Below are 221683 nucleotides of genomic sequence, written 5' to 3'. Positions count from 1 at the left end.
CCTGGGGCGGCCCGCCTTCGTGACCGGCGCCGTGCCGGCTTCCGCCGGCTCGCGTTCCCGACGCGGGCGAGCGCCCGCTTGCAGGGGACGCGGTCAGTTCTTCGGCTTCTGCTCGGGGGTGAGCACGGGGACGGGGAGCGGCTTGGACTCCTCCAGGCGCTTCTCGCTCCAGTACTCCACGACCCTCTTCGGGTTGGCCGAGGTGTCCTCCCGGACCACGAACTCCTCGGGGGCGCGGGTCGGCTCGGCGTTCTCCGGGATCGCGGGGCCGGGGATTCGCCCGGGCGCCTCGCCGGGGCCGTAGGTCTGGGAGCTCTCGCTCTCCTGGCCGGCCTTGTCGCTCCCCTGTCCTGACGCGGCCGCGGCCGCGACGGAGATTCCCCCGGCGAGGATCGCCCCGACCACACCGGCGGAGATCCACAACTTACGGGTTGGGTTCATTCAAGGCGTCCTTCCTAGATCCGCTGCCGGTATGACGCGCGGTATGCGACCACCGGTTCCCTTGGGGGCACATTGTGGTCAAGAAAATTCCCTTGTGCCAACAAAGCCGGAAATATCCCCCCGGATCTTCGCGAGGTCGTGCTTACCGTTCGCGAGCAGGGGGAAGCGCTCCACCACCTGCAGCGCGCGCGGCGCGGCGTAACCGGGCAGCCGGTCCTTGACCCAGGCGCGCAGCTCCTCCAGCGACGGGGGAGCCGACGGGTCGGCGGGGACCACGGCGGCGACGACCTCCTCCCCCCACTCCGGATGCGGGCGGCCGGCCACCACCGCCTCGCGCACGCCCGGATGGCCCTCGATCAGCCCGGCCACCGCCCCGGCGACCACCTTGCGGCCGCCGGTGTTGATCACGTCGTCCAGGCGGCCGAGCACGCGCAGCCGCCCGTCTCGCAGCACGCCGGCGTCGGAGGTGAGGAACCACCGGCCGTCCAGGCTGGCCGCGCTCAGGCCGGGACGGAGGCGGTACCCCGAGAAGAGCACCGGGCCGGCCAGGCGCACCCGCCCGTCGGCGCCGACCTCCGCCTCGACCCCGTCCAGGGGCACGCCGTCGTACACGCACCCGCCGGACGTCTCGCTCATCCCGTACGTCGTGACGATCCGCGCCCCCGTCTCCCGGGCCTCGGCCAGCAGCCCCGCAGGGGCGGCGGCCCCGCCGAGCAGGATGGTGCGGAACCGCGACAGGTCGACGCCGGCGTCGACCATGCGCCTGAGCTGTGTGGGCACCAGCGAGACGTGGTCGGCGCCGGAGGCGGCCACCCCGGCGGGGGAGAAGCGCTCGTGGATCAGCGGCTCGGACCCGCTCAGCAGCGACCGCACCAGCACCTGCAGGCCCGAGACGTGCGAGGGCGGCAGGCAGCACAGCCAGCGCTCGCCGTCCCCGGCCGACAGCCGCCGCAGCGAGGCCGACGCCGACGCCAGCAGCGCCGCCGCGGGAAGCTCGACCCCCTTGGGGGCGCCGGTGGAGCCGCTGGTCGCGATGATCACGGCGGTGCCGGCGGACGCCGGGACCCCGCCGGGCCACGGCCGGGTGCCCTCGGGGGTGACCACGTGGGTCGGGCGCAGCGCCTCCAGCGTGGCGCGCAGCGCCGGGGCGGGCAGGCCGGGGGCCAGGGGCAGCACGGCGGGACCGTCGCCGAGCAGCGCGGCGCGGATCATGGAGAACAGGAGGTGACCGGGGGGTGAAACCACCGCGTGCACATGGCGCCCACTCACGGTCGTAAGGTTAGTCCCGTCAGGACGCCCCCCCCAGCCGCGGCGTCGGCCGGGGGGCGGCGCGGGTGAATGAGGGAGCGAGCGTGGCCGTGAGCACTGTCGACTGGAAGCGGTCCGGTGACTACGAGGACATCATCTACGAGACCGCCGAAGGCATCGCGAAGATCACGATCAACCGTCCCGAGCGTCGTAACGCCTTCCGTCCCACCACGCTGTTCGAGCTGCGCGACGCCTTCGACCGCGCCCGCGACGACGGCGAGGTCGGCGTGGTGATCCTCACCGGTGCCGGCCCCGATGCCTTCTGCTCGGGCGGGGACCAGAAGATCCGCGGCGACGACGGCTACGTGGGGCCCGACGGCATCGGCCGGCTCAACGTCCTCGACCTGCAGGTCCAGATCCGCCGCCTGCCCAAGCCGGTCATCGCCATGGTCGCCGGGTACGCCGTCGGCGGCGGCCACGTGCTGCACGTGTGCTGCGACCTCACCATCGCGGCCGACAACGCCATGTTCGGGCAGACCGGTCCCAAGGTCGGCTCCTTCGACGGCGGCTACGGCGCGTGGCTGCTCGCCGAGACCGTCGGGCTGAAGAAGGCCCGCGAGATCTGGTATCTGTGCCGGTTCTACAACGCGCAGGAGGCCCTCGACATGGGCCTGGTCAACAAGGTCGTCCCGCTGGAGGAGCTGGAGGCCGAGACCGTCCAGTGGTGCCGCGAGATGCTCGACAAGTCGCCGCTGGCGCTGCGCATGCTCAAGGGCGCCATCAACGCCGTCAGCGACGGCGCCGCCGGAATGCAGCAGTTCGCGGGCGACGCCACCCTCCTGTACTACATGAGCGAGGAGGCACAGGAGGGCCGCGACGCCTTCAAGGAGAAGCGCCGTCCCGACTTCTCCCGCTTCCCGCGCCGCCCCTAGATGAGGGCGTCTCACACATTCGTCACCACACGCGCCCCCGCGCGGGCCCCCGCCCGCCGGGGCGGGTCCGAGGAGGGCAGGTGAACCCCGCCACCGCGCTGTCGACCGTCCTGGTCGACGAGCTGGTGCGCTGCGGCGTGACCGACGTCGTGCTGGCGCCCGGCTCGCGGTCGGCGCCGCTGGCCATCGCCGCGCACGCCGACTCGCGGATCCGGCTGCACGTCCGCGTCGACGAGCGGTCGGCGTCGTTCCTCGCGATCGGGCTGGCGCGCAGGTCGCAGCGCCCGGTCGCGCTGGTCTGCACCTCCGGCACCGCGGCCGCGAACTTCCACCCCGCGGTGATCGAGGCGCACGAGTCGGGGGTGCCGCTGCTGGTGCTGACCGCCGACCGGCCGCCCGAGCTTCGCGACACCGGGGCCAGCCAGACGATCGACCAGGTCAAGCTGTACGGCTCCTCGGTCCGCTGGTTCTGCGAGGTCGGCGTGCCCGAGGAACGCCCGGGGCAGGTGGCCTACTGGCGGTCGCTCGCCTGCCGGGCCTACCAGCGGGCGCTCGGCCCGGCCGACCCCGGCCCGGTCCACCTGAACCTCGCGTTCAGGGAGCCGCTGATCCCCGACGGCGACCCCTCCTGGTGCGAGCCGCTCGACGGCGGCCCCGCGGGCCCCTGGGTGCGGTTCCGCCTGGCGCCGCCCTCGGTCGGCCTGCACGTCCCGGCCACCCGGCGCGGCGTGCTGGTGGTCGGCGACGGCGCCGTCAACGTGCGCCGCTACGTCGCCGCCGCCGGCATGGCGGGCTGGCCGGTGCTGTCGGAGCCGACCGGCGGCGCCCGGTACGGCGACCACGCCATCTCGGCCTACCACTTCCTGCTCGGCACGCCCGAGTTCGCCGACGCCCACGTGCCCGACGTCGTGGTCACGCTCGGCCGTCCCAGCCTGTCCCGCCCGCTGCTGTCGTGGCTGAAGCGGGCCGGCGAGCACGTGGTGGTCACCGCCGGCGCGGCCCGCTGGCCCGACCCGACCCGTTCGGCCACCCAGGTCGCCGAGGTCGCCGAGATCCCGGTGGCGCCCGGCGACGACACGTGGCTGCGCTCCTGGCGGTCGGCCGAGGCCGCCGCCCGCGAGGCGGTCGACGCCGTGCTCGACGACTCCGGCACCACCGAGCCGCGCGTGGCACGCGACCTCGCCGAGGCGCTGCCCAACAACTCCCTGCTGTTCTGCGGCTCCTCGATGCCGATCAGAGACCTCGACCAGGCGATGCGCCCCCGCCGGGGGGTGCGCCTGATGGCCAACCGCGGCGCCTCCGGCATCGACGGCCTGGTCTCCACCGCCGCCGGCGCGGCCCTGGCCCACAACGGGCCGTCCTACGCCCTGCTGGGCGACCTCACCTTCCTGCACGACCAGAACGGCCTGATCATCGGCCCCCGCGAGCCCCGCCCCGACCTGTGCCTGGTGGTCGTCAACAACGACGGCGGCGGCATCTTCTCCCTGCTGCCGCAGGCCGCCCTGCCGGGTCCCTTCGAGCGGGTCTTCGGCACCCCGCACGGCGTCGACCTGTCCTACGTCGCCGCCGCCACGGGCACCCCGCACACCCTGCTCTCCTCGATCGGCGACCTGCCGAAGGCTCTGCGGGGCGAGGGGCCGCGCATGGTGGAGGTGCGCACCGACCGCGAGGAGAACGCCCGCGTCCACGCCGCCCTGCGCGAGAGCACCCAGAAAGCGGTGCGGGCGCTGCTGTAGCCCACCCGGCACGGCCCCCCAGCCGGCGGTCGCGCCGGTGGGTCGAGGACGGCGGGCGGCAATAAGGTGTGACCCATGCATGTCGAGGAGTGGCTCCAGTCGATCCCGGCGGTGTGGGTCTGCGTCATCGTGGGAGTGGTGATCGGGCTGGAGAGCCTCGGCATTCCGCTGCCCGGCGAGGTGGTGCTCGTCAGCGCGGCGCTGCTGTCGGCGCAGCACGCCGTGAGCCCGGTGTGGGTGGGCGTCTGCGCCAGCGCCGGGGCGATCATCGGCGACTCCATCGGGTACGCCATCGGGCGCAAGGGCGGGCAGCCGATGTTCGACCGGCTGGGCCGGCGCTTCCCCAAGCACTTCGGGCCCGCCCACATCGCCAGGGCTCAGGCGGCGTTCGACCGGTGGGGCGTGTGGGCGGTCTTCTTCGGCCGGTTCATCGCCCTGCTGCGCATCCTGGCCGGGCCGCTCGCCGGGGCGCTGCGCATGCCCTACTGGCGGTTCCTCGTCGCCAACGTGCTCGGCGGGATCGTCTGGGCGGGCGGCACCACGGCCGTGATCTACTACCTGGGCATCGTCGCGGAACGGTGGCTCAAGGGATTCTCGTGGGTGGGGCTCGTCGCCGCGGCGCTGTGCGGGGTGGGCACCACGCTCTACCTCAAGCGCCGCGCCGCCCGCGCGCACGCGGTCGAGCACGAGGGCGAGACCGCGCTGCTGCCCTGAGGCGCACGCGGCGCCCCGGCCGGCGTCAGCGCTCGATGAGCGTGACCTCCAGCGAGTAGTGCGAGGCGCGGTAGACGTGCGAGCCGTGCTCCACCGCCCGGCCCTGGTCGTCGTAGGTCGTGCGGACCATCGTCAGCAGGGGCGCGCCGCGGCGCTCGTCCAGCAGCCGGGCCTCGGCGGGCGTGGCCGCGCGGGCGCCGATGCGCTGGTTGGCCACGCGCATGCGCACCCCGGCGGCGCGCAGCAGCTCGTACAGGCCGCGTTCCCGCAGGGCGTCGGGGGTGAGGGCGCCCAGGCCGGTCGGCAGCCAGTTGTGCAGCAGGGCCAGGGGCTCCCCGCCGGCGTAGCGCACCCGCTCCAGGCGCAGCACCTCGGTGCCGGAGGGGACGGCGAGCACGGCCGCGACCTCCTCGTCGGCGGGCTCCGGCCGTAGTGACAGCACCCGGGTGGTGGGCTCCTGGCCCGCACGGCGCAGGTCGTCGTACAGGCTGGTCAGCTCGACGGAGCGCTTGACCTGGCCGTGCACCACCTGCGTGCCGACCCCGCGCTTGCGCACCAGCAGGCCCTTGTCGACCAGGTACTGGATGGCCTGGCGGATGGTGGGGCGGGAGAGGCCGAGCCGGTCGGCCAGCAGGATCTCGTTGTCGAGCCGCGCCCCCGGCGCGAGGCCGCCGGACCGGATGGCCTCGGCGATCTGCTCGGCCACCTGGAAGTACAGCGGCACGGGACTGGAACGATCGAGATCGATGTCGAGTCGAGTGCCCATGCGTTCTCCCGGCCCGGTGACGTGATCGCCGACCTGCTGAGGTTAGCGGACATCAGAATGTCCTGACAAATACTGACGCAGGGCTGGGGTGGTCGGGGGGTGCGGTCGCGAAAGAGTTTCACCCTGTGTGCCTGAGCGAACGCACAGGGTGAGAATCCTCGATAATCTTTGGGGAAGGAGGTGGTTGACGATGACCATGACCGATCTTGAAGGTCGTGTTACCAACATCGAGTACGAGCTGCAGCAGCTCCGCGCGCAGAATCAGGCGACGGCCTTCATGGCCGGCGAGTCCACCAGCAAGTCGCAGGCCGCCGGGCACCTGCACGTCCTGGTCCTGCGCGACCTCAAGGAGGTGCGGGCCCAGCAGCACGCGCACACGCTCACCCTGGCGGAGCACTCCAAGGCCCTTGAGGGGCTGACGGAGAGGGCCGAGCGGCTGGAGCTCAGGTTCGACGGCCTGGAGACGAGGTTCGACGGCCTGGAGACCAGGTTTGACGGCCTGGAGACCAGGTTTGACGGCCTGGAGACCAGGTTCGACGGCCTGGAGAGGACGGTGAACGAGCACTCGGTCGCTCTGGCGGAGATCCTGCAGATCGTGCGCAAGCTGAACTGATACGAGCTTCGTCCCCCGAGGCCCGGCGAGACCCCTCTCGCCGGGCCCTTCCCATGCCCGATGACCCGGGTCGGCGGAACCACGTCAAGATGTCCGGACATCCCGGCCAAAGTAGCCCGTACATCAGAATGTCACGACAAACAATTGACAGGGGGGTTACCTGAGGTTACAAACCTGACATGCGGCCGATCCGTCCCCGGGGCGGCACGGGAGAGGTGTCCATGAAGCGAATCACGCGGTTGATGACGGCGGCGGTGCTGGGCGCGCTGGTGCTGGGCGGATGTTCGAGCAACGGCCAGGGCGGCGCGGCAGGCGGCGCGTCGGCGGCCCCGGCCGCCGGGGCTGAGGCGGGCGGCGACGGAGGCACCTTCGCCGTCATCACCCACGGCGCGCCGGGCGACTCCTTCTGGGACGTCGTCAAGAACGGAGCCGAGGCGGCGGGCAAGCAGTACGGCGCCACGGTGACCTACCAGGGCGACGGCGACCCCGCCAAGCAGGCGCAGCTCCTCGACCAGGCGATCAGCCAGAAGGTCGACGGCGTGGTGGTCTCGATGGCCAACCCGGACGCGCTGCGCGAGTCGATCACCAAGGCCGTGTCGGCCGGCATCCCGGTGGTCACCGTCAACTCCGGCGCCGCCGAGTCCAAGGAGTTCGGCGCGATCACCCACGTCGGGCAGTCCGAGGAGGTCGCGGGGCGCGGCGCGGGGGAGAAGCTCAAGGCCGAGGGTGTCACCAAGCTCCTGTGCGTCATCCACGAGGCCGGCAACGTCGGCCTCGACCAGCGGTGCAACGGCGCCACCGCCACGCTCGGCGGCACCGTCGAGCGGCTCCAGGTGGACGTCAGCAACCTCGCCGACGCGACCTCCAAGATCAAGGCCAAGCTCCAGGCGGACGCCTCCGTCGACGGCGTGCTCACGCTGAACCCCGCGGTGGCCGTCGCCGCCCGTGACGCCATCGCCGACGGCGGGTCCAAGGCCAAGCTCGCCACCTTCGACCTGTCGGCCGACGTCGTCGACGCCATCGGGGCCGACGAGATCCTGTTCGCGGTCGACCAGCAGCAGTACCTGCAGGGATGGCTGCCCATCACCTTCCTGGAGCTGTACAGGAAGAACCTGAACACCGTGGGCGGCGGGCTTCCCGTCAACACCGGCCCCGGCTTCGTCACCAAGGAGAACGCGCAGCAGGTCGCCAAGCTCGCGCAGAGCGGCACCCGGTGACGAGCGTCACCGCCGACGAACGGGTCGCGGGCGCCGGGTGGGTCCGGCGCCTGCTGATCCGGCCCGAGCTCGGCTCGGTCGTCGGAGCCGTGGCCGTCTTCGCGTTCTTCTCCTCGCAGTCGGCGGTCTTCCGCTCGGCCGAAGGCGTCGCCAACTGGCTCGACCCGGCCTCCACGCTGGGCATCATGGCCGTCGCGATCGCCCTGCTCATGATCGGCGGGGAGTTCGACCTGTCCGCCGGCGTGCTGACGGGCACGACCGGCCTGGTCGTGGTCACGCTCGCCACCCGGTACGGCCTGGACGTCTGGACGGCCATGCTCGCCGGGCTGGTGCTCGCGCTGGCCGTGGGCTTCGTCAACGGCCTGCTGGTGGTCCGCACGAGGCTGCCCAGCTTCATCGTCACCCTGGGCACGTTCCTGATGCTCCAGGGGCTGAACCTCGGCGTCACCAAGGCACTCACCGGCACCGTGCAGGTCGGCGGGCTCAGGCGGGTGGAGGGGTACGAGAGCGCCCGGGCGCTGTTCGCCGGGTCGGTGACGGTCGGCGGGGTCGACTTCCGGGTCGCGATCTTCTGGTGGCTGGGGGTGACGGCCCTGGCCACCTGGGTCCTGATGCGCACCAGGGCCGGCAACTGGATCTTCGCGGTCGGCGGGAACGAGCAGGCGGCCCGCGCGGTCGGCGTGCCCGCGGCCCGCACCAAGATCGCGCTGTTCATGACCACGGCGGTCGCCGCCTGGCTGGTCGGCTCGATCCTCGCGCTGCGGTTCAGCTCGGTGCAGGCCAACGTGGGCATCGGCCAGGAGTTCATCTACATCATCGCCGCCGTGATCGGCGGGTGCCTGCTGACCGGGGGGTACGGCTCGGCGATCGGGGCGTCCATCGGCGCGGTCATCTTCGGGATGGCCGACAAGGGCATCGTGTTCGCCGGGTGGGACGCCGACTGGTTCAAGTTCTTCCTCGGCGGGATGCTGCTGCTGGCCACCCTCGCCAACCGCCTGGTCCGCCGCTACGCCGAGGAGGTGCGCCGGTGAGCACGCCGCTGCTGCAGACCCGCGACGTCGGGAAGTCCTTCGGCAGCGTGATCGCGCTGAGGGACGTGTCGATGCTGGTCAACTCAGGTGAGGTCACCTGCGTGCTCGGCGACAACGGGGCCGGCAAGTCCACGCTCATCAAGATCTTGTCGGGGGTGCACGTCCAGGACCGCGGCGAGTACCTGGTGGACGGCGCCCCGGTCCGGCTCGGCGGCCCGCGCGAGGCCCTCGACCGCGGCATCGCCACGGTCTACCAGGACCTCGCGATGATCCCGCTGATGTCGGTGTGGCGGAACTTCTTCCTCGGCTCCGAGCCGGTCACCGGCCGGCCGCGCCGCTTGGACGTGGCCAGGGCCAAGGACGTCGCCCGGCGCGAGCTGCTCGACATGGGCATCGACATCAGGGACGTCGACCAGCCGGTGGGCACGCTGTCGGGCGGCGAGCGGCAGTCGGTGGCGATCGCGCGGGCGGTGCACTTCGGCGCCCGCGCCCTGATCCTCGACGAGCCGACCTCCGCGCTCGGCGTCAAGCAGGCCGGTGTGGTGCTGCGCTACATCGCCAGGGCGCGCGACCGGGGGCTCGGGGTGGTGTTCATCACACACAACCCGCACCACGCGTTCCCGGTGGGCGACCGCTTCCTGGTGCTCAACCGCGGCACCAGCCTGGGGGAGTTCGCCAAGGCCGACATCACCCGCGACGAGCTGACCTCGCTGATGGCTGGCGGCGCCGAGCTCGACCAGCTCGCCCACGAGCTGGGCCGCGACGGCCCGGCCGGAGCCGGGGTGACGCCCGAGCGCTGACCTCGGCCGGTCACCGCGCCTGAGCCTGCCGACGGCCGGGGCCGGGCGGCCCGGACGCCTCCGGCGGCTCGGGGCGGACCCGCGGGCCGCCGGCGCGTGCCGCCCGGGCGGCTCCCGCAGGCCGGGAAGGCTCAGCCCTCCAGGGCGTACCGCATCACGCGGAACTTGGCCTGGGCCTCGGCCAGCTCGGCCGCCGGGTCGGAGCGGCCCATGATGCCGCACCCGGCGAACAGCCGCGCCCTGCGGCCCCGCACCTGGGCGCAGCGCAGCGCGATGCCCCACTCGCCGTCCCCGCGGGCGTCGATCCACCCGACCGGGCCCGCGTAGCCGCCGCGGTCCATGCCCTCCAGCTCGCGGATCACCTCCAGCGCGACGCCGGTAGGCGTGCCGCCGACCGCCGCCGTGGGGTGCATGGCCGCCACCACGTCCAGCACGGAGGCGCCGTCGGCCAGACGGCCCCGCACCCGGCTGGCCAGATGCTGGACGTTGGGCAGCGACAGCAGCTCCGGCTCGTCGGGGATGGTCAGCGTCGAGCACAGCGGAGTCAGGGCCTCGCGCACCGAGGCCACCGCGCAGGCGTGCTCGTGGCGGTCCTTGCCCGAGGCCAGCAGCGCCGCCCCCCGGGCCGTGTCCTGCGCGGCGCCGGCGCCCCTGGCCGTCGTGCCCGCGAGCACCAGCGACTCGATGGACTGGCCGGTGTGCCGCACCAGCAGCTCGGGTGTGGCGCCGACCAGGCCGGCGCACGAGAAGGTGTAGCACTCGGGGTAGGCGCGGGCCAGCCGGTCGAGCAGCACGCGGACGTCGATGTCGCGCTCGGCCGTGGCGACCAGGTCGCGGGCCAGCACGGTCTTCTCCAGGCGGCCCGACCTGATCTCCTGAACCGCGCGCGCGACGGCGTGCTGCCACGCCGGGGCGGTGAGCGACCCGTCGGCGTACACGACCCTGCCGGGCGGCCGGGCGGGCGACATCAGGTCGATGGGCGGCTCGCCGACCGTGGTCAGCCAGGCGCGTCCGTTCCTGCGGCCGAGCACCACGCGCGGGACGGTGAGCACCGAGCCGTGGCTTTCGGGGTCGAAGGTGAACGACCCGAACGCGACCGGGCCCGACCCCGGCACGTGCACGTCGTCGTCGATGCGGGTCTCGCCGAACACCGTGGCCAGCCACCGGCGGGCCCAGTCGAAGCGCCCGGGCCCCGGCGGGACGGTCACCCGCGCGGCCTCGCCCCACGCCACCAGGCCCTCGCCCTGGTGGACCCAGGCGTACGGCGGGGCCTGCGGCAGTCGCGCGATCAGGTCTTCCGGGTGGTGGACGGGGATGGTGCGAACCAGCGGGGGGCGGGTTATCCCGAGCGCGACACTCACCCTGCCCACCTTATGCGGAAACTGAACGCGTTCGATATCGGGTCCGCCCCTCACAGCCCCGCCCGCGCCGCGTGATCCGGCACCAAGGGCGTCTACACACGTGTCATGGCATGTCAAGCCCCGATAGGAATCTGGTCAACGGTAGCAACGCCTCGCTCGCAGGTAATAGAGCGGGCCCTCGCCGGTCCCTACCTTTGGTTCCCGATCTCTCCTCAAGGGATCGATCGCATCCCGATGGAGGTGGGCATGGTCGGAAGGATCGCGTTCGTTCTCGCCGCGGCAGTGGTGTGGACGTCCGGAACGGCCGCCGCGACCGCGGCCGAGCCGGTACCCCGGGTCATGGCGGCGCTCGGCGACTCGATCAGCGCGGGCTTCAACGCCTGCGGCTGGTACGTCTCCTGCACCTCCCGTTCCTGGTCGGCGGGGGACAACCCCGGCGTCGACAGCCACTACCTGCGCCTGCTCGCGATCGGCCCGTCCGTCAAGGGACACAACCGCAACTTCGCCGTCCCGGGGTCCACCAGCGCCGACCTCGCCGCCCAGGCCGAGAAGGCGGTGGCGGCCGGCGCCGGCTACGTCACGGTGCTCATCGGCGCCCAGGACGCCTGCACCTCCACCGCCGACGCCATGACCCCGGTGTCGACCTACCGCACGCGCGTCGACCGCGCGTTCGCCGTGCTGGCCCGCACGGGCACCAAGGTCTTCGCCGCCAGCATCCCCGACGTCAAGCGCCTGTGGCGGGTGGGCCGGGAGAACGTGCTGGCCAAGTCGTTCTGGACGATCGGCCGCATCTGCCAGTCGATGCTCGCCAACCCCGGCTCCACCGCCAAGAAGGACCAGGCCCGCAGGGACCGCGTGAGGGAGCGCGTCCAGGACTACAACGCGGCGATGGCGAGCGCGTGTGCCGCGTACGGGCCCGGGTGCCGGTACGACGGCGGGGCGGTGTTCTCCTACCCGTTCACCCTGAAGCACGTCAGCAAGTGGGACTTCTTCCATCCCAACGCCGACGGCCAGGCGGTGATCGCCCGCGCGACGTTCGGGGCCGGCTTCCCGTGGGAGCCCGGCGTGACGGCGCCGGAGCCGCTGGCCCAGGAGTCGGCGGCTCCGGTCCGTCAGCAGTGATCTACTTTGTAAAGGAGTCGAGCAGTGCCGCCACGTCCTCCGGGCGGGAGAACATCGGCCAGTGGCCGGTCGGCAGCTCCAGAAACGTCCACTCCGGTCCGGTGAGCGCCGCGAACATCGGGTGCCCGCCCTCGATCAGCCCTCTGACATCCTCCAGGGAGAACGAGCAGGCCACCAGGGTCTTCGGCAGCTTCGCCGCCTCCTCGGCGCCCCGTGCCGCCTGGGTGAGGGTGCCGTAGGGCTGGGGGGTCATCCGCGCCGCGATCGCCGCCTTGTCCCGCTCGGTCAGGCCCAGCGTGCTCGCGCCCAGCGTCTCCTGCTCCTCCCACGTCGGCGGCTCGTAGCGCCAGCCGTCCGTGAGGTGCGCCTCGACGTAGGCCCGCCCCTCCGGCGGGTACAGGTCGAGCTGCGCCACGCCGTCGGCCAGCGGGCCGCTGTCCAGGTAGACGATCGACGCGATCCGCCCGGCGACCCGGCCGGCCGCGCCGGTGGCCGCGACGCCGCCGCCGCTGTGCGCGACGAGCACGACGTCACACAGGTCGCGGCCGGTGATCATGGCGACGATGTCCTCGACGTGGGTGTCGACGTTCGTCGCGGGGGTGCCGAGGTGGGCGAGGTCGCCCAGGCCGGTCAGGGTGACCGCGTGGACGTCGTGCCCGGCGGCCCGCAGCGGGACGGCCACGCCGTCCCAGGCCCAGCCGCCCAGCCAGAATCCCGGAACCAGGACGAAGGTGCTCATGATCGCTCCATTGGTAGTGCCGATCTCAGGTGCCGCGGCCCAGCGTAGGATCGCATCCGGACAGAACAGGTCCGGATGACAAGAGGTTTCTCATGCCGCATCCCGTGACCCGGGTGCTGACCCTGCTGGAGCTGCTCCAGGCCCGGCCGGGGCTCACGGGCGCCGAGCTCGCCCGGCGGCTGTCGGTCGACGAGCGGACCATCCGGAGGTACGCCGCGCGGCTGACCGAGCTGGGCGTCCCGGTCGAGGCCGGCCGCGGGCGCTACGGCGGCTACCGGCTGCTGCCCGGGTACAAGCTGCCGCCGCTGATGTTCGGCGAGGACGAGGCGGCGGCCGTGGTGCTCGGCCTGCTCGCGGGGCGGCGCACCGGGCTCGCGGTGGGGGAGGAGGCCACCGAGAGCGCCCTGGCCAAGATCCGCCGGGTGCTCCCGGCGGCGCTGCGCGAGCGGGTGGAGGCGGTCGCCGACACCGTGGAGCACACCTCCCGGGCGGCCGAGGCGCCGCGCCCGGCCGCCGGCGCCCTGCTCACGCTGGCCGACGCCGCCCGGCGCCGGCGGCTGGTGCGCCTGCGCTACCGGTCGTGGCAGGGGCGCGACAGCGACCGGGAGCTCGCCCCGTACGGCCTGGTGTTCCACTCGGGCCGCTGGTACGTCACCGGGCTCGACGTGGCCAAGGGGGAGATCCGCACGTTCCGGCTCGACCGGGTCGGCTCGGCCGAGACGCTCGCCGGGGGCTTCGCCGATCCCGGCGCGTTCGACCCGGTCGCCCACGTGCTCGCCTCGCTGTCGGCCGTGCCCTACCGGCACGAGGTCAGGGTGCTCCTGGAGACGACCCTGGCGGACGCCCGGCGGCGGCTGCCCCCCTCGGTGGCCGCGCTGGAGGAGACCGGGGAGGGCGTGCTGATGACCGGGCGCGCCGACCGGCTCGACGGCATGGCCGCGATGCTCGCCGGGCTGGGGTGGCCCTTCACCGTGCTCTCGCCCGACGCCCTGCGGCGGGAGGTGACGGCCCTGGCCGCGCGGCTGGCCGCCTACGGCTCACGCGACCCCGGGCCGGCGGCGGCCTCACGCGACCCTGGGCCGGCGGCGGCCTCACGCGACCCTGGGCCGGCGGCGAGCGGCTCCCACGCCCCCGGGCCGGCGGAGTCCCGTGCCCCGGGGCCGGCCGGCTCCGGCGACGCCGGCCCGGCGGCGGCCTCCCACGAGCCGGGGGCGGCGGTCAGCGGCGGGGCGGCAGAGGGGGCGCAGTGAGGCGCGGACGGGCGGCCGGGTTCGGGGCGTGCGCGGGGTGCTCGGCGAGACGCTCCAGCGCGATGTCGATCGCCCGCTCCAGCTGGGTGTCCAGGCCCCGCGCGTACTCCTGCGGCGTGATGTCCACCTCCACGTCGGGGTCGGTGCCGTAGTTCTCCACCCGCCACCCCACGTCGTCGAAGGCGAAGGAGAACTCCGGCTGCGTGGTCACGGTGCCGTCGGCCAGCCGGTGGCGCGGCCAGATGCCGATGACGCCGCCCCAGGTGCGCTTGCCGACCAGCGGTCCGAGCCCGAGCAGTTTGAAGGTGTGGCTGAAGATGTCGCCGTCGGAGCCCGCCCACTCGTTGGTGACGGCCACGAGCACGCCGCGCGGCGACTCGGCCGGGTAGGGGTACGGCACGCCCCAGCGGGGGTAGTCGTAGCCCAGGCGCCGGCGGGCGAGCTTCTGCAGCAGCAGGCCCGAGACGTTGCCGCCGCCGTTGAAGCGGACGTCCACCACCAGGCCCTCGCGGTCGTACTCGGCGAGGAAGCCCCGGTGGAACTCGGCGTAGCCGTCCGGCCCCATGTCGGGGATGTGCAGGTAGCCGAGCCTGCCGCCGCCGCGCTCGTGCGTGCGGGCCCGGTTGCGCTCCACCCAGTCGCGGTAGCGTGCGGGCCGCTCGTCCGCGAGCGCCTTGACGGTGACCGTCCTGGACGGCCCGTTGCCGCGCCTGATCGTCAGCTCGACCTCCTCGCCCGCCTGGTTGACCAGGAGCCGGGCCGGGCCGGAGGGCGGCGCGGTGGGCTGGCCGTTGATCGCCACCACGGCGTCGCCCACGCGTACGTCGAGACCGGGACGGTTGAGCGGTGAGGTCGCGTCGGGGTCCCAGTGGTCGCCCGCGACGATGCCCGCGATGGTGTGCAGGCCGCCCTCGCGCGCCCAGTCGACGCCCAGCAGGCCCTGCCCGTAGTGCGGGCGGCTGCGGTACTCGCCGCCCATCTCGTAGGCGTGGGAGGTGCCGAGCTCGCCGAGCAGCTCCCACAGCAGGTCGGAGAACTCGCCGCGTGTCGTGACGCGGTCGACCAGCGGCAGATAGCGGTCGTAGACGCCGTCCCAGTCGACGCCCGCCATGTCCTCCACCCAGAAGTTCTCCCGCTGCAGGCGCCAGGCCTCGCGGAACATCTGCCGCCACTCGGCCGCGGGGGAGACCGACACCTTGACGCGGTCGAGGTCGATCCAGCCGCCTGACCGGGTGGCGGCGTCGTCGTCGGGGACCGGCTCGGTCGCCTTGACCACCCGCAGGCGATGCCCCGAACGGTAGAGCAGCGTCGTGCCGTCCTGGCCGACGCGGAAGTCGCTCACGTCGGAGGCCAGCGTCTCGCACTTGTGACGGCGCAGGTCGTAGGCCTTCAGCGTGCCCGACACCGGGTCGGCGTACTCGTCGCCGCGGCTGCCGGCCACCGGGTGGCAGGTGAACAGGACCTTGTCCTTCAGGCCGGCGACGCGGTCGTAGCGGCCCTCGGGGACGGGGAAGGCGACGACGCGGCGCTCGATGCCGTCGAGGTCGATCACCAGGGCGCCGCCGGGCCCGCCGGCGTCGCCGCCCGTGGCCGCGCCGCCCGTGGCCGTGCCTTCCGCGGGCGCGCCCGTCTCGCCGGCGTCGTCGCCCTCGTGCCCGGCGCCGGCCGCCTCCATGCCGGGCGCCTCGCCGCCGTCGTGGTCTTCGCCGTCCTTGTCGTCCTTGTCGTCCTTGCGCGGGCCGTCCTCGGCGGACAGCGGCCTGGGCACCGGGACGAACGGCGAGCCGACGTCGTGCCGGAGCGTGACGGCGTACGGGCGGCCGCCGAGCGGGAAGCCCAGGTCGAACTGCAGGGAGTCGTGCACGGGGTTGAAGACCCGCTGGCCCACGAAGTAGAGGTATCTCCCCCCGGGGTCGAAGGCGGGCCCGGAGTCGCGCAGCACCGGGCGCGTGACCTGGTGGGTCTCGCCGGTCGCCACCCGGCAGAGCTTGATCGCGGTGGTCTGCGGGGTGTCGGGGCAGGTGTAGGCGAGCCAGTCGCCCGCGGGCGACCAGACGGGGTCCTCGATGGCGCCGAACGGGCTGCGGTCGACGACGGTCAGCGTGGCGCCGTCGGCGCCGCCCGACAGGTCGACCAGCAGCAGCTCGTTGCGGTGGTTGGTCACCGCGACCCGGTCGTCGGCGGGCGACACCTCAAGGGCGGTCGCCCGCCCGGTGTCCAGGTGGGCCAGGCGCACCGGGCCGGCGGCGCCGTCGGCCGTCAGCAGGGCCAGGACCTCGCGGTCGCCTTCGTCGCTGGTGGCCGCGACCAGGCGCCGGCCGTCCCTCAGCCAGGTGAGCAGGCGGTGGCGCACCCCGTCGGGCTCGCCGTGCTGGCGGACCGGGCCCTCCCAGTTGCCGAAGGAGTAGGCCTTGCCGCGCGCGGTGATCGCCAGGCCGCTGCCGTCGGGGGTGAGCCGGGCGCTGCCCAGGTAGGGCGCGGCGGGGACGAAGCGGCGGTTGCGCTGGGTGCGGGAGCTGCCCAGCCGGACCTCCACCGCGCGCGACTCGCCCTCGGCGGGGTCCAGCACGTACAGCGAGGCCGCCGCGTGGTACACCAGCCGCCGCCCGTCGCTGGACAGGTTGCGGGCGTAGTAGTCGGCGTGGTCGGTGTGCCGGCGCAGGTCGTGGCCCTCGGGCGTGCAGGAGTAGACGTTGCCGACGCCCTCGTGGTCGGACAGGAAGTAGACGCGCTCCGCGACCCAGCAGGGGGAGGCGAGGTTGCCGGCCAGGGAGATCAACCGGGCGAACTCCCCGCCGCCCTCGCGGTCGACCCACAGGTCGCCGACGGTGCCGCCGCGGTAGCGCTTCCAGCGCGCCGGGTCGGCGGTGTTGCGCCCGAGGACGATCGCCCCGCCGGGGCCGTAGGAGATGGTGTTGGCCGGGCCGTACGGCAGGCGTTCGGGGACGCCGCCGTCGCCGACGCGGTGCAGCCAGCGGTAGCGGCCGAACGGCTGGCCGGCGTCGCCGGCGTAGACGACCGCGCCGCCGGGATCCCAGGCGGTGACCGTGCAGCTCGCCCCCTCGTAGGTCAGCCGCTCGGCGGCCCCGCCCTCCGAGGGCATCACGTACACCTCGTCGGGGCCCTCCTCGCGCCCGACGAAGGCCAGCCGGGTGCCGTCGGGGGAGAAGCGGGGGTAGGCGGCCTCGGCCACCCCGGCGGTGAGCCGGTACGCGCGCCCTCCGCCGGCGGGCACCGCCCACAGGTCGTCCTCGGCGGCGAAGGCGACCACGTCGTCGAAGATCGTGGGGAAACGCAGGTAGCCGGACATCGATCCTCGTATTCGGGGGGCCGGGGGCTCTTATGATCAGGCACCCGGGGCCGCCGAGTCGAGGCCGGATCGCGCCGGGCGCGCGGAGGTGTCGCGCCCGCGGATCCGGTTACGCGATCGAGCCGGCGACGGACGCCGCCGCGCGTGCCCGCCGTTTCGGTGGCCGGAGGGCCGGGTGCCTGGTCATGCTAGCCGAATGACCGGTTTATACGTGATGTCGGCCGCATTGCCGGGCGGCCGGGTTCAGGCCCGAGGGCAGGTTACTGCGCCTCCTCCTGGCCGGCGGCACGCTTGTCGTCCTCCTCGCGTTTATCCTGCTTGGAGCCGCGCGTGGCCTTGACGGCCGTCTTCTTGGCCTTGCCGGTGGTTTTGGCGGCCTTCTTCCGGGATTCCCCCATGATTTCCCCCTGAATATCAGACGAACATTGCAGAAATGCGCCATATAGCCGCATCACCGGCTCTAAATACCCATCTACGGCGGCAATCACCCATATGCCTTTTCGGGTTATTCAGAGCAGTGTGAGCTGCTCGGGCGCGGCCGCCCGCGGGGCGGGGCCGGGCGGGCGGAGGCGGCGCGCGGCGGCCGGTGAGGACCGGCCCACGCCGTGCCGCGCGGCGAGCTCCTCGACCTCGCGGGTGATGCGGGCCTGGTAGGCCTTCGGCGCGTAGGCCCCCCGGCCGTACATCTCGCGGTAGCGGGGGACCAGCTTCGGGTGCTCGCGCGCCAGCCAGGTGAGGAACCACTCGCGGGCCCCCGGCCGCAGGTGCAGCACCAGGGGGACGACGTGCGTGGCGCCGGCCTCGGCGATCTGCCGGACGGTGCCGGCGAGCGCCCGCGGCGAGTCGGTGAGGTAGGGCAGGATCGGCGCCATCAGCACGCCGCACGGCAGGCCGCGGCCCCTCAGGGCGGCGCACACCTCGAGCCGCCGGCCCGGGCGGGGGGTGCCGGGCTCCACCGACCGCCACAGCTCCTCGTCGGTGAAGCCGACCGACAGTGAGACGCCGACGTCGGTGACCTCCGCGGCCTCGGCCAGCAGGTCGAGATCGCGCAGGATCATGGAGCCCTTGGTGAGGATGGAGAACGGGTTGGCGGCGTCGCGCAGCGCGGCGATGACGCCCGGCATCAGCCGGTAACGGCCCTCGGCGCGCTGGTAGCAGTCGACGTTGGTGCCCATCGCGATCGGGTGCCCGCCCCAGCGCGGCGCGGCGAGCTCCTTGCGCACCAGCTCGGCGGCGTTGACCTTCACCACGATCTTGGAGTCGAAGTCGTGCCCGGCGTCCAGGTCGAGGTACTCGTGCGTCTTGCGGGCGAAGCAGTAGGTGCAGGCGTGCGTGCACCCGCGGTAGGGGTTGATCGTCCACTGGAACGGCACGCGACTGGCGCCCGGGACGCGGTTGATGATCGACCGGGCGTGCAGCTCGAAGAAGGTCACCCCCCGGAACTCGGGGGTGTCAAACGTCCTGCCGATTGCGCCCCGGGCGAACAGAGGGGTGGCCGCGGCCGCCGGCTCGCCGTCGAGGCGCAGGTTGTCCCAGCGCATGGGCCAGATTAGAACAGGTTTTCGAAGGTGATCGCAAACTGAACCACGCCGCAGAAAGCACGATGGGAGAAGGCTAACGATCTTAGGGGTGGGGAGGAACATCGGCACATAACTTGCGTTGCCGGGAGGCTTGGCATGCCTTGGTCGCAGGACGAGCAGCGAGTGCTTGCCCAGATCGAGCGATATCTGTGTGACGACGACCCACGACTGGCCGCCCGACTCGAGTCGTTCAACGAGGAACTGGAGCGCAAGGAGGTCGACCGACAACGCGCCGCCCTTCCAGAGCCGGCGCCGCGCCGTCTCAGCAGGTCGACGATCATCATCCTGGTGAGCTGGGTGCTGATCGCCACCCTGGTCGCGACCCTGCTGATCATGGTGTTCCAGCACGACGCCACCCTGCCCATGTAGGGGCGGGCCGGGCGGGCCGGCGGAGGTTCAGACGGCGTCCAGGCCGCGCAGGAAGCGCGCGGCCACGGGCGCCGCCACCTTGCCGCCGCCCCCGCCCCCCTCGACGACGACCGCGAACGACAGGTCGCCGCGGAACCCGATGAACCAGGCGTGGGAGTCCAGCTCCGGGCCGGTGCCGAACTCGGCCGTCCCGGTCTTGCCGGACGTCCCCTTGGGAAGGCCGGCGTTGTCGGCCGTCCCCCTGGTCACCACAGCGGCCATCATCGACCGCAGGCTCCGCGCCATCGGCTCGGGCAGTTCGTACGGTCGTGCCTTCTGCTTGAGGCCGGCCACCAGGGTGGGCGGCCGCCAGGTGCCGTCCGCCACGGCGGCGGCGACCGAGGCCATCACCAGCGGGCTGGCGGTGATGCGTGCCTGCCCGAAGGACTCGGCGCCGAGCTCGGCCAGGCTGGTGGGCTGCGGCATGCTGCCCGCCACGACGGGCACCCCGATGCCGAGCGGGTGGTTGAAGCCCAGCCGCGAGGCCATCTGGTGCAGCTTGCCGCCCTGAAGGCGCTGTACCGCGAGCGGGGCGAAGGTCGTGTTGCAGGAGTGCGCGAAGCTCTCCAGGAACGACACCGACCCGTACGCGGCGTGCTCGGAGTTGCGCACGCGCAGCCCGCCCACGTTGGCGTCCTTGGGGCAGGTGACCTTCTGCCCGGCGGTGACGCCTTCGGCCAGCAGGGCGGCGGCGGTGACCGTCTTGAACGTCGACCCGGGCGGGTAGCGGCCGTTCAGGGCCCGGCTGAAGCCGCCGCGGTTGTCGGCGACGGCGACGATCTCGCCGGTCGAGTGGCGGATCGCCACCATGGAGGCCGGCTTGGACACGCCGCCGACGGTCGACACGGCCGCCTCCTGCACACGCGGGTCGAGGCTCGTGCGCACGTCGGCGCCGGGGGAGCCCTCGATCGTCTTCAGAGTGCGCACGGGCTCGCCGTCGGCGTCCACCACCTGGATCTCGGCCGCGGGGACGCCCGCGAGCTTCTTCTGGAACGACTGCTGCAGCCCGGCCACGCCGATCGTGTCGCCGCGCTTGTACGGCCACCCCAGCTTCGCGGCCTGCTTGGCGGTGGCCTTGCCCAGGGATCCGACGATCTGCTCGACCGAGGGCCCCGCACCGCCCTCGTCGATGCGCCTGCCGCCGCTGTCCTGTATGGCCGCGCGTTCGGGCCAGCGGAACCGCACCGCCAGGCTGGTGGTGCCGTCCAGCGCCGGGTGGACCGCGCGGGGCGTCCAGGCGACCTTCCAGTGCCGTTCCTTGACCACCAGGTCCAGGGACCCGGTGTAGGTCCAGTCGCCCAGGTTCTTCAGCGTCAGCGTCGTGGTGTAGGCGGCCTTGGCCCGGCCGTCGCCGTCGGGGGTGACCGAGCCCAGCCGGACGGCGGTCTTCTCGGCACCCAGGCTCTTGGCGAGCCGGTCGTAGGCGGTGTCGAACCCCGCCGCGGGCGCGGCGAGCGCCGCCCGCATGGCGGCGGTGTCGCCCCTGGCCCAGGCGTCGGCGAAGGCGCTCGCCGTCTCCTGTGCGCTGCCCCTGGTGTGCAGGACGTAGTAGGCGCCCCCGCCGGCGGCCCCCGCCACCAGAACGGCGGCGACGGACGTGATCGCGATGATACGGCCGCGCGGCACGCTTATACCCCCGGTGTCTCGATGTCGCCACGAGCCTAGCGTGGCCGTTTCGCGGGGTTTGCTGCTCGGGCCCCTCAGGCGGCCCGCTTCGCTCCGTCCTTCCTGCTGGCGGCGTACGACGGCACGTACTCCTGGCCCGACAGCTCCTGGATCGCGCGCATCACCTCGTCGGTGACCGCCCGGCGGTCCCTGGCCTTGCCGGCGTCGCCGGTGAAGGTGAGCGGCTCGCCGATACGGACGCCGATCTTGGCGAGCCGCGGCACGGCGGCCCCGGGCGGCAGGACGCGGTCGGTGTTGACCATCGCCACCGGGATCACCGGCACGCCCGCGGTGAGCGACAGCCAGGCGACGCCGACCTTGCCCCGGTAGAGCCGCCCGTCGGGCGAGCGCGTGCCCTCGGGATAGATGCCGAACAGCTCGCCGGCCTCCAGCACCCGCACGGCCGTGTCGAGCATCGTCCGCGCCGCCGTGGCGCTCTCGCGGTCGATCGCGACCTGGCCGGTGCCGCGCATGAACATGGCGGTCAGCCGGTTGCCGGTGAAGTACTCCGACTTGGCCACGAACGTGACCTGCCTGGGCAGGATCAGCGGCAGGAACACCGAGTCGAGGATCGACAGGTGGTTGGAGGCGAGGACGGCCGCCCCGGACCGGGGGACGTTCGCGGCCCCGGTGACCTCGGGCCGCCACAGCAGGCGCAGGAAAGGGCTGCTGATCGTCTTCGTGATGCGGTACAGCACGGACTCTCCCGGTGGACGGACTCTCCCGGCGCGGTCGCGGCAGGCGGGTTGTCCCGTGCGCGGGCGACCTGTGCCCACCCTAAGGCCCGGAGTGGAAAACTCGTGTTACGCCGGACTACAGGGTGCTACATCCTCGTACAAGGAGTGTTCCGGTGTTTGTACGAACGAAGCGCCCCGCGGGCGAACCCGCGGGGCGCTTCGTCGAGTCGATGTGGCGGTCGCCTCCTCGGCGAGATGCACAACACGGCTCCAGCCGAACGGTATTCCGTGAAGGCGGTAATTGCGGCCCGGGGGACACAGACCACATCGACTACACGACGATAACCCACTCCCGGGGGTTCTTATTCCAGACCTGCCGCCCCGGGCGGGATTCGCGCCGGGCTTGAGGGGCCGGGGGCTGGGGGCGGCGGTCGTCGGGGGACGTCTCTGGGGCCGGGACGGGGCCGCCGGCGGGTGAACGGCGGCGGGCGGCATGGGCCGCCATGCCGGGCGGCCGGCGTTTCCGGAGGTCACTCCTGCGTTCCGCTTCGGTGACCGAGGGTCGTTCTTTACGCGGGCGGGGTAGACTGGGGTTACCGAGGACATTTCGTGCGTTGGCACTCAGGTCGGCGTCGCCCGCGGCGAACCAGCGCTTTGGGCCCCTTGCGAGGCCCCGTCAGGGCGACCATGACGTCGACCGTCCTCTCCCATCTCAAGCCGCTGAACGCCGAGCCTGCCACGGTCTGCGCGACCGCATCCGCGCCGCGGCTCAGCCTCGATCCCGCGCTGAACCGGCGCGCCGTGGTGGACGGGGTGTGGTGGCCCCGCTCGCGCGACGCCGCCGCAGAGCTGCCCGCGCTCATCGCCGCCGTCGACCTGCGGCTCGACCGGGTCACGCTGCGCGTCGGGCTGTACAAGGACGCGTGGGACGACATCCCGAGCCGGGTCCCGGCACGCGGGCGCCTGGTCAGGGTCGGCTGGTTCCTGCACACCGACCCCCGGCTGATCACCCTGATCTTCGCGCGCGCCGAGCCGGTGGTCCTGCTGGTCGTCCCGCCGGGCACTCCGGAGGGTCCGGCCACGACCGCGCTCGGCCTGGCCGGCCGGGACACCGCCGGCCTCGGGCTGGACGACATCCTCTCCATCGCGGCCGACTGACGGACCGCGGACAGACGACAGACAGGCCGGTGCCCGGCCGGCCACGGCCGCCCGGGGGAGCACCGGCAGGCTTCGGCCTCTCCTTCTTCGATGGGATGACCGCATGATCGTTCCCGATACCGCCCCCCTCGATGCGACCGGACCCCGCGCCGCCACCACCGTCCACCTGTCCGGCCGGATCGACATCTTCACCAGCAAGGCGCTTCGCCAGCGTCTGCTGAACGCCATGCGCGACAGCACGAGCACGCTCATCGTGGACGTGTCGCAGGTGTCGTTCTGCGACTCCTCCGGGCTCGGCGTCCTGGTCGGCGTCCAGCACCGGGCCCGGGAGCGCGGCATCACCCTCGCGCTGACCGGCCCCCGCCCGCATCTGACCCGGCTGCTGCACGCCAGCGGCCTGGATCGCAGCCTGCCGGTCGTCGTTTGAGCCGGCGACGCTCGCCCATGGCCACCCGAGGGGAAGGCTCGTCATGAACGACAAGGGCGACGCCTCCGCCCCGAGTGGCACCGCCGCGGCGCTCGCCCGACGGCCGGCGCGTCTCACCCTGCTGCCCGCCCGGGCGGGCCTGCGGATCGAGGGCGACCTCGACGTCGCCGTGCTGCCCTCCCTGCGCCGGGCGCTCGACCGCTTCGGCGACGACGACATCGAGGTCGATCTGAGCGGCCTGACCTTCGTCGACGTCGGCTGCCTGCGTGCCCTGGTCGCCGCCGCCGACCGGCTGCCGGAGGGCAACGTGCTGACGTTGTGGCCGGCGCCGCGCCATCTGCGGCTGCTGCTGGAACTCACCGGCTGGCACGCGCAACCCCGGCTTCTGCTGCGCGACACGCAGCCCTCTCTGATCTCAGGACCGCGGCACCGCCGGTGACCCCCGCCGGCGGGCCCGGACGGTCCGTGCCGGGGCGCGCCGGCTACACCGCCCGCGCGCGGGGCGTGGCCGCGAGGCGGGCCGCCGAGGCGGCGAGCGGCGCCAGCACGTCCTGGACGACGTGGTGCAACAGCCGGCCGTGCCGCTTGACGACGCGGCCGGCGACGATGACGGTGTCGACCGCCCGGGTGTCGGCCGAGAGCACCACCGCGCCCACCGGGTCGTGGGCGGGCGCCATGCCGAGCAGGTCGGTGCGCAGCAGCACCAGGTCGGCGTGCCGGCCCAAGCCGAGGGAGCCGGCGGCGTCGCCGAGCCCGGCGAGCCGCGCGCCTTCCAGGGTGGCAGCCCGCAGCACGTCGCGGGTGGTGAAGCCGAGGTTGGGGCGGGCCCGCTCCAGGGCGTACGCGGCGCGCATCAGGCTGAACATGTCCCCCGGGCCGCTCACGACGGTGTCGCCCCCCAGCCCGGCCGGGGCGCCCGCGGCCAGCGCGCGGCCGGTGACCGGGATGCCGAACCCCAGTTCGGCCTCCACGACCGGTGAGACCGAGATGCCGCCGCCGCTGCCGGCGATCCGCTTGAGCGCCTCGTCGGAGTAGTGGTTGCCGTGGGCGTAATTCGTGCCCGGGATGAGCAGGCCTTCGCGCTCCAGGAACTCCAGCCCCCACCGCGCGCGCTCGGGATCGAGCCCGCCCATGTGCACGGTCAGCGGCAGGCCGAGCTCGCGGGCCAGCCGCCACTCGCGCAGCGCGTGCTCCTCGCCGGCGAACTCCGGCCCGAGCGCGGCGATCGCCATGGTCACCAGGCCGCCGGAGGAGCCGAAGTGCTCCTCGTGCACCCGGCGGCCCGCGGCCGCGAGCGCGCCGGGCCTGCCGGGCCCTCCGTAGCAGTACCCGAACACGGCCCTGATGCCGGAGTGGCGCAGCGCTTCGACGGCCGCGGCGGTGTGCTCGGGCGTGAGCTGCACGTGGGACCAGTCGACGAGCGTGGTGACGCCCGCGTCCAGGCATTCCAGGGCGCCCGCCAGGTTGCCCGCGTAGACGTCCTCGGGCCGGTGGGCCCCGGCCAGCTCCCCGATGACGCGCTCGACGTAGCGGGGGAGGGTGAGGTCGGGGCCGATCGCCCGGATGCCGGCCTGCCAGGTGTGCCGGTGGGCGTCGACGAAGCCCGGCAGCACGATCATGCCCCGCGCGTCGATCACCTCCGCGCCCTCGGGCACGGGCAGCCCGGGCCCGACGGCGGCGATGCGGCCGTCCTCGGTGAGCACGTCGGCGACGGCGGAGATGACCGGATCGGTGTCGACGGCGACGCCGCCCTTGATCAGGAGAGTCGAAGGCATGCCGAAACCATACGAGAAAGCTTTTCTAAAAGCAATATCGGGAGATGTACGCTCGTGCCGTGCACCATGGCGAACGTGACCAGGTCGACGCGCTGGCGGCCGAGTGGGAGAAGCACCTGCCGCCCGAGGCGGTCGCCAGGCTGGAGCTCGGCAAGCGGGTCTCGCGGATCGGCGTCCTGCTGGAGCAGGCGCTCAAGGCCGAGCTGGCCGAGATCGGCCTGACCTACGCCGAGTTCGACGTGCTGGCCGCGCTGCGCCGCGCGGGGGAGCCGTACCGCCTGCGGCCCAGCGAACTGTCCCGGTCGCTCCTGCTGACCTCGGGCGGCACCAGCAACGTCCTGCAGCGCCTCACCGCGGCGGGGTACGTCGAGCGCGAGGCGGACGCCGGCGACGCCCGCAGCCGCTGGGTGCGCCTCACCGAACGAGGCGTGCGTGTCACCGAGCGCGCGATGGCCGCGTCGGGCCGCGTCCACGAGGAGATCATGACGGGCATCCCCGACGAGGCCGTCCGCCACGCGGCCGACGCCCTGCGCGAGATCCTGCTGGTACTGGGCCGCCGCCGCTTCCGCTAGCGGAGCGGGCTATGGCTGGTCGCGGCGGGGATGCGGGGCCGCGCCGGGGCGCAGAGGGCGGGCGGGGGGAAGGCGGAGGCGGTCGACGGCTTCCCTGCGGCGGGTCTCGGGGCGGCGGTCGTAGCGGGCGGTGGTGACGGGGGAGGCGTGGCCGACCAGGGCCTGGGTGGTCGCGAGGTCGACGCCGGCGTCCAGGAGCTCGCCGATGAACGTGCGGCGGAAGTCGTGCGGGGTGCGCCTGGCGGCGCCCGAGGCGGCCAGGCGGCGGGAGACGATGTCGGCGATCGCCTGCCCGGTCATGGGCGCGGGGCTGCCGCCGGGGGCGCGCAGCCGGCCCGCCTTGTTGACCGGGCAGAACAGCGCGCCGCCGGCCGGGCCGCGCACCGCCAGCCAGGCCTCGGTGCGGGCGACGGCCTCCGCCGTGAGGTAGACCAGGCGTTCCTTGTCGCGCTTGCCGCGCACGCGCAGCGAGCGCGCGGCCACGTCGTAGTCGGCCAGGCCCAGCCCGGCGATCTCGGCGCGCCGGCAGCCGGTGGAGTACAGCACGGCGAGCAGGGCGCCGTCGCGCACGCCCGCGGGGGAGGGGTCGCGGTCGCAGGCGTCCAGGGCGGCGCCCACCACCTCGGCGGGGACGTGCTGCCCGGCCGGCAGCCGGGTGTGCTGCAGAGTGGGCAGGTCGGCGGCGCGCTGGTAGTCCTCGGCGTTCATGCGGCCCAGCCGCCAGGCCTCGCGCATCACCCGGCGCAGCGCCACCAGGTGCTTGTTGACGTAGGACGGCGACCAGCCCTGCTCGGTGAGGATCGCGCGGATGCGCACGGTGTGCTCGTAGCGCAGCAGGTGCCATGGCTGCCCGGCGCCGGTGGCGGCCTCGTCGCCGGTGATCACGCGGGCGATCCGGTCAAGGCAGCCCCGCATGGTGCGCCGCGACTCCGCGCCGGTCAGCGCGTCGAGGTAGACGCTGTAGGGATCGGTCGCGGGCGCGACGGCGCCGACGGCGGGGTCCTGCGGCAGGGCGGGCACGTCCACCCGCCGATCCTAAGCTCCCGCCGGGCCGTCCGAGGCTCGCCGCCGATAGTGATCTACAATGTAAAGGACGCGGCTAGGTGCGCCAACCATCGACGAGATCGGTCAACCGGCGGCTGCGCGAGAGCAGCCCGGCGACCAGTTCCAGGTCGTCGCAGCGGCGGCGGACCAGGGGGTGCCAGGCCTCGCGCAGCTCGCGCAGGGCCGGGTCGGTGCGGGCGCGGTGGGCGAGCGGGTCGGCGTGCACGGCGACGGCGCGCCCGTCGGGCGAGGGGCGGCGCTCGGCGAGGCCGTCGGCCTCCAGCGCGGCCACCACCCGGCCGGCCGCCTCCTCGGTGAGCCCGGTGACCGTCGCCAGATGGCGCACGCTCAACGGCCCCCGGCGCGAGAGCTCCGACAGGCAGCGGAAGGCGTCGGCGTTCATGCCCACGCGCGCGGCGAGGGCCCGCACCAGGCGGTCGGCCTGGGCGAACAGGGCGCGGGTCTCGCGTTCGACGGCCTCCAGGACCTCTATGTCCTCATCGTGGGGCATTTGTGGTGTCCCTTCGTCACGGCCATGGTGCCAGGCGGACGGGGAGCCCGGGCGCATCGTGCCCGGGCTCCCTCTCGGCGGCCGCGCGGGCCGCCGAGCGCGCCGTCGTCACAACCGGGTGGACTGCGCCTCGCTGGACGACTGGGTGAGGCACCGCATGCCCGCGTTGCGGAAGAACGCCGCGAAGCCGTCGGACGTGCCGGTGTCGCGGGTGCCGGCCAGGAAAGGAGCGATCTTGTCCTCGATGACGTGGACGTGCCGCTGGCTCGCCAGGTGACGGGCGATGCCGGAGAAGTCGCCCTCGTAGTGGACGAGCCGCACCAGCACGTCGTCCTTGACGAACACCCCCGTCCCGATCAGCCGGGCCGTCTCCTCGCCCCGGTCGTTGGTGACGACCGGCGTCTCCAGGGTGGGTGCTTCGGCGAAGAGCCGCGTGAGCTCCTCTTCGTGGCCGGGCTTGATGCGGAAGGTGAGCATTGCGTACGGCATGGAATACCTCCGTCGTGGTCGTCCGGCGCCGCGTTCGGGCGCCGGTGTCGGGTCCGGGCGCGGGTCAGTACGCGGCCAGGACCTCGTAGGAGCCGAAGATCCCGAGGCCCTTGTCGTGGTAGCGCGCCAGCGGCGAGGTGGTCGGAAGGTGCTCGGGGCTGCGCTCCCACTCGCGGTAGGTCGGGACGTCGTCCCATTCGCTGAGCACGGCGAAGCGGCGCGGGTCGCGCAGCGAGCGCAGCAGCTCGTTGCCGCGCAGCCCGGGCCTGCCGCGCAGGATCGTGCTGATCTGGTGGTAGGCGTGCTCGACCGACCCGCGGTCGGAGTCGGGCTCGTTGAGGTACAGGGCGACCCGGACGCGGCCGGACGCCGGCGGCGCGGCGAGGCGGGCGGACACGGTCATGGGGATCATGGAGGTCCCCGCCGGGTCGCGGTACGGGTCCAGCCGCATGCGGTTGGCGGCGTGCTCGGGGCTGTGCTCGAACTCGTGGAAGCGGTCCTCGTTCTGCCAGTCGCTGACGATGTAGTAGATGCCGTCCTCGTCGGGGCTCCTGGCCAGCGACTGGCCGACGTTGGCCGGGTGGCGCGCGATGGTGGCGGCGACGTCCTGCCAGGTCTTCTCGAACTCCCGCTCCATGCCGGGGTGGATCCGCATCTTCACCATGACGCGGTACACGTTGTCACTGTCGTTCATGCCTGCTCTCTTCTGCGCGTCGGACTGGTTGTCGCGGGGGCCGGGCGGCCCTGCCCGCCGGTCGGTCACATGCGGACGGGCGAGATGCGGTCGGCCGCCTCCTCGACGAGCTGCCGGATCCGGTTCATCTGGACCACGGTGTTCTCGTTGAGGCGCTTGGTCATCTGCTTGTCGCTGAGCGGCGCGTCGGGCTTCATCTCGAAGTCCTGCACCCAGCGCATGCGCACCGCGTCGGGCACCTGGGTGTACTCCCAGAAGATGTTCATGTACTTGAACCAGCCGGGTTCGACCCGGTGGGCCCGCACGGTCCTGGTGGCCGGGTCGGGGGTGCGCTCGGAGACCCAGCTCCACTCGTTGCCGTCGGCGTCGGGATGCATGGTGAGCCGGAAGCGGACGGTGGGCCCGTTCCGCTCCAGGATGTCGGCGGCCTTGTACTCGCTGAACAGCGCGGGCCAGGACCCGACGTCGTTCGTCATGCTCCACACCAGATCCATCGGGCCGGCGATGATGATCTCGTTGTCCACGTGTCCTGCCATGTCGGCACCCTCCGGTTGTCAGGCCGCGAGCCGGCGGTTGACGTAGTCCACGGCCGCCTGCGGGGTCTTCATCTCGTCCACGGCGTCGTCGGGGATGCGCACCCCGAGCTCCTGCTGGATGCGCGCGGCCATCTCCAGCACGGCCAGCGAGTCGTAGCCGAGCTCGACGAACGTGACGTCGCCGATGTCGTCGGCGAGGTCGACGCTCTCCGGTACTCCCGCGCAGCCGCCCATGATGCGTCTCATGTCGTCGAGGCTGAATGTGGTCATGTCGCTCTCCGTTGTCGCGAGTCGGGTCGCCTGGGCGTGCCGGGCACGCCAGGCGCTTTGCGTGCCGTGACGAGGCGGGCGCCGGCCGCGCGGGCCGGCGGGTTCTGGGGTTGCGGGCGGGCGAGCGCCTGCGGGGGTCAGGTGGCGGTGACCACCATGGCGGCGTTGAAGCCCCCGTGCCCCCGGGCCAGCACCAGCGCCGTGCGCACCGGGCCGTCGCGCGGGATCGTGCGCACCAGGTCGAGGTCGCAGGCGGGCGCGGTGGCCCGCACCCCCACGGTCGGCGGGATGACGCCGTCGCGGATGGCGAGCAGCGCCGTGGCCAGGTCGAGCGCGGCGCCTCCGGCGTACAGCCGCCCGGTCATGGTCTTGGGCGCGGTGACCGGCACGCCGTAGGGGCCGAAGACGGCCGAGATGGCCTGGGCCTCCAGCCGGTCGCGTTCGGGCACCGCCATGGCGTCGGCGAACACGACGTCGACCTGGTCGGGGGTGAGGCGGGCCTCGTCCAGGGCGCCGGTGACGGCGCGCCGCAGGTTGGAGACGGGTTCGCCTCCCGGTTCCGGCCTTGGGTCGAAGGTCGCGGCGTATCCGGCGATGGCGCCGTAGGGGCGGGCGTCGCGGGCCCGGGCGGCGGCCTCGGTCTCAAGGACCAGCATGGCGCCGCCCTCGCCGGGGACGTACCCGCAGGCGTCGGCGTCGAAGGGCAGGTAGGCGCGTTCGGGGTCGTCGCGGGTGCTGAGCAGGCCGTTGGACATCTGCGCGACCAGCCCGTACGGGCACAGTGAGGCGTCGGTGCCGCCGCTCACGACCATGCGGGCGTCCTGGCGCAGCAGCCGCCGGGCCTGGGCGACGACGTCCAGCCCGCCGGCCTGCTCGGTGCAGATGACGCCGCAGGGGCCGCGCATGCCGTACCTGATGGAGATCTGGCCGGTGGTGGCGGCGTAGAACCAGGCGATGGACTGGTAGACGCCGACGAACCGCGGGCCCTGGGACCACAGCTTCTCGATCTCGCGCTGGCCGAACTCGGTGCCGCCGGAGGAGCTGGCGGTGACGACGGCCATCTCGTACTCGGCCAGGCCGGCGGGGTCCAGGGCGGCGTCGCGCAGCGCCATGTCGGCGGCGGTGAGGCCGAGGTGGCTCCAGTGGTCGGTCTGCACGGCCAGGCGGCTGGGGACGTGTTCGGTGTCGTCGAACTCGCTCACCTCGCCGCCCACGCGGACGGGGTAGCGGTCGGAGTCGAAGCGGGTGATCCTGCCGATGCCGCTCTTGCCGTCGAGCGTGGCCGACCAGTACGCCTGGGTGCCGAGTCCGTTGGGCGCGGCGACGCCGATGCCGGTCACCACCGGCCGGGTCGCGGGAGCGGTGCGCTCAGCCATGGTCGTCGCCTTTCGGTGCGGTGCCGCGGGTGCGGCGGCGGCCGTGTCCCCCCGCGAGGAGCATGGCGGTCTGGAACCCGCCGAAGCCGCTTCCGACGCTCAGCACGGTCTGGACGGGCTGCTCCCTGGCGGTGAGGGGCACGTAGTCGAGGTCGCACTCGGGGTCGGCGGTGTGCAGGTTGGCGGTGGGGGGCACGACGCCGTTGGCGATGGCCAGCGCGCAGGCGGCGACCTCGATGGAGCCGATGGCGCCCAGCGAGTGGCCGATCATCGACTTGATGGAGCTGACGGGGACGCGGCGGGCGCGGGCGCCGAGGGCAGCCTTGAAGGCGGCGGTCTCGTGGCGGTCGTTCTGCCGGGTCCCCGAGCCGTGGGCGTTGATGTAGTCGACGTCGGCGGGATTCAGCCGGGCCTGTCCCATGGCGGTGGTGATGGCCTCGGCCATCTCGCGGCCGTCGGGTTTGAGGCCGGTCATGTGGTAGGCGTTGCTGCGGCTGGCGAAGCCGACGATCTCGGCGTAGATGCGGGCGCCCCGGCGGGTGGCGGCGGCCCGCTCCTCCAGGATCATGACGGCCGAGCCCTCGCCGAGGACGAAGCCGTTGCGGTCCAGGTCGAAGGGGCGTGAGGCGTGCTCGGGGTCGTCGTTGCTGGGCGAGGTGGCCTTGATGGCGTCGAAGCAGGCCACGGTGATGGGCGAGATGGGGGCGTCGGTGGCCCCGGCCACGACGGCGTCCGCCGATCCCTCCTTGACGAGCTGGTAGCCGTGGCCGACCGAGTCGAGGCCGGCGGTGCAGCCGGTGGAGATCAGGGCGACGGGGCCCTCGGCGCCGCCGGCCCAGGCGATCTCGGCGGCCAGGGTGCTGGGGATCATGTACCCGTAGAGCTGGGGGACGCCGTAGGCGGGGTCGACCAGCCACCGCCTGCCGCCGTCGCTGAGGACGACGTACTCCTCTTCCAGGCCCATGGTGCAGCCGACGGCGCTGCCGATGGTGACGCCGAGGCGTTCGGGTGGTACGTCGTGGCTGGTCAGGCCGCTGTCGGCCAGGGCTTCGCGGGTGCTGACCACGCCGAGCTGGGCGGCGCGGTCCATGCGGCGGATCTCCTGCGGGGACAGCCCGTGCGCGCCGGGGTCGAAGTCGCACTCGGCGGCGATGCGGGACCGGAAGCCCGTCGCGTCGAAGAGCGTGATGGCGCGCGTCGCGGTGCGCCCGGCGGTGAGCAGGTCCCAGAAGGCCCTGACGCCGATGCCGCCGGGGGCGGCGACGCCGATGCCGGTGATGACCACGCGCCGCTCGTGGCGCGTGGACGCCGGGCGGGCGGCGCCGGGCCGTCTGATGGGCCGGCGCCGTGCCGCGGGACGGGTGTCCACATCGTTCACCGCGGGCTCCCTGCCGCGGCGTCGCCGGCCGGCCGGGCATGGCCGGCGTGCTCGGTGGCGGATTGCTCGGTGTCCACGTGGCCGAGGTCGGGCCTGGGCGCGAGCGGGCTGGCGTGGAAGACCATGCAGGCCTCCTCGTCGCCCCGGTTCTCGACGCGGTGCTTGACGGTCTTGGGGACCATCATGCCCTCGCCGGGGCGCAGGACGATCTCCTGCCCGCCGTCGACGCGGGCCACGACGGTGCCCCGGACGACGTACATGAACTCCTCGGAGTAGGGGTGGTAGTGCTCGACGAAGTGCTCGCCGGGCTGCAGGTAGGCGACGCCCATGAAGCCGGAGGTGGAGCCCACGGTCTTGGGGCTGAGCAGGACGCGGATGTCGCCGCCGCGGCGGCGGTTGGGCGCGACCTCGTCGACGGCGACCTTGGTCAGGCGGATCTCAGACACGGTCCTCGGCCTCCCAGGTGTAGAACGGCTCGGCCATGGCGTCCTTGGGTTCGCGCCAGTTCGGGTCGTAGGGCCGGATGTGCTCGCTCAGCCGCTGGTTGATCTCGCCGTAGAGCGGGTGGCTGCGCGCCTTGTACAGGTTGGGCGTGATGTCCTGGTCGGCCTCGACCAGGTGGAAGTACAGGTCGTGGAAGCGGAACAGGGTCCGCCGCGACACTCCGATGAGGTGGGGCAGATCGCTCGCGTCCGACTCCGCGAATATCTTGGCGACCGCCTCCGTCTCGGAGGGCTCCATCCTCGCCACTATCAGCGTCCGATGCACCGCAGGTCTCCTTTCGTGCTTCGGGAGCAATGCTGGCCGGACGTCCTTGACTGGCGCTGATGCAGCACTGGTGCCGCGACGGCGGGTGCCGGACGCCGCGGTCGCACGGGCGCGGTCGCGGGGCCCACCGGCCCGGTGCGCGGCGAGGCCGGTGGTGCTCGTGGCGGGCGGTGGCGGCCGGTCTCAGGGGCCCAGGACGCGGGTGGCGGTGCCGTTGACGCGTTCGGCGGGCGCCGGGAGCGTGACGGGGCGGATCGGGGGGTGGGCGGCGGCCGCCCCGGTGGCCGGCCGGTCGGGGGCGGGGTCGAGGTGGGCGTCGAGCTCGTGGTCCAGGGACTCGCGGGCGTACAGGGCGAGCAGGTCGTGGATGGTGTGGCGGATCTCGTCCGAGGGGCCCGGTTCCGCGGTGAGCAGGGAGGTCGCGGCGAGTCCCGCCAGCAGGCGCTCGGCGTGGCCCGGGTCGCAGCCGAGCAGCGCGCCGGCCTGGCGTACGGTGACGTGCGGGGTGCGCAGCAGGCCCAGGAGGCGGAACAGGCCGCGCTCGGGGTCGGGCAGCCGTTCGTAGGCGGCGCGGAAGGCCGCGCGCACGTCCAGGCCGGCCGCGCACAGGTTGTCCAGGCGGGCGCGCGGGTCGCGCAGCCGTTCGGCGAGGCTGGCGAGGGTGAGTCCCTGGCTGGCGGCCAGCCGGGATCCGGCGCAGCGCAGCGCGAGGGGAAGGCCGCCGCACAGGTGGACGATGCGCTCGGCGGCGGCGCGCTCGGCCTCCAGCCGCTCGGGCCCGATGATGCGCCCGAGCAGTTCCAGGCCCTCGCCGGGGCTGAGCGGTTCCAGCTCGACGACGTGGGCGCCGGCGAAGCCGTGCAGGCCGGACCGGCTGGTGACGATCACGGCGCAGCCGGGGGAGCCGGGCAGCAGGGGCTGGATCTGCGCGCCGCCGGTGGCGTCGTCGAGCACGATGAGGACCTGGCGGTCGCTGCACCAGGTGCGGAACAGCTTGCTGCGTTCGTCGCGGTCGGCGGGGATGCGCTCGGGCGGCATCCCGGCGGCCAGCAGGAAGCCGGCCAGCACCTGCCCGGGGTCGGAGCCGCCGCCGGGGCCGTCCAGCTGGGCGTAGAACTGGCCGGAGGGGAAGTCGGGGCGGGCCCGGTGGGCGGCGTGCACGGCGAGGGTGGTCTCGCCGACGCCGGGCATCCCGCTGATGCAGATCACGCGGACGGCGGTGCCCGAGTGGGCGGTGTGGGCGAGCGTCGCGGCGATGCGGTCGCCGACCTCGCCGCGGCCGACGAAGTCGGCGATGTCGGGCGGGAGCTGGGCCGGTCGCACGGCCTTGGGCGCGGGGGCCTGGACGGGGGCGCGCGGGGGGATCTCGCGCAGGGCCAGGCCGGGGTCCTCCGGGCCCGGGTGCTCCAGGCCGGGGTTGGCCGAAAGCAGGCGCTGCTGCAGGCGGCACAGCGCGGGGGACGGCTCCAGGCCGAGCTGGCCGACCAGCACCTGGCGCAGGTTCTGGTAGACCTCCAGCGCCTCGCCGCGCCGGCCGGACTGGTAGAGCGCGGTCATCAGCTTGGCGTAGAAGTCCTCGTTGAGCGGGTGGGTGGCGATCAGCTCCTTCAGCTCGCTGATCAGCTCCCGGTGCCTGCCCAGCCGCAGGTCGGCGTCCAGGCGCAGTTGCAGGGCGCGAAGCCTGCTCTCCTCCAGGCGGGTGATCTGCGCCGACAGCAGCTCTCCGGCCGCCAGGTTGGACAGGGCCGGGCCGCGCCAGAGGGCCAGGGCGTGGAACAGCGCGTCGGTGGCGTGCTCGGGCTCGTCGCGCTCCAGGGCGCTCCACCCGTCGGCGACCAGCCGCTCGAAGCGGTAGACGTCGATGGTCTCGGGGGAGGTGGCCAGCAGGTAGCCGTAGGGCTTGGTCACCACGGACGCGGGCCCGCCGGTGCCGATCATCTTGCGCAGCTTGTAGACGTAGGTGTGCAGGGTGGCCAGGGCGGTGGCGGGCGGGCGCTCGCCCCACAGTTCGTCGATGAGCTCGCGGGTGGAGACGATCTGGTTGTGGCGCAGGACCAGCATGGCCAGGACCGCGCGCACCTTGGCGGCGCTCGGGGTCAGGTCGCAGGAGCCGTCGACGACCTGGAGCGAACCCAGCACCCGGAATTCCATGTGATCTCCGCAGATGATCGGGGACGTCGTCCATGCACCGCCGCACCGCGCCCGCGTAACGTCCGGAGCTGGTGGACCTCTCGAATTTAGATGAACCCGCTTATCGGAACTTCCGGAAAAAAGGCTTATCAACACCAAATCTACGAAAAAGTGCTGGTCTGCCGCTGTACCGCGCCCCGAGGGCGGGCCCGGCGAATAGCGGCCACCACCTCTCCGGGTGCTGGAATGCCGGCCACCGACTTCCTTTTTGGCCGGAAAAATAGCCTTAAGTCGGCATAAATCAGCGAGGCACGGTCCGGGCTTCCCGGTTCCGCGCCCGGCGGTGAACGGTCGCGCTCCGCACTCGCCCCAGGCGCCGCCGGACCAGCGCCGCTCCATCGCCGTCCAAGCGCCCTCCAAGCGCCGGTCCAGCGGCGCGGCGGATGGTGGGCCGGTACGGGGGTTCGCCGCGCGTCACCGGCGCCGGGCCACCTTCGCGGATCGGACGTGAGGAGCGCACATGCGAGCAGAGGCCTGCCGGCCGGGGACCGGGGAGGCGGCGGCGTGACCGCGACCTCCGCCGCGACGGGCTCCTCGCTGTGGACCGCCTGTCCCGGCTGCCGGAGCCCCATGTACGGGGAGCACTTCCGCAGGAGCCTGCGGGTCTGCCCCGAGTGCGGGCACCACGACCGGTTCGGCGCGCGGGAGCGGATCGCCCAGCTCTTCGACGCCGGCTCGGTGAGCCCGCTCGGCGCGGCTCCCACCGTGGAGGACCCGCTGGGCTTCGCCGACACCCGCCCCTACGCCCTGCGGCTGCGGCAGGCACGGGAAGGCACCGGCCTGGAGGAGGCGGTGCTGTGCGTCACCGCGGCCGTCCGGGGCCTTCCGGTGGTGGCGGCCGTGATGGACTTCGCCTTCATGGGCGGCAGCCTCGGCTGCGCCGTCGGCGAGCGCATCACCGCGGCGGCCGAGCACGCGCTCGCGACCGGCACCCCGCTGGTGCTGGTCACCGCCTCGGGCGGCGCGCGCATGCAGGAGGGCTCGCTGGCGCTGATGCAGATGGCCAAGACCAGCCAGGCGCTGGCCGACCTCGACGACGCCGGGCTGCTCACCGTCTCGGTGGTCACCGACCCCACCTACGGCGGCGTCGCCGCCTCCTACGCCACCCTTGCCGACGTCATCGTCGCCGAGGCGGGCGCGCACATGGGCTTCGCCGGCCCCCGGGTGATCGCCGGCACCATCGGCCAGGCGCTGCCCGCCGGCTTCCAGACCGCCGAGACGCTGCTCGCCGGCGGCCTGGTGGACGGCGTGCGGCGCCGCGCGGAGCTGCGCCCGCTGCTGGCCCGCCTGGTCGGCGCCGCCGCCTGGGCGGCACGCGGGCGGCCGGTGCCGGGGGAGTGGCGGACGAGCGCGCCCCCGCTGGTGACGCGTCCGGAGGAGCTTCCCGAGCGGGACGCCTGGGCCACCGTCACGCTGGCGCGCGACCCCGGGCGGCCCACCACGCTGGACTACGCGAGCTGCCTGCTGGACGACTTCCTGGAGCTGCGCGGCGACCGGGTCGCCGGCGACTGCCCGGCGATCGTCGGCGGCGTCGGGACGGTGGACGGCGTGCCGGTCGTGCTGATCGGCCACCAGAAGGGCCACGACACCCGCGAGCTGGTCGCCCGCAACTTCGGCATGGGATCCCCGCAGGGGTTCCGCAAGGCCGCGCGGCTGATGCGGCTGGCCGGCAAGCTCGGCCTGCCCGTGGTCACGCTCATCGACACCCCCGGCGCCCACGCCGGGGTCGAGGCGGAGGCCGGCGGCCAGGCCCACGCCATCGCCGAGAACCTGCGCCTGATGTCGCGGCTGCGCGTGCCGGTGGTGGCCGTGGTCACCGGCGAGGGCGGCAGCGGGGGCGCGCTCGCCCTCGGCGTGGCCGACCGGGTGCTGGCCCTGGGCAACGCCGTGTACTCGGTGATCAGCCCGGAGGGCTGCGCCGCCATCCTGTGGCGTGACGCCTCGGCCGCGCCGCAGGCGGCCGGGGCGCTGCGGCTGGGGGCGCGCGAGCTGCTGCGCCACGGCGTCGTCGACGCCGTCGTCCCCGAGCCCGACGGCGGCGCGCACCAGGACCCGTCGCTCACCGCCCGCCTGGTGAGGGGCGCGGTCACGCGGGCGCTGCACGACCTGGTGCCGCTGGCGCCCGACGACCTGATCCGCGCGCGCAGGCGCAGGTTCCGCCTCTTCGGAACCCGCCGCTGACGCCTCGGTCGTACGCGGGCCGCCCGGCCCGTGGCGGTACGCCGCCGTCCGGGCCGGTGCGGGTGAGCGGGGCGGCGGTGCCGAGCAGTGCCGAGCAGTTGGGCAGTTGGGCAGTTGGGCAGTTGGAAGGAGGACGTGCATGACAGCCGATACCAGGCACGCGGACGAGGGCGAGCAGGTGCTCGCCTGGGTGGTGAGGCACGCCGCCCAGCTCGGGCAGGCCGGGCCCGCCCCCCTGCGCCGGATCAGGGTGTCCACGGCCACGTTGGCCGTCGACGTGGAGTGGTCGCAGGCCCGGCCGGCCGGCCGGGACCCCGCCGAGGCCGGGCAGGAAGGTGCCGGGGAGGCGGGGGCGGAGGGCGTGGTGGCCGTGACCGCTCCGATGGTCGGCACCTTCTACCGGTCGCGTGAGCCGGGGGCGCCGCCGTTCGTGCAGGTCGGCGACGTCGTCGAGCCGGGACAGCAGGTCGGCATCATCGAGGCGATGAAGCTGATGAACCCGGTGCTGGCCGAGTGCCACGGACTGGTCAGCGAGATCGTCGCCGCCGACGGCGCGCCGGTCCAGTACGAGGACACGCTGCTGTTCCTCGGGCTGGACGACGCCTCCGGCGGTGTCTTCCCACGGCTCTGACCCGCCCCCCTCAGAGCCTTCATCCCTTACTCCCTTGGAGCCTGGTACGCGATGTTCACCACAGTTCTGATCGCCAACCGGGGCGAGATCGCCCTGCGCGTGCTCCGGACGTGCCGTGAGATGGGAGTCCGGACCGTGGTCGCCCATTCGACGGCGGACCGCGACTCGGCGGCGGTGCGCCTCGCCGACGAGTCGATCCAGATCGGTCCGGCGGCGCCGAAGCACAGCTACCTGAACCCGGCCGCAATCGTCGCCGCCGCCGTGCAGTCGGGCGCCGACGCGATCCACCCGGGCTACGGCTTCCTGTCGGAGAGCGCCGAGTTCGCCGAGATCTGCGAGGCGCACGGCCTGACGCTGATCGGCCCGCCGTCCGCGGTGATCGCCCGGCTGGGCGACAAGGTCTCGGCGCGCGAGTTCGCGCTGTCGGCCAAGCTGCCCGTGCTGCCCGGCGGCTCGGAGCCGATGGGCCCGGTCGAGGGCGCCAGAACGGCGCACGCCGTCGGCTACCCCGTCGTGATCAAGGCGGCGGCGGGCGGGGGTGGCCGGGGCATGAGGGTGGTGCACGATCCGGGCGACTTCGCGCGCGCGTTCGCCACGACCCGGCGCGAGGCCTTGACGCTGTTCGGCGACCCCCGGGTCTACGTCGAGAAGTACCTGGACGCGGCCCGGCACGTCGAGGTGCAGGTGCTGGCGGACGGCCACGGCAACGTCGTCCACCTGGGGGCGCGCGATTGCTCGGTGCAGCGAAGGAGACAGAAGCTGATCGAGGAGACGCCCCCGCCCAACGTGCCGGCCGCCACGCTGGAGCACCTGGGCGAGCTGACCGTGCGGGCGGCGCGGGCCGCCGGGTACGTCGGCGCCGGCACGTTCGAGTACGTGCTGGACGAGCACGGCGCGTGTCACTTCATCGAGGTCAACTGCAGGCTGCAGGTGGAGCATCCGGTGACCGAGATGGTCACCGGGATCGACCTGGTGCGCGAGCAGCTCCTGGTCGCCGCCGGCCAGCGGCTGGGCTTCCGTCAGGAGGACGTCACGTTCTCCGGCGTGTCCGTGGAGTGCCGGGTCAACGCCGAGGATCCCGCGCGGGGCTTCCTGCCGACGCCCGGGGTGATCGAGACGTTCGTGCCGCCGGGAGGGCCGTTCACCCGGGTGGACACGCACGGGGCGCCCGGCCTGCGCGTGACGGCCGACTACGACCCACTGATCGCCAAGGTGGCCGTGTGGGCGCCGTCTCGGGCGCAGGCGCTCGCGCGGGCGCACCGGGCGCTGGAGGAGTTCACCATCAGCGGGCCGGGCGTCCACACCGACCTGGCGTTCCTGCGCGAGGTGCTGGCCCACCCGCTGTTCCGGTACGCCAAGCACACCACGTCGCTGGTCGAGCAGATGATGTCCACGCCGATGACGTAGCGGGGGAGCCCTCCGGCGTGGCCTCGGAGTCCTGCACGGGGGGAGCGGGGACGCGGCGGACGTCCGGTGCCCGGCTGGGGAGACGGGCGGGAAGCGGTCGCGCGCTCCGTGGGCCCCCCTTAGTGATCTACAATGTAAAGGAGCTGGGTTTAGACAGCTTTCTTTACGACCACCCAAAACCCCTCACCCACGGGGGAAGGCGGCAGCGACGCCGTGATCCTCGTCCGGGACTATCTTCGCCGCCGGGCCGGGGTGTTCGCGGTGGCGGCGGCGTGGAGGGCGCCGCGGTCGTCGGCGCGGGTGACGACGCGGCCGGCTTCCACGCGCAGCGCGCTTTCGGTCTCGTCGTCGGCGGGCACGCCGGCCGCGCCGGCGAGGGCGCCGGTGGTGTCGCAGACGACCTGCAGGCGCGGCCACGCCGACATGGGGAACGCGTGGCGCAGCCGGCCGCCGACCTCGGCGACGACCAGACGGGCGAGGGGGGCCAGTTCGTGGGGGTCGGCGGTGACCAGGACGGCGGTGACCTGGGCCCTCGGTGGTGTGGCGCGTACGGCCTGCTCGATGGCTGCCAGCCGGTGCAGGCCCAGGACGGCGACCACGCCGTCGCCGGTGAGCCGGGCGGGCTCGCCGCGCACGGCGTCCGTCGCGGGCGGCGGCGACCAGGGCTCGTCGGCGGGGCGGGCCTCGGGGACCATGGTGGGCGGCGGCCAGTGGTCGCCGAGATCGAGCTCGGCGAGCCGTTCGCACACGCTGACGATGTCGAAGGGCTCGACGAAGCCGGGGGCCGCGGCGGACATCTGCGCGGTGCCGTGCAGGGTGGTGAGCGCCGCCTCGGCGATGCGGACCATGCGGGCCGGCGGCGCGCCGGGGGGGCGCAGGTTCTCCAGGGCGAGCCCGAGCAGGATGCCGCTGAGGTTCATGAGCTGGGCGAACGGGTGCCGTAGGCGCTCGTCTGTGAGGATCTCGGGGATCAGGTCGGCGGCGAGGCGGGCGCTGCCGTGGAGTTCTTCGGTGGCCAGGGGCAGCCGGGTGACCCAGGCGCGGGCGAAGGCGCCGAGCGCGTCGCGCGGGGTGCGGCCCGGCTCAGGGCGCGGGGGGTGGGGCGCGTGTTCGGCGGCCTGAGCCATGACGGCGAGGTAGAGGGCTCGTTTGCCGGGGAAGTTGGAGTAGACGGCGCCCCGGGTGAGCTCGGCGCGGTCGGCTATGTCGTCGATCCTGGTGGCGCGGAAGCCGCGTGCGGTGAACTCGTCCTTGGCGGCGGCCAGCACCCTGGCGCGGGTGCGTTCTTGGAGCTGGGCTCTGGTGAGCCGGGCCATGATGGTCCTCCCCGGGTGACGTTGCCGTTCGTCGGGATCGAAGATACCGTGGCCATCTGTATGGTGTGATCATCTGACTTGAGGGGGCGCGGTCCGGGTGGCGCGCATCGGTGACGGCGGTGACCTGCTGAAGTGCACCTTCTGCGGGAAGAATCAGAAGCGGGTCAGGAAGCTCATCGCGGGGCCGGGCCGGGTGTGCATCTGTGACGAGTGCGTGGGGTTGTGCACCGAGCTGATCGAGGAGGAGCTGGCCGAGGCGGCGGCGGAGTCCTCGGGGGGCGGGGCGGGGGAGCTGCCGAGGCCGCGTGAGATCGTCGAGTTCCTGGGGCGGTACGTCGTCGGGCAGGAGCGCGCCAAGAAGGTGCTGGCGGTGGCGGTGTACAACCACTACAAGCGGGTCGGTTCGGGCGCGGTGGGGGCCGCGGGGCGTGGTGCGGAGCCGGTGGAGCTGGGCAAGTCGAACATCTTGCTGGTGGGGCCGACCGGGAGCGGTAAGACGTATCTGGCGCAGACGCTGGCGCGGATGCTGGACGTGCCGTTCGCGATCGCGGACGCCACGGCGCTGACCGAGGCGGGTTATGTGGGGGAGGACGTGGAGAACGTCCTGCTGAAGCTGCTCCAGGCGGCCGACTTCGACGTCGCCAGGGCTGAGCGCGGGATTCTCTACATCGACGAGATCGACAAGATCGCGCGCAGGGGGGAGAACTCGTCGATCACCCGTGACGTGTCGGGTGAGGGGGTGCAGCAGGCGTTGTTGAAGATCTTGGAGGGGACGACGGCGAGTGTGGCGCCGCAGGGTGGGCGCAAGCATCCGCACCAGGAGCTGATCCAGATCGACACGAGCAACGTGCTGTTCATCGTGGGGGGTGCGTTCGCCGGGCTGGAGGAGATCGTCGAGCGGCGGTCGGGCCGTGGGGGCGCGGGGTTCGGCGCCGAGGTCGGTGACGGGCGGGAGCGGGGGAGGGCGGACGCGCTGGCGGGGGTGATGCCTCATGATCTGGTGCGGTTCGGGTTGATCCCGGAGTTGGTGGGGCGGCTTCCGGTGGTGTCGGCGTGCGAGCCGTTGGATCGTGAGGCGCTGGTGCGCATTCTCACCGAGCCGCGCAACGCGCTGATCAAGCAGTACCAGAAGCTGCTGGCGATGGACGGGGTGGAGTTGGAGTTCACTCCGGATGCCGTGGAGGCGATCGCCGAGCAGGCGCTGTTGCGTCGTACGGGGGCGCGGGCGGTGCGGGCGATTCTGGAGGAGGTGCTGCTGAACGTGATGTACGAGGTGCCGAGCCGTGATGACGTGGCGCGGGTGGTGGTAGGTCGTGACACCGTGCTGGAGAACGTGAATCCGACTCTGGTGCCGCGTGAGCGTCCAGGGCATGGTCCGGAGCGGCACGAGAGGTCGGCCTGAGGCTGTCGCGGGTGGTCATCGGGGGTTGAGGACGTCGGTGACGGTGAGGAAGCCGTCGGTGCCGCGGCCGCGCCCGATGGCGCGGCGGGCCAGGCCTTCGGCGGCGCGCATCACGCCGGCGTCGATGCCGTGGGCCTCTGAGGTGTGGACGATGTGGGCCATGGAGGACGCGGCCGAGGTGATGGGGTTGTCCTCGCCGGAGACGTGGCCGCTGTCCACTTCGTCCGCCGCCTGCTGGAAGATCGGCGGCAGGATGGTGCCGATGCCTGCGGCGAACGGGGCGAGTTCGCGTGCGGTGATGCCTTCGGCTCTGGCGACGGCCAGGGCGTGCGCGTAGCCGGTCATGGCGGTCCAGAAGATGTCGAGCAGGGCGATGTCGTAGGCGGCGGCCCGGTGGATGTCGGTTCCCAGGTGGGTGTGGGTGCCGCCGAGGGTGTCGAGTACGGGGCGGTGCCGCTGGTAGAGGTCGTGGGGGCCGCTGTGCAGGAAGGTCGCTGCGGGTGTTCCGATGGTGGTGGTGGGGGTCATGATCGCGCCGTCGAGGTAGCCGATGCCGTGGTCGGCGGCCCAGGCGGCGGTGTCGCGGGCGCGGTCGGGGGTGTCGGCGGTGAGGTTGACCAGGGTGCGGCCTTTGAGGGCGTCGGTGACGGGGCGGGGTCGCAGGATGGCGTCGGCGGCGTCGTAGTCGACCACGCAGATCACGGTCAGCGGGGCGGCGGCGACCGCGGTCTGGGGTGAGGGGGCGGTGGTCGCGCCTCGCCGGAGCAGGTCGTGGTCCTTGCCGGGGGTGCGGTTCCAGACGGTGGTGCGCAGGCCGGCGTTGAGGAAGGCGCCGGTGAGGGCGCGGCCCATGGGGCCCAGGCCGAGCACGGTGACGGCAGACTGTTCTGCGGGGGAGGTCATGTGGGGGCTCCTTGTTCGGATCGGTGAAGGGGATGGGACGACGATGACGCGCAGTCGTGCTCGGGACGAGGACGTGTGCGGGGTGACGGCGGCGATCGCGGTGATCGACGGCAAGTGGAAGACGGTTCTGCTGTGGCTGCTGGAGTCGGGGCCGCGGCGCCCGGGGGAGTTGCGGCGGCTGTCGCCGGGTCTGGCCGAGAAGGTGCTGACTCAGACGCTCCGGGAGATGGAGGGTGACGGTCTGGTGCACCGGGAGGTGTACGAGGGGCGCCCGTTGAGGACGGAGTACTCCTTGACGCCGTTCGGGCGTGAGCTGTCGGAGGCGCTGGGGCCTGTTTCGGAGTGGGGGCATCGCCGCCTGGAGCGGCTGGCGGAGGGCCGGCAGGTGTCCTGACGTGTTCGCGGCCTTCTGGTCTGTTCTGCGGGGCGGTCCGGGTGGCCGTCCGGGATCAAGCTTCGGGGCGTCCGGGGCCGGGCGGCAAGTACCCACAAATTTGTGGGTACGCGGTGGTCGGCGGGCGGTGCCGCGTCGTGGGTGCCGTTGCCGGTTCGGGCCGCGGCTGTGGTTTCGCCTCAGTCGTCCAGTAGCCGCCATGCGGTCAGGGCGATGCGGGCCCGGGTCAGTCCGGTGGGGTCGGTGAGGTCGATGCCCAGGGTCTTGCCGAGTTGTTCGACGCGGCGGGCGACGCTGCTGTGGTGCAGGTGGAGGAGGTCGGCGGCACGGCGCAGGGAGCCGGTGGCGCAGTAGGCGTCCAGGGTCCGCAGGTCTTCGGGGGTGGCGGCCAGGTGGGCGATCGCGGTCACGTCGGCGTTGTCGCGGGTGGCGGCCCGGGGTATCTCGGCCAGGAGCGCCAGCGCGCCCAGGTCGTCGTGGCGGACGATCGGCCGGGCCGGGGTGGTGAAGCGCAGTGCGGTGCGGGCTTGGCGCCAGGATCGGCCGGGGCTGTCGGCGGCGCCGATGCCCGCGCGGGTACCGGCCGGGAATCGTGCGGGGTCGAGGGTGGTGGCGAGGATGACGCCGACGTCGGCCAGTGGTGCGGCCTTCACCGGGCGGGCCGGGCAGACCAGGGCGCCGATCTGGTCGAGTGGGAGGGGGGAGTGTAGGGCGACGACGTGGATCCGTGAGCCGGCGGCGAAGCCCAGGAGGCGCAGCGCCCGGGCTCTGGCCGCCTCGTCGGTGTCGGGGCCGACCGCCAGTTCGACGAGGGCGGGGTCGGCCATGGTGGTGCGGGCGGGGCCGTATCGTTCGACGACCGCGGCGGCGGCGATGGCGAGCCGGTCCAGCAGTACTTCGTCGAGGGGGTTGGGCGGGCCGGGGCGTTCCAGCCACACCGTGCCGATCTCCTCCTCGTCCAGTGTGATGGGCGCCGTGCTGGAGGCGGGTGCCGGCTGGGTGGTGGCCGGCCTGCCGTCGGGCGCGACCCGGGTCGGCCGTTCCGTGGCGTGGAGCCGGATGCCGGCCACGCATTCGGCCAGGCCCGCGGAGGCGCGGGCGAGTGCGGGGAGGTCCACTCTCCGGCGCATCAGCGTGTCGTAGAACATCACGACGCGGATCGCGCCTTCGACTTGGGAGTCCAGGTGGGACAGTCGTACGGCGAGTGCCTCCATGGCAGGAGGATAGGCGTGATCGGCGCGCCGGTCGGTGCGGGTTCGGGGTGGGATGTCCGACGGTTGGCGGTGGGTCCGCGGGGGTGCGGCCGGGAGGATGGCCGGCATGGATCCTGAACTCGACGCTTTCGTTCCGCTGATCCCGCGGCCCGACTATGAGGACCTGGTCACCGAGCGGGAGAACATCGCCAAGCTGGTCGCGTCGTTCCCGGCGCCGGACACCTCGGGGATGGGGGTGATCGACCGCAGGGTGCCGGCGTCGCCGGAGGTGCCGGTGCGGATCTACCGGCCGCGGGGGGCGCGGGGTGCCGTCGTCTGGCTGCACGGTGGCGGTTACGTGGTGGGTGATCTGGAGACCGAGCATTCCTCGGCGGTCCGGCTGGCCGAGGCGTCGGGAGCGGTGGTGGTCTCGGTGGGTTTCCGGCTGGCTCCCGAGCACCCGTTCCCGGCCGCTTTGGAGGACGCTTACGCCGTGCTGGTGTGGCTGGCGGGGAACGCCGCGGAGGTCGGCGCCGACCCGGGGCTCATCGCGGTCGGCGGCATGAGCGCGGGCGGGGGTCTGGCGGCCGCCATGGCGTTGCGGGCTCGTGATGAGCGGGGGCCGGCGATCCGGTGTCAGCTGCTCAACCAGCCCATGCTCGATGATCGGCGGCAGACGTGGTCGGCGCGGAACTTCACCGCGACTCCCCGGCTGGACGCGGGCAATCTGGCGGTGCTCTGGCGGGCTTATCTCGGCTCGGCGCCCGCCACGCCGTACGCGGCGCCGGCCCGGGCGGCGGACCTGTCCGGCCTGCCGCCCGCCTACGTCGCCACGGCGGAGTTCGACCCGCTGCGTGATGAGGGCGTCGAGTACGCGCTGCGCCTGTTGCGGGCGGGGGTCTCGGTCGAGTTGCACCAGTGGCCGGGTACGTTCCACGGGTCGCAGGCGATCTTGTCGGCCGAGGTGTCCCAGCGGCAGGCCGCCGAGCTGGGCGCGGTTCTGCGCCGTGCGCTGGCCGGGTGAGCGGTCGCGGCGGGGGTCAGGTGGTGCCGCGGATGATCAGCTCGACGGTGAGGGTGACGTCGCGGGGCGGGCCGGGGGCCTCCAGGCGTTGGACGAGCTGTTCCATGGCGGTGCGGCCGGTCTCCTCCAGGGGCTGGCGGATGGTGCTGAGGTCCAGGGCCTGGGCCAGGTCGCCGTCGTCGTAGCCGATGACGGCCAGGTCGCCGGGGACGTCCAGGCGCAGGTGCTGGGCGGCGCGCAGCAGGGCGGCGGCCAGGGTGTCGTCGGCGGCGAAGACGGCGGCGGGCCGGTCGGGGGCGGCGAGCAGCCGGGTGGCGGCGACGGCGGGGGAGGGGGCGCCGTGGCCGGCGGTGCGGATGTGGTCGGGGCGCAGGGTGTGGCCGGCTTGGGTGAGGGCTGCTTGGTAGCCGTCCAGGCGGCGCTGGGACGGCGACCGGTAGAGGTCGGATCTATTGGCGTGGCCGAGGAAGCCGAAGCGGCGGTGGCCGCGCTCCAGGAGGTGCTCGGCGGCGAGTCGGCCTCCGGCGGTGTCGTCGGTGTGGACGGTGTCGAAGCCGGGGTGGCGGACGTCGCACAGCACGGTGGGCAGTCGCAGGGTGGTGAGGCGGGCGGCGACGGTGTGGTCCAGGGGCAGGCTGACGACGATGAGCCCGTCGAGCCGCCCGGTGACCGGCAGGCTGGCCAGCAGTGGTGAGGCGGCGGCCGCGGCCGACGGCTGGTCGTACAGGACGATCTCCAGGGGGCGCCGGTCGGCGGCGCGCAGGACGCCGTTGAGGCGGCGGGCCACGGTGGGGTGGGAGGTGTGGGGGGCCAGGACGCCGATCCTGCCGACGCCGCGCCGGGCGCGGGCGACGGCGTCGGGTTTGGGGACGAAGCCGAGGGCGTCGACGGCGTTCATGACCTTGTCGCGGGTCTGGGGGCTGACCCGGGCGGGGGTGTTGAGGGCGAGCGAGACCGTGGAGATGCTGACGCCGGCTCGGGTGGCGACGTCGTAGATGGTGGCCGGGCTCGTCGGCGTCGGCACGGGTGTTTCCCTCCGGGTCGGGGGCCGGTGTGCGCTTTCATCGGATGATACAGGGCCCGCCGATCATCGAAGTGCTTCGATAGAAGTGTTTGACGCGGCTGCGGGCGATCGCGTCTGATGGCGGCGTGGGCGGCGGGCGGCCGCACCGGTGGGACGGGAGGTGCTGGGGATGCGTTCGTACGTGGTGACCGGCGGGGGCCGGGGCATCGGCCGGGCGGTGGCCGAGCGGCTGCTGGGCGACGGCGGCGCGGTGGTGGTCCTGGAGGCCGGCCCCGTGCCGTGGGCGGAGCTGGGTACCGCCGGCGGGCGCGTGGCGGTGGTCGCCGGGGACGCCGCCGACGAGGCGGTGGCGGAGCGGGCCGCCGCGCGGGCCGGGGAGCTGGGCGTGTTCACCGGTTGGGTGAACAACGCGGCGGTGTTCGGGGACGCCTCGGTGCACACCGCGCCGGCCCGCGCGGTGCTCGACCTGGTCGCGGCCAACCTGGACGCCGCGATCGTCGGCTCGGCGGCCGCGGTGCGCCGTTTCCTTTCGGCCGGGACGGGCGGGGCGATCGTCAACGTGTCGTCCCACCAGGCGCGGCGGGCGGTGGCCGGGTGCCTGCCGTACGTGACGGCGAAGGCCGCGGTCGAGGGGCTGACCCGGGCGCTGGCGGTGGAGTACGGGCCGCGGGGCATCCGCGCCAACGCGGTGGCGCCCGGCTCGGTGGACACCGAGCGCTACCGGGGGTTCGTGGCCGGGCTGGAGGCCGGCGCGGCCGCGCGGGTGGAACGGCGGATGCGGCAAGCCCACCCGCTGGGCCGGGTGGCGCGGGCCGCGGAGGTGGCGGCGGTGATCGTCCACCTGCTGTCGGCGGAGGCGAGCTTCGTCACCGGCGCCACCGTGCCGGTGGACGGGGGCCGCTCGGTGCTGGCGCTGGACCCGGAGTCGGCAGCCGCGCCCGGGGAGGAGCGCTGATCCGGCGCCCGGGGCGCGCCGGCGGTCCGGCGCCTGCGCTGAACCCGGCTCCCGAGCCCGGCGCGGGGGGCCGATGCCGCCCGGAACCGGACGCAGGGCGGCTCGGAGGTTACTTCCGCGGCGGCACGGTGACAGGAGGGGCATGACGGGACAGCGATCCACCGCCCAGGGCGGCCCGGCGGCCTGGTGGCGCGACGCGGTGATCTACCAGATCTACGTCCGCAGCTTCGCCGACGGCGACGGGGACGGGGTGGGGGACCTGGCCGGCATCCGGTCGCGCCTGCCGTACCTGGCCGGTCTGGGGGTGGACGCGGTGTGGATCACGCCGTGGTTCGACTCGCCGATGGCCGACGGCGGTTACGACGTGGCCGACTTCCGCGCCATCGCGCCGCTGTTCGGCACGCTGGCCGAGGCCGAGGCGCTGATCGGCGAGGCGCACGACCTCGGCCTGCGGGTGATCTTGGACATCGTGCCCAACCACACCTCCGACCGGCACCGGTGGTTCGCCGCCGCCCGGGACGCGGGCCCCGGCTCGCCTGAGCGGGCCCGCTACTGGTTCCGTCCCGGGCGCGGCCCGGGGGGCGAGGACCCGCCCAACGACTGGCGCTCGGTGTTCGGCGGCCCGGCCTGGACGCGGCTGGTGGGCGTGGACGGGGCGCCGGAGGAGTGGTATCTGCACCTGTTCGCGCCCGAGCAGCCCGACCTGAACTGGTCGCATCCGCAGGTGCGGGCGGAGTTCGAGTCGATCCTGCGGTTCTGGTTCGACCGGGGTGTCGACGGGTTCCGTGTGGACGTGGCGCACGGGCTGGCCAAGGATCCCGAGCTGCCCGACCTGGGGGCCGGGCCCGGCGGGGCGCCCGCGCCGCTGGTCAAGCCGATCGAAGGCGAGCAGGGCGGGGGGCGCGACCTGGCGGGGCGGGATCTGGCGAACCATCCGCACTGGGACCGCGAGGAGGTCCACGAGGTGTACCGGGCCTGGCGGCGGGTGGCCGACTCCTACGCGCCGACCCCGGGCGGGGCGCGGATGTTCGTCGCCGAGGCCTGGCGGGTGCGTCCGGGCGGCCTGGCGCGGTACCTGCGGGCCGACGAGCTGGACACGGCGTTCAACTTCGACCTGGCCAGGCGCCCGTGGCGGGCTGGTGAGCTGCGCCGGGGCGTCCAGGAGCACCTGGCGGCGCTGCGGGGGGTGCGGGCGACGCCCACGTGGGTGCTGTCCAGCCACGACCTGACCCGGCACGTCACCCGGTACGGCCGCACCGAGGGGGGCGTGGACGTGGAGCTGGGGCGGCGGCGGGCCCGGGCGGCGGCGCTGCTGGTGCTGGCTTTGCCCGGCAGCGTGTACGTCTACCAGGGGGAAGAGCTGGGGCTGGCGGAGGTGGAGGACCTGCCGGAGGAGGCGCTGCGTGACCCGATGTGGCGGCGCTCGGGAGGGGTGCTGCGGGGGCGTGACGGGTGCCGCGTGCCGTTGCCGTGGTCGGCCGGCGGGCCGGCGCTGGGGTTCGGGGCGGGGGCGCCGTGGCTGCCGCAGCCGCCGGAGTGGGCGGGGTTGAGCGTGGCGGTGCAGGACGGTGATCCGGATTCGACGCTGCGCCTGTACCGGTCGGCGCTGCGGCTGCGGCGTTCGCGCCCGGAGTTCCGGCGCGGGGAGCTGTGCTGGGTGGACTCACCGGAGGGGGTGCTGGCGTTCGACCGTGGGGCGGGGCTGCGGTGTGTGGTGAACCTGTCGCCCGCCCCTTGCCCGCTGCCGGCGGGCCGGCGGGTGCTGCTGTCCAGCGGGCCGGTGGCGGCAGGCGTGCTGCCGAGCGACACCGCCGCCTGGCTGGCGCCCGCGCCCGCCGGCGACGCCCCCGGGGGAGAGCCGGCCCGCCTGTGAGGGGGCGGTGAAAGTTCCGGGCGGTGACACCGGCCGGGACTGGTGGATCGGTCCAGGCCGGGTGCGGGTTTCGGTGGTGACGGGCGGGCCGGGCGTCGGTGTGGCCGGGCGGGTGCGCGCGGTGGGCGGGACGTCAGGGGGTGGGGATGGCGGCGCGGGCGTCCTCGGCGGTGGGGTAGGTGGGGAAGGCGCGGGCCAGGCCGGTGAGCCGGAAGATGCGCTCGATGCGCGGGTTGAGCCCGGCCAGCGCGATCGAGCCGTCGCGCACCGACAGGGTGCGGCGGGCGCCGAGGAACACGCTGATGCCCGTGGAGTCGCAGAACGCCAGGCCGGTCACGTCGACGATCAGGTGCCGGCAGTTGTCGGTGTACATCTCGTCCAGGGCCTGCTGCAGGCGTGGAGCGCTCCCGTGGTCGAGCTCGCCGGTGAGGACCAGGACGCGCACCCCGGCCGGGATGGTGTCGGCGGGCCGGGCGTCGGCGTGCACGGTGAAGTTCATCGTTGACCTTCCACGAGACGGGGACCGGTCCAGCGGCGGCCGGTGGCTGGGGAGGGGCGGTGCGGGCGGCGGGGTGTCGCCGCTGGGGCCGGGGGGCGTTCCCGTGGCGAGTGCTTCACGTCGGTGACGATATGCGAGCGGATCGTGCCTGCCCACCGATCAACCAGATCGATAAGGACTCGCGTCCGAGGGCGTGCCGGTCGTCGGGCGGGGGCGCGTGGCGGGGCACCGGCCGGGCGGCCCACCGGCCGAAGGCGGGGGGCCGGGTGTGGTGGTCTCATCGGGGGGCGGGGTCCTCGGCGAGGGACTGGCGAAGGCGTACCGAGGAGCCGCGGGGGTTCTGGGTGATGCGCACCTCGTCGCACAGCTGGCCCATGAGCCACAGGCCCCGGCCGCGGAGCTTGCCCGCGCCGGGGTCGCCGGCCTCGGCGTGGGCGGGGACCAGCCGGCCCACCATGTCGCACACCTCGACCGTGACGTGGCCGTCGTCGCTCCAGGCCAGGACGTGGCCCTCGCCGTGCGCGTGGTCGAGGACGTTGGCGGCGGCCTCGTTCACGGCCAGCACCAGGTCTTGCAGGCGGAAGCCGTCGAGCCCGGCCTCCACGGCGAAGTCGCGGACCTGCCCTCTGAGCGCGCCGAGATCATCGGTGATCGGCCACCGCGAGGACGTGCCCCCCCTGGCATCCACCGGCACCCTCCCACGTAGGTCGTTCGTCGCTCGCACGCGCGCCTGTCACCGCGACGACCTTAACGCGCGAGCGAGGGTGACGAGGCCCGACCCCGCCCGGCCGCGCCCCGGCGGGCGGGGTCGGGCCGTTCGCGGCGCGAGCAGCCGGTGGACCGCCCGGGCGCCTCCCCGCGGAGGGAGACGGCGCCGGTGCCATCGGCGTATTCGAGGATAGCCCAGCTGCCGGGGGCGATCTGTGCCATCGACCTGGTATTCGGGCGAACCCGGCCTTGGAGGCGTGTTTTCCGGCCGGGGCCGGGTTCAGCGCGGCCCCATCCGCGCTCCAGGGGGCCTTCAGCGCCGGGTGAGCGCGCCACCAGGCCGGCGGTTGGAGGAGCGGGAGCCGGATGCGGCGCGGAGGGCGCGGACGGCCGTGATCAGGGGCCGTCCGCGCGGGGACCCGCCGCGCCCGAGCCGGCCGCGGCAGGCCGGTCGGCGGAGGGGGAGGAGGGCGGGACGGTGATGCGCCAGGCGCGGGGCCGCACCGTCCAGGTGCGGTCGGTGAGGGGGCCGACGAACTCGCCGTCGATGTTCAGGCGCATCGGCGGGCCGGCCACGCGCAGGCGGCGGCCGCGGGCGGTGGTCACCTCCCGGTGGCGGGCCTGACGTCCGCGCCTGAGCATCAGGCCGTACCGCAGGCGCTGCAGCGGGCCGGTGGCGAAGGAGACCACGACGTCGGCCAGCCCGTCGTCCGGCAGCGCGTCCGGGGCCAGCGGGGTGCCGCCGCCGATGGTGGCGCCGTTGCCGGCGCCGACCATGAGCACGCGGCGGCGGCCGTCGGCCAGGGTCTGGTCGTCCAGGGTGACCCTCACGCGCCAGCCCTCGGCCCGCACGCCGGCCACCAGGCTGCCCACGGCGTAGGCGAAGCGGCGCAGGAACGGTTTGAGCGGGGTGGCCGCCTCGCCGGCGGCCACGCCGACGCCCAGGTGCAGGGCGTTGACGACGACGCCGCCCTGCTCGTCGAGCAGCAGGTCCATCCAGCGGGGGTGCCCGTCGGCGGCGGCCACCGCGGCCGCCCGTTCGGGGTCCAGCGGGATGCCCAGCGTGCGGGCCAGGTCGTTGCCGGTGCCCAGGGGGATCAGGCCCACGGTGCGGGTGTGCAGTTCGCCGCGCCGGGCGAGGGCGGCGACGACGTTGTGCAGGGATCCGTCCCCGCCGAGGACCACCGGGTCGCGGCCGGGGTGCTCGCCGAGCAGGCGGGGCAGGTCGGCGGGGTCCTGGACGGTGCCGGGGACGGTGTCGGCGTGCTCGGACAGCACGGCCATGACCCGTTCGTAGGTGGTGTCGTCGGCGCTGCCCGCCGAGGGGTTGCCGATGGCCAGCAGCCTGCGCATGCTCCTCCGATCCCGCGTCCGCCCTGGTGGTGAGGGCTTTACCCGCCAGGGCCGCCCGAAACGTCCCACCGGCGGTCAAGGAGGGAGGGGAGGGAGACGGCGCGTCTCCCCCCTCCCGCGGGACGCGCCGGTGAGGGCCTCGCGCGCGATGGCGGACACCGGGGGAGAAAGGCGGCGCCGCCGCCCACGACGACGTCACCGGCCGCCCGCCGCGCCCGGGCCGCCCCGCCGCCTACCCCGCCGCGTGCCGCCTTCCCGCCGTGGCGATTCGTCCTGCCCGGCCCCGCGTCGGATAAGGCGGCGCCGTCGCCCGCGACCGCGTCATCGGCCGCCTGCCAGGCCCGGGCCGCCCCGCCGCCTTGCCCGCCGTGGCGGTTCCGTCCTGCCCGGCCGCGCGTCGTATACCGTACTATGTACGGAGTTCGTACATAGTACGGAGATAGGAAAGGAGCCGAATGGGAGGCACGGGACACGCGGTGCTGGCCGAGGGGCTGCGCAAGCGGTTCGGCGCGACCGAGGCGCTGGCCGGGTTCGACCTGGCCGTGCCCGAGGGCACCGTCTGCGGGCTGCTGGGGCCCAACGGCGCGGGCAAGACCACCGCGGTGCGCGTCTTGACCACGCTGCTGCGGCCCGACGGCGGGCGCGCCGAGGTCGCCGGGTTCGACGTCGTGCGCCAGGCGGCGCGGGCGCGTCACCGGATCGGGCTGGTCGGCCAGCACGCCGCGCTGGACGAGGTGCTGAGCGGCCGGCAGAACCTGGAGATGTTCGGCCGGCTGTACCACCTGGGCGCGGCCGGGGCCCGCAGCCGGGCCGGGGAGCTGCTGGAACGGTTCGGCCTGACCGGTGCCGCGGGCAGACCGGTCCGGTTGTACTCCGGCGGCATGCGCAGGCGACTGGACCTGGCGGCCGGCCTGATCCTGTCCCCGCCGGTGCTGTTCCTGGACGAGCCGACCACCGGCCTGGACCCGCGCGGCCGCACCGACGTCTGGGAGGCGGTCGGCTCGCTGGTGTCCGGCGGCACCACGGTGCTGCTCACCACCCAGTACCTGGAGGAGGCCGACCGGCTCGCCGGCCGGATCTGCGTGGTCGACGCCGGCCGGGTGATCGCCGAGGGCAGCCCGTCGGAGCTGAAGGCCTCGATCGGCGCCGACCGCGTCACCGTCGTCGTACGCCGGGAGGCCGACCTGCCCGCCGCCGCGGCCATCGTGGCCCGGGTCGCCGCGCGGGGCGCGTCGCCGGTGGCCGTCGACCGCGACACCCGGCGGATCAGCGCCCCGGTGACCGACCCGGTGGCCGCGCTCACCGAGGTGGCACGCGCCCTGCGCGACGCCGGCGTCCAGGCCGAGGACATCGCGCTGCGCCGGCCCACGCTGGACGAGGTCTTCCTGCGCCTGACCGGCCGCGAGCAGGCGCCCGGCCGGGAACCCGGCGGGCGCGACGCGGCGCGCGGAGCGGTGGCGTGAGCGGCACGGCGCCGGTCGCGCCGGCCCCGCCCCGTACCGCGCTGGGCCGCCTGGGGTGGGCCGTCGCGGACGGCTGGACGATCACCCGGCGCGACCTGTCGCACTGGGCCCGCCGGCCCGCGCCCGTCGTGGTCGGGCTGCTGTTCCCGGTGATGACCGTGCTGATGTTCGCCTACCTGCTGGGCGGCGGGATCACCGTGCCCGGCGGCGGGGACTACCGCGAGTTCCTGGTGCCGGGCATGTTCGCCATGACCATGGTGTTCGGCGTCGAGACCACCTTCGCCGCGGTCGCCGGCGACGCCGCCAAAGGCGTCACCGACCGGTTCCGCTCCCTGCCCATGGCCGCCTCGGCCGTGGTCACCGGGCGCAGCGCCGCCGACATGCTCGCCTCCGTCCTCGGCCTCGCCGTCATGGTCGCCTGCGGGCTGGCGATCGGCTGGCGCTGGCACAACGGCCCCGCCGCCGCGCTGGCCGCGGTCGGGCTGCTGTTGCTGCTGCGCTTCGCCCTGCTGTGGGTGGGCATCTACCTGGGCCTGGTGGCACGGGGCCCCGAGGCGGTCGCGGCGGTGCAGATCCTGGTCTGGCCGCTGGGCTTCGTGTCCAACACCTTCGCCTCGCCGGCCGCCATGCCCGGCTGGCTCGGCGTGATCGCCGAGGCCAACCCGCTGTCGGCGACGGTGGCCGCCGTCCGCGAGCTGTTCGGCAACCCCGGCTGGGACGGCGCCTCCTGGGCCGCCCAGCACGCCATGACCCTGGCGGTGGTGTGGCCGCTGGCGCTGGTCGCGGTGTTCCTCCCGCTGGCGGTCCGCCGCCACCGGGACCTGGGCCGCTGACCGGCCGGGCGGGGAAGGCGCACACGGCTCACCGGCGACGGCGACGGTGTTCTCTCCCCGCGCGCTCACCCGGTCACCGGGGGCGAGCCGACGGCCGGGTGAGCGGTGACGCTCACCGGTCCGCCGGGTGGACTCAGCCGGGCGGGGTGCCCGCCTGCTCGCGGGCGCGCCGGTCGATGAGCACGCCCAGGCCGTCCAGCACCCGCCGCAGGCCGAACCGGTAGGCGTGGCCGGGGTCGTAGGCGGCGTTGTGCGCCTGGCCAGCTGCCGTGCCGACCCGGCTCGCGGTGGGGTAGCGGCCGGGGTCGAGGACCTCGGCGAGCAGGGGCTCGCTGAGCGCCCACCACTGCTCGTCGGTCAGCGTCCCCTCGCCGCGCGAGGCGCGGACGTCGGCCGCCGAGCGCGCCGAGGACTGCACGAACCCCAGCAGGAAGGTCAGGGCGTCGTCCAACTCGACGTCGGTCAGGCCCAGGCCCTCGAACGCCCGCAGCTCGTGCTCGTACTTGGCCAGCAGGCCCGGCCCCAGCGGGGGCCGGGCGGTGGAGACCGCCGCCACCCACGGGTGGCGCTCGAACAGCGCCCGGTTGTCGCGGGCCACCGCCTCCAGCCGCCCGCGCCACGGCAGCCCCGACAGGTCGGGGCGCGGCATCTGCCCGAACACGGTGTCGAGCATGACGTCCAGCAGCTCGGCCTTGCCCGGCACGTAGGTGTACAGCGACATGGGCGCCACGCCGAGCGCCTGGGCCACCGCGCGCATCGTCACCGCCTCCAGCCCCTCGGCGTCGGCCAGGGCGACCGCGGCGGCGACCACCTCCTCGACGGTCAGCGTCTTGCGCGGCCCGCGGCCCGGCGGGCGCTCCCGGCGGCTCCTCCAGAGCAGTTCGAGGGTGCGCGCGGGGTCTCCGGCGCTGGTGCGGTCGATCGAGGGCGGCACGCCGACCATCCTCTCACCGGCCGGGACGGGCGCCGGGCGGGCCGGCGGCTACACGTCGCCGGGGATCTCCTGGCCGGGGATGCGCGGGGGGCCGGAGTTCAGCGGCCGGCACGCGTACACGTGCCAGTGGCTGATCGCCGGATCGGTGAGCACCTGGGTGACGGTCGCCGCGATCTGCGCGGCGGTGGTGTCGTCGGAGGTGTCGATGCGCAGCGTGAGCGTGCTGTCGCCGTGGCTGAAGCTGGTCTGCCAGCTACCGGGAAGCTGCGCCAGGATGCGTATGCCGTCGACCGGTGTGGGGGTGGACGGGCCTGACCGGGGGCGCATAGTGACCTCCACCAACATCGTCAAGCGGTCCTTTTCCGGTCAGTCCCATGTGGTTCCGGCGACGCGGGGCGCGTCGCCGAAGGCGATGCTACCGGAGAAATCAGGGTTAACGATCGCGCTGCTGATGGCGTCGGCGGATATGAAACCGGGGCGGGCGGCGAGCGCGGCGTGCATTTGTTGAATCCTCTTTCGGGAACGTTCTGGGTGGTGTCACCCCAGGTCAGGATGCCTGTCTTTGCCGATAGGGCGTCCGGGTGACACCGGCGGCGTGCCGGGATTGGTGCTGAATGGTGGGCACGCCGCCATCCTGATCTAGATAACCGTTTTGCGTGATTGATAGCGGTTTCAGGCGAACAGTTTGGTCAGCCAGTTCTGCCAGGCCTGCTCCGTTTCCTTGGCGTCGACGTCGGCGAAGACGTGGTGCTGGACCACGATCGTCTGGTTCATGCCCTGGACGAACCGGTAGAGGGCGTCCGGGGTGCGGATGCCCAGGAAGTCGGGCGCCACGTAGTCGGCGATGCCCTCGACGGGGGGCAGGCCGTCGGGCGTCAGGCGCACCCGGTCACCCTCGGCGATCGGCTCGCCGCTGAGCCCGAGGCCGCGGTCGAGCACCGTCCAGGCCGGCTCGTCTCCGCCCCCGTGCGGCCTGGCGGCGAACACCGGGACCGCGGTCCTGCCGGGGAAGTGGGTCAGGTACTGGTCCAGGGTGTGCAGGTACATGTCCCAGCCCCGGCTCAGGGCGTCGTACTCGGCCTCCCAGTTGTCGCCGAGGACCCCGCTCTGCACCAGGCGCAGCACCGTGCCGCCCTGGTCGCGGGCCTCGACGAGGTACTCGAACGCCATGAACGTGCCGTCGTCGCCCTGCTGGCTGCGGTGCGCGAACCGGCGGGGCGGCTCCCACGCCGTGACGCTCGCCTCCACCGGGAACCCGCCGAACCACTGGCGGGTCACCCCGCCCAGGCGCGGCTCGATCTCGTTGCGGCCCATGAACCACGAGTCCACGCCACGCCCGGTCGCGACAGCCTGCCAGACCTGTTCGGCGCCGGCCTTCAACTCGATCTGCTTGCGCAGCTCGAAACGATGAGTCACTTCACTCTCCTTCCATGAACCATCCGGCCGGTGTGCCGCCGGACTCGCCGGTTCGCCGATCACCGTCTGCGAACGTGCCTCTACGGTCGCACCGACAACTTTTCTTGTCAAGGAGGAACCTGTGTTCGGTTGGGCGGACTTCACGGGAGGCGGTCGCGCGCCGGGTGGTGATCGGGTGCCCCCGGTGCTCACGGCGGCGCGGTGATCACCGGGGCCGGCTCGTTCGGGGAGGCGCGAGGGGATCGACGGGATCGACGGGATCCGGCGCCCGCCGCGCGGCCCGGCGATGGCGGGCCATCGCCGGCGGGACAGGGGCGACGCCCGCGCCGACGGCATGACGCCGCCCCGGTGTTTCCGTGATTCTCGATAAACGATGAAAAGGCGTATCGCGGGGGGTCTCCGCGATACGCCTTTTCGTTTGTTCCTATTCAGAAAACCAGGGAAACGCCGCAAGCGGCCGGAGCGTCAGCTCAGGCCGTGTGCGGGGTGTGAGGCCGGTCCATGAAGGTCAGCCCCAGGGCTGGTCGCCGTTGAGGTCGGCCGCGACGGGGGCGGCGGGGGCCCATGCGTTCACCGAGCTGACTACGGGCTTCGCCGAGTCCTGCTGCGCCAGCATGGTTCCGCAACCAGCAGCCCCACCGGCGGCGACGAGGGTGACGATGGCGGTCCGGGCGGCGATGTTCTTGGCGATACGCATCATTTTGATTGACCCCTTTTTCCTTCGATTTCTTTTGTTTGCGGCGTTTCCCTGCTCGCAATTACGAAGGTATGAGGGGTCTCTATCGGCGTGCTTCCGAGCCGCTAAGCCCTTAAGGGGTTTTGGCGATAGCGCTTATCGAATCGCTTTCCGCGGCATTGTGATCGCGTTATCGGGCCGGGCCGTCCCGGTGTCCGAACGGCCCGGCCGGCGGCGGCGCGCCGCACGCGCGAGCGGCGTTGTCCCTGGTCAGGGGCATGACGAGGTGTCGATGGCGGGCGGGCCGGCACCGCTTGGAGGGATGAATAGTGATCGACAAGATGATGGGGCACCCCTAGACGCCGGGCGCCGGGCGATAGTCCGGCGCGGGGGAGGGGGTCGCCGCCCGGATGGTCCTATCGAGCGCGCCCGGCCATCGCCCCGGGAAGGAGGGGCGAACCACTCCGAACGCGCGCCGTCCCCGGTGAATCCGCAGGTCGGCGGCCTATATTGGAAGCCCGCGCCCGTCTGGCGCCCGCTATCGCCGGCCGGAATGGCGGCCCGGGAAGGGGGGCGCGATCCCGCCCGCCCCACCGACAACTACTTGCTCCTTGACAGCAATCTTTGTCGGTGGCAGGGTTGCGCCTGTTCGCACACGGCGGTGTCGCCCGCTCGGCACCGAGACGAAGGGGATCCGACATGCCGCACGAGTTCGAGGTACGCGAGGAGATCGTGCTGGAGGCCACGCCGGAGCAGGTGTGGCAGGCCATCGCGACCGGCCCGGGCATCGACTCCTGGTTCATGGGCCGCAACGAGGTCGAGCCACGCGAGGGCGGCACCACGCGCCAGACCCTCATGGGCCACACCAGCGAGGCCACCATCACCGCCTACGACCCCGCGCGCCGATTCGCCTACCGCACCGCCGAGGACGCCGAGGGCGCGTTCATGGCCTTCGAATACCTCCTGGAGGGGCGCGACGGCGGCTCCACCGTGCTGCGGTTCGTCCACAGCGGCATGCTCGGCGGCGACTGGGAGGCCGAGTACGACGCGCTGCGCAAGGGCGACGGCATGTACCTGCGCAAGCTCGCCGCCTACGTGGAGCACTTCCCCGGCAGAACCTCCACCTTCAACGTCTTCGCGGTCGGCCCGCAGGTGCCCGGCCAGGAGCGGGTGTGGCAGGCGTTCACCCACGCCGTCGGGGCCACCGGCGCGGTCGCCGAGGGCGACAGGGTGCGCCTTCAGGTGAACGGCATCACCCCCGTCGACGGGGTCGTCCAGTTCGCCTACCGCCCCGACTTCCTCGGGGTGCGCACCGGCGACGGGCTGTACGTGTTCATCCACGGACACCAGGACACCGTGCTCGTGGAGTACCACGGCTTCTCCCCGGAGACCGACGACAAGATCGAGCCCGCCTGGCAGTCCTGGATGGCCCAGGCGTTCGCCTGATCCCCGCCCGCCGGCCCGCCGATCGCCGGACCGCCCCGGTGATCGGCGAAGCCCTCTGCCGCCGGGGCCCGTCCGCCGAACGGCCCGGCAGCGGAACCGCAGACCCCCGGGGCGGCACCGGCGGGTAACCCCGGTGATCGTCGGAGCCGTCTCCCGCCGGGGTTCACCTCTGCCGAACGGCTCCGGCCCGAGGCGCCGCCCCGCCCGGCTTCGGCGTCGCCTACGCCGTGCCGCCGGCTTTGCGCGGGCGGCCGTTGCGGGCCTGACGCTGGCCCGAGGGGCGGTCTCCCATCAGCCCGCCCGACCGGTCGCGGGGGCGCAGCCAGTCGCTGTAGTCCTGGCCGGTGACCTGGCCGAGCAGCACGACGTCCTTCTCGAAGTGCGGCAGCAGCGCCTGGCGCTGCTCCCAGCTCAGCGACCTGCGCGGGCGGCCCCGCTCCTGCAGCGCGCTCTCCAGCGGCTCGACCAGGCGCGCGGCCAGCGAGCCCGGCAGATGGCGTCCCATCCCGGCGCCCACCCGCAGCACCCGCGACAGCGCCTGGTGGCGCAGCGTCCGCTCGGGGTGGGCGGTGACGTTCTCGCGCGGCACCTCCTCGACCATCCCCTGCCGCACGCCGAGGAACGCGCAGATGCGGTCGAGCGTGGCCGTCGGCGCGTCCACCAGCTCGCGATAGCGCATGGTCAGCACCTGCTCGCGCGGGAACAGCCGGAACAGGTGCTCCAGCTGCTCGCCGTACCGGCCGAGCGAGACGTAGTGCCAGAAGGCCGACCAGCCCGCCGCGATGCGCCGCTCCTCCTCCGCGCACGCCCGCACCACGTCGCTGATCGGCTCCAGCCCGGCCGACCACAGATGCGTCCAGTTGGAGTGCGCGCGCTCGACCGGGTCGCGCAGCATCACGATCAGCCTGGCCTGGGGCACCAGCGCGTGGATGCGACGCTGGGCCTCGCGGTCGTACAGGTAGAACGGGGTGGACTCGCCCTTGACGGCCCCGGCCGGTGCGGCGTCGAACAGCGCCTCGTAGTCGGCGCGGCGCCAGACGTGCTCCCGGTAGGTCTGCGCGTCACCGGGGCCGCCGCGCGTGGGGGGAGGCCCGTCGGTGAGGAAGAACTTCGGCTCCTTGACCGGCGACATGAACAGGTCCGGATGGCGGGCGAGCGCCGCGTGCAGGGCCGTGGTGCCCGCCTTCGGGGCTCCGATCACCAGGAATTCCGGCAGGCCCATCAGCTCTCCTCGGCCGAGACGACATCGCCGGTCATCATACCCACTGACCTTGTAGGTAATAAGGGTGGAAAAGGCTTATAGCGACAGGGCAAGCCCGAACGCGAACGGCAAAGCCCCCACCCGCGTACGGAACCGACGCCTTCGCTCGGGGGACGGGGGGAGCGGGCGCGCGACAGACGACCGCGCGCCGGCCCGGCCGGGGGCGGTGCGCGGCCGTCCGCACCGGCGTGACGCGTGGCCGTCCGGCCCGGCGTGACGCGTGGCCGTCCGGCCCGGGCCGGGCGCCCGGCTTGGTGGTCAGCGCAGTTCGGTGCGCAGCTCGTGGGCGCCGTTGCGCTTGGTGAGCTCGTAGTACACGCGGGTGCCGCCGTCGGGCAGGGCCACGACGTCCAGGTAGCGCAGGCCCCCGTGCGGGGAGGCGGCGAACGGCTCGGTGTCCAGCGGGGTGAGGGTGGACGGATCGGTGCCGGCGGCGAGCCCGGTGCGCTCCTCGTAGTTCTCGGCGGCGCTGGCCCGCCCGTCGTAAGCGGCCAGGATCGTCTCTCCGCTGAACACCACGGCGGACACCCGGGCGCCTCGGGAGTCCCAGCAGTCGGGGCGGCCGCTCAGGGCGGTGCCGTGCCACGTCCAGTCGATGCCGTCGGCGCTGGTGGCGTAGTCGCTGACCATCTGGTCCTCCTCGCCGAGGCGCTCCAGCGGGTGGCAGGACGCCCACAGGTGCCACAGCCCGCCCTGCCACACGATCACGGGATCCTTCACGCCGGTCTTGGGATCGCCGGGCAGCACGACCTGGCGCCGGGTGGCGTCGAACGCCGCGGGGTCGGCGGCCTCCATGACCTCGACGCGCCAGTGCTTGGTGCCGTGGGTGGCGCAGCTGACGTAGAGCCGCCAGACGCCTTGGGGGGTGCGCACCAGCGCGGGACGCTCCAGGGACTCGGCGTCGACCTCCTCGCGCCCCAGCGTGTAGATCGTCTCGAAGCGCTCGCCGTCGGTGGAACGGGCGACGACGATCGAGTGGCCCCGGCCCTGGCCGATGGGACGGCGAAGGCGGTAGGCGAGGTAGAACACGCCCTCGCTGTAGACGCAGCTGGGCGCGCCGGCCCAGTGGCCGGGCTCGTCGACTGACGGCCCGACTACGAGGACCGATCGGTCCGGATTGAGCGGCGGCAGGGCGACCCGCGGGTCGTTCGCGTTCATCGGCACGTCGAAACTCTAGACAATGTTCGGTGGTGTTCGGGCTTGACCTGCCGTTTTCGGGCCCCCTCATCTTCCCGGAGCTCTAGGTCGCCCTCCCATGCGGGCACGGCGGACGGGCGCCGCGAAAGGGGGAAGGGCGCGGTCAGCGCGCTGCGCACGGCCGGGCCGCGGCCCGGCCGGCGGCGACCGGCCAGGCCGGCGCGCCGTGCCCGCGCAGGTGGGCGCGGGGTACCCCGGGAGCGCCGGGCGCCCCCCTTCCCCGCGGCCCGCCCGTCCTCGGCCGGGCCCCTGGGCGGGCCGCCGCCGCGGATCCCCGGCGTGGCCGGGGCTCGCGGTCACCGACGCCGGGCCCCGGCCGTCCGGGCTCGGACGGCCGGGGGACGGCTCACAGGGTCGACAGGTCGACGGCCTCGGCGATGGCCCTCATGCCGGCGTCGTTGGGGTGGATCTTGTCGGGCGACGCGTACGGCGGGTACAACCTGTCGCGGTCCCCGGGGTCGCCCAGGGCGCGGTCGAGGTCGACCACCAGGTCGAACTCCCCGCTGGTGCGGATCCAGTCGTTGAGCCGCTTGCGCAGCGCGTCGTTCTCGGGGGTGTCGTAGAAGTCCGCGCCCTTGAGCGGCGTCATCGTTGCTCCGATGATCTTGACGCCGCGGGCGTGCGCTGCGCGGATCAGGGTGCGGTAGCCCTCGACGAGCTGCTCGTAGGTGACCGCCGGGTGCGGGCCGCAGCCCAGGTCGTACCCGGCGCTGCCGATGTCGTTGATGCCCTCCAGCACGATCGCGGTGCGCACTCCCGGCAGGTCGAGCGCGTCGGCGGCGAAGCGGTTGACGCCCGCGTAGCCGGCGTAGCACGGCGAGTCGGTGAGCACCATGTTGCCGCCGATGCCGGCGTTGAGCACCCCGATGCGCTTGCGGGCGGCCACCAGGCGTTCGGCCAGCTCGTCGGGGTAGCGGTTGTCGGCGCCGACCGTGGAGTCCGCGCCGTCGGTGATGGAGTCGCCGAAGGCGACCACCGCGCCCTTGGCCGGGCGCGGGCCGCCCAGGACGTCCACGCCGGTCAGGTAGTACCACGACTGGCTGGTCTCACCGGCGAACGCCGCGGCGCCGCGGTCGAACCGGTGGTCTCCGGCGGCGCGGTAGGTGGTGGTCAGCCCGGTGTAGTGGAAGGTGGTCGGGCCGGTGGGCTCGGCGAAGTACAGGGTGACGGTGAGCCTGTCCAGCGGCGCGGTGGCCAGCGCCACCGGCTCGGAGGTGGCGTCGGCGCCGGCCGGGATCGTCGTGGAGGCCGAGCGGCCGAACCGCAGCGGGCGCACGGTGCCGGGCAGGATCGCCGCGCCGTCGCCGGCCTTGGCGACCGTCGCCCCGGCGACGCGCAGCGGCTGGGAGCCGTACCGGTTGGACAGCCGGACGCGGGCCAGGGCGCCGCCGACGCTGATCCGCACCACCTGCCGGACGGTCTCGCCGGAGAACCCGGTCAGCGACCAGTTGCTGGGGGCGCCCGGGAAGAAGACCAGCGGGCCCTGCGGGGAGGTGGCCCAGGTGCCCGTCCAGCCCTTGGAGCCGTGCCCGGCGGCCTGCGCGGCGCCGGAGGGGGCCGCCTGCCGGGCGTCGGCCCGCACCGAGGCGGAGGAGGGGACGGCCAGCGCGGTGGCCAGGGCCAGCGCCGCCGCGACGCTCGATAACAGCGCGTGAAGTCGAGGTGAGCGCACTGCGGGTCCTTTCACGTGGGGGACGGGGCCGGCACACGAGTGGGGAGCCCGCGAGGGCCGAGGGCTCGGCACGGGCCGGCGGTGGGATCGGGACGGTGACACGAACGCGGTGAGAGCTCCGAAGGGGTCGCGGCGGGCCGACGCCCGGACCGGCCGCCCGGGGGAGCCGCCGGTCGAGCACCGCCACCGGCGGCACGACCAGGCGGGACGAGCCCGGCCACCGACCATGGTATGGGCAACCACCCGAAGACGATCAAGAAATCGTCCCCCATACACCGGCCGGTAGGGGTGCCGGGCAGCCGGGGCGCCGTCATCCGGTCGCGCGGGTGGATCAGGTGACGGCGATGCCGAACAGGTGGCCGACGCCGTAGGTGACGGCGGCGGCCGCCACGCCGAGCAGGAGCTGCCGCAGGCCGCCGAACAGCGGGGGCCGGCTGGTGAGACGGGCGACGAGGGCGCCGGTGGCGAACAGGCCGGCCGCCGTCAGCACGATCGCGGCCAGCACCGAGCCGAAGCCGAGCAGGAAGGGCAGCAGCGGGACCAGCGCGCCGACGCCGAAGGCCAGGAAGGAGGATCCGGCCGCCACCCATGGCGAGGGCAGGTCGTCGGGGTCGACGCCCAGCTCCTCTCGGGCGTGCACGCGCCAGGCGACCTCGTCCTTGCGGTGGAGCTGGCGGGCGACCTCCGTCGCCAGCTCCGGAGTGAGCCCGCGCGCCTCGTACACCGCGGCCAGCTCCCGCTGCTCGGCCTCCGGGTGGCGGGCGATCTCCCGGCGTTCGACGGCGATCTCGGCGAGCACCAGCTCGCTCTGGGAGCGCACGGAGGTGTACTCGCCGGTGGCCATCGAGAACGCTCCGGCGACGAGCCCGGCCAGGCCGGCGATGGTGACGGCCTGTGCGCTCGCGCCGCTGCCGACCACACCCGCGATGAGCGAGCCGTTGGAGACCAGGCCGTCCATGACGCCGAAGACCGCCGGCCGCAGCCATCCGCCGGTCACGTCCCTGTGGTGGTGCGGCTCGACCGAGGCGGGGGCGGCTGACATCGGGTCCTTTCGAGCCTCGCCGGCGCTTCGGCGGGGGGCCGGCCGTGGGGGTCGCCGCGGACGACGGGCGCACGGCGGCGCCGACCGGGCGGCTACTGTCCCGATCACGCTAATCGCGGCGCAAGCGCAGTGTCAAAAAGGCCTGCTTCGCCGCAGAACGCTACCCATCGGGCGGTTGTCATGACCGGCCCCGGGCTCCGGCTGGGGAGGTGGACGGTTGGAGGTGGGCGCTACCCCGGGGACGGGCCAGGGGTGGTGGCCCGCCGGTCGGTCTCGGTCTCCGGCGGGCGGAGGCGGACGGTTGGCGGTGGGCCGGATCAGGGGGTGGTGGAGGTCTGCTGGTCGGTCTCCGGCTGGGCGAGGTGGGCGGCGGGTGCGTCGGCGACCAGGCTGCCCAGCAGGGCCAGGGCGGCGGCTGACGGGCCCTCGGGGTCGGCCTGGTAGACGAGGAGCTGCTGCCCGGCCGCGCTGTTGACGGTGAACGTCTCGTACGTGAGGCTCAGCCGGCCCACCAGCGGGTGGTCGAAGAGCTTGGCGGCGTGCGCCTTGCCGCGCACCTCGTGGCGCCCCCACATCCGGGCGAACGGCTGGCTCTTGATCGACAGCTCGCCGACCAGCGCGGCCAGCCGGGGGTCGTCCACGTCGGCGCCGGCGGCCTTGCGCAGCGCGGCGACGGCGTCCTCGGCCACGGTCTCCCATCGGGGGAACAGCGCGCGGGCGGCGGGGTCGAGGAACACCATGCGCACCAGGTTGCCGGTGTCGCGGCCGAGCAGGGCCGAGCCGAGCGAGTTGGCGGCCAGGACGTCGAAGTAGCGGCCCAGCACCAGGGCGGGCAGGTGCGGCATGCTCTCCAGCATGCTCAGCAGCCCCCGGCCGGCGCGTTCGGGACGGGAGGACGGCCGGCGGCGGCGCGGCTTGGCGCGGGCCAGTTCCCGCAGGTGCGTCAGCTCCTCGGCCTTCAGCTTCAGCGCCCGGCCGAGGGCGTCCAGCACCTCCTCGGACGGGTGCCGGTCGCGGCCCTGCTCCAGGCGTATGTAGTAGTCGGAGCTGACGCCGGCCAGCATCGCCACCTCCTCGCGGCGCAGCCCCGCCACCCGGCGGCGCCCGGCGCCCGGCAGGCCGAAGTCCTCGGGCCGGACGAGCTCGCGCCGGGCACGCAGGAACTCCCCGAGTAGGTGCTCGTTGTCCATAAGGCGACATTACGGGCGCGAATGCGCCGCCGTCCTGGCCCTATCACTCCCAGGATGGAGCACCCGGCGGGCCGGCACGCCCCGCGCCGAGCACGAGCCGGCGAGGTGTCCCCGGCGCTCCCCGGACGACTCGCGGCAGCTCCTACCCGCGGGAACACCCCGCGGGAGGTGGCCGCCCAGAGCGCCCCGGAGGTTTCGGACCATCGTCGCCGCCGGTGGGGGCCGCGCCGGACATCAGCCGGCGGGGGCGTCCTCGGGGCGGCTCAGGCGACCACCGGCCGCCGCCTCGCGACGACGCCCTGCCCGGGAGGCGGCCGCGAGCACCCGGCGGTCGCGGTCACCGTCGCCGCGGTGGGGGCCGCGCCGGGGGTCACTCGGCGAGGGCGTCTTCGGGGCTGCCGCTCGCCAGCTCGGCCAGGGTCGCCAGTGCGCTTGACAGGACCGGGAGCGGCGGGGAGGCCAGGGCCACGCGTACGGCGGGCGGGCCGGCGGCGCCGGTGGCGAAGGAGGCGGCGGGGGTGAGCGCGATGCCGTGCCGGGCCGCCGCGGCGACGAAGGTGTCGGCCCGCCACGGCTCGGGCAGCTCCCACCAGCAGTAGTAGGCGCGGGGGTCGGCGCGGACGGCGTGCCCGGCCAGCCGGGTGGCCGCGACGCGCTGGCGCGCGGCGGCGTCCTCGCGCTTGGCGCGCTGCAGGGCGTCCGCGGTGCCGTCGCTCATCCACCGGGTCGCGGCCGCCAGGGCGAACCCGGTGGCCGTCCAGGCGCCCGAGCGAAGTGCGGCCGACACCGGGCCGGCCAGGGCGGGCGGGGCCAGCACGAAACCGGCGGTCAGGCCGGGGGCGAGGCGCTTGGACAGGCTGTCGACGACCACGGTGCGCTCGGGCGCGAGCGCGGCCAGCGGGAGGGCGGGGCCGGTGTGCAGGAACGCCCAGACGGCGTCCTCGACGGCGTACAGCCCCAGCTCCCCGAGCGTGCGGGCCAGCTCCTCGCGCCGCCGGGGCGGCATGGTGACGGAGGTCGGGTTGTGCAGCGTCGGCTGCAGGTACACCGCGCGCAGCGGGGTGCCGCGGTGGGCGGCGGCCAGGGCGTCGGGACGCAGGCCCGACTCGTCCCCGGCGATCGGCACCAGCGTGACGCCGAGCCGGGCGGCGACGGCCTTGACCACGGGGTAGGTGAGCGCCTCGACGCCCAGGCGCCCGCCGGGCGGGACCAGCGCGGCGACCGTCCCCGCGATCGACTGCCGCCCGTTGCCGGTGAACAGGACGCGTCCGGGGTCGGGCTCCCAGCCGTCGCGGGCCAGCAGGCGGGCGGTCGCCTCGCGGGCCGCGGCCGTGCCCGCGACCGGCGCCGGCCGCATCGCGGCGGCCAGGACGTCGGGGCGCAGCATGCCGGCCAGCCCTTCGGCCAGCAGGGCGTGCTGCTCGGCGACGACCGGATAGTTCAGCTCCAGGTCCACCCGCGAGCCGCCCGGCTCGACCAGGGCGGGCCCCTGCCGCGGCTCGGCCGCCCGGACGAACGTGCCCCGGCCCACCTCACCCACCACCAGCCCGCGCCGCGCCAGCTCCCCGTACACCCGCCCGGCCGTGGAGGCGGCGATCCGCCGCCGCCGGGCGAAGGCGCGCTGCGGCGGAAGGCGATCTCCGGGCCGCAGCCGCCCCGCGGCGATGTCCGCGGCCACGGCGTCGGCGATCCGCCGGTAGTCGTCCATCACGCCCCCGCTTTGAGAATCAGGTCGTCATCATTGCACCGAGTGCGATAATTGTATTGCACCGACCCGGACCTGCGACCTAGCATCGCCGTCATCGAAGCGAGCCCGCACCGCCCGCCGAGGAAGGCGGCGGCCCACCTCGGCGGAATCACGGTCGAGCACGCCTACCGGAACACCGACCGGCCGGGTGACACCCGGGGGAGGGGCGCGAAGCGGCGCACGGAGGTCGGCGCGCTCACCTTCGGGGTGGAGACCAGACACGGGCCCGCCGCTGGGCACGGGGAGCGACACGATGAGCAGCGCTGAGGTCGACGCGATCACCCAAGCGCACGGCCGGCGGGACACGGACCGGCCAGGACATAGGAGAAGGAGCGCGATGAGCAGGGCGGAGGTCGGCGGGATCACCGTCGAGTACGACGACCAGGGGGCCGGGGAGCCGGTGGTGCTGGTGCACGGGCACCCGTTCGACCGGTCGATGTGGGCGCCGCAGCGTGAGGCGCTCGCCCGGGAGGGGTGGCGGGTGATCGTGCCCGACCTGCGCGGGTACGGGGGCGGCACCGTCGTGGGCGGGGTCACGCCGCTGGAGACGTTCGCCCGCGACATCGCGGGCCTGCTGGACCACCTGGGCGTCGGGCGGGTGGTGATCGGCGGGCTGTCCATGGGCGGGCAGATCGTGATGGAGTTCCACCGGCTGTTCGCGCACCGCGTGCGCGGCCTGCTGCTCGCCGCCACCTCGGCCCCGGCCGAGACCCCCGAGGGCAGGAGGGCGCGCGCCGCGCAGGCCGACCGCCTGCTCGCCGAGGGCATGGAGGGTTACGCCCGCGAGGCGCTGACCGGCATGGTGGCCCCGCACACCCTGCGGGCGCGGCCCGACGTCGCCGAGCACGTGCTGGCCATGATGCTCGCCGCGCCCCCGCGGGGCGCCGCGGCGGCGCTGCGCGGCCGGGCCGAACGCCCCGACTACGGCGACATGCTCACCCGGGTCGCCGTCCCCGCGCTGGTGGTCGTCGGCGGGCACGACGCCTTCACCCCGGTGCGCGAGGCCCGCTTCATCCACGAGCGCATCCCCGGCTCCACCCTGCACGTCATCGAGGCCGCCGCCCACCTGCCCAACCTGGAGCGGCCCGAGGAGTTCAACACGGCCCTGCGCCGCTTCCTGGCCCCCCTCGCCGGCACCCCCGCCGCCCAGGCCGCCGGGTGAGTCCCGGGCACGACGGCGGCGCGGTCGCTCAGGCGGGCGGCGTCCGCTCGCCTGGCGACGACGTCGGTTCCACGATCACCACCGGGATGACCCGGGCGGTCATCTCCTGGTAGCGCAGGTAGGACGGCATCGCCGCGACCGTCAGGCGCCACAGGCGCGTCCGGTCCTCACCGGTCGCGGTGCGCGCGTGCGCGGCCAGGGTGCGCGTGCCGACCTGGACGGTGACCCGGGGGTCGTCGACCAGGTTCAGGTACCAGGAGGGATGGGCGTCGGCCCCGGCGTTGGAGGCGGTCAGGACGTAGCGATGGCCGTCGGGCAGGTAGGCCAGGGCGGTGCGGCGCAGCCTGCCCGTCCTGCGGCCGCGTGTCGTGAGCAGCAGATCGCGCGTGCCCGGCCGGGGCAGGCCGCCGGTGGCCAGGAACCGCTGGATGTGACCGGCCACCCACGCGTCCGGGCTGTCGACGATCTCCTCGTCCATCGGCTCCTCCTGGATGCGCGCGGCGGTCCCGCTCGGCTGTCGGTTCATCGCCGGATGCTAGCCGGGTGCCCGGTTACCACCCGGATACCGGCGACCCGGGAGGCCGGGCCGGCACCGGGGCGCCGTCACCCCGGAGGGCGGGCGGCGCAGGGCCGGCGGCCGGGGGCGCGCTCACCGGCCGGGCAGTGGGACGGCGCGTGGACGGGATGCCGGCCCGCCGCCGGCGGTCGCCCCCGGACGGCGGGGCGGCGCGTGGACGGGGTGCCGGCCCGCGCCGGGGGCGGTCATCGGCCGTGCAGTGGGACGGGGGGCGGGGCGGGGGCGTCCTGGCCGGCGGGGCGCGCGCTGCGGGGCACGGCGCGCAGGGCGATCATCGTCGCCACGGCGGTGGCCGCCAGCAGGACGGCTCCGGCCGCGGCGGCGAGGTTCAGGCCCTGGGTGAAGGCCTCCTGCCCGGCCCGCAGCATGGCGGCCCCGGCCTGGCCGGGAAGTCCGGCGGCCACGGCGGCGGCGCCGCCCAGGGTGTCCTCGGCCGCCCGCAGCGCCTCGGGTGACACGCCGGTCAGCGGGGCGGCCGCCAGCACGTCGGCCATCCGGTGGTGGTAGACGGCGGCGCCGACGCTGCCCAGGATGGCCAGCCCCAGCGCACCGCCCAGCTCGCTGCCGGTCTCCGACATCGCCGAGGCGGCCCCTGCCCGCTCGGGCGGCGCGGCCGTCAGGATGAGGTCGGCTGTCAGGGTTGAGGCCATCACGATGCCCGCCGCCACCAGGGCCGCTCCCACCAGCAGCATCCCCAGCGGCGAGCCCGTCCGCAGCTGGGTCAGCACCAGCAGCCCCGCCACGGTGACCAGCAGACCCGTCCCCAGGACGTAGGCCGGGCGGACACGCGCGGCCATCACGCCCGACAGGGCGATCGCGCCCGCGATCCCCGGGAACACGGAGATCGACCACAGCGCGGCGGCGAAGGGGGTGAGGCCGAGCACGAGCTGCATGTACTGGCTGGTGAACAACGTGATCCCCACGAAGCCGAACAGCGTCATCACGTTGACGGCCAGCGCGCCGCCGAAGGCGCGGTGGCGGAACAGGGTCAGGTCGACCAGCGGAGCCGGGTGCCGGCGCTGCCTGGCGACGAACAGCGCTCCGGCGGCCAGGCCGGCGAGCAGGACGGCCAGCGGGGTGACGCCGGCCCCGTCCACGGCCGTCTGCTTGATCCCGTAGATCACCGCGATGACGGCCGCCAGCGACAGCACGGCGCCCATCAGGTCGAAGGCCCCGGCGCTCGGGGCGCGGAACTCCGGCAGCAGCAGCGGGCCGCACACCAGCAGCAGCACCATGGCGGGCACGTTGACCAGGAACGCCGACCCCCACCAGAAGTGCTCCAGCAGGAACCCGCCGACGATGGGCCCCACGATCGCGCCGCTGGTCATGCCCGCCGTCCACAGGGCGATGGCCGTCTTGCGCTGGGCCGGGTCGGGGAACATGTTGCGGATCAGGGCCAGCGTGGAGGGCATCAGCGTCGCCCCGGCCAGGCCGAGCAGGGCCCGGGTGAGGATCAGCATCTCCGCGCTGGTGGAGTAGGCCGCCAGCAGGGAGGCGGCTCCGAACGCCGCGCCGCCGATCAGCAGGAGCCGCCGCCGCCCGACCCGATCGCCGAGGGCCCCCATGGTGATCAGCATTCCGGCCAGCACGAACGCGTAGACGTCCATGATCCACAGTTGCTCGGTGCCGGTCGGCCGCAGGTCGGCGCTGATGAAGGGCACCGCGAAGAACAGCACGCTGATGTCCATCGAGACCAGCAGGCAGGGCAGCACGAGCACGGCCAGCCCGATCCACTCTTTGCGCCCCGCGGTGATGGTGGTGTCGCTCATGCCGGGTCCGCCATTTCAAGCTCCTTCGCCCGCTGCGAGATGTCGTCTGCCCGCAGCCTGGGCCAGGGCGCTGACCGTCCCCGCACCACCGGCGCACCGTCCGCTGACCGGACCGCGACGTCCCCGCTCAGGCGCAGCCGCGCCCGCCGCCCGTCACGGCACGAGGCCACCACGCCGCCGCGCGGGCGGCCGGCCGGGCGGCGGCCGCAGAGGGTCGGAGTCCCGGTAGACGGCTACCAGGCCGGGGACCCGGCCGGACGGCGGCGCGGGGTGTCAGCGGGAGGAGGACTTCGCCGCGGGGGCGGCGCCGTGGTCGTAGGCCTGCCGGGCGGCGGCTATGGCGGGCTGGTTGCGCTCGGCCCAGGCCGTCAGCGTGACCAGCGACTCGTACAGCTCGCGGGCCATCTCGGTGGCGGTGTACTCGACCTTGGGCGGCACGGTGGGGTGGACGGTGCGCACCAGCAGGCCGTCGCGTTCGAGGTTGCGCAGGGTGAGGGTGAGCATGCGGCGGCTGATGCCCTTGACCGTGCGCTCCAGCTCGGTGAACCGGATCGGCCCCTTGGCGGTCGCGACCAGGATGCCGATGCTCCACTTGCCGCTGACCCGGTTGATGACCTCCACCACAGGACAGATCTCGTCCAGCGCCGCGAGCTGCGGTGTCACATCGCTGTTCCCCTGGGACAAGAAAGTGCCTCCTTCCGCCGACCCACATGGTCACACACGATGTGCCCTGTAACAAGTCGTGCACCATTGGAGGTCCGCAGCCATGTCACACCCCGTCCCGCCGCCCGGCCGGTCGCGCACGCTCGCGCTCGTCGTGCTCTGCGCCGGCATGCTGATGATCATCCTGGACGGCAGCATCGTGACGGTCGCGCTGCCCGCCATCCAGCGCGACCTCGGCTTCTCCGCCGCCGACCTGCCCTGGACGGTGAACGCCTACATGGTCCCCTTCGGCGGGCTGCTGCTGCTGGCCGGACGCCTGGGCGACCTGCTCGGCCGCAGGCGGCTGTTCGTCGCCGGCCTGGCCCTGTTCACCGCCGCCTCGGCGCTGTGCGGGATCGCCCCGAACCCGGCCACGCTGGTGGCGGCCCGGTTCCTGCAGGGCGCGGGCGGCGCGATGGCCTCCGCCGTCAGCCTCGGCATGATCGTGACGCTGTTCCCCGAGCCGGGCGAGCGGGCCAGGGCGGTCGGCGCGTTCAGCTTCGTCGGCGCCGCGGGAGCCTCCCTCGGCCTGGTGCTCGGCGGCGTGATCACCCAGGCCCTCGCCTGGAACTGGATCTTCCTGATCAACCTGCCGATCGGGCTGGCCGCCGCCCTGCTGGCCGTGCGGGTGCTCGCCCCCGACCGCGGCGCCGGGCTCCGCGCCGGGGCCGACGCGCCCGGCGCGATCCTGGTCACCTCCGGGCTGACGCTGGGGGTGTTCACCATCGTGGAGACCGCCCGCCACGGCTGGACGTCGGCGCGCACCCTCGGGCTGGGCGCGCTGGCGCTCGCGCTGCTCGCGGCCTTCGCCGTCCGCCAGGCCCGGATCGCCGCGCCGCTGCTTCCGCCGCGGGTGCTGCGCCCACGCGCGGTGTGGGGCGCCAACCTCGTCCAGGTCTTCATGGTCTCGGCCCTGTTCGGCTTCCAGGTGCTGGTGGCGCTGTACGCGCAGCAGGTGCTCGGGTACGGGGCCGCGGGCACCGGCCTGGCCATGCTGCCGGCCGCGCTGGTCATCGGGGTGGCCTCGCTGGGCCTGTCGGCCCGGCTGACCGCGCGCTTCGGGGAGCGGGCGGTGCTGCTGGCGGGCCTGGGGCTCCTGCTGGTGGCGCTGGGCCTGCTCACCCGCCTGCCCGTCGACGGCCGCTACCTGGCGCACCTGCTGCCGGTGATGCTGCTCATCGGCGGCTTCGGGCTGGCGATCCCGGCGCTGACCTCGCTGGCCATGTCGGGCGCCACGCCCGGCGACGCGGGGCTGGCCTCGGGGCTGTTCAACACCACCCAGGCGGTGGGCGGAGCGCTGGGCCTGGCGGTGCTGTCGGCGCTGGCGGCCTCGCGCACCGGCGAGCTGCTGGCGGCCGGCCGGCCCCCGGCCGACGCCCTGACCGGCGGCTTCCGGCTGGCCTTCGCCGCCGGCACCGGCCTCATCGTCGCCGCCCTGATCGCAACCCTGGCCGTCCTGCGCACCCCGACCGCCCAGGCCCCGCCCGGTGCGCCGGCCCGGCCGTCCGGGGCGCCGGCCCGGCCCTCCGGCCGGGCCGGTGTCTGACGGACGGCGGCGCGGCCTCGGCTGAGCCAGGAACGGCCGGCCCCGCCCAAGCAGTCCGCGCGGCGGGGTCGGGCGGGGTGTCCAAGGTGCCGGCTCGGCCGTCCAGCCGGGCCGGTGTCTGACGGACGGCGGCGCGGCCTCGGCTGAGCGAGGACGGCCGGCCCCGCCGAGGAGATCCGCGCGGCGGGGGTCAGGCGGGGGTCTCGGGGTCTCCGGCGAGTGCGCGGGCGGCGGCGGTGTCGTGCGCGTCGAAGCCCTCGTAGCCGCTGCGGCGGTACTGTTCGGCCTGGTCGTCGATCCAGCGGCCGTGCGCCTCCCAGGCGGCCTGCTTGGTGGTGCCCAGGGCCGCGCCGATCTGCGCCCACGAGGCGCCGGCGGCACGCGCCGACCGCACGGCGAGCTGGCGTCCGTAGGCGGCCTTGCGGACCAGCACCTCGCCCAGCGCCAGGAGCTCCAGGGCCTCCTGCTCGGTGAGCGGGGGCGCGTCGGGCTCGGGCATGCCGGGCCCGAGGTCCTCCTGCGCGGCGGCGGAGGCCAGCGCGTCGCGGGTTCGCAGGGTGTCGTAGCGGCCGACGGCGGTCAGCAGCGTGAATCGCTTCTCGAGATCGTCAGGGGTGACCATGCCGTCCACGCTCGCGTCAAGACGATCTGACGTCAAGGTGGCCTGACGAATTCACCGCTGGGCGTAGGGCGGCGTTCAGCCGCCCGGCCGAGGCCGGGCGTTCCGCAGGCGGATGCCGCTGAAGCCCAGCGTGCCGGCCGTCACGGCGTCCCAGAACCCCCACAGGTTGTCGAGCACCCGCAGCTGGATGCCGGCGTCGTCGTGCAACCGGAGCAGGTCGCCGACCGGTTCGGGCGGGCCGAGGGGCTCGACCGGCTCGGTGGCGACGACCGCGTGCGAGTCCGGTCCGCCGAAGGGCGTGAACGGGGCCGCGGGGAGCCGGTAGGCGAACAACCGGACGTCGAGCAGCCTGCCGACCCAGGCGTACTCGATCGCGTGGACGCGCTCGCCGCCTCCGGGGCCCAATATGTGGCGCCGGTCGGCCGCCGACGTCGTGGGCAAGCACCAGGCCATCGCCCGCGGGCAGGCGCGGGGAAACCAGTAGTCGGGCGCTCGCGCGTGGTCGACGGCCCATACGTACGCCGCCGGCTGCCGCGCGGTGGCCGCCACGTGCGGGACGAACCGGGTGATCGTCGGGTCCTCGGAGAAGTGCAACACCTGTCCGGGTTCAGGGCGCATGGCGTATGTCTACCGCACCGCACCGTTCGCAGGCCGGTGGGCGGAGCCGCCGGACGCCCGCCGACCGGGGACCTCGCGAAAGAACCGCTCAGCCGACAACTCGAATAGGCTTGACAAAAAAAGTTGTCGGTGAGACCGTTGACTCATGTTCGAAGTTGCGGTGATCGAGGACCCGGCGGCGGCGGAAGTCTGCATGGATCCGGTGCGCGCGCGCCTGCTCGCCGAGCTGGCGCGGCCGGCTTCGGCGGCGGCGGTGGCCGAGCGGGTGGGCCTCGCGCGGCAGAAGGTGAACTACCACATCGGCGCCCTGGAGCGACACGGCCTGGTCGAGCTGGTGGGCCGGCGGCGCAAGGGCGCGATGGTCGAGCGGGTCATGCGGGCGACCGCGGCCTCCTACGTCATCTCCCCCCGGGTGCTGGCGGCCCTGCAGCCCGACCCGGCGCACGCCCCCGACCGCCTGTCGGCCCGGTGGCTGCTCGCGGTGGCCTCGCGGCTGGTGCGCGAGGTGGGCGAGCTGCTCGCCGGGGCCTCCGGCGCCGGCAAGCGGGTGGCCACGTTCGCCGTCGACGGCCAGGTGCGGTTCGCCTCGGCGGCCGACCGGGCGGCGTTCGCCGCCGAGCTGGCAGAGACGGTGACGTCCCTGGTGGCGCGCTACCACGACCACGACGCCCCCGGCGGGCGCGAGCACCGGCTGGTCGTCGCCCTGCACCCCACGCTGTCGGCCTCCACCGTGACCGACACCCCGGCCGACCTGGCGGCCTCCGCCACGACGGGCGTGACGATCTGGCCGGCGGACGCCGGCGAGGAGCCCGGCCGAGGCGACCCGTCATGACCGGCACACCGACCAGAGCAAGGCCACGAGCCCGGTCTGAGCAGCCAGAACGCGCCTGACCGGCGGGCCGGCGCCCACCAGGGCGACCGGCCAGCGCCGCCGAGGCGCGACGCCCTTCCCGCCCGGGGCGCACGGTTCCAGCCCCCCGGCGACGGGCGGCAGACGGTCCGGGACATCCGGTGCGCACCACCGGGGCCCCCGAACCGGCAGACGGCGGACGACCGCCGTACGACGCACGTCCACGAGACACCGATCCATTCATCGACCCCGCGACCCGGGGAGCGGCAGCGTGCTCGCAAGCGCCGCGAAGGGAGCAGACGCAATGAACAAGGGCTGGGACATGTACCTGCACACACTCGACCAGTACCTCACCCACTTCCCCGGCCAGCTCGCCGTGGTCGTGTACCCCGTCCACGCGCCGGAGGGCCTGGGGCTGGCGACGGTGTGGACGGTGCTCGAACGAGGGCTGGGGCTCGCCGGGCCCGTCTCGCGCGGCGACAACGTCCGGCTGACCCCCGCCGGGTTCGAGCCCATCGAGGGCATCGTCGACCACGCCTCGCCCGACTTCCTCGGGGTGCGCACCGGCGACGGCCTCTACCGCTTCAGCGAGGGCGTGCCCGGCACCGTAATGCTGGCGCACCACCTGTTCACCGACGACGTGGACCCCGCCGAGACCGAGCAGGCCTGGCAGGAGTGGCTCACCGACCTGTTCGCCTGACCCGCCCCCACGGGGGCATCGGCGCCCGACCCGGCACCGACCCGGCACCGTCCCGGCCCGGCGTACCCACGCCGGGCCGCGCACCGGGTGACGCCCCGGCCGGTCCGCCCACGGGCCGGCTCCTGGCACGTGGTTCGCCACGACGGACCGCCGCCCGGCTCGGCGGGGCGCCGCGGCGCGGCGAGGTGAAGAGGGCTGCGAACCGGGCGATCTCTTCGGTCGCGGCGAGGGGATCGCGGCCCGGCTCGGCGAAGCGCTGTGGCCGGGCAAGGCGAAGGGGGCCTGCGAACCGGGTGGTCTCTTTCGTCGCGGCCCCGGCATTCTCACGGTCGGCCGGACGGGGCGGCGCCGGGCGGCGCCTGTGGAGGTGCGTCTGAGCGCTCCGCCCATTTGACTGGGCGGCCACGCCTGATGGCGTGGCCGCCCCACCATCCATCACGTCGGGACATCTGCGCCGACCGGCCCGCGCCGTTCGGCGCGGGCGGGTGGGCCGGGCGCTCAGGCGTCTTCGGGCGTGACGAGGGTGCGGTCGAGCCAGGACTGCCAGGAGTACTGGGTCTGCTCGACGTTGACGTCGTCGAAGATGTGGTGACCCAGGATCATCACGTTGCCCCGGTCGGCGCCGGAGTGGATGAAGCGGAACAGCCCCTGGTCGGTGCGCACCCCGAGGAAGGTGGGGAACCCGGCGTAGTCGACGACCCCCTCCACCAGCCCCGAGCCGGTGACCCTCTCGGCCGGCAGGGACGTGCTGATGCCCTTGATCAGGCCGGCCCCGGTGATGTCGAAGACCCGCCCGGGGGCGTCCATGGTGGCGGTCATGGTGCCGCCGGTCGCGGGGGCGGGGGCGCCGGCGCCGCGCAGGGAGATCCTGCGGCCCCGGATCAGGCGCGAGCCGCGGACCACCCCGGTCGGCTCGGTAAGCGCCAGCCGCACCGGGTCGCCCTCGCTGACGGTGCCGGTCAGGCCGAGCCGGGTCTTGACCTGGTCCCACGCCTGGTCGCGCTCGGGGGCCTGCGGCTTGATGACCGAGACCACCTGCGCGCTCCTGCCGGGGAAGTGCGTGAGGTACTGGCCGAGGGAGTGCAGGTACATGTCCCAGCCCTCCTTCATCGCCTCGTACTCGGTCTCCCAGTTGTCGCCGCCCAGGACGCCGCTCTGCACCAGGCGCATCACGGTGCTGCCGCCGCCGCGCGCCTCGATGAGGTACTCGAAGGCCAGGAACGAACCGTCGGGGCCTGGGGAGTTGGAGTGCGCGAGCCGCCTTCCCGGCTCCCAGGCGGTCACGGTGGACTGCGAGGTGTGGCCGGCCAGGCTCAGCCGCACCGCTCCGCCCTCGCCGGCCTCGATCTCGTTGCGGCCCATGAACCACGCGTCGACCCCGGGACCGGTGGCGATCGCGTCCCACACCTGCTCAGGGGTCGCCTTGAGCTCGATCTCCTTGCGTAGCTCGAACTGCTGCGGCATGTCGGGCCTCCTAGATATCGCTCCGTACCGCTGGGGTCGTCACCTCGCCGATCGTAGACGTCCAGAGCCGCCCGCTCGTAGAGACCGATCCCGCCCCCCTGGGCGCCGCGCCGGACGGCGGCCCGCGGACCCGCGCGCGAACACCGTCTTGCGGCACGAGCGCGTTCACCAGCATCACGCGCACCCTGACCGCGGCGGGACCCCTAGCCCGCCCCTCATTCCCGGCGCTGCGGGGTGGCGGCAGGGTCCGCGCGACGGCCGCCGGCCGGGCGGCCCCGGTGTATCGGTGATTTCACCGGTTATCCGGTAAACACGGAACCACGGCGACGGCACCCCTTCTTGTCGGGGCGTCCGCGCGTGACACTGAAGGCGTGTCTCCCGCCGCCGGCACCCCCTGGACACCGATCCTGCGCGGCCGAGACCCGGAGCTGGCCGCCCTCGACCGCCTCCTGGACGGCGCGCGCCAGGCGCAGGGCGCGGCCATGCTCCTGCTCGGCGGCCCGGGAACGGGCAAGACCGCCCTGCTGGACGCCGCCGCCCACCGGGCCCGCGACTTCGTCGTGCTGCGGGCGGCCGGCGTGCGGGCCGAGTCGCGGGTCCCGCTGTCGGGGCTGCACGCCCTGCTGCGCCCGGTGGCGGGCACGCTGGCGCGCCTGCCCCGCGCGCGGGCCGCGGTGCTGGGACGGGCCCTGCTGACCGGCACGGCAGGCACCGGGCTCGCGCTGCCCGCGGCCGTGCTCGACCTGCTGTCGGCCATCGCCGAACGCGGGCCCGTCCTGGTCTGCGTCGACGACGCCCACCTGCTGGACGCCGCCAGCCGCGAGAGCCTGTTCTTCGCCGCCCGCCGCCTGGCGGGCGAGCGGGTCGCCCTGCTGTTCGCCGCCCGCGGCGACCACGGCACGGCGATCGCGGCCCCCGGCGGCGTCCCGGCGCGGGTGCTCGGCCCGCTCGGGGAGACGGCGAGCCGCGAGCTGGCCGACGACCTGGTACCGGGGCGGCCGCCCGAGGACGTGCGAGCCGCGCTGGAGCGGGTGGCCGCCGGCAACCCGCTCGCGCTCACCGAGCTCATCGGCTCGCTCACCCCCGAGCAGCTGGAGGGAACCGCGCCGCCGCCGACCTGCGTGCCGCCCGGCGGAAGGCTGTGGCAGGCCTACGCCGAGCAGCTGGCCCGCCTGCCCGGCGCCACCCGCCACCTGCTCCTGCTGCTGGCCGCCGACCACGACCTGGACACCGCCACGCTGCTGCGCGCCGCCGAGCCGCGCTGCGCCCTGACGGCCCTGGAGCCCGCCGAGCGCGCGGGTGTCGTCCGCGTCGTCCAGGACGGGTACGTCTTCGGCGAGCCGGCGATGCGCCCGGTCGCCTACGCCTCCGCCTCGCTGGCCCGGCGGCGCGCGGCCCACCGCCTGCTGGCCGGGGTGCTGGACCAGCGGCACCAGCGCCTGCGCCGCGCCTGGCACCGGGCCTGGGCCCTGGACGGCCCGGCCGAGGAGCTCGGCGACGAGCTGGCCGAGGCGGCCGGGCACGCGCCGATGAACGGCGGCTACCCGGGGGCGTCCCTGGCCTTCGAGCGCGCCGCCGAGCTGACCGCGCAGGGCGACCTGAAGGCCGCGCGGCTGGCCGCGGCCGCGCGGCACGCCTCCACCTGCGGGCACCCCCAGCGCGCCAGGTCGCTGCTGTCGCGGCTGCGCTCGCTCACCATCACCGCCGAGATGCGCGGGCAGGCCGAGCTGCTGCACGGCAGCCTGGAGCTGCTGGGCGGCGAGACCGGCAGCGCCCACGACAAGTTCCTGTCGGCAGCCGGATGGCTGCTGGACCGCGACCGCGAGCTTGGCGTGCGCGCGCTGGTGCGCGCCGCCGAGGCCGGCTTCTTCGCCGGGGACAACCAGCGGTTCCTGGCCATCGCCCGTCGCGCCGCCGCGCTGCGCCGCCCGGACGACCGGGCGGCGGTCCAGCTCATGTTCGACTACCTGGCGGGCCTGGCGGCGACGTTCAGCGGGCGGCACGCCGAGGCCGCCGTCCCGCTGCGCCGCGTGCTGCTGCTGGCCCCCGCGGTGCGCGACCCGGCGATGATGGTGTGGGCCGGGGTGGCCAGCCTGCTGCTCGGCGAGGACGACCAGGCCCACCTGCTCGCCACCCGGGCCGTGGAGAGTGCGCGGCGCCGGGGGGCGGCCTCGGTGCTGCCGCAGCTGCTGGAGTCGGTCATCTACGCCGAGATCTGGATGGGGCGCTACGCCTCGGTCGCCGCCAACGCGGTCGAGGGGCTGCGGCTGGCCCAGGAGACCGGGCGGCTGAACACCGCCGGCCACCACCTGGCGTGGCTGGCGCTGACCGCGGCCGTCCACGGGGACGAGGAGACCTGCAGGATGCGGGCCCGCGCGGCGTTCGAGCTGGCCGACGCGCACGGCCTGGGCGTGGCCGCGGCGCTGGGCAACTGGGCGCTGGCGCACCTGGACCTGGCGGCGGGCCGGGTCACCGAGGCGGCCGGGAGGCTGGGCGGCGAGCACCGCCACGACCACCTCGTGGTGCGCGTCATGGCCGCCCCCACCTTCATCGAGGCCGCGGCCCGCACCGGGGAGCGCGAGCACGCCCTGGCCGCGCTGAAGGTGCTCGACGGCTGGGTCGACAGCACCCGCAGCCCCGACCGTCAGGCGCTCGCCATGCGCTGCCACGCCCTGCTCGCCGGGCCGGGGGAGGCCGCGGAGCTGTTCGGCCGCGCCCTGGACCTGCACGGGCAGGGGGTGTGCGCCTTCGAGAGGGCCCGCACGCAGCTGTTGTTCGGCGGTGCGCTGCGCCGCGAGCGGCGCCCGGGCGCGGCCCGGGAGCACCTGCACGGCGCGCTGGAGACCTTCGAGCGGCTGGGGGCGCGCCTGTGGGTCGAGCAGGCCCGGGGCGAGCTGCGGGCCGCCGGCCAGGCCGTGCGCACGCACTGCACCGCCGAGGCCGGGCAGCTCACCGCGCAGCAGTACCAGATCGCCCGCATGGTCGCCGAGGGCGCCACCAATCGGGAGGTCGCCTCCCAGCTCTTCCTCAGCCCGCGCACGGTCGAGCACCACCTGCGCAACATCTTCGCCAGGCTCGGCATCCGCTCGCGGGTGGAACTCGCCCGCCTGCTGTCGTGAACCCGCTCACCGCCTGGCGCCGCCGGACGGTCTCTGGCGACGGCCGCGCGGCCCGTTCCGAAGACGCGGCCCGGTTCGGGAGAAGGGGCCCGGTCCGAAGACGGCGCCCGGCCATGGACCCGGGGCCGCCCGCGGCCGCGCGGTGCCCCGTCACCGGCTCGCCGGGCGCCCGGGGGTCGGCGGCAACGGCAGGGGCAGGCCGGGCAGGCCGTCGATGCTGGCGGCGATGTGCTCCTTGCGGGCGAAGTAGTCGCTCAGCGACGCGTCGTCCTCCCGCGCGAAGCGCCTGGCGTGCAGATCGCGATCCTCGTCGTAGGTCATGAGAGGCACGGCGAAGCCGCAGGTGTCCCTGATCAGCTCGGCGCGGACCACGACGATCGCCCGCAGCCCGTGCGGCCCGGGGTCGACGGCCGGGAAGCGGGCGACCAGGCCCGCCCACCGCGGGTCGTCCCGGAAGACCGGCTCGCCGCGCCCGTGCACCCGCACGATGTTCGGCGGCCCCTGGAAGGCGCACCACATCAGGGTGATCCGGCCGTTCTCCCGCAGGTGCGCGACGGTCTCGGCGTTGCTGCCGGCGAAGTCGAGGTAGGCCACGGTGACGTCGTCCAGGACCGCCAGCGATCCGGTCACGCCCTTGGGCGAGAGGTTGACCGTGCCGGTCGCGGAGAGCGGCGCGGTCGCCGTGAAGAACACCGGCTGCGCCTCGATGAACTCCCGTAGGCGCCCGGTGATGCGCTCGTGTGTGGTTCCCATGTGCGGCTGTCCTCCACTGCTCTACCGGGGGCGGGCCGGGGCCGCCGGGTACTCGATGGTCGCGGCGACCCGGCCGGCCGCGGCGGCGCCGAGTTCGCGTTCGACGATCCGCAGCCCCAGGTCGAGCCCGGAGGTGAGCGCGCCCGCGGTGACGCGGTCACCGTCGTCGACGACACGTTCCTCCACGACGGTGACATCGTAGGCGCGCAGCTCCTCGTAGGCGTTGCGGTTGGTGGTGGCCCGCCGGCGCGTCAGCAGCCCCGCCGCGGCCAGCAGCAGCCCGCCGGTGCACACCGACGCCATCCAGCGGGCCGAGGGCGCCATCGCGGCCAGCCGGGCCGGGAGCACGCCGCGCCGCGCCTGCGCCCAGGCGCCCTCGGCGGCCCGGTTCAGCCATCCGCCGCCCGGCACGATCACGCCGTCGGCCCGGCCCAGCACCCCCGGGACGTCGAGCCGGACGCCGCGCATGGTGGTCACCGGCCCCGGGCGTTCGACGGCGACCAGCTCGACGTCGAGGCCCGCCATCGACACCACCTCGAACGGCCCGAACACGTCCAGTTCGTCGACGCCGTCGAACACCACGATCTCGATTCGCATGCGGCCAGCATCACGTCCGGCCACCGCGGTGACGAGTGGCATCCTTGCCACCATGCGTAAGGAATCCGCCATGCACCGGGTCGCCGTCCTCGCCCTGCCCCCGGTCGTCGCCTTCGACCTGACCATCGCGACGCACGTCTTCGGCCACGACGGCCAGGGCAGGTACGCGACCACGGTCTGCTCGCCGGACGGCGGATCGGTCCCCACCACCACCCCCGGCCTGGACCTGACCGTGCAGGCCGCCCTCGACGCGCTGGACGGCGCCGACACGGTCATCGTGCCCGGCTTCGCCCGCGGCCCCGCCCCCGCACGCGCACTCGACGCGCTGGCCGAGGCGTACCGCCGCGGGGCCCGCGTCGCCTCCATCTGCACCGGCGCGTTCGCGCTGGCCCAGGCCGGTCTCCTGGACGGCAGGCGCGCGACGACCCACTGGGTGCACGCCCAGGCGCTGGCCCGCGAGCACCCCCGGGTCACCGTGGACGCGAACGCCCTCTACATCGACCAGGACCCGGTGTTCACCAGCGCCGGACTGGCCGCCGGGCTCGACCTGTGCCTCTACCTCGTCGGCCGCGACCACGGCCAGTCGGCGGCCATCCAGCGGGCCCGCCACATGGTCACCCCGCTGCACCGGGCGGGCGGCCAGGCGCAGTTCATCCCGGCGGGCGCGCAGGGGCAGGACGACGAGCTGGCCGCGGTCACCGCCTGGGCGAACGCCAACCTGCACCTGCCGATCACCGTCCTGGACCTGGCCCGGCAGGGTGTGGTGTCCACCCGCACCCTGCACCGCACCTTCCGCGACCGGTTCGGGATGAGCCCGCAGGCCTGGCTGACCCAGCAGCGGCTGCGCGCCGCCTGCGCCCTGCTGGAGAACGGCCAGATCACCGTCGAGGAGGTCGCCAGGCGCACCGGGCTGGGCACCGCGACCAACCTGCGCACCCACTTCCACCGGGCCTTCGCCACCACCCCCACCGCCTACCGGCGAGCCTTCACCCCCTGACCGGCCCCGCCACCGCCGCCCCGGCTCGCTCCACCCGGGTGCCCGGCGGCCTCACCACGCGATGAGAAGGCAAGTGATTTCGCCGATGCGCGGGTGGCGGGCCGCCCGAACAATGGCGGCGACAGGCAGTCATGAGGAACCCGACACGCCGTGGCCCGCGGCGTGGCACCCGCCGGACGGCCCGCCTCGCGACCGGCCGGCGGCCGGTTCCCCCCTACCACCAGGGAGCACAAGCAACGTGCAGCCACGGAAAATCCTCTCCGGCACCCCCCAGCCCTCCGCCCCCCGCCGCCTTCGCCCCTCCGGCGCGCGGATCCTCGCCAAGATCGGGATGGCGCTGGCACTGGCCTGCGGCGGCGTCGCCCTCGCCCCCGCCGCGCAGGCGCAGAGCCCGTACGAGCGCGGCCCCGACCCCACCGAGTCGCTCATCGAGGCCTCCCGCGGCCCGTTCTCCACCGCGTCGACCTCGGTGTCCTCGCTGGGCGCCGACGGCTTCGGCGGCGGCACCATCTACTACCCGACCGACACCAGCCAGGGCACGTTCGGCGCCATCGCCATCTCCCCGGGATACACCGCCCGGTGGTCCAGCCTGAGCTGGCTCGGCCCCCGCCTGGCCTCGCACGGCTTCGTGGTGATCGGCATCGAGACCAACACCATCTACGACCAGCCCAGCAGCCGCGGACGTCAGCTCCTGGCCGCGCTGGACTACCTCGTGGAGGACGCCTCGGCCACCGTCCGCGCCAGGATCGACCCGTCGCGGCTGGCGGTCGCGGGCCACTCCATGGGCGGCGGCGGCTCGCTGGAGGCCGCGAACTCCCGGCCCTCGCTGCAGGCGGCCATCCCGCTGGCCCCGTGGAACACCGACAAGAGCTGGTCGGGCGTGCGCGTGCCCACGTTCATCATCGGCGGCGAGTCCGACAGCGTCGCCTCGGTGAACACCCACTCCATCCCGTTCTACAACTCCATCCCCTCCTCCTCGGAGAAGGCCTACATGGAGCTGAACAACGCCTCGCACTTCTTCCCGCAGACGTCCAACACGACGATGGCCAAGTACATGGTCTCGTGGATGAAGCGGTTCATCGACGACGACACCCGCTACGACCAGTTCCTGTGCCCGGCCCCGAACGACATCACGATCGAGGAGTACCGCGACACCTGCCCGCACGCCTGACAGCCCACGACCCCGCGACGGCGGCCGCGCACGCGGCCGCCGTCGGCGCGTCCCGGCCCCATGCGGACGACGGGGCGCTAACGCTCCCTGCGCAGGTCGCGCTCGCGCAGCAACCCCGCGGTCTCCGGCGAGACCTCGGTGGCCAGCACGGCCGAGACCACGTCGATGAGGTGGCTGGTGAACAGCCGGTCGTCCTTGCCCTCGGGCCCGCTCGCGCGCCGCGCCAGCTCCACGTAGGTCACCCTGATCGCCATGAACCGCTGGTGCAGCCGGCTGACGGCGACCTCCGACAGCAGCGGCGCCACCAGCTCGCGCCACCGGTGGATGCTCTGGCCCGGGTCGCCCCGCCGGTCGGCCTTCGCCGGCGGCTCGCCACGGTGGACGAGCTGCTCCATCACCCGCAGGTAGGCCCGGCCGCCGTCGGGGTCGGCGAGCTTGGCCGCCATCGGGCGCACCAGCGCCGCGGCCAGCGCCCGCCGGGCCTCGCCCGCCGGCGGGCGGCCGGCGCCCTCGTAGGCGTCCAGCAGCCGGTGGCGGTGCTGCTCGATGCCGGCCTGATGCTTGGCGAGCACCGCGCTCAGCAGCCCGGCACGGTCGGTGAAGTGGTACTGGAGCGCGGTGGTGTTGCGCTGCCCGGCGGCGGCGTTGATCTCGCGCAGCGACACCCCCTCGATGCCCCGCTCGGCGAACAGGCGCTCGGCGGCCTGCACCAGACGCCTGCACGTCACTTCGGGATTGGGCGGCATGGACGCCTCCTGACCTTGCCGGGGGACGGGCCCGACGCTATCGTAATCAAGCAGTTGCCTTAAATGGTCCCAGCGGAACGGCGGCCGGCCCGCCGGCCCGCGGCCTTCCGAGGCGCCGCCGCCGGCCGCAGGCAAGGGGAACGCATGGCCATCGACTTCACCCTCGCCCCCGAGCACGAGGAGATCCGCGGCCGCGTCCGCGAGTTCATCCGCGACACCGTCGTCCCCGCGGTCGACGGCCTGGGAGACGAGCGCACCGCCGACCGCGACGCCTACCTGCGGCTCATCTTCGGGCTGCGCGGCAAGGCCAGGGCGCGGGGCCTGTGGCTGCCGCACATGCCCGAGGAGTGGGGCGGCATGGGCCTGGGCCACGTCGCGCTGGCCATGGTGCAGTCGGAGGCCGCCAAGACCCGGCTCGGCCCGTGGATCCTCAACTGCTCGGCGCCCGACGAGGGCAACATGCACACCCTGCTGCACTGGGGGACCGACGAGCAGAAGGAGCGCTATCTGCGCCCGCTGCTCGAAGGCACCCGCATGTCGTGCTTCGCCATGACCGAGCCCGAGGTCGCCGGGTCCGACCCCACGCTCATCCGCACCACGGCCGTCCAGGACGGCGACGAGTGGGTGATCAACGGCCACAAGTGGTTCATCTCCAACGCGCGCCGAGCCGGGTTCGCCATCCTCATCGCCCGCACCGAGCCCGACCTGCCCGAGGGCTCGCGCGGCGCCAACACCGCCTTCCTCGTCGACCTTCCCCAGCGGGGCTGGGACGACGTGCGCGAGGTCGAGACCATGCACGGCTCCACCGGCCACAGCGAGATCGTCATCACCGACCTGCGGGTCGCCGGCTCCCAGATCCTCGGCGGGCGGGGCAACGGCCACCGCCTGGGCCAGCACCGCCTGGGCCCGGCCCGCCTGGCCCACTGCATGCGGTGGATCTCCCAGGCCGAGACCGCGCTGGACATGATGGTCGACCGCGCGCTCAACCGGCGCAGCCACGGCTCGGCGCTCGCCGACAAGCAGGGCGTCCAGTGGCTCATCGCCGACTCGGCCATGGAGCTCTACCAGTGCAAGCTGATGGTCCTGCACGCCGCCTCCAAGATTGACAAGGGCGAGGACTTCCGCACCGAGGTGTCCATGGCCAAGCACTTCGTGGCCAACTCCCTCAATCGCATCGTCGACCGCGCGATCCAGGTGCACGGCGCCCTTGGCTACTCCACCGACACCCCCCTGGCCTCGATGTTCCAGCACGCCCGCTGGGCGCGCCTCGCCGACGGCGCCGACGAGATCCACCAGATGCGCATCGCCGAGCGTACGATCGCGGCGTACCGGGCCACGGGGTCCACCAACGCCGCCACCGGAGGGCTGCCACTGTGACGACCAGCGACGACGACGGCACGCCGCCCTCCCGCCCCGGGCACGGCGCGCCCGAGGGCGCGGCGGCGGGCGGCCCGGCGTCCGGGCCGTGGTCCACCGGGGAGACCGGCGGGCTGCTCAGCGGCATGCCCCATGCCCAAGGCTTCCAGGCCGCCAACGTGGTGCGGGGCGACCGGCTGCACGACAAGGTCGCGCTGATCACCGGGGGTGCCAACGGCATCGGCGCGGCGGTCGCGCGCCGGCTGGCCGGCGGGGGAGCCCGGGTCGTCATCGCCGACGTCGACGACGCCGCCGCCGAGAAGCTGGCCGCCGAGGTCGGCGGCGCTCACGTGCACTGCGACGTGACCCGCCCGGAGGACAGCCGAAGGGCCGTCGCCGTCGCCGTCGAGCGCTACGGGCGGCTCGACCTGGCGTTCCTCAACGCCGGCGTCAGCTCCGGCTGCGGGCTGGGCGCCGACTTCGACCTGGACCGCTACCGGCTGGCGATGGGCGTCAACCTCGACGGCGTGGTGTTCGGCGCGCACGCCGCGATCCCCGCGCTGATGGCCGCCGGGGGAGGCACGATCGTGGCCACCTCCAGCATGGCCGGCCTCGTCGGCATCCCCGGCGACCCGATCTACGCCGCCAACAAGCACGCGGTCGTCGGGCTGGTGCGCTCGCTCGGCGAGGCCCTGCGCCCCTCCGGCGTCAAGGTGCAGGGCCTGTGCCCGTCGTTCGCCGACACCGGCATCCTGGGCGAGGGCCGCGCCGTGCTGGAGGAGATGGGGTTCCCGATCCTGGAGGTCTCGGCGGTGGCCGACGCCTTCATGCGGCTGCTCGACAGCGAGGAGACCGGCGAGTGCTGGTTCGTCGTCCCCGGCCGCGAACCCCAGCCCTTCCTCTTCCGCCGCGCCCCAGGCCCGCGCGCCTGAACCACACGGGAAGCCCGCCGTGCCCCCGGCCCGCACGCTTGAAGCACGCGGGGGAGCCGCCGCGACCCGGCCCCGCGCACCTGACTCACGCGGGGGGCGGCGGGCTGCCGTCACCTCGCCCGCGGGCAGGCGCGCCGTGCCTCCCCGGGGCGGGGGGTGCGCCTGCCGGCGGCCGTGCGGCGCCGGGCGAGGGTCACAGCAGCGCGATGATCGCCCCGACGGCGCGGTCGAGGGGGGCCGGGGTGGCGGTCACCTTGGACAGCACCCGCAGGCCGGCAATGGTGCTGAGCAGCATGCTCGCCACGGCCGCCGCGTCCACGTCGCGGCGCAGCTCTCCCGAGCGCTGCCCCTCCTCGATCATGGTGCGCAGCACGAGCTCCTCGCGGTCGAACATGCGGCGCACCAGGCGGACCGCCTCGTCGCTACCCGGCAGCTCCACGGCCGTGTTGACCGCCAGGCAGCCGCGCCGCGCCGCGTAGTCGGCCCGCACCAGGCCCTCCAGCGCGGCCCCCAGCCGCTCCTTGACCGAGCCGGGGCGCTCCAGCATCTCGGCCAGCTCGGCGTCGATCCGCTCGTTGTAGCGGCGCAGCGCCCGGGCGAACAGCTCGTGCTTGCTGCCGAAGGCGTTGTAGAGGCTGCCCTTGCCGATTCCCAGCTCGTCCAGCAGATCCTGTGGCGAGGTGGCCCCGTACCCCTGGCGCCAGAACACCTGCATCGCCTGCTCGACGGCGGCGTCCGGGTCGAACCCCTTCGGTCTGCCCATGATCCGGACTGTACCCGGTTCTTTACCCAGGGGTCGGTAATTCGGGGCAGCGAGCGCGAAGCGCCGCCGCGATCCACGCGTAGAGCGCGGGACCGTCCTCGCCGGTGTCCGGCGGGGTTCCGTTGATCACGGCCACCAGGGACAGGTACCTGCCGTGGGTGGCGTCGTACCGGGCCTCCTCCCGCGCGTCCTGCCGTTGGAGCCGCTCGACGAGCAGGAAGGCCGTGGCCAGCCGCTCACGCGACTCGGCCGTGGCCCGCCCGCCGAAGGCCTCGGCGGACGCGGTCGCCAGGCGATCGACCAGCTCCCGTGCCCGTGCGGAGTCCGCGGGCAGCCCGGAACGGTGCGCCTCCACGACCTCCTGCCCGATCCGCGCCCCCCGCTGGTGGATGAAGTCCCACACCGGCGCGGCGGCCACGCGCCGTCCCGGGAACGTGCCGTAGACGTCCTGCAGATACGAGCGGACCGCGCGGCGGAACTCCTCGCCTCCTACCAGGTCGGCCAGCTCGATCCAGGCTTCGAGCTGGGTGGCGGCCGGGTCCTCCGGCAGGCGCGGTCGCATCGTCCGCAACCGGTCGACGAAGCCGGGGGGCACGTCGAGGCCTTCGCCGACCTCGTTCCAGAAGTCGTCGACGAGCCGCTCGCGCTCCTCGTCGGGCATCGAGACGAGTCTGCGCATCAGGGCCGCCTGCGCGGCCGTGCCCCCCTGCTTGACGAGGGTCCTCAGCACGGCCCGTCTGGCCCGCAGGTCGCGCTCCTGACGCTCGACGAGCTCCAGGTGCGTCGTGAGCAGATCATGCAGTGAGGTCTCGCCGTCGAGCAGCCGGCGGATGTCCTCCAGGCCGGCGTCCAGGTCGCGAAGGGTGCGGATGAGTTCCAGCCGGGCGATGGCGCGCAGGTCGTACCGCCGGTGACCGGTCTCGGTCACCCGTGCGGGGGCGATGATCCCGGCGTCGGAGTAGAACCGGACGGCGCTCACACTCAGACCGGTCCGGCGCGCCACGTCCCCGATCGGGTACAGGTCCTTGTCGTCCATACCGCCACTATGGGATCTCGAGCGGCTTGAGATTCAAGCCCCCGCCCACCGCCCTCGTGGACACGGGAGCGCCCGGCCGGCTCAGGCGTCGCGGCGGTGGAGGGCGGCCGCCCCCGCGGCCACCGCGACGGCCCCGTAGCCCACGAGCACGGCCAGCGCCCCCACCGGCGAGAGCATGCCCTCGCCCAGCCGCATGGACAGCTCCTGGCCCGCGATCTGCCGCACCAGGTCGGCCGGAAGCAGCGACGCGGCCCGGGTGCTCCACGGCGCGGGCACGAAGGTCACCATGATCGGCAGCACGAACAGCACGGCGGCCACCGCGACGACGCCGCCGACGGTGGACCGGGTGACCGTGCCCACCCCCAGCCCGATCAGCGCCAGCACCGTGACCGACACCGCCGAGCCCAGCAGCAGCGGCAGATCGCCGCCGAGCGAACCGGTGTTGAAGTCCATGGCGCGGTCGCCGGCGACCAGCCGGCCGACCGCGTACGTGGCGAACAGGATCGCCAGCGCCGCGGTCAGCGTCACGCCCGCCACCACGCCCGCCTTGGCCAGCAGCAGCACGCCGCGCCGCGGGACGGCGGCCAGGCTCGTCCGGATCATGCCGGTGGCGTACTCGGGGGTGATCGCCAGCACCCCCAGCACCGCCAGGCTGACCTGTAGCAGCGGCAGGAAGCCCACCTCGGGCGCGGTGGCGCGGAAGGCGGCACGCCCCGCCGGGTCCCGCCCGTCCCAGACGGTGCCGGCGTAGTACACGTAGACGCCCGCGAGCACCACCGTCAGGGCCGCAGCCGACAGGGTGTAGGTCGTGGAGCGGACCGAGCGCAGCTTCAGCCACTCCGAGGACAGCACGCCCCTCATCCGCCCGCCCCGAACTCCACGCTGCCGGCGGTCAACGCCAGGTAGGCGTCCTCCAGCGACGGGTAGCGACCGGTCAGCTCCGCCACCGTGGTGTCGGCGACCAGCCGGCCCCGGCCGACGATGACGATGCGGTCGGCGGTGAGCTGCATCTCGCTCATCAGGTGGCTGGACAGCAGCACCGTCCTGCCCTCGGCGGCCAGCGAGCGCATCAGCCCGCGGATCCACCGCACCCCGTCGGGGTCCAGCCCGTTGACCGGCTCGTCGAACATCAGCACGCCGGGGTCGCCGAGCAGCGCGGCGGCGATGCCCAGCCGCTGCTTCATGCCCAGCGAGAATCCGCCGACCTCCTTGCGCGCCACCCCGGCCAGCCCGGCCAGCTCCAGCACCTCGGCGACCCGCATCGGGCCGATGTCGTTGGTACGGGCCAGGCACAGCAGGTGGTCGTACGCGCTGCGCCCGCCGTGCACCGCGTTGGCGTCCAGCAGCGCGCCCACCTTGGTCATCGGCCTGCTCAGCGTCGCGTAGCGCCGCCCGCCGACCAGCGCCTCGCCGGAGGTGGGCGCGTCCAGGCCCAGGATGACGCGCATCGTGGTGGACTTGCCCGCGCCGTTCGGGCCGAGGAAGCCGGTCACCAGGCCCGGCTCCACCCGGAAGGACAGCCCGTCGACGGCCAGGGTGCCGCCGTAGCGTTTGGTCAGCTCTCTCACTTCGATCATGCCACGACTGTGGGGGACGGTCCCCGCCCGGCGCATCAGCCCGGGGTCTGACCCACCACGGGATGAGGCGCGTCAGGCCAGCAGGGCCGTCCGCTCGCGGGTGACCTCGTGCGTGAGCGGGGCGCCGGCCGTCCAGCGTTCCAGCTCGTCTGCCACCAGGTGGCCCAGGCGGGCGCGCTCGCGGCCCATGCTCCCGGCGACGTGCGGGGTCACCACGGCGTTGGGCAGCGTCAGCAGCGGTGAGCCGGCCGCCACCGGCTCGGGGTGGGTGACGTCCAGCACCGCCATCAGGTCGGGCCGCTCGCGCAGCACCTCCACCAGGGACGGCTCGTCCACCAGCCCGCCGCGAGCGGTGTTGAGCAGGGTGGCGTACGGCCGCATGAGGCGCAGCAGGGGGCCGTCCACCAGGCCCGTCGTGGCGGGCAGCAGCGGGGCGTGCAGGCTCACCACCTCGCCGCGCGCGAACAGCTCCTCCAGCCCGACCAGCTCGACGCCCAGCGCGCGGGCGTCCCGCTCGGCGGCGTAGGGGTCGTGCGCCAGCACCCGCACGCCGTGCGCGCGCAGGCGCGCCGCGACCATCCGACCGATCGCCCCCAGGCTCAGCAGCCCCACCTCCGCGTCCAGCACGCCGCCCAGGTGCGGGCCGGGCGGGACCGGCGCGCGGGCCTCGCGCGCGGCCAGCACGAGCCGCCAGCCGTGCTTGAGCGCGTACACCACCTGTGCCACGGTGAACTCCGCCACCGGCACCGCGTTCGCCGCGGCGGCCGACACGACCCGCACGCCCCGCTCCCACAGCTCGTCGGTGACGATCGGGCGCACCGACCCGGCGGCGTGCGCCACCAGCCGCAGGCCCGGCGCCGCCTCCAGCAGAGCCCCGCCGAGCGGGGGAGCGCCCCACCCGGTGCACAGCACCTCCACCCCCGCCAGCAGCGAGTGGTCGGCGAGCACGCGGGCCGGGTCGGGGTCGGCGCCGTCCACGCGGGCCGCGGCGGCGATGCGCCGCCGCACCGGCGGCGGGTAGACCTCGTCGAACGGCTCGGGGGACATGAGGAACCGCGCGAGCGGGGGCTGCGATGACAAGGGACCATCCGGGTGGCGAGAGCGGCGGGAGGGTGACGGGCGGGAAGGGGCCGGGGTGACCGGACGGGTCGTGCGGCGACGGCCCGGCCGTCGGAGGAGGGTACCGCCCCGCCCTCGGAAAGCGCTTACCTAAGCCGCTACCACCATCCACCGCCTCCCCGCCATCCGTCAATGCCGGACATGGACGTCCCGCGAGGCCGGAGCCGACCGGCGGACGGCGGTGACCCGCGGGCCGGACGAGGAGCGCGCGTGCCGGCCCAGGCCCGTGGCGAGCCGGTCAGCCGGCGCGCAGCATCCAGCGGCGGGCGACGGCCCAGGCCAGGGGGAGCGGGACGGTGCCGGCGCCCAGGCCGACCTCCACCAGCATGTCGAAGACGCCCGGGCGCCGGGCGGCGGTGGCGATCGCCGCGTCGATGAAGCCGGGGGACTGTGAGGCGCGCGCGAGCACGTCGGTGGTGCGCAGGTGCCGGCCCAGCGCGCCGCGCAGCCCGCGCCGGTAGGCGCGCAGCGGGTCGGCCGGCTCCTGGACGGCCGCCTCGCCCGCGAGTCGTCCCGACAGCAGCGCGTAGTAGATGCCCTCGCCGGTGAGCGGGTTGATCAGCCCGGCGGCGTCGCCGGCCAGCAGCACCCGCCCGGCGCCCGGCCTGGGCCGTCCCGGTGACAGCGGCAGGTGGTGGGCGCGCAGGTCGCGGGCGGGCAGGTGCGGCAGGAGCGCGGCGAGCCGGCCGTGCAGCACCTGGCGGCCGGGCAGGCCGGTGGCGCGCAGGCGGGGCAGCAGCATCCCGAAGCCGACGTTGGCGGTGCCGTCGCCGATCGGGAACGACCACGCGTAGGCGGGCCATCCGTCCTTCTGCATGGCGATGAGCTGGACGTCGTCCTCGGCGGGCACGTCGGCGTAGCCGCGGACGGCGATGGCGGTGTGTCGTTCGGGGCTGCCGGGCACGCCGATCAGGCGCCGCATCGCCGAGTTGGCGCCGTCGGCGGCGATGACGGCCCGCGCGGCGATCTCGCCGTCGAGCACCACGTGGTCGCCGCGCGCCGTGAGGGCGCGCACCTGGTGGCGGCGCACCTCGACGCCCCGGGCGCGGGCGGCGTCGACCAGCCGGGCGTCCAGCACGGCGCGGGGGACGACGTGGTTGGGGCGGGCGACGGTCGCGAGGACGCGGGCGCCGCCGGGGGAGACCACCTCCAGCCGCCGGGTCGGCCGGTAGTCGGCCAGCAGGTCGGGCAGGCCGAGCAGCGCCAGCTCCTCGCGCCCGTGGGCGGCGACGCCGTCGCCGCAGGCCTTGTCGCGGGGGAAGTCCGCCTTGTCCAGCAGCAGCACCCGCGCGCCGGGGTGAAGCTGCCGGGCGCGCAACGCCGCCGCGGAGCCCGCGGGCCCGCCTCCGACCACCACCAGATCCCACAGCTCGTCCATCCCGGTGAGCCTGCCACACCGCGGCCCGCCGCGAACCGCACCCCTCCGGGGCTCGCGGCGTCGGACGCCGGCTCTCGTGGCGGACGGCTCCGGCGCACCCATTGACAAGAGAAGTTTTTACGTACAAAATTGATTTTGCGATGAGAGACATCCTGTACCTGGAGCACATCGAGCAGGCCGAGGCGCTGCTCAAGCCGCAGCGCATCGAGGTGCTGCGGCAACTGGCCGAGCCGCGCACGTGCGGCGAGGTCGCCGCCGCGCTCGGCCAGACCCCGCAGCGGGTCTACTACCACGTCAAGCGCCTGGTCGACGCGGGGCTGGTCGAGCAGGTGTCCGAGCGCAAGGTGCGCGGCATCCACGAGGGCATCTACCAGGCCGGGGCCCGTTCCTACTGGCTGTCACCCGGCCTGGTCGGCCACATCGGCCTGCGCAAGGTGCAGGACGAGCTGAGCCTGGGCCACCTGCTCAACCTGATGGAGGAGGTGCAGGCGGACGTCGCCGCGCTCGACCGCGCGGCCCCCGAGCTGCCGTCGATCGGCGTCTCGGGCGAGATCCGGGTGCCGGCGGACCGCCGGCAGGACTTCCTGAACGACCTGCAGAGCACCCTGCAAGACCTCTTCACCCGCTACGGCGGCGCCGACGGCGACGCGTTCAAGCTGGCCGTCGCCTGTTACCCCAAAGGGAGAACCCATGAGTGAGCCCATGATCCTGCGTGCCCGCCTCCAGGCCCCGGTCAAGGAGGTGCGCCACGCCCTGTCCGACCCCGAGGCCATGCGCGTGTGGCTGGCCGAGCACGCCGAGGCCGACGCCGAGCGGTATGTGTTCTGGGGCCGCTACACCCCCGAGGGCGACGCGCCCCACCAGCGGCTGCTGCACGCCGACGAGCGCACGCTGCGCTTCTCCTGGCTGCTCGGCGGCGAGGAGACCGTCACGGAGATCACCCTGGAGGAGGAGGGGCCCGAGACCGCCGTGCTGTCGCTCTCGCAGAGCCACTTCGACTTCCAGGACGCCGGCGCCTTCGGACAGCTCCAGACCTTCTGGGCGCTGACGATCGCCAACCTCGTCGACCACGTCGAAGGCCGCGAGGTCGGCCCCAAGTGCGACTACACCTCCCCGGAGATGCGCGTCGTGACGACGATCGACGCGCCGGTCCAGGAGGTCTACGACTCGCTGATCGACTCGCGCAAGGTGAGCGCGTGGTTCGGTTACCCCATCGAGATCGAGCCGCACGTCGGCGGGCGGTACGCCATGGGCGGCTTCGACGCCGACCCGAACCCCGCCAGGATCATCGACCTGGTTCCCGGCCGGTCGGCCACGACCGACTGGGGGGCGGGCGTGGGCGTCACCACCTGGGAGCTGGAGGGCTCGCAGGGCGGCACCCGGCTCACCTTCGTGCAAAGCGGCTTCGACACCGCCCACCCCCCGTACGGCGCGTGGAGCGGCTGGCTGAGCGGGCTGGCCGAGCTGCGCCGCTTCCACGAGCTGGCCGACTGGCGTCCGATCTGGATCGAGGACGCCGCCGGCCAGGCCGACGGCGCCCACGCGTGCGTCTAGGGACGACCGGCGCGTACGATGCCCGGCGCCGGAGAGATCCGGCGCCGGGCCGGCGTTTCTACGCCCGGGTGGGTTCCTCCGCCGAGAAGACCTCGCCGTTGGCCGGCACGCCGACCCCGCGCCAGCGGAACGGGAGGCCGTGCGCGGTGTCCAGGTCGGGGCCGTCCATGAGCTGGAAGTGGACGTGCGGCTCGGAGGAGTTGCCCGAGTCGCCGCAGGAGGCGAGCGTCTGGCCCGCGCGCACCCGCTCGCCCTCGCGGACGGTGATCGAGCCGCGCCGCAGGTGGGCGTACAGGGCGTGCACGCCGCCACCGAGGTCCAGCACGACGTGGTTGCCGACGATCCGGCCGGGGCCGCCCATGTCGCGGAACAGGCCCTCGACGATCAGGTAGAGCAGCGCCGGCCAGGAGTTGCGGCTGAGGTGGTCGCGGTAGCGGTCGACGACGCGCACGACGGTGGCGTCGGCCACGGCCAGGACCGGCGCGCCGAAGGCCGGGAAGTCGCCGTTGCGCCGGGCGAGCGGCCACCAGCCGAAGCGGGGGCGCGGCCGGTCCTCCGGCTCGGCCACGATGTCGATCGCGTAGGCCTGGCCGTAGGCGCGGGTGCCGTGGCTGGGCACCTTGTCGGCGGGGCTGTTGAGCGCCGACCAGCGGCCGGTGACCGGCGGGCCCACCTCGAGAGCCTCGGCCTCGGCGTCGCCGGCCCCGGCGCCGGCGCCGGGCGCGGGCTTGCGGTTCAGCCAGAGCTGCAGCGCGATCGCCACCCCCAGGGGGACCCAGCCCCACAGGGCCCCGTAGCCGAAGACGAAGCCGCCGGCGACCACCACGAAGAACGCGAACCAGCAGCCGCGGTACACGATCATGGCCAACTTGCGCAGGGACGTCTCGTCGTACTGGCGCATCGACATCTCCTCCTCTTCTCGGGTCGATGTGTCGAACAGGGTCAGGGGCGCGCGGTGGCCAGCGCCACCAGCAACGGCACCACCCGCGGGCCGGGAACGACGTAGCGGCCGCGGCCCGCGGCGCTCAGCCAGCCGGCCGCGGTGAGCTGGCGCAGGTGGTGGTAGATCTGGCCGGTGGTGCCCAGCCCTTCCAGGTCGGCCAGCTCGGCGGCGGTGCGGCGGCCGCCGATGATCTCCTGGAGCAGGCGCAGGCGCACCGGGTGACCGAGGGCGGCGAACGCGTCGGCGGCGTCGGCCCACTCCCCGTCCAGCAGCGCCTCGGCCGGCAGGCCGTACTGCCACTCGTACCGTTCGCCTGCCGGCAGGCGCACGGCGCCGGTGAACAGCACGCCGCCGTCGTCCGCCCCGTCCTCCCGGAGCTTCACCTTCAGCGCTTCCAGCGCCCAGAAGTCGGCCCGTGTGACGGTGGGCGCGGCCCGGCCTCCCGCCTCTTCGAGCGCGGCCATCCGGCGCTCCAGTTCGGCGACCCGCTCCGTCAGCTCCATGACTCCGATAATACGTAATTACGTAGACATTGAAAATCGCCCCGGTGCGCGTCCCGCTCTCGGGTCCCGGCGCGTGTGGGAGGGGGCGCGGGGAAGCGGCGGGGCCCGGTGGGAGAATTCGCGGCATGACCACCCGGCTGGAGGAGTTCACCGCGGCGCGTCCCCGGCTGCTCGGGCTGGCCTACCGCCTGCTCGGGGAGGCCTCCGAGGCCGAGGACGTGCTCCAGGACGCCTACCTGCGCTGGGAGCGGAGCGTGGAGGTGGCCGTGCCGGAGGCCTGGCTCACCAAGGTGGTCACCAACCTGTGCCTGAACCGGCTGACCTCGGCCCGCGCCCGCCGGGAGAGCTACGTGGGCGAGTGGCTGCCCGAGCCCGTCGTCACCGGCGGCGGCGCGCTCGGCCCGCTGGAGACCGCCGAGCAGCGAGACTCGCTGTCGTTCGGCGTGCTGGTGCTGCTGGAGCGGCTCACCCCGCCCGAGCGGGCGGCGTTCGTGCTGCGCGAGGCGTTCGGCCACAGCCACCGCGAGATCGCGGAGATCCTCGAGATCGGCGAGGCGCGCGCACGGCAGCTCTACCGGCGGGCGCGCGAGCACGTGGACGAGCCGCGCCGGCGGTTCACCGCGACGCCCCAGCGCGCCCGGGAGATCGTGGAGCGGTTCGTCGCCGCGGCGGGCGACGGCGACCTGGCCGGCCTCGAAAGGCTGCTCGCCGAGGACGTCGTCTCGTGGGCCGACGGCGGCGGCAAGGCCGCGGCCGCCCGGAACCCGGTGACCGGCCGGGTCAAGGTCGCGCGCCTGTTCGTCGGCCTGGCCCGGCACCCCCGGGCGGCGGGCGCCCGGTTCGCCGTCGCCTGGGTGAACGAGCAGCCCGCGGTGCTCGCCTGGGACGGGCCCGCGCTGAGCGCCGTGATCGTCCCCGAGTTCGACGGCGACCGCGTCGTCGCCCTGCGCACCGTCACCAACCCCGACAAGCTGGCCTACGCCGCCGCACACCTGTCGTGACGGCGCCCGCCCGGCGCTCGCGCGCGGGCCTCGCCGTCGCCTCGCCGTCGCCTCGCCGTCTCGGCGCCCGGCCTTCGAGCGCCGCGGCCGGCGCGGCCGGCGCGATCCCGCGGTGCGCCTAGGGGAGCGGCTCCAGGAACTCCAGGCGGTTGCCGTGCGGGTCCTCGCTGTAGAAGCGGCGCATGCCGGGGAAGTCGCCGTCGAAGATCACCGGGTGCCCGGCCTCCTCCAGCCGCCGGGCCCAGTCGTCCAGGTCGCGCACGAGAAGGCCGGGGTGCGCCTTGCGCGCCGGGCGGAAGTCGGCCTCCACGCCCAGGTGCAGCTCGACGCCGTGGCCGCGGAACCAGCACCCGCCGCGCGCGGCCAGGGCCGGCGGCTTGGGGATCTCGGCCAGGCCGAGCACGCCTTCGTAGAACCGGCGTGAACTCGTCTCGCTGCCGGGCGGGCAGGCCAGCTGGACGTGGTGCAGCATCGCGCTCCTCCAAAGTGTCTCGACCTCAAGATACTTTAGCCTCAGGCGGACGCCGTCCCGGCGGGAGGGCCGAGATCGCTCGCCTGCGCGGCGGCGCACGGCCTGGTCGGCGGCGACGGGCGGCGGGTCGCAGCGTCGGGCTGACCCAGCCGTTCTCGGCCGGGTCGATGGTCAGCCCGGGCGGCCCCGGCCTCACCCTCCTGGCCCACACCGCCGCCCCCGGCACCCCGAGCGCCGACTCCCCGCGCCTGCTGTCCCCCTGGGCCGCCACGCGGGACGACACGCGACAGCAGGATCACGACCGCTCCACCAGCGTCTGACCGGCGGCGCGGCCTCGGCCCGGCGCACCCTTCCGCCGTTCCGAGGCGTCCGGGCGCGGGGCGCGGCTCAAGACGGGTAGGGCAGGAGGGTCTTGTCGATCTCCTCCCATCGGGTGCGCAGCTCGGCCAGCAGCGCGGGGTCGCGGCGCGACAGGTCGGCCTGCTCGCGCTGGTCGCCGGCCAGGTTGTACAGCGCCTCGCCCGTGCCGCTGCGCAGGTACTTCCACTCGCCGCGGCGCAGCGCCCGCGCCGACTTCGTGCGCCAGAACAGGTCGCGCCGTGGCGGGCGCGCGCCCTCCAGCAGGTAGGGGAGGAGGCTGTGCCCGTCGAGCACGTGGCCGCCGGGCGGGCGGACGCCGGCGGCCTCCAGGATCGTCGCGGTCCAATCGTGCGTGACGACCGGCACGTGGCTGACCTGGCCGGGGCGGATCGCGGCGGGCCAGCGCAGGATGTTGGGCACCCGGATGCCGCCCTCGTTCAGGCTGCCCTTGGCGCCGCTCAGCGGCCACTGGTACGACCAGCGCTCGCCGCCGTTGTCGCTGCTGAACAGCACGATCGTGTCGCGCTCGCGGCCGGAGGCGCGCAGCGCGGCCAGCACCCTGCCGATCGCCGCGTCCAGGCTCCGCACCATCTCGCGGTAGGTGTCCAGCGAGCCGCCGTCACGGTGGTTGAGCGCGCCGGTGTCGCCGGCCTCGATCCGCGCGGTGATCTCCGCGCTCACCGCGCGGTCCCCGGGCGCCTCCCACGGCCAGTGCGGGGAGGTGAAGTTGAGGTTGAGCAGCCACGGCCCGTCGTGCTCGCCCCTGATGAAGTCGGCGGCCCGGCTCGCGATCGTGTCGGTGTAGTAGTCCAGCGACTCCACCGGCACCTCCCCCTCGTACAGGTCGGGGCCGTTGGAGGACACCTTGGAGTAGTAGTCGACGGCGCCGGACAGGTTGCCGAAGAAGACGTCCCACCCCGACTTCAGCGGGCTGTACCAAGGCAGGAAGCCGCAGTGCCACTTGCCGAACATGGCGGTGGCGTACCCGCCGGCCTTGAGCAGGGACGCCAGCGTGGGATGGCCGGGCGGGATGCCGACCAGCTCGTCCGGTCGCGCGATCGGCTCCTCCAGCCCGCCGCGCAGCCGCCCGGGGTAGCGGCCGGTGTAGAGCGCGAACCTGGTGGGTGAGCAGACCGCCGCCGCGGAGTAGGCCTGGGTGAAGCGCACGCCCTGCCCGGCCAGCCGGTCGAGGTTGGGGGTGCGGATGTCGGGTGACCCGTAGCTGCTCAGGTCGGCCCAGCCCAGGTCGTCGCCGAGGACGACCAGCACGTTGGGGCGGGCGGGACGGCCCCCGCGGCGGTCGGCGTGGAACTCCCGCTCGGCGGTCTCGGCGCTCGCCGTCCCGCCGGGAAGCGCCGCGCCCGCGGCCGCGCCGGCGGCCACCGCGCCCACGGTCGCGGCCATCCTGCGCCTGCTGATGCCCTGGCCGTCGCGATCCATGAACCCCTCATTCCATCGCAGAATGCACTAAACCCGTAGGAATAGTAGGGAATTATGTGGATCACGGCAATGGCGAGGGCGCTCCCGGGTGGCTAGGGGAGGATGGAGTCGACGTAGCCGCCGTCGACGCGCAGCGCGCCGCCGGTCGTCGCCGAGGCCTGCTCGGAGCTGAGGTACACGACCATGTTGGCGATCTCCTCGGGCTCGATCAGCCGTTGCAGCAGCGACTGCGGGCGGTACTCGCGCATGAACGCCCGCTGGGCCTCCTCCCAGGGCAGGTCGCGGTCGACCAGCTGGTAGACGAACTGCTCGACGCCCCCGGTGTGCGTGGGGCCGGCGATCACCGAGTTCACCGTGACCCCGGTGCCGGCCGCCGCCTTGGCGAAGCCCCGTCCCACCGACAGCAGGGCGGTCTTGGTCATGCCGTAGTGGATCATCTCGGCGGGGACGACGACGGCCGAGTCGCTGGCGATGTACTGGACGCGGCCCCAGCCCCGCTCGATCATGCCGGGCAGGTAGGACCGGGTGAGCCGCACCGCCGCCAGCACGTTGACCTCGAAGTAGCGCCGCCACTCATCGTCGCTGATCTCCAGGGCGGGCTCGGCCCCGAAGACGCCCAGGTTGTTGACGAGGATGTCGACCCGGGGCAGTGCCTCCAGGACCCGCGAGGTACCCTCCTCGCTCGAAAGGTCGCCGGCCGCGGGCACGACGTCGGCGCCGGGAACCTGCTCGCGCAGCCGCGACACGGCCCGCTCGACGCCCTCGGCGCCGCGCCCGTTCACCGCCACCCGCGCGCCCGAACGCGCCAGGCCCGCGGCGATGGCCGCCCCGATGCCCTGGGTGGAGCCGGTGACCAGCGCCGTCCGCCCGGTGAGATCCAGCCGCATGTGAGTGACTCCCCTTCGATGTGGAACCCCATCGTCCCGTACGCGGGCGGGCACGCCGGAACGGCCCGCCGGTGCGCTCGGCGGGCCGTCCGGTGATCAGGCCGCGGTCAGGACACGAGCAGGGCCGCCTCGAAGGCCAGCAGCACGTCCCAGACGCGGGGGAAGACGATGACCGGACCGCCGACCGCGCCACCGCAGTACACGCTGCCGCTGAAGGCGGACATGACGCCGTGCGCCTTCACGGCGTCCCAGTTGTTCGTGTAGGCGTACGCGAAGATCGGCCCGCCGCTGTCGCCCTTGGCGCCGGCGCAGTGGCCGTCGATGTGCTTGGCGCGGATCATGTGCTTCACGTACTGCCCGTTGGTGTAGGTGCCGCTCCAGCCGTAGTGCGTGACCTTGATGTAGCAGATCTCGCCGGTCTTGGACCCGGAGTTGCACACGTAGTTGCCGGGATAGGACTTGAACACGCCCACCACGCGGGCGCTGTAGCTGGAGTTGACGCCCCCGGTGAACATGCGCCCGTGGGTGTCGGCGTTGACGATGGCGGCGTCGCGGTTGGCGATCCGCCAGTTCAGCCGGCCCATGTAGTTGGCCGGGTCGGACGTGCCGCCGCCGTCGTAGAAGTCGTGCCACAGCTCCCCGCAGTGCGCGGCGGTGAGGAAGCCCTCGTATCCGTTGCGGTCGACGACGGGGAAGCCCGCCGTGCAGCCGCCGCCGGTGTTCCAGTTCTTCGTGCGGCCCCCGCCGTAGTAGCTCGGCACGTCGTTCTGGCGGTCGTACGCCGGCTCGGCCGCGTCGGCGCGCTCAAGGGTGATGGGCGCGGTCGCCCCGTCGGGCCGTCGCAGCTGGTCGGGGGTCGTGTCCCCCGAGACGACGGAGAGGTGCAGCCCGCTCCCGTCCGGCTGCGGTGCCGCCCCGGTCACCTGACCGGACGCCACCCACCTCTCGGCCTCCTGGGCCAGTTGGTCCTGCGCGTGGGCCGCGCTCAGCACGCGGACCGGGGCGCGCAGCCGCCCCTGTTCGACCGCGGTCTGCACGGCCGGGGGCACCTGTCCCCGCCAGTACAGCCGCACCTCGTGGTTCTCCGGGGCGACGACGAGCCCCCCGAAGCCCTGCGCCTTCTCGCCCGCCTCGGCGAGCTGGTCGGCGACCCCGTTGAGACGTTCCTGCTCGGCGAACAGGGCGTCCCAGGTCGCGAAGCCGGCCGGAGCCTGGCCTCGCGGACCCTCACCCGACGCCGGGGGCTTGCTCCCCGGATCGTCGAGGGACTGCGCTCCGGCCGGCCCCGTCCAGGGGACGAGCAGGAACGCGCACGCGGTGGCGGCGAGGGCCGCCATGCGTAACCGGACATGTGCTGGCATCGGTTCACCTCGTGGTCGACTGTCCGCGCCCGCCTTCGGACGCGGGCACGCTGGACGCGCACAGCCGACAGCACACCAGCGACCCGGCCGGCCGTCTCCGTACATGTGCACAGACGATGACGGCACTTACCACTTGACCGGCGCCGGCGGTGACCGGGTGATTCGCCCGGGGCTACAGGGTCACGGGAAGCGAGGTCAGCCGCCAGGTGCCCGGGTCGGGGGCGCGCAGCGCGGCGTCCGGGCCGAAGGCCGGGGCCAGGCCGGGGAAGCGGCGCAGCAACGCCGTCAGCGCCGCCTCGGTCTGCACGCGGGCCAGCGACGCGCCGAGACAGAAGTGCGCCCCGTGGCCGAGCCCCAGGTGGCTCGCCGTCCCGGCCGGGCGGGTGACGTCGAGCCGCTCGGGGTCGGTGAACACGCGCGGGTCGCGGTTGGCGGCGGCGACCGAGGCGGTGAAGGGTTCGCCCTCGCGCACCGTCGAGCCGTGCAGCTCGACGTCCTCGCGCGCGTAGCGGGGGATGGACAGCAGGATCGGGCCGCACCAGCGCGTCAGCTCCTCGACGGCGCGCGGCATGAGGGCGGGGTCGGCGCGCAGCGCGGCGAGCTGCGCCGGGTGCGCGAGCAGGGCCTCCACGGCGTTGGCGATCAGGTTGGCGGGGGTCTGACCCGCCAGCACCAGGTGCCAGACCAGCGTGACCAGCTCGGTGTCGCCGAGCCGGTCGCCGTCCCGCGCCTGGGCGCGGACGAGGTCGGAGATCAGGTCCTCGCCGGGCTCGTCGCGCCGGGCAGCCACCGCCGCCTTGGCGCCCTCCATGATGCCGGGGACGGCCTCGCCGAACCCCTGGCCCGAGCCGGACGCGACCGTGGCGCCGTACTCGCGCCACCGGGGGCGGTCGCGCTCTGGGACGCCCACCAGCTCGCAGATCACGTCCATCGGCAGCGGCCGGGCGAAGTGCCGCACCAGGTCGACCGCGCCGCCCTCGGCGTGGCCGGGAAGCTCGTCCAGCAGCTTCTCGACGAGCGGCTCGACCCGTGGCCGGAAGCCGGCGGCGCGCCGCGCGGTGAACGCGGGCCACACCAGCCCGCGCTGCCGCGCGTGCTCGGCCCCCTCCATCTCCGACATGGTGCGCATGTAGGGCCGGTACCGCTCCGGAACGGACGGCGGGGTGAAGCTCGCCCCGCTCAGCTCGAACCGGGGATCGGCGAGCATCGCCCTGGCCCCTTCGTGCCGGGTGAGCACCCACATCGCGCCCTGCCCCGGCGCCGCCAGCCGCGCGATCGGCGACCGCTCCCGCGCCCGCCCGTAGGCGCCGAACGGGTCGCGCACCACCTCCTGGTCGGACAGGTCGATCTCCGGGACGCCGTCGGCGTCCCGCCCGGCCTGGGCCACGGGCCGCTCCGCTCTACTCAAATGATCCTAACATCGGGATGTTCACAGTATCCAGATCATGCGGCACGCGGCAATTCGGGGGAGAGAGACACGCTTCTTTGACGCCGGTCGGGTCTAGCGGACCGAGCAGATCGCCGAGCCGATCACCGTCGTCACCGCGTCCGGATGCGAGATCAGGGTCAGGTGCGAGCCGCCGGGGAACTCGGTGACCGTCGATCGCGCCCGTCGGGCCATGGACAGCTCGGCGGCACGGGTGATGATCCGGTCGCCGGTGCTGACGAAGTACCACGAGGGGATCGTCTTCCACGCGGCGGCCCGCGAGGGCGTGGTGAACGCGGCGGCCGAGGCGGCCCGCTGCGTGGCCCACAGCCGGACGGCGGTCTCCCGGGGCAGGTCCGAGGCGAACGAGCGGACGAAGACCTCCTGCTTGAGGTACAGGTCGTCGGCTCCGGCGGGCGCTCCCGGGGAGGGCACCGTGTCGTACAGGGACCCCGGGTCCCCGCCGAGGGCGGAGCCGGGGCCGCTGAGCCCGCCGGTGGTCTCCCCGACGTCGGGCGCCGCCGCGTCGACGTACACCAGCGCCTTGACGTTCGGGACGCCCGCGGCGGCGTTGGTGATCACCGAGCCGCCGTAGGAGTGGCCGGCCAGCACGATCGGGCCGGGAACGGTCTTCAGGAAGGCGGCGACCGAGGCCGCGTCGGCGGTCAGGCCGCGCAGCGGGTTCGCTATGGCCCGCGCGACGTAGCCCGCGCGCCGCAGGGAGGCGACCTCGCCGTCCCAGCTCGACGTGCCGGCCCAGGCGCCGTGCACCAGGACGACCGTGGGCTTGACGCGGGCCGGCGACGGGCAGGGCGACGGCGGGCTCGCGAGGGCGGACGAGGCGCGCGCCGTCGCGGCCGTCGCGGCAGGGGCGCCGGTCGTCGAGGCCGCCGTCGCGACGGCCACCGCGATCGCCGTCGCGGACGTGACCAGCGTGCGGCGGCGCCGAAGGCGCGCGGGCCGTGTCCAGGCCCGCGGGCGGTGCCCGCCGCGTGCTGGTGGCGTCCCGGCCAGCGGGCGGGGCCCGCCTCGCGCCGCCGTCGTGTCGCCGGGCTTCCAGGGGCGTTCGGCTTCTCCGCTCATCGGCCGGCTCCTCGTGTGTCGCGGGATGGGTGGACGGATCCGGGACGGGCGCGGCGGACGAGCAGTGCCGCGTCGGCGAGGGCGGTGTCGGCCAGGGCGACCACCCGGGCGCGGGGGTGGGCGGCCCGGGCGAACCGGGCCAGGACGTCTCCGGGAGGCGTCTGGACGAACAGGGTCGTGCCCAGCTCGCCGAGCAGCGCGGTGACGTCGCGCCATCGCACCGTGGCGGCGACGCCGTCGGCGAGGTCGTCCAGGACGGCGCCGGCGTCGCGCAGCAGGCGGCCCGTGGCGTCGCCCACGTACGGCACGGTGAGCCGGCGCCGGGGGATCGCGGCCAGGTGGTCGGCCATGGCCCCGGCCACGCGGTCGAGCAGCGGGCAGTGGGACGGGACGCCGACCTCCAGGCGCTGGACGCGACGGGCGCCGGCCTCGGCGGCCGCCGAGGTGAGGCGCTCCAGGGCACGGACGGTGCCGGCGACCACGACCTGCTGGTCGGTGTCGACGACGGCCACGTAGGCCGGGTCGCCGGCGGTGCTGATCGACGCGACCACACGCCGGGCCATGGGCACGCTCAGCCCGAGGACGGCGGCCATGCCGTACCCCCGGGGGTAGGCGTCACGCATCAGCTCGCCGCGACGGCGCACGGCCACAAGCGCCTCGGCGAAGGTCAGGGCCCCGGCGGCGACGGCGGCGGGGAACGCCCCCGCCGAGTGCCCGGCCACGGCGTCCGGGACGGCGCCCTCGCCGGCCAGGGCGCGGGTCGCGGCGACCCCGGCGACGCAGAGCGCGACTTGCGCGGTGACGGTGGACGTCAGCTCCCGCGCCGTGTCCCGCCGCGACGAACCGGGCAGGACGTGTTCGGCCTCGGCGAGGGTGGCGGTGACGGCGGGGTGGACGGGCAGGTCGTGCAGCATCCCGGGCCGCTGAGTGCCCTGGCCGGGGTACAGGAACGCGACGTTCACGCCGGGGCCCAGGGGTCGTCCACCAGCTCCGGGCCGTGGTCGGTGCGGACCATGACGGGGCCGCTGGGACGAGCCCACTCTACCAGCCCGACCCCGCCGCGCGGGGTCTCCAACTGGCAGTCCACCCGGCACGGCAGGGCGGCGAAGGCGGCGGCCAGCCGGGCGGCCCGGGGCCGCTCCAGCCTGCGCGGCGCCCGGATCAGCAGATCCAGGTCACTACCGGGGTGGGTGGCCGGCCACCCGGCCGCCAACTCGAAACCGACGCCACCGGTCGGCCCCCAGCGGGCGCCCCCGTCCAACTCCAAGCCGGTGCTGCCGGTCGGGCCCCAGCGGGCGTCGCCGTCCAGACGGAGGCCGACGCTGCCGGTCGGGCACCGGCCGGGGTCGCCGTTCAGCTCGGAGTCGGTGCTGCCGGTCGGGTCCCAGCGGGCGCCCCCGTCCAGCAGGCGGGCGACGGCGGTGAGCGTGGCGGCGAGATGGGGGAGCCTTGGCCGCCGATTCCTCAGCGCCTCGGGCGGCACCGTCCGGGTGACCTCGGAGGCGGGGACCAGGGCGGCGTGGCGCTGCCGGCGCTCGGGGCCGCGCACGCCGACCGGGATGAGGCCGGGCGGGTGCGGCGCCCGCCGTACGACCCCCCAGGGGCAGGCGGCCAGCGCCTCGGCGGCCCAGGCCGGCGGCGTGCCGTCGAGCGCGGCGGCGGTGAGCCGCAGCAGGTCGTGCGGGCGGGCGGTCAGCGCCATTGGGCGGTCAGCGCTTCGCGGACGCGGCGCGAGGCTCCCCGGGTCTGCGACGCGCCGGGCGAGGTGAGGCGGTTGCCCAGGTCGCGCGGGCCGCGCCGGGCGCGCCCGACGGCGGCGGCCAGCGCGTCCTTCGCCTTGCGGACGTCCTCACCGGTCGGGCTGCCGGCGTTCTGGACGCGCAGCAGCTCGTCGCACAGGCCGAGCTTCGCCCAGTCGGCGACGTCGTAGGACAGCGGGGGGATGCGCCGCGCCAGCTCGTCGAGCTCCGCGACGGTCCGCAGGGTCACCCTCGCGGCGGCCTCCTTGTGCATCGCGTGGATGACCACGCCGGGGTCGTCGAGCGCCACGATCTGGTTCGCCTGCAGCCCGTGCGCGAGCAGCCCGCCCGACAGCGCCGTCCCCACGACGAAGGTGATCACCGGGTGCCCGGCGGTGCGGGCGCGGGCGTAGGCGTCCACGGCGGCCGCCAGGGCGTCGTGCAGGCCGAGCAGCTCCTCGACGCGCCCGTACGCCTGGCTGGGCAGGTCGACGACGGCGACGATCGGCCGGCGGGCCTCGCGGGCCAGGGGCGTGTCCTCGGTGACGACCTCGGTCACCGCCTCGGCGAGCGCGAGCCCCTCGCGCAGGCCGACCTCGCCCTCGCGGGCCCGGTGGTAGGGGCTGCGCGGGTCCGGCACGACGGCGATCAGGCGGGCGGCGTCGCCGTCCAGCGCGGCGTCCGCCGTGATCACGGACGGGACCGCGGCGCGCACGCCGCCGTCGGCGAGCGCCTGGGTCCAGGACTGGCCCCGGCTCATCGCACGTCCCCCGGCGGCGGCTTCCGCGCCCAGACGGCCGCGAGCGCGGCCGGCTCCGGCGGGTCGCCGGGGTCGACGGCCTCCAGCCGGGCCCGCAGCTCGCCGATCCGCCGGGAGCGGTGCTCGGCGGGCACGCCGCCCGCCGTGGCTTCCAGCACGGCCGACCGGATGGCGGCGACGTCGTCCAGGACGAGCGTGTCGGCCAGGCCGGTCCGGGTGCGCTGCGTGCCGCCGTCGACCGCCCAGATCAGCGTGTGGTCGGAGGCGTCGAACTCGGCGACGCCGGCCTCGGACTCGATCACCTCGGGGCCGTCGAGCCCGAGACGGCTCTCCGCGGTCATGATCAGCCGGGTGCACAGCCCGGCGGCGATGCTCATCCCGCCGAAACAGCCCAGGGCCCCGGCGATGACGCCGATGACGGGCTGCAGGGCGCGCAGCTCCAGCAGCGCCGAGCAGACCTCCGCGACCGTGGCCAGGCCCAGGTTGGCCTCCTGCAGGCGTACGCCGCCGGTCTCCAGCAGCAGGACCGCGACGGTCGGCGTGCCGTCGCGGCTGTCGCGGGCGGCCAGCGACAGCGCGGTGGCGATCTTCACGCCCGAGACCTCCCCGATGCCGCCGCCCTGGAAGGCCTGCTCGATGCCGATCACGACGGCCGGCCGTCCGCCGAGCTCGCCCTTGACCACCACCACGCCGTCGTCGGACGCCGGGACGACACCCTGGGGCTCCAGCCAGGGCGACTCGATGCGGTCGAAGGGGCCGCACAGCTCACGGGCGGTGCCTGCGTCCAGCAGCGCGGTGGCGCGCGCCCGGGCGTCCAATTCGATGAAGCTCGCACGGGCGAGCATCGCGGCCCAGCCGGTGGGCGGGGTCGGCGCGGACGTCATGCCCGGCTCTCCTCGACGGCCTGCCGCAGGCGCAGCGTGACGACCCCGGGCGTCGCCCCGGAGTCGTTGAGCTCGAAGCCGCCGGCGACCCGGTGGCGGGCGAAGAACCGCTCCAGCACGGTCCGCCACACCCTGTCGAACCCGTCGACGCTCGTGCGCACGCGAACGCGGGCGGTTCCGGCCTGTCCCGGGGTCACCAGGATCTCCAGGTCGCCCGATCCGACGACCCCGACGTGCGCCCGCCGCCCGGCGGGCCGGTCGGCGGGGAACTCGTACTCCATCGTCTGCACGTGAGCACCTCCGGTTCCGCGTGGCAACGGCGCCCCGGCCACGGCACCGTGTCGAGGAAGAGCGCGGCGGCCAGCAGGTCGCCGCTCCCGCCCGGCGAGAGCCGCCGCTCGCGCAGCAGCCGGTCCAGCCCGAGCAGGGCGGCGAGGCCGCGGGCCGTGCCGGCGCCCCCCTCGGCCAGGACACGCCCGGCGCCGCGCCGCACCGTGCTCAGCCCTTCGGGGCCGCCGCGGTGCAGGAGGCAGGTGTCGTCCAGCAGGCTCATCACCTCCAGCAACGCGTCCAGCCGGGCCGCCTCCCCGGTGAGCCCGGCCGCGCGGGCCCGGCGCAACCGCGGCAGCGCGACCTCCACGACGTGCGGGAAGGCGGCCTCGGCCTCGCCTCGGGCGCCGCGCACCCGGTGCAGGCGCCGCACCCGCTCGCCGTGGGAGAGCGCCGCCGGCGCGAGCCGGTCGGGAAGGGCGGCGAGCCCGGCCGCGCGGCGGGCGGCCTCCCGCTCGTCGCGGGCGCACGCGGCGCCGGCGACCAGCAGCCCGAGCGCCCACAGCGCCCCGCGGTGGGTGTTCACCCCTCGTGTCGCCCGCAGCATGGCGCGCTCGCCCGCGCGGCCGAGCCGGCCGACCTCCTCGCGGAGCTCGACCCCTGCGGGCGTCCGCCGCGCCGCCTCCGCGACCGCGCGGAACGTGCGGCGCAGCGCCTCGGCGGAGGCCAGGAGCAGCGGCAGATCCATGTCGTCGTGCGCGCCGCCGCCGCGGCGGTCGACCAGGCCGGGCTTGGGGCTCAGCCGGGCCTCCTCGCCGAGCGCGCGGACCGCCAGGTCGGCGAGCAGGGCGGGGGACGGCGCCGCCGTCCGCGCCGTCGCGGGACCGTCGTCGATCATCGGCCGGTCACCACGTCCGGAACCGGGCCGGCGGGTCGTAGAGGCCTTGGGACCAGGCGACGAGGTCTTCGACGCTGCGGGCCGCCAGCAGGGGGCGGCCGGCCCTGCGGACGTCGACGCCGAGGTCCTCGGGCAGGGCGACCAGGCCGTCGCGGCGCAGCGCCTCGACGCGCCGTTCGTCCACGCCGCGGCCGACCGGGGTGGCGCCGGCGACGGCGCTCACCGCCTCGCGCCGCTCGGCCAGGCTGGTGGCCTTGTAGAGGTAGGCCACCCCCTCCTCGGTGACCACGTGGCTGACGTCGTCGCCGTAGATCATGATCGGCGGGACCGGCATGCCGGCGTCCCGGCCCACCTGGACGGCGTCCAGCGACTCCACGAACGCCGGGACGCCGCCGGCGCGGAAGGTCTGCGTGATCTGCGCGACGAGCTTGCGTCCCCGCAGCGCGGGGGCCTCGCCGGTCAGCAGGCTCAGCCAGGCGGGGGAGGCGTGCCTGCGGCCGTGCGGGTCGTGTCCCATGTTGGGCGCTCCGCCGAACCCGGCCAGGCGGCCCTCGGTCACCGTGGAGGAGTTCGCGCAGGCGTCGATCTGCAGCGAGGACCCGATGAACAGGTCCACGGCGTACTGGCCCGCGAGCTGGCACAGCACGCGGTTGGAGCGCAGCGAGCCGTCGCGGCCGGTGAAGAACACGTCCGGGCGCGCGGCGACGTAGCGCTCGGTGCCGGGTTCGCCGCCGAAGCAGTGCACCGAGGTGACCCAGCCGCTCTCGATGGCGGGGATGAGCGTCGGGTGCGGGTTGAGCGTCCAGTGCTTGCAGATCTTCCCGCGCAGGCCGAGCTCCTCGCCGTAGGTGGGCAGGATGAGCTCGATCGCCGCGGTGTCGTACCCGATGCCGTGGTTGAGCGTGGTCACCTCGTGCCGCTCGTAGACGCCGCGCAGCGCCAGCATGGCCATGAGGACCTCCACCTGGCCGATGCGGCGGGGGTCGCGGGTGAACAGCGGCTCCAGCGCGAACGGCCGGGGGCTCGGCACGACCAGGTCGACCCAGTCGCCGGGGATGTCGACCCGGGGGACGTGGTCCACCAGTTCGTTGACCTGCACCACCACCACGCCGTCGTGGAACGCCGCCGCCTCGGCGATGGTCGGGGTGTCCTCGGTGCCCGGGCCGGTGTAGAGGTTGGCCTGGCGGTCGGCCTGCTCGGCGCACAGCAGCACGACGTCGGGGATGAGGTCGACGAACATCCGCGCGTACAGCTCGACGTAGGTGTGGATGGCCCCGACCTCGACCTTGCCGTCGTCCAGCAGCTGCGCCATGCGCACGCTCTGCGGGCCGGCGTAGGAGAAGTCCAGACGGCGGGCCACGCCCCGCTCGAAGACGTCCAGGTGCTCGCGCAGGCTGATCGAGGAGATCAGCAGGTGCAGGTCGTGGACCACGCCCGGGTCGCAGCCGGCCAGCGCCTCGGCGAGGAAGTCGGCCTGTTTCTGGTTGTCGCCCTCCAGGGCCACCCGGTCACCCGGGCGCAGCAGCGCGTGCAGCGCGTCGCCGATCCGCCCGGCGTCCAGCACCCGCCCCGTGGTGAAGGGCCGCACCGCCTCCAGCCGCTCGCGCTTCGCGGCCCGCCGCCGTGACCAGTCCCGGGTGACCGCCCGGTTGAGCGCCATCCCCTGCCCCCGATCGCCCGTCCCCTGGACTGATACCTCGGAAGACGGACGGACTACCCCAAAGCCCCCTAAAACGTCACAGTCACGCGGTCGCCGGCGTGCCGGGCAGGCGCCTGACCTTCACGACGTTGTCCGTGCGCGCGCTCGGCCGCCCGTCGGGGGCGCTCTGAAGACGTTCGTACTCCTCGCAGAGCTGGACCTCCCACTCGCCGTCGGGCAGGGCGAGCGATCGCAGCACCTCCACCGGGCCGGGCAGGTGCACGGCGGGGTGGGGGTGCTCCCAGGCGGGAGGGCCGCAGTGCCCCACGATGAGCAGGGTTCCGCCGGGCGCCACGGCCCGCGCGGCGGCGCGCAGGATCCTGTCCCTGGGCATGTCTCCCAGGGAGTGCAGGAAGTGGGTCGAGACCAGGTCGAAGACGCCCTCGGGGAAGGACGTCGCCAGGTCGTGCCGCTGCCAGTCGATCCGGCCGGGGACGTCGGCCGCCTTCTCGGCCGCCTTGGCAAGGGCGACGCCGGAGATGTCCACGGCGGTCACGCGCCACCCGCGCCGGGCCAGCCACAGCGCGTCGGCCCCCTCGCCGCAGCCCAGGTCCAGGGCTGTGCCCGGCGCCAGTCCGGCCGCTTCGCGCACCAGGATCAGGTTGGCGTCCCCGCTCCACACGCGGTCGTTCTCCGCGTAGCGGGTGTCCCAGAACTCCTGGTCGGAGGTGGGAGTCTCGGTCATCGTCCTCTCCTTCCGGGGGGCGTCCCGGGGCGCCGGCTCACCGTTCCCGCCCGTGGTCGCCGAGCGCGCGCTCGCCGTCCTCCCGCTCCGCCCGCGGCGAGGCCGGCGCGCGACGCGCGGCGACGGCGCGGCGGGTCTCCTCGGCGATCAGGTCGGCGTTGAGCGCCGCACCCGCCCGCACGCCCGCGGCGGCGGCGCCGATCACCTGGTCGGTGAGGTTGGTCACGTTGCCCGCCACCCACACGCCCGGGACGGAGGTCTTGCCGTAGGGGTCGGCGGGGACGCCGGTGCCGATCACCTGCCCGAACATCTCCTGCTCGACCGGTTCCAGGCCGAGGCCGGCGAGCAGGCCGGCGCCGCCCGTGAGGCGTGTCGCCGTGACTAGGGCGTCGACGGGGACCACGCGGCCGTCGGCCAGACGCAGTCCGGTCAGCCGGTCGCCGGTGACCTCGAGCGCGCTCACCTCGCCGTCCACCACGGTGACGTCGCGGGCCGCCAGCCGCTCGCACTCCTCGTCGTCGGGCTTGAAGGCGGTGTTGAGGAACAGCGTCACGTTCTCGCTCCACTGCCGCCACAGCAGGGCCTGGTGCACGGCGAACGGCCCGGTGGCCAGCACGCCGATCGCCTGGTCGCGCACCTCCCAGCCGTGGCAGTACGGGCAGTGCAGCACGTCGCGCCCCCACCGCTCGGCCAGGCCGGGCACGGTGGGCAGCTCGTCGGTCAGGCCGGTGGTCACCAGCAGCCGGTCGGCAAGCACGGCCGTCCCGTCTTCCAGCAGGACGCGGAAGCCCCCCTCGCCGGCGTGCTCGGCGGTCACGGCGGTGCCCGTCACGATCTCGGCCCCGTAGCCGGCGGCCTCCGCGCGGCCCGCGGCCAGCAGGTCCGCCGGCGGCGTCCCCTCGCGCCCCAGGTACATGTGGACCCCGGCCGCCGGGGCGTTGCGCGGCCGGCCGGCGTCGATCACGAGCACCGAGCGCCGCGCCCGGGCCAGGGTCAGCGCCCCGCTCAGCCCGGCGGTGCCGCCCCCGACGACCACGACCTCATACCGCCGCTCCGCGCCCTCGGGGGCTGCGGCCGGCGTCTGTACTGCTTGTTTGTTCATTTCGCGATACCTCCGTTCACCGCAGATGGTGCATCCTCGCCCCTGCACTTGACAAAATTTCTTGCTATAGCGGCAAATAGAGCCATGGCAGATGACGACCTCACCGACGTGCTGGCCGCCGTGGGCCCGCGACTGCGGGCTCTGCGCCGCGACCGCGACACCACGCTCGCGCAGCTCAGCGAGGCGACCGGCATCTCGCTCAGCACCCTGTCCCGCCTGGAGTCGGGGCGGCGTAAGCCGACCCTGGAGCTCCTGCTGCCGCTGGCCAAGGCGTACAACGTGCGGCTGGACGAGCTGGTCGACGCGCCGGCCACCGGCGACCCCCGTGTCCACCTGCGCCCCTTCACCCGGCACGGCCGCACGTTCATGCCGCTGGCCCGCCACCTGGGCGGCCTGCAGGCGTACAAGGAGATCATTCCGGGGCAGAGGCCGGGTGAGCGGCTGGAGCAGCAGGTCCACGAGGGCTACGACTGGCTCTACGTCCTCTCGGGCCGCCTGCGGCTGCTGCTCGGCGAGCACGACCTGGTGCTGACGCCGGGGGAGGCGGCCGAGTTCGACACCCGCGTACCGCACGCCTTCGGCAGCGCTGGGCCGCAGCCGGTCGAGATCCTCACCCTGTTCGGCGCCCAGGGCGAGCGGATGCACGTGCGGGCCCACCCCACCGCCAGGGAGGCCGATTAGACGGCCCGCCAGGGAGGCCGGGTGGACGGCGGCGCCCGCCGCCCGTGCCCGGCCCGCGCGCGGCGGGATGGGGTCAGCCGCGGGCGCGCTGCGTGGCCGCGATGCAGCCGAGGACGATCACGGCGGTCACGGCGGCCAGGGGGGAGAGCCGTTCCCCCATGAGCAGGACCGACCACACCAGCGTGATCAGGGGCTGGGCGAGCTGGATCTGGCTCGCCTTGGGCACCCCGATGGCCGCCATGCCGCGGTACCACACGACGAATCCCCCGAACTGCGAGACGGCGGCGATGTAGGCCATGCCGGCGAGCGCCTTGGCGGTCGCCTCCACCGGCTCCCACGGCAGCGCCAGGGCCGTGACCAGGGCCGAGACCGGCAGAGCGGCGACGACGCCCCACGCGATGACCTGCCAGCCGGGCAGGTGGGAGGCGAGCCGGCCGCCCTGGGCGTACCCGGCGGCGCACACCAGCAGGGCGCCGAACAGGTACACGTCGCCGAGGGTCGGCAGCCCCCCGCTCTGCTGGAGGGTGAAGGCGGCCACGGTGAGTGCGCCGAGGACGGCGGCCGTCCAGAACGCCCGCGACGGACGCCGGCCGGTCAAGGCGGCCGAGACGGCGGCGGTGGCCAGCGGCAGCACGCCGATGACGACCGCCGAGTGCGCGGTGGTGGAGGTCCGCAGGGCGAGGGTGGTCAGCAGCGGGAAGCCGACGACACAGCCGCCGGCCACCGTGAGCAGGCCGGGCCAGTGCCGGCGCGCGGGCACCGGCACCCGGGCGCCGGCCAGGCAGGCCGCGGCGAGCAGGCCCGCCAGCAGGCCTCGCACGCCGGTCGCCGTCCACGGGCCGAAACCGTCCAGGGCCCACACGGTGGCCGGGAAGCTGAAGGAGAACGACACCACGCCGAGCGCGGCGAGCAGGGTGCCGCCGCCGACCGCTATCGCGGGAGCCTGAGTAGTGCTATCTTGCCCTGTCATGAAAGACGGTAGCAGTGTGGCCCAGTTGGCCGCGACCCTGCGGAACGAGCTGAACCGCTACCGAGATGGCGAGAAGCTGCCCTCCAGTAGGGCGTTGGTGGCACGGCACCAGGTCAGCCCGGTGACGGTCTCCCGGGCGATCGCCACGCTCACCGCCGAAGGGCTCGTCACCTCCAGACCTGGCGCCGGGGTGTTCAAGGCCGCGGTCCGGCGGGTCGCGGGCGCGGCCGGCGACGTCTCCTGGCAGGAGGTGGCCCTGAGCGCCGACCCGCCGCTCGGCACCGTCGGCGCCGCGGCGGTCCTGGGCACCCTCACCATCCCGCCGCCCGAGGTCATCGACCTCAACGGCGGCTACCTGCACGTGGGGCTCCAGCCGGAACGGGCCCTGGCCACCGCCCTGGCCCGCGCCGGCCGCAGGCCCGGCACCTGGTCCCGCCCCCCGGTGGAGGGCCTGGCCGAGCTGCGCGACTGGTTCGCCCGCGACATCGGCGGGCCGGGCGGCTCGCTCAGCGCCTCGGACGTCCTGATCACCGCGGGGGGCCAGAGCGCGCTCACCACCGCCCTGCGGGCCCTGGCCGCCCCCGGCTCCGCCGTCCTGGTCGAGTCCCCCACCTATCCCGGCATGCTCGCCGTCGCCCGCGCCGCCGGGCTGCGGCCCGTCCCGGTACCGGTCGACGCCGACGGCGTACGCGCCGACCTGCTGGCCGAGGCGTTCGAGGCCACCCGGGCCCGGGTGTTCGTCTGCCAGCCGCTGTTCCACAACCCCACCGGCACCGTCCTGTCCCCGCAGCGGCGCACCGCGGTGCTCGCCGTCGCCCGGGCGGCGGGCGCCTTCGTCGTCGAGGACGACTTCGCGCGCCGGCTGGCGCACGCCGGCTCCCCGCCCCTGCCGCTCCCGCTGGCCGCGGACGACCCCGACGGCGTCGTCGTCCACGTGCGCTCGCTGACCAAGGCGGCCTCCCCCAGCCTGCGGATCGGCGCCCTGTCCGCCCGCGGCCCGGCGCTGGAGCGGCTGCGCGCGGTCCAGGTCGTCGACAGCCTCTTCGTCCCCCGCCCCCTGCAGGAGACCGCCCTTGAACTGGTCGGCTCGCCCGCCTGGGCCGGTCACCTGCGGGCGCTCGCCGGCGCTCTGCGCGACCGCCGGACCACCATGCTCACCGCGCTGGGCGGCGCGCTGCCCGCCCTCCTTCCGCACCGGCCGCCGCAGGGTGGGTACCACCTGTGGCTTCAGCTGCCCGACGGGGCCGACGAGCGTGCCATCGTCGCGAGCGCCCTGCGCCAAGGGGTGGCGGTCACCGCCGGCGGCCCCTACTTCACCGCCGAGGCGCCCGCGCCCCACCTGCGGCTGAGCTATGTCGCCACCCCCGGCGCCGCCCAGCTGGAGGAGGGCGTCCACCGGCTCCGCCAGGCCCTCTCCCAGAACCTGGACCTCCAGGCGCGGGATCCGCTCACAGCGTGATCGCGGACGGCGAACACCCCCGCGGCGACGGCGCGGCCGGGCGAGGGTGAGGGCATGCGCGTCGCCGTACTCTCCGACATCCACGGGGTGCTCCCCGCCCTGGAGGCCGTTCTCGCCGAGCCCGACGTGGCCGGCGCCGACCTGATCGCCCTGACCGGTGACGTCGCCGCGGGCCCGCAACCGGTCGAGACGCTCGACCTGCTGGTCTCGCTCGGCGAACGCGCGCTGTGGGTCAACGGCAACGCCGACCGCGAGCTGGTCGAGGTGGTGGCGGGCAAGCCCTCCGTCCACGCCGTCAGCCAGTGGGCCGGCGAGAGCCTGCGTCCCGACCAGGTCGCCCTGCTCGCCGCCCTGCCCGCCGAGCGGGTGCTCGACCTCGGCAGGCTGGGCACGACCCTCTTCCTGCACGCCACCCCGCGCCGGGACGACGAGATCATCCTGGTCGACAGCACGCTCGACCGCTGGGCGGAGGTGCTCGACGGCGTCACCGCCGGCACCGTGGTGCTGGGCAACACCCACATGCCGTTCGTCCGGCTGGTCGACCGCCGCCTCGTGGTCAACCCCGGGTCCGTCGGCATGCCCTACGGCACGGCCGGCGCCCACTGGGCGTTGCTCGACTCCGAGACCGGCGCGGTCACCCTGCGCCGCACCCCGCTGGACGCCGAGGAGGTGGCGCGCAGGCTGGTCGCCGAGAGCGGCTTCGACGACGTCGCCGCGTGGGCGGCCGAGTACGTGACCAGCACCTACTCCGACACCGAGGCGATCAGAGTCTTCGGCGCCGCCGAAGGCCGCCGGCCCGCGCCCACCGCTTGAGGTCTCGCGAGGCGGCCCGGCCGCGGCGCGGCGAGGACGCCGGCTGAGGCGACCGCCCCGTCAGCGGCTCGCCGGGCCGGGCCGTCCGGGGCGGGGTGTCCGGGGGTGTCGGCTGAGGCGGGTCGTCCGGGCCGGGCCGCCCGAGTGTCGGCTGAGGCGGTGGGCCGCCCGTCATGGCCCAGGAGCCTGACCGTCCGGGCCGCACCACCGGCGCAGGGCCTCGGCCAGGTCGCCGGTGGCATTGCCGCCGGAGGCACGCACCCAGGCGGCGTGGCCGTCGGGGCGCAGCAGGACGGCGGCGGCGCCATGGTCGTCCGGGCAGCTCGCGAAGACCACGTCCACCCCGTGCGCGCGGGCCGTGGCGTGGTCGTGATGGTTCCCCTCGCGCGGCCCGGCCGGACCGCCAGGGCCGTTCGAGCCGGTCAGAGTGTTCGTGCCGCCAGGGCCGTCCGGGCCGGACAAGGTGTCCGCCTCGCCCATGGGGGGCGGGCCGGTCAGGGCGAGCAGCACGGGGCGGCCCGCGGTCAGCGTCTGCGACAGGCGGGCCGGGCCGTCGGCGGTGCGCAGGCGCAGGTCGGGGACGAGGCGGCCCAGCCAGCGGTGTGCCCCGGGATCGGGCGCGTGCATGGGGTAGGCCGTGGCCAGGCCGGTGACGGTCTCGGCGAGCGCGCGGTTGACCTCCGGGCGCCCGGCCAGGCGGGTCAGCAGGTCCCTCAGCGGGTCCAGCCGCTCGTCGGGCCGGCCGAGCAGCGCCTGGGCGCGGGTGTTGGCCAGCACCTCGGCGCCCGCCTTGTGGCGTTCGTCGTGGTAGCTGTCGAGCAGCCCGGCGGGCGCCGTGCCGCGCACGGTGGCGGCCAGCTTCCAGCCCAGGTTGAAGGCGTCGTCCAAGGCGACGTTGACGCCGATCGCCCCGGCCGGCGGGTGGATGTGGGCGGCGTCGCCGGCCAGCAGGACACGCCCCCGGCGGTACCGGTCGGCCTGTCGCGCCGCGTCGCCGAAGCGGGTCAGCCACAGGGCCTCCGCCAGCTCGACGTGCCGGCCGAGCGCCTGGTCCACGGCCGCCCCCAGCCGGGCGAGGGTGACCGGGGCGTCCCCGTCCTCGCGCGGGGCGGGGTCCTCGGTCACCACCCGCACGTAGCCGGGTCGCGGGATCACCAGCACCTGGCCGCCGGGGCCGGTGGAGACGCCCAGGGGCAGCGACTCGGGGTCGGCGAGCACGACGTCGCCCAGCAGGGAGTGGGCGGTGGCGTCGCTGCCGGGGAAGGCGATCCTCGCCTGCTTGCGCACCGTGCTGCGGCCGCCGTCGCATCCGACGAGGTAGGCGGCGCGGATCGTGCGCTCCCCGCCGTCGGTGGCGACGACGGCGGTGACACCGCCGTCGTCCTGCTCGACGGTGACGAGCCGGTGGCCGCGCAGCAGCTCGGCGCCGGTGGCGGTCGCGTGCCGTTCGAGCAGCTCCTCCACGCGGAGCTGGGGGATGCCCAGCGTGAAGGGGTGATCGGTGGCCGCCTCGGCCAGGAGCAGGGTCAGCGGCAGCCCGGAGAACGCCGCCTGCGGGGCCTGCCAGCCCTCCTCGACGAAGCGGCCGGCCAGGCCGCGGCGCGCCAGCAGGTCGAGGCTGCGGGCGTTGAGGGTGAACCCCCGGCTGAAGCCGGGCCGCTCGTGGTGGCGCTCCACGATGGTCGTCCGCACCCCGGCCAGGCGCAGTTCGGCGGCCAGCAGGAGCCCGGCGGGCCCGGCCCCCGCGATGAGGACGTCGGTGTCGAGCGCGGTCACGAGCCGTCCTCCCCGCCGGCGACCGGGGCCTGGGCGGGCCACGCCAGGGTGCCGGTTCGGATCTCACGGGCGGCCGAGCGCGCCCATTCGAGCTCGGCCGCGCTCATGTGCAGGGCGTACTCCATCTCGATCATGAACAGCCGGGGGAGCGCGTGGGTCTCCATGACCTCTTCCAGCCCGGCGCGCATCCGCGTGATCTGCTCCTGGAGCCGGTCGCCGCGCTCGGTCAGCGCCTCCTCGGCCCGCTCAGGCCCGAGGGCGCCGAGGTAGGTGACGGCGGAGAGGAACCTCGGGTACTCCGGCGCCGGGACGCGGACGATCTCGTCCAGCCAGTCGAGGAACTGCCCGTGCCCGTGCTCGGTGTGGGCGTAGACGGTCCGCTGCGGGCGGTTGCCGTCGCGCACCGTGGAACGCGGCTCGATCCAGCCGTTCCGGGCCAGCGACTCCACGGTGTCGTAGAGCGTCCCGGTGCTGAGCTTGAACACGCCGTCCATCTGGCGCTCGCGCAGCGTCGCCGACATCTCGTACGGATGCATCGGCTTCTCCTGCAGCAGCCCCATGACGGCCAGCGCCAGCGGGTTGGAGACCTTGCGTCTGCCTGCCATCGCCATCCTTAGTCGGATCCGATTAGTCGGCTCCGACTATAACGCGCGTCTCAGCCTCTCCGGCACCCGTACACAGAACGATGTAGCGACGATCTCGTCCTCGCCGGGGATGATGCGCGCGAGGACGGAAGCCAAGGTGGGGGCATGGCTGACACGCGTCGCATCCAGGCGATCGACGTGCTTCGGGGGATCGCCGTCCTGGGTACCCTCGGCACGAACATCTGGATCTTCACCGACCCGCGCGGGCCCGCGGGCGTGCTGGAGGGGCTGGCGCCGACGGAGGGCGTCGCCGGGGTGGTGGAGCGGTTCCTGCGCTTCCTGACCAACGGCAAGTTCCTCGCACTGCTCACGCTGCTGTTCGGGGTGGGCCTGGAGATCCAGTACCGGTCGGCGCTGCGCCGGGGGGTGCGGTGGCCCGGCCGGTACGTGTGGCGCGCCGCCCTGCTGTTCGTCGAAGGGCTGCTGCACTACATCCTGATCTTCGAGTTCGACGTGCTCATGGGCTACGCCGTGGCCTCGGTGCTCGTGGCCTGCCTGATCGGCCGCGGCGACCGGGCGGTCCGGGTGTGGATGGTCGTGGCGGGCACCCTGCACCTGGCCCTCACCGGCCTGCTCACCGCCGCGCTGCTCTCCGTCCAGGGCGGCCCGGCCGGCTCCACGGGCGTGCCGCAGGACCTGTTCACCCGGGGCGCCTATCTCGACCAGGTGGCGGAGCGCCTGGCCGGGGCCGGTCTGTACCGCCTGGAGTCGGTGTTCATCCTCCCGATGACCGTGCTGCTGTTCCTGCTCGGCTCGCGGCTCATGCGCGCCGGCGCGCTCGGGGACGACGCGCGCGGGCGCCGCCTGCGCACCCGCCTGATGATCGGCGGGCTGGGCGCGGGCGTCCCGTTGAACCTGCTGACCACCTTCGCCGGGGGAGAGTGGGTCCTGGTGGACCGCTACCTGCTCCCGCCCTTCATCGCCGTCGGCCTGCTCGCGCTGGTCACCGAGGTGACGCACCGCGTGCGCCGGCCCGGAGGAGCGCCGCGCCTCGGCCTGACCGCCGTGGGCAGGACCGCCCTGTCGTGTTACGTGCTGCAGAACCTGCTGGCCGCCGCGCTGTGCTACGGGTGGGGCCTGGGCCTGGCCGCGCGCTTGGACGGCCTGCGCCCCTGGTGGGTCCCGGTCGCCTGGGCCGTGATCTGCGCGGTGTTCATGATCGCGGCCGTGCTGTGGCTGCGCCGCTTCGAGCGCGGACCGCTGGAGACCGCCTGGCAGTGGGCCTACCAGGCCCCGCGGCGGCGGCGCGCGACGGTGCCGGCGCCCTGATGTCGGGCGTCCGCCGCGCCTGACCGCCGCATATGGGGAAGGATTGCTGTGAGCACGTCCATCAGCGGCGTGACCTGCGGTGACGGGGGTGCGGGTCCATGGCGGGCGACGACGACGTCTTCGACGTGATCGTGATAGGCGCCGGGCCGGTCGGGGAGACCGCCGCCCAGCGTGTCGTGCGGGGAGGCCTGACGGCGGCCGTGGTCGAGGAGCGCCTGGCGGGCGGCGAGTGCGCCTACTACGCCTGCATCCCCAGCAAGGCGCTGGCGCGGCCGATGGAGCTGGCGGCCGAGGTGGGCCGGATGCCGGGACTGGAACTGCGCGGCCCGATCGACGCCGCCGCGGTGCTGGCCCGCCGCGACCGGGCCGTGTCCCACTTCGACGACACCGGCCAGGTGCGCTGGATCGTGAACGTCCCCGCGACGTTCGTCCGGGGCCGGGGACGCCTGGCCGGGCCGCTGCGGGTCGAGGTCGCCACGCCGGACGGCGGCACCCGCGAGCTGCGGGCCCGGCACGCCGTCGTCGTCGCGACCGGCAGCGAGCCGGCCGTCCCCGGCATACCGGGGCTGCGTGAGGCCCGTCCCTGGACGAACCGGGAGGCGACCAGCCTTGAGCGGGTGCCCGAGCGGCTGATCGTGCTCGGCGGCGGGGCCGTGGCCTGCGAGTCCGCCCAGGCGCTGCACGCCCTGGGCGCCAGGGAGACGACCGTGCTGGTGCGCGGCGACCGCCTGCTCTCCCGGTTCGAGCCGTTCGCCGGCGACCTGCTGGCGGACTCCTTCCGGCGGTCGGGCATCGACGTGCGCTTCGGCACCGTTCCCGCCCGCGTCGAACGTCCCGTTCCCGGCGGCCCGGTCACCGTCCGCCTCGACGACGGCTCCCACATCGAGGCCGACGAGATCATGGTCGGCCTGGGCCGCCGGCCGGCCGTGGAGGGCCTCGGCCTGGAGACGGTCGGGCTGGACGCCCACGGCCCCGTCGACGTCGACCCCAGCATGCGGGCCACCGGCGACCCCGGCGGCCGGCTCTACGCGGTCGGCGACGTCAACGGCCGCAACCTGCTCACCCACATGGGCAAGTACCAGGCCAGGGTGTGCGGCGACGTGATCGCCGCCCGCGCCCGCGGCCTTCCCGACGACCTGCCCTCGCTCCGCGACACAGCCGACGACCTGGGTGCCCCTCAGGTGATCTTCACCGACCCGCAGGTCTGCGCGGTCGGCCGCACCGAGGCCCAGGCGCGCGCCGACGGCTTCACCGTGCGCGCCGTGGAGTCCGACATGGGCGCGGTCGCCGGCGCCTCCCTCCAGGCCGACGACTACGTCGGCCTGGCGAAGGCGGTCGTCGACGAGGACCGCCGCGTCCTGCTCGGCGTCACCTTCGCCGGCCCCGGCATCGTCGACCTGCTCCACGGAGCCACCATCGCGGTGACCGCCGAGATCCCGCTCGACCGGCTGTGGCACGCCGTCGCGCCCTTCCCGACCGTGAGCGAGATCTGGCTCCGCATCCTGGAGGAGTACGGCCTGTGACGCCGCCGCCCCCAGGGCGGGATCAGAGGGTGCGCAGGAAGGCGAGCCCTTCGGTCGCGAGGGCGTCCTGGGTGGCGGCGAGCGAACGCCAGATGGAGGCCGCGGTGGCGATCGTCTGGTTCTCGGCGGTGAACGACTCGATGACCAGCGGCCCGGCGTAGCCCACCTCGCGCAGCGCGGCGGCGAACCCCGGCCAGTCGAAGTCGTCCTCGCCCGGCGTGCCCCGGTCGGTGCCGCAGACCTGCACGTGCGCCACCCGCCGCCCCGCCATGCGGACGGCGGCGGCGGGGTGCTTCTCCTCGATGTTGAGGTGGTAGGTGTCCAGGGCCAGGCCGCACCCTTCCTCGGGCAGCCCGTCGAGCGCCTCCAGGGCCTGCTCGACGGTGTTGAGCACGCTGGTCTCGTAGCGGTTGAGCGGCTCGACGGCGATCCGCACGCCGCGCCCGGCCGCGTACTCGGCGACCGGGGCGAGGTTGGCGCGCAGTTCGGCGTACCGGTCGCGCCGCTCGTCAGGGCCCATCCGCCAGGTGCGCCCGACCGCGGCGTAGGCGGGCCCGCAGATCACCGGCGAGCCCACCGCCGCCGCGGCGTCCACGCACGCGCGCAGGTAGGCCTGGGTGCCGGCCACCGTCTCGGCGCCGGCGGCGACGAGGTCGCGCCCGGGCGGCATGACCAGCGCCACCGACGCGCCGAGCCCGGCCTCGGCCAGCACCGCCGCGGCCTTGCCCGGCTCCCAGTCCCCGAGGTGCTCGACGGGCAGCTCGACCGTGTCGAACCCCCAGGCGGCGAGCCGGGGCGCCAGCCGGAGCAGGCCCTCGTCGGTGAGCGGGGAGGTCCAGACCCAGGTGTTCACGCCGACGGGCCACATGGGCGGCTCCTTTCTCGGTAGCTCGGGGAGGTTGGCGGGGTGGGGCCCGGGGTTACTTGCCGCCCCAGTTCGCCGGGAAGCCGGGCATCGTCTCACACCCGCACATGGCGTAGTGCAGGGGCGGCATGTTCGGCTGGAGGTACTTGTCGAGGTTCTCGGCGGTGATCTTCGGCTGCGGGAGCTTCCAGGTCTCGGGCACCTCCTCGCCGTTGAGGATCTTCAGCGCCGCGATGATCGGCGTGCGCCACTGGTAGGTCGGGTAGGTGGGCGCGATCGCGGTGAGGCCTTCCTGCTTCCACTTCTGCAGGAAGTCCTGCTGGTCCTCGCCCACGATGGCGGGCACGGGCTGCCCGGCGTCCTCGAACGCCTCGACGGCGGCGACCGCGGTCGCCCCGGCGTCCATCCAGACGCCGTCGATCTTCCCGTGGCGCTGGATGTAGTCGCTCACGATGCTCTTGGTCTTGGCGGCGTCGCCGTCGGTGAACTCGACGCCCACGACGTCCAGCTTGCTCTGGTCGAAGATGACCTTCGCCGCCGACCAGCGGGTCTCCAGCACGTCGACGCCGGGCAGGATGCGCAGGGCCAGCACCTTGCCGCCGGCCGGCACCTTCTCGACCAGGAACTCGGCGCCGTCGGCGCCGAAGGCGTAGCCGCCGATGGGGTTGATGAAGGTGACCGGGCAGTCGGTCTGCACGCCGCGGTCGAAGACGATCACCGGCACCTTCTCACACGCCGCCTGGACGGCCGGGGTGAGCGTGGCGGTGGTGTTGGGGGAGACGATGAGGGCGTCGCAGCCCTGGCCCTGCAGCTCGGCGATGTCGGAGATCTGCTTGTCGTCCTTGCCCTCCGCGTCGAGCGCGGTGAACTTGGTGATCTCCTTGTGCAACGCGACCTCGGCCTGCATGCTCTTCCAGCCGACCTGCCGCCAGGGGTTGTTCACGGCGGCGTTGGAGAAGCACAGGTGGCGGTCGCCGGCCTTCTTCTTGTAATCGGCCGTGCTCACCATCTTGGGGTCGATGGCCTGCTCCCACGGCCGGTCCGCGGGGCCCTGCGCCTCCTTGCCGCGCATGGCGAGCTGGGCGTCGAAGTCGGCCTGCACGAAGAACTTCGACTGCTCTCCGGTGTTCGCGCCTTCGGTGGCCGCCCCGCTGCCGGCGCTGGCGCTGGCCGAGGTGGTGGCGCCGGTGGCGCCGGGCGGCCGGTCGCTGGTGCAACCGGCCGCCAGCAGGACCGACACTGCGGCGGTCACGACGAGGGGTGACAAGGACTGACGACGCGACATCGGCGTCTCCTAGATCTATGGGGGGATTGCCAGGGGTGGTGAGGTAACTAGGTGCTCGCCCTGAGCCTGGACGGGAACTGCGCCGCTCCCGCCGCGACCGCGGCGATGATGATGACGCCCTGCACGGTGTACTCCAGCGGCCCGGAGATTCCGTACAGGTTGAGCAGCGCGAACAGCGCTTCGAGGCTGAACGCCCCGGCCATCGCGGCGACGACCGAGCCCCGGCCGCCGCCCAGCACGACCCCGCCGAGCACGACGGCGGTGATGGCCGAGAACTCCAGCCCCTGGCCGACCTGGGCCGAGACGCCGGCGAAGCCCCCGAGCAGGATCCCGGCGACCGCCGCCGCCAGGCCGGACAGCACGAAGGCGAGGATCCGCGTCCGGGCGACCCTGACGCCCGACAGGGCGGCGGCGCGGTCGTTGTCCCCGGTCGCCATGAGCCGCTTGCCGAAGTCGGCGCGCATCAGCAGGACGGCCGCCGCCGCGACCACGACCAGGATCACGACCGACCACGGGACGGGGCCGAGGTCGCCCCTGCCGAAGACCCGGAAGGCCTGCGACAGGGCTCCGCGCGGAGCGCCGCCCGTCCACAGGAACACCGCGCCCGACAAGATCAGCAGCATGCCCAGGGTCGTGATGAACGACGGCACCGACAGCAGCGTGGTCACCAGCCCGTTGACCAGGCCGACCAGCGCCCCGATGGCGACCAGCAGGAGCAGGACCCACCACGTGGCCGACTCCTGGCCGTCGATCAGCCGGGCGGCGACCACCACCTCGACGGTGACCAGCGAGCCCACCGACAGGTCGAACTCGCCGGAGACGATGACGAAGTACTGCCCGGCCGCCAGGATGACCAGCGGCGCGGCGCGTTTGACGAAGGCCAGGAAACCGGCGGGCTCCAGGAAGAACGGGTTGACCACCGCCATCGCCGCCAGTAGCGCGGCCAGCACCACCAGGATGGGAATCGTCCGCTTCACGCCGCCCGCCTCTTCCGGCCGCGAAGGGCGTAGACGGCGACGGCGGCCACGATGACCACGCCCCTGACCACGTCCTTGAAGAAGGAGTTCACTTCGAGCTGGTTGAACACGCTGTCCAGGACGGCCAGCAGCAGCACGCCGCCGACGGTTCCGGCCACGCCGCCCCTGCCGCCGGCCAGGGCGGTGCCGCCGAGCACGACCGCGGCGATCGACTCCAGGTCGTAGCCCCCGTCGGTGCCCACCGTCGGCGCGCCCGCGCCCAGGCGGGCCGCCAGCAGCAGCCCGGCGATGCCCGCGCAGACCGAGCACAGCACGTGGGTGAGCACGACCACCCGGCCGGTGCGCACGCCCGACAGCCTGGCGACCTCCGGGTCGCCGCCGACCGCGTAGATGCGGTGGCCGGTGCGGGTGCGGCGCAGCAGGACCCACGCGGCGACGGCGACCGCGGCCCACAGCAGCGCCGCGACCGGCACCGGGCCGATCCGGTCGTAGCCGAGTGACTGGAAGGAGACGGGCACGCTGCCGGCCGGGCCGTCGTAGAAGTGGTCGATGACGCCCCGCAGGATCAGCGCCGTGCCGAGCGTGGCGATGAACGCGTGCACCCGCAGGCGGGTGATCAGCGTCCCGTTCACCAGGCCCACCAGGGCGCTGACGGCGAGCACGGCGCCGACGGCGGGCAGGATCGCGCCGTCCCGTCCGGCCATGACCTCGGCCGCGACGAGCGAGGACAGGCTGATCAGGTAGGCGACCGACAGGTCCAGCGAGCCGGCCAGGATGGCGAGCGTCTGGCCGACGGCGACGATGCCCAGCGCGGCCGAGCGCTGCTGGATGCCGACGATCGTCTCCGTCGTCAGGAAGTCGCCGCCGTCGATCGCGACGAGCAGCCAGCCGCCCAGGAGCGTCGCGGCCAAGGCCACGTAGACGGCCTTGGTGGGGTCGATCTCCTTCAGCACGCCGGCCGCGGGCCGTCCGGCACGGGTGCGCCGCGGGCCGTCCGGCCGGCCGGCACGTCTTCCGGGCGGAGGGCCGCCGTCGGCTCGACGCTCGCCGGTCGGCACCGGCGGGGGGCCGTGCCCGCTCATGCCGGTGCCCCTTGACCAGCGGCGACGCTCATGATGGCCTCCTCCGAGGAGCCGCCGGGCAGCGCTCCGGCGATGCGGCCGTCGCGCATGACGAGCACGCGGTCGCTCATTCCGATCAGCTCTGGAAGCTCCGAGGAGATCATGAGGATGGACATGCCGTCCTTGGCCAGCCGGCGGATCAGGTCGTGGATGGCGGCCTTGGCGCCCACGTCGACGCCTCGCGTCGGCTCGTCGAGCAGCAGGACGGCCGGCGCGACCGTCATCCACTTGGCCAGCACGACCTTCTGCTGGTTGCCGCCGGACAGGTAGCGGACCTCTCGTTCGGGGTCGGCCGGTGAGAGCCGCACCTCCTCCAGCAGTGACTTGACGCCCGCGCCGTGGCCGCGCCGTGCCCTGGACCGCGTCACCAGCAGGGCGTTGTCGCGCACCGACTGCCGCAGGGCCAGCCCTTCGCCCTTGCGGTCCTCGGTGACCAGCCCGATGCCCGCGGCCACGCCCTGCCGCACCGAGCGGGGCCGGTACGGGGTCATGCTGCCCACGGTGAACGGCTCGGCGCCGAACAGGGCCTTGGCCAGCTCGGTGCGGCCCGACCCCTGCAGGCCGGCCAGCCCGGTGATCTCCCCGGCCCGCAGCTCCAGGTCGATGTCGCGCAGCTTGCGGTTGCCCCCGCCGCGCACGCTGAGCTTCACCTCGCCGATGTCGCCGGGGGCGGCGCGGGGCGGGAAGTAGTCGTGCAGCTCGCGGCCGACCATCAGACGCACCAGCTCGGCCGGGCCGACCTCGGCGGTGGGCACGGTGGTGACGCGGGCCCCGTCCTTGAGCACGGTGACACGCTGGGCGAGGTCGAACACCTCGCGCAGCCGGTGTGAGATGTACAGGACGGCCATGCCGCGCCGCCGCAACCGGCCCACCAGCGCGTAGAGCAGTTCCACCTCGTGTTCGGCGAGCGAGGCGGTGGGCTCGTCCATCACGATGATGCGCGCGTCGATGGACAGCGCCTTGGCGATCTCCACCACCTGCCGCTGGGCGACGCTGAGGCGGCGGACCAGGTCGCGCGGCCCGAACGAGCTCTCGCCCAGCTCGCCGAGCAGCCGCCGGGTCTCCTCCTCCATCGCCGCGCGGTCGACCAGGCCGCGCCGCCGCGGCTCGCGGCCGAGGAAGACGTTGTCCGCGACGGTCCGCTCGGGCAGGAGGTTGAACTCCTGGTAGATGATGGCCACCCCGGCCCGCTGCGCGTCCAGCGGGTGCCCGAACGCCACCGGCGCGCCGTCGATCTCGATCGTGCCCCGGTCGGGTACGTGGACGCCGGCGAGGATCTTCATCAGCGTCGACTTGCCCGCCCCGTTCTCGCCGACCACGGCGTGCACCTCACCGGCGGTCGCGTCCAGGTCGATGCCGGACAGCACGGGAACGCCGAGGAAGCTCTTGCCGATCCCCCGCATGCTCAGAAGCGTCACGCCGTCCGCACCTCCGTCCACGCGCCGTCACTGCGGACGATGCCGACGCGAAGGGCGCGTTCCGCCGGATGTCGGGGGGTTTCCTCCATGTTTCCGGATCGTAAAGATGCCAATTAGGGACGTCAACGGAAGATTTGCATTTTCGCGCAAAAGTTACATCGGAAACCATCAATAGCCGTGGCGGGTCAGTCGAAAGTTTAGGCGCTAACACACTGGTCAGAAGATCGGACTCGTGTTACTGGCATAGCGATATCGGATATTCGGTCAGGCCGAAATCCGGAAACCGATTGCGTCTTGCATGCCCTTCCGGCTATATTGCCGAGATGGAAACCAGGGGAGGGAATGCCGACCCGCCGGCCTGGGGGCGGCTGCGGGCCGACTACGAGAACGTGATCGGCTGACGTGAGAACCGTGTTCGAGGTGCTGGCGGAGCCTAAGCGGCGCGAGATCCTCGACCTGCTGCGCGACGGCGAGCGCCTGGCCGGCGAGCTGGTCGACGGGCTCGCGCTGACGCAGCCGACGGTCTCCAAGCACCTCAAGGTGCTCCGCGAGGCGGGCCTGGTCGAGGTGCGCAAGGACGCCCAGCGCCGCTGGTACCGGCTGCGGCCCGACCCCCTGCTCGACCTCGACGCCTGGCTCACCCCGTATCGGCGCATGTGGAGCGACCATCTCGACGCCCTCGAACACCACCTCGACGCCGCGCCCGGCGACGAGACCGGCCCGTGAGCCCGCGGCCTTCGTCAGCCCCGCAGGAGTCGCAGGTCGTCGCCCCAGGCGTCCAGCACCGGGCCGTGACCGGCGGCGCGCGCGAGCGGTTCCAGGTCGAGGAAGAGCCGGCGCGCCGTCCGGGGTTCGGCGTGTGACAGGACCGCCCGCAGGAGCGGCAGCACCCGCTCGTGACCCCACGGCGGGCCGAGCGGGTGGTTGCGCAGCTCCCAGCCGAGATAGGCGTTGTAGGGGCGCACTCGCCCGTGAAGAGCGAATACGCAGGTCAGCAGGGGCGGGATGCTCTCCGCGGCGTCCAGGTGCGCCTCGGCCACGCGCCCGTTCCGCTCGTTCTTCAGCCAGCGGTAGACGCCGTTGACGAAGGCGTCCAGCGAGGTCGCGGCCGTCTGGCGCGCCTCTTCGGCCGACAGGGCCCCCTTGCGCGACACCAGCTCGCCGATCAACCCGTCGGCCCGGTCTTCGAGCACGCGGGCGTGGGTGAAGGCGTACCGGTTCCACTCCGCCCCCGACCCCGGAAGCGCGTGCGCGCGGAACTCCTCCAAAGGCATGGCCGCCACATCCAGCGAAGCGTCGCGGCGATCCTCCTCCACCGTCTCACCGTCGGCCGTGACCAGGTAGACGTCGTAGTCGGACCCCGGCACCGCCATGCCGTCCCGCGCCCGCGACCCGCTGAGCACCACCCCCACCACGGCCGGATCAGCCCGAACCCGAGCGAGCATCCCTTCGAATTCCCCCCGCGCCGCCCCGTTCACCGGAGAAGTCCAGCACCCCGCGGGCTCCCCGGCAACACGTTTCCCGTCGCCCCCCGAGCCGGAGTCACCGGCGGCTGGCCGATCTCCGCGACGCTCACCAGGCGATCTCACTCACCTGTACGGTGCCTGGCTCCTCGTACCGGGGGCGGCCCGGCCGCGCTACCGGTACGAGCCGGTGCGGCCGGTGTAGGTGGTGACGCCGCTGTCCCACTCGCCATAGGCGTAGGAGGTGACGTTGGCGTCGTTCACCATGGCCGTGTAGCAGCTGGTGCCGCCCTGGGGCACGTAGCAGGTGTACCTGCGCCCGTCGCTGTTGCGGACGACGCGGGCCAGCGGGGAGGGGCTGTTGTAGATGTCGTACGAGGCGTTGCTGATACGCGCCCAGGCCGCTCTGCAGGACGGGCTGTAACGGAGCTCCAGCAGGGCCTGCCCTCCCAGCCTGAGGCTCTGGACCGTCCGCGCGTCACCGCCGCAGTAGGTCGACGGGTTCTTGCCGTCGCAGGCGGAGCCCGAGCACGCCGCCGCCACCTGCGCTCCCTGGAACTCCGGGTCCGGGCCGGCGCTGGCCGGCGAGGCCAGTGCCAGCATGCCGAGAGCCGCCGCCGCGGCGGCAGTGCCGAGAGTTCTACCGCGCAAGATCATGTCTCCTCCATGCGTGTGCGGTGGTTGGCCGGCTCCGCTGTCGTGAGCCGTGCCCCCATCATCGGCAGCCGCGGAAGAGAAGCCGTTGACCGCCGCCGTCAGATGCTTGACGATGCGCGCCAGGATGGGGGACGGGAACGACTCGGCACGAGCGCGCTGCCGCCGGCCGGCGGTTCGGCCGGGCCCTGGCCGAGGCCGCGGGGCGCGCGGGCCGTCAGAGGTGCTGGTCGCCGATGACCGCGAGGAGCTGGAGCTTCTCGTGGCTCTCGGTGCCCGGGATCGCCGTGTAGACCAGCAGGGTCTGGGACTGGTCGGGGTCGACGAGGGTCTGGCAGTGCAGGTCGAGCAGGCCCAGGCGCGGGTGGCGGATGCGTTTGGGCCCGCAGTACGGGCCCATGACGGGGTGCTCGCGCCAGATCTCGGCGAACTCCGGGCTGGCCGCGAGCAGCGCGTCGACCATCGCGGCCGCGCGCGAGCCCTTGCCGTCACGCGTGTACGCGTTGTGGAGGTGGGCCGCGATGAGGCGGGTGTGCGTCGGGTGGTCCTCCTCGGGATGGATCAGGCGTGCCGCCGGGTCGGTGAACCAGCGGTAGTGCGCGCTGCGGGCCATCCCTGTGTAGACGCTCTCGTCGCCCAGCAGCGCGACCGCGAGCCGGGTCTGCTTGAGCGTCTCGCCGAGGTGGCTCATCACCTGCGCGGGGGTGTCCTCCAGGCGGTCCAGGACGCGCAGCATCCCGGGGTTGATGTGGTCGCCGCGCAGGACCCGCCGCGGGGTGGCGTGGCCGGCGAGGCGGAACAGGTGGTCGCGCTCGTCGAGGGTCAGGTGCAGGCCGCGGGCGATCGCGGCGAGCATCTGCTCGGACGGGTTGGGCCCGCGCTGCTGCTCGATGCGGCTGTAGTAGTCGGCCGACATGCCGCACAGCGCGGCCACCTCCTCGCGGCGCAGGCCGCCGGTGCGGCGGCGCGGCCCGCGGGGGAGTCCGACGTCCTCGGGCTGCAGGGCCTCCCGCCGGGTGCGCAGGAAGTCGGCGAGCTGAGCGCGGTCCATGAGACGAGTCTCCCTCGACGGCCTCAGGCGCCGAACTCGACCCCGGCCAGCCGCTCGGAGACCTGCCACAGCCGTGCCGCGACGGCCTCGTCCCGCGCCGCCTTGTAGACGGCCAGCTCGGCCGGGCCGCCGGTGAACTGGCCGAGGCCGTCGGGGCCGTACAGGCGCCCGCCCAGGGCCAGCGGGCTGGTGGCGGCGTACAGGGCGGGAAGCAGGCCGCGGTCGACGGTCTGCACGAACAGGCCCAGGCGGGCGAACCGCCTCATGACCGACTCCAGCGGCGAGGGGCGCTCGCGCCCCAGGTTGGGGCCGGACGCGTACAGGTTGGTCAACGTGGTGCCGGGGTGCGCCACGTTGCTGACGACGCCCCAGCCGCCCGCCCGGCTGCGCCGGTCGAGCTCCAGGCCGAACACGAGGTTGGCCAGCTTGGATCGCATGTACGAGCGCGTCGGCGAGTACCGGCGCTCGCTCTGCAGGTCGTCCCAGTCGAACGTGCCGGTGCGGGCGGCGCTGCTCGACATGGTGGTGACCCGCGCCCGGCCGGCGCGCAGCAGCGGCAGGATGTGGCCGACCAGCGCCATGTGGCCGATGTGGTTGGTGCCGAACTGCAGCTCCAGGCCGTCGGCCGTGGTGTGCCGGGTGGCCGGCGACATGACGCCCGCGTTGTTGACCAGGATGTCGACCGGCCGTCCCTCGGCGCCGAGCTTGGCGGCGAAGGACGCAACGGAGTCGAGCGAGGCGAGGTCGAGCTCGCCGAGGCCCACGGTGGCGCCGGGAGCCGCCGAGCGGACGCGGGCGACGGCGGCGCGGCCCTTGACGGGGTCGCGGACCGGAAGCACGAGGTCGGCGCCGGCCTGTGCCAGGCGCACGGCCAGGCCGAGGCCGATGCCGTCGCTCGCCCCGGTCACGACGGCGAGCTTTCCGGTCAGATCGGGTACGGATACGTCTTTCATGGCGACCTCCCTGGTCAGCGGCGCTCTCGCGGCCGTACCAGGCTCACAGGCGCCGGAACGCGGGTCCATGCCGCGCTTGTCCGCGGATCGGTAGTCCGTGGATGAGCGCGGCGGCGCGCGGGGGAGGGCCGACGCCGGGCCGTCGGAGTTCAGCGCCGGTCGGTCCCCCGTCCGAGCGCCCGGGCCTTGCCGTCGGCCCAGCCCGCCAGGAGCACGCCGGCGACGACGGTGACGACGTAGATGGCGAGGTTGGTCGCGAACCCGCCGTTCAGCCAGCCGAGCAGGCCGGCGTTGTCGTGGTCGATGAGGATGCGGACCGCTCCCTGCCCGCCGACGACAAGCAGCACCGCGCCGAGAATGCGCAGGATGTCGTACTTCATGGGTTCGCCCTCCCGGGCCTGGGACGGGCGCCCGGCCATGACCGGACGCCCGTCGAAGGATGCAATGCGTTTGCATTGTATTAGGATGCGAGGGCGGATGCAATGCGGTCGCACCGCGACGGCGGAGGGTGGAGAGCATGCCGAAGGTCGTCGATCACGAGCAGCGCAGGGCGCGCCTGGTCGAAGCCGTCTGGGCGCTGGCGATCCAGAGCGGCCTCGAAGGCGTGACACTGCGCAGGGTCGCGGCCGAGGCGGGGGTGTCGATGGGGCAGGTGCAGCACTACTACCCCTCGATGCGCGAGCTGGTCCGCGATGCGCTCGACCGCGCGGTGCGAGCGCTGAACGCCAAGATCGAGGCGTCGATCGGGGCGGTCGGCGCGGCGAGCCCGGAGGTCGTGCTCCGCGAGTGCCTGCACGCGGTGATCGCCCTCGACGACGAGAGCGTGCGGCTCACCCGGTTCGCCCTGGCGGTGCTGGGGCGCACGATGTCCGACCCGGCGATGACGCCGGTGCTCGCCCCCGGGGACGACGAACTGCTCGCCTTCACCGCCGGCCTCATCACCGCGGCCCGGTCGGAGCGGGGAAGCCCCCTGCGGGGCGGCGAGCGGATGGACGCCGACATCTCCTGGTCGGTGGCCACCAGCCTCGGCGTGGACATCGCCATCGGCCACCGCTCCGCCGAGGCGGCCAGGAGCCTGCTCGACCACCACATCGAGCGCCTCCTCGGCCCACGGCGCGGCGAGGAGACGGGCTGACCCGCCCTACCGGCGGGCCGGCTCCCCGACCTCCCGGCTCCGGGCCGCGGGGAAGCCCTTCACCAGGAGCAGCACCCCCAGGCCGATCGAACAGGCCGCCGGGCACCGACAGGGCCACGCCCACGCCGTATCCGAGGATCTGCGGGATCGTGCCCTCTTTCCTCGGAATCGGGGCGCAATATTTCCCCGGGTGCGTTTTCGGCCCCCGCTCGGATGGTCGTCTTGCGGCCGGAACGGCTTCGGCGCGGAAGACCGCCGGCGCCCTCAGCCGGCTTCCGGCGCTTCGAGCAGGTCGCGGACCTCGTCGGCGGTGGTCTCCCGGAGCTCCTCCCCCAGGAGCAGCCAACGGGTGATGCCCGCGGCCTTCAGGAAGGGCAGGTCGTGGCTGGCGATCACGAGCGCGCCCTCGTAGGAGTGGAGCGCGCTCGTGAGCTGCCGCACGCTGGCGAGGTCGAGGTTGTTGGTCGGCTCGTCCAGCATCAGCAGCTGCGGGGCCGGCGCGGCGAGCATCGTCGCCGCCAGGGCGGCCCGGAAGCGTTCCCCGCCCGAGAGCGTGCCCGCCGGCTGCTGGGCGCGCGCCCCCCTGAACAGGAACCGGGCGAGCTGGGAGCGGATGTGCTGGTCGGTGACCCCGGGGGCCATGCGTGCCACGTTCGCCGTCACGCTCAGCTCGTCGTCCAGCACGTCCAGGCGCTGCGGCAGGAACCGCAGCGGCACGAACGTCCTGGCCTCGCCGGACAGCGGCGCAAGCTCCCCGGTGAGGGTGCGCAGCAGCGTGGTCTTGCCGGCCCCGTTGCGCCCGACCAGCGCGACGCGTTCTGGCCCGTTCACGTGCAGCTCGCCCTCCCGCAGCCTGCCGAACGGCAGGCGCAGCTCGTGCAGCCGCAGGACGGCGCGGCGCGCGGGCACGGCGGTGTGCGGCAGGCTCACCCGGATCTCGGCGTCGTCCCGTATCGCGTCCGCGGCCTCCTCACGCCGCTCCCGCGCCTCGTTGAGACGGTCCTCCTGCAGGCCGCGCAGTCTGCCCGCCGACTCCTGCGAGGACCGCTTGAGCTCGCCCGCGACGATTCGCGGAGCCCGCCGCTGGGTGTCCATCTTCTTGTTGTGCCGCTCGCGGCGGGCCACCTTGGTCTGGGTCTCCTCCAGTTCGCGCTTCTGCCTGCGCACGTCGGCCTCGGCGGCCCGCAGCATCCGCCCGGCCGCCTCCTGCTGGGTGGCCACGGCCTCCTGGTAGGCCGACCAGCCACCCCCGTACCAGCTCACCGACCCGGCTCGCAGCTCGGCGATGCGGTCGACGCGCTCAAGCAGGTCGCGGTCGTGGCTGACCACGACCAGCACGCCCGAGCGCCAGGAGTCGACGGCCTCGTACAGCCGGCGGCGCGCGAACAGGTCGAGGTTGTTGGTCGGCTCGTCGAGCAGCAGGACGTCGGGGCGCTCCAGCAAAAGCGCTGCCAGGCGCAGCAGGACGGTCTCGCCGCCGGACAGCTGCCCCACGGTGCGATCGAGCTCGACGTCGCCGAGGCCGAGCGACCCCAGCGTGGCCAGGGTGCGCTCTTCGATGTCCCAGTCGTCGCCGACGGTCTCGAAGTGCCGCTCGCCGACGTCCCCGGCCTCGATGGCACGCAGCGCCGCGCGCCGCTCGGCGACGCCGAGCGCCTGGTCGACGCGCAGCGCCGTGTCCAGGGTGATGTTCTGCGGAAGGTAGGCCAGGGTGCCGCCGACGGTCACCGACCCCTGGGCGGGGCGCAGCCGTCCGGCCAGCAGCCGCAGCAGGGTCGACTTGCCTGAGCCGTTGGCGCCGACGAGGCCGGTGCGCCCCCGGCCGATGCTGACGGAGAGCCCGTCGAAGACGGTCGTGCCGTCGGCCCAGTGGAAGGACAGGGCGGAGCAGGTCACGGAGGCGGCGGGGGTGATGGATTCGGACATGGTGGTTCTCGCAGTCGCACGCGGAGCGGATGGGGGCTTCGTATGCGAACACCACGCGGCGACCGGGCCGGAAAGGGGTGCGGCGTCCTGAGGGTGGGGACGGCTCGTGCACCGAGGTCGCGTCCACGCGGGTCACGGCGCGGCGAATGCCGGCTGCTACGTGACGGGCTACGGCCGATGCCGTACCGCGCGATGATCGCGAACCTCAGACGAGCAACGTCCACCTCTATCGGAGACGACAGGACACCAGAGACTGTACCCCACGCCCTCCCGCCGCCGGCGACCCCCGCACCGCGGGGCCGGGGGCCTCACCCCGCCGGGAAATCTAGGGCGGAACTTCGGGAAAGAGCGGTCTCGTCTTCCCGGGCGTCGTCAGCGCGCACGTGAGAAAGAGCCATGACCTGGGCGGACAGTGCCGGGATCGGGTGGTCAGCCCAGGAACGTCGCCGTGGCCGACACGAACCGGTCGGCGTCGTCGAGCCACGGGTAGTGGCCCGCGTCGGGCTGGACGACGAGGCGGGCGTTCGGGAACAGGCCCGCGAACTCCGCCATGACGCTCGGAACCGAGTTCACGTCTCTCTCGCCGGCGAGCAGCATCACGGGGGCGTCGAACGCGGCGAGTGCCGCGCGGGTGGCGTCCGGGTCGAAGGCGCCCTCCGCGCCGAAGACGGCCATGGCCTCCTGGTTCCGGTGGTCGTCCTGGGCCGCCAGGTGGGCACGCGCCGCCGCGTCCCATCGGCCGTAGAAGAACGGGTCGATGGCCTTCCAGCCGTCGTCGGTGGGGTTGCCGGCGACGATCTGCTCCAGGGCCGCGAAGGCGGCCGGGAACCAGGGTTCGTCCTTGCGCAGCCGCGCGGTGTCCAGCCGCGCCTCCGCGGTGACGTCGAGGCCGACGGCCCGGGTGCTCGGCGTGATCAGCGCGAGCTTGCGGACGCGGTCGGGGTGCCGGGCCACGTACAGCGCCCCGATGTTCGCGCCCGCGGAGTGCGTCAGCAGGTCGAACCGCTCGAGACCGAGATGCTCGCGCAGCGCCTCGACGTCGTCGGCCAGGCGGTCGCAGCGGTAGGAGGCGGTGTCCCGCGGTGTCGCCGACCCGCCGGTGCCCCGGACGTCCACCATGACCAGCCGCCGGTGCGCCGACAGGCCGCCGAGGTCGCCGAGGTAGACCGAGTCCTGCATGCCGCCCGGCAGGCAGATCACCGGAGCCCCGTCTCCCGACAGGTGGTAGGCGAGGACGGTCCCGTCATACGCGGAGAAGGTAGGCATGGCGTGATCCTGCCAGCGGCTTCCATCCCGGGCGACCGGTTATCGCGGCGACCGGATCAGGAGTCCACCAGCCGGACCTCCTCGCCTCCCCTGGGGAGGGGCCGCACGGCGACCAGGTGCGGGCGCTTGGCGGTGCGGCCGTCGCCGGTGGAGGTGCCACGCAGCCGCCGGCCGATCCAGGGGCGCAGGAAGGCGCCGGCCCAGCGCAGCTCGGCGGTGACGGCGCGCCACCCGGAGGCGGTGAGCGCCGGCGAGGGCAGCGGATGGGTCCAGGAGTCGCCGCTGCCGGGCAGCTGGAGCGCGTGGGCGACGGCCGCCGCGATGCGTTCGTGCCCCATGGGGCTGGCGTGGAGCCGGTCCTCGCTCCACAGCCTCGGGTCGGTGACGACCGCGTAGTGGGACGTCTCGGCGACGACGACCCCGTGGCGGAGCGCCGCCCCGCGGATGCGGTCGTTGAGCGCGACGGCGCGCGACCTGATCGGACGGGCGAGCGGGGTGATGCGGGAGACGTCGGGAAAGGTGAGCGTCGCCACCAGGGCGCCCTGCGCGGTGAGCGCGGCGAACATCGCCTCCAGATGGCCCGCCACCTCGTCGGCGTCGAACCGGGGCCTGAGCAGGTCGTTGACGCCGGCGACGACGGTGGCCAGGTCGGGGCGCAGCGCGAGGGCGGGGCCGAGCTGTTCGGCGCGGATCCGGGCGGCGAGCCGGCCGCGCACGGCCAGGTTGGCGTACTGCAGGCCGGGGCTGGCCTCCGCGAGCTGCTCGGCGAGCCGGTCGGCCCAGCCGCGCAGGCCGGTTTCGTCGTCGCCGTCGCCGAGCCCTTCCGTCTGGCTGTCGCCCAGGGCGACGTAGCGCAGGTACTCACCGTGGGGCATGAGCGGCCCGCCTTTCCCGAGAGACGCCGCTGATCAGCGAACCGCTGCATATTACTCAACCGGCTGCTCGGTCCCTCGAAGGGGCCGGGGACGCCCCGCGCGGCGTCCCCGGCCGTTCCGTCCGCCGATCCCCGCCCCCGTGCGCCCGCCGGTCCGGTCCCGGCCGGGGCGGCGAATTCCCGGAAAAGTGTTTGCGCTAACAACTGGTTATGGGGCGCGCTCCAGGTCTCCGGAGAAGGGGATGCGGCGCGCGTGTCATCCGAAGCCTCCGGGTGCCTCTCAAGGCGTCGACTCGTCAAATCCTCATTTACCTCATGTTGCAGGAGTTGTAGGAGATGTGACGTAAAAGGCGGGCGAAATACAGCGCCGACCATGCCGGAAGGGCCGTTGCCGGTTCCTCTCATGGGGCACCACCGGGCCGTGGGCGGTTCACGGCCTTCCCGGCCGGCCCCGCGCGGCCTTCCGTGCGCGGCGCGGGATAGTTCGCCGCACGAATCGTCAGGGGCGCCCGGGTGTTAGCCTGGCCGCGTGGACAAGCAGGACGACGGCCGCATCGGGGTCGTGGCCGCGCTGGTGCGGTCCACGTTCCTGGTGAACGCCGTGTACGCCGAGTCGGCCAGGGAGCACGGCCTCACCTCCCAGCAGGGGCAGCTGCTGTGCGTGCTGATGGCGCGGCCGTACGGCATGGGGGAGCTGGGCGCGACGCTGGGGCTGGCCAAGTCGAGCCTCACCGGCCTGGTCGACCGCACCGAGCGCCACGGCCTGGTACGCCGCGAATCCGACCCGCGCGACACGCGCGCGGTGCGGGTCGGGCTCACCCCACGAGGCGGCAGGCTGGCGGCGGAGTTCTACGCCGAGACCTGCCGGCGGGTCGAGAGGCTGGCGGCGGGTCTGGGCCCCGCCGACCGCGACGTGCTCGCCGGCCTGCTCGGTCGCGTCGTGCTCGACAACAAGGTTCCGGTGGTCTTCCTGGAACCGGACGAGGGAGCCCCCGCCGCCCGGGAGCACTGAAACCGCGCCGCAGCGTCCCGTCCGCGGGGCATTGCTGTTCGTGTCACGAACTAATATGGTTCGTAGTACGAACTGGCTGTCCGCGGGCCGTGAAGGCCGGTGGGCGGCACCCGGACGAAGGGCGGGACCTTGGCCGTACCTGAGGTCGTCTTCGGCTTCGGCGCGCATTCCGGCGTCGGCGAGGTGGCCGACCTGCTGCGCATGACCGAGCAGGCCGACCGCGACGGGCTCGACGTCTTCTCGCTGTCGGACCACCCGTACATCGGCGGGCGCCTGGACGCGTACGCCTCGCTCGGCTTCCTGCTCGGGCGCACCCGGCACATCTCGGGCCTCGCCAACGTCACCAACCTGCCGACCAGGCCCGCTCCCATGCTGGCGCGCATGGTGACGTCGCTCTCGGCGCTCTCCGGCGGCCGCGTCGTGCTCGGCATGGGCGCGGGCGGGATCTGGGATCGCATCTGCGATATGGGGGTGCCGCGGCTGTCGCCCGGCGATGCCGTGGACGCCTTCGAGGAGGCGATCACCCTGGTCAAGCTGCTGTCGGGCGGCGGTCCGCCGGTCACCTTCCGGGGTCGCCACTACCGGGTCGACCAGATCGAGCCGGCTCCGGTGGAGGCGCCTCCCGTGTGGACCGGATCGGTCGGCCCGAGATCCCTGGCCGCCACCGGCCGGGTGGCCGACGGCTGGATCCCCGGCCACGCGGCCGACTGGCTCAGCGACCGCTACCGCACGTCGCGGCCGGTCGTCGACGAGGCGGCGGCGGCCGTGGGCCGCGATCCACGCGAGATCCGTACCGTCTTCAATCTCCCCGGGCGCATCACCGACCGGCCGCTGCCGGCCACGCGCGACCGCGACGGCCGCTGGACCGGCGGCTCCGCGGCCCAGTGGGCCGAGGAGCTCACCGGGGCCGTGCTGGAGCACGGCGCGGGCGGCTTCATGCTCTTCTCGGCCGACCAGGGCGCGCCGGACCCCGGCTTCCTCGGCCGCTGGGCCGGGGAGATCGTCCCGGCCGTGCGCGAGGCGATCGCGAAGGAAACCGGTTAGCGCCCCGAGCGGGCCCAGCGGTGCGTCGTCGGGGATGCCGAGCCGGCTTGCGTCGATCTCACCTGTCGAGGAGGAGCCGTGGAACCGCGGTCCGGGTTATCGTGATCAGCCTCGAAGGAGAGGCGAAACCGCTACATGACAGTGAGCACGTTCGACATCGGCGGCGAGCGGAGCGTGCGGCGCCTCGGGTTCGGGGCCATGCAACTGCCCACCGACCCCGGGCCGGCCCGTGAGCGCTCGATCGCCGTGGCGCGACGCGCCGTCGAGCTGGGCGTCACCCTGATCGACACCGCGCACCTGTACGGGTGGGGCGCCAACGAGCAGTTGCTCGCCGAGGCGCTGCATCCCTACCCGGACGACCTGCTCATCGCGACGAAGGTCGGGGTGGCGCCACCCGACCCGCCGCGCGACGCGGCGATCTGCGGACGGCCCGGCTTCCTGCGCGAGCAGGTCGAGCAGGGTCTGCGCCGGCTCCGGGTCGACCGGATCGAGCTGCTGCAGCTGCATCGCGTCGATCCGGAGGTGCCGCTCGCCGACCAGTTGGGGACGCTGCGCGAACTGCAGGTCGACGGCAAGATCGGGCACATCGGGCTGTCCGAGGTCACCGTCGACGAGCTGGAGCGGGCACGGCGCTTCATCGACGTCGCCAGCGTGCAGAACCGCTACAACCTGCTCGACCGCGAGCACGAGGCCGTACTGGACGCCTGCGCCGCGGCCGGGATCGCCTTCCTGCCCTGGCGGCCCGTCCACCCCGCGGTGTCGACGGCGACGGGCGAGGTCGCCGCCGTGGCCTCCGAGCTCGGCGCCACCGCGGCGCAGGTCGCGCTCGCGTGGCTGCTCGACCGCTCGCCCGTCGTGCTGCCGATCCCCGGCACCGGCACGATCGGCCACCTGGAGGAGAACGTCGCCGCGGCGAGCCTGCGGCTCACCGGCGACCAGCGGCGGCGGCTCGACCGGCTCCGACCGGTCACCGATCAGACGCCGTAGCCGCCGGGGGCGGGACGCCCGGCTCAGCTCGCGCCCGCCGGATCGACCGGCCGCCACTCACGCATCGCCAGGTCCACCGAACGCTCGGCCGCCTCGGGGTCGTCGCCGTACCCGATGAACAGGCACCGCGACATGTCCGCGAAGTGGAGCGGGACGTGCTCGGCGGGCATCAGCTCGGCGATGGCGAGGCTCACCATGCCGTGCCTCATCGTCCACGACTGGACGGCCCAGCCCAGCGACCTCAACGGCTCGACCCGGTGGAACCGACCGGCGTCGACGCATCGGCGGACCGCGCCGACCAGGCGCCCGAAGGTGTCGTTCCCGATGTCGGGCACGTCGTGCCGATCGAACATCGCCCGGTAGAGGTTCGGGTTGGCCATCCCGTTGGCGAGGTAGGCGGCCCCGCCGGCGACGAGGTTCGCCACCGGGTCCGCCAGGTCGGGCGTGGCGTCGAGGTGGGTGGCCAGCCGGGCGAAGCCCTCCCGCCGCACCGCGTGCCACACCTGGTCCATGCCGCCGAAGAAGGTGTAGACGGCCGTCGTGGACGTGCCCGCCTCGGCGGCGAGGCGCCGGGCGGTCAGGGAGTTCGGCCCCTCCTCGGCGAGGACGCGCGCGGCGGACTCGATGAGTCGGGCGCGGACGGCGGGATCGGCGGTTTTCGGGCTCATGATTCGCCATTATGCCGTAACATCGTTACGTAACTTAGTTACGCTTACGGATCCGGCCGACGTGCTCCCGGCCGGCCGCCACCCAGGAAGGACCGCCATGCCCCCCACGAACGCCTCCGCCCCGGTCACCGAGGAGGTGACCGCGTACGACCTGCGGGTCACCGGCGTCATCCCCGCCGAACTGGACGGGCGCTACCTGCGCAACGGGCCGAACGCGCTGGGACTCGACGACCCCGGCGCCGCGGCCCTCTTCCTCGGCACCGGGATGGTGCACGGGGTCCGCCTGCGGGACGGGCGGGCCGAGTGGTACCGCAACCGCTGGGTTCGCTCCGCCACGGTGTCCCAGGCGCTCGGGGAGCGGCCACGGCCGGGCCCGGTCTTCGAGGGGATGGACTTCGCGGCCAACACCCACGTGATCGGCCACGCCGGCCGGACGCTGGCGCTGGTGGAGTCCGGGCCACGGCCGTACGAACTCACCGACGAGCTGGAGACGACCGGCCCGCACGACTTCGGCGGCACCCTGCCCGCCGGCTACGCGGCGCACACCAAGCTCGACCCGCGCACCGGAGATCTGCACGCCGTCACGTACCGCTGGGGACGGCCCGACGCCGTCGAGCACGTGGTCGTCGGCGCGGACGGCCTGGTGTCCTCGGTGCGGGAGATCCCGGTCACCGGCGGGCCGATGATGCACGACTTCGCGCTCACCGGGAAGTACGTGATCCTGTACGACCTGCCGGTCATCGCCGACATGGACGCCGCCATGAGCGGGGCGGCGGTCCCGTACGCGTGGGACGAGGCGCACGGGGCCCGCCTCGGACTGCTGCCGCGCGACGGCACCGCGGTGCGCTGGCTCGACATCGAGCCCTGCTGGATCTACCACACCCTCAACGCCTACGACGACGGCGACCAAGTCGTGCTCGACGTGGTCCGCTACCCCCAGGCGTTCGACATGGCGAGGTTCGAGGGGCCCGCCACCCCCACGCTCGACCGGTTCACCGTCGACCTCATCGGAGGCGAGGTCGACGGACAGCGGCTGCACGACCGCGCCCAGGAGTTCCCACGGGTGGACGAGCGTGTGGTGAGCGCGCCGCACCGGTACGGGTACACCGCCGTGAGCGCGGCCCCGCCGTCCGGCGCGGAAGATCTGGAGGAGCTGGACGACGACGCCTTCGGCGACGTGCTGCTCAAGCACGATCTCGTGCGCGGCACCGTGGAGACACACGCGTTCGGCCGTGACGCCGCGGTCGGCGAGGCGGTGTTCGTGCCGTCGGCGGCCGGCGCGGCGGAGGACGACGGTTACGTGATGGCCTTCGTGCACGACCCCGTCCGTGGCGCGACCGACCTGGTGATCCTGGCGGCCCAGGACTTCACCGGCGCCCCGGTCGCCGCCGTCCACCTGCCGGTGCGGGTTCCGCTGGGCTTCCACGGAAGCTGGATTCCCAGCACGGACCTGTCGTGACCGGCCCGTCGCCCGCCGGGCGCCCTTCCGAGTGCGCCACCGGGGCGCCCGCCGTGTCCTCCGGGGAGTCCACAGAGCCGGACAGGCACAGGACGCCCACGCCGTGGGAGCAGACGGGCGGCCTGGCCGGGCTCTTCCACTCCTCCTTCCCGGTCATGGTGTTCGTCGTCGGCAACTCGATGTTCGGGCTGCTGGGCGGCATCGGGTGCGCGGTGGGCGCCGCGATCGCGTTCATCGTGCTGCGGGCGGTACGCGAGGAGCCGCTCCAGCCCGCGGTGTCCGGTTTCATCGGGATCGCCATCGCCTCGTTCATCGCCTACCGCTCCGGTTCGGCGAGCGGGTTCTTCCTGTTCGGCATCTGGGGGAGCCTGGCCTGCTTCGTCGTGCTGACACTCTCGATCCTGATCCGCAGGCCGCTCGCCGGGGTGGCCTGGAGCGTGCTGAACCGCGCGCCGATGCACTGGACGAAGGACGGGCCGTCCCGCTTCGGGTACGACGTGGCCACGGCCGTGCTGGCTGCGGTGTTCGCCGCGCGGTACGTGGTGCAGAACTGGCTCTACCAGGAGGACCAGACCGGCTGGCTCGCGGTCGCGAAGATCGCCATGGGCTATCCGCTGACGGCGCTCGCCCTGCTCGCCGTGGTGTGGGCGATCCGCCGTTCCGACCGCCGCCTCACGCGGCCGGGATCTTTTTGACGAACACGATGGCGTCGATCCGGTCGGTGGTGGACGGGTGGAGCGGGAAGTACGTGTGGCCGGCCGGGACGCGGGGAGCCGGCTTCCGGTCGAGCGCTTCGGCGAGGCGGCCGGGGTCGATGACGACTGGCGGGTGAGGCGCCGAAGCCGTGGCTGAAGCCGTGGCTCATCGCGTCGTCGAGGGTGCCGGCGCCGTCGGTGACGTAGGCGTCGGCGACCAGGGCCGCCAGGCATCGCTCTCGATGGCGATCGAGCGGAAGCCCTCGTGTTCGACGAGGTGGCGGAAGAGCTCGTCGCGCAGCTCGGGGAAGGCTTCGACGCCGTGCGTCGGCTCGCCGGGGCCGAGCAGGCGGGTGGCGGGGGACGGGAGCGCGGTGAGGGCGCCACCCGTGAAGGGGCCGGCGGCGTCCCGGATCGGGACCGTCATGCCTCCGACTTCATCGTTGACCCTCCGATGCAGACTTTCGCGGCATTTTCCGGCTTTCGCGAGGATGAACCTTCAAAGCACTCAACTTGGCCCGCAGGTGGGCCCGTTCGGGTTCGGTGCCGGCCAGGCCGAGCGCCTCCCGGTAGGCCACCGCGGCCTCCGGCAGCCGGCCCAGGCGCCGCAGCAGGTCGCCCCGGGCGGCCGGGTAGGGGTGGTGACCGCGCAGCTGCGGCTCGCCGGCCAGTTCGTCGAGCAGCGCGAGCCCGGCCTCGGGGCCGTCGCGCATCGCCGTCGCCACCGCGCGGTTCAGCGCGACGACGGGGGAGGGGGTGAGCGCGAGCAGCACGTCGTAGAGCGCCACGACCTGCGGCCAGTCGGTGGACGCGAGGTCGGCGGCCTCGTCGTGCAGGGCGGCGATGGCCGCCTGCACCCCGTACGGGCCGGCCGGGCCGCCGGTCAGCGCGGCGACCACCAGGCCACGGCCCTCCTCGATCATCGCGCGGTCCCAGCGGCCGCGGTCCTGCGCGTCCAGCAGCACGATCTCGCCGTCCGGGCCGGTCCGGGCGTCGCGTCGCGCGTGGACCAGCAGCATCAACCCGAGCAGCCCGGCGACCTCCCTCTCGGCGGGCAGCAGCCGGCGCAGGATGCGCGCCAGCCGGATGGCCTCCTCCGCGAGGTCGAGCCGCTGCAACCGCGGGCCCGAGCTGGCCGCGTACCCCTCGGTGAAGATCGAATAGATGACCTGGAGCACCCCGGGCAGGCGCTCGGGCAACTCGTCGGCGCCGGGCACGCGGAACGGGATGCGAGCCTCGCGGATCTTCCGCTTCGCCCGCACGATCCGCTGGGCCATCGTCGCGGGTGGCACGAGGAAGGCCCGCGCCACCTCGGGCGTCGCCAGACCGGCCAGGCAGCGCAGGGTCAGCGCCCCGCGGTCCTCGGCCGCGAGAGCCGGGTGGGCGCAGGTGAAGAACATCTGCAGCCGCTCGTCGGGGAGGTCGCCGTCGGCGTCCGCGGGCGGGGCCGGCTCGGCCCGGTCGGCCTCCACCTGCAGGATGGCGAGGCGGGCGGCGTAGGCCTGGTCGCGCCGCAGGCGGTCGACGGCCCGGCGCCGCGCCGTGGTCAGCAGCCAGCCGCCCGGCCTGGCCGGGACGCCCTCGACCGGCCACTGCACCAGAGCCGCCTCGATGGCCTCGGAGGTGACCTCCTCGGCCAGGTCGAGATCGCCGAAACGGCGGACGAGGGAGGCGAGCAGCCGGCCGCGCTCCTCGCGGAACACCGACTCCACGGACTGGGCGGGCGATTCACCGGGCGTGCCCGGCCCGGCGGCTCCCTCGTCGCGCACCGTCAGGCCCCGAAGTCGGCGACCGGACGCACCACGACCGAGCCGCTGCCGCGCGCGCCGGGGTTGCGGGCGGCCCAGTCGAGCGCGACGTCCAGGTTCGGCACGTCGATGACGTAGAAGCCGCCGAGGACCTCGCGGGTCTCGGCGAACGGCCCGTCGGTGACGGTGCGCCGGCCGTCCTGCCCCACCCGCACCGTCGTGGCGGTGACCAGGTCGGCCAGCGACTCGCCGGAGACGTAGATGCCGGCGTCCCGCATCTCCTTGTCGTAGGCCGTCCAGTCCTCGACGGTGCACTCGGAGGCGCCGCCGTTGTCGTCGATCGCGCCGGCGTTGATCAGCAGCATGTATTTCATGGTCGGCTCCGGGTCTGTCGTTCCGATCGCGCGGCGGGGTCGCCGCACAACATGACGTCGTACGGGAAGCGGCCGAATCGACAGGCCCCCGGAGAATTCTGCAAGACGGATCCCGATGCCCTCGACCTGGGGGCACCGGGATCCCGGCCGCGCGCCGGCCGGTCAGACGATGACGCCGCGGTAGGCGGGCGGGCACCGCACGCCTTCCAGGCACTCGGCGTACGCCCCGTGCGCCGCCTCCAGGTCGCCGCGGTCCGCGGCGCGGCGACGAGGTACGCCCAGAACAGCGCGGCGTCGTCGTCGCGCCGGCCGAGCGAGAGCCGCGCCGCGGACGGCGCGTGGGCGCCCGTGCGTCAGCCCGTCGAGCCGCTCGGAACGGTCGGGCAGCGGCTCGGGAATCCATAAGGAGGCCCGCCCCGCCCGCCCGGGCTTCCCGGCCCGGGCATCGGTCAACCCGGGGAGGCCGTCTCGTCCAGCGGGGAGTACCACAGGTGAGGGCGGCCGTCCGGGGCCGCGCTCACCGCCACCCGCACGCGGTAGACCCGCTCGATCCATCGCGCGGTCAGCACCTCGGCGGGCGGGCCCGAGGCGACCACGCGCCCGGCCTCCAGCAGGAGGAGGTGGTCGCAGTACCGGGCCGCGAGGTTCAGGTCGTGCAGCGCGGCGACGACGGTGACCGGCGCGCGCGCCAGCATCCGCAGCAGGTCGAGCTGGTGGTGGATGTCGAGATGGTTGGTCGGCTCGTCCAGCAGGAGCTCGGCGGGCCGCTGGGCCAGCGCGCGGGCGATGCCGACGCGCCGCCGCTCCCCGCCCGACAGCGTCGACCAGCGGCGCTCGCCCCAGCCCGCCAGCCCGCATCGCTCCAGGGCCTCCTCGGTCTCCCGCGCGTCGCGAAGGTCGTCACGGCCCATGAGGGCGAGCGGCGACCGGTGGGGGATCCGGCCGAGGGCCACGACGTCCGCGACGGTCATGTCGATGTCGGTGGAGGACTCCTGGGCCACCACGGCCAGGCGGCGGGCGACCTCGCGCCGGGGCAGCCCGCCGAGCCGGCGCCCGTCAAGCAGCACCGTCCCGGCCCGGGGGCGCAGCAGCCCGGCCAGCAGGCGCAGCAGCGTCGACTTGCCGGAGCCGTTGGGACCGATCAGGCCCGTGAAACGCCCCTTGGGCACGCTGATCGTGACTCCGTCGACGATGGGGACGCCGTCGGCGCTCCAGGCGACGTCACGGGTGGCCAGGCTCATGACCCGGTGCTCCTTCCGCGCATGAGGACCGCGAACGCCGGGACGCCGATCAGGGCGGTGAGCACCCCGACGGGTACCTCGCGCGGGGAGAACAGCGTGCGCGCGGCGGTGTCGGCCCACAGCAGGAAGATCGCTCCGTACAGCGCGGCGGCCGGCAGCAGCACGCGGTGGCGGGTGCCCGCCAGGAAGCGGACGGCGTGCGGGACGACCAGGCCCACGAACCCGATGGCGCCGCTCGCCGCGACGAGGACCGCCGTGGCCAGCGCGGTGGTGACGAGCAGGACGAGCTGCGTCCTGCCCGGAGCGACGCCGAGCGAGGCGGCGGCCTCGCGCCCGAAGGCGAAGGCGTCCAGGGCGGGTGAGGCGGCCCAGCACAGCGCCAGCCCGGCTCCCGTCGCCGCCGCGCAGAGGGCGGCGGCGCTCCAGCTCGCCGAGGCGAGGGAGCCCAGCAGCCAGAACGTCACGCCGCGCGTGCTCTGCGCGTCACCGGCCCAGATGACGACCAGGCTGGTCAGCGCGCTGAACAGCTGGGAGACCGCCACTCCGGCCAGCACGACCCGCAGGGAGCCGCCCGGTGCCGCGCCGATGAGCGCGAGCACGCAGCAGAAGGCCGCGATGCTGCCGGCGAAGGCGCCCGCCGTCAGCGCGGCCGCCGCTCCCGAGCCCAGGCCGAGGATCAGGACGGCCACCGCCCCGGTGGACGCCCCGGAGGAGATGCCCAGCAGGTAGGGGTCGGCCAGCGGGTTGCGGGTGAGCGCCTGCAGGACCGCCCCGCAGACGGCCAGGCCGCCCCCGACCAGCGCCGCCAGCAGCACCCGCGGCAGGCGCAGCTCCCACACGATCGCGTCCCGCAGCGGGCTCAGCGGGTCCACCGGGAGGCCCAGGTGCGCGGCGACGGTCACGAACACCTCGCCCACCGACAGGCCCGCCGCCCCGACGGTCACCGCGACCGCCACCGACAGGGGCAGCAGCACCAGCCCCGCGCCGAGCATCGTGAGCGAGCGTCGCCGCACGGCCGGTGAAGCGGTCGCGGGCGCCCGCGGACCGGCGGGCACGGCCCCCGCGGCGGCGCGCGGCAAGTCGTCAGCGGTCATCGGCGGGCGAAGACGACGTGGTCGTCCAGGTACTGCCAGACGGTTCCCACCTCGGTGAAGCCCGCGGTGCGCAGCGCCGCGAGGTGGAACTCCAGCGGTGCCGGAGGCTGCGGCGGCCGGTCGGCGAAGCGCCGCTCCCGTTCGAGCGTCAGCGGAGCGAGCCGGGGGTGCTCGGCGGCCAGGGCCCACCACTGCTCCCACGTGGCGGCGCCGCCGGCGAAGGCCGCCTTCCGCACGGCGGTGTCGTGCTCGGCCGACATCCGCCGTAGCGCCGGCTGCCCGTCTCCGAAGCGCAGGTGGTCGGCGTTGAGGAGCACCGAGCCCGGCGGCAGCAGCCGCGCCAGCTCGGTGTACACCGCGAGCAGCTGCCCGGGGGACAGCCAGTGCAGGGCCGTGGAGGTCAGCACCGCGTCGAAGCTCCACGCGGGCAGCGCGGACGACCAGCCCGCGTGCGCCAGGTCGGCTTCGACCACACGCGCGCGGCCCTCGTAGGACTCCAGGACCGAGCGCGCGAGCTCTGCCAGGACCGGGTCGTGGTCGACGGCCACGGCACGCGCCCGCGGGAAGCGGCTGAGGACGCGATCGGTGATCGAGCCGGGCCCGCAGGCCAGGTCGAGCACGGTGGGGTCATCGGGGCGGTGCAGGCCGAGCACGTCGAGCATCACCTGGAAGCGGTTCTCGCGGTGGGCCACGTAGGCGGCCTGCTGGTCCTCCCAGCGGGAGAACAGGTCGCGTGGGGTCATCGGGGCGGTGGAGGGAGGGGTCATCGTGGTTCTCCGGAGAGGGGGTCGGGTGGCGGGCCGAGGTCAGCGGCGCAGGTCACGCATGCCCGCGCCGACCTGTTCGACGGCGCCGACGCTTCTGATCGAGGGGTCCATGGCCGACCCGGGCACGACGATGAAGCGGTTCTCCCTGACCGCCGTGAGCCGGGAGGCGACGGGGTCGGAGCGCAGGAAGCTCATCTTGTCCGCGGCGCTGTCGCCGTCACCGCCACGGGTGAGGTCGGCCAGCACGATCACGTCGGGGTCGCGCTCGGCGATCTTCTCCCAGCTGCCCTCGGACCACTGCCGGGGGATGTCGGAGAAGGCGTTGTCCGCGCCGAGGAACGTGGTGATGGTGTCGGGCAGTCCGCCACGGCCCGCGACGGCCGGGGTCTTCGTGCCGGAGTAGTACCACATCAGCTTCGAGCCCGCGCTCGCACCGGAGACGTCCTTGGCCGCCTGGAGCCGCTCACGCAGACCGGCGACCACGCTCTCGCCGCGCTCGGGGATGCCGAAGATCTTCGCGATGTCGACGACCTCGCCGAAGATGGCGTCGAACGTGACGGCGGAGGGGATCAGCCCGGGGTCCTCGCAGTCGTTGGAGGACAGGTAGGCCGGGATCCCGAGCTCGGCCAGCTCCTGCCGGGCGCCCCCCGCGTCCGGCGCGTAGGCGGAGGCGCGCATCGAGTAGACGAAGTCCGGCTCGGTGGCCAGCAGGGCCTCTCGGCCGGGGTACTGGGCGGCCAGGACGGGAACCCGGCCGTAGTCGGCTTCGAGCTCGGGCAGCACCGGATCGGTGCGGTACGCCGTGCCCGCCATGCGGCCGGCGAGCCCCAGCGCCAGCATGATCTCCGTCGCGTTCTGCTCCATGGAGACCGCCCTGCGCGGCGGCGAGGCGATCTTCAGGGGAAGCCCGCAACTCGTCAGCTCCGTCACGGCGGGCGCGGCCTCGCGCGCACCGGCGGCCGGGGCGTCCGCGTCCGCGCAGGCGGTGAGCGCGAGTAGGAGGGAGCCCATAACGAAAATGGGAACGGTTTTCATAATGGAGGACTGTAGCGCAGCCGGAGAAGGCGCGAACACCAGGGTGGCGGCACCGGAGAGGGGGGAGTGGCGGAGCGTCCGGCAACGGAGAGGACCGGCCTGGGCGGGGTGCACGACACCGGAAAGGACTCGCCTGGGCGGGGTGTACGGCGCCGCGAGCACGGTGCCGGGCACCCCGCCGGAGCACGAGCGGTTGGGCTTGCCGTGCGCTCAGTTCCCGCGTGGTGAGCCGGCGGCGACGGCCTCGGTGGCCTCTGTCTCGTCCTCGACGGCGGGGGCCGTGTTCTTCGGGCCCCGGAGGGCGATGTAGAGGAAGAGCGCGCCCATGACGGCGACGCCCGCCCACATGGCCTCCTGCCAGCCGTCGACGAAGGACTGCTGGGCGGCACGCAGCAGGTCGCGTGCGTGCGAGCCGGCGCTGGGCGCCACCTCGGCGGCGTTGGCGACGCCTTCGCGCGCGATGTCGGCGGCGACCCGAGGAACGCCGTCGAGCCTGTCGGCGATGGCGCCGCGGTAGCCGGCGGACACGAGCGCGCCGAGCAGGGCGACGCCGAGCGCGGTGCCGAACTCGCGGGTGACGTCGTTGAGCGCGGAGGCGACGCCCTGCTTCTCGCGCGGCAGGGAGGCGGTGACGGCCTCGGTGGACGGCGTCATCGACAGGCCCATGCCGAGGCCCATGGCGAGCAGGCCGGGCAGGATGGAAAGGTATCCGCCGTCGACGGAGACGAACAGGGCCATGAGCGCCAGGCCGACGCCGGCCAGCGCGACGCCGGTGGCCGTCGTCGAGCGGGCACCGATGCGGGCGGCGAGGACGGGGGCCAGGCCGGAGGCCGCCATCATCATGACGGCCATGGGCATCATCGCGACCGTGGACAGCAGACCCGACCAGCCCAGGACGACCTGGAAGAAGGGGAAGAGGACCACGGCGATACCCGCCTGCACGCCGAAGACGACCAGCAACGTGATCGACCCCGCGGCCAGGCCGCGCTCACGGAACAGTCGCACGTCCAGCAGTGCGGCGTCGCGGCGGTGCGACTGCCAGGCCACGAAGCCGATGCCGGCGATGAGACCGACGGCGAGGCCGACCAGGGTGGCGGGGGCGGTCCAGCCGCGTTCGGGGCCTTCCTGCAGGACGAAGACGAGGCCGACCACGGCGACCGTGGAGACCAGCGCGCCGGCGGTGTCGAAGCGATGGGCCGGCTTCTCACGGGAGTCGGGAACCGACCTCAGCGTCATGGCCGCGGCAACCACCACCAGGGCCACCGGCAGGGCGAACAGCCAGCGCCAGTCGGCGACGTCGACGAGGAGCGCGGAGAGGAACATGCCCAGGATGCCGCCGCCCCCGGCGACGCCGGTCCACACGCCGATCGCCTTGCCGCGCCGCTCCTCGGGGAAGGTGGAGGTGATGACGGCCAGGGTGATCGGCATGATCATCGCCGCGCCGACACCGCCGGCCACGCGCGCGCCGAGCATGACCTCCGCCGTCGGGGCCAGGCCCGCCACGACGTTCGCGGCGCCGAAGACCCCGAGCCCGGTGACCAGCATGGGCTTGCGGCCCAGGCGGTCACCGATCGCGCCGAGCGGGAGCAGCAGCGCGGCCAGGGCGAGGGTGTAGATGTTGATGATCCACAGGATCGTGCTCTGCGAGGCGCCGAACTCGACGGCCATGTGGGTCTGCGCGACGTTCAGCCCGGACACCGACGCGATGACGGCCATCAGGGCGATCGAGACGGCGACCAGGATCGTACGCAGCTGACGCGCATCCGGGCCGCCCTCGCCTCCCGCGTGTCCGGCCGCCCCCAGGGCAGGCTGGTTCATAGTCATCGTTTCCTCTCAGAAGGGGGGGTGCGAAAGGCAGGCGAAATCACTGCAAGGACGCTAAGCCCTTATTGCACGCAGGGCATAGGATGTTGCCTATGACGCAAGAAGATGGAGAGCTGGACAGCCTCGTACGCAAACGCATCCGCGCTCTGCGGGTGGCTCAGGGCTGGTCGCTGGAGGAGCTGGCCACCCGCACGAACCTCAGCCAGTCCTCGCTCAGCCGCATCGAGAGCGGCCGGCGCCGCCTCGCGCTGGACCAGCTCGTCATCCTCGCCCGCGCTCTGGACACCACCCTCGACCAGCTCGTCGAGACCGCAGCCGACGACGTCGTCACCAGCCCGATGATCGACGGCGCCCACGGCCGGATGCGCTGGTCCGTCAAGGGCGACCCCGGCATGAGCGTCGTGCGCCAGCGCATGACCGAACCACCGCCCGAGAACCCGGCGCGCATGCGCGCTCACCCGGGGCGCGAATGGCTCGTCGTCCTGTCGGGCACCGCGATCCTGATGCTCGGCCACCGCCGCTTCCGCGTCGAGACCAACCAGGCCGCCGAGTTCCCCACGATGATGCCGCACGCCATCGGCGCCGAAGGCGGGCCCTGCGAGATTCTGGGCATCTTCGACCGCGACGCCCGCCGCGGCCACCGGAACGAGGGCTCCGAGCGCGACGACGCTCCCGAATGACGGCGCGGCCCGCACGGCGGCACATGCGCACCTTGCGCGCCAGGCAGCAGACCCGGCCATCGTCTTGCGCAAGTCGGGAGAGTGCATGCCTCAGGCGCATACCCGCCCTATCGTCAAGGCATGACCCAAGCACACCCGCACACCTCTCACCACGACGCCTCGCACGGACACCACCAGCACGGAACCGGCGGGCAGGTGGAGATCCTCGACCTGGACGCCGAGGTCCTCTCCGAGCACACGGCCTCCATCACCGCATGGCTCCCGCTGCGTACCGCCCCCCGCCAGATCGTGGATCTGGGCTGCGGCACCGGGGCGGGGACCTTCGCCCTGCTCGACCGCTTCCCCGACGCGCACGTCACCGCCGTCGACACTTCCGCCGAACACCTTCAGCGTCTGCGCGAGAAGGCGTGCGCCCGTGGCACGCAGGAGCGCGTGCGCACCGTGCTGGCCGACCTCGACGCGGGCGGGTGGCCCGACCTCGGATCACCGGACCTGGTGTGGGCGTCGGCCTCGATGCACCACATGGCCCACCCCGCCCGCGTACTGCGCACCGTCCACGACCTGCTCACCCCCGGCGGACTGTTCGCCGTCGTCGAACTGGCGGGCTTCCCCCGCTTCCTGCCCCCCAGCGCTCCCGAGGACCGGCCCGGCCTGGAAGAACGCGCCCACGCCGCGGCCGACCGCATGCGGGCCGGGCACATGCCCCACCGCGGCGCCGACTGGGGCCCGATGCTCACCGGCGCCGGATTCACCGTCGAGGGTGAACGCACCATCACCTTGAGCATCGAGGGCTCACGCAGCGAGGCGATCGGCCGTTACGCACTCGGCGGCCTGCGGCGCGTCCGCGGCGTCGTCGCCGAGACACTCTCCCGCGAGGACCTCACCGCGCTCGACCGGCTCCTCGACCCCGACAGCCCTCACGGCATCGCGCGCCGCGACGACCTGACGATGCGCACCGAGCGCACCGTCTGGGCCGCCCGCCGTCCCTGACTCCCACCCGCCCCCGGCCACCTCCGAGCAGCGCCGGCACGCAGCGGGACTCCACGAACCGCACGCGCCGCCGAGCCCGGGGGGCGGGCGCCGGGTGCTCACCGTTCAGCCTGGTCCGCCGTGACCGGAGCGCGCGTGCTCGCGGCGGGGGAGCAGGAACGGGGTGGCCAGGAGGAGGACCCCGGCGAGCGCGATAGCGGTGCGAAGGCTGGTGACGGCGGCGAGCAGGCCCCATATGGCGGTCAGGGCCGCGATGGCGACGCCGGCGCTGATCGACCACGCGGACAGGGTGCGGGCGACCCGGCCCGTGTCGGTGTGGGCGAGCCGGTAGGTGGCCAGCACCGGGTTGAAGACGCCGCAGCACGTCACCAGGCCGAGTTGGACGGCGATGACGAGCACGATCCCGGGGACGCCGGGCTGGACGAACGCCAGCCCGATGGGCCAGCACGCGCGCAGGGCCCCGACGGTGAGCATCACCTCGTGCCGGCCGAACCTGGCCACGAGCCGGTGCGCCAGCCGCGCCCCGATGAGGCCGCCGACGCAGGGGACCGCGAACGCGAGGCCGTACTGCCAGGGGGCGAACCCGAGCCGGCCGAGCAGGAGCACGGCGAGCAGCGGCTCGGTCGCCATGATCAGGCCGTTGACCAGGATCGTGTTGAAGAAGAACCTGCGCAGCGTCGGGTGGGCCAGGATGCCGCGCCACCCTTCGAGCAGGTCGCCCGCGCGCGGGCCCGGGGCGCCGGCGCGTGTGGGGCGCGGCTCGCTTCCGCCGATGGCGTGGATGCCCAGCGCCGACAGCAGGTAGCTGACCGCGTCGGCGATCACCGTCGTCACCGGGCCGAAGACGCCGATCGCGGCCCCGCCGAGCGGCGGTCCGACCACGATCGCGGACCACGTCGTGGCCTCGAAGCGGCTGTTCGCGACGAGCAGGTCCTCAGGCGGCAGGAGCGCCTTCAGGTACGCCCCGCCGGCCGCGCCGAAGGCGATTTTGGCGGCGGCGACGACGACGGAGACGACGAGGAGCTGGGCGAAGCTGAGCAGGCCGAGCGCGAACGCGGCGGGGACGCTCATCAACGCCGCGAACCGGGTCAGTTCCATCGCCACCATCACCGGCCGCTTGCGGCGGAACTCCACCCAAGGTCCGAGCGGAATCGCGACCACGGCCCCCACCGCCAGCCCCACGGCGGACAGCGCCGACACCTCGGCCGGACCGGAGTGCAGCACGAGGACCGCGATCAGGGAGAACGCCCCGAACCCGAAGCCCGTGCCGTACGAGCTGACCGCGTACGCCGCCCACAACCACCCGAACCGCCGCCCCAGCGACCGCCTGCCCGTCATGCGCCCCAGCTCTCGTCGGCTCGAACAACCACGAATTGACCACTGGCATCCAAGCGGCGAGCGGACCAGGGGATCAAACAACCGATCCACCGGAACGACACAACCAGGCGTTGTGCGACTAACCTCGCCGGTGTGGATCTCGATGCCGTGCGCACCTTCGTGGCCGCCGCCGACGCGGGGCGGTTCCAGGACGCCGCCGACGAGTTGTCGATCACCCAGCAGGCCGTCTCCAAGCGCGTCGCCACCCTGGAGAGGAACCTCGGGGTCCGGCTGTTCACCCGCACCGCGCGCGGAACGCGGCTCACCATCGACGGGCAGGCGTTCCTGCCCCACGCCCGCGAGCTCCTGCGGGCCGAGGATCGGGCGATCGCCAGCGTTCGTCCCGGCCGCCGCGCGCTGCGCGTCGACGTGATCGGCCGGCGGCTCGCCCCGGCCGCCCTGCTGGGCGAGTTCCATCGCGTGCATCCCGAGGTGGAGCTCGACGTCGTGACCCTCTTCGACGCGGACGCGGCCGTCGCCGCCGTCCGGTCCGGCACGATCGACGCGTCCTTCCGCGCCGTCACCATGCCCGGCCGGCGGCTTCCCGACGACGTCGGGGTCGCCAGGGTCTTCGACGAACCCGTCCAGCTCCTCACCGGGCCGGCCCACCGGCTCGCCGGCGTTCCCGCGGCAACGCCCGCCGAGCTCGCCGGGCACCGCATCTGGATGCCGGGCATCGTTCCCGGAACCGAGTGGGCCGCCTTCTACGACGACCTCGCCGCCGCGTTCGGGCTCACCATCGAGATCACCGGCCCCGGCTTCGGCACCGAGCCCCTGCTGGACACCATCGCCGACTCCCGGTCGCTGGCGACCTTCGTCGGCGAGCGCACCCGCCTGGTCTGGCCCGCCGACCACGGCCTGCGGCGCATCGCCCTGCGTGACCCGACGCCGGTCTACCCGCACTCGCTGACCTGGCACCGCGACAACCCGCACCCCGCGCTCGCCGCACTCCGCGACCACTTCGGCTCCGGACGGCCCGAGCACCCCGACGGCGAGGTCTGGACACCGGCCTGGGCACGGCGATAGGAGGCCGGCCCGCCCGGAGGCCACGACCCCGATCTCCCCGGCACCAGCGGTTACCGGGCGATCGACGTCGTCTCGGCGGTGCGCTTCTCCGGGACCGCCAGGCTGGTCACATGCCGCTCGACGGCGCGCCTTCCCCGTGAGCGATGACGTCCGCGAGGGGCCCTCAGCCGGCGGCGGCGCCGAACCACCTGGGCAGGTGGCTGAGCAGCTCGCGCTGGTTGTCACCGACCCACGCCACGTGGCCGTCCGGGCGCAGCAGCGCGGCCGGCACGTCCAGCTCCCCGCCACCGTCGATGACGTGGTCGACGCGGCCGGCCCAGCCCGCCACCGAGAGCCGGCCGGTCTGGTCGAGCAGCAGCCCGCGGCCGCCGCGCATCAGCTCGTAGAGGCGCCCCCGCTTCAAGCTCACGTCACGCAACCGCCGGCCGAGCCGGTGATGCCCCTCGCCGAAGTCGTAGCGCACCCCGATCGCGGTGATCTGCTCGATCAGGTACCGGTTCACCTCCTCGAAGTCCATCAGCCGCGACATCAGCCGGCGCACCGCCCGTGGCCCCGGCTCGGTGGACGTCAGCACCATCTGGGCGCGGGTGTTGTCCAGCACGTCGGCGGCCACCGGGTGCCGTTCGGCGTGGTAGCTGTCCAGCAGCCCCTCCGGCGCCCAGCCGCCGACCTCGGCGGCCAGTTTCCAGCCCAGGTTGAACGCGTCCTGGACGCCGAGGTTGAGCCCCTGCCCGCCCATCGGCGGGTGGGTGTGCGCCGCGTCGCCGGCCAGCAGCACCCGGCCGGTCCGGTAGCGCTCGGCCAGCCGCGTGGCATCGCCGAACCGGGACAGCCAACGCGGCGAGTGCACACCGAAGTCGGTGCCCGCGGTCACCCGCAGCTGCCGCCTGAACTCCTCCAGGGTCGGTGGGACCGTGCGGTCCTCCGCCACTCCCGCGGCGGGCACGACGACGCGGTACGCCCCGTTCCCGAGGGGCCCGAGGCCGAACCGCAGCTCGGTCTTGCGGACCTCCGCGACGACGGCGGCGAGCACCGCCGGATCCTCGGTCGCCTCCATCTCGCCGAGCAGCGTCTCGACGGTGGAGGGCTCGCCGGGGAAGCCGACGCCGAGCAGCCTGCGCACGGTGCTGCGGCCGCCGTCGCAGCCGACGAGGTAGCGCGAGCGCAGCCGCGTGCCGTCGGCCAGTTCGACGCTCACCCCGTGTTCGTCCTGGCTCAGGCCGACCAGCTCGTGACCGCGCCGGATCTCGGCGCCGGCCTCGGCGGCGTGCTCGGCCAGCAGGCGCTCGGTGATGGTCTGCGGGATGCCGAGGACGTAGCCGTGCGCGGTGTCCAGCCCGCCGGAGGGGGGCTTGGCGATGCCGGCGAAGAAGCCGCCGATCTCGTGCCGCCGGCCGAGCGCGAGGAACCGCTCCAGCAGACCGCGCTGGTCCATCACCTCGATGCTGCGCACGTGCAGACCGAGCGCGCGGACGTGGGGCGGCGGCTGCGCCTCCCTCTCCAGCACGAGCACACGCACACCGTGCAGCCGCAGCTCGCCGGCCAGCATCAGGCCGGTCGGCCCGCCACCGGCGATGATCACGTCAATCATGGAACCCCCCGCTCGACAAGCTCGACCACAGCGGCCCGCGTACCGCGCGAGCCCCCGATTTCCGCAGGTCTTCGGCTTCGAGCGGAGATTCTGCGGCACGACCCCGGTCTTGCCGCAAGCCCCCCCGTGCGCTATACGTTGAGAGTGGCGGGGGGTTCGGCTACCCGCCGAGCTGGGCGGCGTAGTCGCGGGCGAACTGGGCGGACGTCCTGCCCGGCCGTCCCGTCACGGCGGTGTACGTGGGCGTGGTGAAGTCGCCCCAGCCCGCGTCGTAGGCCTCCATGTACTCCTTGGTGACCTCCGCGTCCCACTCCTTCATCCCGGCCTTGAGCAGCATCGGGAAGGCGTCGTCCGGGCTCAGCGGCCGGTAGGTGATCGGCCTGCCGTGCACCGTCGACAGCGTGTCCGTCAGGTCCCGCAGCCGGATCGTCTCCGGGCCCGTGAGCGTGTAGGTTTCCCCCTGGTGGCGCGCGGGGTCACGGAGCACGACGGCGGCGAAGTCGGCGATGTCCCGCACGTCGATCATGCCGATCCGGCCCTCCCCGGGGGCGCCGTAGAAGGTGTCGCCGTCGACCGAGCCGAGAATGTTCTGCATGAAGTACGCCGGGCGGATGACGGTCCAGCCGAGGCCGGAGGCCGTGAGCTCGATGTCCGACAGGGCGTGCAGCCGTCCGTTGCGGGTCGGCGCGTCGTGCCCGGCGCCGATGGCCGACATGCGGACGATGTGCCGCACCCCCGCCTTCTTGGCCGCCGCGACCGCGTTGCTGCTGGCGTGCGTGGAGTCCGGGCCCATGGCGGTCAGCAGCCACACCGTGTCCACGCCCTCGAACGCCTGGTCCAGCGTCTCCGGGTGGTGGAGGTCGCCGACCGCCACCTCGACGCCTGAAGGCGCCTTGGCCCTGTCGCGTACCAGTGCCCGCAGGTCCGCCGTGCCCCCCAGCGAGCGCAGCACCTCTGTGGAGACGGTGCCGTTGGCACCGGTGATCAGGATGGTCATTCCGAAGTCCCCTCTTCCGTGGAAACGAGTTCGTCGATCAGGGCGAAGAAGGCCTGGATGCCTGGCCGATTGCCGCCCTTGGCTCGGGAGGCCGCGAAGTCGGCCGGCGAGCGCCACTCCACGATGTCCAGCCATTCGCCGTCGGACAGGCGAACCAACTTGGCGCCCAGAAACCCGGCCCGGTCGGCCTGGAAGTCCGCGATCATCCCGTCACGGGCGGCCAGCAGGGCCGTCGCGTGCCCGGGAGAGACGCGGAACCTGGTGATCTCCACTGTCGTCGTCACACCAGGAAAATATAGTAAGAAATAGTGACTGTCAAAATTAGTGACCAAATGGGAGGCGTGCGGTGCGGAGGAGCGAGCGCAAGCGGGAACTGCCCGACCTGGGGATCCTGTCCAGCCGGACGTTGTTCAGCCTGCAGAAGGAGCTCTACTCCCGGTTGGCGGAGCTGGGGCACGCGCGGGTCAGGCCGCGCCACGGGGCCGTGCTGGCCTACCTGGACGTGGAGGGCAGCCGGGCCTCCGATCTGGCCGCGCAGTCGGGCCAGCACAAGCAGGTGATCGGCACCCTGGTGGACGAGCTGGTGACGCTCGGGTACGTGGAGCGGCGGCCTGATCCCGCCGACCGCAGGGCCAAACTCGTCGTGCCCACCGACCTTGGCCGCGATCACATGGTGAAGTCGGACGCCGTCCTGGTGGAGATGGAGGCCGAGCACGCGCGGGAGGTCGGCGAGGAGGCGTACGCGGAGTTCAAGCGGGTCTTCAAGCTGGTCGCCGAGCGCCAGACCGCGACGAAGTGACCGTCGCCGCGCGGGTCTCAGGATCGGCCGCAGGCCGCCGGGCAGAACGTGACCTCGGGGTAGCGCGGGGACGGCCCGTCCAGGAGGGGGCGTCGTCGTGATCTCAGGTGCCGGTCGAGGAAGGCCGCCACGTAGGTGCGGGTGAGCTCCGCGCCACGGGCCGCGGGCAGCATGCCGGGGAGGGGCTCGATGCCGAGGACGTCCGCCACCAGCGGGATGTCGGTGAACGACTGGTGTTCGGCGTCTGTCAGCACGAGCCAGCGCTTCCACCCGGTCAGCCGCTTCCAGTCGCGGTCCCAGGAGGTGTCGGGTCCGCCCGGGACGTGGTTGCGCGAACCCAGGAACATGAACGGCCGGGAGAGCCCGCTCTCGGGGACGCGGGCGTAGGTGGTGCCGTCCATGTCGATCCCGGCGCGCACGCGCGAGTCCTTCAGCATGGCCGCCACGGCGCTCGCCCCGCCGATCGACTGGCCCACCATCGCGATCCGCGTGCGGTCGATCAGGCCGGGCCGGTTCCGGGCGGAGGTCAGCCGGTCGAGGACGAAGGAGACGTCGGCGGCCCGGCCCTGGACCAGGGCGGCGTGGGAGCCCGGGTCGGTGTCGCTGTCGCAGGCGAGGCACTCGGCGACCCGCCCGTCGGACAGGGTGGTGGCGTAGCTCTCGTGGGTGTGGTCGATCCCGGCCACGACGTACCCCCGGCTGGCCAGGTCCTCGGCCAGGGACGTGAGCGTGCTCACCGGCTTGGTGAAGCCGGGGGAGAGCACCACCAGTGCAAGCCCCTTCCCCTCGGGGGCGGCGTCCTCGACGGCGTTGGTGCGGGTCCTGCTCAGCGTGTCGTACGGCGTGGTCGCGATCCCGGAGCCTTTCAGGAGGAGTTCCGCTTCCCTGGGCGTCATGTACGGCGCGCGCTTCCCCCCGCGCCGCCCGGTCGGGTACCACAGGGTGACCTTGAGCTCCCTGATGTCGGCGTCGAGGTCCCAGGGGTCGGGGCGTGAGGTGTCGGTCAGGTGCAGGGTGGTGGTGCCGACCGGATGGGCGCCGGTGGGGGCGGGCAGGGTGGCGGGGTCGGGCGGTTCGGCCGGCGGGGCGTCGGACCTGGGCGCGGCGGGGGCGGAGCAGGCGGACACGGCGAGGACGGCCAGGCCCGCGGCGAGGGTCAGGAGTCTTCTCATGGGGAGGTCCCTTCACGTGCGCAGCAGGGTCAGGGCCTTGGCCAGGGCGAGGTCGCGTCCGGCGGCCGCGTCCTTTGGGGTGAGGGGGATGTGGTGGTCGGGCGGGACGCCGATCCGGTCGATCACCTCGCGGTGGGGGCCCCGGTGGTGCCTGGTGGGGAAGCTCAGCACGGTGTTGTCGCCGAGCAGGTACGGCGAGGCCGGGCCGGAGACGGCCCCGGCCGTCCTGGTGCCGACGAGCAGGCCAGCGCGCAGGTCTTTGATCGCGGAGCTGAAGTGCTCGCAGGCCGAGGCGCAGCCGCGGTCGGTGAGCACCACCAGCGGCAGGCCGACCAGCTCGACGGTGTCGTCGGTCCACATCGTCTGGCACCTGCCGTCCACGGCGCACTGGTAGGCGGTGGGCTTGCCGTGGACGAACGCGCTGACCAGCCGGGCCGCCTCCACGGGGCTGCCGCCGCCGTTGCCGCGCAGGTCGAGCACGACGCCCGACAACGTCCGGCCGGTGCGCAGCCGGGTGATCGCCCGCAGGACCCGGTTCGCGGAGTCGGGGGAGAACTGGGCCATCTGGACGTAGGCGATGTCGTCGTCCACCAGCTTCGATCGCACCACCCGCAGGCCGGCCGGATCGCGCGGGAAGAGGCCGGGCTGGAGGGTGGCGGTCCAGCGGCGTCCGGTGCTCTGCCGCAGGAGTCGCAGCTTCACCGGTCGCGCCTCTGGATACTCCGGGTAGAGGCCGGCGATCGCGGGGGTGGCCTGGCCGTCGACGAAGGGCGCCGACCCGTCGATCCCCTCGATGAGGTCGCCGGGGCGCAGGCCGGCGGCCCGCGCGGCGCCGCCCTGCACGGCGGTGACGAACAGCGGGGGCAGGGCGGCGCCGGGGTTGGCGTCCATCTGGAGGCCGTTGACGTTGGCCTGGAAGCCCAGGCCGTAGGCGTCGCCGTCGTGGAGGTCGGGGTGGCGCTGGACGTCGTGTGCCCAGCGGGCGTGGTTGTCGCCGAGGGCGGCCACGACGGCTTGCAGGGTGACGTCGGCCAGCCGGTCGCGCAGGTCGGGGACCTGGTCGGTGATCTTTCGGTAGACGGCTTCGAAGGCGGTCCAGTCGGCTTCGCGGTCGCCGGTCAGGGCGGGCATGGTCGCGTCGGGGAGGTCGCGGCCGTTGCGGTTGAGTTCCCGGGTGAGGGCGACGAAGCCGGCGGTCAGCAGCGAGCGGGCGTCGAGCGTGGCGCCGCTGTAGTAGGCGCCCAGGATGCAGAAGTAGGCCTGCTCGACGACGTCGATCGTGGTGGGCTTCTCGGCCGCCGGGGGGCCCTGGGGCCGTGCGCAGGCCGTGCCGGCCGCGGTGCTCGCCTGGCTGCGCGGTGGCGCAGGCGCGGTGCAGGCGGTGGCCAGGAGGAGGGCGAGGCCGGCGGCGGCGGCGGCCCTGGCGGCGGTCATGACAGGCGCCTTCGGATCCACCAGAAGCTGAACCAGGTGAGGCCGGCGGTGAGCAGGGCGTAGATCCCGGTCTCGATCCACTGGAAGGGCCAGAAGCGGTCGAGCGGATGGTAGGTCGCCTGCTGCCGGTAACCGAGCCGGTTGATCTCCACCCAGCAGGCGTCCAGGCCGTCTGGCCCCAACCTCTGCGGCGCGCAGGGGCCCGACGTCATCGAGACGGGGACGGGCGCTTCCTCGCCGCTGCCGGCGATCCTCCGCCCGGACGGATCGACGAGGTCGCTGGACATGACCCAGGCGCCCGCGTGGCCGGGAACCGCCGCTTTCGTGGAGATCCGCACAGGCCCGCCCTCTTCCGCCACGTGGATGCCGCCCATGTTCACCTGGCTGACCGCGAAGGTCGCGCCGACCGGCGGCATCAGGTGGGGGCGGACCAGCAACGGCATGGCGAACTGGACCGCGGCGAACAGGGCCAGGGTGAGGGCCATGGCGGGCAACGTGCGGCGCACCAGCATGCCCACGGTCACCCCCAGGACCACGGCGAAAGCCGCGTATCCCATCGGGACGACGCCACGCGCGCCGAACACCAGCGGGGCCATCAGCGCGAGATCTGGAACGGCCGACTTGTCCAGGGGATCGGACCACCAGGTCACCGCGAGGCCGCACAGGCAGGCGGCGGCCATGGCGGTCAGGCCGGTGAGGCCGAGCTTGACCGCCAGCCACCGGCGCCGGGTGACGCTCTGGTTCCACACCAGCAGGTGCGTGCTCGCCTCCAGCTCGCGGGTGACCAGCGGTGCCCCCCAGAAGAGCCCGGCCAGAGCGGGCAGGGCCAGCACGACGAAGCTGACGGCCACGAAGATCAGCTCGTGTCCGGCGAAGAAGCGGTCGAAGAACCGCTCACAGGTGCCGTCCGGGGTGCAGCCCGCGATCCCGGCAGAGTAGCGGGAGGCGAGGTCCGGGCCGGTCAGGGCCAGTACGACGGCGAGAACGACGAGGACGGCGGCCATCATCGCGGCCGAGCCGCGGAACTGGCGCCAGGTCAGCCAGATCATCGCCACACCTCCAGGGGGGCTCGCCGGTCGTCCGCGGTCCGCCTGTCCATGTAGGCCAGGACGAGGTCCTCCAGGCCGACCCGGGTGACCGTCCAGGCGGGATCGCGGATCGGGGCGTCGGTGCGGACCACGTACGTGCTCTGCCGGTCGGTGTGGCTCGCGGAGACCACGTGCTGGCCGGCGGGGAGCCGGCCGGGGTCGCGGCGCGGGCCGGTCAGCCGGTGGTGGGTGGTCAGCAACCGGTCGACGTCCCCGGCCATCCGGACGCGGGAGTCGACGAGCACGATCAGGAAGTCGCAGACCCGTTCCAGGTCGGATACCAGGTGGGAGGAGAGCACCACGCTCAGCGCGTGCCCGGCGGTGGCCTCCGTCAGCCCCTGCATGAACTCGCGGCGGGCCAGCGGGTCCAGCGAGGCCACGGGCTCGTCCAGGATCAGCAGCTCGGGCCGCTTGGCCAGGCCCAGGGTGAGGGCGAGCTGGGCGCGCTGGCCGCCCGACATCCTGCCCGCCCGGTGCGCGGGGGCGAGGCCGAGCCGTCCGACGCGTTCTCGCGCCATGGCGGCGTCCCAGCGGGGGTTGAGCCGTGCGCCCAGGCGCAGGTGCTCGGCGACGGACAGTCCCGCGTAGAGGGGGGTGTCCTGGGCGACGAACCCGACCTTGGCCAGCTGGGCGGGCGTGCCCCCGGGCCGCCCGCCGAGCACGGTGACCTCACCCGTCGTCGGTTGGAGCTGGCCGCCGGCCAGCTTCAGCAACGTGGTCTTGCCGGCCCCGTTCGGGCCCACCAGGCCGACGACGTGGCCTGCCGGGATGTCGACGGTGCACTCGCGCAGCGCCCAGCGCTTGCCGTACCTCTTGCCCAGTGCCTGGGCCTGCAGGACAGAAGCCACGCCGTGTCCTCCTGAGAGATGGTCCGAAGGGTGGTCATGAACAGCGCCGCGACGCTTTCGGGGAGGTCGCGGCTCCGGAGCGCCGTGATGGCGGGAACGAAACTATGAGCTGCCCTCGCCGGCGCGCGTCGGCCGCCGTACCGAGATCGCGTACCTCCCGGGAACGAGGTGTCACCGGGTCATCCCTGCGGTGTACTCCCGCGGACCATGCGCGCCGTCACAGCGGCCGATGCGGCAGGGACGGGCATGGCGTGACAATGTGCCGGTGAAGATCGGTCAACGGCCGGCGTGGTGGCGGCGCGTACTCGACCTGGGCAGCCGGCTGGGCGAGGACCACCCGGACCGGCGCGGCGACCGGGACACGCCGGAGCCGAGTGACGACGTGACCCCGAGGACGTCTCGCGGAGCACTCGTCGCCGACGTGGTGGCCGCGCTCGTCCTGACGGTCGTCGCGGTGACCGTCTCGGCGAGATATCCGGTGATCGGCCCCATCGCGGACCAGCCCGAGGTGATCGAGTACCTGCGGCTTCGCCCCGCCCCCTCGCCGCCCGCTCCGGACCTGCCCGATCTCCCCTCCATGCCGGATCACCCGGATATGCCAGATATGCCCGACCTCCCAGATTCCCCGGACATGCCGGATACGCCGGATCTCTCGTCGACGCCGGATCCCCCGGCCGGCCCGCCATCTCCCGGCGTTCCGTCCAGCACCCCGTCCGCACCCGCCGACGACCCGTCCGGCGACGCGCCAGTCCAGCCTCAGTCCGAGGATCCGCCCGTGTTCCTCGTGGCGCTGACGGCGTTGCCGCTGGCGGCGCGGCGCCGCTACCCGCTCATCACCTTCTGGGTGGTGCTGGGCGCGGCGTTGGCCACCCACGCGGGCGCCACCTGGATCACCGTGCTGACCTGCGCCGTCGCCGCGTACGGCGTCGCCGCCTACAGCCGCAACCGATTCCTGGCGATGGGCGGCCTCGTGCTCGCGGCCGGACTCGCCGGCGGCGCGTTCCGGGACGTCGCGCCCGGGCTGCCGAACTGGATGGGGCCGTTCGTCGTCCTGCTGAGCGTCGGCGTCTTCGGGAGCTTCGTCCGTTTCTGGCGGCGACAGCTCGGAGCCAGCCGGCATCGGCTCGCCGAGCTGCAGCAGGCGCAGGCGGACGCCATGCGCAGGGCCGTCGCGGAGGAGCGCTCCCGGATCGCGGCCGAGCTGCACGATGTGGTGACCCACAATGTCAGCGTGATGGTGATCCAGGCCGGCGCGGCCCGCAAGGTCATGGACGTGGAGCCGGACCAGTCGAAGCAGGCTCTGCTCGCGATCGAGTCCGGCGGCCGGGCCGCCATGGCCGAACTGCGCCATGTCATGGGCCTGCTCGCCGGTCCGGGCGGCGAGCGCCTCGACGGGCCATCCGACGGGCTCGAACCCCAACCCGGGCTCGACCAGCTCGAAGCCCTGGTGGAACGGGTCCGCGCCGCCGGCGTGCCGGTGAGCGTGGAGGTGTCGCCGCCCGGGCCGCTGCCTCCCGGGATCGACCTCGCCGTCTACCGCGTCGTGCAGGAGGCCCTCACCAACACGATCAAGCACGCGGCCGGGGCCGCCGCGTCCGTGACGATCGGTCATGACGGCGACCGGCTGGAGATCGAGGTCGTCGACACCGGCGGAGCGCGGAGCACCGGACAGCGGGCCGGCGACGGCAGGGGACTGATCGGGTTGCGCGAGCGGCTCGCCGTCTACGGCGGGACCCTGGAGGCCGGACGGACGGCCGAGGGCGGCTTCCGGATCAGGGCCGGCGTCCCGTGGAGGTCCGCATGACCGAGCGGTTGCGCGCCGTCATCGCCGACGACCAGGCGCTGGTACGCACGGGCTTTCGCATGATCCTCGCCGCCGACGGCATCGAGGTGGCGGCCGAGGCCGCCGACGGGGGCGAAGCCGTCGACGCGGTGCGCCGTACCAGGCCCGACGTCGTGCTCATGGACATCCGGATGCCGCGGATGGACGGCCTCGAAGCCACCCGGAGGATCCTCGCGGGCGGCGCCGAGGAGACCCGCGTACTGATCCTGACCACCTACGACCTCGACCACTACGTCTACGCCGCGCTCGCCGCGGGCGCGAGCGGGTTCCTGCTCAAGGACGTCACCCCCGAACACCTGGTGGCCGCGGTACGCCTGGTGCGCTCCGGCGACGCCCTGCTCGCCCCAACCATCACCCGCCGCCTGGTCGAACGCTTCGCCCGCCGCGACGACGCCAAGCCCGCCCTCCACCGCGACCTGTCCCAGCTCACGCCCCGGGAACTGGACGTGCTGCGCCTGCTCGCCACCGGACTGAGCAACGCCGAACTCGCCGACCGGCTGACCCTCAGCGTCGCCACGGTGAAGACCCACGTCGCGCGCATCCTGTCCAAGCTCGGCCTGCGCGACCGAGTCCAGGCCGTGGTGGTCGCCTACGAGACCGGCCTGATCTCGCCCGGCGGCACCGCAGGCGAGCGGCGGTCGTGATCTGCTTCGGCCGTCCGTCCGACTCGGCGGTCTCGACCGCCGGCTCACCAGGGTCGGCGGCGGGTTCCGGCCGGCCCTGAGGGCGACGCGTTCTGCGTCCTCGGCCGGGCCCGACGCCGGACCCCGCCTGCTCCGCCGGTGAACCCACAGCGGTGCCGCGCCCCCGGGACCTGCGTCGATCCGGCCGGTGTCAAGTGTGCTTGACATGGCGAGGCGCGCACCCTAGTGTGTCAAGTGTACTTGACTTCTCCCCCAGAAAGGGAAGCCCATGCAGGCACACGACGTGACCGGGGCCTATCGGGAATCGATCAGGACCACCGTCCTACTCGCCCTCTGGACCCTCGCCTGGGTGGCGACCCTCGCGTTGGCCAGGTTCGGTCCCGGCCACCTGTGGGATTCGCGGCAAACGGTGGCGAGCTGGGTCGCGGTCGCCGCCAATCTTGTCGTTGGCATCGGATGGATCGTCGCCTTCGCGCGCTTTCTCCGTGGACAGGATGAGTTGGAACGGAAGATCATTCAGGACGCGCTGGCGGTCGCCCTCGGAGCGGGATGGGTCGCCGGATTCGCCTACGTCGTCGGGGACGCCGCCGGCCTCGTCGCCTACGACGTCGACATAGCGGTCCTCCCCGTGTTCATGGGGGTCATCTACATGTTCGCCGTCCTCGTCGGCAAGATCCGATACCGATGAAGAACCGCATCAGGGACCTCCGGGCCGAACGCGCCTGGACGCAGGCCGACCTGGCTCAGCGCGTCGGCGTGTCCAGGCAGACGATCAACGCGATCGAGACGGACAAGTTCGACCCGAGCCTCCCGGTCGCCTTCCGTCTCGCCAAGCTGTTCGACCTGACGATCGAGGAACTCTTCCTCGACGACCAGTGAGGCGCCCAGCTCGTCAGATGCGGGGCGGTGCGTCCGCGCTCGGAGAGGGCGACACCCGGGCTGTCGCCGTGCCGGTCGCAGCTCACCGCTGCCCGCCAGGCGTGCGATGAGCGGCGTGAGCTGATCTTGGGAAAGTGTCGCTGTGGAGCTCAACGCGGAGGAGGGGCTGCGACATCCGATCGGCTCCCAGGATCGGGCAGGCGCGGTGTCGCGACCCGCCGGTTTCTCAACCCCGGATCACGCAGGGGGCGACGCCTGCTTCGCCTCGAAGGACTGCACGTGATCGATGGCAGCGCTCAAGGCGTCACGCAGCGGGGTGACGTCGCGTTCGATCTGAGCGAGCAGCATGCCGCCCTGCATGGCGGCCAGCAGCAGGTTCGCCAGCTCCGCGGGGTCGGCGTCGCCGCGGAGCCGGCCACGGTCGCGCATGCGAGCGAGACCGGCACGCAGGACGTCCTTCCAGCGGTCGAAGTCGTGGGCGATCCGGTCGCGGACGTCGAGATCGGCCTTGACGATCTCGGCCGCGAGTGACCCCAGCGTGCAGCCCTCCTGACACACACGCTCATGGGAGACGTAGAACGCGGCCCACTCTCGCAGGGCGTCGATGGTGTCGAACCCCGCGAAGCTCGACCCGGTGTGCAGGGTGAGGATTCTCTCCGCCTGCCACTCGATCACCGCGAGCACGAGGCTTTCCTTGTCCGGAAAGTAATGGGCGAGCTGGGATCCACTCACGCCCGACGCCTTACGCAGCAGATCGTTGCTCGTGCCGTGCACGCCATGGGTGTAGATCAGCTCGGCCGCGTGCTCGACGATGCGCGCCCTGGCCGCGAGTCCCTTGGCCGTGAACTTCGCATCGGCCCTTTCAGCGCCCATGGCACAGAGCCTACCCCGTTTTGGGTTTGACAGCCCAATCCGTGTCCGATTAACTGGGCTGTGTAGCCCAGAGTGCGGAAAGTTCGCACTCCTGACCCGCGTGAATGCTGAGCGAGACTGACCGGCGGATCGTCGGGCGGAAACGAAGACGGTCGGCACGACACCGTCCATGTCGAGAGGACACACCCATGTCTGGCAACATCTCGCGCGAGCGCTACGAGGCCTTCGCCGCCCTGCACGAGCAGAACGAGGTCTTCGTCATGCCGAACGCCTTCGACGGGCTGTCGGCCGCGGTGTTCGCCGAGGCGGGCTTCAAGGCAGTCGCCACCTCTTCGGCCGCTTTCGCCGCCACCCTCGGACGTCTCGACGGCCGCCACGCGATCAGCCGCGACGAGCACATCGAGCACGCGCGACTGCTCGGCCGGACGAGCGGGCTGCCCGTCAACGGCGACTTCGAGGACGGCTACGGCGACACTCCCGACGACGTCGCCGCGACCGTCAAGGCCGCCATCACCGCGGGCCTGTCCGGCATCGGCATCGAGGACACCTCCGCCGACCCCGGCCATCCCATCCGCGACTTCGACGAGGCCGTGGAGCGCGTCCGCCACGCCGCCAGGGCGGCTCGGGGACAGATCGTGCTGACCGGTCGCACCGACAACTTCATCCAGGGCCGGCCCGACCTCGACGACACCATCCGCCGCCTGACCGCCTTCGCCGAGGCCGGCGCCGATGTGCTCTTCGCTCCCTACCTGCCCGACCTGGAAGCCGTCGCCGCCGTCGTCAGGGCGGTCGCGCCCAAGCCCGTCAACGTGCTCATGGGATGGTCGTCCGGCGACTTCACCATCGGCGACGTCCAGCAGGCCGGCGCCCGCCGCATCAGTCTGGGCGTCGCTCCCTACCTGCACAGCCTGAGCGCCCTGCGCGCGGCCGCCGCCAAGCTCGCCGGAGGCGAGCTCGCCGCCCTTCCCACCACGATGGGCCTGGAGCTGCTCCGCGAGGACTTCCCCGAAGAAGGGCCACGCTCGCGGTGACGGCCCACGCCGACGCGGTGAGCCGGAACCGCCGCGACAGGCGACGCTGTTCTGATCACGCGGAGCCGGGGGTCTGCTGAGAACATGAGTGACCAAGAGATGGCGGACGTCCCCGCCGAAGGGCTGGCGGACGTCCTCGCCGAGAAGCTGACCGTCGTCTTCGTCGGCATCAATCCCGCGCCGCTCTCCGTCGCGGCCGGTCACAGCTTCGCGACCCCTGGCAACCGGTTCTGGCCGGCCCTGCACGCCTCCGGCTTCACCCCGGTCGTCCTGCGTCCACAGCGGGAACGAGACCTGCTGGACCTGGGACTGGGCATCACCAGCATCGTGCGCCGGCCCACCTCCCGGGCCGCCCAGCTCACGCCGCGCGAACTGGCCGACGGGGGACGCGACCTGACGCGGCGCCTGCGCACCCTCTCTCCCCGATGGGCGGCCTTTCTCGGCGTCAGCGGATACCGCGCCGCGTTCGGCGCGCCTCAGGCGCGCCTCGGAGCCCAGGCCGGCACGATCGGCGGAGCCCGGGTATGGATACTGCCCAACCCCAGCGGCCGCAACGCTCACTTCCCGCCCGCCGCCCTGGCGGCGGAGTTCACCCGGCTGCGCCAGGCGACAGGACTGCCCGACCGATCCGCGCCCTCCTGACAGCGCCGGGGCCCACCGGGAAGGGGATCGGGAACGTCCGCCTGGGCGCGCGGATCGGTGAGCGGCTCACTTGCGCCGCTCGGACGGCTCCGGTCACTCGCCGGTCCAGCCGATCGCCTGGTACGAGGTTGAGCGGCCGGATCTCCACCTGCCGTCCATTCGCGAGCCTGTCCACGATCGTCCACACCTCGGCGAGAGGCAGGCCGGGGCGGGGATGGACCACCCGCGCCGAGATAACTTGCGGGAAGTCTCCTTCCCGGTAGTTACCGATGATCCGCCACGCACAACGGATCACTTTTTCTGATTTTCAATTTCTGGAAATTAGAAAATGCTACGCTGCGGGGCGTGGCTGACGAGGTGCCGAGGACGGCGGGGGCGATGGGGGCTCGGGCGGAAAGCGGGGTGGCGGCCGGGCCGGGTGACGGGGGCGGGAGTGGCGCGGGCGAGGCGGAGGGGTCGCGGGCCGGCGTCAGCGTGTGCAAGCACTGTGGGGCGGTGATCGAGCGGCGCGGGGGGCGGGGCAGGCCCAAGGAGTACTGCGCGCAGGGGGACTGTCAGGCCGCCGCGAAGAAGGACCGCGAGCTGCGGCGGGCCACGCCCGGGCTGGAAGGGGCGCTGGCCCGGGCCGAGGAGCTGTACGAGCGCATGGAGAAGGGGCTGGCCGCGGCCATCGAGCCGCTGGCGCACGTGCTGGCCGAGGAGCTCAGCCCGGCCGGGGTCGAGGCCAAGCTCAGCGCGGTGCAGGCCGAGGCGCACACCCGGGTGGCCATCGCGCGCATCGAAAGGGAGCAGGCGTTCGAGCAGGTGCGGCTCGCGCGGGAGGCCGCCGAGCACGCCCGCGGGGAGCGGGAGGACATGCGCCGGCAGATGCGCGAGGCGCTCGCCGAACGCGACACCGCGCTGTCGGACGCCGAGACCGCGCGCGAGCAGGCGCTGGCCGCGCTGCGGGAGGCGGCGGCCACCGAACGCCGTTCCAAGCAGGTCGCCGACGAGGCCGGCCGGCGCGCCACCCGCGCCGAGACGGCCCGCGACCAGGCGGTGCGGCAGATGAACGAGCGGGTGGAGGCCGCCGCGTCCGAGACGCGGGAGGCGCGGGCCGAGGCCGCGTCGGCCGAACGGATCGCCGAGCAGGCGTCCCGGGAGCGCGACACCGCGCGCACCGAGGCCGAGCTGGCGCGCCGCGCCCGCGTGGAGGCCGAGCAGGCCGCGGCCGGGGCCATCGCCCGTGCCCAGGCGGCCGAGGCCGAACGCGGCCGGGCGCACGCCCGGGCCGAGGCCGCCGAGCAGGCGCGCGCCGAAGCGGTGGGCGAGGCGGCACGCGCCTCGGCCGAGGCCGCGCAGTCCCTGGCCCGGGCGGCGACGGCCGAACGCGACGCGGCCACCCGCGTGCACGCCGCCGAGCGGAAGGCCTCGGCGGAGACCGCCGAGTCCCGTGAACGCGAGCGCGCGGCGACCGCCGACCGCGACCGCCTGGCCGCCCTGCTGGAGGTGGAGCGCGCCAGGGTCGCCGACCTGCGAGCCCAGAACGAGACCCTGCGCACCGAATCGGCCCACCTGCGCGAACGCGCCGTCACCGCGGAACTCAACGCCACCGGCCGCGACCGGTAGCACGAACCCCGATTGTCGCGGAACTAAAGCATCGCGGTCCGCTCGATCGGCTCGGGCACCCGCTCCCGGAACTCCGAAAGCACGGAGTCGCCGAACCTCGGATCCGCCGGCTCCGACTTGAGGCAGTCATTCCGGCCGACCGGCACCGCACCGCCGGCGCCGCCTGTCGATCGGTCAGGTTCTCCGCGACCTGCAACATGCCGAACAGCGCCACCACCACCGGAGACAAGCCACGCCGCGCATCCGCGGAAGACCAGCCGACGAAGTCCTGCTCGCCGAACGCTCCCGCGAGCCGGCCCAGGATCCACATCGCCGCAGTTCCGCCCAAGCCGTACGGATCGTCCCCGCCGGGATCACCTGGTCGACATCCCCACCCAACGGTACCCGTCCCATACAGGGGCTACAGAGCGGTGCGGAGAGGTCACCTTCCTCACCGTGCTATGCCTCAGGTTCCGCGTTCCCGCTTGCCTTCTACCGCGCGGCCGTGTCCAGGCGACGGTGCGGGGGTTCCCCCCAGGCTTTGAAATTCGGATCGTTCTGCAAGAAACGCAGGACCATAGAGTTGAAAAGCGAGGAGAACGCTGAACCATGGCGCGCCGGGACCCGTGAGGCGGAGCGGGTCCGTGCCGTTGAAGACCAGGGTGAAGGTGAAGTTCTGGGGGGCCGGCCACAGCTCCACGACGGCTTGGTGTGTCCAAGTGACCCACCGGTCCGAAGCGAATGCCATGACTCGGTGGTTTGTCAGCATGGTGCGGTTGTTTCCCTGGAACCGCCATTGCTGAGCGCCCAGGGCCTCGGCTTGGCGTCGTCGGCGAGCATTCCCGGCCGCGCTTGCCAGCAGGCCGGCCGCGAACAGCATCGGCCCACCGAAGGCGATCGTCGAGTGCGTATATGCGACGTCCATGCCGTACCACACCTCATGGTGCAGATGGGTATCTCCATGCAGGATCTCGCCAGGCAGAAGCCGTATGGTCTGTGGCGGTAGCTGAGGCATCGGGTATCCGGCCAGCAAAGACTGCCGCAGGCGAGACGCGCTGTGCCAACCGTGCGCCAGCTCCTCCTCGGTCCACCAATTCATGATCAATAACCGCCAAAGACGCGTAGGGACATTCGCCATCCTCCTTGGAGAACGAGCCCGTGGCTATCGGTGGGCGATTACAGATCTCCCATACGTGAGGCCTATAAGCCAATATATAGCTCCTTGCTCGACAGGGGGTCCCTAAGTAGATATGTCCATTTAATGGCATTGCTCACCTTGTGGTACGCCTCGCCAATGCGCCGAATCCAGTGCTGATCAGCATCGAAACGGAACTCTCCTGGGCCTGCGGTAACCGGAGCTGGGCGCGGCCGGTTCCCGCAGGTGGGGAAGGGCGGCGCAGGTCGGCGCGGCGGGGCCGGAGAAGTGGACCTCGACCAGGGCCCGCTGCTCGGCCTCGCCGGTTTTCCTCCACGGCACCGACGTGGCTACGTCCGGCGTTGTTCAGGAGGAAGTCGATGCGACCATGTCGAGCGATGACCTCGGCCACCGCCTCGTCATGGTTCGAGTCTCGGGGAGGGCGCCGGCTTCTGCGCGGATCACGCCTGCTTCATGCTGATCTGCTTGAACGCGGGCTGCGGACCCGTCGCGGCGATCAGTGACCTCGTTCCCGGCCGAGGAAGCACGACAGGAGTCGGCTGAAGTCGTGCGGGTGCTCGAGCGCCGGCACGTGCCCGCATCGGCCGAGCACGTGCAGACGGACATCGGCCAGGTGGTCGAGCAGGGGCAGGGCCGCCGTCGCGAGCGGGGTGACTCGGTCCTCGGCGCCGTGGACGAGCAGCACGGGCGCGCGGATCCCCGCCAGCGTCTGCGCCGAGAGGGTGAGCTCGTCGGCCCAGCGTGCCCTTGGTGGCGGGAACAACGACGCGAACGCGGCAGCCCCCGCTCGCATCGCGGCCGCACGGGCGGCGACGGCCGACTCGGTCACGAGCGCCTGGTCGAGGACGAGGCGACTCAACATGTCTCGTGCCCCGAGCGGGCCGGCGGGGGCGGCCCAGATCGCGTCGAGCTCGGCGGACAGCGACGCCCCGGGGGCGCCCATCGTCGACACCGCCACGACACGGGTGACCTGCCGGGGGCGCGCGGCCGCCAACGCCAGCGCCACGGCACCGCCCATGGAGTGGCCCACCACGGCGTAGTACTCGGCACCGAGAGCATCCATCAGGCCCGCGGCCTGCTCCGTCCACAGCCGGAGCCCGCCCCTGGAGCCCGCGGGTATCGGTGTGCGGCCGAATCCCGCCTGGTCGGGAGCCACCAGGTGCCAGGACGTGCCCAGCGCCTGTGCCGTCGCCCCCCAGGCGCCGGATCCGGTCGTACCGGGTCCGGAGCCGTGCAGCATCAGCACCGCGGGACCGGTGCCGCTCTCCAGGACGTGGACGGGGGAGCCGTCGACGGTGACGGTCCGAAGTGCCGTCACCGAGACGGGTCAGGCGTGCTCATGCCGATGCGGAGTTGGTGGACTTCGAGAAGACCTCCATCATCGCCCTGCCGAACTGCGGCATGTCGGGCCACCCCCGGCAGGAGACGAGGTTGCCGTCCACGACGTCGGGAGCGTCGATGACCGTCGCGCCCGCGTTCTCCATGTCACCGGTGATGGGGGGGAAGCACGCCGTCTTCCGACCCTTCAGCAGCCCGTACACAGCCGGCACCTGCGCGCCGTGGCACACCAGCGCGATCGGGAGGTCGCGCGCGAAGAAGTGCTCGGTGATGCGCCTGACGTCGGCGTCGACCCGGATCCACTCGGGGGCACGTCCCCCGGGGATGATGAGGGCGTCATAGCGCTCGACGTCGACCTCGGCCCAGGGCACGTCGACCGGCAGCTTTCGGCCGTTCTTCTCCACGTAGGCGTCGGAGTTGGGGTCGAACTCGTGGATGACCAGCTGAACGTCACGCATCGTCCGTGACGAGACGTCGACGTCCCAGCCGCCCTCCTGCACGCGATAGTAGGGATACATGGTGTCGAGCTCCTCGGCGGCGTCGCCGGTCAGGAGCAGCGCTCTGGGCACCTACTTCTCCTCGCATCGGGAGCGGGTGAAGTGGATCCGATCCAATCGGATCCGATCCGATTGAGTTAGCATTCCCCGGCCCAGCCCGCCCGTCAAGCCTTCACCGCCATTCCGTCCGCGCCCTCGGCCTCGTCGAACAATCGCCGGAACCGCTCACCGGACAGCAGGATGTGCCGGCGCATGGCGTAGGCGGCGGCCTCGGGGTCGCGCGCGGCGATCGCGGCCAGGACTTCTTCGTGCTCGGCCATGGCCAGGTGAGTGACCTGGGTGTCGTGGAGAAGCCGGAACAGGTGCACGTGCGTGTGCAGGCGAGCGAGCGCTTCGCGGATGACCTGGTTCCCCGCGCTCAGGGCGACGAGATCGTGGAAAGCGGCGTCGCGTAGCCCGAAGGCGCCATAGGCCATGGGCCCGTCGCCCCCCTCCAGCTCCGCCATCTCCTCCAGCATTCGTCGCATACCGGCCACCTGCTTCGAGGACGCGCGTTCGGCGGATCTGCGCGCCGCCGCCGGTTCGAGGAGCAGGCGGATCTCAAGCATGTCCTCGAATCGGTGACGAGTGATCTGGGGGGGGATGCGATAGCCGGCATGGGGCACACGCACGACCAGGCCCTCGGCCTCCATGCGGTTCAGAGCGTCTCGGATCGGCGTCTGCGAGACCCCCAGCTCTCGCGCCAGGACGTCGATCGTGACGCGGGAGCCAGGCTCGATCCGTAGCGACATCAGCTGTCCGAGCAGCGTGTCGTACACCTCGTCGGCAAGCCGGCCGCGAGATCTTCCCGGCGGCGTTCCGCCCGTCATGGCCCCACGGCGCCGCGCGATCATCGCTTCGTCGTCCATCGTGACGTGAGGTCCTTTCCTGCGTCTTCGGGAGCCTGTTGAGATCGATCGCAACGCTGCGGGATGTTGACGCCCCCACTCGGATCGTATAGGAAAGGTGGCGGATGCCAGCCATCCTGCACCCATCGCGGAACCGCCCGCCATCGCTCCGCTTCGATCAGTTGGAGCTCCCGTGAGCATGCTCGACGTCCTACTCGATTCGCCACCGGGCCGCACAAGGACCGAAGGACTTCTCGACTGCTTGAAGCCCCATCACGTCGCGGCGTACTCGTGACGCCGGTCTGCGGGTCAGCCCCTGCGACAGCCGGCAACACGCCTGAACAACCCAGCAACTGCTCGGCGAAGCACGCAGCAAGGCTCCAGAGGTCCCCACCCAGAAAGCAGGCACGAAGATGCGGTATCCGAAGCGAGTAGGGCGACTGTCCGTTCCCCGGCGAACGGTGCGGCTGGCGACGGCGGCCATGTTGGTGGCCACGACCATGGCGGCCTGCGGCCAGGACGACGGCGAGAAGGCGAGCGCCCCCAAGGCGCCGGCGACCATCCCGGAGCTCACCAAGGACCCGCTGACCCTCAGCTTCATCTGGTTCGACTGGCCCCCCGCCCACGCGCTGGAGACCTTCGCGAACGCGGAGTACGCCAAGGAGCGGTCGAACGTGACCATCAAGGTCAACACCGTGCCGAACGCGAACTGGCACGACGCGATATTCACCCAGTTCGCAGCGCGCAAGACCGACTTCGACATCCCGATCCTGGACTCGCAACACATCGGCGAGGCCGTGACGAACGGCAACATCCTCGACATCACCGACTTCGTCAAGAAGAACATCGACGTCAAGGCCTACAACCCGTACCTCCTGGCGGCCTATGGCCAGTTCCCCCAGGCGGAGACCGGCAAGCGCGACGAGAACGCCAGCCTGTACGGACTGCCGCTGCTCGGCGACACCTGGACGATGATCTACCGCAAGGACCTGATCGGCGACGAGCCGCCGCAGACCTGGGACGAGATGATCTCGGTCGCCGAGAAGTGCCAGGCGGACAACCCCGGCGTCAGCGGGCTGGCTTTCCACCAGGCCAACGGCTCCGACGCCGCGGCCGTGACCTACAACACGGTCAACGGCGTCTACGGTGGCAACCTCTGGGACCCCAAGACGCGCAAGATCGACGGCGTCCTCAACGACGCAGCGGGCCAGGAGGCGATGGACGTCCTGGTCAACAAGATGAAGCCGCTGACCGCCACGGGCTCCGGCAACTGGTTCATCGACGAGGTGAACGCGGCGGTCGCCCAGGGCAAGGCATGCATCGCGTTCAACTGGATCGCCGCGAGCGGCGGCCTGCTCGACCCGAAGCAGTCGACGCTCGGCACCACGCGGGAGCAGATTCTCGACAAGCTGGGTTTCGCCACCCTGCCGAGCCAGAAGACGAACCTGGTGCCTCTCGGCGGCATGGGGATGCACGTGTCGGCCTACTCCTCCGAGCCGAACCAGGCGGAGGCCCTGAACTTCATGAAGTGGTTCGAGCGGGCTGACATCCAGAAGAAGTGGGCCGCGGCTGGTGGCGTGCCCTCGCGTACGGACGCCCTGGAGTCGCCCGAGTTCCTCAATGCCGGGCCGTTCAACCAGGTGTACACCGACTCGGTGCCGCGGATGCGGGACATGTGGAATGTGCCCGAGTACGCGCGCCTCGTCGACATCGAGAACACCAACGTGAACGCGGCTCTCAACGGCGCGAAGAAGCCGAAGGACGCGCTCGACGACATCGCCAAGGAGCAGCAGGGCGTGCTCGACTCCAGCGGCCGAAAGGGCGGCGGCGGGCTGTGAGTGACCCCGTCTCTCTGACGACCGAGCACCCCGGGCAGGTGGCGTCCGCGACGCCGCCTGCACCGGGTCGGTCCAGCCGCTTGAGCGACCGCTGGCTCACCGTGGCCTTCACCTCCCCCGCGTTGCTGCTGCTGCTCGCGATGTCGGTGTTCCCGTTGCTGTGGGCGTTGTACCTGTCTTTCACCGACTACTCGGCCACCCGCGGGGGGCCCGCCCATTTCGTCGGGTTCGAGAACTACACCGCCATCCTGACCTCGGCGCAGGTCCACCAGAGGGCCCTGACCACGTTGATCTACGTGGTCGGCGCGGTCACCCTGCAGACCGTGCTCGGTTTCGCCATCGCCTACCTGATCTCACGGCGCACGCACGGGCGAGGACTGCTGACCACTCTGTTCCTGGTTCCGATGATGCTGTCGCCGGTCGTGGTCGGGCTGTTCTGGCGATTCATGCTCGACGCGCAGTTCGGCGTGATCAACAGCATGCTCGGCTCGCTCGGCCTGGAGCAGGTGGAGTGGCTCACCCGGCAGCGAACGGCACTGATCTCCCTGATCGTCGTCGACACCTGGCAATGGACGCCGTTCATCATGCTCATCGCACTCGCGGGCCTCACCGCGGTCCCCAAGTACCTGTACGAGGCCGCCGCGATCGACCGGGCGTCCGAGTGGTTCCGGTTCCGCACCATCACTCTTCCGCTGGTGTGGCCGCTGCTCCTCATCGCCGTGTTGTTCAGGGCCATCGAGGCCTTCCGGCTGTTCGACCTCGTCTACATCCTCACCAGCGGAGGTCCGGGGGTCTCCACCGAGACGTTGTCGTTCCACGTCTACAAGGTGGCGTTCCTGGGCTTCAACACCGGAACCGCCTCGGCGTACGGAATCCTCATGGTCCTCGTCGTCCTCGTCCTCACGCAGCTCTACCTGCGCTACTTGAACAAGCTCAAGGAGGACTGATGGCCGTCTCCGTCGGCGAGGCCGTGTCCACAGGTCCTGTCCGGGATCACACGCCCCCCGCGCGCCGCTTCGGCGGCCGGGGCCGCTCCGTGCTGGAGGTCGCGCTGCTGGCCGTGCTGGCCGTCGTGATGCTCTTTCCGGTGCTGTGGATGATCGAGACGTCCATCAAGGAGAACCGGGACGTCTACGCCATCCCGGCCAAGTTCTTCGACTTCAAGGTCACGATGGACCATTTCAAGGACGTGTTCTTCGCCTCCGGCGGCGGTCGCTCGGCCTTGTCCGTCTCGTTCCTCAACTCCGTCGTGGTCGCCGGGGTCTCCACGGTGCTGGCCACCGTGCTGGGGGTCCCGGCGGCCTGGGCCTACTCACGCTTCGCCGTGAAGGCCAAGAAGGACCAGCTGTTCTTCATCCTGTCCACCCGCTTCATGCCGCCCGTGGTGGTCGTGATCCCGATCTTCCTCATGTACCGCCAGGTCGGACTCATCGACACCAAGCTCGGCCTGATCCTCATCTACACCGCGTTCAACGTCCCGTTCACGATCTGGATGATGAAGGGGTTCGTCGACGAGGTGCCCGCGGAGTACGAGGATGCCGCCATGCTCGACGGCTACACCCGCTTGCAGGCGTTCTGGCGATTCACCCTTCCCCTGCTGCTGCCCGGCATCGCCGCGACGGCGGTCTTCGCGCTCATCTTCTCGTGGAACGAGTTCGTGTTCGCCATCTTCCTCACCTCCAGCGACACCGTGCGGACGGCCCCGCCCGCCATCGCCGGGCTCATCGGCGGAACCACCGTGGACTGGGGTCTCGTGGCCGCCGCCTCCGTGGTGTTCGCCCTGCCGGTGCTCGTCTTCGCCTACCTGGTGCGCAAGCACCTCGTCGCCGGCGTGACGCTCGGGGCGGTGCGACGCTGATGGCGGGCATCGAGGTGACCGCCCTGCACAAGCGCTACCCGGACGGGACGGTCGCGGTCGACCACGTGGACCTGGCCATCGGCGACGGCGAGCTGTTCGTGATGCTCGGCCCTTCGGGTTGCGGCAAGACGACCACGCTGCGGGCGATAGCCGGCCTGGAGAGGCAGACGACGGGCGACATCCGCATCGGCGACACGCTGGTCAACGACCTGCCGCCCGCCGAGCGCGACATCGCCATGGTGTTCCAGTTCTACGCTCTCTACCCGCATCTGAGAACCCGCGACAACCTGGCGTTCCCCCTGCGGGCCGAGGGACTGCCCAAGCCGGAGGTGCGCGAGCGGGTCGACGAGGCCGCCCGGCTGATGCGGCTCGGCCCGCTCCTGGACCGGCGACCGCACCGGCTGTCCGGCGGGGAGCAGCAGCGCGTCGCGCTTGCTCGCGCCCTGGTGCGACGCCCGCGCGCGTTCCTCATGGACGAACCTCTCACCAATCTGGACGCGGAGCTGAGGGCGGACATGCGCACGGAGATCAAGCACCTGCAGGGGGAGCTGGGGACGACGATGGTCTACGTCACCCACGACCAGGTCGAGGCGATGTCGCTCGGCCACAGGATCGCCATCCTCAACAAGGGCCGCGTCGAGCAGATCGGCACGCCGCTGGAGGTCTACGACCGTCCGGCGAGTCTCTTCTGCGCCGCGTTCATCGGCTCCCCGCCGATGAACCTGATCGAGGTGGAGGTGGCCGACGGGGAGCTGCGCGGTAAGAGCGGGCTGGTCCTCACGCCGCCGCCGAACCTGCCGCGCGACCGTTCCCTGGTCGCGGGCGTCCGGCCGGAGGCGCTGGAAGTCACGGAACCAGGGGCGGAGCGTTCGGTCCCGGCCCGCGTGGTCTCGGCGGAGTGGCTGGGCGACGAGATCATCTACGTGGTCGACCACGGCGACCAGCGCGACGTGCGGGTTCGGATGCCACCGACGGTCCGTTTCGCCGCTGACGCACCGGTCGGGCTGCGGCACACCGGCGGACCCCCGCCGGTCTACGACGTGAGCACGGAAGAGCTGGTGGCCTGATGGGAACCGTGGCGGTGCACGGGCTGTGCAAGTCCTTCGGTAAGGTCCAGGCCCTGGACGGGGTGACGCTGGACGTGCCGGACGGCTCGTTCTTCGTCGTGCTCGGGCCCTCCGGGGCGGGCAAGACGACGACCCTGCGAGCGATCGCCGGCCTTGAGAAGCTTGACGCCGGGTCGGTGCGGCTGGACGGGAGGGACGCGACCGGTGACTCCCCGGCCGCACGCGACCTGGCCATGGTCTTCCAGAGCTACGCCCTCTACCCGCGACACACGGCGTACGAGAACATCGCTTCGCCGCTGCGGGCACGCCGCTGTTCTTCGAGCGAGGTCGCCGCCGCCGTCGAGCGGATGTCGAGCCTGCTGCACATCGAACGTCTGCTGCAGCGTCGTCCCGCGCAGTTGTCGGGCGGTGAGATGCAGCGTGTCGCCCTGGCCCGGGCGCTGGTCCGTCGCCCGCGCGCGTTTCTCATGGACGAGCCGCTGACGAACCTCGACCTCAAGCTCCGCGTCGAGATGCGCACCGAGCTCACCCGCATCCACCGGAGCCTCGGGGGAACCTTCGTCTACGTGACCAACGACCAGGTCGAGGCCCTGTCCATGGCCGACCAGGTCGCGGTCCTCAAGGAGGGGAAGGTGCAACAGGTCGGAACGCCGGCCGAGGTGTACGAGCGTCCAGCCAACCAGTGGGTCGCGGGCTTCGTCGGGAGCCCGCCGATCAGCCTGCTTCCCTGCCACGCCGAAGGAGATCGTCTGGTCGGGGCGGGAGGCTGGTCGCTGCCGCGGCCCCGCTGGACCACGGCCGAAGACGGTCGTCCGCTGCTGCTGGGACTGCGCGCGGAGGACCTGTCCGTCGAGCAGCGTGGGAACGCGTCGTTGCCGGGTGAGCTCTACGGCCTTGAGCCGCTCGGTGACCGAACGCTGGTCGACGTCCGAGTGGGGACGGTGATCCTCAAGGTCAAGGCACGACCCGGCGTCACCGGTACGCCGGGCGAGCGGCTGCTCGTCACGGTCGACCTGGACCGTGCGCACCTGTTCGACGCGGGCACCGGGCTGGCGCTGTCCGAGGCCGGGAGGTAGCCGCGCAGGGCGGTGGCGTCGACATGCGCCCGCACGTGGCGATCGAGCCTCGGCGGACCGTCACCGGTGAGCACCTGACGACGCCGAAGCGGTCACGGCCCGAGAAGGCGATCGGCGGCGCGGCGCGTCGCCCTGCGGCCAGGGCCGAGGCCACGTTCGACTCCGCTCGGCGACCTCGACCTCGACGCGGCCGTGTGATCCGTTCGTCAACGCGTGTGGCGCGATCGCCGAGGTCGCGCCGGACATCACCAAGAACATCACAGGAGGCGACGCGATGAGCGACCCGATGAACGTCCTGGCCCCCGAGCACCGGCGGCTCCGGATCGGCGACGCCTGGCGCGACGCCGCCGGCGGAGCCACCTTTGTCGTCGAGGACCCGGCCACCGGCCAGACCATCGCCGAGGTGGCGGACGCCGACGTCGTTGACGGGCTCGCCGCTCTGGACGTGGCGAGCAAGGCGATGGCGGAGTGGGCGGCGACCCCGCCGCGCAAACGGTCGGAGTTGTTGACCGCGACGTACCGGGCACTGACCGAGCGATCCGAGGAGGTCGCCCGGCTGATAACGCTCGAGATGGGCAAGCCGCTCGCCGAGGCTCGAGGAGAGGTGGCCTACGGCGCCGAGTTCTTCCGTTGGTTCGCCGAGGAGGCGGTGCGCGTCGAGGGGCGCTACAACACCGCTCCCGCCGGTGGATATCGCATCCTCACCGTGCCGAAGCCGGTCGGACCGTGCGTCTTCGTGACGCCCTGGAACTTTCCGTTGGCCATGGGTGCCCGCAAGATCGCTCCTGCGCTGGCGGCGGGCTGCACGACGATCACCAAGCCGGCGGCCCAGACGCCACTCACCATGCTGTTCCTGGCCCGCATCATGGAGGAGGTCGGCGTTCCCCCGGGCGTCGTCAACGTCGTGACGACCAAGCGTGCCGGCGAGGTGGTCTCAGCACTGCTGGCCGACCGTCGGACCCGCAAGCTTTCGTTCACCGGGTCGACCGAGGTCGGGCGTGTGCTGCTACGACAGGCCGCGGACAACGTGCTGCGCACCTCCATGGAACTGGGCGGCAACGCGGCCTTGATCGTGTGTGCCGACGCGGACCTGGACGTCGCGCTCGACGGCGCCATGGTGGCCAAGATGCGCAACATCGGGGAGTCCTGCATCGCGGCCAACCGAATCTACGTCGAGGAGCCGGTGCGCGAGGAGTTCACGGCGCGCTTCGCCGAGCGGATGGGCGCGCTCTCGGTGGGCCATGGTCTCCACGACGGCGTGGACGTCGGGGCGTTGATCGACGAGGCCTCGGTCACCAAGATCGACGAGCTCGTCGCCGACGCGGTCGATCGCGGCGCCCGTGTCCTGGTGGGCGGCGAGCGTCCGGAGGGGCCGGGCCACTTCTACCCGCCTACGGTCCTCGTCGACGTGCCCGAAGACGCGCGGATGCTGGAGGCGGAGATCTTCGGCCCGGTGGCGCCGATCATCTCGTTCACGTCCGACGACGAGGTGATGGCGAAGGCCAACGCCACCGAGCACGGCCTGGTCGGATACGTCTTCACCCGTGACCTCCAGCGGGCGCTCCGGTTCACCGAGGGGCTGGAGACGGGCATGGTCGGCGTCAACCGTGGTCTCATCTCGGACCCGTCGGCTCCGTTCGGAGGCGTGAAGCAGTCGGGGATCGGCAAGGAGGGGTCGCACGAGGGGGTCCTTGAGTACCTCGACGTCACCTACGCGGCGATCGACCTACCGTGACCGGGCCGCTGCTCCGGGTGCCCCTTGCCGACGCCGTCCCGGTCTCGCAGGTGACCCGGACGTCCGCCCAGCAGATCACCGCCGACGTTCCAGAGAGGCACTGACATGCTTGAGACCGTCCGCGGACCACGCCAGCTGATAGTGGGCGAAGGGGTCGCGCAGAATATCCCACGAGTGGTGGCCGAGTGTGGCTCGCGAGTCCTCATCGTGACCGACCGGGTTCTTCTGGGGCAGCCGGGCGTGGCCGAGATCGTGGCCGCCGTGCGGGAGAAGGTCGAAGTCGTCGGGGTGTTCGCCGACGCGACTCCGGACGTGCCGCTCGCCGATGTCGCCCTGGCCGTCTCGGTCGCCGCGGAGGTGGACGCCGACGTGATCCTTGCCGTCGGGGGTGGCACGGTGATCGACCTCGCCAAAATCGTCGGCGTCATCCGGCGCCACGGTGGGACGCCACGCGACTTCTACGGCGAGTCGAGGGTGCCGGGGCCGACGGTTCCTCTCGTCGCGGTCCCGACGACGTCAGGCACCGGCTCCGAGCTCACGCCCGTCTCGGTGCTGACCGACCCGGACCGCGAGCTGAAGGTGGGGGTCTCCAGCGTCCACATCGTGCCCGACTTCGCCATCGTCGACCCAGAGCTCACCTACAGCTGCCCTGCGACCGTCACCGCCCACTCGGGCATCGACGCGTTCTGTCACGCGGTGGAGAGCTACACCGCGCGACCCCGGGCCCACGGACCGCGCGACCCGGTGGAGCAGGTCTTCCTCGGCCGAAACCCGATCACCGATCACTACGCGCTCCTGGCCGCGGAGCGGATCGCCCGCAGCTTGCCCCGTGTCGTCAGGGACGGGGGCGACAAGGACGCGCGCGCGGACATGTCCTATGGGTCCATGCTGGCCGGGCTCGCATTTTCCCACGCGGGCAACGCGGCTCCGCACGCCCTCCAGTACCCCATCGGCGCAGCCACCCACACGCCGCACGGCCTGGGCGTCGGGCTGCTGCTGCCCTACGCGCTGGACGCGGCCGGGGATGCCATCGTCGACCGGTTGGCCATCCTCGCCGGGGTGTGCGGGCTCGACGTGACCGACGCCTCGGACGCCGAGGCCGCGGATGCGTTCCTCACCTGGCTCGACGGGCTCCTTGCCGACATCGGCATCCCTACCACCTTGGCGGACATCGGCGTGGCACGCGCCGACCTCCCTCGCTTCGCGGAGATGGCCGGTGGCGTCACCCGCCTGATCCAGAACCATCCAGGCCCGACCGACACCGCCAGCCTGACCGCGATCCTCGAAGCGGCCTGGATCGGGGACCGGACCCGACACGTCCTGACTCCTGACCAGAGATAGTTCGCGATCAAGCTGACGAAGATCGCTGCGGACGAGCCGCCGAGGCACGATCCCCGCGGTCTGATCACGGCGGGAGGTCGCGCCGGCGTTCGGCTCGCTCATGGTCCTTCGTCCACGGTCTGTCACTCCAGCCTGACGGCGTGTTTGAGGAAGACGACGCCGTCGATCGTGTCGAGATGGGCCGGGTCCAGCGGGAAGTAGGCGAAATCGGAGGAGACGCGCGGGGCGGGCTTCGTCACGGCTTCGGCCAGGCGGCGGGCGTCGATGAGAGTGTGGTCCCACGGGAGCGTGGACAGGACGCCCTCGACGGTGTCCGGGGGCGGGGGGTCGTCGCCGACCGTGCCGAAGGCGGAGGCCAGGAAGGCGTACCGGTCGCCCAGGTGGGCCTCGGTGATCGCCCCCGCGCTCCACCACTCCAGCCGCTGGTCGCCGAGCCGCATGACGCTCTTGTTCCGCTGCAGGTGGAGGTTGTGGGTGAAGATGAGGGCGGGGCCCTGCTCGGCGACGGCACGCAGGTTGGCGGCCATCATCGCGTCCCGCAGGGCCGACAGCCGCATCATCCGCACCGGGGACGTGTCGGCCATCCAGGAGTGGTAGCGGAGCAGGCCGACCGCGGTGCGCCCGTACAGCGCCGCCCGCTCCGCGTCCCTCGGGCTCAGCCGCGGCATCTGGGTGTCGAGCAGCGCCACCAGGTCGTCGGCGAGCAGCCGCAGCCGCTCGGCGTCGGCGGATCGGCCGATCGACTGGGACGGGTCCATGACCGTGGCCTCGTTCGACCACCGGTCGTCCGGGCCCAGCAGCGCGTCGAGGGTCTCCATGGTGTGGGGGAGGGGGCCGTCGAGCAGGGCGCAGAGGGCGGTGAGCGCCTGGCGCGGGCTCGCCGCCCAGTACTCCAGCGGGCCGTCGAACCCGAAGAACCGGAGCTTGTCGTCATGCTCCTCGTTGTACGCGCGCATCCAGCGCACGAGCTCGCGGTTGGCCGGCGACGTGCCGAAGCGGTGGCTGAAACCGCGTTCCATGACGTCGTCGAGGCTGCCCGCGCCCGTCGTGACGTAGTCGTCGACCACGAGGCCCATGAGGCAGTCGCTCTCGATGGCGAACGACCGGTAGCCCTCGTGCTCGACCAGGTGCCGGAAGATCTCGTTGCGCAGCTCGCCCAGTTCCGCCACGAAGTGCCTGGCCTCGCCCAGGCCGAGCAGCAGCGGCTTTACGGGAAGCGATCGCAGGAACGCCGAGACGCCCGCGCCGTCGAGCGGCCGGGCGGTGTCCTTGATGTCCATGCCTTCAACGGTATCGTTGAACACCCGGTGTAAACTTTCCCGAAAAGCTCCCCGCTCTCGCCGCGACAACCTTCAATCGGTGGTGTACCCATGAGGCCAGTGGACCTGGCGCGCGAGCACGGCCTGTCCACCCAGGCGATCAGGAACTACGAGGACGCCGGCATCCTGCCCGCCGCCGAACGCACCGTTCACGGCTATCGCACCTACGCGCCGCTGCACGCGCGGGCCCTGCGCGCGTTCCTCGCCCTGGTGCCCGGGCACGGTCACCAGACGGCCACGTCGATCATGCAGGCGGTCAACCGGGGGGCCACCGAGGACGCGCTGCGGCTCATCGACGAGAGCCACGGCCAGCTGCTCGGTGACCGCCGCACCCTCCAGGCCGTCGAGGCCGCGCTCCGCGACCTGGCACCCGTGCCGCAGGAGCGCGGCGACACCTTCATCGGCCCGCTGGCCGGGAGGCTCGGCATCCGCCCCGCCACCCTGCGCAAATGGGAGAACGCCGGGCTGGTCAGGCCGCGCCGCGATCCGCGGACGGGCTACCGGATCTACAGCGCGGCCGACGTACGGGACGTCCGGCTGGCCCACCAGCTCAGGCGGGGCGGCTACCTGCTGGAGCAGATCGCCCCGCTGATCGCTCAGGTCCGCTCCGCCGGAGGCGTCGCCCCGCTGGAGTCGACCCTGCTCGACTGGCAGGCCCGCCTGTCCGCCCGGGGCCGCGCCATGCTCCAGGGCGCCGCCGACCTGGACGCCTACCTGCGCGCCCGCGAACCCTGACCCGGGCCCCGGCTCAACCGGCGGGCCCGCCGGAGATGGCGAGGCCGCGTCACGCGACGGCGGTCCCCTCCAGCTCGACCAGCAGGCCGGGGATCGCCAGCCGCGCCACACCGAGCATCGTGGTGGACGGCGCCACCCCGGCGGCGCCCAACCGCGACGCCAGCACGCCGTAGTGCTCGAAGAGCCGGTCGACGTCGGTGGTGTAGACGTTGAGCCGGACGAGGTTCGCGAGGGACATTCCGGCCTCGCCGAGCACGGCCTCCAGGTTGTCGACGCTCAGCGCTAGCTGAGCGGCCATGTCACCGGCATGCCGGGGCTCGCCGTCGTCGCTCATCGCGGTCTGCCCGGCGCAGTACAGGGTCCGCGTGTGCCCGGATACGATCTCACCCTGGTTGTATCCCAGCTCCGCCGACCACGCCCACGGGTTGACCGCCGTTCGCCGCATCGCCGCATCAGCTCCACTCGACTCGTCCGACATCACGTACGTCCATCGGCCCGGTAGCCGCCGGCTCTTTCGTGATGCCGGTAAGCCTCCTCGCGAATCACGACATCCTGTGTCGTGTATTCCTGCGAGGCTCTCCGTGTGCGTGCCGACCGGTTGGTCTCGCTGGTGCTGCTGCTGCGGCGGTACGGCCGGCTGTCCGCGGCCGCGCTGGCCCGCGAGCTTGAGGTGTCCACCCGCACCGTGCTGCGCGACATCGAGGCGCTGTCCGCGGCCGGCGTCCCGGTCTACGCCGAACGCGGCCGGCACGGCGGGTTCGCGTTGCTGCCCGGTTTCCGGACCGAGCTCACCGGGCTGAACCACGACGAGGCCCTTGCCCTGCTGGTCGCGGGATCGCGGCGCGGCGCGCAGGCGTTCGGCCTCGGCTCGGCGCTCGCCTCGGCGATGCTCAAGGTGGTCGACGCGCTCCCCGAGAGCTATCGGGACACCGCCGCCGGCGCGGCCGATCGACTGCTCATCGACCCGGAGACCGACCTCCTGTCACGCCGGCTGGTCGCCGAGGAGGTGCCTGACGCCATGGTGGCCGAGGTCCTGCGCGCGGTGTTCGCCGGGCACAAGCTGAGCATCCACTACGCGGCCGCGGATCAGACCCCCAGGTGGCGCACGGTGGACCCGATCGGCCTGGTCACCGTACGCGAGCGGGGCTACCTGCTGGCCACGAGGTCGGGCGCGGACCGCACCTACCGGCTGTCCCGGATCCTGGCCGCCGAGAAGCTCGCCGAACCCGCGCAGCGACCGGACCGGGTCGATCTGCACCGGGCCTGGCAGGAACGCGGCACGCGGTTCCGGGCCGGCGGCGACCAGGTCACGGTGCTGGTGCTGGTGGACCCGGTGCGGCGGGAGGACCTGGTGGGCACCGCGCTGGCCGTCCTCGCCGAGGAAGCCGGCCCGGACGGCCGGCTGCGGCTGGAGGTGACTTTCCAGGATGCGAGGCACGCCGAGTGGGCGCTGTGGCAGCTCGCCACGAACGCCGAAGCCCTGGCCCCGCAGTGGTTGCGCGACTCCCTGCGCGACCGCGCGACCGCGATCGCCGCCCGCTACGGAGCGTCGCCCTGACCGTCGCCTTCCGCGGGCGGGCCGGCCCAAGGGCTGGTCGGCGGGGCGACGAGCAACCCGGTTCCAGGGTCGTGGCCGATCGGCGGAGGGCCGGCGACGATCATGGTGGCTCGGGCCCACGGCTGCTCCCGCGACAGGAACGGCAGTTCCTCAAGCAGCCAGTTCGCCACGTGCTCCCGCTGCTCGGGGGAGTCGCCGTCGCGGACGGCCAGCAAGCGCTCCTGCTCGTCGAGGTCGCCCTGCATCCACACCGAGGCGTCCAGCCACGGGGCGAGCTCCTCGCGGATGACGCCGGTGCCCTCGACCCAGACGAAGTCGGCGCCCGCGGGGATGGTGATCGATCCGGGCCGGTCGTGGGTGATCCAGGGATCGGGGCGGAAGTCCACCGCCTCGCCCCGGTGCAGGGGCCGCAGGACGTTCTCGGCGAGCACGGCGGCCCAGTCGAAGTAGGCGTGGTTCCAGGCGAGGTCGTCGGTGTGCACGATGGCGGAGCCGGGCACCGCCTGGCGTAGCCGCTCGGCCAGGGTGGTCTTGCCGGCGCCGCCCCGGCCGTCGATCGCGATCACCCGCGGACGTCCGGTGACGCCGGGTGAGGCGTCACGCAGTCGCCGGACGGCGTCGAGCACGGTCACCGCCCGCCAGCCGGCGGCCTCGCTCTCGCCCGGATGTAGACGCATCGACAACCTGTCTCCTGAGGTGGGAGCCGGGCCCGGCCCGCCGGGCGGGCCGCCGTTCGCCCGACCCTATCGACGTCTTGATCGATGGGCCAGGCCGATGCCGGGCGGTGACACTCGATCGGTCACACCGGCCGCCGGGCACGTGGAGGCGTCGTCGGGCGTGGCGCGCCGGCTCGATACCACGGTGGTTCCTCGTATGGGGGATGCTCGGGGCGGCGGAGAGGAGCCGGCCCGGGGGGGTCAGCCGTGCTCGGCGTGCTGCCCGTGGTCGCTCACCTGCGCGTCGAACCAGGAGTGTAAGGCTGTGACCAGCAGCGGATCGGCGGTGGTGTAGGTGATCTGGGCGCCGGAGGGGAGCTGGGCGTAGCGGATGGCGATCCGGTCGTGGCCGTGTTCGAGGTCGCGCAGGCCGGGCATGTCACCGCCGTGGATGGAGGCGGGGTCGCCGTAGTCGCCCCTGCCGAAGCCCGCGGCCTCCTCGGTCAGGTGCTCGCGGATCAGCCTGACCTGCCGGGCGTCGCCCGGGTCGTCGGCGGAGACCGTCTGCACCCCGCCGGTGGCCGACTTGGCGAAGCGGTGCGTGGTGCGCTCCAGGTCGAACGGCATCACCTGGCGGCCCTTGGCCGCGATCTCGGCCTGCCGGTCGGCCCGCGCCCGCTGCTCGCCCTGGCCGGCGATCACATACGCGGCCGCGGCGACGACGACGAGCGCCAGCGCGGTGACGAGCGCCTGGACACGTCGATTTCTACGGATCATCTACGGCCTCCGTGAGAATGGTCAGGGCGCGGAGCACGGAGGCGCGTTCACCCTGGGGGACACGGTCCAGGACGGCGGAGAAGCGGGCAGCCCGGGCCGCGGCCAGCCGGCCCGCGGCGTCCACCCCGGCGGGGGTGAGCTGGACGAGCACGCCGCGCCCGTCGCCCGGAGCCGGGGTCCGCTCGGCCCAGCCGCGGTTGATGAGCTGGGTGACCAGGCGGCTGGTGGTGCTCTTCTCCAGCCGGAGCCGATGCGCCAGTTCGCTCTGCCGCAACGCGCCGTCCCTGGCCAGCTCGCCCAGGGCATGGGCCTCCGACACCGGGATGGGCTGCCCGCAGGGGGTGCGGTCCGGCTGGTGGAGGCCGAAAGCCCGCACGAAGCGCGCCACGGCTTCCTGGAGTTCCCGCTCACCCGACATGGTTCGACCATACAACCATCTGGTTGTGCCACGCAACCAGATGGTCTGCGCCCGCCCGTGTCCACGCGAGCATGGCGTCCCACGGCCTTGCGGCCGAGAGGCGGTCACCGCCCGCCTGGCGGCGGGCGCGGTGGAATAGGGGGGCTGACCCCGCTCGCGTAAGATGTGTTGTTCATGGCCTCCACGCGAACGCGCAAGCCCCGGAAGGACGCGGCGGAGAACACCGAACGTCTGATCGCCGCGGCTGTGCGTGCGGGGCTGGCCGAGGGGAAGTTCGTTCCCCTGGAGCAGATCGCCGCCGAGGCGGGAGTCGGCATCGGGACGCTCTACCGTCGCTACCCGAACCGTGAGGCGCTGCTAGAGGCGATGGCGGTCCGCGCCTATCGTCTGATCTTGGCCGAGGCCGAGGACGCGCTGGCATCCGGCGACACCGGTCACGACTCGATCAGCCGGTTCCTCCATCAGTCCTTCGTTCACCGCGACGAACTGGTGCTTCCGCTCCACGGAGCGCCCATGACCGAGGGCACCGAGTCCGCTGAGCTGCGCGCGCGCATGCAGCGAACCATGGGCGCCATCCTCGAGCGCGGCCATCGGGACGGTTCGGTCCGCGCGGATGTGAACGCGGGGACCGTCGTGCGTTTCGGGGCGATGCTCGCGCAGCCGATGTCGAACGTGCCCGGCTGGGCCGAGGCGGCCGCTGAGTTGCGCGCGGTGTTCCTGCGCGGCATCGCGCCCGATCGCGGTTAGTCGGCCCTTGAGCAGCAACCAAGCGGCCAGCCACGATAAGGAGCCGGGCGGGCGCTGCCAATCGTGACTGGCCAGTCTGATGCGGGTGGCGTCGGGCGGCACGGATCTTGTAACGGTTCGGTGGCTCTGGCCCGGTTACCGGTGGGTCGGTCCTACTTTGCGGCGTATGCCGATGGTGGATTTCTGACCGATGATGAGGCGGCTGCGTACGGGCGGTTCGCGGGGCCGACGACGCAGACTGATCTGGAGCGGGTGTTCTTCCTCGATGACGAGGACCGGGCGTTGGTCGGACGGCGGCGCGGCGAGCACATGAGGCCGGGGTTCGCCCTCCAGTTCGTGACGGTGCGGTGGCTCGGGACGTTCCTTGAGGATCCCCTGGATGCGCCGGGGGTGGTGCTGGGTAGCTGAGCAGCTGGGGGTTGAGGACCCGTCGCAGGTGAAGCGGTACACCGAGCGGAGGCCGACGCCGTTCGATCATCAGCAGGAAATCCGGCAGGTCTACCAGTGGAAGGATTTCGCCTCGGTCGAGGGCGAGTTCGTGGCGTGGGTGGCGGCCCGGTCCTGGACATCCGGGGACGGCCCGGGGCGCCCTGCCCCGAGCCTCGGGCACTCAAGCAACCACAGTTGACTATTCTCAAAATAGTCAACTAAGGTTGCCTGCATGCCGGCACAAGACGCTCCCGTACCCCAGGATCCCGCCGACGCGCTCGCGGCGGTCGCGGCGCTGCGGCGCCTGGCCGACCAGATCGAGGACGCCGCCGTGGAGCAGGCCATGCGCGCCGGGTGGGGCTGGCCGGAGGTCGCCGAGGCACTCGGAGTCACCCGCCAGGCGGTCCACAAGAAGCACGCCAAGCGACTCATCGCCGCCGGCGTGACGCTGAGGAGACGACAGTGAGCACGATCGACCACTACATCAACGACATCGTCTTGCGAGGAGCGGCCGAGGCGCGGGAGGAAGGCTCTGCCGCCACCGAGGCCCACCACCTCCTGCTGGCCATCGCCGCCGTCGAGGGCACCGCCGCGCACCGCGTGCTGACGGCGGCGGGGTTCGGGCGGCAGGCGATCAGGGATGCGCTGGACCGGGAGTTCGAGCACAGCCTCAACGCGGTCGGGGTGTCCCTCGCCGCCTACGACCTTCCGAAGCCCTTCCGTGACCCCACGGATCATCCGAAGCCCGGCGCCTCCGCCCGGCTCGCGCTCGAACGCGGCTTCGCCGCCGCAAAGGGCAAGAAGGACCTGCGTCCTGCCCATCTGCTGCTCGGCGTCCTGAGCGCCGACGTCGGTACCGTGCCGCGCGCGCTCGCCCTGGCCGGCCTCGACCGGGCCGGCCTGATGGATCGTGTCGAGGAGACGCTCGCGCGCGAAAGCTGGTAGCCGGCACCCCTGTCCCCACGCTCCGGCCCGGTTCGGGCCGCGATGCGCCATGCCCTCGTGCCGGGCTTGCGCCGGCATGTGCTCCGGCACGAGGTCGTCTGATCACGAAGAGAGGTCATTTCATGACGAAGAGCAACGGTATCGTGCTCGACGTCGACGGGCTGCGCATGCGCTACGGCTCGCTCGACGTCCTGCACGACGTCACGTTCCAGGCCCGCCACGGCGAGGTTCTGGCCTTGCTGGGGCCGAACGGCGCGGGCAAGACCACCACGATCGAGATACTGGAGGGCTTCCGCGTCCGGTCGCAGGGCCGGGTCTCGGTGCTCGGCGCCGATCCCGCGCATGGCGACGAGCAGTGGCGGGCCAGGCTCGGGATCGTGCTGCAGTCCTGGCGCGACCACGGCAAATGGCGGGTACGCGAGTTCCTCGCCCACCTCGGCACCTACTACGCCCCCTACGCCGTCCCCGGGATCTCGCGGCCCTGGGACCCCGACGAGCTGATCGAGAGAGTCGGCCTGACCGAGCACGCCGGCAAGAAGCTCAAGACACTCTCGGGCGGCCAGCGGCGCAGGCTAGACGTGGCGATCGGCCTCGTGGGGCGCCCCGAGGTGCTGTTCCTCGATGAGCCGACTACCGGCTTCGACCCGCAGGCCAGGTCCGACTTCCACGCTCTCGTACGCGACCTGGCCGACGCCCGCGAGACCACCGTCCTGCTCACCACCCACGACCTGGACGAAGCCGAGAAGCTGGCCGACCGCATTCTGGTGCTGAACGGCGGCCGGATCGTCGCCGACGGCACCGCCGCCGAGCTGGCACGGCGGATCGTCGGCGAGGACGAGGTGCGCTGGGTGCGCGACGGGCGGCGGTACGTCGAGCGGACGCCCGACTCGACCACGTTCGCCCGCGAGCTGTTCGCCCGCTACGGCGACGACGTCCGGGAGCTGGAGGTCCACCGGGCCTCGCTGGAGCAGACCTACCTGGCGCTGGTGCGCGAGGCCGAGGAGGTGGCCCGATGAACGCGACCGTACTGCGCGCGGGCTGGTCCCGGGGCCTGATCGAGCTGCGGCAGTCGTTCACCAACGGCGCCGAGCTGTTCTCCCACTTCCTGTGGCCCGCCCTGATGGTGGCCACGCTGTTCTTCATCCGGGACCTGCCGGTCGGCGCTCTCCTGCTCGGTGCCGTGGCCTTACCCGGCATCCTCGGCATGAACGCCGCGACCGGCGTGATCGGCATGAGCCAGCAGCTCACCGCCGACCGCGAGGACGGCACGCTGCTGCGTGCCAAGGCGACCCCGCACGGGATGCCCGCCTACCTGATCGGCAAGGTGATCACGGTGTCCGGCGGCCTGCTCGCCGACCTGGCGATCTTCCTCGTGCCCGCCGTACTCCTCGTCGAAGGTCTGCGGATCGGCCCGCAGTCCTGGCCCGGTCTGGCCTGGGTACTGGCGCTCGGCCTGGTCGCGACCCTGCCCATCGGTGCGGTCCTGGGCTCGATGTTCACCACTGCCCGCGCCCAAGGACTGGTCCAGCTACCGTTCCTCGCTGTGATCGGCATCTCCGGCATCTTCTACCCGATCACCGTGCTGCCCGAGTGGCTGCAGTGGATCGCCCAGATCTTCCCCATCTACTGGATGGGGCTCGGCATGCGGTCGGCCCTGCTGCCGGACGCGGCGGTCGTCGTCGAGATCGGCGAGTCCTGGCGACACCTGGAGACCGCCGGAGTGCTGGGCGCCTGGGCGCTGCTCGGCCTGCTCATGGCGCCGGTCGTGCTGCGGCGGATGGCACGCGGAGAATCCGGCTCGACGGTGGCGGCACGCCGTGAGCGTGCCCTGCAGCGGACCGGGTGAAGGCCATGACCGTCACGACGGTGACCAGCCGATCCCTGGCGCCGGACCTGGCCCGGGGCGTGATGTTGCTGGCGATCGCGGTGGCGCACTTGGGCTGGTGACACGTTCGTTTTCGCTACCGCTCCACCGACGTCAACCGACCGCGCCCATTGACGTCCTCGCTGCCGACAACAAGACGATCTTCCGGAGCCGTAGCCGTAGCCGGATGTTCATCTAACGAACGTTTGACGAACGCAATCAAGGACATCCGGCCGAACGGGGATGTCCGTGTGCCGTGTCCGGTTCGGATGTTCATTTTGCCGTTCATTTTCGGCCGCTCCCTGCTGCCGTTCACATACCTCGCATGCGGAGGCCAAGACCTCATCCGATCCGCAGCAGACGAAGACTGACCCGCCACCCGCATCAGAACGGCCAGTCACGGTAAGAGCCGCCCGCCGGGCTCCTTATCGTGACTGGCCGCTTGGTTGCTGCTCAAGCCCCTAGTCCGGCGCGTCAGTTCCGGCGCGCGGCACCGAGCACGTCGATCGGCAGCCATTCGTACCGTGTCTGCCGGCCAAGCTCGGACGCGACCCCGTCGGCCACCTGAGCCATCGTGAGCTTAAGCGGAGGAAATCCTCCGCTATTCCCCTACGATGGACGCATGCTCCTTGACGGGGACTCAGACGGTTACGCCGCCGCCCCCCGACCCCACGACTCGTCAACCGAGCAGTGACCTGCGCGGGTCGCGGGCGTCTCCCGTCCGGAGGACGTCGCGCCCGCGACTTGGCGAGGCGACCGCGCTCGCGCGCTCGCCGGCCCGGCGATGGGCCGGGCGCCTCGCTGAAGTGCTTCCAATCCGGAGCACATCGATCCTCTCGAAGAAAGAAGTCCGTCATGAAGGCAGTGCGATTCCACGAGTACGGCGACGCCGATGTCCTGCGCTACGAGGACGTGACGCTGCCCGTCCCGGGCGCTGGTGAGGTTCGCATCCGGGTCGCGGCGACGTCGTTCAACCCGGTCGACGCCGGCATCCGCGGCGGTGGTCTCCAGGGCCCGTTCCCGGTGAAGCTCCCGCACACGCCCGGCATCGACGTCGCCGGAACGGTCGACGCGCTCGGTGACGGCGTCGACGCGGTGGCGGTGGGTGACGAGGTCGTCGGATTCCTCCCGATGATCGGCGACGGCGCGGCAGCCGAGTACGTCATCGCGCCCGCCGAGATCCTGGCGGCCGCGCCGTCGAGCGTGCCGCTCGCCGACGCGGCGGCCCTGCCGCTGGTGGGCCTGACCGCATGGCAGGCGCTGTTCGAACTCGGCGAGCTGACCGCCGGGCAACGCGTGCTCATCACCGGCGCCGGAGGCGCTGTCGGCGCCTACGCGGTGCAGCTCGCGAAGAACGCCGGCGCGCACGTCGTCGCCACGGCGAGCCCGCGAAGCGCGGACCGGGTCCGGGCCGCCGGTGCCGACGAGATCCTCGACCACACCGCGACCGACGTGGCGGACGCGGTCGGCCAGCCGGTCGACCTCCTGCTCAACCTCGCCCCGATCGAGCCCTCGGCGCTCGCGGGCTTGGCCGCTCTCGTGCGGTCCGGCGGGGCCGTGGTCAACACCACGGTGTGGATGCGGGCGCCGAGCGACGAAGCACGCGGGGTGCGCGGGCTCGACGTCTTCGTCCGGAGCGACGCCAAGCAGCTCGCCGGCCTCGTGGAGGCGATCGACCGAGGCGAGCTTCACATCGACGTCAGCCGCCGTATCCAGCTCAAGGACCTCCCGGCCTTCCACGCGGAGGTCGCCGCCGGCGCCGTGTCCGGCAAGGTCGTCGTCCTTGCCCCGGCCGCCTGACCCCCTCGTCCTCGGGCGCCGGCGTATGACCGCCCGCGACCGCCGGCGGGCATGCGAGCATGACGCCCATGACGGCCCTGCTGCGAGATACGGTCACCGCCCGCCTGGCGGCGGGTGCGGTGGAGTACCGGCTGGAGGGTGAGGGCCCTCAGACGGTCGTCATCTTCCATGGCGGTCACATGCGGGCCGGACTGGCGCTGGGGGAGGAGGTCTTCACCCTCTCGGGCCACCGGGTGCTCGCGCCGTCTCGCCCCGGATACGGGGGAACCCCCCTGACCACCGCCACCGCGCCCGCCGCGTTCGCCGACGTCACCGCGCGGCTGTGCCGCGACCTGGGCGTCGAGCGGGTCGCCGCGGTGGTGGGCGTCTCGGCGGGCGGGCGCACGGCCCTGACCATGGCCGCCCGCCACCCGCGCCTGGTGCGCCGGGTGATCCTGCAGAGCGCGGTCGGGTTCCTGCCCTGGCCCGACCGGCGCACCCGCCTGGGGGGCCGTCTGGTGTTCAACCCCGGCGCCGAGGCTGCCACCTGGGCGGCCGTGCGGCTGCTGATGCGCGCGGCGCCGCGGGCGGGGTTGCGGTTGCTGCTGCGCGACCTGTCGACCCGCCCCGTCCGCCAGGTCATGGCCGGCCTGAGCGAGCACGACCGGGCCGAACTGCTCGCGCTGTTCACGCTGATGCGCTCAGGCGAGGGCTTCGTCAACGACATGCTGCCGGTGCCCGACTGCGCGCGGCAGGTCACCCAGCCGGCCCTGGTGATCGCCAGCCGCACCGATCGTTCGGTCCCCTTCAGCCACGCCGAATCCCTCGTCGCGACCATGCCCCGGGCCGAGCTGGTGGAGAGCCGGGCCGACGGCCACCTGATCTGGTTCGCCCCCGACTACCCCGCGATCGCCGGGAAGATCAAGGATTTCCTGGCGGCGGGGTGAGCGTTCACCCGATCCGTGCGGCCCGCGGCATGCCTCGCCCGGCGGGGCGGGGGCGTGGTGACGCGGGGCCGGGCACGATCTCCGGCGGCCGGTGCCGCCGGCGCGTGGCGGGTGCGGTCGCGGGACGCCCCGGTTTGGATGGTCACCGCTGAGCGGCGTCAGTCCAGGCAGAACTCGTTGCCCTCGGGGTCGGTCATCACGATGAAGCCGTGGCTCAACGGGGGAGCCGGCTCGTCGCGGCGCACCCGCTTCGCCCCCAGCGCGACGAGCCTGGCGCACTCGGCCTCCAGCGCCGCCATCCGTTCCTCTCCCAGCAGGCCGGGCGCCGCACGGAGGTCGAGGTGGACGCGGTTCTTGGCGATCTTGTCTTCCGGCACCCGCTGGAAGAACAGCCGCGGGCCGTGCCCGTCGGGGTCCTCGATGGCCGATCTCGAGTCGCGCTGCTCTTCCGGCACTCCGGCCCGGGCGAGGAAGTCGTCCCAGGCGGCCAGCGGGTCGGCGCCTTCGGGCAGGTCGGCTCCGGGCGGGGCGGGGTGGACGTAGCCCAGCGCGTCGCGCCAGAAGGTCGACAGCGCGCGCGGGTCGTGGGCGTCGAAGGTGACCTGGATGTGGCGGCTCATCGGCTCGCTCCGTTCGTGAAGGTCTTCATGTGCGGGTAGAGGTCGCGCAGCAGGCAGACCTCGGACAGGTGGTGGATCAGCTCGCGGTGGATGTGCAGCACCAGATCGGCCATGGGCGCCTCGGGGTAGGGCTCCTTCGAACCCACCGGGACCCGCAGCTCGGCCTCGCCTAGGCCGGACACCCCGGCCAGCCAGACGTCGAGCTGGGTGTGAAGCTGGTCGAGCGCGGTGGCGGCGTCGCCGGCGTACTCCCAGGTGTCGTACGACGCGGCGGGCGCGCCGAAGTGCGCCGCGTTGCGCGCGGCGAGCACGCCGGCGATGACGTGGCCGAGCCGCCAGGCGATCGTGGTGAAGGGCGCGGGGACCGGCTGGGGGAAGGCGTAGTCGATCGTGAAGTCCCCGGCGCCGGCCTGCACGGGCGCCGCCGAGGTGCCGCGCGGCCGCACGCTCCAGGCGTCCGGCGCCGGCGACCAGAAGTACTCCTCGTCGGTGAGGCCGTCGAGCCGGTCTCGGAGCTGATGGTTCCAGTGGAACTCCCACTGCTCGCGCAGCGTCCGGTTCCAGTCGAGTTCGTCTGCGTCCATGGGGTCACTCTGGCACCTCCAGCGGACAGCATCGGTCCGCTATCTGGCAGGGTAGGCGCCATGGACGCGGCGGGCGGGGACGAGCGGGGGACGACGGAGCGGGTGCTCACCCTGCTCGGGCTGCTGCAGCAGCGCCAGGTCTGGACCGGCCCGGAGCTGGCCGACCGGCTCGGGGTCACGCCGCGCACGGTACGGCGCGACGTCGAGCGGCTGCGCACGCTCGGCTACCAGGTGCACGCCAGCCAGGGCGTCGGCGGCGGCTACCAGCTCGGCCCGGGGCAGGACCTGCCGCCGCTGCTTCTGGACGACGAGGAGGCGATCGCCACCGTGGTCTCGCTGCTCGCCGGCGCGGACGGCGCGGTCGCCGGCGCCGGCGACGCCGCACTGCGGGCACTGACCAAGCTCGACCAGGTGCTCCCCACCCGCCTGCGGCACGAGGTGCGCGCGCTCTCCGGCTCGGTGGAGTCCTTCGGCGGAGGCCGGGCGCCGGTCGACCCCGAGGTGCTGATGACCCTGGCCAGGGCCTGTCGCGGCGAGGTCGAGGCCGGCTTCGGCTACCCGTCGGGGGGCGAGGTGCGACGGCGGCGGGTCGAGCCCTACCGTCTGGTCGCCTCCGACCGGCGCTGGTACCTGCTCGCCTACGACCTCGACCGCGACGACTGGCGCAGCTTCCGCCTCGACCGGATCACCGGCGTGTCCGCGCGCACCTGGCGCTTTCGCCCGCGCGCGGCGCCCGATGCGGCGACGTACGTACAGGAGGGCGTGGCGAGCCGGGTCTACCCGCACCAGGCGCGCTTCCTCGTGCACGCGCCGGCCGGCACGGTGCGCACGCAGATCCCGGCGTCGGCGGCCGTCGTGCGACCGCGAGACGGGGAGCGGTGCGAGGTGCTCAGCGGAGCCGGCAGCCTCGACTTCCTGCTCATGCACGTGCTACTGCTGGGGCACGACTTCGAGGTGCTCGACCCGCCGGAGCTCGGGGAGCGCTGCCGCGCGCTGGCCGCGAGACTGCTGTCGGCCGGTGCGGCGAGCTCACCGGCGCCGGGCACGCCGTGAGCCGCGGGCGACGACGGCGCACGGCACGCCGCCGGTTCGCGAGAATGGCGGCCGTCCACGGCGTGACGAAGGAGGGAAAGGGGGGCACCCGCTCCTTTCCACTTTCAACGTATAGCGCACAGGGGGGCTTGCGGCAAGACCCGGGTCATGCCGCAGAATCGTCGGCCGAGGCCAGTGCCTGCGAAAACGGGGGATGCGAAGTGCGTGTGTCGTCGGTCCATGGGTCATGCGGGGATGTCGAGCCGGTGGCGGCCCTCGCGGTACGGGAGCTCGGCGCGCGGGTGCGGGGCAGCGCGCCGCCGGATGAGGCGTCCGCCCGCGCGGCCGGCCGAGAAGGGCCCCCGGTGTCCGCGCGAGCGACCTCTGATCGGAGCTGACGACGTGACTTCCCTGACCACCAGCGCGTTCGACCTTCCCGGCCACCTGGCCGCCAAGGCCGACCCGGCGCTGATCGCCGGCGACGAGCGGCACTTCGCGGCCATCGCGGAGAGCCTGGAGCGGTCGATCGCCGACCTGTCGGGCCGCCTCGACGCCGCGCGGAAGAACCCCGGCGGCAAGGGCCGCCAGGCGCTGGACCGGGACCTGGAGGTCCACCGGCTGACCGCTCGCCTGCGCGCGCTGCGCCGCTTCGGCCTCGACCTGTGCCTCGGGCACATCGTCGGCGCGGACGACCCCGAGCCGGTGTACATCGGACGACTCGGCCTCACCGACAGCACGGGCCGGCGGCTGCTGCTCGACTGGCGCTCCCCGGCGGCCGAGCCGTTCTTCGGGGCGACCCACGCCGACCCGATGGGCCTGGCCAGCCGCCGCAGGTACCGCTGGACCCGCGGCCGGATCAGCGACTACTGGGACGAGGTGTTCACCCCGGACGGGTTCGAGGGGCACGCCGCCCTCGACGACCAGTCCGCCTTCATCGCCAGCCTGGGCGGCGACCGGTCGGCCCGGATGCGGGACGTGCTCGGCACCATCCAGGCCGACCAGGACGCCATCATCCGCGCGGGATCGCGCGGCGCCCTCGTCGTCGACGGCGGTCCGGGCACGGGCAAGACCGTCGTCGCCCTGCACCGCTCCGCCTACCTGCTCTACTCCGACCCTCGCCTCGGCCACCACCGGGGCGGCGTGCTGTTCGTCGGCCCGCACCAGCCCTACCTGGCCTACGTGGCCGACGTCCTGCCCAGCCTCGGAGAGGAGGGCGTGCAGACCTGCACCCTGCGGGACCTCGTCGCCGAGGGGGCCGCGGCGGCGGTCGAGACCGACCCGGACGTGGCCCGGCTGAAGTCGTCCGCGGACATGGTCAAGGCGATCGAGCCGGCCGTCAGGTTCTACGAGAACCCGCCCACCGAGGGGATGACGGTCACGACCCACTGGTCGGACGTCTGGCTGAGCCCCGAAGACTGGGCCGAGGCGTTCGATGCGGCCGAACCCGGCACCCCGCACAACGAGGCGCGCGACCAGATCTGGCAGGAGCTGGTCACGATCGTGACGGACAAGCACGACGAGGGCGTCTCGGCCGGCCTGCTGCGCAAGTCGCTGCTGCGCAACCGGGAGCTGCTCACGACCTTCAACCGCGCGTGGCCGCTGCTCGAAGCGGCCGACCTCGTCGCAGACCTGTGGTCGGTGCCCGCCTACCTGCGGTTGTGCGCTCCCTGGCTCAGCCCCGAGGAGGTCCGGCGGCTGCGGCGCGAGGACGCCCAGGCCTGGACGGTGTCCGACCTGCCGCTCCTGGACGCGGCTCGGCAGCGGCTCGGCGACCCGGAGGCCGCCCGGCGCAAGCGCCGGCAGGCCGCCTCCGTCGCCGCGGAACGCGAGCGCGTGGCCCTGGTCGTCGACGCCCTGCTCGAAGCCGACGACGACGGTGAAGGCGTCGTGACGATGCTGCACGGCCAGGACCTGCGGGACGCGCTGGTCGACGAGAGCACGCTGCCGAGCCCCGATCCCGACGTGCTCGCCGGGCCGTTCGCCCACGTCGTCGTGGACGAGGCTCAGGAGCTGACCGACGCCGAATGGCAGATGTTGCTGCTGCGCTGCCCGTCCCGGAGCTTCACCATCGTCGGCGACCGCGCCCAGGCCAGGCACGGGTTCACGGAGTCGTGGCGGGAGCGGCTGGAGCGGATCGGGTTCGACCGGATCACCCTGGCCTCCCTGAGCGTCAACTACCGGACGCCGGAGGAGATCATGGCGGAGGCCGAGCCGGTCATCCGGGCCGTGCTCCCCGACGCCAACGTGCCGACCTCCATCCGCGGCGGCGGCGTCCCCGTCCTGCACGGATCCGTCTCGGACCTGGGCTCGATCCTCGACGCGTGGCTCGCCGAGCACGGCGACGGCATCGCGTGCGTCATCGGCGATCCCACGTTCCCGGCGACGTCGCGCGTCCGGTCGCTGACCCCCGAGCTGTCGAAGGGGCTGGAGTTCGACCTGGTCGTCCTCGTCGCCCCGGAGGCGTTCGGCGAGGGCGTCGAAGGAGCGGTCGACCGCTACGTCGCCATGACCCGGGCGACCCGGCGACTCGTCATCCTCACGACCCCCTGACCCCGCCGTGACACGCGGGCCGCTGGTGCTGAGAGCTGGCGGCCCGGTGTTCCCCGTGGTAGGACGGTTGTCAGGGGACGATCGACGATGCCGCGGACGCGACCGGCCCGGGTGTCTCCGCAGGCGGACCCGCGGCCGGGGGCGGAGGGGGCGCGGCGTGCCGTGGGCGCGACTTCGACGAGGCGAAGCGCTTCATGATCGGGTCCTCGACCAGCCGGAACAGCATCCACGACACCAACAAGGTGATCGCGAACAGCACTCCCAGCATGAGGAAGCCCATCGGGGTGCTCCAGCCCTCGGGGGAGCCGAACAACTGGCGGACGTACACGACGATCAGGTAGTGCGACATGAACATGGCGTAGGACACGTTGCCGAGCCACAGCATGGGGCGGCTACCGAGCCAGCTCGGCCGGCCGCTCGCGTCCCTCACCGCACTGGCGGCGATGACGAGGCCGAGCGGGATGACCTCGACAGCCACCACGTTGTAGCTCAGCGGGAACAGCGGAGTCATGACGTACACGATGACGGTCAGCGCCGCCGCGGCGGGCAGGTTCAACGGGAGCTTCCTGCCGGTCAGGACGATCCGGGCCAGGATGATGCCGAAGACGAACTCCAGCATCCGCACCGGCGGGAACTGCGCGACGAACCAGAACTCCAGTTCCGACATGCCGAAGCCCGGCATCGGCGCCTGGCCCGGCAGGACCACCTTGGCCAGCAGCGGCATGGCGAAGATGGCGGCCACCACGACCCCCGCCCATGCCCACAGCCGCTCAGGCCGGATGCGGCCGATGTAGCGGGCCAGGAGCGGGAAGCAGAGGTAGAAGGTCACCTCGCAGGACAGCGACCACGCCGGGCCGTTGAAGATGGTCCTGACGTCGAACTGGGGGAAGTACGACTGGATCAGCAGGAAGTGCAGTGTCGCGGTCCCGCCGTTGATGGCCCGCCCCAGCACGAAGCTCACCAGCAGCAGGGCGCCGACGAGAGTGATCAAGTGCGTTGGGTAGATCTTCAGGAAGCGGCGCCACCAGAACGCCTTCGCGGTGTCCGTGGTCCGCTGGACGTAGGTGAGGATGAAGCCGCTCAGGATGAAGAAGTAGGTCACCCCCGCCAGGCCGGCGATCAGGACGACCGACGCGTACGTGCTCCGCATGCTCGCCGAGGAGAACAGATTGGCGTCGATGCCGTGGGTGATGAGAACCAGAAACGCAGCGATGAACCGCATTCCCGTCAACGACGGGAGTCGTGATGGTCGAGTTGTTTGCGGGGAACCCGGGGATAAGGACGATTCCACCATGTGACGCACCTTCTTACTTCCGGCCGGCTTGATGTGTATCAAGGAGCCGCCAGGCATGCCTGCACGTGGCCAGGAAGCGGCAGCCCTTAATCAGCTAGACCCTTGCATTTCCGGGTTTGCCGCGCATGTCCCAAAGTGCTCTCTTTGCGCTCGGGCAACCGGGGGAGCAGGAGTTCGCATTCCAGAAGAGGTCATGTAGCGGGGGTGGTTCAGGAGAGGCCGAATCCTCTGGCGACGAGGACGCGTCGAGCTCCGCGATGGACGGGCTCGGCTCAGACGGCCGGCTCGCTGGAGTGGTCCATGGCGAGGATGCCGGACAGGTCGCGCAGGCCCGGCGCCCGGGCCGGCCTCACCGGGACGAGGGCCCGGCTTCGTCCTCGTCGTCGGTCAGGAGGAAGGCGGGGCGGTTCTCCCGCCATTCGGGTACGTCCATGGAGTTCAGGACGGAGATCAGCTTCTTCTCCTCGTAGATGAAGTGCGTCTGCATGATCGCCGACAGCGCCGTCACCTCCTCGCGCACCTTGGCGGCCGTGGCCGGGTCGGGTCGCTCGGGCAGGGAGTCGAGAAGTCCCCGCAGTCTCCCCAGCAGCCAGTCGAGCTGGTTGTGGTCGGCGCGCAGGTCGGAGAGCACCTTGCGCAGTTCGGGGAACTCCTCGGCGATCGCCGGGAACGCGCCCCGGTCCTCGCCGGTGTGGTGGCGCGTCAGCGCCGTGCAGAAGGAGAGACAGTGGGCGCGCAGGTCGCGCGGCGGAAGGCCCTTGCCGTCGAAGTAGTCGTCGACGCCGTCCCGCAGGTCCTCCAGCATCTCGCGGAGCCAGACGTGCACTTCGAGCAGCTGCGTGCCCAGGCCGGCGAGGCGGCTGCCCGCCCCCGAACGTGCATCCATGCTCTTCCCTCTGGATGGGTTACCCACCCAGTGTCCCCGAAGTCCCGGCGGCGCGCGCCGGATCCGGTGGGGCCGCCGTCGCGCGCCCCCTCGGTGACGCGGGGGTTCCTCGTCCGCCGGTCCCGGGCCGGCGCGGCGCGTACCCGGCACCGAGTGGTGCCGGGTACGCGTGTCCATCGGCCGTCAGGTCGCCGCGCAGGTGAGCGCGGGGGTGGCGGTGTTGCCCGTGGACGATGAGAGGAATCCGAACGTGGTGCTGGCACCGGCCGCGACCGTGCCGTTGTGGGACACGTTGCGGGCGGTGACCGCCGTCCCCTGGGTCGTGACGGTCGCGTTCCACGCCTGGCTGATCGTGTCGCCGTTGGCGGCGGTCCAGGACACGGTCCAGTTGCTGATCGCCGTGGTGCCGGCCGTGACCCGCACCTCACCCTGGAACCCGCTGGGCCACCGGTTGGTCACCGTGTACGTCGCGCTGCACCGCCCGCCGCCGGGGCTCGGCGTCGGGGTGGGGGTGACGGTGGGCGTGACGGTCGGCGTGGGCGTCGGGGTCGGGGTCGGGGTCGGGGTGATCGTGCCGCCCCAGCCCGCGGTCGAGTCCAGCCAGGCCGCGCGGCGCAGCATCCAGTCGCGCATGTACTGCACCTGGCCCTGCCACGTGGGCGAGGTCGGGGTGTTGAAGGGGCCGACGACCGGCGTCGACAGGTTGGGCCAGCGCTGGAAGTTGCGCTGCGCGCCGTTGGTCAGCGGCCTGGACAGAGCGTCGATCCTGCTCTGCAGGGCCGAGTCGGACAGCAGGCCGCGGCGCAGCGTCTGCCAGCGCGACTTGGCCTCGTTGACGAAGGCCGGGTCCCGCAGGAGCTGGGTGTACCAGTCGTTGGCCGACGGCTGCCGGGTCTGCAGGTACTGCCAGCCCGCGGTCTGGTCGTTCTGGAAGTACCCGCCCACACCGAACGTGAGGTCGAAGTCCCACAACGGACCCGCGAAGATCTTGCCGTCCCGGTCCTTGTAGAAGTGGGCGCTGCGGAGGTACGCGTCCATTCCCCGGCTCAGCTCATTGATGATCATGTGGTCGATCCAGGAGCCGACGTCGATGTACGCCCGGTAGCCGGTGGCCGGGTCGGCGAAGTTCGGCGCCCGGAGCACGTTGTGGAACTGCTGGATGTGGTTGCGCAGCCAGTCGCGCTGCTGTGGCTGCAGCGGCGACGGGTCGACGACCTCGAGGTAGTTCCAGCAGGTCGCCGCCGCGCCGCTGCACGGCAGCGTCGGCTCCTCGGCGGCCATCCACTCGAACTTGAAGATGTACCCGCCCGTGATCTTCGGCAGGGTGACGTCGTCCTCGTCCAGCTGCTTGAGGTCGAGCCGGTCCTTGCTGTTCTTGATCGTCTCGACGATCATGTAGACGCCCATGTAGTCGTTGGCGCCCACCGGGGTGGCGTCGGTGTTCAGGTACAGCTCGGCGAAGGCGTACCGCGGGGCCTTCAGCCCCATCTCCCTGCCGAGGTCGTAGATGAAGGCCTCGCGGATCAGCGACTTGTCGGGGAAGGGCCCGCGCAGCACCCAGTCGGAGTCGGCGGGCATGCCCAGCACCGGGTAGTCGGCGTCGTCGCCGGCGTTGTCCCACATCTCGATGCGGTACGGCGTCTTGGCGAACATGGCCGACGACTGGCCCCGCAGCTTGAATCCGGCGCGGGTGGCGATCGCCGGCGCCGCGGCCAGCGAGGTCGTGCCGCCGCTGCCCGGCTGGAAGATCATCGCGGCGGCGTCGAAGTACTCCCGGGCCGGCTTGCCGGCGCCGTAGGAGTCGAGCATGATCACCGGAAGGTCGTGGGCCGTGGTGGTGTCACGTGCGGCGTACATGGCCGTTCCCGGCGCCCCGGACGCCGTCTGGCCGACGAAGGCCTGTGCCCGCAGCTGCGTGGTGCGGGTGAACTGCAGCGGCGAACCCTGGTAGAGCGACGACTGCGCGGTGGGCAGTTGCCCGTTGGTGGTGTAGCGGATCTGCGCTCCGCTGATCGTGGTGCTCAGCGACACCGACACCTGTCCCTGGAAGGTGCCGCTCGGCACCGAGAAGGTGATGTCGCCGACGAGGTCGTCCGCCGCGTCCGCCAGGGCGGTGGCGTCGGCGGCGGACGAGGTTCCGGTCGCCGCGGCGGTCGTGACGTGGCCGGCCGGGCGCGGCGCGGAGGCCGATTCGGCGCCGGCCGAGAGCGGGACGAGGAGCCCGGCGAGGAGTACGGCGGCGACCGCGCCCCCCCGGGTGCGGTGGGTCGCCGCGGCGTTGACGCGGCGGAGGGTCAGACGCACGATGCCTCCTGTTCGGGTCGGTGGGAGATGCTCGGCTCGGGGCCCTCCGACGGCGCGGCGCCGCGGAAGTGGCGGCGCAGCGTCCGCCGCCACGGCACGTCGGGCAGGTCCAGGCGGAGAGCGGCCAGGCCGGTGGCGTACTTGGAGATGCGGACGGGTCTCATCCCCCTCTGCCACAACATGCGGTCGACGGGCGTCGCGGCCGAGGTCGTCTTGGTCTCCAGGACGGCGAGATCGGGCAGTCGCAAGCGGGAGTCGCCGTACCGCCAGGCGAGCCCGGTGTCGATGGTGACCCGGCTCGCGGTGTCCGGCAGCAGCAGGGTGGCGCGGTTGTAGTCGGTGACCAGGATGGGGTCGAGGGAGCTCCCGGCGCCGGGACCGAACGACTCGCGGGCGAGCGCCTCGTCGACGAAGTCGCGCCCCGGGTGCACGGTGTCGCAGTCCTGCGGGTGGTAGGGCAGCCGGTGCTTGGTGACGTTCCCCCGCGCGCCGCTGAGCTTGACCTCCAGCCAGCACTGGGCGGAGTCGAGGTAGGTGCGGGTGCGCACCTTGAAGCGCCGCCGCCTGCGGTAGGCCGCGCAGTGGTAGCTGGCCAGCCGCGGGGTGTCGAAGTACACCGACCTGTAGCGGAAGCTGCGCTCACCGTCGATGTCCAGCACCCGGGCGTACGGGATGAGCTGCTCCAGCAGGCGCGGCAGCGTCTCCGTCGGGACGAGGTACTTGCGGTCCACCCTGGTCTGCAGCGCGGCGCGGTCGATCAGCTCGGCCAGTCCGACGGGGGCCATCCGCGCCAGCGCCGGCACGATGGGCGTCGGGGTCATCGGCGCGCTCCGGTGTGTGCGGGGACGGCGGGTTCGGTGGTCAGGTTGCGCTTGCTCACCGCGAACCGGACGTCGACCACGGTGGTCTCGTTGACCATGTCGAGCCGCTGGACGGTGACCGAGTGCACCCGGGCGTCGAGCAGCTGCTCCAGGTGCGCGACGAGCATGACGTGGTCGGTGAACGCCGAGTCGAGCACGAGGATCTGGTGCCGGTAGTTCCGTAGCAGCCGCCGGTGGTCGCCCAGGAACATCACCGTGACGATGAGGGCCATCAGGCCGCCGCTGAGCACCAGCGAGGTGGTGCTCAGCGCGCCGAGGATGCCCAGGGCCAGGGCCGAGAAGTAGTACGCGACCTCGTGCTGGTCGAGCTCGGTCGAGCGCAGGCGGATGATGGACAGCACGCCGAACAGCGCCAGCCCGAGCCCGAGCCCGGCGCCGACGTTGCTGGCGCTCAGCGCGCTCGCCACCGCCAGGACGCCGACGTTGACCCCCAGGTAGGCGACGACGAGGTCCCGTCTGCGGTGCCGTGGGAAGTAGAGCCCGAAGACGAGCAACACCACTGCGCAGATGTCGATCGCGAACAGGACGAGCTGTGACATCTCTGTTGTTCCTCCTGAGCCGCTGCGGGGGTCGGCCGAGCACCGCCCGCTTCCTGGTCAGCGGGACGGTCGCCGAAACTTTCAGGCTTTTAGATAAACTTTCGGAGAACGGCTCGAACGATAAATGCCCACAGATGTCTCGTCAATGAACAGAAGGTGCACGGACGGGTGAGGAGCGGGCGCTCGACAGCACGGGTGGGCAGGTGGAGTCGCCTTTATCGACCTGCGGGCGCCCCATGGAGATGGGCGGCCAATATGTCCATCGGGTGAAACTTTCTTCCGAAACTATCGGCTCCGATGTCGCCCGTCGGGCGACCGGCAACCGGAAGGACGCCGCCGCCGGCGCGAGCGGTGACCGGGCACGCGCCACGGCGCGCCGGGGATCGTGGTCGTATTGGACGCGTGAGTGGATCAAAGGTCGCGGGGAAGGGCGCACTGGCCGGGCTGGTGGCCGGCGGCGCGCAGGCGTTCGTCTGGGCGGACTCGGTGCGGGACCATCCGGATTCCCTTCACGGTATCGCCCTGCTCGCGACCCCCTTCGTGATCGGCGGGCTGGCGTCCCTGATGATCCGGTTGCGGCGCCTGCCGCTCGTCACGCTCGCCGGCGGGCTGGCCACGACGGCGCTCGGCCAGGCGCTGTGGAGGGTCGCGCCCGATCACACCTCCTACGGTTTCGACCGGTCGGCGCTGGCCGTCGTGCCGCTGCTCGCGGCGGTGGCCGGTTTCGCCGTCGCGGCCTGGGCGGTGGACCCGGCGGGCCGGTGGCGGCCCGGGATCGCCGTCTTCGCGGTGCTCGGGGTCGTCTGCGTGCTCGCGATCCCGCTGGAGGGACCGGCCCGGCGCTGGCACCGGGCACGCGGTTTCGAGCTGCTCGGGGTCCCGCTCGTGGCTCCGGAGATCTCCGGGCACATGCTGTACGCGGTCGAGGCGCCGATCGTCGGCGGCCGGTTCGAGCCGGCCGAGCCGGTGATCACGCTGGACTACCGGCGTGTGGGTTCAGGGCTCCGGGACGGGGCGTCGCCGGGCGTCCAGGTGCTGGTGCGCCGCCCGTCGTCCGCGACCGTCGCGACCGGCTGCCCTGTCCCGTACCACGCCGAGTACTGGAAGAAGGGCGGCGCCTGCCGCGCGGCCCCGGGCGGGCTGTGGGTCCGTCGCGGCCCGCGCGGGGAGCTCGCGGTGTTCGCCCATCGCGCGGGCGCGCTGATGGAACTGCATGGCCTCGGCGTCCCCGAGGCGGAACTCCTCGCGGGCGCCGAGACGGTGCGGCCGATCGCCGCCGAGACCCTCGCGGGACGTGTCCCGCCCGTGCGGTGAGGTCCGGCTTCCGGCCGCGCCCGGTCCACCGGCGCCGAGCATCCCGCCCGCCCGCTCACTGGGACGACGGATCGGCCGGCGCCGGGCGGATCAGCCCCGTCGGCACGAAGATGCCCGCGTAGGTGGGGCGACGCGTTCCCTTGCGGGCTGAGATCACCTCGCATATCGTCCCGATGTATCAGGTCGATATATCGGGTCGGCGGCATGCCGCCGACCCGGCGCACCCGGGAGCTGTGATGAGGCGGATCGACTACGACAAGGAGCAGTACCAGGACTACGCGCGTGGCCGCGCGCTCACCGAGCGGCAGTTACAGGTTTGGATCAGCGCCTTCGGAGCCCGGCTGCCCGCGCGGCGCCCGCTGACGGGGCTGGACGTCGGCTCGGGGACGGGCAGGTTCACCCCCGCGCTGGCGGAGGCGTTCGGGCCGGTGACCGGCGTCGATCCCTCGGTCCGCATGCGCGAGGTCGCGCAGGACCGGTCCTCGCACCCCGGTGTGCGGTACGTGGCGGGCGCCGCCGAGGACATGCCGGTGCCGTCCGGCAGCGCCGACTACGCCCTCATGTTCCTGTCCTGGCACCACGTCCAGGACAAGCCGCGGGCCGCCCGGGAGCTGGCCCGGGTGCTCAAGCCCGGCGGGCGGCTGCTGCTGCGCGCGAACTTCCGCGACCACCATCCCCGGCCGTGGTGGCTGGAGCACTTCACCCGCGGCTTCGAGGTGGACGCCTCGCTGTACCAGCCGCTGCACGAGGTCATCGCGATGTTCACGGCGGACGGCTGGCGGGTCGCCGACTTCGGCACGGTCACCCAGCCGTCCGACGGCACCCGCGGTGAGGTGCTCGAACGCCTGCGCCTGCGCACCCTCTCGTTCTTCGCTCAGATCAGTCCCGAGGAGGTGGAGGCCGGCTTCCGCCGCCTGGAGGAGTTCGTCGCCGAGGATCCCGGCGCGCCCGCGCCCGAGTTCACCGACTCGCTGCTCACGCTCGAACGGCCCTAGCGGTGCCGGCGGCGTCTCGCCGACCGGCGTCGCCGAGCCGCACCGGTCAGCGAGAACAGGGACTCCCGGTCGGAACCGACGTGCTGGGGTTCGCGGCCTCGCTCCGCGGGCCCTACTCCTGGGCGGCCAGGCGGGCGACCGACCGGGCCAGGGTGCGCGCTCGGGTCTCGGGGGTGCGCGCCTTGAGCAGGGGGAGGATCACGGCGTACCGGTCGGAGCGGCCGAGGCGTTCGAAGGCGGCGTTCGCGTGGGGGTCGGCGGCCAGCGCGGCCGCGAGGTCCGGCGGGACGGTGGCGGTGGCCTGCGACTCGTACGCGGCTTCCCAGCGTCCGTCGGCCATCGCCGCCGCCACCTCCGCGAGCCCGGCCGGGCGCATGCGCCCGGTCGCCATCAGCGCCTCGACCTTCGCCACGTTGACCTTGGACCACGAGCTCCTGGGCCGGCGGCGCGAGTACCGCTGGAGATAGGAGACGTCGTCGAAGGCCTTGCGCTGTCCGTCGATCCAGCCGTGACACAGGGCGGTGTCGAGTGCCTCCGCCACCGTCACCGAGACGACCCCCGAGCCGCGCTTGGCGATGCGCAGCCACGCCTCGTCGTGCGTCTGGTGATGCGCGGCCAGCCAGGCCTCCCACGCGGCGGCGTCGGGGAAGTCGAGCACGTCCACGCTAGGCCGGCCTGAGGGACGCGAGGACCTCGAGGTAGTGCGGGTTGTTCATGACACCCAGCACGTTGCCGAACGGGTCGATCACCGCGGCGGTGATGAACCCCGAGTCCCCGTGCGGCGTGATGGGCTGGTACTCCTTGGCGCCCATCGACAGCAGGCGCTCGACGGTGGCGTCGAGGTCGTCGACGTGCCAGTGCATGACGGCGCCGCCGGGCTCGGCCGAGGCGCCGGGCGGCGCGAAGCTCCGGTCGATGATGCCCAGCTCGTCGGCGTGGTCGCCGATGCGGAACTCGGCGTAGGCGGTGCGCCCGTCGGGGCCGGGCCGCGTGAAGTACGCGTCCACGCCCAGGAACTCCGCGTACCACGCGACGGCCGCCGGCACGTCGTCCGCCCAGATGTTCAGTGTGGCGAATCCTCGGAGGCTCATGATCTGCCCTTCTCTTCGGTGCTTCGTACCGGCGACGCTAGTCGGCATTGTGGAATCTGCGGTTCCTCAATGCGTGCGAGACTCGAAGAATGTTGGAGACCTCGGTCCGCCTGTTCCGGCTCCTGTCGCTGCTTCAGGTGCGGCGGGACTGGTCCGGCGCCGACCTCGCCGACCGCCTCGGCGTCACCACCAGAACGGTCCGCAACGACATCGAACGACTGCGCATCCTGGGCTACGAGGTGCACTCCAGCACCGGGATCACCGGCGGGTACCGGCTCGCGGCCGGTACCGCGATGCCGCCGCTGCTGCTGGACGACGACGAGGCGGTCGCCGTGGCGGTGGGCCTGCGCGCCGCGGCGGCAGGCACGGTCACCGGCATCGAGGAGACCTCGCTGCGGGCGCTCACGAAGCTCGAACAGACCCTGCCCGCCCGGCTGCGCCACCGGCTCGACGCGCTCCGGCAAGCCACGGTGTCCGCGGCGGGCGGCGGGCCGACCGTCGACGCCGAAACGCTCACGACCATCGCCGGCGCCTGCCGCGACCACGAGCAGCTCCGCTTCGACTATCGAGGGCGCGACGGCGAGCCCACCACGCGCCGCGTGGAGCCGCACCGCCTCGTCTACACCGGCCGCCGCTGGTACCTGCTCGCGTGGGACCGCGACCGTGAGGACTGGCGCACGTTCCGGGCCGACCGCATCCGGCCGCGCCCGCCCACCGGGCCGCGGTTCGCGCCGCGCGAGCCTCCCGAGGACGCCGCGAGCCACGTCGTACGCGGGACCGGCTCGCTGGCGTGGCGGTACCAGGCGCGTGTCCGTCTCCACGCGCCGGTCGAGGTCGTCGCCGAGCGCGTCCCCCCGGCCGGCGGCCTGCTGCGCCCGGTCGACGAGCACAGCTGCGTACTGGAGACCGGGGCGGAGTCCCTGCCCGACCTCGTGGGCTACCTCACGAGCCTCGACGTCGCGTTCGAGGTGCTGGACCCGCCGGAGCTCCGGGCCCTGCTGCGCGAACTGGCCCGGCGCTACGCGGCCGCGGCCGCCGAACCGCCGGGGACGGCGGAGCCGGGCGCCTGACGAACGGCCCGGTGTGAGCGACTTCACCGCTCAGGAATCCTCCGCCCCGTCGTCAGTTCTGGTGGCCCTCGCCACCCGCGGAAGGATTGACGACATGACCGACGCCAGACTGCCAGGCGCTGAGGAGGCCGCGTTCATCGCGGCGGCCCGCTCAGACGACGCGGCACAGTTCGCCCTCATCACGGAGCGCTACCGGCGTGAGCTGCAGGTGCACTGCTACCGGATGCTCGCGAACTACGAGGACGCCCAGGACCTGACGCAGGAGACGTTCCTGCGGGCGTGGAACAAGCGGGAGTCGTTCAAGGGCCACGCCGCGCCGCGGACCTGGCTGTACCGGATCGCGACGAACGCCTGCCTGGACTTCCTGGAGAAACGCGACGACCGCACGCCCGTGCCCGCCGAGCTGCCGGGCGCGGGCTCGGAAGTGCGCTACCTGCAGCCCTACCCGGACCGGATGCTCCCGGAGGACCCGCAGGAATCGGTGGTGGCGCGAGAGACGATCGAGCTGGCGTTCATCGTCGCCGTCCAGCACCTGCCGCCGCGGCAGCGGGCGGTGTTCATCTTGCGCGACGTCCTCGGCTGGCCGGCGTCGAAGGCCGCCGACGCCCTTGAGCTGACCGTCGCGTCGGTGACCAGCGCACTGCAGCGGGCGCGCGTGACGATGCGCGAGCAGCTGCCCGACCGCCGCCTCGACTGGCGGAGCCCTGCCCCGCACGAGCTGTCGGATGACGAACGCGGCGTGGTGAAGTCGTACATGGACGCCCATGAGCGCAACGACCTCGACGGGCTGATGGCCCTGCTGCGCGAGGACCTGCGCTTCGCGATGCTGCCCGAGCCGGGCACCTTGATCGTCACGGCCAGGGACGCGGTGGACGGCTGGGTCTCCGCTGGGCTCTTCCAGCGCGGCTACGACGACTGGCGCTGCATCGCCACGACAATCAACCGCATGCCTGCCGCCGTGCTGTACCTCCGCACCCCCGACGACCCGGAGTACCGGCTGTTCACCATCGCGGTCCTGCACATCGTCGACGGGAGGATCGCCGAACTCACCGGATTCGACGCCACCGACAAACCATGGCTGAGCCTGCCCGCGACGCTGTGATCAGAGGAGTCCCCGTCGTCGACGAGTCCAGCGCACGGGCAGGCGTCACCGTCGTCCTCATCTTCGGCGAGTCGGTCGACAGCTCACTCGGAACGCGAGGAAGGGCCGGGAAAGGTCCCCTCATCGCCGAGGGTCACGGTGAGCGCGCCAGGAAGGATTCCGGCCCGGCCTGGCGAGCTGGGCATTCGGCCCGTGCTCATCGCCTCGTCTCGTATCGGGTCAGCACCACGCCGCCGGGAAACGTCCGCGTCTCGACCAGGTTCAGGTTCACCCAGCTGTCCAGCGCGGTGAAGAACGGCGTGCCGCCGCCCACCAGGACCGGCACGGTGACCAGCGCGTACTCGTCGACCAGCCCGGCCCGCATGGCCGCCCCGGCGAGCGTCGCGCCGCCGATGTCCATCGGGCCGCCGTCCTCGGCCCTGAGCCGGGCGATCTCGGCGACGGCGTCGCCGGTGACCAGCCGGGTGTTCCAGTCGACCTTGTCGATCGTCGATGAGAACACCACCTTCGGCATGTCCCGCCAGCGGCCGGCGTACTCGATCGCCGCCGGTGCGGCACCCGGCTGCTGGTCGGCGGTCGGCCAGTGGGAGCTCATCGTCTCCCACAGCTTGCGCCCGTACAGCGCCAGGCCCGTCGCGTCCACCCGGTCGGACCACCACTGGAACAGCTCGTCGCTCGACGATGAGTCCGGGCCGTCCCCCCCACTCCAGCCGAGGTCGTCGCCGGGCGCGGCGATGTAGCCGTCCAGGCTCGTGTTCATGGCGAAGGTCAGTTTCCGCATCGTGCCAGCCCTCTCGTGAGTCGATCTCACACGTACAGACGGGCGCGGCGCGCAAACCTAATCGGCCCGCGGGCGAGCCGATCATCGAGAGCAGGAGAGGCCGTGCCGGGCCGGCGTCAGGATGGCTGAACCTCGTCGAACAGGGCGACGGCTTCGGCGGGGTCCGGGCTCACGAGGCGTTCCAGGCCGGCCGTCGTCATCGTCGCCCACCTGCCGGCCCGTGCGCACATCCGGTCCTCGAAGGCGCGGACGGCCTCGTCCAGGTCGCCGGGGCCGGCGGCCGCGGCGACGGACTCGGCGAGTTCGGCGCCGTCCAGCATCGCGAGGTTCGCGCCCACCCCCAATGGAGGCATCAGGTGGGCGGCGTCGCCCAGGAGCGTCACCCCGGGGACGTGGGCCCAGGTGTGGGACACGGGCAGGACGTGCAGGGGGCGATGGACGAAGGCGGTGCCGTGGCGGAGGAGGTCGAGGACGGGAGCGGCCCAGCCGTCGAACAGGGCGAGCAGGGCTGACCGCACGGCCTCGACGTCGGCCAGGTCCAGGCCCGTGTCCAGGCCCGCTTGCCGGTTGAGGCCCATGCGCCGCTCCGGGTCCGTGTGCCAGTCCAGCGGCGCGCGGAACTTGGCGTACACCTTGACGTGGCCGCCGCTGTTGCGCTGGGCGACGAGGGAGCGGTTCACGCCGTACACGGCAACGGAACCGTCGCCGATCAGCCGGGCGAGGCCGGGGTGGCGGGTGTCGACGTCGTCCAGGGAGGTCTCGACCTGGGTGACGCCGGTGTAGTGCGGCGTCACGGACGAGAGCGCCGGGCGAACCCGCGACCAGGCGCCGTCCGCGCCGACCACGAGGTCGAACGTCTCCTGCCGCCCGTCCGCGAAGCGGACCAGCGCGCCGTCCCGGGCTCCCGGCACCACCTCCGTCACGCCACGCCCCCACTGGACGTCGAGGGGGCCGAGCAGCAGGTCGCGGAGCTGCCCCCGGTCGATCTCGGGGTTGGCCAGGTCACCCGGACGGGCCTGCCAGTCGCGAAGGACGGTCCCGTCCGGGTCCAGGATGCGCATGGCCTGCCCCTCGGGACGCGACAGCGCTCGGAACCGCGCCAGCAGCCCCGCCTTGCCGAGCGCGAGCTGGCCCATCTCCTCGTGCAGGTCGAGCGTGCCGCCCGGGGGACGGGCGTCGGGGGCGGGATCGCGTTCGAGGACGGTGACGGGGTGACCGTGGCGGTGCAGGACGCGGGCGAAGGTCAGGCCTGCGGGGCCGCCCCCGACCACCGCGATACGATGGCTCATGTCGATACACTGTATTTGACAAATACTCTGTATCGCAACAGTACGATGCACCCATGACTGTGTGGGACCGGCCCGAGCCGCCGATTCGCCCCGTGCCGCTCGACCGGGAGCGGATCGTCGCCGCCGCCGTCGGGCTGGCCGACGAGGGCGGGCTGGAGGCGGTGTCTTTGCGCAAGGTCGCCGCCCGGCTGGACGCCGGCCCGATGCGGCTGTACGGATACATCTCCACCAAGGAGGAGCTGTTCGACCTCATGGTGGACGAGGTCCACGCCGAGATCCTGCCCGAGGAGCCGTTCGGCGACTGGCGGGAGGCGTTGGGCTCCCTGGCCCACCGCACCAGGCGGGCCAGCCTCCGTCACGAGTGGCTGGCCGACCTGCTCGGCGGCCGTCCGGCCCTGGGCCCGAACGCCCTCGCCGTGACCGAGGCCACTCTGTCCTCCCTCGACGGCCTCGCCGACCTCGACACCGTCCTGCGCGCCGTGGAGACCGTCAGCGCCTACTTCACCGGCGCGATCAGGCGCGAGATCGCGAACCTGCGGGCCGAGCGCGCCACGGGCCTGTCCAAGCGCGACTGGCAGCGCGCAAACGGCCCGCACGTGAGCAGGATGCTGGCCACGGGCCGCTTCCCGGCGCTGGCCAAGGCCGTGCACGACGGCACGGACGTGGACGCCGAGACGTCCTTCACGACCGGCCTCGACTGGGTCCTCGACGCCGTTGCCGCCAAACTCGCCCGGCCGCCGGCGTGACGCTCCGGATCCCCGGGTGGCGGCTCGGGATGGGGTGACGGACTCCGCGTGGTGGCCGGCGGAACCGTTCCTCCCCGCCCGGCCGACGCCCCGCCCCGGTGCGGGCCGGTCTAGCTCGTGAGGACCCTGTCCCAGTCCACCGTATCGGCCCACTCGGCGTAGCTGTGCCAGCGCACCGTGGGGTACCTGGCATGCAGAGACGCGATGTCGAGGAAGTCGGTGCGGCCCGCCACGACCGGCACCTGGCCGGACGTCAGCGGCCGTACGCCTCCAGCAGCCGCAGCCACACCTCGGAGACCGTGGGGTACGCCGGGACCGCGTGCCAGAGCCGGTCCAGCGGAACCTCGCCGACGACCGCGATCGTCGCGGCGTGCAGCAGTTCGGCGACGTCCGGGCCGGCGAGCGTCAGACCGACGATCACTTCGCGGTCCTCGTCGACGACCATGCGGGCGTGCCCCCGGTAGCCGTCGGCGTGCAGGGCGGCCCCGGCGACGGCGCCCAGGTCGTAGTCGACGACGCGGATCCGCATCCCGGCGGCCTCGGCCGCGGCCGCGGTCAGCCCCACCGACGCGATCTCCGGATCGGTGAAGACCACCTGGGGCACCGCGCGCTCGTCGGCCGTGGCCACGTGCCGGCCCCAGCGGCCGTCCTCGACCGCTTCGCCCCTCGCCCGCGCGACGATGACGTCGCCGACCGCGCGGGCCTGGTACTTGCCCTGGTGGGTCAGCAGCACCCGCCGGTTGACGTCACCGGCGGCGTACAGCCACCCGTCACCGATCGGCGCCCCGTCCCGCCCGAGCACGCGCAGCGTGTCGTCCACCGTGAGCCAGGCGCCCGGCGTCAGACCGACGGCGCCGAGGCCGATGTCCTGGGTGTTCGGTGTCCGGCCGACCGCCACCAGTACCTCGTCGGCCTCGACCCGCTCGCCGCCGGTCGTCGTGATGCGCACCGTTCCGGCCGCGTCGCGGTGCACCGACGCGGCCTCCGCGCCGAGGCGTACCGACACGCCGGCCTCCCGCAACGACTCGGTGATCCGCTCGCCGGCGAACGGCTCGGCCGACGGCAGCACACCGTCACGAGCCAGCATCGTCACCGAGGACCCCAGGGCGGCGAAGGCGGTCGCCATCTCCGACGCCACCACGCCGCCGCCGATGATGGCGAACCGGCGGGGGACCGCGCTCGCGGCGGCCGCCTCCCGGCTGGTCCACGGCGCGGCCTCGCGCAGGCCGGGAACGTCCGGCAGCAACGCGCCGCTTCCGGTCGCGATGACCACCGCGTGCCGGGCCGTCAGCGTGACCGGGACACCGTCGTCGCCGGTCACCTCGACCACGTTCGCGGCCACGATCCGCCCCTGACCGCGGTGCAGGGCGATCCCGGCCGACTCCAGCCAACCGGCCTGACCGTCGTCCTTCCAGTGCGAGGCGAAGGAGTCGCGGCGCTCCAGCACCGCGGCCGCGTCGAGACCACCGGTCACCGCCTCGCGCGCCCCCGGCAACCGGCGCGCCGCCCGCAGCGCCGCCGCGCTGCGCAGCAACGCCTTGGTCGGCATGCAGGCCCAGTAGGAGCATTCCCCGCCGACGAGCTCGCGTTCGACGACGGCGGCGCTCAGCCCGCCCCGCACCACCCGGTCGGCGACGTTCTCACCGACCGGGCCGGCCCCGATGACGACGACGTCGTACGTGTCGCCGTCCATGTCAGTTCCCCTTCGCGGCGCGGCCGAGGCGCAGGGCCGAGATGAGGAAGAAGACGCCGCCGGGGATGGCGTAGCCGGCCGCGTTGATCAGCGTCGGGTTGGGCGCGGAGGCGCCGAGGATGAACGACGCGCCGGCGAGCACGGAGATGCCGCCACTGATGATCATCGGCCACTGGCCGCCCATCTTGCGGCGGGTGACGCCCACGACGAGCTGGACCAGCCCGGCCACGACGGCCCAGGCGCCCCACACGCGCAGCACCGCCGGGATGCCGGACGAGCAGGCGACGGCCACGCCGACGGCGGTGATCAGACTGACCGCGATGTTCACGTACAGCAGGGCGGGTGATCCGGTGGCGCGCGACGCGCGGACGTCGACGACGGCGGCGGCCACGTCGAACAGCGGGTAGAGCACGAGCAGGGTGACCGCGACCGGGCCCAGGTTCGAGGCGGTCGTGAACATCACGAGGGCCCAGACGATGGCGAACCCGAATCGGACGAAGTACAGCCGCCGCAGTACGGACGCCGTCCCGGAAACACCGGGCGAAACAGCGATAGCGGTCATGATGGTTCCTTTTCCTAAGAGATAGAACGTTCTATCGTGCACAGCATGGCCGTCTATGGCACGGACTGTCAAGACCGAACGTTCTACCTACTAGGATGGCGGCATGCGCAGCCAATCCGAAGGCCGGCCGTCCGAAGCGCGATCCCGGCTGCTCGACACGGCCACCCGGCTCTTCTACGCGGAGGGCATCCACGCGGTCGGCATCGATCGCATCGTCGCGGAGGCGCGGGTGACGCGGGCCACCCTCTACCGGCACTTCCCCGGCAAGGAAGAGCTGGTCCTCGCCTACCTGAACGAGGTCGACCGCGCCATGCGGGGCCAGGCGGACGAGGCCGTCGCCGCCGCGCTCCCGGCCGCCGGCACCCTCCAGGCTCTCAGCGAGTCCATCGCCCGGGGCATCCAGTCGCCCGGCTTCCGGGGATGTGCCCTGCTCAACGCGGCCGCCGAGTACCCCCACCTCGAGTCCCCGGTGCGCAAGGCCGTGCTCGCCCACCGCCAGTGGTTCCTGGAGACCGTCACGGAACTGCTGGCCCAGATCCGCGAGACGGGCGCCGAGGCCGCCGCCCGCCACTTCGTGATGATGCGCGACGGCGCCATGGCCGCCGGCTGCCTGTTCGACCCGGCGTTGATCTGCGAGACCTTCCTGCGCGGAGTCGAGGGGCTCCTGCGGGTTCACGCCGGCATCGACGACGGCGAACCGGCGGCGCCCGAAACCGCCTTCACCGGGGGGTGAGCGCCCGCCGGCTCACCCCGCCGCCTGGCTCGGAAAGGGTTGGACGGGGTGGGGCCCGGGCTTGTAGCTTGCCGTTGACCGTGACGCCGCCCGAGGAGGTGAGACCCATGAACGCTGTATCGAAGTGGGTGCTCCCCTCGCCGTCACGGCCGGGCGACTGACGTAGGTGTCGCCGGGAGCGCCTTGCCGACAAGGCACTCCCGAAAGGCGACACCCATGCACTCTCCGCAGGTCCCCGCCGAGCCGTCGTCGAACGACCCGGTCGAGCGCGACTTCACCGGGGGCGACGTCCCCGAACCCCGGTCGCCGGCCTCCGGCGCCGATCGCGCGCCGCTCGGGTTCGACGTGGTCATCGCCGGATGCGGGCCGACCGGCGCGACGCTGGCCGCCGAGCTGCGGCTGCACGACGTCCGGGTCCTCGTTCTGGAGAAGGAGACCGAGCCCGCGTCGTTCGTCCGCATAGTCGGCCTGCACATCCGCAGTCTCGAACTGATGGCGATGCGCGGACTGCTCGAACGCGTCCTCCCGCACGGAAGACGGCGTCCGGCCGCCGGTTTCTTCGCCGCCATCGCCAAACCCGTGCCCGAGGGCCTGGACTCCGCGCACGCCTATCTTCTAGGCATCCCGCAGCCGGCCATCGTCCGCCTGCTCGAAGAACACGCGATCGAGCTGGGCGCGCGGGTCCGGCGCGGTCGCGCGGTCGCCGGGTTCGAGCAGGACGACGAGGGCGTGACCGTCGAGCTGTCCGACGGGGAACGGCTGCGTTCGCGCTACCTCGTCGGCTGCGACGGCGCGCGCAGTACGGTGCGCAAGCTGCTCGGCGTCGGCTTCCCCGGCGAGCCCTCACGTACCGACACGCTCATGGGCGAGATGAAAGCGGACGCGCCGCAGGAGCAGATCGCCGCCAAGGTGGCCGAAGTCGGCGACACCCACAGGCCCTTCTGGCTCCGGCCCTTCGGCGAGGGGGTCTACAGCGTGGTGGTCCCGGCGGCCGGAGTCGGCGACCGCGCGGAGCCGCCCACCCTCGAAGATTTCAGACGACAGCTGCGCACCATCGCCGGAACCGATTTCGGCGTGCACTCCCCACGCTGGTTGTCCCGCTTCGGGGACGCCACCCGGCTGGCCGACCGTTATCGCGTCGGGCGGGTGCTCCTGGCCGGCGACGCGGCGCACATCCATCCGCCCATCGGCGGTCAGGGCCTCAACCTGGGCGTTCAGGACGCCTTCAACCTCGGCTGGAAACTGGCGGCGCAGGTCCGCGGCTGGGCGCCGGAGACACTCCTGGACACCTACCACGCCGAACGCCATCCGGTCGCCGAGGACGTGCTGGACAACACCCGTGCCCAGATGGAGCTGACCTCCGCCGGACCGGGCCCGCGGGCCGTGCGCAGGCTGCTCACCGAGCTGATGGACTTCAACGAGGTGAACCGCCACCTGATCGAGAAGATCACCGCGATCGGCGTCCGCTACGACCTCGGCGACGGCCCCGACCTGCTCGGCCGCCGCCTGCGTGACATCGACGTGAGACGGGGCCGCCTCTACGATCTGCTGCATCGCGGCCGCGGCCTGCTGCTCGACCGCACCGGACGCCTGACCGCCGGCGGCTGGTCCGACCGCGTCGACCACCTCGCCGATCCCACCGCGGCGCTGGACGTCCCGTGCGTCCTGCTACGCCCCGACGGCCACGTCGCCTGGATCGGCGACGACCAGCACGACCTGAACGACCACCTCGTCCGCTGGTTCGGCAAGCCCGCCACCTGACTTGCCTGCGACCGCAAAGGTCCGTTACGGCGTCATCACCTGCCCGCGCTCCCACGGCCGGCGACTTCGAATTCCGAGTCGCCGGGTGACGGCTGCCCCTCGCCCGCGGATGACGAGCGATCGGCGAAGACGAGTTCGCCACCAAGCTGGCTGTACAGCTCCAGCTGGTCGTAGTAGATGCGATGGGTGATGATCTTGTCGTTGCCGACGGAGCAGGTGCTGGTGCCGCGAACGGCGACAGGACGGCCGGTTTCGTCCAGCACACCCCCGCTGGGCAGCACCAAAGGCCCGTTATGCGTGCCGGTGAGCATCCATTCGGTCACCGCGGGATCGGCGCAGAACACCGTGTGCCAGACCGTCATGCGCAGGTCCGGAAACCCTTTGAAGACCTCCTCGTAGAACGAAGCGATCTGGTCGTGTCCTTCCGCGACGCCCTCTGGGGTCACCAGGACCCCGTCGCGGCTGTGGCACTGAAGAACACGATCCAGATCGTGGGCGTTGAAGGCCTCGAGCAGCTTGTCCTTGAGCGCGCGAGCGTCGCCCATGGTCATCACCCCTTCGATAGGGACCATTCCGGCGATGGACGCGCCATTGCCCGGCGGGCCCCGCCCCGTGGATCACGACCGAGTCGCCCGCCTCCACCTGGGCGAGTCGAGTCGTGTGCCGGCCGGTCGGCCAGATGTCGGCGAGCATCACGTAGTCGTCCTGCTTCTCTTGAGGCCGTCCCGATCGCCTCAGAGCAGCAGGTCGAAGACGCCTATCGTGCGTTCCCACTGCTCGGTCGAGGGGTTCTTCACGTCCGGATCCACGATCTTGAAACTCTGGGCCAGTGCCACTGACAGGCCACCGACGATCTCGGGTAGGCGTCCGACGGTGTCCTCGGCGACCGACAGGTCGAGCGGAGGCAGAGCGGCGAGCTGCTCCAGGATGGGTTTCAGCTCGATGTCCTCATCGAGCTTGCGGAACCGGTGGATGCTCTCCTGCAGGCCCTTGGTGAGGGGGAGATCCCAGGGTTCGATGATGTCGCGACCGTTCGCCTTGGCGTGGGCCTGGCCGATCACCAGAAGGTCGTAGACCTTGTCGTTCACGAAGTCGCCGTAGCGCCGCAAGTCGTCCTTGTCGACATCGACACCTGCGGCGCTGCGGAAGAAGCGTTCGAATCTCGACACCGCCATGACGACCATGGATGTCTCCTTCCTTCCGGCCCGGAGTCACTCTCCAGCCTGGAGGTAGTCGTGGATCAGCCGTACGGCCATGGCGCCTTCACCGACCGCCGCGGCCACCCGCTTGACCGACCCGCACCGCACGTCCCCGGCCGCGAACACGCCCGCGCTGCTCGTCTCCAGCGGGTACGGCCGGCCGACGGAGTCGGGCACGCCTTCCTTGCCCGACCGGCCGGCGTCCGCGCCCGTCAGTATGTAGCCCCGCGGGTCGAGCGCGATCTCGTCGGCCAGCCAGGCCGTATACGGCTCCGCGCCGATGAAGACGAACAACGCGCGGGCCTCGATCGTGCAACGCCCACCGGTGAGGTTGTTCTCGGCTATGACCGCGGTGAGCCTCTCCTCTCCGATCAGCTCGCGGACCTCGGTGTTCAGCATGATCTCGATCCGGGGGTGCCGTTCGATCTCGACGGCCAGGTAGCTCGACATGTTCCTGGACAGCGCGTCCTCCCGCACGACCAGCCGGACGCGGGCGGCGTGCCGGGACAGGAACAGGGCGGCCTGGCCGGCCGAGTTGCCTCCGCCCACGACGACGATCGGATCCTGCAGGCACATCTGGGCTTCGAACATGGTCGCCGCGTAGTAGACGCTCGTGGGCTCGAACCTTTCCAGGTTCCCCACGTCGAGTTTCCGGTAGTGGACGCCGGTCGCGATGATCAGGGTGCGCGCGTGGATGGGGCCGCCCTCCCCTACGGTGACGACGTGATCGTCCGCGTTCAGGCGCAGTCCGCACGCCTGTGCGGGGACCCAGAAACGCGCGCCGAACTTGCCGGCCTGGATCGCCGCCCGCTCCGCCAGTTCGCCGCCGGAGATTCCGGACGGGAAGCCGAGGTAGTTCTCGATCCGCGAGGAGGTGCCCGCCTGGCCGCCCGTCGCGACATCGTCCAGGACCGTCGTCGCGAGACCCTCCGACGCCCCGTAGACCGCCGCCGCCAGCCCCGCCGGCCCGGCCCCGATGACGAGCAGGTCGCATCGGGTCTTCTGCTGTACTCGTGGTGCGGGGAGTCCGATCGCCCGGGCCAGCTCCGCGTTGCTCGGGTTGCGGAGCACCCTCTCGCCGCGCCAGATCACGACCGGGGTCTGCTCCGGGGTGACGCCCATGCTCCGCAGGAACCGCTCTGCCTCCTGGTCCTGCTCCAGGTCGATCCACCGGTGCGGCACTCGGTTGCGTGCCGCGAACTCCCGCAGCCGCCGGGAGTCGGCCGAGAAACGGGAGCCGATGATGCGGAAGCCGGCCCCCAGTCCGATGAGCATCGTGCGGCGGATGAGGTAGGCCCGGAGGATGAGGTCGCCGAGCGACGGATCCTCGGCGACCCGGCGGTGGAGCGCGTCCACCGGCACGGCGAGGACCGCGCCGTCCTCGGCCACCAGGCCGGTGACGAACCCCACCTGGCCGGTGAGCACGTTGAGCTCTCCCAGGAACCGGCCCGGTCCGTGGACGCCGATCACCCGGTCGTCCACTCCGAATCCCTCGACCGTCGCCACCTTGCCGGCCAGGATCGCGAAGAACTCCGCGCACGGAAGGCCCTCCGCGTACAGGACCTCGTCCCGGCGGACGCGGCGCCGCTCGCCGTGCGGGGCCAGCGCCTGGAGCTGCGCGTCGCTCAGCCGCGGGTAGGCCCCCTCCGGGTCCGGCGTCTCGCAGAGCTCAGGCGGCCAGCGCATCGTCCACCCATTCGCGCAGGGCGGGAGCCGGCGCCGCGCCCGATCGCCGGGTGACGACCCGGCCCTGGTCGATCACGACAAGCGTCGGGATGGCCTGTACGGTGAAGCGTTCCGAGAGCCGGGGCGCTTCATCGACGTTCACCTTCACCAGCTTCAGGCGACCGGCGAGCTCGGCCGCGACCTGTTCCAGCGCCGGGCTGACCATGCGGCAGGGGCCGCACCAGGGTGCCCAGAAGTCGACGAGCACCGGGATCCTGGCCGCCTCGACGACCTCGCCGAAGTCGTCGTCCCCCGCCTCGGTGACCCAGGGAAGCGGCTGGTGGCAGTCGCCGCACCGCGGGATCCCCGAGGCGGCCCTGGGCAGCCGGTTCCTCCGGCCGCATTTCGAGCACTGGACGACGCCGGCGTCCTTGGCCTGTGACCGCATGTCCGGACCTCCGGATTCTCCTACGTCACCGAGAGTGTGCCGGTCGGCCCGACACGGATGACCCCGCCGTCGAGGGCGTCGCCGGCGACCAGCGGCTCCACGTCGAGCAGGAACCGATCCACCACAGCAGGCCCGACGCCACCCGCCGGTCGCGGCGGCGTCACGGCGCGGCGACCGGTTCCCTGGGTTTGGCGGCCTGCTCGTTGACGAGTCGCCGCCCAGCCTCGTCCACAATGCTCAGGCTATCCCTGCCGCCAAAGCCGCTTGTCAGCGCCCCGCGACGCTGACCAGCGGCCATCTCCGCTGGTGATCCCCTTCTGACGCGCTCCGGCCGCCTGGCGGAAGCCGGCGGCGCGGGCCGGCATGGCGTGTTCGCTGTGAGCGCGACGGCGGTGCCGGCAACGTCAGAGGTCCGCCCGGTCTCCCTTCGCCATGGTGGCGACCTTGGGGCCGGCAGATCCTTCAGCCGTCCCGGCGGCGGTGATCTCGTCGGCGGGGGACCGGCGCGGGCGGGGGCGGCGGCGGGACACCGCTACGCCGGCCAGGCACAGGGCTCCGCCGGCCATCGTGAGCAGGCCCGGGACCTCGTCCAGCATCAGCCACGACAGCAGCACCACCAGGGCGGGCACCACGTAGGTGGTGGCGCCCATCTTGCCCGCGGTGGTGCGGGCCAAGGCGAAGGCCCAGGTGGTGAAGGCGATCGCGGTGGGGAAGACGCCCAGGTAGAGCATGTTGAGCGTCGCGGGCAGCGGGGCGCGCGCGGCCTCCGACACCAGGGTTCCGGCGAAGGGGAGGCAGGCCACGGTGCCGATCAGGCACCCGAACGTCGTCACCTGCAGCGCCCCG

Annotated in this window: 219 protein-coding genes and 1 pseudogene (1 of these 220 cut by a window edge); 87 read left to right on the top strand and 133 right to left on the bottom strand. The window is 73.3% G+C overall.

From position 1 onward, the window contains the following. Positions 1 to 93: 93 nt before the first annotated feature. Positions 94 to 441 carry a hypothetical protein gene (locus PYR91_RS12285; RefSeq protein WP_279779754.1) on the bottom strand — a complete coding sequence of 116 codons (348 nt, stop codon included), beginning with the start codon at positions 439 to 441 and terminating at the stop codon, positions 94 to 96. A 78-nt stretch (positions 442 to 519) separates the two neighbouring features. After that, the gene (locus PYR91_RS12280) at positions 520 to 1653 is read right to left on the bottom strand and encodes an AMP-binding protein (protein WP_279779929.1); all 1134 of its coding nucleotides are present in this window, start codon (positions 1651 to 1653) and stop codon (positions 520 to 522) included. A gap of 146 nt (positions 1654 to 1799) precedes the next feature. Between PYR91_RS12280 and menB the strand changes: the two genes are divergently transcribed. The 3 genes from menB to PYR91_RS12265 all read left to right on the top strand — a co-directional run bounded on the left by menB (position 1800) and on the right by PYR91_RS12265 (position 5071). Continuing rightward, the gene (gene menB / locus PYR91_RS12275; protein WP_279779928.1) at positions 1800 to 2621 is read left to right on the top strand and encodes a 1,4-dihydroxy-2-naphthoyl-CoA synthase; all 822 of its coding nucleotides are present in this window, start codon (positions 1800 to 1802) and stop codon (positions 2619 to 2621) included. 80 nt (positions 2622 to 2701) lie between these two features. Further along, on the top strand, positions 2702 to 4357 hold the full coding sequence (menD, locus tag PYR91_RS12270; protein ID WP_279779752.1) for a 2-succinyl-5-enolpyruvyl-6-hydroxy-3-cyclohexene-1-carboxylic-acid synthase: 1656 nt from the start codon (positions 2702 to 2704) through the stop codon (positions 4355 to 4357). Between the two features lie 75 nt (positions 4358 to 4432). Further along, positions 4433 to 5071 carry a DedA family protein gene (locus tag PYR91_RS12265; RefSeq protein WP_279779751.1) on the top strand — a complete coding sequence of 213 codons (639 nt, stop codon included), beginning with the start codon at positions 4433 to 4435 and terminating at the stop codon, positions 5069 to 5071. A 25-nt stretch (positions 5072 to 5096) separates the two neighbouring features. On the opposite strand, the gene PYR91_RS12260 is transcribed toward PYR91_RS12265, so the two are convergent. After that, positions 5097 to 5837 (bottom strand): GntR family transcriptional regulator, encoded by a 741-nt coding sequence (locus tag PYR91_RS12260; protein WP_279779750.1) that lies wholly within the window; start codon positions 5835 to 5837, stop codon positions 5097 to 5099. Between the two features lie 190 nt (positions 5838 to 6027). On the opposite strand from PYR91_RS12260, the gene PYR91_RS12255 reads away from it, so the two are divergent. From PYR91_RS12255 to PYR91_RS12240, 4 genes are all read left to right on the top strand, one after another. Continuing rightward, on the top strand, positions 6028 to 6450 hold the full coding sequence (locus PYR91_RS12255) for a hypothetical protein (protein WP_279779749.1): 423 nt from the start codon (positions 6028 to 6030) through the stop codon (positions 6448 to 6450). Positions 6451 to 6671: 221 nt separating this feature from the next. Then, on the top strand, positions 6672 to 7667 hold the full coding sequence (locus tag PYR91_RS12250; protein WP_279779748.1) for a sugar ABC transporter substrate-binding protein: 996 nt from the start codon (positions 6672 to 6674) through the stop codon (positions 7665 to 7667). After that, complete coding sequence (locus PYR91_RS12245) at positions 7664 to 8698, top strand: ABC transporter permease (protein WP_279779747.1); 1035 nt, start codon at positions 7664 to 7666, stop codon at positions 8696 to 8698. The genes PYR91_RS12250 and PYR91_RS12245 overlap by 4 nt, the downstream gene beginning before the upstream one ends. Beyond that, the gene (locus PYR91_RS12240; RefSeq protein WP_279779746.1) at positions 8695 to 9498 is read left to right on the top strand and encodes an ATP-binding cassette domain-containing protein; all 804 of its coding nucleotides are present in this window, start codon (positions 8695 to 8697) and stop codon (positions 9496 to 9498) included. The genes PYR91_RS12245 and PYR91_RS12240 overlap by 4 nt, the downstream gene beginning before the upstream one ends. Before the next feature lie 131 nt (positions 9499 to 9629). Here PYR91_RS12240 and PYR91_RS12235 read toward each other — a convergent pair whose 3' ends face one another. Beyond that, complete coding sequence (locus PYR91_RS12235; protein WP_279779745.1) at positions 9630 to 10859, bottom strand: isochorismate synthase; 1230 nt, start codon at positions 10857 to 10859, stop codon at positions 9630 to 9632. Between the two features lie 246 nt (positions 10860 to 11105). Between PYR91_RS12235 and PYR91_RS12230 the strand changes: the two genes are divergently transcribed. Further along, the gene (locus tag PYR91_RS12230; protein ID WP_279779743.1) at positions 11106 to 11981 is read left to right on the top strand and encodes a GDSL-type esterase/lipase family protein; all 876 of its coding nucleotides are present in this window, start codon (positions 11106 to 11108) and stop codon (positions 11979 to 11981) included. A 1-nt stretch (position 11982) separates the two neighbouring features. On the opposite strand, the gene PYR91_RS12225 is transcribed toward PYR91_RS12230, so the two are convergent. Continuing rightward, a complete protein-coding gene (locus PYR91_RS12225; RefSeq protein WP_279779741.1) occupies positions 11983 to 12720 on the bottom strand; it encodes an alpha/beta hydrolase in 738 nt (245 codons plus the stop codon). A 92-nt stretch (positions 12721 to 12812) separates the two neighbouring features. Between PYR91_RS12225 and PYR91_RS12220 the strand changes: the two genes are divergently transcribed. Further along, positions 12813 to 13970, top strand: a complete 1158-nt coding sequence (locus PYR91_RS12220; RefSeq protein ID WP_279779739.1) for a YafY family protein — start codon at positions 12813 to 12815, stop codon at positions 13968 to 13970. On the opposite strand, the gene PYR91_RS12215 is transcribed toward PYR91_RS12220, so the two are convergent. The 3 genes from PYR91_RS12215 to PYR91_RS12205 form a co-directional block, all read right to left on the bottom strand. Next, positions 13939 to 17280, bottom strand: a complete 3342-nt coding sequence (locus tag PYR91_RS12215; RefSeq protein WP_279779737.1) for a S41 family peptidase — start codon at positions 17278 to 17280, stop codon at positions 13939 to 13941. The genes PYR91_RS12220 and PYR91_RS12215 overlap by 32 nt on opposite strands. Positions 17281 to 17540: 260 nt before the next feature. Further along, positions 17541 to 17678, bottom strand: coding sequence for a hypothetical protein (locus PYR91_RS12210; RefSeq protein WP_279779736.1), 138 nt, complete (start codon positions 17676 to 17678; stop codon positions 17541 to 17543). Positions 17679 to 17789: 111 nt separating this feature from the next. Further along, complete coding sequence (locus tag PYR91_RS12205; protein ID WP_279779735.1) at positions 17790 to 18821, bottom strand: Rv2578c family radical SAM protein; 1032 nt, start codon at positions 18819 to 18821, stop codon at positions 17790 to 17792. 135 nt (positions 18822 to 18956) lie between these two features. Between PYR91_RS12205 and PYR91_RS12200 the strand changes: the two genes are divergently transcribed. Further along, on the top strand, positions 18957 to 19229 hold the full coding sequence (locus tag PYR91_RS12200) for a DUF3040 domain-containing protein (protein ID WP_279779734.1): 273 nt from the start codon (positions 18957 to 18959) through the stop codon (positions 19227 to 19229). Between the two features lie 27 nt (positions 19230 to 19256). Here PYR91_RS12200 and PYR91_RS12195 read toward each other — a convergent pair whose 3' ends face one another. After that, the gene (locus tag PYR91_RS12195) at positions 19257 to 20894 is read right to left on the bottom strand and encodes a penicillin-binding transpeptidase domain-containing protein (RefSeq protein WP_279779732.1); all 1638 of its coding nucleotides are present in this window, start codon (positions 20892 to 20894) and stop codon (positions 19257 to 19259) included. 74 nt (positions 20895 to 20968) lie between these two features. Further along, positions 20969 to 21631 (bottom strand): lysophospholipid acyltransferase family protein, encoded by a 663-nt coding sequence (locus tag PYR91_RS12190; protein WP_279779731.1) that lies wholly within the window; start codon positions 21629 to 21631, stop codon positions 20969 to 20971. A 666-nt stretch (positions 21632 to 22297) separates the two neighbouring features. Between PYR91_RS12190 and PYR91_RS12185 the strand changes: the two genes are divergently transcribed. The 3 genes from PYR91_RS12185 to PYR91_RS12175 all read left to right on the top strand — a co-directional run bounded on the left by PYR91_RS12185 (position 22298) and on the right by PYR91_RS12175 (position 23634). After that, positions 22298 to 22768: a DUF5994 family protein gene (locus tag PYR91_RS12185; protein ID WP_279779730.1), complete on the top strand. Its 471-nt coding sequence runs from the start codon at positions 22298 to 22300 to the stop codon at positions 22766 to 22768. Positions 22769 to 22871: 103 nt separating this feature from the next. Continuing rightward, complete coding sequence (locus tag PYR91_RS12180; protein ID WP_279779729.1) at positions 22872 to 23195, top strand: STAS domain-containing protein; 324 nt, start codon at positions 22872 to 22874, stop codon at positions 23193 to 23195. A gap of 43 nt (positions 23196 to 23238) precedes the next feature. Then, the gene (locus PYR91_RS12175) at positions 23239 to 23634 is read left to right on the top strand and encodes an STAS domain-containing protein (RefSeq protein WP_279779727.1); all 396 of its coding nucleotides are present in this window, start codon (positions 23239 to 23241) and stop codon (positions 23632 to 23634) included. A 43-nt stretch (positions 23635 to 23677) separates the two neighbouring features. Here the strand turns inward: PYR91_RS12175 and PYR91_RS12170 are convergent, their stop codons facing one another. Next, a complete protein-coding gene (locus tag PYR91_RS12170; protein WP_279779725.1) occupies positions 23678 to 24970 on the bottom strand; it encodes an amidohydrolase family protein in 1293 nt (430 codons plus the stop codon). Positions 24971 to 25029: 59 nt separating this feature from the next. Between PYR91_RS12170 and PYR91_RS12165 the strand changes: the two genes are divergently transcribed. Further along, the gene (locus tag PYR91_RS12165; RefSeq protein ID WP_279779723.1) at positions 25030 to 25542 is read left to right on the top strand and encodes a MarR family transcriptional regulator; all 513 of its coding nucleotides are present in this window, start codon (positions 25030 to 25032) and stop codon (positions 25540 to 25542) included. Between the two features lie 9 nt (positions 25543 to 25551). Here the strand turns inward: PYR91_RS12165 and PYR91_RS12160 are convergent, their stop codons facing one another. The 11 genes from PYR91_RS12160 to PYR91_RS12110 all read right to left on the bottom strand — a co-directional run bounded on the left by PYR91_RS12160 (position 25552) and on the right by PYR91_RS12110 (position 34759). Then, positions 25552 to 26568 carry a tyrosine-type recombinase/integrase gene (locus tag PYR91_RS12160; RefSeq protein ID WP_279779721.1) on the bottom strand — a complete coding sequence of 339 codons (1017 nt, stop codon included), beginning with the start codon at positions 26566 to 26568 and terminating at the stop codon, positions 25552 to 25554. Between the two features lie 73 nt (positions 26569 to 26641). Then, on the bottom strand, positions 26642 to 27097 hold the full coding sequence (locus PYR91_RS12155) for a MarR family transcriptional regulator (RefSeq protein ID WP_279779720.1): 456 nt from the start codon (positions 27095 to 27097) through the stop codon (positions 26642 to 26644). 108 nt (positions 27098 to 27205) lie between these two features. Next, positions 27206 to 27586 (bottom strand): SchA/CurD-like domain-containing protein, encoded by a 381-nt coding sequence (locus tag PYR91_RS12150; protein WP_279779719.1) that lies wholly within the window; start codon positions 27584 to 27586, stop codon positions 27206 to 27208. A 64-nt stretch (positions 27587 to 27650) separates the two neighbouring features. Further along, a complete protein-coding gene (locus tag PYR91_RS12145) occupies positions 27651 to 28280 on the bottom strand; it encodes an antibiotic biosynthesis monooxygenase (protein WP_279779718.1) in 630 nt (209 codons plus the stop codon). Positions 28281 to 28345: 65 nt separating this feature from the next. Then, positions 28346 to 28816 carry an SRPBCC family protein gene (locus tag PYR91_RS12140; protein ID WP_279779717.1) on the bottom strand — a complete coding sequence of 157 codons (471 nt, stop codon included), beginning with the start codon at positions 28814 to 28816 and terminating at the stop codon, positions 28346 to 28348. Positions 28817 to 28834: 18 nt separating this feature from the next. Then, the gene (locus tag PYR91_RS12135) at positions 28835 to 29086 is read right to left on the bottom strand and encodes an acyl carrier protein (RefSeq protein ID WP_279779716.1); all 252 of its coding nucleotides are present in this window, start codon (positions 29084 to 29086) and stop codon (positions 28835 to 28837) included. Between the two features lie 137 nt (positions 29087 to 29223). Then, positions 29224 to 30462, bottom strand: coding sequence for a ketosynthase chain-length factor (locus PYR91_RS12130; protein ID WP_279779715.1), 1239 nt, complete (start codon positions 30460 to 30462; stop codon positions 29224 to 29226). After that, positions 30455 to 31798, bottom strand: a complete 1344-nt coding sequence (locus PYR91_RS12125) for a beta-ketoacyl-[acyl-carrier-protein] synthase family protein (RefSeq protein ID WP_279779927.1) — start codon at positions 31796 to 31798, stop codon at positions 30455 to 30457. The genes PYR91_RS12130 and PYR91_RS12125 overlap by 8 nt, the downstream gene beginning before the upstream one ends. A gap of 38 nt (positions 31799 to 31836) precedes the next feature. Beyond that, positions 31837 to 32286 (bottom strand): cupin domain-containing protein, encoded by a 450-nt coding sequence (locus tag PYR91_RS12120; protein ID WP_279779714.1) that lies wholly within the window; start codon positions 32284 to 32286, stop codon positions 31837 to 31839. After that, positions 32279 to 32608, bottom strand: a complete 330-nt coding sequence (locus PYR91_RS12115; protein WP_279779713.1) for a TcmI family type II polyketide cyclase — start codon at positions 32606 to 32608, stop codon at positions 32279 to 32281. The genes PYR91_RS12120 and PYR91_RS12115 overlap by 8 nt, the downstream gene beginning before the upstream one ends. Before the next feature lie 183 nt (positions 32609 to 32791). Next, a complete protein-coding gene (locus PYR91_RS12110; RefSeq protein ID WP_279779712.1) occupies positions 32792 to 34759 on the bottom strand; it encodes an AfsR/SARP family transcriptional regulator in 1968 nt (655 codons plus the stop codon). Between the two features lie 543 nt (positions 34760 to 35302). Here PYR91_RS12110 and PYR91_RS12105 point away from each other — a divergent pair. From PYR91_RS12105 to PYR91_RS12095, 3 genes are all read left to right on the top strand, one after another. Then, positions 35303 to 36979, top strand: coding sequence for an acetyl-CoA carboxylase carboxyltransferase subunit alpha (locus PYR91_RS12105; protein ID WP_279779711.1), 1677 nt, complete (start codon positions 35303 to 35305; stop codon positions 36977 to 36979). Between the two features lie 139 nt (positions 36980 to 37118). Beyond that, positions 37119 to 37610, top strand: a complete 492-nt coding sequence (locus PYR91_RS12100; RefSeq protein ID WP_279779709.1) for a biotin/lipoyl-containing protein — start codon at positions 37119 to 37121, stop codon at positions 37608 to 37610. Between the two features lie 51 nt (positions 37611 to 37661). Then, positions 37662 to 39017, top strand: a complete 1356-nt coding sequence (locus PYR91_RS12095) for a biotin carboxylase N-terminal domain-containing protein (protein ID WP_279779708.1) — start codon at positions 37662 to 37664, stop codon at positions 39015 to 39017. A 230-nt stretch (positions 39018 to 39247) separates the two neighbouring features. Here the strand turns inward: PYR91_RS12095 and PYR91_RS12090 are convergent, their stop codons facing one another. Continuing rightward, positions 39248 to 40333, bottom strand: a complete 1086-nt coding sequence (locus PYR91_RS12090) for a TetR/AcrR family transcriptional regulator (protein ID WP_279779707.1) — start codon at positions 40331 to 40333, stop codon at positions 39248 to 39250. A 97-nt stretch (positions 40334 to 40430) separates the two neighbouring features. On the opposite strand from PYR91_RS12090, the gene clpX reads away from it, so the two are divergent. After that, the gene (clpX, locus tag PYR91_RS12085; RefSeq protein WP_279779706.1) at positions 40431 to 41735 is read left to right on the top strand and encodes an ATP-dependent Clp protease ATP-binding subunit ClpX; all 1305 of its coding nucleotides are present in this window, start codon (positions 40431 to 40433) and stop codon (positions 41733 to 41735) included. 15 nt (positions 41736 to 41750) lie between these two features. On the opposite strand, the gene PYR91_RS12080 is transcribed toward clpX, so the two are convergent. Beyond that, positions 41751 to 42638, bottom strand: coding sequence for an NAD(P)-binding domain-containing protein (locus PYR91_RS12080; RefSeq protein WP_279779705.1), 888 nt, complete (start codon positions 42636 to 42638; stop codon positions 41751 to 41753). A gap of 43 nt (positions 42639 to 42681) precedes the next feature. On the opposite strand from PYR91_RS12080, the gene PYR91_RS12075 reads away from it, so the two are divergent. Then, positions 42682 to 43032: a helix-turn-helix domain-containing protein gene (locus tag PYR91_RS12075; RefSeq protein ID WP_279779704.1), complete on the top strand. Its 351-nt coding sequence runs from the start codon at positions 42682 to 42684 to the stop codon at positions 43030 to 43032. A 179-nt stretch (positions 43033 to 43211) separates the two neighbouring features. Here the strand turns inward: PYR91_RS12075 and PYR91_RS12070 are convergent, their stop codons facing one another. Next, on the bottom strand, positions 43212 to 44246 hold the full coding sequence (locus PYR91_RS12070; protein ID WP_279779702.1) for a helix-turn-helix domain-containing protein: 1035 nt from the start codon (positions 44244 to 44246) through the stop codon (positions 43212 to 43214). A gap of 106 nt (positions 44247 to 44352) precedes the next feature. Here PYR91_RS12070 and PYR91_RS12065 point away from each other — a divergent pair, with 106 nt between their 5' ends. After that, the gene (locus PYR91_RS12065) at positions 44353 to 45249 is read left to right on the top strand and encodes an alpha/beta hydrolase (protein WP_279779701.1); all 897 of its coding nucleotides are present in this window, start codon (positions 44353 to 44355) and stop codon (positions 45247 to 45249) included. 16 nt (positions 45250 to 45265) lie between these two features. Here PYR91_RS12065 and PYR91_RS12060 read toward each other — a convergent pair whose 3' ends face one another. Beyond that, complete coding sequence (locus PYR91_RS12060) at positions 45266 to 46273, bottom strand: LacI family DNA-binding transcriptional regulator (RefSeq protein WP_279779700.1); 1008 nt, start codon at positions 46271 to 46273, stop codon at positions 45266 to 45268. 169 nt (positions 46274 to 46442) lie between these two features. Here PYR91_RS12060 and PYR91_RS12055 point away from each other — a divergent pair, with 169 nt between their 5' ends. Together PYR91_RS12055 and PYR91_RS12050 are read left to right on the top strand one after the other, a co-directional pair. Then, positions 46443 to 47228, top strand: coding sequence for an SDR family NAD(P)-dependent oxidoreductase (locus PYR91_RS12055; RefSeq protein ID WP_279779699.1), 786 nt, complete (start codon positions 46443 to 46445; stop codon positions 47226 to 47228). A 142-nt stretch (positions 47229 to 47370) separates the two neighbouring features. Beyond that, positions 47371 to 49101: a glycoside hydrolase family 13 protein gene (locus PYR91_RS12050; protein ID WP_279779698.1), complete on the top strand. Its 1731-nt coding sequence runs from the start codon at positions 47371 to 47373 to the stop codon at positions 49099 to 49101. A 133-nt stretch (positions 49102 to 49234) separates the two neighbouring features. On the opposite strand, the gene PYR91_RS12045 is transcribed toward PYR91_RS12050, so the two are convergent. The 3 genes from PYR91_RS12045 to PYR91_RS12035 all read right to left on the bottom strand — a co-directional run bounded on the left by PYR91_RS12045 (position 49235) and on the right by PYR91_RS12035 (position 51661). Beyond that, positions 49235 to 49600, bottom strand: a complete 366-nt coding sequence (locus PYR91_RS12045) for an STAS domain-containing protein (RefSeq protein WP_279779697.1) — start codon at positions 49598 to 49600, stop codon at positions 49235 to 49237. Positions 49601 to 49877: 277 nt separating this feature from the next. Then, on the bottom strand, positions 49878 to 50288 hold the full coding sequence (locus PYR91_RS12040; RefSeq protein ID WP_279779696.1) for an ATP-binding protein: 411 nt from the start codon (positions 50286 to 50288) through the stop codon (positions 49878 to 49880). A 416-nt stretch (positions 50289 to 50704) separates the two neighbouring features. Beyond that, a complete protein-coding gene (locus PYR91_RS12035; RefSeq protein ID WP_279779695.1) occupies positions 50705 to 51661 on the bottom strand; it encodes a diacylglycerol kinase family protein in 957 nt (318 codons plus the stop codon). 455 nt (positions 51662 to 52116) lie between these two features. Here PYR91_RS12035 and PYR91_RS12030 point away from each other — a divergent pair, with 455 nt between their 5' ends. Together PYR91_RS12030 and PYR91_RS12025 are read left to right on the top strand one after the other, a co-directional pair. Next, the gene (locus PYR91_RS12030; protein ID WP_279779694.1) at positions 52117 to 53124 is read left to right on the top strand and encodes an ATP-binding cassette domain-containing protein; all 1008 of its coding nucleotides are present in this window, start codon (positions 52117 to 52119) and stop codon (positions 53122 to 53124) included. After that, the gene (locus PYR91_RS12025) at positions 53121 to 53957 is read left to right on the top strand and encodes an ABC transporter permease (RefSeq protein ID WP_279779693.1); all 837 of its coding nucleotides are present in this window, start codon (positions 53121 to 53123) and stop codon (positions 53955 to 53957) included. The genes PYR91_RS12030 and PYR91_RS12025 overlap by 4 nt, the downstream gene beginning before the upstream one ends. A gap of 133 nt (positions 53958 to 54090) precedes the next feature. Here PYR91_RS12025 and PYR91_RS12020 read toward each other — a convergent pair whose 3' ends face one another. The 5 genes from PYR91_RS12020 to PYR91_RS12000 form a co-directional block, all read right to left on the bottom strand. Next, positions 54091 to 54891 carry a TetR/AcrR family transcriptional regulator gene (locus PYR91_RS12020; RefSeq protein ID WP_279779691.1) on the bottom strand — a complete coding sequence of 267 codons (801 nt, stop codon included), beginning with the start codon at positions 54889 to 54891 and terminating at the stop codon, positions 54091 to 54093. 48 nt (positions 54892 to 54939) lie between these two features. After that, positions 54940 to 55218, bottom strand: coding sequence for a hypothetical protein (locus PYR91_RS12015; RefSeq protein ID WP_279779690.1), 279 nt, complete (start codon positions 55216 to 55218; stop codon positions 54940 to 54942). A 39-nt stretch (positions 55219 to 55257) separates the two neighbouring features. Beyond that, positions 55258 to 55392 carry a hypothetical protein gene (locus tag PYR91_RS12010; RefSeq protein WP_279779689.1) on the bottom strand — a complete coding sequence of 45 codons (135 nt, stop codon included), beginning with the start codon at positions 55390 to 55392 and terminating at the stop codon, positions 55258 to 55260. A 171-nt stretch (positions 55393 to 55563) separates the two neighbouring features. Then, entirely contained in the window at positions 55564 to 56307 is a 744-nt protein-coding gene (locus PYR91_RS12005) for an SRPBCC domain-containing protein (RefSeq protein WP_279779688.1), read from the bottom strand. A 508-nt stretch (positions 56308 to 56815) separates the two neighbouring features. Further along, on the bottom strand, positions 56816 to 57007 hold the full coding sequence (locus tag PYR91_RS12000) for a hypothetical protein (protein WP_279779687.1): 192 nt from the start codon (positions 57005 to 57007) through the stop codon (positions 56816 to 56818). A gap of 675 nt (positions 57008 to 57682) precedes the next feature. Here PYR91_RS12000 and PYR91_RS11995 point away from each other — a divergent pair. Then, the gene (locus PYR91_RS11995) at positions 57683 to 58429 is read left to right on the top strand and encodes an SRPBCC domain-containing protein (RefSeq protein ID WP_279779686.1); all 747 of its coding nucleotides are present in this window, start codon (positions 57683 to 57685) and stop codon (positions 58427 to 58429) included. A 220-nt stretch (positions 58430 to 58649) separates the two neighbouring features. Here the strand turns inward: PYR91_RS11995 and PYR91_RS11990 are convergent, their stop codons facing one another. The 6 genes from PYR91_RS11990 to PYR91_RS11965 form a co-directional block, all read right to left on the bottom strand. Then, on the bottom strand, positions 58650 to 59651 hold the full coding sequence (locus PYR91_RS11990; protein WP_279779685.1) for a sulfotransferase: 1002 nt from the start codon (positions 59649 to 59651) through the stop codon (positions 58650 to 58652). A gap of 297 nt (positions 59652 to 59948) precedes the next feature. Next, the gene (locus tag PYR91_RS11985; RefSeq protein ID WP_279779926.1) at positions 59949 to 60848 is read right to left on the bottom strand and encodes a hypothetical protein; all 900 of its coding nucleotides are present in this window, start codon (positions 60846 to 60848) and stop codon (positions 59949 to 59951) included. A 385-nt stretch (positions 60849 to 61233) separates the two neighbouring features. Next, a complete protein-coding gene (locus PYR91_RS11980; RefSeq protein ID WP_279779684.1) occupies positions 61234 to 62559 on the bottom strand; it encodes an SGNH/GDSL hydrolase family protein in 1326 nt (441 codons plus the stop codon). A 331-nt stretch (positions 62560 to 62890) separates the two neighbouring features. After that, positions 62891 to 63601 (bottom strand): VIT1/CCC1 transporter family protein, encoded by a 711-nt coding sequence (locus PYR91_RS11975; RefSeq protein WP_279779683.1) that lies wholly within the window; start codon positions 63599 to 63601, stop codon positions 62891 to 62893. 317 nt (positions 63602 to 63918) lie between these two features. Continuing rightward, entirely contained in the window at positions 63919 to 64791 is an 873-nt protein-coding gene (locus tag PYR91_RS11970) for a helix-turn-helix transcriptional regulator (RefSeq protein ID WP_279779682.1), read from the bottom strand. 370 nt (positions 64792 to 65161) lie between these two features. Then, positions 65162 to 66499, bottom strand: a complete 1338-nt coding sequence (locus PYR91_RS11965) for a PLP-dependent aminotransferase family protein (RefSeq protein WP_279779681.1) — start codon at positions 66497 to 66499, stop codon at positions 65162 to 65164. Positions 66500 to 66875: 376 nt separating this feature from the next. Between PYR91_RS11965 and PYR91_RS11960 the strand changes: the two genes are divergently transcribed. Next, a complete protein-coding gene (locus PYR91_RS11960) occupies positions 66876 to 67700 on the top strand; it encodes an alpha/beta fold hydrolase (RefSeq protein ID WP_279779679.1) in 825 nt (274 codons plus the stop codon). Between the two features lie 28 nt (positions 67701 to 67728). Here PYR91_RS11960 and PYR91_RS11955 read toward each other — a convergent pair whose 3' ends face one another. The 3 genes from PYR91_RS11955 to PYR91_RS11945 all read right to left on the bottom strand — a co-directional run bounded on the left by PYR91_RS11955 (position 67729) and on the right by PYR91_RS11945 (position 70730). After that, complete coding sequence (locus PYR91_RS11955; protein ID WP_279779678.1) at positions 67729 to 68226, bottom strand: nitroreductase/quinone reductase family protein; 498 nt, start codon at positions 68224 to 68226, stop codon at positions 67729 to 67731. A 236-nt stretch (positions 68227 to 68462) separates the two neighbouring features. Beyond that, a complete protein-coding gene (locus tag PYR91_RS11950) occupies positions 68463 to 70046 on the bottom strand; it encodes an MFS transporter (protein WP_279779676.1) in 1584 nt (527 codons plus the stop codon). Positions 70047 to 70319: 273 nt separating this feature from the next. Beyond that, positions 70320 to 70730, bottom strand: a complete 411-nt coding sequence (locus PYR91_RS11945; RefSeq protein ID WP_279779675.1) for a helix-turn-helix domain-containing protein — start codon at positions 70728 to 70730, stop codon at positions 70320 to 70322. An 82-nt stretch (positions 70731 to 70812) separates the two neighbouring features. Here PYR91_RS11945 and PYR91_RS11940 point away from each other — a divergent pair, with 82 nt between their 5' ends. Further along, the gene (locus PYR91_RS11940) at positions 70813 to 72294 is read left to right on the top strand and encodes an MFS transporter (RefSeq protein ID WP_279779674.1); all 1482 of its coding nucleotides are present in this window, start codon (positions 70813 to 70815) and stop codon (positions 72292 to 72294) included. Positions 72295 to 72484: 190 nt separating this feature from the next. On the opposite strand, the gene PYR91_RS11935 is transcribed toward PYR91_RS11940, so the two are convergent. Both PYR91_RS11935 and PYR91_RS11930 read right to left on the bottom strand, forming a co-directional pair. After that, a complete protein-coding gene (locus tag PYR91_RS11935) occupies positions 72485 to 72916 on the bottom strand; it encodes a hypothetical protein (protein ID WP_279779673.1) in 432 nt (143 codons plus the stop codon). Between the two features lie 75 nt (positions 72917 to 72991). Next, the gene (locus PYR91_RS11930; RefSeq protein WP_279779672.1) at positions 72992 to 73534 is read right to left on the bottom strand and encodes a DUF6886 family protein; all 543 of its coding nucleotides are present in this window, start codon (positions 73532 to 73534) and stop codon (positions 72992 to 72994) included. 145 nt (positions 73535 to 73679) lie between these two features. Here PYR91_RS11930 and PYR91_RS11925 point away from each other — a divergent pair, with 145 nt between their 5' ends. Next, positions 73680 to 74366: a helix-turn-helix domain-containing protein gene (locus PYR91_RS11925; RefSeq protein WP_279779671.1), complete on the top strand. Its 687-nt coding sequence runs from the start codon at positions 73680 to 73682 to the stop codon at positions 74364 to 74366. Positions 74367 to 74688: 322 nt separating this feature from the next. After that, a complete protein-coding gene (locus PYR91_RS11920) occupies positions 74689 to 75084 on the top strand; it encodes a hypothetical protein (protein WP_279779670.1) in 396 nt (131 codons plus the stop codon). Between the two features lie 498 nt (positions 75085 to 75582). On the opposite strand, the gene PYR91_RS11915 is transcribed toward PYR91_RS11920, so the two are convergent. Next, complete coding sequence (locus tag PYR91_RS11915) at positions 75583 to 76548, bottom strand: SRPBCC domain-containing protein (protein WP_279779668.1); 966 nt, start codon at positions 76546 to 76548, stop codon at positions 75583 to 75585. A 371-nt stretch (positions 76549 to 76919) separates the two neighbouring features. Between PYR91_RS11915 and PYR91_RS11910 the strand changes: the two genes are divergently transcribed. Beyond that, positions 76920 to 79667, top strand: coding sequence for a LuxR family transcriptional regulator (locus PYR91_RS11910; protein WP_279779666.1), 2748 nt, complete (start codon positions 76920 to 76922; stop codon positions 79665 to 79667). 150 nt (positions 79668 to 79817) lie between these two features. Here the strand turns inward: PYR91_RS11910 and PYR91_RS11905 are convergent, their stop codons facing one another. Then, positions 79818 to 80420 (bottom strand): pyridoxamine 5'-phosphate oxidase family protein, encoded by a 603-nt coding sequence (locus PYR91_RS11905; RefSeq protein WP_279779665.1) that lies wholly within the window; start codon positions 80418 to 80420, stop codon positions 79818 to 79820. A 21-nt stretch (positions 80421 to 80441) separates the two neighbouring features. Beyond that, positions 80442 to 81017, bottom strand: a complete 576-nt coding sequence (locus tag PYR91_RS11900; protein ID WP_279779664.1) for a DJ-1/PfpI family protein — start codon at positions 81015 to 81017, stop codon at positions 80442 to 80444. 52 nt (positions 81018 to 81069) lie between these two features. Here PYR91_RS11900 and PYR91_RS11895 point away from each other — a divergent pair, with 52 nt between their 5' ends. Together PYR91_RS11895 and PYR91_RS11890 are read left to right on the top strand one after the other, a co-directional pair. Then, positions 81070 to 82014: a helix-turn-helix domain-containing protein gene (locus tag PYR91_RS11895; protein WP_279779663.1), complete on the top strand. Its 945-nt coding sequence runs from the start codon at positions 81070 to 81072 to the stop codon at positions 82012 to 82014. A 331-nt stretch (positions 82015 to 82345) separates the two neighbouring features. Next, on the top strand, positions 82346 to 83185 hold the full coding sequence (locus PYR91_RS11890) for an alpha/beta hydrolase (RefSeq protein ID WP_279779925.1): 840 nt from the start codon (positions 82346 to 82348) through the stop codon (positions 83183 to 83185). 77 nt (positions 83186 to 83262) lie between these two features. On the opposite strand, the gene PYR91_RS11885 is transcribed toward PYR91_RS11890, so the two are convergent. Next, positions 83263 to 83931 carry a helix-turn-helix domain containing protein gene (locus tag PYR91_RS11885; RefSeq protein ID WP_279779662.1) on the bottom strand — a complete coding sequence of 223 codons (669 nt, stop codon included), beginning with the start codon at positions 83929 to 83931 and terminating at the stop codon, positions 83263 to 83265. Between the two features lie 144 nt (positions 83932 to 84075). On the opposite strand from PYR91_RS11885, the gene PYR91_RS11880 reads away from it, so the two are divergent. After that, complete coding sequence (locus PYR91_RS11880; protein WP_279779661.1) at positions 84076 to 85308, top strand: acyl-CoA dehydrogenase family protein; 1233 nt, start codon at positions 84076 to 84078, stop codon at positions 85306 to 85308. Further along, on the top strand, positions 85305 to 86219 hold the full coding sequence (locus PYR91_RS11875) for an SDR family NAD(P)-dependent oxidoreductase (protein WP_279779660.1): 915 nt from the start codon (positions 85305 to 85307) through the stop codon (positions 86217 to 86219). Before PYR91_RS11880 ends, PYR91_RS11875 begins: the two co-directional genes overlap by 4 nt. Positions 86220 to 86412: 193 nt before the next feature. On the opposite strand, the gene PYR91_RS11870 is transcribed toward PYR91_RS11875, so the two are convergent. From PYR91_RS11870 to PYR91_RS11845, 6 genes are all read right to left on the bottom strand, one after another. Next, positions 86413 to 86982, bottom strand: a complete 570-nt coding sequence (locus PYR91_RS11870; RefSeq protein ID WP_279779658.1) for a TetR/AcrR family transcriptional regulator — start codon at positions 86980 to 86982, stop codon at positions 86413 to 86415. A gap of 22 nt (positions 86983 to 87004) precedes the next feature. Next, positions 87005 to 88018: a MerR family transcriptional regulator gene (locus PYR91_RS11865; RefSeq protein ID WP_279779657.1), complete on the bottom strand. Its 1014-nt coding sequence runs from the start codon at positions 88016 to 88018 to the stop codon at positions 87005 to 87007. 81 nt (positions 88019 to 88099) lie between these two features. Next, positions 88100 to 88879 carry an ABC transporter permease gene (locus PYR91_RS11860; RefSeq protein ID WP_279779656.1) on the bottom strand — a complete coding sequence of 260 codons (780 nt, stop codon included), beginning with the start codon at positions 88877 to 88879 and terminating at the stop codon, positions 88100 to 88102. Further along, positions 88876 to 89595, bottom strand: coding sequence for an ATP-binding cassette domain-containing protein (locus PYR91_RS11855; RefSeq protein WP_279779655.1), 720 nt, complete (start codon positions 89593 to 89595; stop codon positions 88876 to 88878). The genes PYR91_RS11860 and PYR91_RS11855 overlap by 4 nt, the downstream gene beginning before the upstream one ends. A gap of 72 nt (positions 89596 to 89667) precedes the next feature. After that, positions 89668 to 90675, bottom strand: a complete 1008-nt coding sequence (locus tag PYR91_RS11850) for a hydroxyacid dehydrogenase (RefSeq protein ID WP_279779654.1) — start codon at positions 90673 to 90675, stop codon at positions 89668 to 89670. Between the two features lie 277 nt (positions 90676 to 90952). Beyond that, positions 90953 to 92092, bottom strand: a complete 1140-nt coding sequence (locus tag PYR91_RS11845; RefSeq protein WP_279779653.1) for an NAD(P)/FAD-dependent oxidoreductase — start codon at positions 92090 to 92092, stop codon at positions 90953 to 90955. A gap of 140 nt (positions 92093 to 92232) precedes the next feature. Here PYR91_RS11845 and PYR91_RS11840 point away from each other — a divergent pair, with 140 nt between their 5' ends. Together PYR91_RS11840 and PYR91_RS11835 are read left to right on the top strand one after the other, a co-directional pair. Next, positions 92233 to 92790: a helix-turn-helix domain-containing protein gene (locus tag PYR91_RS11840; RefSeq protein ID WP_279779652.1), complete on the top strand. Its 558-nt coding sequence runs from the start codon at positions 92233 to 92235 to the stop codon at positions 92788 to 92790. Then, positions 92783 to 93646, top strand: coding sequence for an SRPBCC family protein (locus PYR91_RS11835; RefSeq protein WP_279779651.1), 864 nt, complete (start codon positions 92783 to 92785; stop codon positions 93644 to 93646). Before PYR91_RS11840 ends, PYR91_RS11835 begins: the two co-directional genes overlap by 8 nt. A 58-nt stretch (positions 93647 to 93704) precedes the next feature. On the opposite strand, the gene PYR91_RS11830 is transcribed toward PYR91_RS11835, so the two are convergent. Together PYR91_RS11830 and PYR91_RS11825 are read right to left on the bottom strand one after the other, a co-directional pair. Then, positions 93705 to 94547, bottom strand: a complete 843-nt coding sequence (locus PYR91_RS11830; protein ID WP_279779650.1) for a M23 family metallopeptidase — start codon at positions 94545 to 94547, stop codon at positions 93705 to 93707. Positions 94548 to 94588: 41 nt separating this feature from the next. Continuing rightward, positions 94589 to 95092 carry a helix-turn-helix domain-containing protein gene (locus PYR91_RS11825; protein ID WP_279779649.1) on the bottom strand — a complete coding sequence of 168 codons (504 nt, stop codon included), beginning with the start codon at positions 95090 to 95092 and terminating at the stop codon, positions 94589 to 94591. A 125-nt stretch (positions 95093 to 95217) separates the two neighbouring features. Between PYR91_RS11825 and sigJ the strand changes: the two genes are divergently transcribed. Beyond that, a complete protein-coding gene (gene sigJ / locus PYR91_RS11820) occupies positions 95218 to 96093 on the top strand; it encodes an RNA polymerase sigma factor SigJ (protein ID WP_279779648.1) in 876 nt (291 codons plus the stop codon). 118 nt (positions 96094 to 96211) lie between these two features. Here the strand turns inward: sigJ and PYR91_RS11815 are convergent, their stop codons facing one another. Then, a complete protein-coding gene (locus PYR91_RS11815; protein ID WP_279779647.1) occupies positions 96212 to 96565 on the bottom strand; it encodes a VOC family protein in 354 nt (117 codons plus the stop codon). Between the two features lie 167 nt (positions 96566 to 96732). On the opposite strand from PYR91_RS11815, the gene PYR91_RS11810 reads away from it, so the two are divergent. After that, positions 96733 to 96885, top strand: coding sequence for a hypothetical protein (locus PYR91_RS11810; protein ID WP_279779646.1), 153 nt, complete (start codon positions 96733 to 96735; stop codon positions 96883 to 96885). 67 nt (positions 96886 to 96952) lie between these two features. Here the strand turns inward: PYR91_RS11810 and PYR91_RS11805 are convergent, their stop codons facing one another. The 14 genes from PYR91_RS11805 to PYR91_RS11740 all read right to left on the bottom strand — a co-directional run bounded on the left by PYR91_RS11805 (position 96953) and on the right by PYR91_RS11740 (position 111159). Next, positions 96953 to 98365, bottom strand: coding sequence for a sulfatase-like hydrolase/transferase (locus PYR91_RS11805; RefSeq protein WP_279779645.1), 1413 nt, complete (start codon positions 98363 to 98365; stop codon positions 96953 to 96955). Positions 98366 to 98457: 92 nt separating this feature from the next. Beyond that, positions 98458 to 99252, bottom strand: a complete 795-nt coding sequence (locus tag PYR91_RS11800) for an SDR family oxidoreductase (RefSeq protein WP_279779643.1) — start codon at positions 99250 to 99252, stop codon at positions 98458 to 98460. 107 nt (positions 99253 to 99359) lie between these two features. Further along, the gene (locus tag PYR91_RS11795) at positions 99360 to 100613 is read right to left on the bottom strand and encodes a hypothetical protein (protein WP_279779642.1); all 1254 of its coding nucleotides are present in this window, start codon (positions 100611 to 100613) and stop codon (positions 99360 to 99362) included. Between the two features lie 172 nt (positions 100614 to 100785). Next, on the bottom strand, positions 100786 to 102021 hold the full coding sequence (locus PYR91_RS11790; RefSeq protein WP_279779641.1) for a cytochrome P450: 1236 nt from the start codon (positions 102019 to 102021) through the stop codon (positions 100786 to 100788). Between the two features lie 93 nt (positions 102022 to 102114). After that, entirely contained in the window at positions 102115 to 103122 is a 1008-nt protein-coding gene (locus PYR91_RS11785) for an alpha/beta hydrolase (RefSeq protein WP_279779640.1), read from the bottom strand. After that, entirely contained in the window at positions 103119 to 104084 is a 966-nt protein-coding gene (locus PYR91_RS11780) for an acyltransferase domain-containing protein (RefSeq protein ID WP_279779639.1), read from the bottom strand. Before PYR91_RS11780 ends, PYR91_RS11785 begins: the two co-directional genes overlap by 4 nt. Further along, the gene (locus PYR91_RS11775; protein ID WP_279779638.1) at positions 104081 to 104824 is read right to left on the bottom strand and encodes a phosphoribosyl-dephospho-CoA transferase MdcG domain-containing protein; all 744 of its coding nucleotides are present in this window, start codon (positions 104822 to 104824) and stop codon (positions 104081 to 104083) included. Before PYR91_RS11775 ends, PYR91_RS11780 begins: the two co-directional genes overlap by 4 nt. Continuing rightward, positions 104815 to 105621 (bottom strand): biotin-independent malonate decarboxylase subunit gamma, encoded by an 807-nt coding sequence (gene mdcE / locus PYR91_RS11770; RefSeq protein ID WP_279779636.1) that lies wholly within the window; start codon positions 105619 to 105621, stop codon positions 104815 to 104817. Before mdcE ends, PYR91_RS11775 begins: the two co-directional genes overlap by 10 nt. Next, positions 105618 to 106505: a biotin-independent malonate decarboxylase subunit beta gene (locus PYR91_RS11765; RefSeq protein WP_279779634.1), complete on the bottom strand. Its 888-nt coding sequence runs from the start codon at positions 106503 to 106505 to the stop codon at positions 105618 to 105620. The genes mdcE and PYR91_RS11765 overlap by 4 nt, the downstream gene beginning before the upstream one ends. Continuing rightward, entirely contained in the window at positions 106502 to 106786 is a 285-nt protein-coding gene (locus tag PYR91_RS11760; RefSeq protein WP_279779924.1) for a malonate decarboxylase subunit delta, read from the bottom strand. The genes PYR91_RS11765 and PYR91_RS11760 overlap by 4 nt, the downstream gene beginning before the upstream one ends. Next, positions 106699 to 107673: a triphosphoribosyl-dephospho-CoA synthase gene (locus PYR91_RS11755; RefSeq protein WP_279779633.1), complete on the bottom strand. Its 975-nt coding sequence runs from the start codon at positions 107671 to 107673 to the stop codon at positions 106699 to 106701. Before PYR91_RS11755 ends, PYR91_RS11760 begins: the two co-directional genes overlap by 88 nt. Positions 107674 to 107680: 7 nt before the next feature. Beyond that, positions 107681 to 109333 carry a malonate decarboxylase subunit alpha gene (mdcA, locus tag PYR91_RS11750; RefSeq protein WP_279779632.1) on the bottom strand — a complete coding sequence of 551 codons (1653 nt, stop codon included), beginning with the start codon at positions 109331 to 109333 and terminating at the stop codon, positions 107681 to 107683. A gap of 82 nt (positions 109334 to 109415) precedes the next feature. Continuing rightward, entirely contained in the window at positions 109416 to 110057 is a 642-nt protein-coding gene (locus PYR91_RS11745) for a class I SAM-dependent methyltransferase (protein ID WP_279779631.1), read from the bottom strand. A 37-nt stretch (positions 110058 to 110094) separates the two neighbouring features. Further along, complete coding sequence (locus PYR91_RS11740; protein ID WP_279779630.1) at positions 110095 to 111159, bottom strand: NAD(P)/FAD-dependent oxidoreductase; 1065 nt, start codon at positions 111157 to 111159, stop codon at positions 110095 to 110097. 84 nt (positions 111160 to 111243) lie between these two features. Here PYR91_RS11740 and PYR91_RS11735 point away from each other — a divergent pair, with 84 nt between their 5' ends. Then, on the top strand, positions 111244 to 111840 hold the full coding sequence (locus PYR91_RS11735) for a helix-turn-helix domain-containing protein (protein WP_279779629.1): 597 nt from the start codon (positions 111244 to 111246) through the stop codon (positions 111838 to 111840). A 73-nt stretch (positions 111841 to 111913) separates the two neighbouring features. On the opposite strand, the gene PYR91_RS11730 is transcribed toward PYR91_RS11735, so the two are convergent. Beyond that, complete coding sequence (locus PYR91_RS11730) at positions 111914 to 112810, bottom strand: DMT family transporter (RefSeq protein WP_279779627.1); 897 nt, start codon at positions 112808 to 112810, stop codon at positions 111914 to 111916. Here PYR91_RS11730 and PYR91_RS11725 point away from each other — a divergent pair. Continuing rightward, positions 112809 to 114269 (top strand): PLP-dependent aminotransferase family protein, encoded by a 1461-nt coding sequence (locus tag PYR91_RS11725; RefSeq protein ID WP_279779626.1) that lies wholly within the window; start codon positions 112809 to 112811, stop codon positions 114267 to 114269. The two genes, PYR91_RS11730 and PYR91_RS11725, sit on opposite strands and share 2 nt — an antisense overlap. 54 nt (positions 114270 to 114323) lie before the next feature. Continuing rightward, positions 114324 to 115082 carry a metallophosphoesterase family protein gene (locus PYR91_RS11720; protein WP_279779625.1) on the top strand — a complete coding sequence of 253 codons (759 nt, stop codon included), beginning with the start codon at positions 114324 to 114326 and terminating at the stop codon, positions 115080 to 115082. A gap of 171 nt (positions 115083 to 115253) precedes the next feature. Here the strand turns inward: PYR91_RS11720 and PYR91_RS11715 are convergent, their stop codons facing one another. Both PYR91_RS11715 and PYR91_RS11710 read right to left on the bottom strand, forming a co-directional pair. After that, positions 115254 to 116858, bottom strand: a complete 1605-nt coding sequence (locus tag PYR91_RS11715) for an FAD-dependent monooxygenase (RefSeq protein WP_279779623.1) — start codon at positions 116856 to 116858, stop codon at positions 115254 to 115256. Beyond that, complete coding sequence (locus PYR91_RS11710) at positions 116855 to 117463, bottom strand: PadR family transcriptional regulator (protein WP_279779622.1); 609 nt, start codon at positions 117461 to 117463, stop codon at positions 116855 to 116857. The genes PYR91_RS11715 and PYR91_RS11710 overlap by 4 nt, the downstream gene beginning before the upstream one ends. A 144-nt stretch (positions 117464 to 117607) precedes the next feature. On the opposite strand from PYR91_RS11710, the gene PYR91_RS11705 reads away from it, so the two are divergent. Beyond that, entirely contained in the window at positions 117608 to 118771 is a 1164-nt protein-coding gene (locus PYR91_RS11705; RefSeq protein WP_279779621.1) for a DUF418 domain-containing protein, read from the top strand. A gap of 98 nt (positions 118772 to 118869) precedes the next feature. After that, positions 118870 to 120294: an NAD(P)/FAD-dependent oxidoreductase gene (locus PYR91_RS11700; protein ID WP_279779620.1), complete on the top strand. Its 1425-nt coding sequence runs from the start codon at positions 118870 to 118872 to the stop codon at positions 120292 to 120294. A 22-nt stretch (positions 120295 to 120316) separates the two neighbouring features. On the opposite strand, the gene PYR91_RS11695 is transcribed toward PYR91_RS11700, so the two are convergent. Genes PYR91_RS11695 through PYR91_RS11675 form a run of 5 tightly spaced genes read right to left on the bottom strand, consistent with a single transcriptional unit; the run spans position 120317 to position 125945 of the window. After that, positions 120317 to 121162: a sugar phosphate isomerase/epimerase gene (locus tag PYR91_RS11695; RefSeq protein WP_279779619.1), complete on the bottom strand. Its 846-nt coding sequence runs from the start codon at positions 121160 to 121162 to the stop codon at positions 120317 to 120319. A gap of 52 nt (positions 121163 to 121214) precedes the next feature. Next, positions 121215 to 122444: an ABC transporter substrate-binding protein gene (locus tag PYR91_RS11690; RefSeq protein WP_279779618.1), complete on the bottom strand. Its 1230-nt coding sequence runs from the start codon at positions 122442 to 122444 to the stop codon at positions 121215 to 121217. A 47-nt stretch (positions 122445 to 122491) separates the two neighbouring features. Continuing rightward, positions 122492 to 123370, bottom strand: coding sequence for an ABC transporter permease (locus PYR91_RS11685; RefSeq protein WP_279779923.1), 879 nt, complete (start codon positions 123368 to 123370; stop codon positions 122492 to 122494). Between the two features lie 47 nt (positions 123371 to 123417). Next, a complete protein-coding gene (locus PYR91_RS11680; protein ID WP_279779617.1) occupies positions 123418 to 124503 on the bottom strand; it encodes an ABC transporter permease in 1086 nt (361 codons plus the stop codon). After that, positions 124500 to 125945 (bottom strand): sugar ABC transporter ATP-binding protein, encoded by a 1446-nt coding sequence (locus PYR91_RS11675; protein WP_279779921.1) that lies wholly within the window; start codon positions 125943 to 125945, stop codon positions 124500 to 124502. Before PYR91_RS11675 ends, PYR91_RS11680 begins: the two co-directional genes overlap by 4 nt. Before the next feature lie 417 nt (positions 125946 to 126362). On the opposite strand from PYR91_RS11675, the gene PYR91_RS11670 reads away from it, so the two are divergent. Continuing rightward, positions 126363 to 126686: a metalloregulator ArsR/SmtB family transcription factor gene (locus tag PYR91_RS11670; protein ID WP_279779615.1), complete on the top strand. Its 324-nt coding sequence runs from the start codon at positions 126363 to 126365 to the stop codon at positions 126684 to 126686. A gap of 14 nt (positions 126687 to 126700) precedes the next feature. Here the strand turns inward: PYR91_RS11670 and PYR91_RS11665 are convergent, their stop codons facing one another. The 5 genes from PYR91_RS11665 to PYR91_RS11645 form a co-directional block, all read right to left on the bottom strand. Next, positions 126701 to 127405, bottom strand: a complete 705-nt coding sequence (locus PYR91_RS11665) for a hypothetical protein (protein WP_279779614.1) — start codon at positions 127403 to 127405, stop codon at positions 126701 to 126703. Between the two features lie 192 nt (positions 127406 to 127597). Then, on the bottom strand, positions 127598 to 128074 hold the full coding sequence (locus PYR91_RS11660; protein ID WP_279779612.1) for a DUF2690 domain-containing protein: 477 nt from the start codon (positions 128072 to 128074) through the stop codon (positions 127598 to 127600). A 220-nt stretch (positions 128075 to 128294) separates the two neighbouring features. Continuing rightward, positions 128295 to 129128: a helix-turn-helix transcriptional regulator gene (locus PYR91_RS11655; protein WP_279779611.1), complete on the bottom strand. Its 834-nt coding sequence runs from the start codon at positions 129126 to 129128 to the stop codon at positions 128295 to 128297. A gap of 23 nt (positions 129129 to 129151) precedes the next feature. After that, a complete protein-coding gene (locus PYR91_RS11650; protein ID WP_279779609.1) occupies positions 129152 to 130081 on the bottom strand; it encodes an SDR family oxidoreductase in 930 nt (309 codons plus the stop codon). A 149-nt stretch (positions 130082 to 130230) separates the two neighbouring features. Then, complete coding sequence (locus PYR91_RS11645) at positions 130231 to 130461, bottom strand: hypothetical protein (RefSeq protein ID WP_279779607.1); 231 nt, start codon at positions 130459 to 130461, stop codon at positions 130231 to 130233. Positions 130462 to 130598: 137 nt separating this feature from the next. Between PYR91_RS11645 and PYR91_RS11640 the strand changes: the two genes are divergently transcribed. After that, positions 130599 to 131216 (top strand): TetR/AcrR family transcriptional regulator, encoded by a 618-nt coding sequence (locus tag PYR91_RS11640; protein ID WP_279779605.1) that lies wholly within the window; start codon positions 130599 to 130601, stop codon positions 131214 to 131216. A gap of 264 nt (positions 131217 to 131480) precedes the next feature. Here the strand turns inward: PYR91_RS11640 and PYR91_RS11635 are convergent, their stop codons facing one another. The 3 genes from PYR91_RS11635 to PYR91_RS11625 form a co-directional block, all read right to left on the bottom strand. Further along, positions 131481 to 133142, bottom strand: a complete 1662-nt coding sequence (locus PYR91_RS11635) for an ATP-binding cassette domain-containing protein (RefSeq protein ID WP_279779603.1) — start codon at positions 133140 to 133142, stop codon at positions 131481 to 131483. A 429-nt stretch (positions 133143 to 133571) separates the two neighbouring features. Then, a complete protein-coding gene (locus PYR91_RS11630; RefSeq protein ID WP_279779601.1) occupies positions 133572 to 134408 on the bottom strand; it encodes an alpha/beta hydrolase in 837 nt (278 codons plus the stop codon). Between the two features lie 56 nt (positions 134409 to 134464). After that, a complete protein-coding gene (locus PYR91_RS11625) occupies positions 134465 to 135283 on the bottom strand; it encodes an SGNH/GDSL hydrolase family protein (protein ID WP_279779600.1) in 819 nt (272 codons plus the stop codon). Positions 135284 to 135811: 528 nt separating this feature from the next. On the opposite strand from PYR91_RS11625, the gene PYR91_RS11620 reads away from it, so the two are divergent. The 3 genes from PYR91_RS11620 to PYR91_RS11610 all read left to right on the top strand — a co-directional run bounded on the left by PYR91_RS11620 (position 135812) and on the right by PYR91_RS11610 (position 138325). Beyond that, positions 135812 to 136294 (top strand): MarR family transcriptional regulator, encoded by a 483-nt coding sequence (locus PYR91_RS11620; RefSeq protein WP_279779599.1) that lies wholly within the window; start codon positions 135812 to 135814, stop codon positions 136292 to 136294. 129 nt (positions 136295 to 136423) lie between these two features. Then, the gene (locus PYR91_RS11615; RefSeq protein WP_279779598.1) at positions 136424 to 137338 is read left to right on the top strand and encodes an LLM class flavin-dependent oxidoreductase; all 915 of its coding nucleotides are present in this window, start codon (positions 136424 to 136426) and stop codon (positions 137336 to 137338) included. Positions 137339 to 137473: 135 nt separating this feature from the next. After that, positions 137474 to 138325, top strand: a complete 852-nt coding sequence (locus tag PYR91_RS11610) for an aldo/keto reductase (RefSeq protein ID WP_279779597.1) — start codon at positions 137474 to 137476, stop codon at positions 138323 to 138325. A gap of 23 nt (positions 138326 to 138348) precedes the next feature. On the opposite strand, the gene PYR91_RS11605 is transcribed toward PYR91_RS11610, so the two are convergent. Beyond that, positions 138349 to 138993, bottom strand: coding sequence for a TetR/AcrR family transcriptional regulator (locus PYR91_RS11605; protein WP_279779595.1), 645 nt, complete (start codon positions 138991 to 138993; stop codon positions 138349 to 138351). Positions 138994 to 139090: 97 nt separating this feature from the next. On the opposite strand from PYR91_RS11605, the gene PYR91_RS11600 reads away from it, so the two are divergent. After that, the gene (locus PYR91_RS11600; protein WP_279779594.1) at positions 139091 to 140452 is read left to right on the top strand and encodes a carotenoid oxygenase family protein; all 1362 of its coding nucleotides are present in this window, start codon (positions 139091 to 139093) and stop codon (positions 140450 to 140452) included. Beyond that, positions 140449 to 141147 carry a DUF3159 domain-containing protein gene (locus PYR91_RS11595; RefSeq protein WP_279779592.1) on the top strand — a complete coding sequence of 233 codons (699 nt, stop codon included), beginning with the start codon at positions 140449 to 140451 and terminating at the stop codon, positions 141145 to 141147. The genes PYR91_RS11600 and PYR91_RS11595 overlap by 4 nt, the downstream gene beginning before the upstream one ends. Before the next feature lie 166 nt (positions 141148 to 141313). Here the strand turns inward: PYR91_RS11595 and PYR91_RS11590 are convergent, their stop codons facing one another. The 8 genes from PYR91_RS11590 to PYR91_RS11555 form a co-directional block, all read right to left on the bottom strand. Continuing rightward, entirely contained in the window at positions 141314 to 141574 is a 261-nt protein-coding gene (locus PYR91_RS11590; protein WP_347943029.1) for a hypothetical protein, read from the bottom strand. A 10-nt stretch (positions 141575 to 141584) separates the two neighbouring features. Continuing rightward, a complete protein-coding gene (locus tag PYR91_RS11585; RefSeq protein WP_279779591.1) occupies positions 141585 to 142916 on the bottom strand; it encodes a DUF6596 domain-containing protein in 1332 nt (443 codons plus the stop codon). Between the two features lie 2 nt (positions 142917 to 142918). Continuing rightward, on the bottom strand, positions 142919 to 143269 hold the full coding sequence (locus PYR91_RS11580) for a YciI family protein (RefSeq protein WP_279779590.1): 351 nt from the start codon (positions 143267 to 143269) through the stop codon (positions 142919 to 142921). Between the two features lie 449 nt (positions 143270 to 143718). Beyond that, positions 143719 to 144510: an ABC transporter ATP-binding protein gene (locus PYR91_RS11575; protein ID WP_279779589.1), complete on the bottom strand. Its 792-nt coding sequence runs from the start codon at positions 144508 to 144510 to the stop codon at positions 143719 to 143721. Further along, positions 144507 to 145604, bottom strand: coding sequence for an iron chelate uptake ABC transporter family permease subunit (locus PYR91_RS11570; RefSeq protein WP_347943027.1), 1098 nt, complete (start codon positions 145602 to 145604; stop codon positions 144507 to 144509). Before PYR91_RS11570 ends, PYR91_RS11575 begins: the two co-directional genes overlap by 4 nt. Continuing rightward, positions 145601 to 146347 carry a class I SAM-dependent methyltransferase gene (locus PYR91_RS11565; RefSeq protein ID WP_279779588.1) on the bottom strand — a complete coding sequence of 249 codons (747 nt, stop codon included), beginning with the start codon at positions 146345 to 146347 and terminating at the stop codon, positions 145601 to 145603. The genes PYR91_RS11570 and PYR91_RS11565 overlap by 4 nt, the downstream gene beginning before the upstream one ends. Positions 146348 to 146410: 63 nt before the next feature. Continuing rightward, complete coding sequence (locus PYR91_RS11560; protein ID WP_279779587.1) at positions 146411 to 147382, bottom strand: ABC transporter substrate-binding protein; 972 nt, start codon at positions 147380 to 147382, stop codon at positions 146411 to 146413. A 234-nt stretch (positions 147383 to 147616) separates the two neighbouring features. After that, the gene (locus tag PYR91_RS11555; protein WP_279779586.1) at positions 147617 to 149224 is read right to left on the bottom strand and encodes an MFS transporter; all 1608 of its coding nucleotides are present in this window, start codon (positions 149222 to 149224) and stop codon (positions 147617 to 147619) included. 98 nt (positions 149225 to 149322) lie between these two features. On the opposite strand from PYR91_RS11555, the gene PYR91_RS11550 reads away from it, so the two are divergent. Together PYR91_RS11550 and PYR91_RS11545 are read left to right on the top strand one after the other, a co-directional pair. After that, entirely contained in the window at positions 149323 to 149910 is a 588-nt protein-coding gene (locus PYR91_RS11550) for an XRE family transcriptional regulator (RefSeq protein ID WP_279779585.1), read from the top strand. Positions 149911 to 150030: 120 nt separating this feature from the next. Continuing rightward, positions 150031 to 150900 (top strand): class I SAM-dependent methyltransferase, encoded by an 870-nt coding sequence (locus PYR91_RS11545; RefSeq protein ID WP_279779584.1) that lies wholly within the window; start codon positions 150031 to 150033, stop codon positions 150898 to 150900. Positions 150901 to 151005: 105 nt separating this feature from the next. Here the strand turns inward: PYR91_RS11545 and PYR91_RS11540 are convergent, their stop codons facing one another. Beyond that, complete coding sequence (locus PYR91_RS11540; protein ID WP_279779583.1) at positions 151006 to 152238, bottom strand: MFS transporter; 1233 nt, start codon at positions 152236 to 152238, stop codon at positions 151006 to 151008. A 132-nt stretch (positions 152239 to 152370) separates the two neighbouring features. On the opposite strand from PYR91_RS11540, the gene PYR91_RS11535 reads away from it, so the two are divergent. Next, the gene (locus PYR91_RS11535; protein WP_279779582.1) at positions 152371 to 153303 is read left to right on the top strand and encodes a LysR family transcriptional regulator; all 933 of its coding nucleotides are present in this window, start codon (positions 152371 to 152373) and stop codon (positions 153301 to 153303) included. 163 nt (positions 153304 to 153466) lie between these two features. On the opposite strand, the gene rox (PYR91_RS11530) is transcribed toward PYR91_RS11535, so the two are convergent. The 3 genes from rox (PYR91_RS11530) to PYR91_RS11520 form a co-directional block, all read right to left on the bottom strand. Next, positions 153467 to 154894, bottom strand: coding sequence for a rifampin monooxygenase (rox, locus tag PYR91_RS11530; RefSeq protein ID WP_279779581.1), 1428 nt, complete (start codon positions 154892 to 154894; stop codon positions 153467 to 153469). A 160-nt stretch (positions 154895 to 155054) separates the two neighbouring features. After that, positions 155055 to 155891 carry an NAD(P)H-binding protein gene (locus PYR91_RS11525; RefSeq protein ID WP_279779580.1) on the bottom strand — a complete coding sequence of 279 codons (837 nt, stop codon included), beginning with the start codon at positions 155889 to 155891 and terminating at the stop codon, positions 155055 to 155057. Beyond that, positions 155888 to 156175 (bottom strand): antibiotic biosynthesis monooxygenase, encoded by a 288-nt coding sequence (locus PYR91_RS11520; protein ID WP_279779578.1) that lies wholly within the window; start codon positions 156173 to 156175, stop codon positions 155888 to 155890. Before PYR91_RS11520 ends, PYR91_RS11525 begins: the two co-directional genes overlap by 4 nt. Before the next feature lie 62 nt (positions 156176 to 156237). Here PYR91_RS11520 and PYR91_RS11515 point away from each other — a divergent pair, with 62 nt between their 5' ends. Then, positions 156238 to 156690: a helix-turn-helix domain-containing protein gene (locus PYR91_RS11515; protein WP_279779577.1), complete on the top strand. Its 453-nt coding sequence runs from the start codon at positions 156238 to 156240 to the stop codon at positions 156688 to 156690. 17 nt (positions 156691 to 156707) lie between these two features. On the opposite strand, the gene PYR91_RS11510 is transcribed toward PYR91_RS11515, so the two are convergent. Genes PYR91_RS11510 through PYR91_RS11495 form a run of 4 tightly spaced genes read right to left on the bottom strand, consistent with a single transcriptional unit; the run spans position 156708 to position 161232 of the window. Then, positions 156708 to 157862 carry an alpha/beta hydrolase gene (locus PYR91_RS11510; RefSeq protein ID WP_279779576.1) on the bottom strand — a complete coding sequence of 385 codons (1155 nt, stop codon included), beginning with the start codon at positions 157860 to 157862 and terminating at the stop codon, positions 156708 to 156710. Between the two features lie 12 nt (positions 157863 to 157874). Beyond that, on the bottom strand, positions 157875 to 159296 hold the full coding sequence (locus PYR91_RS11505) for a S41 family peptidase (RefSeq protein WP_279779575.1): 1422 nt from the start codon (positions 159294 to 159296) through the stop codon (positions 157875 to 157877). Next, a complete protein-coding gene (locus PYR91_RS11500) occupies positions 159293 to 160345 on the bottom strand; it encodes an ABC transporter permease (RefSeq protein ID WP_279779574.1) in 1053 nt (350 codons plus the stop codon). Before PYR91_RS11500 ends, PYR91_RS11505 begins: the two co-directional genes overlap by 4 nt. Further along, positions 160342 to 161232, bottom strand: coding sequence for an ABC transporter ATP-binding protein (locus PYR91_RS11495; RefSeq protein WP_279779572.1), 891 nt, complete (start codon positions 161230 to 161232; stop codon positions 160342 to 160344). The genes PYR91_RS11500 and PYR91_RS11495 overlap by 4 nt, the downstream gene beginning before the upstream one ends. Before the next feature lie 265 nt (positions 161233 to 161497). On the opposite strand from PYR91_RS11495, the gene PYR91_RS11490 reads away from it, so the two are divergent. From PYR91_RS11490 to PYR91_RS11475, 4 genes are all read left to right on the top strand, one after another. Further along, positions 161498 to 163036 (top strand): histidine kinase, encoded by a 1539-nt coding sequence (locus PYR91_RS11490; protein ID WP_279779571.1) that lies wholly within the window; start codon positions 161498 to 161500, stop codon positions 163034 to 163036. Beyond that, positions 163033 to 163719: a response regulator transcription factor gene (locus PYR91_RS11485; protein WP_279779570.1), complete on the top strand. Its 687-nt coding sequence runs from the start codon at positions 163033 to 163035 to the stop codon at positions 163717 to 163719. Before PYR91_RS11490 ends, PYR91_RS11485 begins: the two co-directional genes overlap by 4 nt. A gap of 268 nt (positions 163720 to 163987) precedes the next feature. Continuing rightward, positions 163988 to 164407: a hypothetical protein gene (locus PYR91_RS11480; protein WP_279779569.1), complete on the top strand. Its 420-nt coding sequence runs from the start codon at positions 163988 to 163990 to the stop codon at positions 164405 to 164407. Then, positions 164404 to 164598, top strand: a complete 195-nt coding sequence (locus tag PYR91_RS11475) for a helix-turn-helix transcriptional regulator (RefSeq protein ID WP_279779568.1) — start codon at positions 164404 to 164406, stop codon at positions 164596 to 164598. Before PYR91_RS11480 ends, PYR91_RS11475 begins: the two co-directional genes overlap by 4 nt. A gap of 237 nt (positions 164599 to 164835) precedes the next feature. Here the strand turns inward: PYR91_RS11475 and PYR91_RS11470 are convergent, their stop codons facing one another. Further along, entirely contained in the window at positions 164836 to 165471 is a 636-nt protein-coding gene (locus tag PYR91_RS11470; protein WP_279779567.1) for a TetR/AcrR family transcriptional regulator, read from the bottom strand. Positions 165472 to 165659: 188 nt separating this feature from the next. Between PYR91_RS11470 and PYR91_RS11465 the strand changes: the two genes are divergently transcribed. The 3 genes from PYR91_RS11465 (at position 165660) to PYR91_RS11455 (ending at position 168752) form a co-directional block, all read left to right on the top strand. After that, entirely contained in the window at positions 165660 to 166502 is an 843-nt protein-coding gene (locus PYR91_RS11465; protein WP_279779566.1) for an isocitrate lyase/phosphoenolpyruvate mutase family protein, read from the top strand. Positions 166503 to 166586: 84 nt separating this feature from the next. Further along, positions 166587 to 167144 (top strand): mismatch-specific DNA-glycosylase, encoded by a 558-nt coding sequence (locus tag PYR91_RS11460; protein WP_279779565.1) that lies wholly within the window; start codon positions 166587 to 166589, stop codon positions 167142 to 167144. A gap of 345 nt (positions 167145 to 167489) precedes the next feature. Next, positions 167490 to 168752 carry a hypothetical protein gene (locus PYR91_RS11455; protein WP_279779564.1) on the top strand — a complete coding sequence of 421 codons (1263 nt, stop codon included), beginning with the start codon at positions 167490 to 167492 and terminating at the stop codon, positions 168750 to 168752. A 445-nt stretch (positions 168753 to 169197) separates the two neighbouring features. Here PYR91_RS11455 and PYR91_RS11450 read toward each other — a convergent pair whose 3' ends face one another. The 4 genes from PYR91_RS11450 to PYR91_RS11435 all read right to left on the bottom strand — a co-directional run bounded on the left by PYR91_RS11450 (position 169198) and on the right by PYR91_RS11435 (position 172630). Next, the gene (locus PYR91_RS11450) at positions 169198 to 169656 is read right to left on the bottom strand and encodes a hypothetical protein (RefSeq protein ID WP_279779562.1); all 459 of its coding nucleotides are present in this window, start codon (positions 169654 to 169656) and stop codon (positions 169198 to 169200) included. A 727-nt stretch (positions 169657 to 170383) separates the two neighbouring features. Then, a complete protein-coding gene (locus tag PYR91_RS11445; RefSeq protein ID WP_279779560.1) occupies positions 170384 to 171205 on the bottom strand; it encodes an alpha/beta hydrolase in 822 nt (273 codons plus the stop codon). 19 nt (positions 171206 to 171224) lie between these two features. Continuing rightward, the gene (locus PYR91_RS11440) at positions 171225 to 171794 is read right to left on the bottom strand and encodes a DJ-1/PfpI family protein (RefSeq protein ID WP_279779559.1); all 570 of its coding nucleotides are present in this window, start codon (positions 171792 to 171794) and stop codon (positions 171225 to 171227) included. A 92-nt stretch (positions 171795 to 171886) separates the two neighbouring features. Then, positions 171887 to 172630 carry a GntR family transcriptional regulator gene (locus PYR91_RS11435; protein ID WP_279779558.1) on the bottom strand — a complete coding sequence of 248 codons (744 nt, stop codon included), beginning with the start codon at positions 172628 to 172630 and terminating at the stop codon, positions 171887 to 171889. Positions 172631 to 173070: 440 nt separating this feature from the next. Here PYR91_RS11435 and PYR91_RS11430 point away from each other — a divergent pair, with 440 nt between their 5' ends. The 7 genes from PYR91_RS11430 to PYR91_RS11400 all read left to right on the top strand — a co-directional run bounded on the left by PYR91_RS11430 (position 173071) and on the right by PYR91_RS11400 (position 181524). Beyond that, complete coding sequence (locus tag PYR91_RS11430) at positions 173071 to 174447, top strand: extracellular solute-binding protein (protein ID WP_279779557.1); 1377 nt, start codon at positions 173071 to 173073, stop codon at positions 174445 to 174447. An 80-nt stretch (positions 174448 to 174527) separates the two neighbouring features. Continuing rightward, positions 174528 to 175394: a sugar ABC transporter permease gene (locus PYR91_RS11425; RefSeq protein ID WP_279779556.1), complete on the top strand. Its 867-nt coding sequence runs from the start codon at positions 174528 to 174530 to the stop codon at positions 175392 to 175394. Continuing rightward, the gene (locus PYR91_RS11420) at positions 175394 to 176305 is read left to right on the top strand and encodes a carbohydrate ABC transporter permease (protein WP_279779555.1); all 912 of its coding nucleotides are present in this window, start codon (positions 175394 to 175396) and stop codon (positions 176303 to 176305) included. The genes PYR91_RS11425 and PYR91_RS11420 overlap by 1 nt, the downstream gene beginning before the upstream one ends. After that, on the top strand, positions 176305 to 177372 hold the full coding sequence (locus tag PYR91_RS11415; protein ID WP_279779554.1) for an ATP-binding cassette domain-containing protein: 1068 nt from the start codon (positions 176305 to 176307) through the stop codon (positions 177370 to 177372). The genes PYR91_RS11420 and PYR91_RS11415 overlap by 1 nt, the downstream gene beginning before the upstream one ends. Next, entirely contained in the window at positions 177372 to 178448 is a 1077-nt protein-coding gene (locus tag PYR91_RS11410; protein WP_279779553.1) for an ABC transporter ATP-binding protein, read from the top strand. Before PYR91_RS11415 ends, PYR91_RS11410 begins: the two co-directional genes overlap by 1 nt. A gap of 274 nt (positions 178449 to 178722) precedes the next feature. Further along, positions 178723 to 180183, top strand: coding sequence for an NAD-dependent succinate-semialdehyde dehydrogenase (locus tag PYR91_RS11405; RefSeq protein WP_279779551.1), 1461 nt, complete (start codon positions 178723 to 178725; stop codon positions 180181 to 180183). Between the two features lie 105 nt (positions 180184 to 180288). Then, positions 180289 to 181524 (top strand): iron-containing alcohol dehydrogenase, encoded by a 1236-nt coding sequence (locus PYR91_RS11400; protein ID WP_279779550.1) that lies wholly within the window; start codon positions 180289 to 180291, stop codon positions 181522 to 181524. Positions 181525 to 181646: 122 nt separating this feature from the next. Here the strand turns inward: PYR91_RS11400 and PYR91_RS11395 are convergent, their stop codons facing one another. Further along, positions 181647 to 182804 (bottom strand): erythromycin esterase family protein, encoded by a 1158-nt coding sequence (locus PYR91_RS11395; protein WP_279779549.1) that lies wholly within the window; start codon positions 182802 to 182804, stop codon positions 181647 to 181649. Between the two features lie 90 nt (positions 182805 to 182894). Between PYR91_RS11395 and PYR91_RS11390 the strand changes: the two genes are divergently transcribed. Continuing rightward, the gene (locus PYR91_RS11390) at positions 182895 to 183578 is read left to right on the top strand and encodes a TioE family transcriptional regulator (RefSeq protein ID WP_279779548.1); all 684 of its coding nucleotides are present in this window, start codon (positions 182895 to 182897) and stop codon (positions 183576 to 183578) included. A 49-nt stretch (positions 183579 to 183627) separates the two neighbouring features. Here PYR91_RS11390 and PYR91_RS11385 read toward each other — a convergent pair whose 3' ends face one another. Beyond that, a complete protein-coding gene (locus PYR91_RS11385; RefSeq protein WP_279779547.1) occupies positions 183628 to 184023 on the bottom strand; it encodes a RidA family protein in 396 nt (131 codons plus the stop codon). Between the two features lie 138 nt (positions 184024 to 184161). On the opposite strand from PYR91_RS11385, the gene PYR91_RS11380 reads away from it, so the two are divergent. Then, positions 184162 to 185136 (top strand): WYL domain-containing protein, encoded by a 975-nt coding sequence (locus PYR91_RS11380; protein WP_279779546.1) that lies wholly within the window; start codon positions 184162 to 184164, stop codon positions 185134 to 185136. Here the strand turns inward: PYR91_RS11380 and PYR91_RS11375 are convergent. From PYR91_RS11375 to PYR91_RS11365, 3 genes are all read right to left on the bottom strand, one after another. Further along, entirely contained in the window at positions 185118 to 185813 is a 696-nt protein-coding gene (locus PYR91_RS11375; RefSeq protein ID WP_279779545.1) for a hypothetical protein, read from the bottom strand. The genes PYR91_RS11380 and PYR91_RS11375 overlap by 19 nt on opposite strands. Positions 185814 to 186053: 240 nt before the next feature. Next, on the bottom strand, positions 186054 to 186569 hold the full coding sequence (locus PYR91_RS11370) for a hypothetical protein (RefSeq protein WP_279779544.1): 516 nt from the start codon (positions 186567 to 186569) through the stop codon (positions 186054 to 186056). Continuing rightward, positions 186559 to 186987, bottom strand: a complete 429-nt coding sequence (locus PYR91_RS11365) for a MarR family transcriptional regulator (RefSeq protein WP_279779543.1) — start codon at positions 186985 to 186987, stop codon at positions 186559 to 186561. The genes PYR91_RS11370 and PYR91_RS11365 overlap by 11 nt, the downstream gene beginning before the upstream one ends. 174 nt (positions 186988 to 187161) lie before the next feature. On the opposite strand from PYR91_RS11365, the gene PYR91_RS11360 reads away from it, so the two are divergent. The 8 genes and pseudogenes from PYR91_RS11360 to PYR91_RS11325 all read left to right on the top strand — a co-directional run bounded on the left by PYR91_RS11360 (position 187162) and on the right by PYR91_RS11325 (position 193698). Next, positions 187162 to 187734, top strand: coding sequence for a TetR/AcrR family transcriptional regulator (locus PYR91_RS11360; protein ID WP_279779542.1), 573 nt, complete (start codon positions 187162 to 187164; stop codon positions 187732 to 187734). Positions 187735 to 187797: 63 nt separating this feature from the next. Continuing rightward, positions 187798 to 188385, top strand: a pseudogene (locus tag PYR91_RS36385) (DUF4158 domain-containing protein). Between the two features lie 10 nt (positions 188386 to 188395). Further along, positions 188396 to 188629 carry a hypothetical protein gene (locus PYR91_RS11350; protein WP_279779539.1) on the top strand — a complete coding sequence of 78 codons (234 nt, stop codon included), beginning with the start codon at positions 188396 to 188398 and terminating at the stop codon, positions 188627 to 188629. Next, positions 188626 to 189108 (top strand): Clp protease N-terminal domain-containing protein, encoded by a 483-nt coding sequence (locus PYR91_RS11345; protein ID WP_279779538.1) that lies wholly within the window; start codon positions 188626 to 188628, stop codon positions 189106 to 189108. The genes PYR91_RS11350 and PYR91_RS11345 overlap by 4 nt, the downstream gene beginning before the upstream one ends. 122 nt (positions 189109 to 189230) lie before the next feature. Then, a complete protein-coding gene (locus PYR91_RS11340) occupies positions 189231 to 190124 on the top strand; it encodes an ABC transporter ATP-binding protein (protein ID WP_279779537.1) in 894 nt (297 codons plus the stop codon). Further along, positions 190121 to 190954: an ABC transporter permease gene (locus tag PYR91_RS11335; protein ID WP_279779536.1), complete on the top strand. Its 834-nt coding sequence runs from the start codon at positions 190121 to 190123 to the stop codon at positions 190952 to 190954. The genes PYR91_RS11340 and PYR91_RS11335 overlap by 4 nt, the downstream gene beginning before the upstream one ends. Before the next feature lie 873 nt (positions 190955 to 191827). Beyond that, entirely contained in the window at positions 191828 to 192772 is a 945-nt protein-coding gene (locus PYR91_RS11330) for an NADP-dependent oxidoreductase (RefSeq protein WP_279779535.1), read from the top strand. A gap of 59 nt (positions 192773 to 192831) precedes the next feature. Continuing rightward, positions 192832 to 193698 (top strand): alpha/beta hydrolase, encoded by an 867-nt coding sequence (locus PYR91_RS11325; protein WP_279779534.1) that lies wholly within the window; start codon positions 192832 to 192834, stop codon positions 193696 to 193698. Between the two features lie 158 nt (positions 193699 to 193856). Here the strand turns inward: PYR91_RS11325 and PYR91_RS11320 are convergent, their stop codons facing one another. Both PYR91_RS11320 and PYR91_RS11315 read right to left on the bottom strand, forming a co-directional pair. After that, the gene (locus tag PYR91_RS11320) at positions 193857 to 194318 is read right to left on the bottom strand and encodes a VOC family protein (RefSeq protein WP_279779533.1); all 462 of its coding nucleotides are present in this window, start codon (positions 194316 to 194318) and stop codon (positions 193857 to 193859) included. After that, positions 194315 to 194902 (bottom strand): DinB family protein, encoded by a 588-nt coding sequence (locus PYR91_RS11315; RefSeq protein WP_279779532.1) that lies wholly within the window; start codon positions 194900 to 194902, stop codon positions 194315 to 194317. The genes PYR91_RS11320 and PYR91_RS11315 overlap by 4 nt, the downstream gene beginning before the upstream one ends. Positions 194903 to 194962: 60 nt before the next feature. On the opposite strand from PYR91_RS11315, the gene PYR91_RS11310 reads away from it, so the two are divergent. Together PYR91_RS11310 and helR are read left to right on the top strand one after the other, a co-directional pair. Continuing rightward, complete coding sequence (locus PYR91_RS11310; RefSeq protein WP_279779531.1) at positions 194963 to 195955, top strand: YafY family protein; 993 nt, start codon at positions 194963 to 194965, stop codon at positions 195953 to 195955. A 381-nt stretch (positions 195956 to 196336) separates the two neighbouring features. Then, entirely contained in the window at positions 196337 to 198484 is a 2148-nt protein-coding gene (gene helR / locus PYR91_RS11305; RefSeq protein ID WP_279779530.1) for an RNA polymerase recycling motor ATPase HelR, read from the top strand. A 70-nt stretch (positions 198485 to 198554) separates the two neighbouring features. On the opposite strand, the gene PYR91_RS11300 is transcribed toward helR, so the two are convergent. The 5 genes from PYR91_RS11300 to PYR91_RS11280 form a co-directional block, all read right to left on the bottom strand. Continuing rightward, complete coding sequence (locus PYR91_RS11300) at positions 198555 to 199706, bottom strand: acyltransferase (protein ID WP_347943018.1); 1152 nt, start codon at positions 199704 to 199706, stop codon at positions 198555 to 198557. 421 nt (positions 199707 to 200127) lie between these two features. Continuing rightward, positions 200128 to 200664, bottom strand: a complete 537-nt coding sequence (locus PYR91_RS11295; protein ID WP_279779528.1) for a hemerythrin domain-containing protein — start codon at positions 200662 to 200664, stop codon at positions 200128 to 200130. Between the two features lie 183 nt (positions 200665 to 200847). Then, positions 200848 to 202968 (bottom strand): CotH kinase family protein, encoded by a 2121-nt coding sequence (locus PYR91_RS11290; protein WP_279779527.1) that lies wholly within the window; start codon positions 202966 to 202968, stop codon positions 200848 to 200850. After that, on the bottom strand, positions 202959 to 203789 hold the full coding sequence (locus PYR91_RS11285; RefSeq protein ID WP_279779526.1) for a polyphosphate polymerase domain-containing protein: 831 nt from the start codon (positions 203787 to 203789) through the stop codon (positions 202959 to 202961). Before PYR91_RS11285 ends, PYR91_RS11290 begins: the two co-directional genes overlap by 10 nt. Continuing rightward, the gene (locus PYR91_RS11280; RefSeq protein ID WP_279779524.1) at positions 203786 to 204388 is read right to left on the bottom strand and encodes a DUF4956 domain-containing protein; all 603 of its coding nucleotides are present in this window, start codon (positions 204386 to 204388) and stop codon (positions 203786 to 203788) included. The genes PYR91_RS11285 and PYR91_RS11280 overlap by 4 nt, the downstream gene beginning before the upstream one ends. A 402-nt stretch (positions 204389 to 204790) precedes the next feature. On the opposite strand from PYR91_RS11280, the gene PYR91_RS11275 reads away from it, so the two are divergent. Together PYR91_RS11275 and PYR91_RS11270 are read left to right on the top strand one after the other, a co-directional pair. After that, positions 204791 to 205702 (top strand): hypothetical protein, encoded by a 912-nt coding sequence (locus PYR91_RS11275; protein WP_279779522.1) that lies wholly within the window; start codon positions 204791 to 204793, stop codon positions 205700 to 205702. A 236-nt stretch (positions 205703 to 205938) separates the two neighbouring features. Further along, positions 205939 to 206697 (top strand): class I SAM-dependent methyltransferase, encoded by a 759-nt coding sequence (locus PYR91_RS11270; RefSeq protein ID WP_279779520.1) that lies wholly within the window; start codon positions 205939 to 205941, stop codon positions 206695 to 206697. A 112-nt stretch (positions 206698 to 206809) separates the two neighbouring features. On the opposite strand, the gene PYR91_RS11265 is transcribed toward PYR91_RS11270, so the two are convergent. Together PYR91_RS11265 and PYR91_RS11260 are read right to left on the bottom strand one after the other, a co-directional pair. Further along, positions 206810 to 207361, bottom strand: a complete 552-nt coding sequence (locus PYR91_RS11265) for a YdeI/OmpD-associated family protein (protein ID WP_279779519.1) — start codon at positions 207359 to 207361, stop codon at positions 206810 to 206812. A gap of 1 nt (position 207362) precedes the next feature. Further along, positions 207363 to 207788, bottom strand: coding sequence for a VOC family protein (locus PYR91_RS11260; protein WP_279779517.1), 426 nt, complete (start codon positions 207786 to 207788; stop codon positions 207363 to 207365). Positions 207789 to 207877: 89 nt separating this feature from the next. On the opposite strand from PYR91_RS11260, the gene PYR91_RS11255 reads away from it, so the two are divergent. Beyond that, positions 207878 to 208858, top strand: a complete 981-nt coding sequence (locus tag PYR91_RS11255) for a YafY family protein (protein ID WP_279779515.1) — start codon at positions 207878 to 207880, stop codon at positions 208856 to 208858. A gap of 94 nt (positions 208859 to 208952) precedes the next feature. Continuing rightward, the gene (locus tag PYR91_RS11250; protein ID WP_279779514.1) at positions 208953 to 209960 is read left to right on the top strand and encodes an RNA polymerase subunit sigma-70; all 1008 of its coding nucleotides are present in this window, start codon (positions 208953 to 208955) and stop codon (positions 209958 to 209960) included. Between the two features lie 196 nt (positions 209961 to 210156). Here PYR91_RS11250 and PYR91_RS11245 read toward each other — a convergent pair whose 3' ends face one another. Then, on the bottom strand, positions 210157 to 210741 hold the full coding sequence (locus PYR91_RS11245) for a dihydrofolate reductase family protein (protein WP_279779513.1): 585 nt from the start codon (positions 210739 to 210741) through the stop codon (positions 210157 to 210159). Positions 210742 to 210857: 116 nt separating this feature from the next. Then, positions 210858 to 212030, bottom strand: coding sequence for an NAD(P)/FAD-dependent oxidoreductase (locus tag PYR91_RS11240; RefSeq protein ID WP_279779511.1), 1173 nt, complete (start codon positions 212028 to 212030; stop codon positions 210858 to 210860). Positions 212031 to 212083: 53 nt separating this feature from the next. On the opposite strand from PYR91_RS11240, the gene PYR91_RS11235 reads away from it, so the two are divergent. Further along, complete coding sequence (locus tag PYR91_RS11235; protein WP_279779509.1) at positions 212084 to 212776, top strand: TetR/AcrR family transcriptional regulator C-terminal domain-containing protein; 693 nt, start codon at positions 212084 to 212086, stop codon at positions 212774 to 212776. A gap of 253 nt (positions 212777 to 213029) precedes the next feature. Here the strand turns inward: PYR91_RS11235 and PYR91_RS11230 are convergent, their stop codons facing one another. After that, the gene (locus PYR91_RS11230; RefSeq protein ID WP_279779507.1) at positions 213030 to 214469 is read right to left on the bottom strand and encodes an NAD(P)/FAD-dependent oxidoreductase; all 1440 of its coding nucleotides are present in this window, start codon (positions 214467 to 214469) and stop codon (positions 213030 to 213032) included. Between the two features lies 1 nt (position 214470). Next, positions 214471 to 215031 carry a hypothetical protein gene (locus tag PYR91_RS11225; RefSeq protein WP_279779506.1) on the bottom strand — a complete coding sequence of 187 codons (561 nt, stop codon included), beginning with the start codon at positions 215029 to 215031 and terminating at the stop codon, positions 214471 to 214473. A gap of 103 nt (positions 215032 to 215134) precedes the next feature. Between PYR91_RS11225 and PYR91_RS11220 the strand changes: the two genes are divergently transcribed. Both PYR91_RS11220 and rox (PYR91_RS11215) read left to right on the top strand, forming a co-directional pair. Further along, positions 215135 to 215764, top strand: a complete 630-nt coding sequence (locus tag PYR91_RS11220; protein ID WP_279779505.1) for a helix-turn-helix domain containing protein — start codon at positions 215135 to 215137, stop codon at positions 215762 to 215764. A gap of 216 nt (positions 215765 to 215980) precedes the next feature. Next, positions 215981 to 217525: a rifampin monooxygenase gene (rox, locus tag PYR91_RS11215; protein WP_279779504.1), complete on the top strand. Its 1545-nt coding sequence runs from the start codon at positions 215981 to 215983 to the stop codon at positions 217523 to 217525. Between the two features lie 35 nt (positions 217526 to 217560). On the opposite strand, the gene PYR91_RS11210 is transcribed toward rox (PYR91_RS11215), so the two are convergent. The 5 genes from PYR91_RS11210 to PYR91_RS11190 form a co-directional block, all read right to left on the bottom strand. Beyond that, the gene (locus PYR91_RS11210; RefSeq protein WP_279779503.1) at positions 217561 to 218076 is read right to left on the bottom strand and encodes an ester cyclase; all 516 of its coding nucleotides are present in this window, start codon (positions 218074 to 218076) and stop codon (positions 217561 to 217563) included. 183 nt (positions 218077 to 218259) lie between these two features. Continuing rightward, positions 218260 to 218709: a DUF1931 family protein gene (locus tag PYR91_RS11205; RefSeq protein ID WP_279779502.1), complete on the bottom strand. Its 450-nt coding sequence runs from the start codon at positions 218707 to 218709 to the stop codon at positions 218260 to 218262. Positions 218710 to 218736: 27 nt separating this feature from the next. Then, complete coding sequence (locus PYR91_RS11200) at positions 218737 to 220410, bottom strand: FAD-dependent oxidoreductase (protein WP_279779500.1); 1674 nt, start codon at positions 220408 to 220410, stop codon at positions 218737 to 218739. Next, positions 220394 to 220837: a thioredoxin gene (gene trxA, locus PYR91_RS11195; protein ID WP_279779499.1), complete on the bottom strand. Its 444-nt coding sequence runs from the start codon at positions 220835 to 220837 to the stop codon at positions 220394 to 220396. Before trxA ends, PYR91_RS11200 begins: the two co-directional genes overlap by 17 nt. 404 nt (positions 220838 to 221241) lie before the next feature. Further along, a protein-coding gene (locus PYR91_RS11190; protein ID WP_279779498.1) for a DMT family transporter crosses the window boundary here: on the bottom strand, positions 221242 to 221683 show its 3' portion. It continues 527 nt past the right edge of the window; the window shows 442 of its 969 coding nt (coding positions 528-969); the start codon falls outside the window, past its right edge — the gene reads right to left on this strand; the stop codon is at positions 221242 to 221244.

Source organism: Sphaerisporangium sp. TRM90804 (genome assembly GCF_029846175.1).
Classification (GTDB): domain Bacteria; phylum Actinomycetota; class Actinomycetes; order Streptosporangiales; family Streptosporangiaceae; genus Sphaerisporangium.
Note: the sequence above shows the minus strand (reverse complement) of the source record. Positions and strands in the feature narration are given on the sequence as shown.

Coding starts and splice junctions, on each gene's coding strand:
- PYR91_RS11865 (WP_279779657.1), bottom strand. CDS start 88,018: ATGGACGACAAGGACCTGTACCCGATCGGGGACGTGGCGCGCCGGACC.
- PYR91_RS11395 (WP_279779549.1), bottom strand. CDS start 182,804: ATGGACATCAAGGACACCGCCCGGCCGCTCGACGGCGCGGGCGTCTCG.
- PYR91_RS11940 (WP_279779674.1), top strand. CDS start 70,813: ATGTCACACCCCGTCCCGCCGCCCGGCCGGTCGCGCACGCTCGCGCTC.
- PYR91_RS11390 (WP_279779548.1), top strand. CDS start 182,895: ATGAGGCCAGTGGACCTGGCGCGCGAGCACGGCCTGTCCACCCAGGCG.
- PYR91_RS11420 (WP_279779555.1), top strand. CDS start 175,394: ATGGCCGTCTCCGTCGGCGAGGCCGTGTCCACAGGTCCTGTCCGGGAT.
- PYR91_RS11560 (WP_279779587.1), bottom strand. CDS start 147,382: ATGGGCTCCCTCCTACTCGCGCTCACCGCCTGCGCGGACGCGGACGCC.
- PYR91_RS11220 (WP_279779505.1), top strand. CDS start 215,135: ATGCGCAGCCAATCCGAAGGCCGGCCGTCCGAAGCGCGATCCCGGCTG.
- PYR91_RS11970 (WP_279779682.1), bottom strand. CDS start 64,791: ATGGACAACGAGCACCTACTCGGGGAGTTCCTGCGTGCCCGGCGCGAG.
- PYR91_RS11665 (WP_279779614.1), bottom strand. CDS start 127,405: ATGCTCGCTCGGGTTCGGGCTGATCCGGCCGTGGTGGGGGTGGTGCTC.
- PYR91_RS11965 (WP_279779681.1), bottom strand. CDS start 66,499: ATGGACGACTACCGGCGGATCGCCGACGCCGTGGCCGCGGACATCGCC.
- PYR91_RS11825 (WP_279779649.1), bottom strand. CDS start 95,092: ATGGAGCTGACGGAGCGGGTCGCCGAACTGGAGCGCCGGATGGCCGCG.
- PYR91_RS11990 (WP_279779685.1), bottom strand. CDS start 59,651: ATGGGCCTGCCGGAATTCCTGGTGATCGGAGCCCCGAAGGCGGGCACC.
- PYR91_RS11410 (WP_279779553.1), top strand. CDS start 177,372: ATGGGAACCGTGGCGGTGCACGGGCTGTGCAAGTCCTTCGGTAAGGTC.
- PYR91_RS11510 (WP_279779576.1), bottom strand. CDS start 157,862: ATGAGAAGACTCCTGACCCTCGCCGCGGGCCTGGCCGTCCTCGCCGTG.
- PYR91_RS11280 (WP_279779524.1), bottom strand. CDS start 204,388: ATGTCACAGCTCGTCCTGTTCGCGATCGACATCTGCGCAGTGGTGTTG.
- PYR91_RS11695 (WP_279779619.1), bottom strand. CDS start 121,162: ATGTGGCCCGTCGGCGTGAACACCTGGGTCTGGACCTCCCCGCTCACC.
- PYR91_RS11500 (WP_279779574.1), bottom strand. CDS start 160,345: ATGATCTGGCTGACCTGGCGCCAGTTCCGCGGCTCGGCCGCGATGATG.
- PYR91_RS12205 (WP_279779735.1), bottom strand. CDS start 18,821: ATGCGCTGGGACAACCTGCGCCTCGACGGCGAGCCGGCGGCCGCGGCC.
- PYR91_RS11225 (WP_279779506.1), bottom strand. CDS start 215,031: ATGACCGCTATCGCTGTTTCGCCCGGTGTTTCCGGGACGGCGTCCGTA.
- PYR91_RS11325 (WP_279779534.1), top strand. CDS start 192,832: ATGACGCCCATGACGGCCCTGCTGCGAGATACGGTCACCGCCCGCCTG.
- PYR91_RS11755 (WP_279779633.1), bottom strand. CDS start 107,673: ATGATCGACGACGGTCCCGCGACGGCGCGGACGGCGGCGCCGTCCCCC.
- PYR91_RS11205 (WP_279779502.1), bottom strand. CDS start 218,709: ATGGTCGTCATGGCGGTGTCGAGATTCGAACGCTTCTTCCGCAGCGCC.
- PYR91_RS11475 (WP_279779568.1), top strand. CDS start 164,404: ATGAAGAACCGCATCAGGGACCTCCGGGCCGAACGCGCCTGGACGCAG.
- PYR91_RS11830 (WP_279779650.1), bottom strand. CDS start 94,547: ATGCGCCAGTACGACGAGACGTCCCTGCGCAAGTTGGCCATGATCGTG.
- PYR91_RS12050 (WP_279779698.1), top strand. CDS start 47,371: ATGACGGGACAGCGATCCACCGCCCAGGGCGGCCCGGCGGCCTGGTGG.
- PYR91_RS11640 (WP_279779605.1), top strand. CDS start 130,599: ATGCCGAAGGTCGTCGATCACGAGCAGCGCAGGGCGCGCCTGGTCGAA.
- PYR91_RS11705 (WP_279779621.1), top strand. CDS start 117,608: ATGGCTGACACGCGTCGCATCCAGGCGATCGACGTGCTTCGGGGGATC.
- PYR91_RS12145 (WP_279779718.1), bottom strand. CDS start 28,280: ATGAACGACAGTGACAACGTGTACCGCGTCATGGTGAAGATGCGGATC.
- PYR91_RS11235 (WP_279779509.1), top strand. CDS start 212,084: ATGACTGTGTGGGACCGGCCCGAGCCGCCGATTCGCCCCGTGCCGCTC.
- PYR91_RS11690 (WP_279779618.1), bottom strand. CDS start 122,444: ATGTCGCGTCGTCAGTCCTTGTCACCCCTCGTCGTGACCGCCGCAGTG.
- PYR91_RS12180 (WP_279779729.1), top strand. CDS start 22,872: ATGATCGTTCCCGATACCGCCCCCCTCGATGCGACCGGACCCCGCGCC.
- PYR91_RS11800 (WP_279779643.1), bottom strand. CDS start 99,252: ATGCGGCTGGATCTCACCGGGCGGACGGCGCTGGTCACCGGCTCCACC.
- PYR91_RS11200 (WP_279779500.1), bottom strand. CDS start 220,410: ATGCGCTGGCCGCCTGAGCTCTGCGAGACGCCGGACCCGGAGGGGGCC.
- PYR91_RS11720 (WP_279779625.1), top strand. CDS start 114,324: ATGCGCGTCGCCGTACTCTCCGACATCCACGGGGTGCTCCCCGCCCTG.
- PYR91_RS11435 (WP_279779558.1), bottom strand. CDS start 172,630: ATGGACGACGAAGCGATGATCGCGCGGCGCCGTGGGGCCATGACGGGC.
- PYR91_RS11740 (WP_279779630.1), bottom strand. CDS start 111,159: ATGAACAAACAAGCAGTACAGACGCCGGCCGCAGCCCCCGAGGGCGCG.
- PYR91_RS11645 (WP_279779607.1), bottom strand. CDS start 130,461: ATGAAGTACGACATCCTGCGCATTCTCGGCGCGGTGCTGCTTGTCGTC.
- PYR91_RS11745 (WP_279779631.1), bottom strand. CDS start 110,057: ATGACCGAGACTCCCACCTCCGACCAGGAGTTCTGGGACACCCGCTAC.
- PYR91_RS11995 (WP_279779686.1), top strand. CDS start 57,683: ATGCCGCACGAGTTCGAGGTACGCGAGGAGATCGTGCTGGAGGCCACG.
- PYR91_RS11635 (WP_279779603.1), bottom strand. CDS start 133,142: ATGTCCGAATCCATCACCCCCGCCGCCTCCGTGACCTGCTCCGCCCTG.
- PYR91_RS11840 (WP_279779652.1), top strand. CDS start 92,233: ATGAGAGACATCCTGTACCTGGAGCACATCGAGCAGGCCGAGGCGCTG.
- PYR91_RS11935 (WP_279779673.1), bottom strand. CDS start 72,916: ATGGTCACCCCTGACGATCTCGAGAAGCGATTCACGCTGCTGACCGCC.
- PYR91_RS12100 (WP_279779709.1), top strand. CDS start 37,119: ATGACAGCCGATACCAGGCACGCGGACGAGGGCGAGCAGGTGCTCGCC.
- PYR91_RS11855 (WP_279779655.1), bottom strand. CDS start 89,595: ATGATCGAAGTGAGAGAGCTGACCAAACGCTACGGCGGCACCCTGGCC.
- PYR91_RS11685 (WP_279779923.1), bottom strand. CDS start 123,370: ATGGCGGTGGTCAACCCGTTCTTCCTGGAGCCCGCCGGTTTCCTGGCC.
- PYR91_RS11760 (WP_279779924.1), bottom strand. CDS start 106,786: ATGGAGTACGAGTTCCCCGCCGACCGGCCCGCCGGGCGGCGGGCGCAC.
- PYR91_RS11295 (WP_279779528.1), bottom strand. CDS start 200,664: ATGGATGCACGTTCGGGGGCGGGCAGCCGCCTCGCCGGCCTGGGCACG.
- PYR91_RS11885 (WP_279779662.1), bottom strand. CDS start 83,931: ATGCCGCCCAATCCCGAAGTGACGTGCAGGCGTCTGGTGCAGGCCGCC.
- PYR91_RS12055 (WP_279779699.1), top strand. CDS start 46,443: ATGCGTTCGTACGTGGTGACCGGCGGGGGCCGGGGCATCGGCCGGGCG.
- PYR91_RS11450 (WP_279779562.1), bottom strand. CDS start 169,656: ATGGACGTCGCATATACGCACTCGACGATCGCCTTCGGTGGGCCGATG.
- PYR91_RS11600 (WP_279779594.1), top strand. CDS start 139,091: ATGCCCCCCACGAACGCCTCCGCCCCGGTCACCGAGGAGGTGACCGCG.
- PYR91_RS12210 (WP_279779736.1), bottom strand. CDS start 17,678: ATGGGGGAATCCCGGAAGAAGGCCGCCAAAACCACCGGCAAGGCCAAG.
- PYR91_RS11725 (WP_279779626.1), top strand. CDS start 112,809: ATGAAAGACGGTAGCAGTGTGGCCCAGTTGGCCGCGACCCTGCGGAAC.
- PYR91_RS11465 (WP_279779566.1), top strand. CDS start 165,660: ATGTCTGGCAACATCTCGCGCGAGCGCTACGAGGCCTTCGCCGCCCTG.
- PYR91_RS11505 (WP_279779575.1), bottom strand. CDS start 159,296: ATGACCGCCGCCAGGGCCGCCGCCGCCGCCGGCCTCGCCCTCCTCCTG.
- PYR91_RS11905 (WP_279779665.1), bottom strand. CDS start 80,420: ATGGGAACCACACACGAGCGCATCACCGGGCGCCTACGGGAGTTCATC.
- PYR91_RS11460 (WP_279779565.1), top strand. CDS start 166,587: ATGAGTGACCAAGAGATGGCGGACGTCCCCGCCGAAGGGCTGGCGGAC.
- PYR91_RS11340 (WP_279779537.1), top strand. CDS start 189,231: ATGACGAAGAGCAACGGTATCGTGCTCGACGTCGACGGGCTGCGCATG.
- PYR91_RS12155 (WP_279779720.1), bottom strand. CDS start 27,097: ATGCCCCACGATGAGGACATAGAGGTCCTGGAGGCCGTCGAACGCGAG.
- PYR91_RS12220 (WP_279779739.1), top strand. CDS start 12,813: ATGCCGCATCCCGTGACCCGGGTGCTGACCCTGCTGGAGCTGCTCCAG.
- PYR91_RS11470 (WP_279779567.1), bottom strand. CDS start 165,471: ATGGGCGCTGAAAGGGCCGATGCGAAGTTCACGGCCAAGGGACTCGCG.
- PYR91_RS11650 (WP_279779609.1), bottom strand. CDS start 130,081: ATGAAAGACGTATCCGTACCCGATCTGACCGGAAAGCTCGCCGTCGTG.
- mdcA (WP_279779632.1), bottom strand. CDS start 109,333: ATGGCGCTCAACCGGGCGGTCACCCGGGACTGGTCACGGCGGCGGGCC.
- PYR91_RS11300 (WP_347943018.1), bottom strand. CDS start 199,706: ATGCGGTTCATCGCTGCGTTTCTGGTTCTCATCACCCACGGCATCGAC.
- PYR91_RS11485 (WP_279779570.1), top strand. CDS start 163,033: ATGACCGAGCGGTTGCGCGCCGTCATCGCCGACGACCAGGCGCTGGTA.
- PYR91_RS12090 (WP_279779707.1), bottom strand. CDS start 40,333: ATGGCCCGGCTCACCAGAGCCCAGCTCCAAGAACGCACCCGCGCCAGG.
- PYR91_RS11860 (WP_279779656.1), bottom strand. CDS start 88,879: ATGAGGGGCGTGCTGTCCTCGGAGTGGCTGAAGCTGCGCTCGGTCCGC.
- PYR91_RS12170 (WP_279779725.1), bottom strand. CDS start 24,970: ATGCCTTCGACTCTCCTGATCAAGGGCGGCGTCGCCGTCGACACCGAT.
- PYR91_RS11895 (WP_279779663.1), top strand. CDS start 81,070: ATGCGTAAGGAATCCGCCATGCACCGGGTCGCCGTCCTCGCCCTGCCC.
- PYR91_RS11765 (WP_279779634.1), bottom strand. CDS start 106,505: ATGACGTCCGCGCCGACCCCGCCCACCGGCTGGGCCGCGATGCTCGCC.
- PYR91_RS11350 (WP_279779539.1), top strand. CDS start 188,396: ATGCCGGCACAAGACGCTCCCGTACCCCAGGATCCCGCCGACGCGCTC.
- PYR91_RS12065 (WP_279779701.1), top strand. CDS start 44,353: ATGGATCCTGAACTCGACGCTTTCGTTCCGCTGATCCCGCGGCCCGAC.
- PYR91_RS11570 (WP_347943027.1), bottom strand. CDS start 145,604: ATGACCGCTGACGACTTGCCGCGCGCCGCCGCGGGGGCCGTGCCCGCC.
- PYR91_RS11950 (WP_279779676.1), bottom strand. CDS start 70,046: ATGAGCGACACCACCATCACCGCGGGGCGCAAAGAGTGGATCGGGCTG.
- PYR91_RS11360 (WP_279779542.1), top strand. CDS start 187,162: ATGGCCTCCACGCGAACGCGCAAGCCCCGGAAGGACGCGGCGGAGAAC.
- PYR91_RS11625 (WP_279779600.1), bottom strand. CDS start 135,283: ATGCCCCACGGTGAGTACCTGCGCTACGTCGCCCTGGGCGACAGCCAG.
- PYR91_RS12175 (WP_279779727.1), top strand. CDS start 23,239: ATGAACGACAAGGGCGACGCCTCCGCCCCGAGTGGCACCGCCGCGGCG.
- PYR91_RS11555 (WP_279779586.1), bottom strand. CDS start 149,224: ATGAACCAGCCTGCCCTGGGGGCGGCCGGACACGCGGGAGGCGAGGGC.
- PYR91_RS11270 (WP_279779520.1), top strand. CDS start 205,939: ATGAGGCGGATCGACTACGACAAGGAGCAGTACCAGGACTACGCGCGT.
- PYR91_RS11680 (WP_279779617.1), bottom strand. CDS start 124,503: ATGAGCGGGCACGGCCCCCCGCCGGTGCCGACCGGCGAGCGTCGAGCC.
- PYR91_RS11890 (WP_279779925.1), top strand. CDS start 82,346: ATGGCGCTGGCACTGGCCTGCGGCGGCGTCGCCCTCGCCCCCGCCGCG.
- PYR91_RS11610 (WP_279779597.1), top strand. CDS start 137,474: ATGACAGTGAGCACGTTCGACATCGGCGGCGAGCGGAGCGTGCGGCGC.
- PYR91_RS11315 (WP_279779532.1), bottom strand. CDS start 194,902: ATGGACGCAGACGAACTCGACTGGAACCGGACGCTGCGCGAGCAGTGG.
- PYR91_RS12265 (WP_279779751.1), top strand. CDS start 4,433: ATGCATGTCGAGGAGTGGCTCCAGTCGATCCCGGCGGTGTGGGTCTGC.
- PYR91_RS11335 (WP_279779536.1), top strand. CDS start 190,121: ATGAACGCGACCGTACTGCGCGCGGGCTGGTCCCGGGGCCTGATCGAG.
- PYR91_RS11815 (WP_279779647.1), bottom strand. CDS start 96,565: ATGCTGCACCACGTCCAGCTGGCCTGCCCGCCCGGCAGCGAGACGAGT.
- PYR91_RS12255 (WP_279779749.1), top strand. CDS start 6,028: ATGACCATGACCGATCTTGAAGGTCGTGTTACCAACATCGAGTACGAG.
- PYR91_RS12200 (WP_279779734.1), top strand. CDS start 18,957: ATGCCTTGGTCGCAGGACGAGCAGCGAGTGCTTGCCCAGATCGAGCGA.
- PYR91_RS11655 (WP_279779611.1), bottom strand. CDS start 129,128: ATGGACCGCGCTCAGCTCGCCGACTTCCTGCGCACCCGGCGGGAGGCC.
- PYR91_RS11775 (WP_279779638.1), bottom strand. CDS start 104,824: ATGGCGCTGACCGCCCGCCCGCACGACCTGCTGCGGCTCACCGCCGCC.
- PYR91_RS11240 (WP_279779511.1), bottom strand. CDS start 212,030: ATGAGCCATCGTATCGCGGTGGTCGGGGGCGGCCCCGCAGGCCTGACC.
- PYR91_RS12130 (WP_279779715.1), bottom strand. CDS start 30,462: ATGGCTGAGCGCACCGCTCCCGCGACCCGGCCGGTGGTGACCGGCATC.
- PYR91_RS11870 (WP_279779658.1), bottom strand. CDS start 86,982: ATGGGCAGACCGAAGGGGTTCGACCCGGACGCCGCCGTCGAGCAGGCG.
- PYR91_RS12045 (WP_279779697.1), bottom strand. CDS start 49,600: ATGAACTTCACCGTGCACGCCGACGCCCGGCCCGCCGACACCATCCCG.
- PYR91_RS12225 (WP_279779741.1), bottom strand. CDS start 12,720: ATGAGCACCTTCGTCCTGGTTCCGGGATTCTGGCTGGGCGGCTGGGCC.
- PYR91_RS11930 (WP_279779672.1), bottom strand. CDS start 73,534: ATGCGCCCTGAACCCGGACAGGTGTTGCACTTCTCCGAGGACCCGACG.
- PYR91_RS11880 (WP_279779661.1), top strand. CDS start 84,076: ATGGCCATCGACTTCACCCTCGCCCCCGAGCACGAGGAGATCCGCGGC.
- PYR91_RS12110 (WP_279779712.1), bottom strand. CDS start 34,759: ATGGAATTCCGGGTGCTGGGTTCGCTCCAGGTCGTCGACGGCTCCTGC.
- PYR91_RS11330 (WP_279779535.1), top strand. CDS start 191,828: ATGAAGGCAGTGCGATTCCACGAGTACGGCGACGCCGATGTCCTGCGC.
- rox (WP_279779504.1), top strand. CDS start 215,981: ATGCACTCTCCGCAGGTCCCCGCCGAGCCGTCGTCGAACGACCCGGTC.
- PYR91_RS12280 (WP_279779929.1), bottom strand. CDS start 1,653: ATGATCCGCGCCGCGCTGCTCGGCGACGGTCCCGCCGTGCTGCCCCTG.
- PYR91_RS12135 (WP_279779716.1), bottom strand. CDS start 29,086: ATGACCACATTCAGCCTCGACGACATGAGACGCATCATGGGCGGCTGC.
- PYR91_RS12140 (WP_279779717.1), bottom strand. CDS start 28,816: ATGGCAGGACACGTGGACAACGAGATCATCATCGCCGGCCCGATGGAT.
- PYR91_RS11700 (WP_279779620.1), top strand. CDS start 118,870: ATGGCGGGCGACGACGACGTCTTCGACGTGATCGTGATAGGCGCCGGG.
- PYR91_RS11385 (WP_279779547.1), bottom strand. CDS start 184,023: ATGCGGCGAACGGCGGTCAACCCGTGGGCGTGGTCGGCGGAGCTGGGA.
- PYR91_RS12095 (WP_279779708.1), top strand. CDS start 37,662: ATGTTCACCACAGTTCTGATCGCCAACCGGGGCGAGATCGCCCTGCGC.
- PYR91_RS12185 (WP_279779730.1), top strand. CDS start 22,298: ATGACGTCGACCGTCCTCTCCCATCTCAAGCCGCTGAACGCCGAGCCT.
- PYR91_RS11230 (WP_279779507.1), bottom strand. CDS start 214,469: ATGGACGGCGACACGTACGACGTCGTCGTCATCGGGGCCGGCCCGGTC.
- PYR91_RS11565 (WP_279779588.1), bottom strand. CDS start 146,347: ATGACCCCACGCGACCTGTTCTCCCGCTGGGAGGACCAGCAGGCCGCC.
- PYR91_RS11365 (WP_279779543.1), bottom strand. CDS start 186,987: ATGTCGGGTGAGCGGGAACTCCAGGAAGCCGTGGCGCGCTTCGTGCGG.
- PYR91_RS12035 (WP_279779695.1), bottom strand. CDS start 51,661: ATGCGCAGGCTGCTGGCCATCGGCAACCCCTCGGCGGGCAGCGCCGAC.
- PYR91_RS11985 (WP_279779926.1), bottom strand. CDS start 60,848: ATGAACGCGAACGACCCGCGGGTCGCCCTGCCGCCGCTCAATCCGGAC.
- PYR91_RS11310 (WP_279779531.1), top strand. CDS start 194,963: ATGGACGCGGCGGGCGGGGACGAGCGGGGGACGACGGAGCGGGTGCTC.
- PYR91_RS11525 (WP_279779580.1), bottom strand. CDS start 155,891: ATGACCATCCTGATCACCGGTGCCAACGGCACCGTCTCCACAGAGGTG.
- rox (WP_279779581.1), bottom strand. CDS start 154,894: ATGATTGACGTGATCATCGCCGGTGGCGGGCCGACCGGCCTGATGCTG.
- PYR91_RS12250 (WP_279779748.1), top strand. CDS start 6,672: ATGAAGCGAATCACGCGGTTGATGACGGCGGCGGTGCTGGGCGCGCTG.
- PYR91_RS11960 (WP_279779679.1), top strand. CDS start 66,876: ATGAGCAGGGCGGAGGTCGGCGGGATCACCGTCGAGTACGACGACCAG.
- PYR91_RS12000 (WP_279779687.1), bottom strand. CDS start 57,007: ATGATGCGTATCGCCAAGAACATCGCCGCCCGGACCGCCATCGTCACC.
- PYR91_RS11795 (WP_279779642.1), bottom strand. CDS start 100,613: ATGCCAGCACATGTCCGGTTACGCATGGCGGCCCTCGCCGCCACCGCG.
- PYR91_RS11920 (WP_279779670.1), top strand. CDS start 74,689: ATGAACAAGGGCTGGGACATGTACCTGCACACACTCGACCAGTACCTC.
- PYR91_RS12070 (WP_279779702.1), bottom strand. CDS start 44,246: ATGGAGGCACTCGCCGTACGACTGTCCCACCTGGACTCCCAAGTCGAA.
- PYR91_RS11550 (WP_279779585.1), top strand. CDS start 149,323: ATGACGCAAGAAGATGGAGAGCTGGACAGCCTCGTACGCAAACGCATC.
- PYR91_RS11845 (WP_279779653.1), bottom strand. CDS start 92,092: ATGGACGAGCTGTGGGATCTGGTGGTGGTCGGAGGCGGGCCCGCGGGC.
- PYR91_RS11925 (WP_279779671.1), top strand. CDS start 73,680: ATGTTCGAAGTTGCGGTGATCGAGGACCCGGCGGCGGCGGAAGTCTGC.
- PYR91_RS11785 (WP_279779640.1), bottom strand. CDS start 103,122: ATGAGCGGAGAAGCCGAACGCCCCTGGAAGCCCGGCGACACGACGGCG.
- PYR91_RS11285 (WP_279779526.1), bottom strand. CDS start 203,789: ATGACCCCGACGCCCATCGTGCCGGCGCTGGCGCGGATGGCCCCCGTC.
- PYR91_RS11370 (WP_279779544.1), bottom strand. CDS start 186,569: ATGATCCGTAGAAATCGACGTGTCCAGGCGCTCGTCACCGCGCTGGCG.
- PYR91_RS12075 (WP_279779704.1), top strand. CDS start 42,682: ATGACGCGCAGTCGTGCTCGGGACGAGGACGTGTGCGGGGTGACGGCG.
- PYR91_RS11580 (WP_279779590.1), bottom strand. CDS start 143,269: ATGAAATACATGCTGCTGATCAACGCCGGCGCGATCGACGACAACGGC.
- PYR91_RS11605 (WP_279779595.1), bottom strand. CDS start 138,993: ATGAGCCCGAAAACCGCCGATCCCGCCGTCCGCGCCCGACTCATCGAG.
- PYR91_RS12285 (WP_279779754.1), bottom strand. CDS start 441: ATGAACCCAACCCGTAAGTTGTGGATCTCCGCCGGTGTGGTCGGGGCG.
- PYR91_RS11320 (WP_279779533.1), bottom strand. CDS start 194,318: ATGAGCCGCCACATCCAGGTCACCTTCGACGCCCACGACCCGCGCGCG.
- PYR91_RS11975 (WP_279779683.1), bottom strand. CDS start 63,601: ATGTCAGCCGCCCCCGCCTCGGTCGAGCCGCACCACCACAGGGACGTG.
- PYR91_RS11710 (WP_279779622.1), bottom strand. CDS start 117,463: ATGGCAGGCAGACGCAAGGTCTCCAACCCGCTGGCGCTGGCCGTCATG.
- trxA (WP_279779499.1), bottom strand. CDS start 220,837: ATGCGGTCACAGGCCAAGGACGCCGGCGTCGTCCAGTGCTCGAAATGC.
- PYR91_RS11900 (WP_279779664.1), bottom strand. CDS start 81,017: ATGCGAATCGAGATCGTGGTGTTCGACGGCGTCGACGAACTGGACGTG.
- PYR91_RS12260 (WP_279779750.1), bottom strand. CDS start 5,837: ATGGGCACTCGACTCGACATCGATCTCGATCGTTCCAGTCCCGTGCCG.
- PYR91_RS11415 (WP_279779554.1), top strand. CDS start 176,305: ATGGCGGGCATCGAGGTGACCGCCCTGCACAAGCGCTACCCGGACGGG.
- PYR91_RS11250 (WP_279779514.1), top strand. CDS start 208,953: ATGACCGACGCCAGACTGCCAGGCGCTGAGGAGGCCGCGTTCATCGCG.
- PYR91_RS11260 (WP_279779517.1), bottom strand. CDS start 207,788: ATGAGCCTCCGAGGATTCGCCACACTGAACATCTGGGCGGACGACGTG.
- PYR91_RS11630 (WP_279779601.1), bottom strand. CDS start 134,408: ATGCCTACCTTCTCCGCGTATGACGGGACCGTCCTCGCCTACCACCTG.
- sigJ (WP_279779648.1), top strand. CDS start 95,218: ATGACCACCCGGCTGGAGGAGTTCACCGCGGCGCGTCCCCGGCTGCTC.
- PYR91_RS11730 (WP_279779627.1), bottom strand. CDS start 112,810: ATGACAGGGCAAGATAGCACTACTCAGGCTCCCGCGATAGCGGTCGGC.
- PYR91_RS11675 (WP_279779921.1), bottom strand. CDS start 125,945: ATGCGGGGGATCGGCAAGAGCTTCCTCGGCGTTCCCGTGCTGTCCGGC.
- PYR91_RS12030 (WP_279779694.1), top strand. CDS start 52,117: ATGGGAGGCACGGGACACGCGGTGCTGGCCGAGGGGCTGCGCAAGCGG.
- PYR91_RS11375 (WP_279779545.1), bottom strand. CDS start 185,813: ATGCGTCTACATCCGGGCGAGAGCGAGGCCGCCGGCTGGCGGGCGGTG.
- PYR91_RS11255 (WP_279779515.1), top strand. CDS start 207,878: ATGTTGGAGACCTCGGTCCGCCTGTTCCGGCTCCTGTCGCTGCTTCAG.
- PYR91_RS11480 (WP_279779569.1), top strand. CDS start 163,988: ATGCAGGCACACGACGTGACCGGGGCCTATCGGGAATCGATCAGGACC.
- PYR91_RS11405 (WP_279779551.1), top strand. CDS start 178,723: ATGAGCGACCCGATGAACGTCCTGGCCCCCGAGCACCGGCGGCTCCGG.
- PYR91_RS11590 (WP_347943029.1), bottom strand. CDS start 141,574: ATGACGGTCCCGATCCGGGACGCCGCCGGCCCCTTCACGGGTGGCGCC.
- PYR91_RS11735 (WP_279779629.1), top strand. CDS start 111,244: ATGGCAGATGACGACCTCACCGACGTGCTGGCCGCCGTGGGCCCGCGA.
- PYR91_RS12080 (WP_279779705.1), bottom strand. CDS start 42,638: ATGACCTCCCCCGCAGAACAGTCTGCCGTCACCGTGCTCGGCCTGGGC.
- PYR91_RS11805 (WP_279779645.1), bottom strand. CDS start 98,365: ATGGATCGCGACGGCCAGGGCATCAGCAGGCGCAGGATGGCCGCGACC.
- PYR91_RS11210 (WP_279779503.1), bottom strand. CDS start 218,076: ATGACCATGGGCGACGCTCGCGCGCTCAAGGACAAGCTGCTCGAGGCC.
- mdcE (WP_279779636.1), bottom strand. CDS start 105,621: ATGAGCCGGGGCCAGTCCTGGACCCAGGCGCTCGCCGACGGCGGCGTG.
- PYR91_RS12010 (WP_279779689.1), bottom strand. CDS start 55,392: ATGCACGCCGCGCTCGCCGCCCGCCCCGGTTTCATATCCGCCGACGCC.
- PYR91_RS12215 (WP_279779737.1), bottom strand. CDS start 17,280: ATGTCCGGCTACCTGCGTTTCCCCACGATCTTCGACGACGTGGTCGCC.
- PYR91_RS11540 (WP_279779583.1), bottom strand. CDS start 152,238: ATGACGGGCAGGCGGTCGCTGGGGCGGCGGTTCGGGTGGTTGTGGGCG.
- PYR91_RS11545 (WP_279779584.1), top strand. CDS start 150,031: ATGACCCAAGCACACCCGCACACCTCTCACCACGACGCCTCGCACGGA.
- PYR91_RS11245 (WP_279779513.1), bottom strand. CDS start 210,741: ATGCGGAAACTGACCTTCGCCATGAACACGAGCCTGGACGGCTACATC.
- PYR91_RS11810 (WP_279779646.1), top strand. CDS start 96,733: ATGGTCAGCCCGGGCGGCCCCGGCCTCACCCTCCTGGCCCACACCGCC.
- PYR91_RS11575 (WP_279779589.1), bottom strand. CDS start 144,510: ATGAGCCTGGCCACCCGTGACGTCGCCTGGAGCGCCGACGGCGTCCCC.
- PYR91_RS12015 (WP_279779690.1), bottom strand. CDS start 55,218: ATGCGCCCCCGGTCAGGCCCGTCCACCCCCACACCGGTCGACGGCATA.
- PYR91_RS11835 (WP_279779651.1), top strand. CDS start 92,783: ATGAGTGAGCCCATGATCCTGCGTGCCCGCCTCCAGGCCCCGGTCAAG.
- PYR91_RS11400 (WP_279779550.1), top strand. CDS start 180,289: ATGCTTGAGACCGTCCGCGGACCACGCCAGCTGATAGTGGGCGAAGGG.
- PYR91_RS11955 (WP_279779678.1), bottom strand. CDS start 68,226: ATGAACCGACAGCCGAGCGGGACCGCCGCGCGCATCCAGGAGGAGCCG.
- PYR91_RS12150 (WP_279779719.1), bottom strand. CDS start 27,586: ATGCCGTACGCAATGCTCACCTTCCGCATCAAGCCCGGCCACGAAGAG.
- PYR91_RS12230 (WP_279779743.1), top strand. CDS start 11,106: ATGGTCGGAAGGATCGCGTTCGTTCTCGCCGCGGCAGTGGTGTGGACG.
- PYR91_RS11915 (WP_279779668.1), bottom strand. CDS start 76,548: ATGCCGCAGCAGTTCGAGCTACGCAAGGAGATCGAGCTCAAGGCGACC.